Below are 163,897 nucleotides of genomic sequence, written 5' to 3' on the forward strand. Positions count from 1 at the left end.
ATTTGGGTTGGCGAAGTAGATTCACTCGTTAGCTGTGCGGGTTGGGCAGCATGTTCATTTTTGCGTACAGCAGGTTGTTTTGTGTCTGTCGCCGGGGCGGTGTTTGTGGATATTACTTCAAATGTTTTTGCAGGCAAGGAAGCTACTTCTTCTTTTCCTGTTTCGGTATTGAACCAAGGGAGTTTTAATTCCGGGATTGTTATTTTTCCTGCTTTATTGAATAAATAAGTCACTTTAATTTCAGTACGGCCAATCAATTCTCCCTGAGTTATCCGATTTTTATCTTTCCCTTTCTCTGGGTAAATACTAAGCCCATCTGTTTTAGCAAACTTGAGTGTGGGTAATAGTTGTGCGGGAATACCCACACCTTCAATAATTACAGTACGAATTAATGTGTTACCTTGATTAATGGTTTGATCCAAATGTTCATATTGTTCAAATAATTTAACGCCTTTAGCGGGCAACCATATTTTACTTGAATACTCTTTAGGTATTGGTTGTACATTAAGACTAATTGTTTTGGCCGTAGCTTGAACTCGTTCGGGGTTAAACTCATAGAGCAATGCGCTAAACACGGGTGGTTTAATTTTTAAAGCCCCACTTTTTTGAGGGAAAATGGCATAATTTTGTTCTTCGGCAATATAGGTCACTCCATTTTTTTGTATCTGAGAGCGTTTGTTCTCTCCCAAGGGAATCAGTAATGCATTTTCTACTTGTGGGTGTTGGTAATTATGGTCTAAAAAATTTTTGGAATAGTATAAAGTTACTTTATAAATAACTTGTTGATTTACGTAAGGATTTTTTTTATTAACTTGGGCTGTTAAATAAAGAGCCTGATTTTGCTGTGGGGTCGCAGAATTGTCACTGGGAGTACTTTGTGGCGCGGTACCTGGGCGTACATCAATAGTTAATGGTTTGGTATATTCTCCACCAATTCTAATCGCTGGGATTGTTAATTTGCCTTCTTTTTTTGGTTTTAATGTGACAGTCCATTCGCTAGATGATTGTGCTTGCCCATTGATAATTACATAATTCATGCTGCGTTCAGTGCCAAGAATCATGAAGTTCTTCTGCAATGGGCTCAGATCAGGAATTCCCCCGTTTTGTGCATTATCTTGAGTCAGGACTAATCTGAATGAATCATCAATACCGATTTGCGACGGATCAATCTGCACTTGTGCTTCAGCATAAACTAGAGTACTGAATAAATAAAAAAAACCAATAATTATTAATTTCTTCATTAATACCACCCACGTTCTCTTCGTAAATGATCACGTAAGAATTTCTCTCGCATTAATCCACCAGGATCATCTGGAATCAAACGTAACCACTGTTCTTTAGCTTGTTGCTTTTCCCGCTCTGCTTCAGACTGAGCTTCGCTGTTTTGTTGATCTTTGTTTTGTTGATCTTTGTTTTGCTGATCTTTGTTTTGCTGATCTTTGTTTTGTTGATCTTTGTTTTGTTGATCTTTGTTTTGCTGATCTTTGTTTTGCTGATCTTTGTTTTGTTGATCTTTGTTTTGTTGATCTTTGTTTTGCTGATCTTTGTTTTGTTGATCTTTGTTTTGCTGATCTTTGTTTTGCTGATCTTTGTTTTGCTGATCTTTGTTTTGCTGATCTTTGTTTTGTTGATCTTTGTTTTGTTGATCTTTGTTTTGCTGATCTTTGTTTTGCTGATCTTTGTTTTGTTGATCTTTGTTTTGTTGATCTTTGTTTTGTTGATCTTTGTTTTGGTTCTGTTCTTTATCTTTCTTCAAAAGATCTTCGACTAACTTACGATTATAAAGCGCATCCTGATTTTTGGGATTGAGTGCCAATGCCTTGTTGTAGGCTTTAATTGCTTCTTCATATTGTCCCATATGCGCTAAAGCATTGCCTTGGTTATAATAGCCTTGTTCATTGTTTAATTCTTGATACAACGCGGCAGCTTTTTGGTAATCTCCGTCACGATATGCCGCCGTCGCAGCCCAAGCACTACCCGTAAATGTTTCCTTGGCTTGTTTGAATTGATTTTTTGACATTAAGTCTCGTCCTTGCTGATCCGGTGTTGACCATAGGTCTTGCCAATTAAAAGCATGAGTGTTTAAAGGCAAAAATGAAATGAATAAAAGAATAAAGTAACGCATCATACAGCCATCCTCTGTATCCAACCACGTCGAAATACAGGCAAAAGCATCAGCAACGCGGGGATTAAAAACCAACGTCCTTCATCACGCCAAAGTGGTATGTCTTCGTCTTTACTTAAAGCAAATTGTTGATTATTACTTGCATTAAGCCATTGATCTAAGTCGGTTGCGTCTGGAGTATATTGTACCAATTGTCCTTTACCTGCATCGGCAAAACGACCAAACAGTGGATTGAGATTCTTATCCGCTTTAACTGGCATAATCGAAGAGTAAATGCCTGAATCAGCTAATTTTTTTGCCAGGGCAATTGCAGCATCCGAAGGAGTATCGGCAGTTAATACCAAAATTTGTCCTTGGTTATAACCTGCTTGTTTGATTAAGTTGCTGGCTTCGCTCAAGGCACTATCAAGATTTTGTCCCGTTACAGGCATGACATCTGGAGTGAGAGAGGAAAGTAAGGAGGAAATAGTTTGCCCATCATCAGTAAGTGGCGAAACCACAAAAGGTTCACTGGTAAAGGCCACAAGACCAAATTGGCCTACATCTTTATGCGCAAATAAATCATGCAACTTGAATTTTGCGCGACTTAGTCGATTGGGTGATAAATCGTTAGCCATCATATTGTCTGACATATCTAAAACTAAAACTCTGGGTTGTATTGGTTTGTAGGTTGCTATGGGGAGTTTATACCAGGCAGGACCCGCGATGCTCACAATCATAAATAGAATACTTATAAACAGACAGAGCATAGAACTCATGCGTCGTCCTTGTTTTTTTTGCAGGAGATGGCTGAGTAGATGGGAATCGCAAATTTCTGACCAGGCATGTAATTGAGGTTTTTGTCGCCATAAAACCACAATCAATCCTAATAAAGGTAAAATCATTAAAAACCACCAAGGCCTTAAAAAATGAAAATCTGCGATCATGATTTTAATGCCTCCTGAGCGGCTGCTACTGAGCGTACTTTCATGGTCAGATTTGTTTTTCTAATCAGCCAAGAGAAACAAAGTAGTAAGGCTGCACCAATAAACCATGGATAATATTCTTTTTGCGGACGAACAGTTTCTTGTTCCTGGGTTACTGCTTCTAATTTGTTAATTGTTTTATAGATAGAATGTAATGTTTTAGTATCTGTAGCACGGAAATAACGCCCTCCAGTCATGTCCGACATTTTTTGTAGAGTCTCCTCATCCAAATCGGCAGAAGCATTTTGCATTATAAAATCACCAACTAAGGCTCTTGATTCTGCTTCAGATCCTAAGCCAATGGTATAGATCTTAATTCCTTCATCTTTAGCTAATTCTGCTGCTTTTAGCGGCGCAAGGACGCCTGAATTATTTGCTCCATCCGTCAATAAAATAAGAATTCTTCCTTCTTTAGGTACATCATCCAAGCGTTTTACCGCAAGGCCAACGGCATCGCCAATGGATGTAGTTCTCCCTGCAAGCCCTGCTGTGGCATCTTCTAGGCGTAAAAGAATGGTCTGTCGGTCATAAGTGAGTGGTGTTTGTAAGTAGGCGTGTGTTCCGAAAAGAATCAGACCAATTTTGTCTCCAGAACGATCGCGTACAAATTGCTCAGCAGCACTTTTTACTACACTTAAACGACTTGCCGGGCGTCCATGCAGGAGCATATCGGGGATTTCCATACTGGCAGATAAATCTAAAGCCAACATGATGTTAAACCCTTCACGGGCAATGGGTTTGGGGGCGCCAATCCAGCGTGGTCCTGCTAAAGCAACTACCAATAATAACCACACTATAGCCGGAATGATTAGCGAATATTGTGCAGAAACAGAACGTTTTTCTTGATCTGCTATAGGGAGCATCGCTGCAAAGAACGGTACTTTTAATGCAGAGGGCAATTGTACTTTGGCTCTAGGGATTAAAAACCAGAAGATCAAGGGCAAAGGTAAAAGTACTAAAATCCAAGGATTGACTAATTCGAACATGGCACCCTCCTTTGTTTAATCCAACGTTGTGCGGTGTTGAACAAGGGGTTGAGATCCATAGTTTCCCCTGTTTTAAAGGGGGCATCTAACAACATGTCTTTTACCAAATTAAAATCAATTCCTTTGCCGGTTTCATTTAAAAAGTGCAACCATTCTTCTCCATGTAAACTGGCAACGCGCTCTCTTGGATAATAGGCAAGGGCAACTCGACGTAATAATTCTGAAATATGTGCACTGGTTAAGGAGCTATTCTGTTCTTTTTCATAGTGTTTTTGGTAGTCATGTAACAACAGCAACGCTTGTTTCTTTGCCAAAGCATGACGATGTCTTTTATAAGCACCGTAAGCGAGCATGATTATTAAAAATAAAACAAATGCAAGCACAATGTACCAACCAGGGGCCAATGGCCACCACCCAATAGGCGGCGGAAGATGTATGTCTTTTAACTGGGCCAAGGGAGCTGTGTTAGCCACGCGACCTCCTAGGAAACGTTTGCCGCACCAACTGTGCTAAATCAATATCTGCGGTGACCTGCACATACTGAATGCATAAGCGCCGCAATTGATTTTGCAAGCGATCGATGCGTTGCTGACAATACTGCTCATAAGCCGTGTTCACCGAACGTAGGCTGGTATCGAGTATTATTTCTTGCTGTCCATTGGTTATCGCGTATTGCTGTGGCTTTGGTGGTGCAAGTTCCACGCGATCACAAATATGATAGGCCAGAATGTCATTATGATAACGTAACCGATTTAAATGTTTTTCACATTCACTGTCCATAGAGTAAAAGTCGCTGATTAGAACGAGGATACTTCCGGGTCTCACAACGCGTCGTAAGCGAGCCAAGGCATCACTAAGTAGCTTTGGTTTGGCTTCTCTTTGTTCTTCGGACTGATCCGTATATCGGCTTAGGGACGCTAACAAGGGCAGTACCCCCATATCACGACTGCGGGGAGTAAATTCGCTGTGATCGGTCGCTGAGTAAAATACACCGCCCACTCTATCGCCTTCCTTGATTACGGTCCAGGCAAGAAGTGCCGCTAATCGGGCGGCAACCACTGATTTAAACGCAATGCGTGTACCAAAAATCATTGACGGATTAAAGTCAGTGAGAAGGACTACTGGTCGTTCACGTTCTTCCTGATAAATTTTGACATGAGGTCTACCGGTGCGCGCAGTGACGCGCCACTCCATATGACGTATTTCATCACCTGCCTGATAATTTCTTACTTCAGCAAAATCCATTCCACGGCCACGTAATTTGGATAAATGATTGCCGGATCGTATTGCTTTACCTTCAGGGTGATAATGAACCGATTGTACATAACGCCTCAAGTCAATCAATTCATTTAATTGTGCAATAACGCCATTAGCCATAAAAACCTCGTATACCTCATATGCTGTGTAGGATAGATAGAGCTTAACTCATCCATATCGCAGCCTGGGTGAAGGCACATGCCATAACCCGGGGAATCTGCAGAAAAACCCGGATTACGCTGTGCTTCACCCAGGCTACAACTACGGAACAGCAACTAAACGTAATAAGGAGTCAATAAAATCATCGCTACTGATTCCTTCCGCCTCAGCTTCAAAACTTAATAAAATTCGATGGCGTAATACATCATGAGCAATGACATGGATGTCGTCTGGAGTGACATAATCTCTTCCGGAAAGCCAAGCATGAGCTTTAGAACAGCGATCTAAGGCAATCGTAGCACGAGGGCTGGCGCCAAAACGCAACCAACGACCTAATTCTTCGCTGTATACGCCAGGATTGCGTGTTGCTACGACCAATTGTACCAGATAGTTCTCTAATGCTTCGCTTGTATGCACGTTAAGTACTTGTTTACGTGCCTCAAATAATGTTTTTTGCGATAATTTTTCCGATGCCAGTGGTTTGCTGGCCATTGTGGCACCTAAGGCTTCTTTGCGTGATAAGGCTAAAATATCATGCTCTACTTTAGCATCAGGATAACTAATTTTTACATACATTAAAAATCGGTCTAATTGAGCCTCAGGTAAGGGATAAGTGCCTTCTTGCTCAATTGGGTTTTGTGTTGCCATAACTAAAAATAATTCAGGCAGAGGATAGGTTTTGCCTCCTATAGTAACCTGCCTTTCTGCCATTGCTTCAAGTAAAGCTGATTGTACTTTTGCTGGGGCGCGGTTAATTTCATCGGCTAAAAGCAAATGATGAAATATGGGGCCTGGTTGAAATACAAATGAACCATTTTGTGGATGATATACATCAGTACCCGTTAAATCGCCCGGCAATAAATCAGGTGTAAATTGGATGCGATGAAAATTACCTTCGACTCCATCGGACAATTCTTTAACTGCTCTGGTTTTTGCTAACCCAGGCGCACCTTCTACCAGTAAATGGCCATCAGCAAGCAAAGCAATGAGTAAACGTGAAATTAATCCATTCTGACCTAAAATTCGCGAATTTAAGCGATGACTTAGCTGTAATATTTGGTGCTGCACAGCATTTCCAGTCTTATTGTCTTCTACCTGCTCCATAGTTTCTACCTTAATATAAGTAACACTAAATAGAATAAAATAAAGAGAACTTATCCTAGCGTGAATTGTGTGTGATGCCAAGTACCATGAATGGTTGGTTGTTTAATGTTTGTGCATTTTTATCTAAAGATGCTGCCTCATTGTAGCCTGGGTGAAGCGAAGCGCAACCCGGGTCGAGAAATTTTATTCATATCCAGAGAACTCGGGTTACGCTTCGCTTCACCCAGGCTACATGATTATTGCTGATAATCGGGTTGCAGTTCTAATGGCATCAATGTTTGTAACTTTTGATAAAGAGAAAGAATTTCTTCACAAAAGACATGCAGTTGTTGCTGATTTTCCCATAAATCGTAATCCGTTCCTTTAAGAAAAACCTGTTGCTTTGCTAGGGTTTTAAATAAAACGAGCTCTTGCCGAGAAAAGCCCAGATGGCTATTTAATTCAACCAACTCCATAAGTTTCTTATGCTCTTTCACTGGACGATGATCGTGTAAACAGTATGCTTTTAATGTCAGTTGAAAGGCTTGGTACATTAGCGAAGTCACTGGGGCTAATACGGTAAGTGGATCAGACTGTCGAAATGTCCAATCTGTGATTTGTTGTAATAGATAATCAGCAGCATAGGCATGTTGTGTTGCGATATTGAGCATTTCTAACGGGGATAAGTAGCGTTTGTCCATAAAGCTTTTCCTATTTGATTCAGTACCTTGGGCTTGTGCAGCAAGTTTAAACTGCTTTTTCTAGGTTTAAGTATGTTAAAATAGGTCCTCATTATATCCATGAAATAAATTGATGCACGCTTTTATTAACAGTTCGTTGAAAATAGGCTCTCTGACGCTACCCAATCGGCTAATTCAAGGTCCTTTGGCAGGTTATAGTTGTGCGCCATTCAGAACTTTATTCAATCGATATCTGCCACCTGCATATTGCGTTACGGAAATGAGTTCTGCAACCGATATCCTCCATAAACACAGTACTAATTCACGTTATATTTATCGAGCGCCGCAGGAACAGATTCTTGCATATCAAATTGCAGGCACAGAACCATACATATTGGCGCAAGCCGCCCAACGATTACAGTTCAATGGGGCGGATATTATTGATATTAATTGTGGCTGCCCTAAACCTAAAATACGTAAAAAAGGTGCGGGAAGTGCCTTGCTTGAGGCTCCCGAACAATTGGTACGAATTATTCAGGAAGTACGTGCGGCCATTACCATCCCTTTAACTATAAAAATTCGTATCCAAGGCAATGAACAGGATCTTTTACTGGCAAAAAAAATCGAAGAGGCGGGTGCAGATGCTTTGATTGTGCATGGCCGACGTTGGATTGATGATTATGATGTCGCTGCTGATCTGCAGCAAATCGCACAAATCAAACAAAACATGACTATTCCAGTGATTGCTAATGGTGATATTCATGATGTTGCCAGTTTACAAAGAGCCGTAGAGTTAAGTGGTTGTGACGCCTACATGATATCGCGTGCGGGAAGTGGTAAGCCTTGGCTTTATCAGGAGTTATTGCAGCAGCTGGGTGTTCCTGTAAGTGTCACGGAAAAAATCTGCTTGTTTATGACCCATTTGCAAGGATTGGCTAGTCTGGAAGATGAATATAAGGCAGTTTTGCAAAGCAAATCTTTGATTCGTTACTATTTTGGTACATGGCTTGATGAGTCACTATTAAATCGATTTTATCAATTGGGTTCTTTAGTTGGAATTGATAGTTTTTTGCAATCTATATCTTAAATAAACCATAATTAATTACCCCAATCTTGGTATATCTACAAACAAGGTAGGCTGGGTTGTTAAGCCTAGTATGTCTTAATGGGAAAATGCTGGGCTTAACAGCCAATCCTACTTATTTTTTACCTACATCTACAGGTGGGGCGGAGCGAAAAGCAATTTAAGTTTAAATGAGATCGCTATAATCTTGGTTATAAATAACGAGATGTTGTAATCGCGCCACTACTTTTTTAGCCCCTTGCGGATCGCCGTTTTGAAAACGAAGTTTGGCCAGATAATTGAGGTAAAGCTCTATATATTTTGGGGGAATTGGATAATGAAGACCAGTCTCCAAAACTTCCTGAGCGGACTGTAGCTTATGTTGCTCGACTAAAAATCGAGCAAAAGTAAGTCGCGCCAAACAAAAATGCGGATTATTTTTTAGTGCTTTAAGAAAATATTCTTTTGCTTCCTGTGGGTTATCAAAGACCAAGCTTTGTAACAATGCCATTTGAAAATATGAATGAGCGAAGTATGGGTTCATTGCGATGGCTTGATTAATAGCCGCTACTGTTTTTGCTGTCCAGTCATACCGTTGACGCTCCGATGGCGTGTGCTGGAGCAATTGCAGGTAAGCATCAATTTGCAGGCTTTGAACTTCAACAAATTGAAATGATTTCAATGCATAATTACTGTAATTAACCGCTTTCCGAAATTGTTTTTCCTGCAGTGCCGCTTCAGTTTTGCCAATATAGTGTTCTAGGGTTAAAAAACGAACAAAGTAACTGCTTACGAGCAGGAGAAATACAATTAGGCTACATTGTAGAATCCAAAAACTTTTACCAGACGGTATTGAATAAACTCTGATGCAGCCTTCTTGTTTAAAGAAGTAATAAAGGTACCCCAAGCAACATCCCATGAGGAGATTTATGGGAAATACATAGAAATTAAAATCGATCACACTATGGCAAACCAGTGCACTTAATGCCGCAAAGCACGCCATACCCTGAATCCCGGCAATAGGATTTTTATTTTGATGGCTTAAGTAGCGTTTTAAATAGACGATACACGTCACCATCACTCCAAGCAGGATAACAACACCTGGAACTCCTGTTTCAATCAACAACTGTAAAAAGTCATTATGCGCATATTCGAGATTGGAACCATCACCTGCTAAACTGAACGCAGGGTAGTACTGTTTAAAATTGAAAATACCAAGCCCATACCAGGGGGTTACTTGCCATAAGTGCCACGCACCTTGCCAAATAACAAGGCGTGATTTCTCATGCGCTAGTAAATCCAGCCGATGTTGGATGGCAGGTTGCGCCAAGAGATACAAGGTACATAAAGCCAAAACCAGAACAGCAGATAGTTGATAAATATTTTTTATTTTTATTGTATGGCGACACAAAGCGACTTCTAGCACAGCAAAGAAAATAAAACAAAGAATTACACCACGGCTTAAGGCTGCAAACAAAGCAAGGGTGATGATGTAAATACTGATTAGAAGCAAAGTATTATCAATTGTTTTTTGTGTTTTAGATTGATTTATTTCAATGAGTTGAGGATGATTTAATGTAAAGAATTTTCCTATTAGTAATAGATTAACTGTCATTAAAAAGGCTGCAGCAGTATTTTTGCTTGCAAAAAATCCAGCAGGCATTTCATTTTTACCCCAGAGCTGAATCAAGGCATAGGCGGCACAAACCAAAGCCAATACCCACAATAATCGGAGCAAATTTTGCCATAACCATTCAGTGCGAAGATTTTGAGCCACTAAAAAAAAACCAAATATCCACGCAGAGCATTGGAAGATGCCGAAAAAAGCAGTATTGGGCACCCAGCTCAATAGCGGAAGGAGTATTATCCAGACAAGCCAGAGAATCAGCCAAAACGCTATTATGGTGCATTGAATTAATTTGGCAGACCAATGGAGGGAAATAGAACCAATTAGTGCAACAAGCATTATGCTGTAGCTGAGCAGTAAAATTGAATAATCGCTTGTGCCTTTAAACAAAAACGATGCAACCAGAAGCAGAAAAAACAAGACTCCCATTTGCTTATGAATAGACGACGTAATAGGTCGCCCCCTACTTACATGCTGCAGCATGTAAGTAATGAGGAGGGGTTATTGTCATCATGAGTATTTTTTAACATCCAGAAACCCATTTTGCCGTGATAAAAGGACCATCTAAAGAGAAATCATTCTGAGTGACTACGGTTGCAGGATTAGAGTTTCCTCCTGGAGGTAGAAGAAACATATCAAAATAATGTTGCCACATCCAACCGGCCATTAAACTAAACTGTCCTTTGTGTGTATTCCATTGATAACTGGCCCCTAATTTTGCTTCCACTTCGGGGACGACATGGACCCCTTTGGCATTCGCGCTGAACGAAGTAACATTACTTCCGCTTATGTTTGCTCCAGATAATTTTGCCTTTCTTTCTCCAAGGAGGATGGCTGTGGCGCTTTGCGCAAATACAGCAAAACTATTGTTTAGCTTATGAGCCATATCTATCCCAATGCGAGGACCTGCACCCTGGAATTTAGTATGAGATACTGATTCTTGAAAAAGAATATCGCCCGGTTCGCCAACGATTTCTTCAAAATTAGATTCAGCACGTTTAATCTTGGCGTTGACATATTGTCCACCGCCATAAAAACGAATATTTGTTGTATTCCCGAAGTAGCTGGTTTGTGCTAATTCAAGATTGACTGCATCAAAATTAGTATCAAACCTCAAATTCATCGAGTTATTGATATCTGGTCTGTCTGGGTCTGCATTAATTAAGGTAATCACGCTACTCGAGCGGTTCCCCTGGAAGTGCAACCAATTTATATTAAGGTCATTTCCAGTGTTAAAATGATAGCCACCTTCTAGTAAAAAACCCCAATCCCAAGGGGATTTAATGTTCTTAAACGTGTTAGTAGATGTGCCGTCAGCTGCGATATTATTTATAGTCAATGTAGGATTTAGTAAGGGGGAATTGGTATTCGGCTGTAAATATAAAGCACTAATGCCTATCTCCCATGCATTACATGGACAGGGAACAGTGACATCGGGGTTACAAGAAGGTTTTATGATCCCCATGGCACCAGCATGTACCATACTGATATTGAAGGTAACAAATAAAAAGGTAGCTATTTTCTTCATGAATTTACTCATCCGTCCTTATTGATCTTGTCTATTATTCAATAAGTTTTTTCATTAAGCAATTAGATAAGCGTTATTTAGTCCGCATTGTAGTCAGGGTGAGGGCGAGACCATAATCCGGGTTTATAGGTTTCCCTTCATCCAGGCTACAATCGATTAGCCAAGCAAACTTCTTCCGCCGTCTACTTTGAGTATTTGTCCTGTAATAAAGGGGTTTTCCGCTAAAGCTAAAATGGCCTGGGCAATGTATTCAGGATTACCGTGCTTTTTTAATGGGGTTTTCGCAATAATTTTTTCTTGTAGTTCTGGGGGCAACGTATTGTTGTGCTCAGGCCAGGCAATTGCTCCTGGAGCAACTGCATTGACCCGGATTTCGGGAGCAAACTCGCGTGCTAAACTTTTTGTTTGCATTTCCAAAGCTGATTTGCTTTGGCAATAGACGGAGTACTCTTTCAGTGGCTTTTCTGCATGGGTATCGGTTACATTGATAATTGCTCCCGATTGCTTGGCTAATAATGGACGAGCCGCAAGGCTTAGTAAAAAAGGTGCTTTAACATGGATGTCAAAAAGCGCATACCAATCTGTTTCCGCAAAGGTCGTAAATTCTGTACGGATGAAAACAGAGGCATTATTGACTAATAAATCCAACTGTCCCGCCCAATCTTGCACTGCCGTCATAATTTCTTCCGCGGCACATGGTGCGGTTAAATCTCTTTGCACTACAAAGGCACTGTTTGCTCGTTGGCTATTTAAGTGGGCAGCAAGAGAATTGGCTTCTGACAATGAATGATGGCAATGAATGACTACTTTATATCCTGTTGCATGTAGTTTTTTTACAATAGCTGCGCCAATTCGTCGCGAACTGCCAGTGATTAAGGCAACTTTTGCTTCTTGTTTGTTTGGCGGATTCAATGTATGGTTCCTATTCTTTAGATATTCTGGGTTACCTACTGCTACTCACAGTGAGAGGAACAAGGTGAGGACGTCCCCTCATCCGCTCTGACAGGCACCATCTCCCCGTGTGGGGGATGGGAGAATTAAGCTCTTGGCAGGAGTTTTTTTACCCAGGTTGTATCTGCAATTTTTTTAAGTAATTAACTATGAGTATAATACACACCCTACACGCATTACTGAATGAACGTCAGGCTATCCCTTTTGTAGAATTCATGCAACTTGCATTGTACGCTCCTGGTGAAGGATATTACAGTTCTGGGTTGCAAAAACTAGGGAAGCATGGTGATTTTATTACTGCTCCTGAGTTAACCCCTTTATTTGGTAAAACGTTGGCAAATCAATGCTTGCAAGTCCTTAAGGAACTGGAGTCTCCCGTTGTATTCGAATTTGGCGCAGGCTCTGGCGCACTTTGTGTCGCGGTATTAGAACATCTAGAAGAGCATAACTCTTTGCCAGAGGCTTATTATATTTTGGAGGTCAGTGCGAATTTACAGCATCGCCAACGTGAACTTATCGCACAGAAAATTCCTCATTTAGCCCATTTAGTTACCTGGCTTGATCGTTGGCCGGAGGTTCCTTTTAATGGAGTAGTTCTGGCCAATGAAGTTCTGGATGCGATGCCTGTGCATCGGTTCATGAAAACAGAAGACGGCATTATGGAAAGTTATGTTGCTTTGAATGAGCAGCAGCAACTAAGCGAACGATTCAAGCCTTGTCATAATCAACGGTTACTGGATTATGTACAGGAGCGATTATCGTTACCTGATGTACCTTATCTTTCTGAAGTGAATCTTTTTATTGATGATTGGATCTTGAATACGTATCAGATGTTAAAGCAGGGCGTGGTCTTTTTAATTGATTATGGATTTCCGCGCCATGAATATTATCATCCGGATCGCAATCAAGGGACTTTAATGTGCCATTATCAACATCATAGCCATCCCGATCCTTTATTACATCCGGGAGAACAAGACATTACTGCACATGTGGATTTTACGCACGTGGCAGAAGCCGGGCAACAAGCAGGGTTTCATATTGCTGGTTTTACGAACCAGGCCTCTTTTTTGCTGGCGAACGGTTTGCTAAGCTTATTGAATTCAGCAGATAATGAGTTGGTGCAAGTACAAGCAAAACAAGCGATAAAACAGCTTACCCTTCCCAGTGAAATGGGGGAGTTATTTAAGGTCATCGCATTAAGTAAGGATGTAGAAATTTCTCTAAACGGATTTTTATTAAATGATAAACGAGTGAGTTTATGAATATAAAAAAATACCTGACAACAGTAGAATTACAAAAAGAGTCCATGAAATTTTCTGCTGGTCACACGACTATTTTCTCTGCAACTGAAAGAGAGCCATTACATGGCCATATGTATGGCGTTTATTTGGCACTCACGACTTGGGTTGAAGAAAATGGGATGACTTTTGACTATCGCTATTACAAAGAACGTATCCATAAATTATGCCGTCATTTGAATCAAACTTTTCTGATGCCGCAATTTTCTCCTTTTCTGGAATATGCTGAGGATAAAGAATATTATTATTTTACGTTTAACCACAAAAGAATTCCATTCCTTAAAGAAGATGTAACTTTATTGCCAGTAACCAATATTACCGTTGAAGAATTATCACGTTGGTTTGTTAATGAACTGATTAAAGATAAGGCAGAGTTGGACAGGCATCGTATTGAACAAGTTCTGGTTAAGGTTTTTTCGGCTCCGGGACAATCAGCCAGCCATCAATGGCAAAGAATGCATGAATAAGAACGGTCGTGAGCATTCTATTGGGACAATTCCGTGACCATATCTGCAGACACATCTTTAGAGCTAATCCATGATGAATGTTCCCAGGAGCTTGGGAAGACGGTTTATCAAGTATGTATTCCGCATACTCATCGAGATTGTTTTGATTATGTCGCTGATGGTTTAAACCCATGTTCAGGCGCTCGAGTTTGGGTGCCTTTTCGCAGGCAAACCCGTTTGGGGGTAGTAATTGGCGCAAGCAACTCGGCGCAGGATGTCGCTTGCCTAAAAAGTATCAGCGAGGTCATTGATAAGTATTCTTTAATCGATACGGACATGTTGGCTTTATGCTTATGGATTGCCAATTATTATCAATCGCCTTTGTCTGAAGTATTGCCTCTGGCTTTACCTAAAAAATATCGATTGGGGGAGCTCTGCCAATTGCCTATGGGTGATTTTTATCAACTGGCATTACCAGTTGAAGAAGCCAAAAAGCGCATCCCCGCCCGTGCGCGTAAGCAACTGGAACTTATCGAATTCTTAAACTCCCAAAACGGGCCAGTTGCCAAACAGCGTTTGACAGCGCAAGGATTTAATTCCACACAACTGTGCAATTTACTTGCTACAGAGGTTATTTCTTTGTCCCAGCAAATCATGTTGCCAGAAAAAGAAGAGACGGCATTATCGCCTCCCTTAGCACTTAATCCGGAACAAGAAGTGGCTGTGGCGACAATTACCGAGGCATTGCATCAATATCAGTGCTTTTTATTGCAGGGAGTTACTGGCAGTGGCAAAACGGAAGTTTATTTGCATGTAATCGCGAAAATATTAGAGCAACAAAAACAAGTTTTGGTTTTAGTTCCTGAAATCGGCTTAACACCACAATTGGTCTCCCGCTTTACGGCACGTTTTAAACAGCCAATTGCCGTAATTCATTCCAGTTTGAATGAAACGGAGCGGCAAGTCGCATGGCAATTGGCTAAGGAAGGTAAGGTGCAGATGGTGATTGGCACTCGAGCTGCACTGTTCACGCCTATGCCCAATTTAGGCCTCATTGTCATTGATGAAGAACACGATGCGTCATTAAAGCAAATGGAAGGCGTGCGTTATTCCGCCCGAGATGCTGCGTTGATGCGGGCGCATTTGGCCAATATTCCCATTATTTTAGGTTCAGCAACCCCAAGCCTTGAAAGCATGCACAATGTGAAGCAAAAAAAATACACATTATTACGTCTGAACCATAAGGCACTCTCCACTACCCCTTTGCATTATCAACTGGTTGATTTACGGTCGCAAACATTGCAACATGGTTTGACAACAACCACATTACACGTCATTAAAGAGCATTTGCACAAACAAAATCAGGTACTAGTATTCATCAATCGCCGCGGTTTTGCACCTGTTGTGTTATGTCATCAATGTGGTTGGATGGCTGACTGTCGTGCTTGTGACAGTCATTTAACGCTGCATAAACAGCTAGGGCAGATGATCTGCCATCATTGTGGACTGACCCAAAAGAAACCAGAGCGTTGTCGCAGTTGCCAAAGCATGGAATTGATCCCTGTTGGGGCCGGTACCCAGCGCATTCATGAATTTTTAAGTAGCTATTTTCCGAGTACTGAAGTAGTGCGCATTGATAGGGATGCGGTGCGTAAAAAGAATTCTTTAAATGAACATCTGCATAAAATTCATCAAGGCGAGGCACAGTTAATTGTGGGCACACAAATGTTAGCCAAAGGCCATCATTTCCCACGCCTGTCTTTAGTCGTTATTCTTGATGCAGATGCCGGACTTTATAATCAGGATTTTCGCGCTCTAGAGCATTTAGGACAATTATTAATGCAAGTTTCGGGGCGTGCAGGGCGTGCAGAGCAAGCTGGCCAGGTTTTGATTCAAACGCATGAACCCAATCATCCCTTGCTGAATTTATTGATTCAGCAAGGATATGATTCCTTTGCAGATGCATTATTAATGACACGTCAACACGCGCAACTGCCCCCTTTTCACTATTTGGCCATCATTAGAGCCCAAGGAAAAGTTGCGGGGAGTGTATTAAACTTCTTACATGCGGCTAAAGAACAAATGCTGGAGCATGCCATTACGGTGATGGGTCCTGCACCTGCTCCTCTGCCGCGTAAAGCCAATCAATATCGTATGCAATTATTACTTAAATCCTCGTCGCGGAGAAACTTAAAAAATGTTTTAACCCAATTACGCCAATGGCTTGCGGGAAATAAATTAAGTAATGGTGTCCGTTGGAATGTGGATGTGGATCCTATGGATTTATCTTGAAGGAGGTCGAGTGGTGACTGAGTCGAAAATCGAAATACATAAAAAGGTTTTTCCCATAGCTTGGGGCGATATGGATGCACTAGGGCATGTAAATAATGCACGTTATTTTGATTATTTTCAGGAAGCGCGTATTGAATGGTTACGAGAGCTCAATATTAGTATGGCCGGAAAAACTGGCCCTGTAGTTATTCATGTGGCATGTACTTTTTTAAAACCAGTTATTTATCCGGCGACCGTGACGCTGTGTTCCAAAATACATAGCCTGGGCAACTCCAGCATGATGATGGATCACGAGCTCTATCAGGATGAGGTCATGATGGCGCAAGGCAGTTGCAAAATTGTTTGGGTGGATTATACACAAAGTAAATCTGTACCTTTGCCTGAAAAAATCCGCAGTTATTTTAAATAGACCTCGAGCAAAATCCGAGGTGATGCAAGAGGTCTGATTCTAATAAAGTAATTAATGTAGCCTGGCTGCTTGCAGCCAGGATCCCCTCTTCCGCATATGGGAGAGGGTTCAATGAGATTTTTTTCTTAGCCTAGTGAATCTAGGTGCAAATAAGGCATTTAAACCGCGATGGGCGCTTTGATTGCAGGATGAGATTGATAGTTCACAAACTCAAAATCATCATAAACATATTCAAATAAGGATTGGGGTTTGCGTTTGATATTTAAAGACGCTAAAGGCAAGGGTTCTCTGCTTAATTGGGTACGGGCTTGTTCTAAGTGATTGAGATATAAGTGGCAATCTCCACCTGTCCATATAAAATCGCCTACTTTGAGATTACATTGCTGGGCAACCATATGGGTTAGCAGCGCATAAGAAGCAATATTAAACGGTACGCCTAAGAATACATCCGCAGAGCGTTGATATAATTGACAAGACAGGGTTCCGTCTGCCACATAAAATTGGAATAAAGCATGACAAGGCATTAAGGCCATTTGCTCCAGTTCGCCAACATTCCAGGCACTAACCAACAAACGGCGTGAGTCAGGATTGGTTTTGATTTGCTGCACAATATCGCTGAGTTGGTCAATTGTACGGCCATCTGCCGTTGGCCAATTGCGCCATTGTTTGCCATAAACAGGCCCTAAATCTCCATGACTGTCAGCCCATTCGTCCCAAATAGTAACCCCATTTTCATTTAAATAGGCAATATTGGTATCCCCTTTTAAAAACCACAGTAATTCATGCACAATACTGCGCATATGTAATTTTTTGGTCGTTATTAAAGGGAATCCTTGGCGTAAATCAAAGCGCATTTGATAGCCAAAAACCGATAGGGTCCCTGTTCCTGTCCGGTCTGTTTTTTGGGTGCCGTGCTGCAAAATATGTTCTAGCAAATTCAAATAAGTTTTCATCGTTTAAGCCACCATAACCAGAGTCCCAATAATAACATGGGGATAGATAAAATTTGTCCCATAGTCAACCATCCAAATGCAAGATAACCAAGCTGCGGATCAGGTTGTCGGAAAAACTCAGCAATGATACGACACACGGCGTATCCTATTAAAAAAACGGCGGATACTCGCCCAACAGGACGAGGTTTACGCGCATAGATCCAAACCAGAAGAAATAATCCAATTCCTTCCATACCAAATTCATACAACTCCGAAGGATGTCGCGGCTGATTATCAACATGGCTATATACCATCCCCCAAGGCATATCGGTCACCCGGCCCCATAATTCGCCATTTATAAAATTGCCGATACGTCCTGCACCTAAGCCTATGGGAACCAGTGGTGCAATAAAATCAGCGATTTCTAAGAATGATTTTTTACTTTTATGAGAAAAGTACCAGAGTGCAGCAGCAACTCCAAGTAAACCACCATGGAACGACATTCCTCCTTGCCAGATTTTAAATAAAGACAGGGGATCATGCAGTAAATCCGGGAAATTATAAAAAAGCATATAACCGATGCGCCCACCAATAATGACACCAAGGGCTGCGAAAAAGATCAAATCACTGATTTGTTCTGAAGTCCAATTCAGATGATAGTGTTTGTTACGCCAATGAGCGAGTAACCAGCCACTCACAAAACCAATCAAATACATTAAGCCGTACCAATGGACTTGTATTGGACCTAGTGAAAATGCGACAGGATTAATGTAGGGAAAGGTTAGCATATTTTTTTAAGTTCCTTTTTTATAACACGCACGTTTCCGTAGTTTAAGTGATGAAGCATTGTAGCCTGTAATCAGCTGCCTATTCATAAAGACTTTCCAGCTCTGATGAGGCCGCCTAATCCTTCATCCTCTAGTGCCTTTTGTAAATGAAAACGTATTTGCGCAGGGTGTTCAAATTCCAGCACTTCAGCAAGAATTTTACGCGCATTGGCAATGGACAAATTACGAATGACCCATTTTACTCGCGGTAAACTTGAAGAGTTCATACTTAAGGTATCAAAACCCATGGCGACTAATAAAATAACGGCTAAAGGATCGCTGGCCATTTCGCCACAAATACTGACTTCTACTCCTGCTGCATGGCCTCCTTCCACGACTTTTAGCAATACACGTAACATGGCCGGATGCATGGCATCATAAAGACCGGCAACACGCGCGTTATTGCGATCGACTGCGAGAAAATATTGGGTCAAATCATTGCTTCCTACAGAGATAAAATCGACCCGTTTGGCGATTTCTCGTGCCAAATAGGCTGCTGCAGGAACTTCAATCATGACTCCTACCTTTGGTTTTTCGATAACACAACCTTCTTCTAACAATTCTGTAAACGCTTGATCAATAAGATAGGATGCCTCTTCGACTTCACTTAAATTGGTCACCATAGGTAACATGATGCGTAAATTATTTAACTCTTCGCTTGCACGCATCATTGCCCGAACTTGCATCAGGAAGACATCAGGATGATCCAATGTGACCCGAATACCCCTCCATCCTAAATAGGGGTTATCTTCTTCTACAGGGAAATAGGGGAGGACTTTGTCGCCACCAATATCCAGGGTGCGCATGGTTACAGGGCGTGGGGCAAAGGCTTTCAGTGTTTGTCGGTAAATAATGGTCTGTTCATCTTCTGAAGGAAAATGATCTCGACTCATAAAAGGAACTTCAGAACGATATAAACCAACACCTTCAGCGCCGACGCTCATGGATAAACCCGCGTCCATAGCTAAGCCTGTATTGACTTGTAAAGAAATTTTATAGTTGTCCGTAGTTTCTGCAGGTTTATCGCGTAGACTAATCAGGCTCTGATTTAATGCTTGCTCTTCTTGCTCTAGGAGCTTGAATTCTGCCAGTACGGATTTTGATGGCGAAATATAAACTTGCCCATAATATCCATCCACCACAATAGCCCGGCGGGAAATTGAATCTAATTTTAAACCACGCACGCCCATAACTGTGGGCACTCCTAAGGCGCGCGCTAAAATAGCAACATGTGAATTATTGGAGCCCTTGGCTGATACAACTCCCGCCAGATATCCTTCTGGAACCTCCGCTAGTGCCGCAGCAGTTACTTCTTCTCCAACCAAAATGGTTCTTTTGGGATATACAATTTCTTCTTGTTGTGACCATTGTAATGCCGCCAACACACGACGTCCTAAATCACGGAAATCACTGGCGCGTTCACGAAGATAGGTATCTTCCATATTTTCAAACTGCGCGATGTGCTTTTTAATTACCGCCGCTAAAGCCCCCTGGGCGCCAAGCTTTTCTTTACGAATAATGTGCTCTACTTCTACACCTAGGCTATCTTTATCAAGAATTCGCAAATAGACATCGAACAGTGCGTGTTCCTCTTCGCCAACAACAGATTTCATGCGTTTACTTAAGCGGTGCATGTCTTCGCGAGTGGATTCCAGCGCTTCATAAAACGCATTAATTTCTTCATCCAATGTCTCGACAGGATTTTGTGGGACGGCATCAATATCTGCTTGTGGATACACAACCACAGCCGTACCTATCCCAATTCCTGGGACAGAGCCAACTCCTGCTAAAGCGGCAGGGCTGGTTTCAACTTTTTTGCTCACGCCCATAGGTTTGGGCTGTGTTAATTCGGCTAACTCACCGGTTGCCTCTGCATGGGCAATAATGCCACCAAGCTGGGCCGCTAAGGTAATTAAAAAAGATTCCTCTGTATCATCGAAATGGCGTTGTTCTGTTTGTTGAACAATGAGAACGCCATAGAGCTTTCTATGCTGAATAATAGGGACGCCCAAAAACGCTTTAAGATGCTCTTCGCCTAATAATGGATTATGATAAAAATCAGGATGGGCGGGGGCGTCTTCAAGATTTATAGGTTCTTCACGTCGGCCGACAAGACCTACAAGGCCACTATCAAACGAGATACGCACACGAAATGGTGCTTGCTGATTTAAACCTTCTGTGGCGATAAGAACGTATTCGGCGTGTTTGGTATCGATGAGGTAAACGGAAGCGGCCTCGGCATTAATGGCTTTATTAATTTGTCGCACTAAAATGCCGAGTGCTTCAGAAAGCTGCTTGGCTGTAGTGACTTCTTGAACTATCCGTTTAAGTACTTTGAGCATCTATGCCTATGATTACCTCTTTTCTAAATGGTCAACGGCCGTATTTGGCAAATCTTGCACGAAATTCAACCGCTCCCTAATATTTTATATCTCAGCAACCTATGCTCTCTTTTTGCGTTTAATGCCATAAGGAGAACGACGATTCTTTTTCAATAAAGGTTCTAACTCTTTTAACGCCTGTGAATACACTTGACGTTTAAAGAAAATAACCTGCCCTTCTGGTTCATGAAAGTCGACCCATCGCCAGCTGTCAAATTCTGGTGAGTCACTTAAGTCCAGTTTGACTTTTTGCTCACTAGCAACGAGCTTTAACAAAAACCATTTTTGTTTTTGTCCAATCACTAAAGGTTCGCTGCCATGACGTAGATATTGTTTTGGAAGTCTGTATTTAAGCCAGCGCTTGGTTGAGCCCATAACTTCAACATCTTCCTTATCCAAACCTACTTCCTCATGCAATTCCCGAAACATTGCTTCTAACGATGTTTCGCCAGCAGCTAAGCCGCCTTGCGGAAATTGCCAAGCATCATGACCAGTCCTTCTACCCCAAAAAACTCTATTCTGCGCGTTGACAAGGATAATACCTACATTCAACCGATAACCGGCACGATCAATCACCATGATGTCACTGTTTAGATTAAACCGCTAATAGCTTGATTTTTCCATAAACTGCGAGACCTTGGCAATTAAATCTGTAATTATTATTGAAAAAAGGTTACTACTCAACAAAATCTGTCTTACTTTCGCATTTTGACGATTGAATTTGTAGCCTCGGTGCAGCGCAGCGGAATCCGGGTTTCGCTGCGCCACACCCAGGCTACATCCCTCTGTCCAACATTCATTACACTATCGCAAGCATTTAGTTATATAATTAGGACACATACTCTCATTGACCAGCATATGAAAAAGAGAATTTTAATTATCAATACAGGCGGCACGATTAGCTGCATTAAGACAGAAAATGGTTATGAGCCTGCTGCAGGATACGTAGAAGCCGCATTACAACAAATTCCTTTACTCAAACATGCAGACATGCCCGAATATGCGATCAAGGAATACTTGCCCTTGCTTGATTCTTCGAATATGACGGTGTACGACTGGAACCGAATTGCACGGGATATCGCGGACGACTATGCGCATTTTGATGGCTTTGTTGTGTTTCATGGTACGGATACTATGGCTTATACTGCCTCGGCTTTATCCTTTATGTTGGAGAACTTAGGCAAACCAGTAATTATTACCGGTTCGCAAATCCCTTTATCCGAAGTACGTAATGATGCGATCGATAATGTGATCACCTCTTTATGGCTCTGCGCAAATCAGCCCATACATGAAGTGTGCATTTATTTCAATCAACATTTATTGCGTGGTAATCGCTCACAAAAAATCAGTTCGCAGGGGTTCAAAGCATTTGACTCACCGAATTATCCACATCTAGCGTCTATAGGGATTGAAATAAAAGTTCAGCAAAACTTGTTACTGAAGCGGCCTAAAAGAGCATTTCATTTACAAACGATAGAACCACAGTTTATTGCCAATTTTCGGCTATTCCCAGGTTTTGCTACGGATGTTTTGACATATATTTTAAATCAGCCTTTATGCGGTTTGATTTTGGAGACATATGGTGCTGGTAATGCTCAAAATAATGAGCCTCGTTTTTTAAAATTGCTCAAGGATACTTGCGCACGCGGGGTGATCATTGTTAATTGCACTCAATGCCAACAAGGTGGCGTAGAGATGAGCCAATACGCAACTGGCCATTCTTTAAAGAACGCTGGAGTGATTAGCGGCCATGATATGACTCCGGAAGCTGCCCATTGCAAATTATTGTATTTGCTCAGCAAAAGATTAGACATTGCAGAAATAAAGAAATTGATGGAAACAGACTTGTGTGGTGAGTTGACTGCGTAGTTTGGATATTTTTGTAGCCTGGTTGCAGTGTGGCGTAACCCGGGTTTGGGGATCTTGATCTGCTGTGGAAACCCGGGTTACGCTGTGAAGCACCCAGGCTATAGAATCAGTGTGACGCAAAAAGTTACAATGCGAGTGCTGCTTTCTCATCATTTTTTTCTTTGAGCCCTCTGGTTTCAATTTCCTCAAATGCATTGTCCATAGCAACTTTTAATCTTCCACGACTGGGCTTTATGGTTGGGGCTTTAACTCGAGCAACGGCAATAAAAGTTACTTGCACAGGTATCGAGTCAATAGGTTTGGATTCTTCACAGATCTCAGCATTCTCTCGATGAATGGCCTGTATGGCTTCAATAACAAAAGTTTTCCGTAGCTCTTTATAATCGGGTTTTTCTGGATCCAAGCCCTCTAGTTTTTTCTTACAGATGAGAATATTTTTCATCAGACAATCTTCTTTTTGGGCTCTGATTTCTATCGCGGTAGCATTACTAATGGAGTTGGCAACTTTTTCATATATCTTAGCAAGCATTCCTTCTTCAGGAGGACAAAGAATATGTTCGCCCAAGTAATAAGCTGCATGAGCACAAAGTAGATTAAACGGATCATCATCATCAGCGACATCGACAAAAGTAAACAATTTCTTCTCAGCCTTATCACTTTTATCAGCTTTCTCGCCTTTCTCACCAAGATAACGGTAGAATCGGTCCAGGCGTGAGTTAAGGTCACTTAAAGTGTCATTCAAGTCACCTCGCTTCCATGATTTTTTGGCGCGCATACTTTCCACCACGACATCTGTTTTGCTGATTAGATCTTGCATGCCTGCTAAATTTTTTTTATCTGTATCTTCTGTTTGAAAGTCCGCAATGAGTTTTTGTAGATTACGTGTTACCTCTCTTTGTTGCTCAGAATGTTTGGTATCTCGAAACCATCCATATATTACCCCTTTATCTTCAGCAATGGAGTCTTCATTCGATTTATTCAAAACTCGGTCTATGAGTGCTTGGGCTGTTCTAACAAATATGGTCATCGCTCTACTCCTTGAACTGTAATTTAGTTATCATACCTCTTTAACTTAGGCAGACTGTTTCATTGCATCGCTGTCATTGTGTTTTAACTTAGGACTCATAACTACATGAACTTACAAATTATTATTTTAGCTGCAGGGCAAGGTAAACGAATGTATTCCAGTACTCCTAAAGTGCTTCACCAAATTGCTGGGAAGCCTATGCTGACTCGAGTAGTGGAAACCGCACAACAACTAAATCCTGATGTAATTCATGTTATATACGGTCATGGTGGTGAACAACTTAAGAACTCACTCCCTGACTTACCTGTGCATTGGGTACAGCAAGCAGAACAATTAGGCACCGGACACGCAGTAATGCAAGCCTTACCATTTATTCCACCACAAACACAAGTACTTGTTTTATCTGCTGATGTACCGCTTATTCAAGCCGATACGTTGCGTGCTTTAATTGAATGCAGCAATACAGCAAACCCCTATAAATCCATTTTGGCACTTTTGGTTGCTCATCTCGAAGATCCTAGCGGTCTTGGACGTATTATTAGAGACAACCAAGGTGAAGTTTCCATCATTGTAGAAGAAAAAGATGCAAATGAGCAAGAAAAGAATATAAAAGAAATTTATTCAGGGGTTTGTTGTGCACTTTCAGACGATTTGGCAGCATGGCTGCCCAAGCTGGGCAATGATAATGCGCAATCTGAGTATTATCTCACAGAAATTATTGCTTTAGCTGTTGCCAGTCAAACACCAATTAAAACACTGAGTGTAAAAGATAGCGCAGAAATTCAAGGGGTAAATAACCGCTTACAATTGCAGCAATTAGAGCGTATCTGGCAAGTCCGGAACGCTGAACAATTATTACAGCAAGGCGTTACTTTGGCTGACGCAAATCGTTTTGATGTCCGTGGTGAGTTAGTTTGTGGCAAAGACGTATTCATTGACATCAACTGTATATTCATAGGCAAGGTTGTTCTTGGTGATGGTTGCTCTATAGGCCCTAACTGCATACTCAGCGATGTGAGTTTGGGTGCTGGTTGTGAGATTCATGCGAACAGTGTATTAGAAGGATGCAACATCGCAAATGATTGCGCTATTGGTCCTTTTGCACGCCTAAGAGCAGGTACCGAATTGGCTGCACACTGTAAGATAGGTAATTTTGTGGAGACCAAAAAGGCTGTATTTGATGAAGGCTCTAAGGCAAGTCATTTAAGTTATTTGGGTGATGTGACTCTTGGGAAGCAAGTGAATGTGGGTGCAGGTACTATTACCTGTAATTACGATGGGGTGAACAAACACAAAACCATTATCGAGGATGGTGTTTTTGTCGGTTCAGATACTCAGTTTATTGCGCCAGTGACTGTAGGCGCTTATGCAACTATAGGGGCGGGCAGTACCATTCGGAAAAATGTTCCTCCCGGTGAGCTGACGCTTACGGAGTCAAAACAGAAAACGGTCTATGGCTGGAAAAGACCAATAAAAAAAGAGTAGTATTCACACGGACTTCCTCGTCAATTCATGGCGTAGAATTGTAGCCTGGGTGAAGGCGCGAGCCGTAACCCGGGAGCTTATGTTTATTCACGTCTAGAAACCCGGGTTCCGCTTGCGCTACACCCTGGCTACAACTGCTGGCAGGCTCGATTGAGGTTATGGGGTTCAATCATACTGCAAGGTTAATGATTTGTTCTTTTCCATATAAGCACAGAACCACAGAATGAAAGGTAAAGTGATCAAGGTTGTAAATAATTTATAATGCCAAACATTAACTACTAAATTAATCACTTGATCATAAGGATAAATGCCGCCAAATAACAAACCGTAATCGATTAAACACAATAAAGAGTTAGAACAAAAATTAGCAATTAAAATACGCAATGGGCGATGTAAGTTCCACTTAGAATGCTTCAAATAGTTGAGCAACATGGCATTACTAATAAAGGCAATAAATAAGGTTAAGGATGCTGCAGGTAGTCTTTTTAGCATGATGTAGTTGTAAAAATGATTCAAATTACAAAACGTTGGAGAAGGTAAAGCGACAATCCCCATAAGTAATGCATCAAATGTAAATTGGGTGGCAATCAGTATCAGACATAATTTTAGATTGACTCGGTATCCCCAAAGCTCACCAAGAATTGTACTAATCACCAAGGTAATGGGAAAAAATAATGAGCTGGCTGATAGGACCATATATTTATTTATAATCGTGACTATTCTGTACTCACAAGCCAAACAAATCAGCATGACTACGATCGCAACACAAATAAAGTAATGATATAAGGGTAATTGCTCGCTGCCGCGTTCAGGGGTCAATAAATTCTGATATTTTAATAAAAAAGCCAGATAAAAAATACCAATAAGAAGCAGTATTAGCGAGGCAATCATAAATGAATCAATAAAAATGTGTTTAAAACTTTGAAGATGAGTACCTGAAAATAAGAGAAAAAAATCCAGCCCAAAAAAACTGATGCCACCTAATAGTGCAAGGAGCATGCATTGCTTTGGTGTAGGTGATTTTTTACTGGATTTAGGATAAACCAATAGATGCGGCAGGTAGAAACTCAGGGCAAAAGCAATGGTCGTGGCAAAGAACTTTTTAGGTATGTCTTGAAAAATAATTTGATACACTGGATTATCGTGCATGTATTCGGCTGCAGGTAAATTGATTAAGACATAAACCCCGATACAAAAAAGATATAACGTCAGTAAAGAGATATTGAGTAAATGTCTTTGTTCTTTAATTGAGCAGTTTCTTAATGCCAATAAATACAAACCGGCTATGAGTGGACAGATTAAACCATTCACAGAGAATACCAAGCCTTCAACGAGCACAATTTTAAATGAGACGTTGATTAATAAAATAAGAGCGGTAATTACACTGATACTCAGAAACAAAAAGCAGCAAGAGCGCTGTGAAGGCAACGATTGATTCATAGGTGTAGAATTTCCATAATTTTGCCTTGGCCTTTGCTGATAGTTGCCTTGTAATGAACAAGTTCGCGCGTAAATATACCACCATTGCGTTTAATATGGCAAGCAGTTGTCCAGTTGCTTGATGCGCGGAGTGTAGGGGAGAACATGGGGCGAGATTCATAAATTTCTATTGGTTCATCTAGATTTCACGTGCTGTTAACGACCTGATTTTCGCTTTAAAGGAAGTATGCATAAATCAAAATATTAATGAGCGTAAGCGGAGCCCCAATTTTTATAAATTCAAGGAAGTTAAAGCCTCTAATGCCTCTTTTTTCACAGTTTTGAATAATAATGATGTTACTTGCTGCGCCTAAAATTGATAAATTACCGGCAATGGTACTTCCTGCTGCTAAAGCCAATAGGCTGGCATCAGAAACAGAATGGTGCATGAGCAGTGGTAAATACAAGATGACCAGGGGTACATTGGATATAAATTGACTCAGAATAATGCTGATTATCAATATAACCGGCACTTGAGCCATTGAAAGATGGAAATGATTGATCTGCGCTTGCAAAAAACCACTATCCCATACACTTTGCATCAAAATGAACATACTTGCGAAAAAAATCAAAGAGCCCCAATCCAATCGTTTGATAAGTTCCCAGCGGAGTTTACTTAAAAAAATTGGCAAGGAAGAGATAAGTGCTATATGACTGAAATTTAAATGGATGGATGATTGGATGTATTCGAAAACAATTTTCAGCATGATTAAAAGAAAAAAAATGCTTAAGCTTAATTGAACAAGAGTGACTGTATGACGATCATTGATGGGGGCAGGAGTAGGCTTTTCTATAGGTTCGTTTAAAGTATCTCTATATAGAAAATAGAGAAACAGATAAGTAATGATAAGATTTATTATTGTAGGTATCGCCAAAAGCCGGATAAATTGAAAAAAAGGTGATGGCATGTTTCCCTGTACAGCAATTAATAAGTTTTGTGGGTTACCAATAGGGGTGAGGGTACTGCCAATAGTGATTGAAAACGCCAGGGCAAAAAGTAAGGGCTTAATTAACTTTTTATGTGATTGACATAGTTGAATAATAATGGGGGTGCCTATAATTGCAATGGTATCATTCATCAGTAGGGACGCGCTCAATCCAAGGACAAATAGAATAATGAATAAAGCCTGTTTCCCAGTGTGGACACGATAGAAGATTTTGTCCGTTAATTGTTCTAAATAGCCACTGTCTTCAGCTGCTTGGGCGATGAGAAAAACACCAAACAAATAAAACATTACATCCGGTTCAATTGCGGCAATTGCGTGAATTGGGGTGATTTGCTGCAATAATACTGTTGCTGCAGCGCCTACTGTAGTAATAAGCCAAATTGGAATGATAACTTGAGTCATTCTGCGGATAGCAATTGCAATCAAGGTGATTAAAAGAATCAGAAGCGCTATAGGCATTCTTTTAATCCCCTCAACTCATTAGCTGTATTGAAATGCCGCATTTTCTTCGGTTGGTTGGACTAAAGGATGCTCTTCTTTTTTAGGTGGCGTGGCACTTATGAATTGAGAGCGATCTTTAGTAGAAAATAAACTGTGTGCGGTGACTAGAGTTTGCGGAGGTTTTTGAAAAGCTAAGCGTTTGGCATTCGCCATTGTTGGTGTGCGTACTGCTTTTAAATCATCGGCAGGAGGTAATGTGATCGCTTGAGGCTCTATAGGGAGCTCGATGATTCGTCCATGTTCATGTAAACCTACGCCCACTTTAGAGTTTCCTTTTGCCAAAATTACTTCATTAGATAGATTATTTCGTTCAAGCCATAATTTAAGTTCAGATACGAAATCCCAGAAGTCTTCTTTTTTACTTAAGGATAATAGAAATTCAGACAATTTTATAGGTAAGCCAAAACGAAAGTTTAATACAACTGGTAGTGTATATTTCACTGTAGATGCAATGGCTTTAGGTGCTGTGGTTAGTGATTTAACCGGTTTTGTCGATTCTACAATTTCTAAGATGTAGAGTAAGTCACTGCGTATGTCAGGCCAAAATTGCTTAATCACCGGATCATTGACTGCATTTTTTGGACTAAGAAACATGTTCGGTATCAGAATTCTTGTTGCTTTTTTAAAAAATCCAGGCTGTGTAACTTGTACCTGCTCTAAATCACTTTTAAGTACTTTAGTTAAGAATTTAAAAACCGTTGAAAGCGGAATGAAGGGTTTTGAACCTTCTGGCGGTTTAAAATCAATCGGTATTCTTTTCATCAGCCCTGCAAACACAACATCAACCATAAAACGTTTGCTTCGATCATAAATAACAAAAGGATCAAGGGAGATTGTATCTTTTGTCGTTTTGACTAATGGCAAGTTCATGTGTGATGCGAGATTAATGTGCGCTAAAAGTAATAAATGGTGCAAGGTTCTGAGGTACAGATAAGGAGGCATTCCCACTGTGGAATCAAGTCCATAATCCATCAACAATGAGAGTCCGGTGTACACTGCACCTAAAGACAGTACGGATTGCGATTTCATGGCTTTATGCCGTTCACATCGTTCTGGTGTTGCCATCCGGGTGATGTATTCACCATAAAAAAAGACGGCTAATACCCATGAGAGTTGTTTTCCACCGTAGGGAAGGTTGCTAACTACCCAAAGTACCAGATCATTCAATGCCAATGTTAATGGTTCGCGTAAAGTGCCTTTAAATTTACGTTTAAAATTACACTCTTCTTCTTTACATAATGTTGGTGGGGGTTCGCTGAGTTTCCATTTGTATTCATTAAAAGCGGCTGGGCCCATGGAAACAAGGGCAAAAGTATGTACTGCTAATTTAGGGGCTTGCCTATAAGTAAATCCCCATGTTGTATAATCGATAAGAGTTAGGGTAGGTTGTATTAGATAGGATGCCAACATTCCGCTTGGGTCTGCTGGTCGCAAATAAGTTTGAATGCCGTAATTGACACAATGTGCGGCGACAACAGGTGCAACATCATAATAGAGTATATTCCCTGTTCCTTTGACGATCTTCATCACTGGAGGCGTAACTACGGCAGGAACCGCCTCGCGTAAGGCTAAAACCTGTTCAACTACATAAAACCCTGTATTTATAACGTAACCCACGGCTTGCGTGATTGGGGTCTTGTTCCAAACCCATGTTACTCCATTGCCAAGTGATTTGGCGCCATCTGTCCACCAGTTCATATTGTTTGCGCTCCCTGCAACAACGAAATTTTATTGTATGAGTAAAAATATAGAAATGCCAGTCTTTTTCTCATGAAGCCCAGGAACATTACATGTTGTATCAAGATCTTTTTATCTAAAAACAAACTCGATTATTCTTTATTTTTTAACTCAACGACTTCAATGTCATCACTAATTAATTGGTTCTTCCATGGTAAGTCATGATAAGTTTGTCCCTTTTTAAGCGGTAAAATGGGATATTTAATCACATCAAAAAAAGGTGAAAGATCAAAATCGCTTGGCGTATAAAGACGTGGGTTGCGGTGGATTAAGGTATAGCCTGCTTGGTCTTTTTTTATCAGGGGTAGGATAGGATAGTTTATCGATTGAAACACCTTGGCAATCATTGACGAACATATATCTTCAGTGGGTTGCAACATATTGTGTTGAAATAAAGAAGAGCGCCATCTACGCGGAAAAAAACTCCAAGGAAAAATAAAGCGTGCCAGATCAAAAAGATGTCTCAGACTGTAGTTTTTGCCAATTTTATGAATGGCGGCAGCAATCAATTTTTCTTTATCTTCGGGGAGGAGTGCGGAGGGTCTTAAAATACGTATATGATCGTTTTTGTATTCGTCCACACCAGTGATGCGCGTGCCTTCGCCGAGGACACTTTCGATGATCAGCTGTTTTGAAGTCAGATTTTGCACCTGTTTTTGCACTACCTCACGCAAGGAGGGATCGCTAATTTCCTGAAGACGTCCAATATATAAAGCAGCATGGGTCCAGGTACTTTCGGAAATAAGACGAATAATATTACCCATCCGCGTATGGCTTTCTACTAAGAGTACATCGCCAGGCTTTATTTCCTGGGTCATTTGTTCGAAATCGTACAGATACGTTCTTTTGCTGACGTTATCTTCCTTGGATAAAAATCGATAAAATTTTGCTAAAATGAAGTTTGCTAGAGTATTTTTATGACTTTCTTTCATTGTTGTTATCCATAACCAGCATCTAAATGTGGCCTGGGTGCAGCGCAGTGGAATCCGGGAACCGTATTCTTGTATTCCCGGGTTTCACTGCGCTACCCAAGCTACGCTACTGCAAGGCAGTCTCTTATAAATTTTTATCTGGATAGTCGCAAAGATCCTGAATAATGCATGTCTTACATCGAGGGCTGCGGGCTGTACATACGTATCGCCCATGCAAAATCAGCCAATGATGTGCATCTTTTAAAAATTCAGGTTCTATGTTTTTTAGCAGCGCTTTTTCTACTGCTAAAGGGTTTTTTCCTTTCGCCAACCCCGTGCGATTTGCTACCCGAAATATGTGCGTATCTACAGCCATGGTGGGCTCGCCAAAAGCTGTATTGAGCACTACATTTGCGGTTTTGCGCCCCACCCCAGGAAGTGACTCCAATTCCTCACGGGTATTGGGTACATGCCCCTCATGCTTTTTGAGTAGCAGGTCGCACGTTTTCATAATATTTTGCGCTTTGCTGTTATACAGGCCTATAGATTTTATATATTCCTTTAAGCCCTCCAGCCCTAAATCAAGAATATCTTGGGGCGTGTTGGCTACAGGGAATAATTTGGCTGTTGCTTTATTGACGCCTATATCCGTTGCTTGTGCTGAAAGAATAACAGCAATTAATAATTCAAAAGGAGAATGGTAGGTCAATTCAGTAGTTGGATGAGGGTTTTGCTCACGAAAGCGTTCAAAAATTTCTCGACGTTTTTGCTTATTCATGATTTTTTTTCGCTTTTACGCGCGCTAAAGCTTGTTGAATATAGTCTTGCTTGGCTTGTAGGTCTTGAGTTTTATCCGTTTTCAATGCAAGCAGGCGTTTTTCTCTATACGCTTGTTGTTTTTCATGTTCCTCACGCAATAAACGGCTTTGTTTCGCGTGAAAGCGTTTGCGTGCTAACTCTTTATCGTAGGATATCTCTGGTAATGTAACCATCTCGATGCAATCTACTGGGCAGGGCGCAACACATAAACCACAACCGGTACATTCATGGTTGATTACGGCATGCATTAATTTGCCACTGCCGATAATTGCGTCAACCGGGCAGGCTTTGATGCATTTGGTACAGCCAATACATTCTGCTTCACGAATGACGGCAACAGATGGCGGACGTGTATTGGCAAGTGCCTCTGACAAGTAAGGCGTTGGATCAACATGTAGCAAAGCACCTAACGCTTTGACGGTGGCAACGCCTCCAGGAGGACATTTATTAATCGTGGTTGTACCTTGAGCCAAGGCTTCGGCATAGGGTAAACAACCAGGAAAATCGCATTCGCCACATTGGGTTTGTGGCAAAAGCGCGTCAATTTCTTTAACTGTGGGCATTGTACACCTGTTTGGACTGCTCCAGCATCGCTTGTATTTTGTCCTTTTCAACACGCACCATTAACGGCTGGAAGGTATTGAGATGATGATTTAATAAAGGCTGGTCAATTGCATCCCAAGTAAGTGGTTCACAATTCAAAAACTCTTCTGCGGCTTCTGCCATCAGCGGCAATACTGGTTTTAAATAAGCCATGAGGATGCGAAATAAATTAATCCCCATAGTGCAAATGTCTTGCACTTCAGATAAACGCTCCTCTTCTTTTGCCAAAACCCAGGGTTTATTTGTATCGATGTACTGATTCACTTTATCGGCACAATCCATGATTTGGCGAATAGCGCGTGCATAATCACGAGCAATAAAAGACTCCACTACTTCAGCACGCATGGCCAGCAACTCTGCATACAGTTGCGGATCACTTAGACGATTACTGAGTTGGTTATCAAAGCGCTTATTAATAAAACCGGCGCAGCGGCTGGCAATGTTGACTACTTTCCCTACCAGATCGGCGTTGATGCGGTTGGTAAAATCATCAAAATTTAAATCAAGATCATCAACCCGACCATTGAGTTTGGCTGCAAAATAATAGCGTAGGTATTCTGGATGCAAATGTGCTAAATAGGTGCGTGCTTCGAGAAATGTCCCGCGTGATTTTGACATTTTTTGGCCATCAACAGTCAAAAAGCCATGGGTATAAACCGCTGTTGGCATGCGATGACCGCTGGCAGCGAGCATCGCGGGCCAAAATAAAGCATGGAAGTATACGATGTCTTTGCCAACGAAGTGGTACAGTTCGGTGGTGGAGTCTTTATCCCAAAACTCAGCAAAAGAGACACCATGCGCATCACAGTATTTTTTGAAACTAGCCATATAGCCTATAGGCGCATCCAGCCAAACATAAAAGTATTTGTCCGTAGTCCCCGGAATAGGAAAGCCAAAATAGGGGGCGTCACGGGAAATATCCCATTGCTTTAAGCCTGCGGCAAACCATTCATCCAGTTTATTGGCAACTTCTGCTTGTAAGTGATCGCTACGGGTCCATTCTTTTAAGAGCTGTTCATAGCGAGGTAAATCAAAGAAATAATGCTCGGAATCTTTTTCTATGGGTTTGGCCCCCGAAATAGCCGATACTGCATCAAGCAGATCCGTAGGCGAGTAGGTCGCGCCACAGACTTCGCAGTTATCCCCATATTGATCTTTAGCGCCACATTTAGGGCAGGTTCCTTTGACATAACGATCGGGTAAAAACATTTGTTTTAGGGGATCATAAGCCTGGCGGATGGTTCTTTTGATAATTGAACCATTGGCTTGTAATGCCTCGTATATGGCGACAGCCAACTCCTGATTTTCAGGAGAGTGGGTGGTGTGGTAACAGTCATAATCAATTGCAAAGGCTTTAAAATCTTGCTCATGGCTTAATTTGATTTCAGCAGTCAACGCTTCGGGAGTAATTCCCATTTGCTCTGCTTTCAACATAATTGGGGTTCCATGTGCATCATCGCCACAAATGCTAATGCAGTCAATGCCTAACATTTTATGGGTGCGCACCCAAATATCTGTTTGGACATGTTCTACTAAATGCCCAAGATGTAAATGACCATTTGCATAGGGTAAGGCGCTGGTCACCAGCATTTTCCGTTGTTTCGCCATCAATTAGGTACCTACTTGCATGAAATGACTGATTATAACGCATAAGAGTGATAAATGCTTAAAAAATTGTAGTTGGTGCAGACATCGCCGTAACCCGGGAGTGAAGCCTGATGCGAGCCTTGTTTTTTGGTTCTACTTTGCTGCTTTTAAGAATGCATTGGCTGAATTATGGCAAGAATTTTAGTAGGAATGATTTGTGGAGAACGCTATAAGAGGAAATAAAAAACGCGGCCTAGGCCGCGTTTTACAATGGTACTCTCAGCACTAATTAATTAGTGTTGGCTACCTGAAAGGCCAAGACCGCGACCTTGTTGGAGTTCTTCAGCATCATCTTTCTTCTTAGTAGCAACAGTAGCAGTAGCAAGTACTGGAGGAAAGTGTTGTGGTTGTTGTGGTTGTCCTAATCTAACAACAGTCGCAGTTGGTTGCTTCTTAGCTGTAACAGTAGCAGAAGCCTCAACATCATCAGAAGTACTTAATCTAGCAAGTGGTCTTCTAGAGCCAGTGCCCAAAGTAGCAGTGGCTTCATGGCTACTATCTAAATCTTCTTCTTCATCATCTTGTAGACCAGTAGGAGCTACTGAAGAAGGACCTTTCTTAGCACGAAGATCTTTGCAGCACTTTGCAACCCAAGAAGCGAAGTTACCAATAGCAGCACCTGTATAAACAAGAGCAGAAGTAGCCGCAGCAGCTAAACCAGCAGCAAGACCGATTTGTGCAAGGGTGCTAGCACCAGCGATAGCAGCAATAGAAAGACCACCGATTGAGAATGTAGCAACAGCAGCTAAAGCAGCAGGCCACAAGAATAAAGTCAGTGCAGCAGCACCAGCAACAGCTAAAGAAGCCCAAGCAGCAATAGCAATCGCTTTTTTATGGTTCGCTAAGAAATCAGTAGCTGAACGAGCTAGATATTTAGCACCATCAGCCAGTAAACCAACTAAGCCGCGAGTAGTAGTGCCAGTAGGTTTGCCATCTGCATCTACATCAGTACCACCGAGTACTAACTTAGAAAGACCAACGAAAGCACTCGCTGGTAAATAACCAATCGTTTCGAAAAATTTTGCAACTTTTTTTGGTAATGCCATGTTTTACTCCAAGGTTATAAATCACGGCGAATCATAGCAATGTTTTTGCTACATGTGAACCAAAAATGCTCAATTTGTTGTAACAAAAGTGTAAAATAATTTGATTTTTTAGGATTATTAGTTTAATAAATGAGCAGATTTTTTATTATTTGTTCTTTTGGTTTTATTTTTGGGCGCATTTTGTGCCCTCGGTTTTAATTAAGCGATACAGATACTCGAAAATACCCATATCATAATTCACTAGATATTGATTCATTGGCTGTTATTTTGTCGTTGCATGATGATATAAAGTAGGATCCGCAACCCCTGCGCCGCTAAAGCCACGTCGTCTGAAAGTACAACTGTCACATTCACCACAGGCTTCGCCCGCATCATTTGCCTGGTAGCATGAAACCGTTAAGCTGTAGTCTACGCCAAGACTTATCCCTAACTGGATGGTTTGTACCTTACTTAAATGTTGTAATGGCGCATGAATAGAAAAACGATCTCCAGTTACGCCTGCTTTGGTTGCTAAATTGGCCAAAGTTTGAAAGGCTTCAATAAACTCCGGACGACAATCAGGATAATGAGAATAATCAACAGAGCTTGCGCCAATGAAGAGATCTCGTGCACCTATGGATTCAGCCAGGCCTAAGGCCATTGCCAAGAAAATGGTATTGCGCGCAGGAACATAGGTTACCGGAATCTCAGAGCCTTCCTGAAAGGCAGGCACGTCCAGGTTCGTATCTGTTAAAGCGGAGTTACGAAACAGTTCCGTATCTAAGGTCACAATATGATGTTTTATCACTTTATAATGGTGTGCAATACGCTGTGCTGCTTGTAATTCAGCAGAATGTCTTTGCCCATAGGCAAAGCTGATTGCTGCACAGGCAAAACCTTTTGCTGTTGCTAAAGCCAGGCAAGTGGTCGAATCCAGACCCCCAGAGAGTAAGACTACCGCTTTTTTCATAATATATAAGTCTCCATGAAGAGTTTACTTTTGTGGCTTTATTAATAAGTAAGTGTTGGCTGGGCTGTTTAGCTCAGCATTTAACTACGTTTACTTTTTAAGTAAGTCCGAGCAGATTATATTCTCAAATCAATTTTGGCAAATGATATTCAGAACCAAACATTAGATGAACGTCTGTATGCAAATTTGCGCGTGCAACGTAGGCTGTTGTTTTTTTGTTCGGACTTATTGGGAAGTTTGCTTTTTTTAGGTCAAAAATGCTGTTAGAATGCGCCAAATTATGCCATAACATGGAACTTTATGACGACTACTCTTTATCCTGTTATCCTTGCTGGAGGTTCTGGGACTCGTTTATGGCCGTTATCTCGTAAAAATTACCCAAAACAATTCCTGGCCTTAAATGGTGAGTTATCTCTTTTGCAACAAACGGTGAACCGAGCACAGAACTTGGTGAGTACTCATTCTCTGATTGTCAGTAATGATGCACATTATTTTCTTTGTCAGGAGCAATTAAATCATTTAAGTCATTCAATGACCTATCTGTTAGAGCCTTGTGCACGCAATACCGCCCCAGCAATTGCCTGTGCTGCTCATTATTTATCCCAAATTGCCGGTCCTGATGCCGTCATGTTGGTACTTCCTTCAGACCATTGGATAGCGGATGATAAAGCATGGCAAGAAGCCATGTTAACAGGAGCACAATTTGCAGCAGAGCATCAAGCTTTAGTGACTTTTGGGATCGAGCCAGATAGTCCCAAAACAGGCTATGGTTATATAGAGGCGGGAGAGTCGCTAACGGATAAGGTGCAGCAGGTTTTAAGTTTTAGAGAGAAACCAGCCATTGAGATGGCGAAAGAGTTTATTGCCAGTAGAAATTATTTTTGGAATAGCGGTATGTTTGTATGCCGTGCGGGTGTTTATCTTCAGGAGTTAGCTGAATACCAGCCGGATATTTCATATTTTAGTCAGCAAGCTGTTTTAAAAGCGCAACATCATCATGATTTTTTACGTCTCGATTTAGAATACTTTTCACGATGTGAGGCGGAATCGATTGATTATGCGATTATGGAAAAGACAAACAAAGCAGCAGTTATCCCCGTGTCCATGCAATGGAGTGATTTAGGATGTTGGTCTGCAGTAGCTGATGCCAATATACCGGATCAAGACGGGAATACGATGACTGGAAAAGTTATTGCGCAGCAGAGTACTAATTGCTTGATTCATAGTACTGATATTTTGGTCACCGCCATTGGTGTACAAGATCAAATTATTGTGGCAACACAAGATGCAGTTTTAGTTGCTGACAAGCAATATTCACAGCAGGTTAAGGATTTGGTGAGCTCTTTAAGTAAAGATCACCACCAACTCACACAGGATCACCAACGCGTATCTCGCCCTTGGGGATATTATGAGGTTCTCGCCGAGGGCGCTTCATTCAAAGTGAAACGTCTGATGGTCAAACCTGGAGCCCGTTTATCTTTACAAATGCATCAACATCGTGCGGAACATTGGGTTGTTGTTTCTGGAAAAGCCGAAGTAATCAATGACCAGCAAACCATTTTCCTATCGGTAAATCAATCAACTTATATTGCGCAAAATACGCTCCACCGCTTAAGTAATCCGGGGAATGAGCCACTGTATGTCATTGAGGTGCAAAGTGGTGCTTATTTGGGAGAGGATGACATTAAGCGTTTCGATGATATTTACGCGCGTGATCTCTCTTCAGCGACATAGCTTTTTCTAAAATATTGTAGTCTCGGAACCCGGGGATCGTTACTATTGCATTCCCGGGGATTGGCTGCGCTGCACTCAGGCTATAAATTCAACTAGAATGATGAATTTTCAATCAATAATTTATTATTTTATGAAAATTTTGGTTTCAATAGTGTAAATCAATGTCTGTACATCTTGTTTTTAAAATTAGTGCTATGTTATAAAAAAGAACACATTAATTTTTTTCTGTGATAAAATGAATTAGTCGTCGAGATTTATGGGCACAGAGGTGACTGTTATGGCAACAAGTAGCGCAATTCTGCAATCTTTCCTTAGAGATGCATTAAAAGAACAAAGAAACATCGCTGATTTGAGTTTCGAAAAGCTACTTGAGTACAGTCGAACCCAATGTGGTCTTATCAATATAGACTCTGAAGAGATTAATCTTGCAGATGAGGATAATGTTGATTTTGCCAACCTCAAAAGTGTGCTCCATGACAATAATGACGCCGTCATTTTTCAGAACGATAATCTTTATTATGTAGATATACAAAAAGAAAGTATTCAACTTCTGCAAGAACCCATAGAACCAGAAATCACGGCAGAGGAAGAGTACGATGAATACTTTAAATCTCCTAAGTACATTCAATATCTTCGTCATCAAACGTACTATAATCGGTTAAAACAAGCATCCTCTGAAGCCAACACCTATAAACGAGCGAAAGGAAGGGAACTGGATTATATTGGGTCTTTAACCGGTCGCGCGTTTGCAGAACATCGTAGTGATGACTTTCTTCCTTCCTTAGAATTTTATTTAGGAAAATTGGATAAAGCTGATGTTGTCCTGTGTCGATACATGAGTGATAAACAAAAAGAACAGCTAATATATGACTTAAGAATTACGCTGTTGCTTTTGGCCGCGCAACAACAACATGAAAAAGACTATCAAAAAACAGAAAACGATAAGAAATATAACCAACAGATTGCGAAGTGTTCACTTTTACTTAAAGAGCTCGACCCCGAATATCAACGACGCGTTCAAGAATCTCCTGAGCTAGCGGAGATTTCTGATGCACAACCTATAAAATATATGGGTATTCCTGTTGCTCGCTTGTTAGCTAAAGACATTGTTGACCTATCAGGGGGAACCACTAAGACCATTAGAGGGTACATGGATTCCCTGAATGATAAGAGATTATATTGGGTCTGGGGGTCAAGTTTTATAAAAACCTTGATTGGCTTAGTTGCTGAAGACTCTCGTTTTTTCGGAGATCAAGCCGATAAAGCGATTAAAATGCCGGATCCTTACACCGGGAATTTGAGCTGGATTTTATATTACGCGCGTTTTTTCATGAATTTATTTTTGTTACTCAAACATACTATTCGATATGATGAAGAGCAGATGAGTGACGAAGAGGCAAAAACTCCTTGGCAGGAGCGCTTCCAAACCGAGTGGTCAAAAAGAAAATTTACTTTATTGAATGATTCAATTTGGGGAACAGCGAATTTAGTGTGTTTTTTCTGGCTTACTGGAGGAGGCACATTGGGTGCTGCGGGAGATGCGGTTACCCTTGCATTGTTAATTTTTGATATTGCTATATCGATCTGGGATTTGGCTGAGCAAAAAACAAAATATGATAAAGCCATGCTGCAATATGAGGAAGATTTAGCAAGATTAGAGCGGCAACTTCATGCCTTGCGTAATAAAAATGGACAACTTGAAGAGGAAGAGCTAAAAACAATACGCCAAATCGAGATGCAAATCCATACCTTAAAACAAGAGCAGAAAAAGTGTAAAAGAGAGTGGCAGCTGCAAAAAGTATCCTTAATTTGGGGTATTGTGTACGCGACTGCTTTGATGGGCGCGTTTTTGGTCTTAACCATGCCATTCCTGCCTATATCAGCTCCAGTTTTAGCTTCAATGGCTATTGCGGGTGCGGTATTGTGCTTTGCATTTACTGTGATTAATAATATAGTCAAAGGTGGTATTGAACTCTATAAAACTCATAAGACAAAACAAGAGTCACAGCAAGATGCCGACTTTAAGATTAAGTGCTTAGTTCAATTGATAAGAAGCGATAGATTAAAAGGCGATAACTCTCTGGACAGCAACGAAAAAAAATTTCTTTACCTTGAAATTAAGCAATGCCTAGCAGAAACTGAATATCAAAAACAGATGATGATTTATCAATCAGTCAATTTAATCCGTAGTACTTTGATTCAACTTCTTATTCCTGCCGTGGTGTTCGCCAGTTTAGCGGTCGTACCTTTGGGTATTGGTATCCCTATGCTTATTGCAGCGGCGGCACTGGCAATTGCAACCCAATTTTTAGTGGACGCTATGTTTAAACCTGAGGAAAAAAAGGAATTGGAATTTGATGAGCAAGAATATAAGACCTTTTGTGGTGAAATTATGAAGCCTAAGAAACCTGAGCGCCCTCGTCTTTTCTCTGCAGGAGCTGAAAAAGAACGACGAGAAGAACTTGATGATCTAGCGAATCTTCCAGAGGGCACAATCCTTGCAAATGATTAAGATGTAGCCCGGGTGCGGCGTAGCGAAACCCGGGGATTCAATGCTGCATCATCCTCTTGGGTTCCGCTAGGCTGCACCCAGGCTACGGATACTAACCATGTCACTTTGGCGTTCAGAATAAACACTTTAATCAAAAAATTTTCATTAATATTCAATATATTATATAAAAATAAAAAGCTGGATTTCATATTCTGCTTATGTATAATGTTTGAAAGAAGCCTTGGTTGGAGGCCTTAATGAAACAGCTCACTGCTCTGTTGTTGCTTGTTTTTTCTGTCAACGTTGTTGCTTCTGTTGGATTCGGTGATGCTTGCGATACGCATGCGGGCATGTCTGATTCTTATGTTCTTGCGCTTAGTTCGCAGCCTGGTTTTTGCCAAACTTACGGCTATGAAGCTGGCAAGCCAGAATGCATGAACTTACCCCCAAATTCGTACCAAGCAAAACATCTTACCTTACATGGTTTATGGCCTAACCAGAATGCCTGTGGTCAAAGTTATGGATACTGTGGCGTAGAACAAAAATTCAAGCATTGTGCTTATCCCCCACTAAATTTGTCACCACAAGTATCCGAACACTTGAAAAAAATCATGCCCAGCTATAATTATGGGAGTTGTTTGGAGCGCCATGAATGGAATAAGCATGGCAGTTGTCAGGTACTATCTGCAGATGAGTATTTTTCTTTGGCCATGCGTTTGACTGAAGCGGTCGACCATTCTGTTTTAGGACAGTATCTAACCCAGCATCAAGGACAAAAAGTACCTTTAACCGCATTGCGGGAGATGGTGGTGCAAGCTTTTGGGAAAAAGAACTCCGGTAAAGTTTATCTGGGGTGTCGAAACGGTATCTTGGTTGATATTTACATTGAATTGCCGGCATTAATTCCTTTTGATGAATCTTTAGAGACGTTAATCGATAGTGCGCCGAATTCACCAGTGAATGATACCTGTCCTGCCAATATAATGCTTTCCAATTTTAATAAAGGATCTTGGTTTTAGATGGCCCTGAGTGAGGTGAGGTACGATTCTCTATTGGAAAACCCGGGTTCCGCTTTGCTTCACCTAGGCTACACCTTGCACATTGCCAGAACTTCCTCTAATGTAGAGGAATTATTGAACCAGGAATGAACTTTATGCTAAAGCGGTGTTACTTATTGATTCTAATTGTCTTTTTATTAGCTGCTTGTGCGCATCATGGGCCCAGAAAAAAAACGATGTCTCCTTTGCCGCCAGCTGTAAAGACGAAACAAGTCAGATCAGTTACTCCGTTTAATCAGGTTGTCTTCCAAGGCCCTCTGTATGTGAGTTTGCATACGGGGTATAAACAGCCACAGGTGATTTTATCTGGTGACGCCCGCGATTTAGTTGCGGTCAAGGCAGAGGTCAAAGGAAACATACTGTATTTGACAGGATATCCATCACATGGCCCAGTATATGCTGATGTTCGCGGCCAGTTTCTTAACCGCATAATGGCTTCAGGTACTCCTCTAATTACCGGAAGTCAGATACGTACCAGTGCATTGGATGCCTATTTGGTCAATACCGGGACCGTCAAATTAGGCGGCTCTATTGGCTTACGTGTGCTGGATATTAAAGGTAAAGGTCTTGTCCAAATTGGGGGTATTTCTAGCCCAAACTTACAGGTACATCTGCAAGGAAATCCAAAAGTTCAGCTCGAAGGAGTTGCCAATTTAGCCAATTTGTCGATGCATGGAAATGCTTGGCTCAGTTTGTATTGGGTCAGAACGGATAATTTAACGGTGCGCGCAAAGCAGAAATCAACGATTCAATTAGCTGGTGCAGTCAATAGGCTCGATGTTGAGCTTTGGGGAAATGCGCACTTTAAAGGACGCTATTTACGTGCACAACGCAGTTTTGTAAGAACACACGGTCACTCTATTGCAGAAATTTCAGTGGCAAAACATCAGAGTAATTTGGCTACGGATGCAAGTGACATTTATTATTATAACCTTCCCACTACGCGTGCGGACTTTATGGCTTTTGATGGATCGGTATTAGATATGCGTGAGTGGAATCAAGCCGAGTTGAAAGATTTTACGCGTTACAATAAACAATTCCCTTAAAAAGTAGCGAGTTTGGTTTTCCCTCACCTCTCTCCCGATGGCGGGAGAGGGGATTTTTTGTTTTCCATAAGTCGAACAAATGCGTCCCCCTTCTCCCTTGAAGGGGAGATGGCGCTCATCAGAGTGGATTAAATTTCGTTTACTCTTAGTTCCTTCTCCATTAACAGAAGTGAGGGCTGCTCCTTCGAGTTATGAGGCATATGTCGATTAATGCATTGGGTAATCTGCTCTAGGTCACTCTCCAATGGTAAAACATGTGCCGAGTTAGTAAGCCAGTGTATGGTGGTGTTAGGTAAAGAGGAAAACATCCTTTCTACTTCTTTGGAAGCAACAACACGATCATAAGTGCCTAAAAAGAGATCAACTGGACAGTTTGGTGCGATCCAATGGTGTTCGCGAATAAAGTGAAACACCTCAATCAGCGTAGGAATTGGAAATTTTCTGTATGATATTTCCGCATGTTCATTGGTTATTAGGTTACCTGCCTGTCCACGGATCTCACAAAATCCAAGTTTTTTTAGTAGATTAAGAATCATTAGGTTCTTATGAATATTCATGTGTAGTTTTAAGGCTGGCGCTAAAAGAAACATGTGATTGAATGTAAATTTGGCACTCAGCTTACAAGCTAAAAGTCCACCAAGCGATAAGCCTAGAACATCAACTTTTTGATATTCTTTAAATAATGTCTCGCATTCTTGCATGACACAATTGAACCAATCTTCAGCCTTGACTTGTGCAAAAGCAGAGATGCTTTCAGCATGCCCCGGTAATACAGGACAAACTAATGCATCATAATGATTTAATTGAGGAATCAGATAACGATAAACTGCTGGGGAGGAAGTAAACCCATGTATCAGCAGCAGGGCACGATCTTTTTTGGGACCCCGTCGATAAATTGGTTCGAGCAAAGCTAAATCATCCTTGTTTAAATCAAGCAGTTGTTTGCCTCGTCGCATATACCGAAAATCATCTTGCTTCATCATGATGTATTATTCCATTTTATGTTGCCATTTTTTTGCAAAATTAGTGTAAATTATGGGTTAATATAATTCACAAAAAGCAAATCCTGATACTATTTAGTGTATCTGAAAATATTAAATTCGCGCTATTTATTTCAGGGCAACGTTTCTTTTAATGTGCTATCTTTAATATAATAGGGGCAGATACTATAGAGGTTAAGATAAATGAGTACAGACAAAACTGAACCTAAGAAGCCAAAACCAGATACACAGACTCCAGGTCCTACTAGTGCTCCTCCACAGCCGCAGGTGATAACTCCGGATGTTTCTAATGGTCCAAAACCAAGCAAGAAAGATGACGGCAAGGCCAAGCAGGACGATGCATCTCCACCTAAAAAAACGGACGCTAAAAAAGACGAGGGTAAGGGCAAGGAGAAAAGCGCTAGCCAAGAGATGCTTGAAGATATGGGGAAGATGGTTGCGGACATTAATGGGTCCATAAACGATGCTTTGAAAAAGGGCGTAGAGAAACTTGGTGATAAATTTGCAGAAACTAGAGTCGGAAAAGCGCTGAGCGGCTTGAAGGATGCGGTAAACGAAAAAGCAGGTGAGCTAAAAGACGCAATTTCAGATAAAATAGACGATAAAGTAAACGCTTTGAAGCAAACGACAGTAGGGCAGGCACTTACTAAAGTTGCAAACACGGTGGGTGCAGTTACCGATGCGATAACTTCTGCTCCTGACAAATTGGGCGATAAAATAGCTGATGCTCTAGAGAAACTTATAGATAAAGTAAAAAAACTTGATTTTTCGACCAAAAAAGAAGAGGAAGATGAGGCAGTAGTTGAAGCAGAAAATGATGAAGATGACGAAAATCAACAAGCAATGGATGAGCAAGACGATGAGCAATTAGACGATGATAATGATCTAGACGACTTTACAAAGGCCACCTTTGATGATGACGATGACTATTCAGATGCGATTGAAATGCAACCTCTAACGAGTAGTAAGAATGGTAGCGCGGAACAATCTCTCGGGTCTGTGGATGATAGTAGTTTTGATGAGGTTGCACCTCAACAAAAACAACCAGCTCCTGCTCCTGATACTCCAGCTCCCGATACCCCTACTGTGGGAACTCCGTAATTTCTGGGAGCACTCGAAAACCTGGGTTAAGGCCTTATCCCTTTACCCAGGCGACAATGGATGAGTGAGTTCTTTTTAATTTCCAGTCAATAATTTATGCGGTAAGCTTTCAATACGACCGGCTTGGGTGACCACCACGTAATTTAACTTGCGTTGCAGTTCGCTAATGGTGTCCGCGCCAGCATAGGTCAGACCAGATCGTAAACCACCTACGATATCTGCAATAATTGCGTCAGGGTTTTCTTTGAAGGGTACTTCCGTTGCGACGCCCTCAGCCGTTTTCCATTCATGCATTTGTCCTAAGAAGTTTTCCTGGGCTTCCTTGGATGCCATGCCACGGTAACGCTTTACTTTAGTTCCATCTTGCTTTTGAATGATTTCGCCAGGTGTTGGGGCAGTTCCTGCGAGCATACCGCCTATCATGACAAAGTCAGCGCCAAAGGCTAATGCTTTGACGATATCTCCGGAGGTTTTAATTCCACCATCAGCAACGATAGAGCGATCCGAACGTGAACAGTCTTGAATGCAGGTTAGCATGGGGACACCAAAACCGGTTTTGATGCGCGTACTGCACACGGAACCTCCGCCAATACCCGCTTTAATGATGTCCGCACCACATGAGGCAAGATAATCCGCGCCTGCATAGGTGGCAACATTTCCAGCCATAATACAGCGGTCAGCTAGGATTTGGCGTAAACTCTTTAGCGTTTTCCCCACATATTTGGCATGCGCATGGGCCACATCCACGCAGAAATAGTCAGCGCCTGCATCACGTAATGCTTCTGCCCTTTCTAAATCGGCAACACTGCAACCTACGGAAACAAAAACTTTAGTTTGGCACTTTTTAAATTCTTCAACGTTTTCTTCGATGCTCATAAAGCGGTGTAAAGCACCCATAGCACCTTTGGAACCCATGAAGTTTGCCATAGTACTTTCAGTAATGGTGTCCATGTTGGAACTAATTACAGGGAGTTCTAGAGTTAATTTACCCAGTCGGTCAGTACTGGTGGTTTCCACCACGCGTCTTGATTCGTGGTGGTTGTATGAAGGAACAAGCAGAACGTCATCAAAGGTGATGGCATGATCGGTCATGGTAAATCCTTAAAGTACATTTCTACTATCCTGGCCAAACTGTCTCGATTTTTTGTGCTCCGATGCTCACATACTTCATGTATGCTGCGCTTCGGTGCTCAAAAATCAAGCCATTTTGGCTCAAGCTAGCGAAATTTAAACGGACCCTACTATAAATGTTCCGCAGCATAAAATGCAAGTCTTGAACGCTCCCCACGGGTTAAGCTCATGTGGGCACTATGCTCCCAGTGTTTAAAACGATCTACTGCAAAAGTTAAACCCGACGTCGTTTCACTCAAATAAGGGGTATCTATTTGTTTGATATCCCCAAGACAAATAATTTTAGATCCAGGGCCTGCACGTGTAACTAAAGTCTTTATTTGTTTGGGCGTTAAATTTTGCGCTTCATCAATGATAATGTAGCGATTTAAAAAGGTACGACCACGCATGAAATTCAAAGAACGAATTTTAATTTTGTTCTGTAATAAATCTTGGGTTGCGCCACGTCCGAAAGTACCACCCACTTGTGAGCTGTGGAGCACCTCTAGGTTATCCATTAGCGCCCCCATCCACGGAGTCATTTTTTCTTCTTCGGTGCCAGGAAGAAAACCAATATCTTCGCCTACAGGAATTGTCACCCGCGTCATTAAAATCTCTGAATAACGGTTTTGATCTAAGACTTGGGTAAGACCTGCAGCAATAGTGAGTAGTGTTTTTCCTGTTCCCGCAGGACCTTGTAAGCTAACAAAATCGATATCGGGATCCATCAGCAAGTTTAGGGAAAAGTTTTGCTCCCGATTTTTCGCATGGATTCCCCATACAGAATGTTTTGTATAATCACGCACGAGCTGAATTACCGCATGATCACTTTCCAGTTTTTTTACTATGGCTTGGAACTGATCATCTTCGGTGCTGATGCAATCATTGGGGTTCCACTGATGGATTAGCGGGCCAGCTACTTTATAAAAAGTTTTGCCGCTTTCCTGCCATGATCCCATGTCTTTGGCGTGGGTATCCCAGAAATTATTATCTAGAATGTGTAAGCCTCTATGCAACAGATTGACGTCATCAAGGACCTGATCGCTGTAATAATCTTCTGCAAGAATTCCCAAAATTCCCGCTTTGATACGTAAGTTAATGTCTTTGGATACAATAATGACCTGCTTTTTCCCGGCGTATTTTTTTTGTAAGCCTAAAGCGGTAGCCAGAATTGTATTATCTACTTTATGCCCTGGGAGCGTTGAGGGGACAGCTTGGTCAAATTCATCGGTTTGAAAAAATAGCTTGCCGCTGCACTTTTTCTTATCGGAGTGCAAATAATTAGGTATCGCTAATCCAGATACAATTTGCTCATGGGTAGAATTACTCATGAGTTCTACCATCATACGGTTGGTTTGGCGTACGTTACGCGCTACTTCCGAGGTACCCATTTTATGATTGTCTAACTCTTCCAGAACAACCATGGGCACATAGATATCATGTTCTTCAAAATGATAGAGCGCTGTAGGATCATGCATTAAAATATTGGTATCAAGTACAAACAGCTTGGTATTGCTATTATCCATAAATTCACCTTGTGATTAAAACGTGTAGCCTGGGCGAAGGCAAAGCCGTAACCTGGGGTCAGTGGTGAGAAATTTCCCGGGTTAGGGCTACGCCTTCTCCCAGGCTACAATTATTTGATTGCTTCCTTCATTCATTCTGCTTAGGGGATGAGACCCAGTCAAGAATTTTATTTTAAAGCACTGAGTACTTCGTCTACATGGCCTTTGACACTTACTTTACGCCATTCTTTGCTTAATTTGCCTTGGGGATCAATGAGAAACGTACTGCGCTCAATGCCACGTACTTGTTTGCCGTACATGGACTTCATTTTTATCACATCAAACAATTGGCATAACTGTTCGTCGTGATCACTAATGAGCTCGAAGGGAAAGTTTTGTTTTGCTTTAAAATTCTCATGTGATTTCATGCTGTCACGAGAGATGCCAAAGACTTGGGTATTTAATTTTTGAAATTGAGGATATGCATCACGGAAATCCTGGCCTTCAGTAGTACAGCCTGGTGTGGCATCTTTAGGATAAAAATAGAGAACGACATACTGACCTTGATAATCACTCAGATGTGCATTGAGTCCACTCGTTGCTGCAAAAGCAAAATCGGGTATGGATTCACCAATATTCATTAATCTCTCCCTGTTTTTTTCATTATTCGCGAACGGTCTCTTTCCCACTCGCGATCTTTAATGGTGCCTCGTTTATCATGTTCTTTTTTACCTTTAGCCAGCGCTATTTTCATCTTTATGTTATTTTTTTTCCAGTATAAAGAAAGGGGCACTATAGTATAGCCTTGGCGTTCAACACTGCCGATGAGATGATTCAATTCTTTTTTATTTAACAATAGCTTACGTGTACGTATCGGGTCGGGGATAGAATGTGTCGAGGCGGTTATGAGCGGTTGAATTTGCGCACCAAGTAAAAAGGCTTCACTGTTTTTGATAATAATATGCGCATCAGATAAATTTATTTTTCCTGCGCGCAAGCTTTTGACTTCCCAGCCTTCGAGTACGAGACCTGCTTCGTACTGATCTTCAATAAAATAGTTAAAACCTGCTTTGCGATTCAACACGATGGTTGAATCGGATTGTTTTTTGTTAGTCATATTTATTCTTTGACGCGATCGTGTTTGTAATCCAGTGGTAATTGAGGATAGACGCGATTTAATTGATCATCAACTGCGACGCGATTATCAAAAACAAAACACTGTCCTTCCCAGAGCGATTCTTCTTTGGGCATTTTTTCAATGTAATTGAGAATACCGTCATGCAAATGATAGACATTTTCAAAACCCAACTCTTTTAAATAAGCAGTGGATTTTTCGCAGCGTATCCCACCTGTGCAAAACATGGCGATTTTTTTATCTTTTTTATCGTTTAACTGTTCACGCACATATTGTGGAAAATCACGAAAATTTTCTGTAGTGGGGTTAATGGCATTTTTGAATGTACCCAATTCAAATTCATAGTCATTACGGGTATCAATTAACACCACATCCGGATCTTGAATTAATTCGTTCCACTCTTCAGGGCTCAGATAAGTCCCTACGGTTTTCAGTGGGTCAATGTTATTTATGCCCATGGTTACGATTTCTTTGCGTAGTTTGACCTTAGATTTTTCAAAGGGATTCTCTTTATCAAAAGTTTCTTTAAACCTTAAATCGGCCAAACGCTCATCTTGGCGAATGAATTGGTAGAATAGGTTCATCTGCTCACGTGTGCCGGCAAAACTTCCATTGATTCCTTCAGAGGCCAATATAATCGTTCCCTTGATTTTGATTTCATGCATTTTCGCCAGCAAAGGCTCACGCATCGTTTCAAAATCTTCTAAAAGAACAAATTTATAAAATGAAGCAATCACTATCTCGTTCATCATACTACCTGAAAAATAACCCAAAATAATCGACAAAAATTACCATTTACACAGAATTTAATCAATAGGCATGAATTAAATGCATCTTATTAAGACGTTTAAATTTGAAGCAAAATTAGCTAAATGCGTTGACAAAAACTAACCAGCGATCATACTGTTATATACCTAAGGAACTTCAAAATGCTAAGTTTTAAACAACTTAAATTGTTCACTCCAGAAGCTTTAAAGATGAGTAATAGCCTAGTTTAATGGCGAGTTTTAAAAGCGTCCAGAGCGGGAAAGTAATGACTAAAAATAGCATTTTGAAGTTTCTTAGGTAGGTACCAAAGCTATCGGTGTTTTTCATTCTGCCGGCTTTATAAGGAGATAATATGGCACATTACATGCGGAAGTTGCGTTGGTTCTTTATCCTTTGTTTCTTTATCCCGTTCATGAGTTTTGCCGCTACGCCCATAAAAACTATGGTTGTTTTTGGCGACAGTTTATCAGATACAGGGAATACCACTCATTTACTCAAAAGCTTACGTCAGGAAGAGGATCCTGCTTTTTTAGTTGCGCCTTTTAAAGTTTTTGTACTCAATAAAATGGTTGAGTTTGCTGATGAATATTATGTACCACAAATGGTTTTGGATTCGGGCATCGCGATAGTAACCGATTTTTTTGATAATCAATTGGCACCCTATATTGCCAATTTGGTCAGCAAAGTTAAGTTGGTGCCTGTCCTACCCGGAAAACCATACTGGAATGCTCGTTTCTCTAATGGTCAGGTATGGAATGAGTATTTAGCAAAAATGCTATCTATTTCTCCTGAAGATGAAGAAGTTTATTTGAACCGTGCTTTTGGTGGAAGCTGGGCAGCAACATATGATTATCAACTTACCGTATGGAATTTGATTCGGCATCCATTAGGAACAATCAAAAATCTTATTGTAGGTAAATTGGTGCCACCAAGCCTTGGCTTGACCGTCCAAGCTTATTTGCTAGAGCACCCTGTTTTAAGTGATGAAACGGTATTTTTCATTTTCACAGGAAATAATGATTATATTAATGTCTTGTTCTTTGAAGATAATTACAACACTGAAGTAATGAGTACCTATGTGGATAATGTCCTTTCCGGCACCGGTTCTGCTGTCATGAAATTAATGAAAGCAGGTGCGCGTCGTTTTGTGATCATGGGACTGCCACATATAGGCGATACTCCTCGGGTCGTGCAAACCACAGATAGGGAAGTTTTAAATAATGCGGTGGATGTACACAATGAGCGTTTGCAAAATCGCATGAAAGAATGGGCGAAGATTTATCCTGAGTCCGATTTTCTTTACGTCGATATGCATGATTATTTGTCCCGGGCCTTAAAAAATCCAGAAAACTATGGATTTACTAATACGACTGAGGCATGTATTGACGTGAAGTTCCCTATGTATGATGCATTCCGTAGTTCACCTTTTGCGAATAACTATGTATTACGTTACGCACAAGTACTTCAATATCGGGATGCGAGTTTTGCGTCAGGAGATAAAAATTATCATGTATGCGATACACCTGATAGTTATTTATTCTGGGATGAAATTCATCCAAGCACCCGTGCGCATGGGCTACTTGCTTTTGAGATTTGCAAGACAATGAAATACCATGGATATGAAGTAACGTGTGAAAATCCTATAGAGTAAAAGACGTGTGTTAGAGCGTTAAAACCTGTTTAGGTTTTTCGGAGCCTGGGTGAAGGCATGGCCCTAACCCGGGTTTTCTTTTTAGAGCATCTAAAATCGCGGTGTTCTTCGTTTAATTTTAGAGAATAATTTGTGGCATCGTCCTTTCTAAATCGTTACGAATCATGTTAGTGATTTATAAATGTTTATGGCATAATTGCCCTTTTTTTATTGATATATCGTTCATATGCGGTTTTTGAAACGAGGAGCAGGTTTATGTGTGGGATTATTGGAGCTGTATCTGAAAGGGATATCAGTAAAATTTTACTGGAAGGATTACGTCGTTTGGAATATAGAGGTTATGATTCTGCCGGGATTGCAGTCATCGATAATCAAGAGCATTTAAAGCGCGTACGAATTCAGGGCAAGGTACAAAATTTAGCGAATGCGATGCAAGAAACAGCTATTGCAGGTTCTACAGGGATTGCCCACACACGATGGGCCACACATGGTAAGCCTTCTGAGCAAAATGCACATCCTCATTTGTCTCATGGGGAAATTGCCATAGTACATAATGGTATTATTGAAAATCATGACACGTTACGTCATGAATTAATGATGAAGGGATATCAGTTTACTTCTGAAACCGATACAGAAGTCGCTGCGCATTTAATTCATTACTACTATCAACAAAGTGAAAATTTGCTTGAATCAGTACAAACCGCAGCTGCAGAAATGGATGGTGCGTTTGCTTTAGGCGTTATTCATCAACAAAAACCAATGGAGCTTGTTGCAGTTCGTAAAGGTAGTCCTTTGGTTGTTGGTTTAGGTATCGGTGAGAATTTTATCGCTTCTGATGGATTGGCATTAAAGTCTTTTGCACAGTCAGTGATCTATTTAGAAGAAGGTGATAGTGCCTTTATTACTTCAAAAAATGTGGCAATCTATGATGCATCTAAATCGGTTGTTGAGCGTCCTTTGCATCCTTTAACCAGCGATGCTGAAACTGTAAGCAAAGGACCTTACCGGCATTTTATGCTCAAGGAAATCTTTGAGCAATCTAAGGTGCTGACGGATACTTTAGAAGGGCGAGTAAATAGCCTTGAGGTGCTTAAATCCAGTTTTGGTGAACGCGCTTCCCATATATTTCCAACCGTAAAACAAATTCATATTGTTGCCTGCGGTACCAGTTATCATGCCGGCATGATTGCCAAATATTGGTTAGAGTCTCTTACTGGATTGCCCACACAAGTTGAAATCGCGAGTGAATATCGATATCGCGACGTTGTTGTACCCAAAGATACTTTATTTATTACAGTTTCCCAATCAGGAGAAACAGCAGATACACTAGCTGCTTTGCAAAAAGCGAAGGGTATGGGTTATGTCGCCACTTTAGCTATTTGTAATGTTGCAACAAGCACTTTAGTCAGAGAGGCGGATTGTGTTTTCTTAACGCGCGCAGGAGTCGAGATTGGTGTGGCTTCTACTAAAGCATTTACCACCCAATTGGCTGCTTTTTTGATGTTAGCGGCAGCACTTTCCCACGATAATCGTGCTAATGAAGTCTTACAACAATTGCAAGAGTTGCCTGCATGCTGTGAGCGTGTATTAAAGATGAATGAGGAAATCGAAGATCTCGCTTCTTTATTTGTTAATAAAGCACATGCTTTATTTTTAGGGCGTGGCGTTCAGTACCCAGTTGCTCTTGAAGGTGCTTTAAAATTAAAAGAAATTTCTTATATTCACGCGGAGGCATACCCTTCCGGAGAATTGAAACACGGGCCTTTGGCTTTAGTTGATGAAAACATGCCTGTTATTGCTGTTGCGCCTAATGATGAACTTTTGGATAAATTAAAATCTAATTTACACGAAGTGAGTGCGCGCGGTGGTCAGCTGTTTGTTTTTGTTGATAACACTCAAAACTGGCAAGCAAATGGCACACGTCTAATTAAGGTGCCTTACTGTGGTTTATGGGTTGCGCCAATAGTTTATACGATTCCTTTGCAGCTGTTGGCTTATCATGTTGCTGTGGCTAAAGGTACTGACGTTGATCAGCCGCGTAATCTTGCCAAGTCGGTGACTGTTGAGTAATAATGTGGCGGTTTTTTAAACGACTTACCCAGCCTAATTTTAAAAGGTTTAGGTTGTGGTAATTAAATTGTTCTATATTTATGTTTTACGGGGATGTAAATGACTCAAGAGATGTTGGGATTAGCTGCGATTATTGCGCAAGAGCTTAAAGTTAAACCAGCGCAGGTAGAAGCGTCCATTCGTCTGCTCAATGAAGGGGCAACAGTTCCTTTTATTGCACGTTATCGTAAGGAGGCCACCGATGGGCTGGATGATGTGCAATTACGCTTTATTGATGAACGTGTACATTATCTACGTGAGTTGGATGAGCGTCGCGCTGTTGTGTTGCAGTCTATCCGAGAACAAGAGAAATTAACTCCTGAACTTGAAAAGAGTATTCTCGCTGCAGATACTAAAACGCGTCTTGAAGATTTATATCTACCTTTTAGACCCAAGCGTCGCACTAAGGCACAAATTGCTATAGAAGCCGGCTTAGATCCATTAGCCCAGGCTCTTTGGACAAATCCTGATTTGGATCCCGAAGAACACGCGGTTCAATTTATCAATCCCGAGGCAGGTGTCGAGGATGCAAAGGCAGCATTAGAAGGCGCGCGGCATATATTAATGGAGCATTTTGCTGAAGACGCTGATTTAATTAATGAACTGCGCGAACATCTGTGGCAGCATTGTATTGTTAAATCGATAGGCAGCTCTAAGAAAAAAGAAACTGTAAACAAGTTTTCAGATTACTTTGATTATGCTGAAGCGATTAAAAAAATTCCTTCTCATCGTGCTTTAGCTTTATTCCGTGGCCGTCGCGAAAGTGTGTTACAAGTAAGCCTTACTTTACCTGAACATGAAGCAACATATGGTGAAAATAAATTAGCAGTACATTTCAATATTGTTGACCAACAAAGAAAAGCAGACAGTTGGCTGCTTGAAACAATACGTCTTACTTGGAAGGTAAAATTATTTACTAAGTTAGAGCTGGAATTACTCACTCGTTTACGCGAAATGGCTGATGAAGAAGCAATAAAAGTATTTTCTAGAAATTTACGGGACTTGTTACTCGCGGCGCCCGCTGGCCCACAGATCACTATAGGTCTTGATCCTGGAATCCGAACTGGTGTGAAAGTGGTTGTAGTCGACGCGACTGGTAAACTGCTGGATTACACCGTTATTTTTCCATTTGCCCCACAAAATGAATGGCATCAGGCAATTACTGATTTGGCTAAATTGGCAGCAAAATACCAAGTTAACTTGCTCAGTATTGGTAATGGAACAGGCTCTCGTGAAACCGAACGCTTGGTGTCTGATTTAATAAAAATGTACCCTGATTTAAAACTGACTAAAGTTATTGTGAGTGAAGCAGGAGCATCGGTTTATTCGGCGTCAGAAATTGCTTCTCAGGAGTTTCCTGATTTAGACGTTACCTTGAGGGGTGCTGTTTCTATCGCACGCCGCCTTCAAGATCCACTCGCGGAATTAGTTAAAATTGAAGCCAAGTCTATTGGTGTAGGTCAATACCAACATGATGTGAATCAAACTCGCTTGGCGCGTTGTTTGGATGGCGTGGTAGAGGATTGCGTGAATGCGGTTGGTGTCGATGTAAATACTGCTTCGGCGGCCCTGTTGTCTCATGTTTCTGGTCTTAACGAAGCTTTAGCCAAAAATATAGTACTTTATCGTGATGAACATGGCGCATTTAAAAACCGAATGGAATTAAAAAGTGTAAGCCGTATGGGTGAAAAAGCATTCCAACAAGCTGCAGGCTTTTTACGCATCATGCACGGAGATAATCCTTTGGATGCCTCCTGTGTGCATCCAGAAGCCTATCCATTAGTAGAAAAAATTATTGCCGATAAGAGCATTGATATTAAGAAATTGATAGGTAATAAAGACGTCTTACACAGTGTCAATGCAGCACAATTTATTGATGAGCAATTTGGTTTGCCTACTATAAGAGATGTATTGCGCGAATTAGAAAAGCCTGGTCGTGATCCCAGGCCTGAATTTAAAACAGCACAGTTCAAGGAAGGTGTTGAAGACATCGAACATTTACATGAAGGGATGATCCTTGAAGGGGTCGTCAGTAATGTAACTAACTTTGGTGCTTTTGTGGATGTTGGTGTGCATCAGGATGGACTAGTACATATTTCCGCGATGACGAATAAGTTTATTTCTGATCCACGCACCGTCGTAAAGGCTGGTGATATTGTGACTGTTAAGGTCATTGAAGTCGACAAAGAAAGAAAACGTATTGGTCTTAGTATGAAATTGGAAGATGAACCAGCGAGCCAACCGGTTAAAAAGGTTGCAAAAACATCTGAAGTGAAAAAACAGCCTCAAGTTAAGAGGCCTGAGCATAAGAAAAAGCCTGAGGCTAAAAAAGTTGAGCCGGTTAAAAAGACTGTATTTAATACGGCAATGGCAGATGCCTTAGCGAAATTAAAGCGTAATTAAAGGTTTGGTGCATTGTAGCCTGGATGCCGCGTAGCGAAACCCGGGTTTTGGATATTAATGAACTGTCCAATCCCGGGTTTCGCTATGTTGCTCCCAGGCTACATCTAACTAACATAAAAACACGATGGTGAATTATGACCAATACTCCAAAGGGAGAGTTAGCTATCCAGGCTTTGGCAATGCCCGCAAATACTAATGCCAATGGCGATATATTTGGTGGATGGATTGTGTCACAAATGGATTTAGCTGCAGGAATATTAGCGAAAAAATTGGCATTGGGCCGTGTCGCTACAGTGGCTATTCATTCCATGAGCTTTTTAAAACCAGTTCATGTGGGTGATCTGGTGAGCTGCTATGTCACTTTGATAAAGCAAGGCAATACCTCTATGACCTTTAGTGTTGAAGTATGGGCGCATCCTGCAACGCAGAATGAAGCATATCAAGTTACTGAAGGTGTTTTTGTTTTTGTTGCTATAGATGAAGAAGGTCGCTCAAGACAGGTGCCTAAAAAAATATGACTCGTGATTCGTCAGAACTGCAGCACCTACTTACGGAAATGGCTACACTCATTGAACAAAATGCAGAGCCAGATCCCCAATTATATACGTTATTTTTTCAAGAGCCCGAACTTGCCTTTAAACTAGTCGATATCATCAATAACTTGGAAGAAAAGCTGGATGAAGGTCTTTCAGTTTATTCCGCATGTGTTTTTGCTTTAGATATTTGTGTGGCGCAATTACAGGGAGCAGCCGAATCTAATAAAGTTACTGCAAGATCATTAATTCAATTGATGGATCATTTGGCGGAAATGATTGATTCACGCAAACACACTTTAAGTTTTTGGCTTCCTGTATTAAATTCCTTTTATGAATCACATGTTGAATTGACTGAAGAGTTGAAAAATGCCTATTTTGATCTCGCCAGTGATGAAGACGAAACGACTCATGAAGGCGAACCGATATCCCATTTAGATGCGATTCGTGATTTGATTCATGAGTTGTCTGATCTGAATGTTTTCGAAATTGCTGAAAATTTTTTCGCGCAGAGCTATGCGATGCCGGCGGATTTTTTTATCGACCTGATGGTTGATTTATATAATATTGAAGAGGGGGCGGATATTGGCCTACTCATTTTATTGCACCCTAAAGCTGAGGTTCGCGACATTGCGATTAATACCTTAGGCCAAATTATAGATTTCGTAACATTATCTTCTGTGTCTCTTTCACGGTTGCAGACTATTAAGTACTGGTATCCAGAACATTATCATGCACTTTTTAATTCCTGGATAAAAACGCAACGCAAAAAAGGGGTCGTATTTGCACCTGAACCTGAACCGGCCAGCGCGACAATTAGAGCCACCGAAGTGGATGGTACAGGCTCACAAGGTATTTTTTTACATGTTCGTAAACGTAGAAAAAATAGATTATGTGGCTTATTACTGAAGTATGATGTAGGGATTAAAGATGCATGGATAACGCCTACTTTATCAGCAAAAGATGTAAAAGATTATTACCATAAGGCTTTTGATGAGAATGTGACGCTACGTGAGGTCGATTTATCTTATTTCGTAATGATGGTGGAACATTTCTTGGCCGTGTCGATAGAAAAAGGCGAGATTCCCAACATCCAGTTTTTAGAGATGCAAGAGTTATTAGGAGTCCGTTTACGCCCTGTGAAACTGGATTTAGATTATCTCTTCGAACAAATGAGTATCCAAATCACACCGTTTACTCAAGAAGTGATTTCTGAGTCTCTACGTCGTTCAAAGTCCTGGCTTAAAAATAAATCGTTTACTGAATCCTGGTATTTAGAAAATCCTATAGTTGATAAGATTGTCAATCACAACAGTAGTTTTGTGGATGGAATTAGAGTCTGCCGCATGGAAGATGCAATGGATGCAGTATTTTCTGAGGAAATGGAAATACATCGCGATAAATGGCAATTTCATTTTTTATGGATTGCTTTATGGATGAAAGCGAAAGAAAAACGCACTGAAAAAATATGGCGTGATAGTTTCTTGATTGCTTATAGCATTTATAAAGGAACGCCTTTGCAGGAAATTCCTGTTATGCGCGAGATTTGTCGACAAACGGTGATTAATAGCGTGGAAACCATGCAAGAAAGACGCACACACTTGAGCCAGGAATAAGAGGAATTCATGTTTACCGGAATTATTGAAAGAAAAGGTACCGTAATTAGCAATACGCATCATGCTGAAGCAAATCGATTGGTTATTGCATCTACCTTTACTGAGTTGGAGGTTGGCGAAAGCATTGCAGTAAATGGCGTATGTTTAACTTTACTGCCTTCTGAAGATGCAAAATTGAATTTTGATGTTTCTCCCGAAACCTTAAATAGAACTACTTTGGGCACATTAAATACTGATGATGAAGTCAATTTAGAACGCGCAATGCTTGCCTCCACACGTTTTGGTGGACATTATGTAAGCGGTCATGTAGATACAATTGCACGCATTCGCTCAATAACGCACCTGAATGAATTTGTCGAAGTCGAACTCGGTGGATTTGATGCAAATGCAATGTTGTATTTAATTCCTAAAGGTAGTATTACTGTTGAAGGGGTAAGCTTAACGATTAATTCAGTTGCGAATCAAGGTATTAAATTAATGCTGATTCCACATACATTACTGAGTACAACCTTATGCGTCTTAAAACAGGGCCAAGAGGTTAATATTGAGTTTGATTACTTGACTCGCATCGTTGCCCATCAGCTGCAAATTGCCGGAACTATTAAACAATAGAGTAAAATGCGCTGGTGATGCAAGAGCCTCGAATCAGATCCCGTTATGAATTAAGGAGTCATTCATGACCAAACATTTAACATCCCGCTGGCATCGTCTTTTTTTTGCCACCATTATTATTGGGATTGTTTCTGGTTTTGGCGGAATGTTTTTAGCCATATTATTGCATTTTATTCAACATCTCGCTTATGAGCATACCGTATTTCCTATTCTTGGAAATAAGAGTTTCTTATATGTTGTAAGTGATTCAACTGCACCAAGAAGATTGGTTGCGCTGTTGCTTTGTGGATTTATTGCAGGTTTTGGCTGGTGGGTCGTGTTTCGTTATGGCAGACCCTTAGTCAGTATTGCCAGTGCAATTAAATCCCCAAGACCGTACATGCCAATAAAAACTACTCTCACACACGTACTTCTGCAAATTGTTACAGTTGCCTTGGGCTCTCCCCTGGGGCGTGAGGTTGCTCCGAGAGAATTAGCGGCCACTTTTGCTTGTTGGCTTACTAATAAGTTGAAATTACATCCTAAAGAAAGTCAGGTATTAGTGGCCAGTGCCGCAGGGGCAGGACTCGCTGCAGTTTATAATGTGCCGTTTGGTGGTGCTTTATTTACTCTCGAAGTATTACTTGGGAGTTTCCGCTGGTTTGCGGTAATACCTGCAATCACTACGGCTGCGATTGCTGTGGTCATCTCTTGGATAGGCCTTGGAAATCAATCGTTATATCATATACCGGCCTTAATATTAGATACTTCAGTTGTCGTTTGGGCGATTATCTCTGGACCTATTTTTGGTTTTGCAGCCTATTGGTTTAAAGAAATTACCAATAGAGCACAACATCGAGCGCCGCGCGACTGGAGAATTATTGTATTTTGTCTGTTCAATTTTTTCATCATCGGCTTATTATCTATTTATTTTCCTGCCATCTTGGGAAATGGTCGTTCGGCGGCACAGTTAGGATTTGATGGCAATATATTAGGCCTAAGTATCGCTGCGGTTTTATTGATCCTGAGAGTGTTAATTGTCTGTTCTAGTGTGCAAGCTGGCGCTGCGGGCGGATTACTCACTCCTTCACTTGCAAATGGAGCTTTATTGGCGGTTGTTCTCGGTACTCTTTGGAGTTATTTATTGCCGGGTATTTCTATATCAGCTTTTGCCGTTATTGGGGGAACTGCGTTTCTTGCTGCAGCACAAAAAATGCCACTTACCGCAATTGTCCTCATTATTGAATTTACGGGGATCAATTTCAGCTTTTTCATTCCTATACTTTTTGCTGTTGCGGGCGCAATTAGTATGTTTAATTATTGTGCTACCAAACGCTTGGTTGCTGTTGTAACTTGAGGCAGAGAATGCTGATAGCATTTATTCCTAATTCTAAGCGTTAATCAATGTTCTCTTAAGCGCTCCTGTTGTTATGCGTCATTTTATGATAATTTACGCCTTTTATCATTTTTAAATTAGGATATTCTAAATGCTTAAGGTAATGACTATAGTGGGCACTAGGCCTGAGTTGATAAAGATGTCGCGTGTCATTGCTGAGTTTGATAAGCATACACATCATGTTTTAGTTCATACCGGCCAGAATTTTGATTATGAACTCAATCAAATTTTTTTTGATGATTTGGAAATTCGCAAGCCTGATTATTTTCTTGAGGCAGTAGGAGATACTGCTGCGCAAGCAATTGCGCGTATTATTGAAAAAGCAGATGCAGTATTGGAAAAAGAAAAACCTGATGCGCTACTTCTTTATGGGGATACTAATTCCTGTCTGTCAGTGATTCCGGCTAAGCGTCGTAAAATTCCTGTATTTCATATGGAGGCAGGTAACCGTTGTTTTGATCAACGTGTTCCAGAAGAATTAAACCGCAAAGTGCTTGATCACTTGAGTGACATCAATCTCGTGTTGTCAGAGCATGCGCGTCGCTATTTAATTAATGAAGGCATCCCCGCAGAGAGAATCATTAAAACAGGTTCTCATATGCACGAGGTGCTCGAGCATTGCATGCCCAATATTTTATCATCAAACATCTTGGCACAACTTGACTTACAGCCGCAGCAATATTTCTTAGTCAGTAATCATCGAGAAGAAAATGTAGATATTCCTGAGAACTTGCATGATTTATTAGACACATTACAGTCTCTAGCTCAAACATATAACATGCCAGTTGTTGTTTCCACACATCCGCGCACAAGAAAAAGATTAGAAAGTCTTAATGTCACCCAATTGGATTCACGTATTCGCTTCTTAAAGCCTTTTGGCTTTCTCGATTATATTAAATTGCAAATGGAAGCATTTTGTATTTTATCAGACAGCGGCACAATTACAGAGGAAGCCTCTCTTCTTAATCTTCCGGCGGTGACCATTCGTAACACGCATGAGCGCCCAGAAGGTATGGATGAGGCGACCTTGATTATGTGTGGACTCAAATCAGCGAGTGTTCTGGATGCAGTGCGTATGGTTACCTCACAACATAATCAAAATCTGCGCACTTTTAAAGTTGTTGCCGATTATGAGGGTGGATGTGTTTCGAAAAAAATGGTCCGCATTGTGGCCAGTTATGTGGATCATATTAATCGAGAAGTGTGGTCAAAAATAGACAAATAGAGTTCAACGCCGTGCTATGCTCATGCGCAATACGCTTAGTGAGCATTAGTCAACGGCTATAACCCCTTCTTGGCTCAGTTTTTAAAGCTTTCTGTAATACAGTGGGTGTATGGTATCCATTTTTTGTGCTTAATCTGAATTTTATAAGATGAAAATACTTGTGACACAAGTTCTGTATATCCCTTTTCTGTGCGAACATTTCTACCGCGATCTTGCGTTATTAAGAATTTTGCAATAGGGTTTTGATTTTTAACAAAACAGGGGTCAAGCGTTATCAGTCTTCCTCCTGGCTTTAAGGCAGAAAAAGCTAAGTGAAGCATGTTGATTAATATATCATCATCAAGGTGATGTAAAAGCCCTATCGCTAATACAATATCGACTTTAGGTATATTCTCTAAATCAGTTAATTCAAATTCTTTACAATAGAAGTTCCCTCGATCTCCGAATATAGATTTTGCTTTTTTTATATATTCGTTAGATACATCGAACCCATAATATTCTACTTCATTCATATAATTAAGTATTTCCGCTGGTCCGCATCCTATATCTAAAATTTTCATACCAGAAAATGGTCTAATGAAATTTTTCGTAAATAGAGTTCTCGCTTTATGTGCGCCCATGAGTCCCTGAAATAAGGAGTAAACTATAGGCGAGGATAAAATTGAACGAAGGCCATTAGTTATTTGCGTCATAATTGTTTGTCCTTATTCTAATCGGGTGATTTTGCAGTCTATTGTGGGTTGCATGATAATTGGTATGAATCCAAATAAATAATGCAAGCGTAAATGGGTAATTCCTTTAATTATATGAATCATCCAGCCAGAACGGCGTTTACAAAACTCGGAATCATGGAGAATTCTTTCGAAAATTGAAACTACATAGTGTTTATTAAAAGTAAGGTCAAAATGCGATAGGCTATGAACTATTTTCTTGATTTGGTGGACATTAATCCAATTTAATGAGTTCCAAGTCCCTTCTGGATCGGGTATTTTAATTTTGTTAAATATTAATTTTTTAAAAAACTTTTCTGTTATTGATTTGGAAAAGAGAGTGGGAATATTAAAATGAGGCTCATAGGGAAATAAATAATTGGGGCATGTAAATCTGTATACTGCTTTTTCCTTCAGACTATTGCCAATTAAAGTGAGCGCAAGAGATACATCTTCGACGTGTTCCATTACATTGATTGAGAAAGCAAAGTCAAAATTATTTTGTACATCCAATTTTTCTACTGGAAGGTGCATGATTTGGGGACTGCTATTTTGATGGTTAGCCAAATCTAATATTAATGCCTGCATTTGGTTAAAATGAGAATAGCCAGAGCCCATAGGTTCTAGGGCAGTAACGTCATAACCTTCTTTGACTAACTGGCAGCTAAGTATCATACTTCCGGCACCAACCTCAAGTATCTTTGCATTTTTACCTATGTTGTTCAAATCATTATGAATCAAATTCCTTCCAAATTTTGCCTCTCCAATATAGATCTCTAGTAAAGACAATATTTCTGGTGCTTTTTCTCTCACATATAAGCGTATGTCATTAAGCCATTGTTCTATTGGCGGAATATAAAGTGTATCGCTCATTACTTGATTGTCCCTAGTTTGAATGCTTACTATTTTATAATAATTAATGTATTAAATCTGATCGTGACACAAAAACACTGACACTAATTATGATTTTTGTTCAGCTGATCATATCTCTTAAACACAGTTCGAGGAAGGACAAATCTTTTTCTTGAAACAAATGGGAGGTTCCACCTATAACGCAGATAAATTATTTTGTCTAAAAACCAATAGTTTTAATGCAAAGAAAAAGTAAATGGCGATCAAGACTATTGCTATTAATTGGACTATTTGAGGAGAGTAACCTAAATGATCAACGCCCTCTATGAGTAATGCTAAATTAATTAAATAGCCGGTAATGTATGTGGCAATGAATCGTACTATAGTCATCCGATTCAATTGTTGATTTTGTTTATTCGCAAACACCCATCGTTTGTTACTGAAAAAACTAAAAGTAAGATTGAAAAAAAATAGTATGGTGATAACAATTTTAGGATTGATACCAGTCCAAGTAAGCCCTAGAAAAATGGAGTAACCAATCATATTGGTTATTAAACCCACCGTGCCAAAGCGTATGAATTGAGTTAAGTTTCTCGAGAATTGAAACGGAATAATCGCTTTATACATATTGTACTCTACTTACTTTTTGCTTTAATTTAATAAAAACATTGATTATGGTTACGATATTACTAAGCTATATGGCTAAGTGATACATTAAATAACAATTATTTTAATTATTAAATTAAAATGTATTGTGAGGCATAGAATCTTTCCATGCTAGCCGATGGAGATTACAAAGAAGCTAAAGATTAAGGCCCATTAACTCAAGTGCTTGTGGTTCACCTGAATCATTTTTTTTCAAAAGGAGAATGTCTCTCCTCCTAAGCTGATCTTTACATTAAAGAAACGTTGCACTAAAGTATGAAGCCTTAAAGCATAAGCCTTAATCGAGAGTATTAGATAAATTTGGGGTTAATTTAGTGCAAAATCAAAGTAATTTAGTGGAAGATATAAAATCACAATCCACCAGAGTTCCTGTTTCTTTGGTAACTGTTTTCATAATTTTCTGCTTGAATTTATTGCCATTATTTTTCTTCTTGCACCGAGCCTCTGTTCTGTTAAGTGGTATTTTTATTTTATTTTTATCTTGCCTCTTATTATATCCATATAAAAAGCGTTGGTGCTCTGGATATACTCATGAATTTAAAATACTGATCCGAAATAGGATTGATGCACTTTACTTTATTGCTCCTTTTTTTATAGTGCCTGTTTTTTGGAACATTTCTCCAACCATTTTATTTCTTAAATTTGATTTCTATACAAAGGTCATTGTTTCCTGGTTTATATTCTCAGTAATTTGGCTGAATAAATATTATGCTGTAGCCAATGAAAAAACAGAGTATCGTAGTATAGCGTTTTATTTTTTTATGTTTGCTAGTTGTGCTCTATGGTTACAACTACTCTGGAAAATTGGGGCGGAATCTGTTGTTTATACCAGCGTTTCTGCCAATCGATTCAACAGATTAGCACAAGCTTTTTATTACATTTGGGAACATAAGCCATTTTCATCTCATTTTTTAATGTCATTTCAATCTGTTGAGAATTATAATCAGCAAATTGCATACGCAGGATATTCTCCCCCATTTTTGATATTAATTTATGCTTATGCAAAAATATTAGCATTTTTATTAGGAGTAACATTAGAAATAACAACGAGAGTTGTTTCAATTTTTTATTCCATTATTTTTGCTGCCGTGTATGTATTTACACTTATCAATAATCCAAATAAATCGGCATTAAATAAAACCTTAGTCCAATTTTCAATTTTCTGTGTATTCGGAATAATGCTATCCATACCGAGTTTTTGGATTCAACTCACTCAAGATAGTGGAACGGATAACGTTTTCCCATTAATAATGTATTGTACGCTTTTTCTATTCGTTTACGTTAGTCGACAAGATTTCACCTCTGCATGGTTCAAGTTTGGCTTATTGGGGTTATGCCTCCTTGTGCCAATATATGGAATATTGATGATTATTACATTAATGTTTTATGCTTTTCGTGAGGAGTATAAAAGAGAGCATTATTCCACGGTAATTTCTGTATTATTGTTTGCATGTGTTGTTGTCATGGTGTCTTATTTATACCCAATTATTATGGTAAAGCTTTTGCATTATAAAAGCGATTCGAGTTCGTTTCTTTTTCGTTCAGGCTTAGATGGTGATGTAAGATATTACAAAAACATGCTCCAAGCTTTAGTTCGTCCTGTGTGCGTATCATTTACTCGTGAGTGGAGCAGTCTGATTCCTGAACTAATATTCTTATTTATTGCTTTTTTAATTGGCGGTAAAATTTTGTTGAAGGATAAAGTCGAGCTTTATGCTGTTTATCTGTTTCTTTTTTTCCCCTATTTGTTAACTCTTGTACTTTGGCCGCAAGCGGTTTCAATACATCCCTATTTGTATGATTATATGTTGGAATTACCTCTCTTTTTTGTTGCGGCTTCATTAGTTATCAGCCCCCCAGTCCAACAGCGTCTTCGAGGGCCTTTTGCATTATTATTTATTCTGGGACTGATTAGCTTGCTCCTGTATAATTTTACGATGATCGCCCAGGCAACAAAGGCTTTTAGCCCGTAGTTATTTTAAAAAATTTATTATTGAAATTATATTACCTGCGGACTAAAATGTGCCGCGAGCTTTATTTTAATCAGATGAGTCGGAAGCGAATTAATACAGCGATTATTGATGAGACTCTCAGTTCAAAAGTAAAATGACCTGTGAAGCAACTAAGAGTAAATGTTCATGAAAAAAATCGCTATCCTTCAATCTAATTATATTCCATGGAAAGGTTATTTTGACATGATTGCATCAGTCGATGAATTTATCTTATATGATGATATGCAATTTACTAAAAATGATTGGCGAAATCGCAATAAAATTAAAACAACTAATGGTGTTGATTGGATTAGTGTACCTGTTGGCCAAAATATAAATAGACGTATTCGTGATGTTGAATTGCGAGAAGATGGGTGGCAGAAAAAACATTGGAAGACTTTAGAATACAACTACCGTCGCGCGCCAAAATACCAAGAAATATCATCTTTCCTCGAGCCGTTTTATCAAAAGCATTATACTCACCTCTCTGTTTTAAATCGGCAGTTGATTGAAGCGATATGTGATTACCTTGGGATTACAACAAAAATAACTAACTCATGGGATTACACTTTAATTGATGGTAAAACAGAGCGCTTAGTTGATCTTTGTCTACAAGCTGGCGCTAATGAATATCTTTCCGGACCTGCCGCTTTTGATTATATCAACGCGCAATTATTTGCTGATCAGGGTATTAAATTGAGCTGGTTCGATTATAAAGGCTACCCGGAATATCCCCAGCTGTGGGGTGAATTTACCCATGAAGTTTCTATTTTAGACCTCTTATTTAACTGTGGCAAAGATTCTGTGAATTACTTGAGGTATGTGAAAAAATGAAATTATCTATTGTCACTACTTTATATAAATCGGAACAACATATTAAAGAATTTTGTGAGCGCGCTGCCTTGGCTGCTGAGCAGCTCGTTGGTGATGATTATGAAATGGTCTTGGTAAATGACGGTTCTCCTGATAATAGCTTTAACGTAGCCCTAGAATTAGCAAAAGTAAATCCGCATATCCTTCTTATTGATCTGTCTCGTAATTTTGGACATCACAAAGCCATGATGACCGGACTCGCACATGCAAATGGAGAGCTTGTTTTTTTGATTGACAGCGATCTTGAGGAAGATCCTGAGCTCCTCAATCTGTTCTCTAAAAAAATGGAATTGGATCTTTGCGATGTCGTTTATGGTATTCAAGAAAAACGCAAGGGTGGCTTTTTTGAGCGAATATCCGGACAGTTATTTTATAGAGTATTTCGCGCACTCACCGGCATAAAAATCCCATCAAATATTGTTGTTGCGCGTTTAATGACTCGACGTTATGTTAATGCACTGTTACTTCATCAAGAACGTGAAATATTCATGGCTGGTCTATGGTCTATTACGGGTTTCAACCAGCAACCACAAATTATAAATAAAAAAAGCACAAGTCAAACTACCTACACACTACGCCGTAAAATATCCATGTTTGTAAATGCGATCACTGCGTTTAGTAATACACCATTAATTAGTATTTTTTATGTTGGTATTTTGATTTTATTATTTTCATCTGCTTATGCGGTGTTCCTCATTGTCAATCGGTTTGTTTTTCACACCATACTCAGCGGTTGGACCTCTATAATGGCATCAGTTTGGCTGTTAGGAGGCCTAATTATTTCGTTCATTGGTATTATTGGCATTTATCTTTCGAAAATTTTCTCTGAAATTAAACAACGCCCATATACTATTGTTCGGCAAATATATCAAAAAAACCTTATCGAGCCGCGTAACAAAGAATTGGTAGTCAGGTCAGCTAAGCCAACAATTGATGAATAATTTAATTGATGTGCCTGGTTTTGAAACATGAATAATGATAGAACATCTTGAAGATCACGTATTCTGAATTAAAGCGAATGCGTTGTATTCAGAATAACTTATTAAGGGACCTTATGAAAAAACTAATTATTTTTGGAACTACTGATGCTGCTGAACTCGCACATTATTACTTTTCTCGAGATTCCGACTATAAAATTGAAGCATTTTCAGTCGATCGCGAATATTTACGATCAGACACATTCTGTGGTTTACCGGTTATTCCTTTTGATGAAATTGCCCAAAAATATCCACCAACAAGCCATGAGTTTTTCGTTGCGCTAGGATATTCAAATCTCAATGAGACGAGGAAAAAAAAGTATTTTGAGGTAAAGGCAATGGGTTACCAACTTGCCACCTACATTAGTCCTCATGCAACAATACTGAACCAGCACCAAATAGGGGAGAATTGTTTTATTCTCGAAGATAATACCGTTCAGCCATTTGTAACCATTGGTAACAATGTCACCCTTTGGAGTGGCAACCATATTGGTCATCATTCTGTAATATCTGACCATTGTTTTTTAGCTTCCCATATTGTTGTTTCTGGGCGTGTAGAAATCGGTGAGTCTTGCTTTATTGGGGTTAATGCAACATTCAGAGATAATATAACTATAGGGGAAAAATCAATCATCGGTGCAGGAGCACTAATTCTTGCCTCTACAGAACCTCTAGGTCTCTATGTTGGTAATGCAACGGAACGTGCACGTGTTCCAAGTAACCGAATAAAAAAAATTTGAGTCTAGGAAATAAAAAATGAAATGGGAAAAACTAGGTCACATATTTTGCGCAGATAACCATAGCGATTGGATGTACTCACACGCGATGATCCCTATTGCCGAACAAATTGATAATGAATTATATCGAATCTATTTTTCCTGTAGAGATAAATATAATCGTGGGCATGGGGCTTACGTTGAAATTGATATGCGTAATCCGACGAAAATCCTTCGAGTTCATGATAAACCGGTCCTTGAGCCTGGAGAATTAGGTTGTTTTGATGACAGTGGCGCTCTTCCAAATTCGATTGTAATGCATGAAGGAAAGAAGCTGCTTTATTATACAGGGATCAACTTAGGTGTAACGGTTAAAATTCGCAACTCAATTGGTCTTGCGGAGTGGAATGATTCGACGGAGCGCTTTGAGCGACGCTTTTTTGGCCCAGTTATTGATAGAACTCGCGATTTCCCTCATTTTGTAGCAACTCCTGAAGTAACTTATGAGAATGGTTTGTTTCGGGCATGGTTCACATCGTGCATTGGCTGGAAACAAACATCCGAAGGCCCAAAGCATTTCTATCGCCTTGAATATGCAGAATCTAAAGATGGTATTTGTTGGGAACGAGACGGAACAATAGCCATCGATTTTAAAGATGAGCATGAGTACGCTCTTGGCGTGCCAAGAGTGTTACGTGATCCACTCGGTTATAAAATGTGGTTTTGTGCAAGAGCAACAAAAAATTGCGACACTTATCGAATTAATTACGCAACGTCAGAAGATGGGCGAAATTGGCAACGACAAGATACAGTTGAACTTGATGTTTCTGCATCTGGTTGGGACTCTAAGATGACATGCTACCCATTTGTATTTGATTATAATCATGAACGATATATGTTGTATAATGGCAATGATTACGGAAAAACAGGATTTGGAATCGCGGTGTTGATTAATGACTAACTTGGGTAGCTGGCTTTATTCCCTGTGAGTATCGATTTTCTCTGACACCCATAGCAGGACTTTAGTGCTGTTAGAAATTTTGCTAATCAATTAAGCGACTCATATGAGCGTACAAATGGTAAGTCATTATGGTATCGTGGAAGTTATAGGAATAATGTCGAAATGATGAATACAGAAAAAATTCCCTTCAATAAGCCATATGTTACAGGCAAGGAATCAGATTACATCAACCAAGCTCAGCTCAATAAACAATTATCAGGTGATGGCATATATACCAAACGTTGCCATACTTGGTTAGAAGAGCAAATTGCTGGTACCAAAGCTCTTCTTACTCATTCCTGTACAGCAGCATTAGAAATGGCTGCACTTTTGTCGAATATACAGCCAGGCGATGAGATAATCATGCCATCCTATACCTTTGTATCGACAGCAAATGCTTTTGTTCTTCGGGGTGGTATACCTGTATTTGTCGATATTCGAGAAGACACGCTTAATATTAATGAACATCTTATAGCCGCGGCGATAACGCCTAAAACTAAGGCAATAGTACCTGTACATTATGCTGGTGTAGCTTGTGAAATGGATGCAATCATGGATATTGCAGCACATCATGATTTAAAAGTAATTGAAGATGCAGCACAGGGCGTGATGTCTTATTATAAAGGGCGTGCTTTAGGTGGTATTGGTGATCTTGGGGCTTACAGTTTCCATGAGACTAAAAATATTATATCAGGTGAAGGTGGTGCGTTATTAATTAACAATCCTGAATTTGCTTTACGAGCTGAGATAATTCGTGAAAAAGGTACCAATCGGAGCCAATTTTTTCGCGGAGAGGTAGATAAATATACTTGGAATGATGTTGGTTCCTCTTATCTGCCTAGTGAACTAATTGCAGCTTTTCTTTGGGCTCAACTTGAAGAGGCTGAAAAAATAACGCAACAGCGCCTAGTCATTTGGAATTATTATCATGAGCAACTTAAATCGCTAGAGGATGCTGGTTTTCTTCGCCGTCCGATTGTACCTAGTTCCTGCCAACACAATGCGCATATGTACTATGTCATTTTATCACCTGAAATTAATCGGCAATCAATTTTAGACGCGCTCAACTACAATCATGTAAAAGCAGTATTTCACTATGTGCCTCTGCATTCCTCTCCTGCAGGTATGCGCCATGGCAGAACTCATGGCGATTTATCCTTAACGGATTCTCTTTCAGAGCGAATAATCCGCTTACCTCTTTGGGTTGGTCTGTCTAATAAGCAGCAGGACATCGTTATTGAGCAACTTTTTAATGTATTAAGCATGGGTATTTAATTTTGAAAATTCTAATTACCGGCGGGGCAGGATTTATTGGTTCAGCATTAATTCGCTACCTGATTAAACACACATCGGATTTTGTAATTAATGTAGATAAGTTAACTTATGCTGGGAATTTAGAGTCTCTTTCTCAAATCAGCCATAGTAATCGCTATGTTTTTCAGCAAATAGATATTTGCTCTTCAGAGCTAATCAATCATGTTTTTTCTAGTCTCCAACCTGATGCCGTTATGCATTTGGCAGCAGAAACGCATGTGGATCGCTCTATTGGCGGACCGGCTGCCTTTATCAAAACTAATATTGTAGGGACGTACAACGTACTTGAGGCGGCACGTACCTATTGGCAGTCTTTGCCTGAAACACGTCGCCAATCATTTCGATTTCACCATATCTCTACTGATGAAGTTTTTGGTGATCTTGAAAATTCCAATGAGTTTTTTACTGAAACTACACCCTATGCCCCTAGTTCACCTTATTCGGCAAGCAAAGCAAGCTCCGATCATCTTGTAAGAGCATGGCATCGAACGTATGGGTTACCAATCCTAATAACAAATTGTTCGAATAATTATGGTCCCTATCAGTATCCAGAAAAATTAATTCCATTAACCATTTTAAATGCACTTTCGGGTAAGCCATTGTGCATATATGGAACTGGGACACAGGTGCGTGACTGGTTATATGTCAACGATCATGTCCGAGCTTTATACCAAGTTCTAAACTATGGACAAGTCGGAGCTACCTATAACATTGGTGGCCATAACGAAATGCAAAACATTGATGTTGTTCGAACCATTTGTGCACTATTAGAAGAGTTGAGCTTTACCAAGCCACAGGGCATTACTCATTATGAGGATTTAATTACCCACGTTACCGATAGACCTGGCCATGATCTTCGTTATGCTATTGATGCAAAAAAAATTCAATCTGAACTTGGGTGGCGACCTGTAGAAAGTTTCGAAACAGGGATGAGAAAAACAGTAGCATGGTATATTGAAAATCAAAGCTGGTGCAAAGCTATTTTAAATAAAACTCAGCAAGCCACCAACAGTTTTAAGCTGACTGATAAGGAATTGGTCGTATGAAAGGAATTATTCTAGCTGGTGGTTCGGGCACTCGGCTCCATCCCATTACAAAAGGGATCTCAAAACACTTATTACCTATTTATGATAAGCCGATGATTTATTATCCCTTGTCCGTGCTGATGCTAGCAGGTATTCGTGAGATTCTTATCATTACAACTCTTGAAGATCATCCAGCTTATCTAAGACTCCTTGGTTGGGGGGAACGGTTTGGTATCACCATAGATTATGCGATACAGCCAAGCCCAGATGGTCTCGCACAAGCATTTATTATCGGCGAAGAATTTATTGGACGTGACCGAGTTTGCTTAGTCTTAGGTGATAATATATTTTATGGTCAAGGTTTTACCCCAAAACTACGTGAAGTTGCTGCTTGTGAAATAGGGGCTACTGTTTTTGCCTATCCAGTAAAAGATCCTGAGCGTTTTGGTATCATTACATTTGATGACAAAATGAAAGCGGTTTCAATTGAAGAAAAACCGACTAAGCCAAAATCAAATTATGCCGTAACTGGGCTTTATTTTTACGATAATCAAGTCGTTGACTTTGCGAAGCAAGTCAGGCCATCCCACCGAGGTGAATTAGAGATCACTTGTATCAATCAAAGCTATTTGGAATGTGGTAATCTTCATGTTGAGCTACTTGGTCGCGGGTTTGCATGGCTGGATACAGGAACTTATGAAAGTCTTTTAGAAGCGAGTATGTTCGTGCAAACGATCGAACATCGCCAAGGACTAAAGATTGCGTGCCTAGAGGAAATTGCTTACAACAACGGCTGGATGAGCAGAGACATGATTGAGCAAATAGGACGTGAGTTAATTAAAAGCAGTTATGGTAATTACTTGTTAGGACTTTTGAATCAGGAGCTTTAAAGTATTCCTCATTTTCTATATGAAGTGATGTGTGAAGAGTACCCAGCCTTGAGCTGCAAATCCCGAGATATCCTCCGCTTTTTCATATATAAAGGTTTTTTATAAGAATACTAATTTTGCTCTAAATCCCTGTCATTCCCGCCTGCGCGGGAATGACACCATTTTACGCCCCTGTTTTTTTAGGGCGCCAAAAAGAATTGCCCTCATTGACACAAGAAATCTCACGTGGTTTGGGTGGATTTATGGCCTCAAGATGAAAAATGGGCATACTCGTATCGGTATATTCTTTTGTTATCTTCAACCATTTTGGTGCTTGGGTTGGATCAAGCTTTTCTAAGTGGGCTCCATGAGTTGCCTTTTGCACTGCCAGATGCATAAATCCTCTTTGGTATAAGGTTTCCCAGAGTTTTGCGCTCGGCATATCTTGAATATTTAATTCACTCATTTGGTTAATACATTGTATCAGATCATCCCGTAGCCAATAGGTATAATATCCCATGACATAGACCCGCTCTCCTTTGGCAACGTTGGGGTTTAAAGAGTTATAAACATAACAATAACCTGATGTTTCAATATTACATGTTGTGCTATGACCTTCTGGATGCTGTATATCCTTAATCGCTAATCTTGTCATGAGACCTGTATCTGTAATGGGTATAAATGGTGCAATACAAAGTGCGATACCCGCAAGCAGCGCATAACAGATTGAGATTAAACGTGGTCGAATTTCAGTTTGCCACATGTACTCTACTGCTATGGCGGGGAAAGGAATGAGCATAATTAAGGTGGCTAAAAAATATCGCGGTACAAAAACGGACGCTTTTGTAACTACCCAACACAATAAACCCAAGCAACCGCAGAGCATTATTTGTGTGGCCGGTTGTTGCAGTGAACGTTTTGCTTTAGGTAAAAATAAAAGGAATATAAATGAGGCAATCCAGAGCACGGACATCGTACCGCCCATTAAAGGATAAAGCCCAAAAACCAGAGCGAATGGATACGTTGAGGCAATCCAAATGGTATCTTTCACAGCATACCAGTGGGATTGATCTGCCCAATTTTTCATACCAAAAAAAGGAGCCAATGGGTTGCCAAACAGGATTTCATTTTTTAATAGATGCGGGAAAAGTGCGATTAAAACGCCTATCCCAAACAAAACTAAAGCGAACATGCTTTGCCGGATGGGGTTTGTTACTTTTAAGTCTCGATTCTGGACAATTTCCTGCCAAAAGAGTAGAGAAACTATGGCTGGAAATAATGCAATGATAAAAGAAAATTTTGCACTGATTGCAAAACCCGTCAGTATTCCTGTAATAATGCTTAATGACTTTGGAAATTGTCTTTCTCTGATGAGGACAATACACAATACGGCGGTAATTCCCAGGAGTGTTGTAAATAAGTCCGTTTTCCCATCGGATAAAAAATTATAATAGGTGCTGGAGGTAAGTAGGATGCTGACTGCAGTGGTCTGAGCAATGAGTCCACCACCTAAATAACGCGTTAAACTTCTTAAAACAAATAGAACACTGATACCAACAATCCAGGCAAATAATTTAGCAATAACAGGATTAGCCAATTTCATGAGCACGGCATAGTGTAATTCACCACTGATACCAATTGAGGAAAAGTCGTGAAATAAACCCGGCATAGCCGTCAATTTATCTCTAAGGGAAATAATTTTGGGATATGCCATGTAAAATGCGGCCGCATCTCCTGCGGGTGCGCGCATATACGTTAAAATCCCAAGCCAGATTACAACAGCAATTACCAGCAGTATAAGTAAAAAGTAGAGCGGACTTTTAACTACTTCTTTGAATGAAACTCTAAGAGATGAAGCAGATATTTGAATTTGGTTATAGAGATAGGGTATTGATAACAAAGCCATAATGAGTACGATCGAACCAATGAACTCTTTATGTAAAAAACCGGCCAGACCAATAAAAATCCATATTGTTGATAAAAATGCGGTGCCTAGAGAAAACATGACACAAGGTGGGAGATATTTTCCTAATCGTCTGGAGAAAATACTCAATAATGCATAGCTACAACCAATATTGGCGAGTGTATATATGATCAGAATTAAAAATGGGGTCATATGCGAACCTTATGCACGCAAATTGCGATAAAATAGAGGTTTAAATGTGTTATGTATATTTTGGATGGCTTCTGATTTCGAGCTAAATAGGTATTGCAACGTTTGATGATTTGCAACGACCATAAAAAAGAACAAACAAAAGCCAAACCAGAGAAGGGCAACGAATTTTTGCAAAATAAAATTTTTAATCATTGCTCATCCCTTTATTTTATTGTTGATTGATTTTTGCTTCTGCGCGTTCCAGACGCTCTTTCGTTAAAGCAAGTTCTTGGTTAATTTGTTTTAATTTTACCGTTAATGATGAAACACGAGTAAGACTTTCAAGCATCAAAAACAACACCCAAACAGCACCTAATAAAAACAAGCTGTATGGCGCGTTTTGTTCTCCAAGAAAAGCGCGGATTGATGAGCGAAGATACTCTGAACTCATAATGATTAAGAACGCTAACTCAGCAATGATCCAACTTATTGCCATATGGGCGCTCAATTTTTCTGCACGAACGAGATGGATGGTGTACAACAGTACCAGAACTATGACCCCAATTCCCAAAAAACCAGGTTGTATGATATATCCCATTTCTTATATATCCTTTCTTTTTAATAACAAGCCAGTAAAGCCAATAATAACGCGAAGAGGATATAAACTGGCCTTAGCAAAATTAAATAAAGACTGGCCATGCACACGTCCACGCATTTTTACGGGTATTTCCAGTAAGCGAAAACCTTTTTGATGCAGCATAAGTAATGCTTCTGCTTCGGGATGATCCACTGGATAAGATTTAGAAAAATATTCAAATGCTTTTCGATCGAGTGCTCGCAAACCCGAGGTAGTGTCGGTGATGTGAATACCAGTTGCAAGATAGAGCATACTTGTTGAAAAATACATACCAATGCGACGTGCAAGCGGTGTTTTATAATCTTTATCAGGATTTTCAGACAAATAGCGCGAACCAATAACACAATTTGCTTCTCCGCGAATAATCGGAGCAACTAATGCTTCGATCCAAGAAGGATTATGCTGACCATCCCCATCTACTTGCACTACGATGTCATATCCATGGGTCACTGCATATTTAAACCCAGTCTGAACTCCACCGCCAATACCAAGATTTGCCGCAAGAGACAGGACAGGTACGCCTGCATTTTTAGCAACCATAGATGTATTATCTTTCGATGAATCATCAATGACTACTATATCATAGCCCAATTGTTGTATTTCCTTTAACAATGCTGGAAGGCTCGCTTCTTCATTGTAGGCTGGAACAATGACTAAAATCTTATTTTTTGACATTATTTAAAGGTCCTTATGTCGCAACATGATTATTTTTTTTATTTTTCAATTCACGCACATCACCAATGATGCGTGCAGGATTTCCTCCGACAATAGCATATGCAGGCACATCCTTAGTCACTACGGCACCAGCACCTACAATGGAACAACGCCCTATACGAACTGAGGGAAGAATTATCGCATTAACGCCAATATAGGCTCCATACTCAATAACCACATCTTCTACGGTGAACTCCATACCTGTTTCATGCTGGGTTGCCGGTGTAAATGAAGTGTGGGAGATGATTTTTGCGCCACGTGTGATGTATACATTGTCTTCAATATGTACATTTTGTGGGAATGTCGTATCGATTAGGACATTGGGCGCAATATAAACTGTGCGAAACTTATCTATTTTTACCCCTCTGATTTTATGCAGCCAGGCAGGTAACCATACGGGAAAAACAGCAATATAAGCCAGATAGCCTAAAGCCCCTTTCCATAAAAATGAAAAGCTTTTGAAATATTTATCTACTCGTTGTGGTTGTATATCTTCCATTATCCGTTCCTTTTCTCTGCGCGCTCTTATTGAAAAGAGAAACACAGCATCTCATCTGTACGAGAAATATAATTAAATCCTACTCTCGTGAATAATTTTCTACTTGCTTGATTACCTTCTTTTATTTCAGCAATTATTTCGCCATTATTAAATTTAGAACGAAAATAACTGATGGCCTGCTCCAATAATTCTTTGCTCAATCCACGATTGCGAAATTCAGGAGCTAAGGTAATACTAATTTCCCATTGTGAACTATTCTCTAGGCGATCAAAACGCACCATGCCCAGGGATTGATTCACTAACTCACCAATTAATAGCATTCGATTAGGGTTACTTAGCAAACGAGTATACCACTGCGAATGCTCATCAACCGCAACAACCTGTTGGTTTCGCGACATCAAGCGAGTATGAGTATCATTGCGCCAACGCAAAATATCTAAAGAATCTTTAAGCTCAGCAGGGCGTATATTCATTTACCAAGTAGTTCCTTTTAATCACTTACTATAGGCTTTGATTACTTTACGTACAGCCTCAATTGTATCATTGATGTCTTGATTACTCATTGCTGGAAACATTGGTAAGGAAATCATGCGTTCATACTCTGCCTCAGCCACAGGCCAATTTCCTTTGCGATAGCCCAGTTGAGCATAATAACTCATCCAGGGAATTGGTATGTAGTGAACATTGACGCCAATATTTTCTGCACGCAGCGCAGCAAATAGTTCTTCACGACCTACTTGTAACTTGTCTAAACATAATCTGATAACGAAAAGATGCCATGCGGAGTTGCATTCTTTGCGTTCTGTAGGAAGTTCGATTTCGCCGAGATCGGCTAAACCTTCATTGTAACACGCAGCGATAAATCTTCTTCTTTCTAACCATCCATCCAGTTTTCCAAGTTGGCTTAGGCCTAAAGCACAATTAATATCTGGAATTCGGTAATTATAACCTAGCGTAATGATATCGTAACGCCATGATTGTGTTTCAGCGCGTTGATGAAAATCTAAGTCGATTCCATGATGGCGAAATGAGCGCATACGTTTGGCTAATCCTGCATCATTGGTGAGAACCATGCCTCCTTCGCCGGTAGTGACATGCTTTACCGGATGGAAGCTGAGAATGGTCATGTCCTGTAAGGTACCGACTTTGCGTTCTTTATAGGTTGCGCCTAGTGAGTGTGCGGCATCTTCTATGACAATAAGATTATGTTTTTTTGCTATTTCTCGAATCGCATCGTGATCACAAGGATGACCCGCAAAGTCTACGGCAATGATGGCTTTAGTTTTAGAGGTAATTTTTCTCTCAATATCAGCAGGGTCGATATTTAAAGTATCGGGCGTTAGATCCGCAAAAACAGGTTTGCCTCCCATGTATAAAACACAGTTGGCACTTGCAACAAAAGAAATTGCCGGGACTATTACTTCATCTCCGGGGCTAATGTTTGCTGCCCATGTGGCCGCATGCAAAGCAGCTGTACCTGTATTCACTGCTATTGCTTCACCAGCACCGGCATAGGCACTCATCGCATCTTCAAATTGTTTTACCATGGGGCCAGTAGTTAGCCAGTTTCCATTTAAAACAGCCTCCACTGCACTGCGGTCCGCATCATCTATACTTTGGCGTGCATACGGTAGGGGTGTCGAGCGAACTGGAGTTCCTCCATAAAGAGCCAATTTCTCACGCATTTTATTCCTCTCCCCTTGAGTTAATTAAGTTTCATCTGCTAATTGCATGTATTTTTTTGGGCGTCTAAGCTTTGTTTGTATCCCCACGCTTACAAATAATACAAAAGTAATTGTTTGAAATATAGTTCCATATGCTACTGCTTCTGATTCACTAATCCCAAAACCTCTCAGTGCGAATATTGAAGCGATTTGATATACGCCAATATATCCTGGTGTAGAAGGAAGAGAAAAAGCCGCTGCTAAATAGGCAAGCATAATAATTGCAGGAAGCAAAGACAACTCTTTCCATCCGAAAGCATAAAATAGAAACCAACATGCTAAGATATCAAATAGGGTAATTAAGATTTGAATTGTAAGACAGGAGCATAATAATTTAGGCGATTTTAATAAATGCACCGCGGTTAAAGATTGTTGATAAATTTGGTTCAACCGTGTTCCTACTTTTGATTGAGTCGCAAGAGATGTGAAGAAGCGTTCTAAACGATGCCCACTTACAGAATACAATGCAATGACAAACAGCCCTAATATAAAACAAGCGGCGATAATCCATACGACAAAATTAAGATTGAGTTGTTTTCCCCAGGCAATCACTAAAATTGCCAGTATTCCACAAAGAGCTAAGCCATCAAATAGTCTATCAATTAAAGTGCTCATTAAAGCTTCAGTATTACTGATGCCAGTGAGCTGCTGTAGTCGTATGCTTTTTAAAATGTCACCTGCCTTAGCAGGATAAATAGCGGTACCGAGATAACCTATCGCTGTGGCCTCCCAGACCTTACTCATGTTTATCCATGGAAGTCCGGTAATGATGTGCCAACGGACACTGCGAAGAAACATAGACAATAAAAAAGAAGCAGCCATAATTGCGATCCAGGGTGTTGCCACATTTTTTATTGAGGAAATAAAATCAGACCATTGTACTTGCGAAAAAGAGTATGCGAAAAAAAAAATACCCAGTATATATCCCGAAAATTTAAGTATTTTTTTCATAGTAATTGGAATAAAAAGTGATTCATTTTATTATGAGAAGTCCCGAATGCTAAGTACTTCGATAAACGGAGTTTTATATAGGTTCGAAACGTCAGTACATAAGACTGGATGAGGTAGGGCCACAATGTAGGTGAACGTTTTTTTGTATCAGCCTCTGCCATTACTCCTAAACAGAATTTTTGTTTAGACATCTTTTCCCTAAAATTGTTCATTCTCACACTGAGAGCGGAGTATAATTAAAACGCACCATTATTTCAATAATTAACCATTTAGGTTTGTCAAAAGGGTAGTACTTGATTTTTAAGGAAATTTCTAAAAACACAGTATGCAACACCTGACATAGATGCTGATTTCAATAGAGTAGATAGTTCTCTTGGTTTATGATTTATCTTAGTAAGTGGTTAGCTTGTTTTGCTGGCTATCATCTATATTTATGAGTTGGTTAACGGTATAATTGTTCTTTTGCATAAATTCTGACAAGACTAAAAATAGCTCAAAAGAAATAATGCTGAGTATTTTTTGCCGCAAATTTCTCTGAGTGTAGCACTAGTATTTTCTTGTTGGGTGAATTTTGTTGAGTAGTCGAAGTATGTTCAGTAAGGGGGAAAAAGGAGTGCATACAGAAAAGCTTATTGGAAATCACAGCGAAATAACGATGAATCAATTGCTGTGTGAATTTTATCAGCATAAAAAAACCATTTTATTGGTCACCTTACTGAGCATTGCACTTGGAATTATTTATATTTTAGTTAGCGCCCCTGTTTATCAGGCATCCGCGCATATTTCAGCGCCTATGCAAGGGGATATCGTTGCTTTTAATAAAGGAAATTTATGGGGCGATAATAAAACAATTAAGCCTATGAGTGTAGATTCAGTGTATGCTGTTTTCAGTAAAGAATTGCTTTCAGCATCCAATAAGAAATATTTTTTTCAAGAATATTATCTGCCTCTTTTAAAACAGAAACCCCAAAATAATGCGTCCTTAAAAAAACTTTATGATGCGTTTTCCAAGAAATTTTCAATAAAAATAGATAACAAACTTTCACCCGGACAAAAAGCTACGGGGGTACAATATGATGTGATGATGAAGTCCACAAACCCGGAACAAGCAGCAGCTTGGGTTAAGCAATTTATTGATTTGGCAAAAGAACGCACGATCAGCTCCCTTATAGGTGATATAGAGAAGCAACGAGCGGTTGTTATTTATCAATTAACACATAAAATAGATATTATCAGTAGGGTCGCTAAAGAAAATCGAACCGACCAAATAGCTAAATTGCATGAGGCGCTAAAAATTGCGCAATCTGCAAAAATGAATTCCGCATTGATGCAATATACTTTGGCAAGTGAATCGAATATGGCATACATGTTGGGTGCCAATGTACTGCAAGCGCAAATAAAAAATTTGTCTGAGAGACAATCTGATAATGAGTTTATTCCTGATCTACGTACGTTGCAGAGTAAGCTTGATTTTTACTCTTCATTTGTTATAAACCCGAAAGATGTTGCAGTTTTTTCTTCTGATGGCACCGTTGAGATTTCAGGGACACCTATTTCGCCCAAAAAAGAAGTGGTGATCGCTACGTCCATCTTGTTGGGCTTAATCATTGGCATGTTGGGTGTCATGCTATGTTTTGTTATAAGAGTGAATAAGGCTGTTTAATATTATCTAGATTTTCAGGTTAACCTCAGGAATGAGTTGAGAAGGGGTAAGTTTTTGATGAAAGTTTTAGTAACAGGAGCAGCCGGATTTATTGGTTCGCATGTGGCACAAAGATTGTGTGAGCGTGGCGATGAGGTTATTGGTATTGATAACCTGAATAACTATTACGATGTAAATTTAAAAAAAGCGCGCTTACAAAAATTAGCTGATTTTACCCAGTTTAAATTCATTCGCCTTGACCTTGCTGATCGAGAGAATATCGCGCAATTATTCGCAACCCATCATTTTCAACGGGTGATTCATCTTGGTGCGCAAGCCGGAGTACGCTACTCACTTGAAAATCCACATGCTTATGTTGATAGTAATTTAGTCGGTTTTGTTAATATTCTTGAGGGTTGTCGACATCATGGTATAGAGCATTTGACCTATGCCTCATCGAGCTCAGTTTATGGTGCAAATGAAACCTTACCTTTCTCTGTGCACGATAACGTCGATCATCCTTTGAGTTTGTATGCCGCAACTAAAAAGGCCAATGAATTAATGGCACACAGTTACAGTAATTTGTATCAATTGCCTACCACTGGGTTGCGCTTTTTTACTGTGTACGGGCCTTGGGGGCGTCCAGATATGGCGCTGTTTACTTTTACGAAAAAAATTCTTAATGACGAACCTATCGATGTGTTTAATTTTGGAAACCATCGCCGAGATTTCACATATATCGATGACATCGTAGAAGGAATTATGCGCGTCCATGATCATGTGGCAACAGCAAATACGTTATGGTCAGGCGCAACTCCTGATTCTGGAACAAGCGCGGCACCATGGCGGATTTATAACATTGGTAATAGTAGTCCTGTTGTTTTATCTCGCTATATCGATGTGTTAGAACAATGCCTTGGAAAAAAAGCGAAAAAGAATTTATTGCCGTTGCAACCTGGGGATGTACCTGATACTTATGCAGATGTTGAAGACCTTAAGAACGACGTTGGGTATTGCCCGAGTACTACGGTTGAAGTCGGGGTAAAGCGTTTTGTTGACTGGTATCTTGATTATTATGCGGTAAAAAGACACCAGGATGTAAGCCAATATGTAAGCTCTTAATTATGAGCTTCATCTGGAAAATTAACTAATAAAAAATATGGATGAGGGCTAATGTTAACGTCTGTTGAGGAAAGAAAGCTTGCAATAGTTGGGTTGGGTTATGTTGGCTTACCTTTAGCGGTTGAGTTTGGTAAAGTGCGCTCAGTAATGGGGTTTGACATCAATGCCAACAGAATTAATGAGCTTAAAACGGGACATGATTCTACATTAGAGGTAAGTGGTTCAGAGCTGCATGAAGCGAAACATTTATACTTAACAGCAAACTCAGAAGAAATTGCATTTTGTGATACTTATATCATTACCGTACCAACACCTATAGATCAGCACAAACGACCTGATTTTTTGCCGTTGATCAAAGCCAGTGAACTGATTGGCAGCCTATTACAGCCTGGAGATATCGTTATTTATGAATCAACGGTTTATCCGGGGGCTATTGAAGAAGTTTGTGTGCCAGTTCTTGAACGAGTATCTGGGTTGACGTTTAATAAGGATTTTTATGCAGGCTATAGCCCTGAGCGGGTAAATCCTGGCGATAAGCTTCATCGCGTGACTACCATCATGAAAGTAACCTCCGGCTCAACCCCTGAGGTCGCAGATATTGTTGATGCTTTATACAAGCAAATTATTGTTGCGGGAACATATAAAGTTGAAAGTATTCAAGTTGCAGAAGCTGCAAAGGTTATTGAAAATACGCAACGAGATTTGAATATTGCATTGATTAATGAGTTGGCGATTATTTTCAATAAATTAGGTATCGATACACAAGCGGTACTGAAAGCAGCTGAAACGAAATGGAATTTTCTACCGTTTCGTCCTGGTTTAGTGGGCGGGCATTGTATTGGTGTCGATCCTTATTATTTAACTCATAAAGCAGAAGCAATTGGTTATCATCCAGAAATTATTCTTGCTGGACGGCGTCTCAATGATGCAATGGGCACTTATGTGGTGTCGCAGCTTGTTAAAACAATGATAAAAAAACGGATACATGTCGAGGGTTCCAGAATTCTCGTGATGGGGTTCACTTTTAAAGAAAATTGCCCTGATATAAGGAATACACGTGTTATTGATGTGATTAATGAACTAAAAGCTTATAATGTGGCTGTAGATATATATGATCCATGGGCTTCCTCTGCAGATGTTGCGCATGAATATGGACTCACTTTGATTGAACACCCTCCTATGCAGTCTTACGACGGGATTATTCTCTCGGTTGCTCATGAGCAGTTTAAAGAATTAGGAGTTGAGGCCATTCGGTTGTTTGGTAAAACTCAGCATATTCTTTATGACTTGAAGTATTTATTCCCTGCTGATGCAAGTGATTTGCGTTTATGATAGGTGTGTTTTCGATGGTATCACTTTACTCATCTAAGAGTGAGGCAAAGTGAGATGTACGTTATGTTAAATTGATTGATTAAATCAGCGGCTAAATAGAAATGAATAAAAAAATTTTAGTTTTAGGTGCATCAGGTATGCTGGGTAATGCAATCTACAGATACCTATCTGAGCAACCCAATTTGAGCGTTTTTGGGACGATACGAAATTCTAGTAATCTGAAGTATTTTGCAGATAACTTACGCGAGTATCTGTTTCCCAATGTTGATGTGTTACATCAAGATGATTTAATCCATCTGCTTAAAGAATTAAAACCGGATGTAATCATTAATTGTGTTGGTATTATTAAGCAGTTATCTGAATCAAAAGATCCATTAGTGGTTTTACCCATTAATTCGATGTTACCTCATCGATTGGCCCATCTTGCTGATTTAATCAATGCACGAGTTATCCATATTAGTACAGACTGTGTGTTTGCAGGAGCAAAAGGATTATACACAGAAGATGATGATTGCGATGCGAGCGATTTATATGGTGTCTCTAAACGAATTGGTGAGTTGTGCGACTATCAAAATGCCATAACACTGCGCACATCAATTATTGGACGTGAATTAAATACGAATTATGCATTGGTTGATTGGTTTCTTAGCCAGCAACAGTCGATCAAAGGTTATAAACAAGCCATATTTTCAGGGTTACCAACGGTCGAATTAGCTCGGATTATCAATGATTATGTGCTTCCTAATGCGCAACTGTCAGGTTTGTACCATGTATCATCAGCACCTATTGATAAATATTCTTTATTGAAATTGGTCGCTGAAGTCTATGGCAAGGAAATTGATATTATACCTGATGAAGATTTTAAAATTAATCGGTCACTTAATTCGGATCGTTTTAAACAGATAACAGGTTATGAACCACCTTCGTGGCCAGAGCTTGTTTTAAAAATGAAAAACTTTAAATAGGACATGTATTATGTTTGATGGGAAAACATTACTAATAACTGGAGGTACAGGCTCCTTCGGTGAAACAGTTCTCAAACGATTTTTGAAAACGGCAGTTAAAGAAATTCGAATTTTTAGTCGAGATGAAAAGAAGCAAGAAGATTTGCGTCTCGCATTAAATGATGACAAGGTTAAATTCTATATTGGTGATGTGCGTGATTATAATAGCGCGTTTCAAGCAACTATAGGCGTTGATTGTATTTTTCATGCGGCTGCTTTAAAACAAGTTCCTTCGTGTGAGTTTTACCCATTGGAAGCGGTAAAAACTAATATTTTAGGTACAGAGAATATTTTGAATGCCGCAATCGCCAACCAAGTGCAAAAAGTGGTTGTGCTAAGTACTGATAAGGCGGTTTACCCGGTAAATGCCATGGGGATGTCAAAAGCACTTGCGGAGAAAATTGTTATTGCTAAATCGCGAGTAATACCCAAATCTGGTCCAACGCTATGTATCACTCGCTATGGCAATGTGATGGCTTCACGAGGCTCAGTGATCCCCCTATTTATTGATCAAATAAAAAAAGGTGAGCAAATAACAATTACTGATCCATCGATGACTCGCTTTTTGATGACATTAGAGGATTCAGTTGATTTAGTGTTGCACGCATTTGAACATGGTAATCAGGGAGATATTTTTATTCAAAAAGCGCCTGCATCAACTATTGCCGATTTAGCACAAGCGCTTCAGGAGTTGCTAAATGGCTCAAGTGAAATTAAGGTCATCGGCACTCGCCACGGCGAAAAGTTATATGAATCTTTAATTTCCCGCGAGGAAATGGCTAAAGCTGAGGAAATGAAACGGTATTATCGAATACCAGCTGATAATCGTGATTTAAATTACAAAAAATACTTTGTTGAGGGTGAGACTAAAATCACGCTATATGATGATTACACCTCCCATAATACGGATCGTCTCTCAATTCCTGCAATAAAAGATTTACTATTTCAGGTGGATTACGTTAGAAATGAGTTAGGACTTTAATCTTCACTTGATAAAGTGTGAGCTTGATCCGAATGAATCAAATGATGGCTGCCAGTTTAAGTGATTGTTTGATGCTTCGGATCGACGTTTTGTACAATATAAAAAAGTAAGTTTTTTCATTACCCATCTTGATTATCAACAATCATTAAACGAGAACCATTCAATTTCAATTCTGAAGAATTGATAAATAATCTAATCTGAAAAATAAGTTGCAGAAAGCTCGAGATAAGTATTGAAAACCCTAAACCAATTGCACCGAGTGCAAAGAATTTAACTAATACAAACGTGGCGACGATATAAGTTACAGCATAAAAAAAGGCTGCAGAAAAATTCAACCATGCTTTACCTGAAGACCATAAAACTTGACTCATTACCAGAGCAAATGATGCAACATAACCGCATAAACTTATCAATAATAAAACATTGCCATATTGTGCAAAATCAGCGTCATAAATAAGCAATATCTGCTCCTTTAATAGCAATACCATAAGCAAGATGGATAATCCTGTTACTGCATTAGCAGCAAAAATTTTCATAATTGCATGCACAAAAGCGCGATCGTTTCGACCTTTTTCTTTCACTAAAAAGGGTATTGTAAAATTTGCAACAGATGAAGGAATGAAGTTTAAAATGACATGCCACTGAAAAAACGCAGTAAAAACAGCAAGATTACGTACTCCTTCACTTCCTGAGGTGGCTAATACAGTCAAACAAACCCAATGCACGGGACCACCCAGGGCCATTGCGCCCCAAGTAGGGACCGTAAATGTTTTAATAATATGATAAACCTTGGATATATCTATAAATTTTACATTTAATGTGACAATATCCTTGTGAATTGTAATGTAATAGGACAGGGTTGCAAAAAATAACCCTATAGTTAAGCCAACGCACATTCCTACTACGCCATAGGACTTAGCAAAAAATAATCCTAAAACAACGCTTAAGATAGAGCCTATTCCACCAATCAAAGCTGCAGCTATGTTTTTTTCAAAACAATTAAGTATTGCATTAAGTACGGTATTTTGTAATGTAAAAAAGGGGATTAAGCTTGCCCATTTTAATAGGATTAAAACAGAGTTATCTTTGCTCAACCAAACGCTGACAAAGGAACAGAACATAAAAATAAATAAAAGAAGACAAGAAACTGCAAACGAGCATTTTATTAATTCCCCAGTCAGTTTACATATTTTAAGATTATCTTCCTGCTCTTTAATGGACACATAGCGATTAGCCGTTGTGGCGAGCCCCTCACCTAAAAAGCTGGTTAAAGTCACGCTGGTCGCATAGATAAATGCAAAAGAACCGAATTCATCAATATTCATAATTCGGGCGGCAATGATCATCATAATAAAAACGGCGATTTTTTGAATTACAGTAGAACCGAATATAATAAATAGTCGGTGCATATTTCTATTCCTTAAACTGTTTGCTAATTGTTGAAAATTGATCAAAATAAAAAACCTAGGCCGTAATAATTTCGATTACATTAATTTATCTGCGCATCTATTACACGTAGTATTTTGCGCTTAGAGATTATAAACTATTTATAAATTTTTTGGTTATAAATATAACATCACCAAGTTAATTTCTTTAGAATTTTCATTATGAATTTGCTTGTAATACCCAACTATTCTAAGTACTTATTTTCCATTATTGCTCAGGTGTTTTCCCCATGATTGATTGAGGTTTTAGGCTTTGGATGATATATTGTTCGCGGCTAATGTTTGTTAATCGCTGACTAATAAATGATATGGTATTTTAAACAATGTTGATAAATGATGACAAAAAAAGCTCGCCAATAGGAACGGTAATTATTTTTTTTGTTCTTATTTGTTTATATTACTGTGGAATTTTATTATGTAATTTTACTTTTGATAATGACTCACTCATTGAACTGTTAGTTATTACTTCTGCGCTTTCAGCCATCCTAATTGCAAGAGCCAGTTACAATATTATTTTTTTTTCGCGACTGGGCTTGTTGTTTTTAGTGGGTGTTTATCCCGTTACAATTAAACTGATTGACCCCGAATATTTTTTTTCTGTTTTTGAATTTAAAACGCAAAGTCTTGAAATCACAACATTGATGTATGGCTTAACCTTAATCGCATTACCATCTGCTTTTATTGGGTGGTTAATAGGGCAAAAGCTGTTTCATTTTGCAAAACGGCCAGTTGCTAATCTTAATCTGGATTATTATAGGTTCTTTTTTTATGCAAGTGGAGTTGCTGTACTTTATTTTGGTCATATGATTGCCGTAAGTTCAGGAGGAACCATTTTTAATATAGCTTATGGTGAGAGTACTTCGGGCACACCATTGTTGGGGACTGCAGCGGCGACAGGGGGTGTTGCGCTGTCAATTATGTTTTATTGTGCTCTTGTATTAGGCGAGAGGAAATATTTAGCATTATTTGCAATGGCTGTTTTCTATTTATTAATTTGGTGTCAATTTATACGTGGGCTTAGACAAGAGTGTATTGGTACCAGTTTTTCTATTTTTATCATTTATCTCATGTTTCATCATAAAAAAATTGGCTGGAGAGCCATCTATTTTATTTATATGATACCCCTGTATTTATTTCTCGAATTATGGGGTTTGGTCAGAACTGGATTGCATTTATATCTGAGTGGGGAAACAGGAGTTTCTGATGTGATCAATATGGGACTCGGAAATGCTGCAATAATGGACCATGTGGTCTATTCAGGCACTTTGGGGCCTATCACCACTACTTTTGCAAATACAGTGTATCTCGTCGAAAACGGGTTGATTTCATTTTTGGATGGATCTGGATTTGTTGATTATATATGGAGAACATTGCCCTCGTTTCTATATCCAGAAAGACCTCAGGATTTAGCTTATATATTTCAGGATTACGGTCTATCATCGGGTGGTGGTTTTTTTGAGCTTGCCGAAGCGTATTTAAATTTCGGGATGTGGGGGGCGGCTCTTGTTCCCTTGTGTATTTCTTTAGTTATTTCCTGTGTTTATACCTATGCAAAAAATGGTGCAAGTTTGTATCGTTTTTTTGCTCTTTCTGCCCTATTATGCGTGTGGTTACGTGGGGCGTGGTATCAAACTTTTGCTTATTACAAGTCATTTATTTCTGCTACGCTTCTGTTTCTGATACTTAGTTTTATATGTGCGCTATATATGATGGTGAAATTTCCTACTAAGAGGCTGAAGCAATTTAGTTCCTAAGCCTTTAAAATTAAAGGCTATGTTGGAATTCGTTTTTTATGGAAATTATTTTTTTCTGACCATCGTGAATATTGCTGGCAGAAATTATATGAGGAATATATGTGTGGTTTAATAGGGGCACTTTCTTGGAACGATTTTTTAGGTGAGACTGTAACTCGAAAAGAAAATGCGCTAAAAGCATTAAACTTAATTGAGTCTCGAGGACCCGATGCAAAAGAAATTTGGCAAGATGGACACGCTGATTTAGGTCACGTTCGCTTGGCAATTATTGATTTGTCTTTATTAGCAGGCCAGCCAATGGTTTCGGCATGCTCACGTTATGTCATTGTGTTCAACGGCGAAGTTTATAATTTCTTAGACATAAAAAATGAAATTGGCACGGAATATGAGTGGAAGACTGATTCTGATACCGAAGTCATTTTAGCAGCCTTCATTAAATTTGGTGTTGATTGTTTGCAAAAATTTCATGGGATGTTTGCATTCGCTATCTGGGATAAAGTAGATAAAAAGTTATTTGTGGCACGTGATCGTATGGGGGTTAAACCGCTTTATTTTCATGCCTCAGAGCAATTATTTATTTTTGCTTCAAGACCACGAGCAATATTTCAATTGGTACCCAACTTAAGTAAAGAGATTGATCGTCAAGGATTACGATATTATTTAGAGTCTGGTTACTTGCCTGCCCCTCATAGCTATTACGCGGCAATTAAAAAATTAGAACCAGCTCATTATATGTGGGTTGATGAATTTGGTGCGGAAACATTTTGTTATTGGAGTTTGAATAATATTCCAACCGAATTAACAACAGATGATAAGCATGAGTCGGAACTTCTTGATGAACTGGATGCGCTGATTAATAAATCGGTCCAGTTACGGATGGTCAGTAATGTCCCTGTCGGTGCTTTTTTATCTGGTGGGATTGATAGTTCTTTAGTTGTTGCCTACATGAAAAAAAATGCGAACAGCCCAGTCAAGACATTTACTATTGGGTTTGATGATGAGCACTTTGATGAGAGCAATGATGCTGAATTGGTTGCAAACCATCTTGGCACTGAGCATGTCTGTAAAAGATTAACGCCTAATGATTTATTAGCATTGATGCCTAAATATTTGCAGGAATTTGACGAACCTTTTTTTGATTACTCGGCTTTTCCAGTTATGGCTGTGTCGCAATTAGCGCGCAACGATGTCACTGTAAGTCTTTCTGGGGATGGTGGTGATGAAGCATTTGGTGGATATCATTATTATCGCATAATAAAAATCTTGAGCCGAATACAACGTTGGCCACAATCGATACGAAAGGCATTAGCTGCGGGATTTGCTCTGATCCCTGCAAATAAAGCAAAATTGTTTGCCCGTGCATTAAAATCAAATGGTGATGTGGACTCATTTGCATTTATTCGCAGTGTGATAAAAGATTTTTCAGGAATTATGCAGCCGCAATTTCGCGCAGAAACGAAGTCTTTTTCATCGTTATTGGAGGCAAAAGCCCAATCTATGCATGAGGATGTAGGGATTGTAGAAAAATCGATGCGTTTGGATATGGCTTATACATTGCCTGATGATTATTTACAGAAAGTCGATGTGGCGAGTATGGCTTTTTCACTTGAAGCTAGAGAACCATTGTTAGATCATACTATTTTGGAATGGGCGGCTAAACTGCCATTAAAATGGAAAATTAGAAAAAATGTTAATAAATATCTTTTGCGGCAATTAGCGTACCGTTATGTTCCGCGTAAAATTTTAGATCGCCCAAAGAAAGGATTTGGCGTCCCTATGGCTTCCTGGTTACGTAATGAGCTGCGACCTTGGGCTGAATCTCTTTTGGCTGATAAAGCAACGATGGATTATCTTGGTTTAGATAGTCAGTATATTGCTAATATTTGGGAAAAGCATAAAGCCGGTAAATGGCAGGCACAAAGTTGTTTATGGACAATTTTGATATTATTACAATTTCATCAGACGGAACATAATGAACATATTAATTAATGCATATTCTGCGCGTCTTGGTGGTGGACAAACCTATTTAAAAAATTTATTGGATAATTTACCGTCTCATCCTGATTTAAAAATTTATCTTTATGTTCCAGACTCCTTGGTGTTGCCTGCGAGTACTGCAATTACACGCTTAACAACACGTTGGCCAACCCAAAATCCATTATTGCGCGCGGTTTGGGAAAAGTTTGTGTTACCTTTGACTCTAAAAAAGTTGAACATTGATGTATTCTTTTGTCCTGGAGGCGTTGTCGGTACGCGAGCCCCCAAACAGTGTAAAACAATTACCATGTTCAGAAACATGATTCCTTTTGACGAGGGAGTGTACAAAAAAATTCCCTATGGCCTGCAACGCCTCAGAAATTGGATGTTAGCTCGTGTCATGCTAAAGTCCATGACTGCAGCTGATCTTGTCATTTTTATTTCAAATTATGCGCGCACCGTCATTGAGAAACAAACTGTATTAAAAAAAGCGGTAACTATACCTCATGGAATTCCAGCACATTTTCGTCAGTCTAAAGAAGGATTATCAAGACCTAAATTTTTACCAGAAAATAATTATATCCTTTATGTATCAAAGTTTGATTTTTATAAGCATCAATATGAGGTGGTAAACGCCTATGCAAAATTGCCCGAAGACTACCGCAAACAATATTCGTTGGTGTTGGTGGGCGGCGTTGATGCTATTGAGTATCCTCGAGTTTTGGAGCTTATTAAAGAAAAATCGTTGAGCGAGCAAGTACACATACTTGGCTCTGTACCTTATGAGGAGCTTCCAGCCGTTTATCGATTTGCCTATATTAATATTTTTGCCTCTTCTTGTGAAAATTGCCCTAATATTCTTTTGGAGGCAATGAGTGCAGGACGTCCAGTTCTATCCTCAAATGTAATGCCCATGCCTGAATTCGGCGGAGAGTCCGTTATTTATTTCTCACCATACTCTGCTGATGATTTGTATGAAAAAATGATTTCTTTATTATCCAATGAACAACTTGTTCATGATTATTCGACAATGGTTGCTCAACAAAGTTTATTATTTGATTTCCCAAAGACAGCAATTAAAACTTGGAGCGAAATTTATAACTTATTCCCAATAAATCAGGTAGCACATGAACATTGCCTTGGTTAGCCAATATTTTTGGCCAGAATCATTCATTATTAATGATCTTGTTAAAGAGTTGACCGAGCAAGGTCATTCTGTATTTGTCCTGACAGGAAAACCCAATTATCCTTCTGGAACAATTTTTTCCGGGTATACCCAACACTCTTGTATGACAGAAGAATATATACCTGGAGTTGAGGTGTTTCGCGCTCCATTACGCCCTCGCGGAATGAAAGGTGCGAAGAGTTTGTTTTTGAATTATTTTTCATTTGCTTATAACGGGATTAAGTTTTTTCCCAAAGCAGTCAAAGGCAAACCTTTGGATGTGATTTTATTTTATGGTCCATCACCAATAACCTCAGCAATTCCCGCAATCTTTTTAAAATGGAAAACTAAAGCACATCTAGCTCTTTGGGTACAAGATTTGTGGCCAGAAAGTTTAAAGGCCACTGGGTATTTGACGAATAGTTTACTTTTGAAAACGGTAGAATGGATCGTTCGTGGGATTTACTTTTGCTCAGATACATTATTGGTTCAATCTAAAAGTTTTATACCTAAGGTGAGTCGTCTGGCAAAGAAAAACAAAATAATCTACTACCCGAATTCTTTTCCTCTGAATGCGAATGAGCCTTTAACCACAACACCTCTTCCGCAAGAGCTGTTAACCTTGTTAGAAAACTATTCTTGTTTTGTTTTTGCCGGCAACTTAGGTACGGCACAAGCTTTAGATACATTACTAGATGCGGCTAAAAGCTTAAGCCATTTAGAAAATTTTAGACTAGTTCTGGTCGGAAGCGGCAGCCAATCCGAGCATATTGAGCGACGCATTAAAGAAGAGGGAATAACGCACGCAGTATTAGCGGGACGGTACCCTATGGAGGTTATGCCGTTGATTTTTAAGCGTGCAGCAGCATTAATTGCTAGTTTAACCAATGAAGAAATATTTTCATATACAATTCCAAGTAAGATACAAGCTTATTTGGCTGCCAGTCGTCCAATTATTGCTGCGTTAAACGGCGAAGGTGCGGAGGTTATCAATGACGCTGGCGCAGGTTTTACTTGTGCTGCTGAAGATGCATCTGGACTCATGCATTGTATTGAGAAAATATACCATATGTCAGAAGAGCAGCGAAACGAAATGGGCTTATCTGGGCACGCTTATTTTATGCAGCACTTTGAAATGTCGGCACAGACGAAAAAGCTAGTTGAGCTGTTAAATCAGCGTTTAAGTAAAAAAATTTATGCAGAGCAACTGGTTAAAAACAGTGAGTGCGAATGAACAAGATGTTCATGCAATGGCCTTAACCATGTGTAGCTAGCTTGCTGGCACCGGGGGGATTATTCACCGTTTGATCCTGGTTGCAAGCAACCAGGCTATGATGGTTCAAAGATTTAGGGTGAAGATGTATCAATTTAGCAATTTAGCGCTGCAATTTTTTCTTTAAATCGGCCAATACTCGACTTCCGGTACAAAACATCGCTACCTTCAATTCATATTCTATCGTTTGCATACATAAACTGACTTGTGCTGATGACTCTAAAGCTGCTTCGAGCATCGGTTTTGCATAACCTACGGTTGATGCTCCTAAAGCAAAAAGTTTTGCTGCATTTAAGCCGTTAAGCACACCGCCTGAGCCCCAAATTTCAAAAGATGGTTTGAGTTCCGCTGCATGGCGTACTGATGTTGCGGTATCAATTCCCCAATTCTGAAAAGTAATGGCTGCTTGTTGTCGAATTGGATCATGAGTTGCTCTATGCCCTTCAATGCGTCCCCAATGGGTGCCACCTAAGCCTCCCACATCAATCGCTGCAATACCAATCTCATTGAGACGCATCATTGTTTCACGTGAAAAACCACAGCCGGTTTCTTTAATGATAATGGGTAAAGGAAGATTTTTAACCACATCAGCCAAAGCCTGCCAGCAGCCTTTATAGTGTGTTGTCCCTTCGGGCTGCATGCATTCTTGTAAGGGATTGCAGTGGATAATTAATGCATTAGCTTGTAATACATCAGTTAAGCGTTGGATATCGCTCAAGGGATTAGTGATTAATTGCGCTATCCCTAAGTTACTGTACAAGCTGACTTCAGGAAAGTCACGGCGTAAATGTTGCCATTCAAAAGCAGCTTTGGGATCAGTGAGTTCACGTCTTTGTGAGCCAACACCCATTGCCCAACCGTTCAACGCACATGCCTCAATCAGGTTGTGATTAATGTGCTTTGCACGCCGATGGCCTGCGGTCATGGAGCTGATAAGAAAGGGCTTTTCTACTTCTTGGCCAAGCCGGGAACTTTTGATACTTATTTCATCAAAATTTAAATCGGGGAGGGCATCATGTACTAAATGGATGCTATCGAACGTACTGAGCTCTGCAGTTTGATTGTCAGGCATTAAAGCCAATTTGATGTGATCTTGCTTACGCTGTTCAAACTGCTCGTAGTGATTCGTCATGGATTATGCCTGTTTTACAATTGACTTAACGTTTGGTGCATTGCGATGGCCGCATTGGCCACATCGACTCCCTTATGTCCACCTTTTCCACCTAATCTATCCCATGCTTGCTCTTCGTTATCTGTAGTAAGTACACCAAAAATAACAGGAATATTATATTCCAATGAGACCTGTAAACATCCTTGGCTTACCATATTGCAAACTAGATCATAATGACTGGTTTCGCCACGAATTACTGCACCTAGGGTGATAATTGATTGTACCTTTTTTTGCATAGCGATACGTTTTGTGATTAACGGTATTTCTACGGCTCCGGGTACTTCAAATGAATTAATGTCATGTCCGTTAAAGCCACGCTTCAGAAGTTGTGATATTGCTCCTTCTTGCAGCGCTTTGGTGACCTGACGATTAAAAATACTGGTGATGATCGCAATGGGGAAAGAACTTACTATGGTGTCTTCTGCGGCCGCTGTAATTTGCATAATCTGGCTCTCTTATTTCTTGCTGTTTGTAGTAATTTGTGCAATTTACCTTTTTATGTCTATATTTTCCACTTATTTTGCTTTGTGAAGATTCTATTTATGTGAAATAATTTATCTTAGAAATAACAGTTGAAACCTACTATACAAGCTAAAGGTAGCAAATCTGCCGGATTTTTTGTTTTTATGCCTGAAAACCTAATCGCTTCAATCACGAGGAAACACTTATGAGCGCTGCGCGAATAATTATCGGAATTACTGGTGCATCAGGTATGATTTATGGAGTACGTCTTTTAGAACTACTACGACCCACTGCTATTGAAACGCACTTGATTGTCAGTAAGTCAGCACAATTGACACGTAAGTACGAAACCAATTTATCTCTTACTGAATTGAAAGCATTAGCGGATGTCTATCATTCATGGAACGATGTGGGGGCAAGTATTGCTAGTGGCTCTTTTCAAACATTGGGAATGATTGTTGCCCCATGCTCGATGAAAACTTTGGCGGAGATTGCTCATGGAACCAGTGATAATCTAATTGGTCGTGCAGCCGATGTGACCCTAAAAGAGCGTAGAAAGTTAGTACTTATGCCTCGCGAATCACCATTGCATTTAGGGCATTTGCAAAACATGGTCTCACTGACACAACAAGGTGCAATCATTTGTCCTGCAATGCCTGCGTTCTATACCAAACCAGAAACAATTGACGATATTATCAATTACAGCGTAGGAAGAATACTTGATCTTTTTGATCTCGATGTAGGTATTGTTGCGCGTTGGCAGGGTTAAAGTATTATTGCCATAAATTCTGCGTTCGCGTAGAGAGCAGGCTGGGCAGTTAAGACCAGCAATTTTTGAATCTTATTTTTTGAAAAAAACTTTGGAAGTTGTGTTGTTACGCTGGGCTTAACAGCCCAGCCTATTTCTTCGGGTGTACTTTGACCTAGGATATTTTATTTTTTGCACTAGCCTTTCGTATTAAGCTCAACCCAATCGGCATAAGTCGCTATAAATTTTTCTAGGAACTTTCGGGTGTCTTCTTTGGCAATATTCCCTTGCGCGTCAAATAAATCTCCCGCCATACCAATGTATGTTTCTGGTTGCTGCAAGGTTGGTATGTCTAAGAAGACAAATGATTGTCTTAAATGGTGGTTTGCTCCAAAACCCCCAATAGCTCCAGGGGAAACACTCATGACGGCGCCTGGCAGTTTGCTCCAAATACTTTTGCCATAAGGTCGAGAACCTACGTCGATTGCATTTTTAAGTACACCGGGAACAGAACGATTGTATTCTGGAGTGACAAATAAAACTCCTTGATATGTTTTCATTTGCTCGCGAAATTGAATCCAGGCAGCTGGAGGTCGGTTTTCGTCATCGAGATCCTGGTTATATAGTGGCAAATCACCAATTTCGATAATGTGTAGATCGAGAGATTTAGGTGCAAGAGAAATAAGTACTTTTGCCATTTTTCTATTGTAGGACTCTTTGCGCAAACTTCCAACGATGACTGCAATTTTTTTACTCATGCTACAACTCCTTGTGTATTTCAGAATGGCGTTCGTGATTAGACCCCAAGCAAAATCCGAGGTTATGAATAGGTCTATTGTATAATTGCTATAACCTTCCAGTCATTCAGAATAGTATCCTGCACAAACCAGATGGTCAGCAATATCGGTCAGACGCAATGCGCTTAATCGAGAAAATATTGTATTGGGAATTTTTACAAAGAAAAACCCCCTATCCACAAAAATATTGTCATATTTAAGCAAATAGGGGGTTTAAGAAATGATTTAGACTACTTCAACTTCTTCAGCTTGAGGACCTTTTTGTCCGTTGCTTGGCTTGAACATTACTGTTGCACCTTCAGCAAGAGTTTTAAACCCTGTGCCAAGAATTGCACTGAAATGTACAAAATAATCTTTACCGCCACTTTCTAAAAAACCGAAACCTTTGGACTCATTAAACCACTTTACTGTACCACGAATTTTATCTGACATGTTAATTTCCTAAATTGTTACCAGGACATTGTAGCATTATTTATATTAATTGTGCTGTTTTTTATTAAATATTTTTAATTTTTTTTACATTTAATGCAAAAACAACAAATAATGCTTCGCCATCATAGAGCATTTTGATTAAAAATTCTAATACTTTACGATCTTTTAGCCGTTTTCATTTAAAAGCAGGCAGAATGGCGCTAAAAACTTTATAAGGAGGGCTTTTCGGGAGTTTCAATGAGCTCAAGCCCATCTTCTTTTTTGAGAAAAGTAAAAATGATCCCTGAAAAAAAAGTCAGGATTCCAAGCATGAGAAACGTATCATGGAATATTTGGATGGATAAAACATGATTCACAGAATATTTATAAATGAAAAAATTCAGTAAGATTGCTGAAACGGCAACACCAAAACTTTGAGCTAATTGTTGGGTTGTGCTCATGATGCTGGTGGCCGCACTCATATCGTTTTCTGTAATGTTTGCATAGGCGAGTGAATTCATACCAGTATATTGTAATGCGATTAAGAACCCATAAACAAAAGTCAAAAAGGCAATGCCGTATACAGACGAATGCTGGTTGATGGTGAAAAAGGACCAAAGAGAAATGCTGACTAAGATCGTATTTAAAATTAATAAATTTTTATAACCAAACCAGCGCAGTATATATAAAGATAAAGGTTTTACTAAGAAAACACCTAAAGCGATGGGGGCGAGCAATAGGCCAGATAGACTAGGTGTATAGCCCAAAGCAATTTGTAATAGTAGTGGCAATAAAAAAGGAACGCCTCCAAAACTGAGACGGGATAATAAATTGCCCGCAACTGAAATAAAAAATGTACGCGTATGTAAGAGTTCTACCTTAACTATAGGGTGCTTTCTTTTATAGGAGTGTTTGGTATAGCCGCCCAATAAAAGGAGCGCGATAAGGAGTACAGTACCGATTTGCGCTGTCGTTACATTCGATTCGCTAACCATCGATAAACCGAAGGTTAGGGTGGCCAAGCCAATACCAAAAAGAATAAAGCCCACTTTATCCAGTGGAGGAACTGGGCGTGGAGGCATGTACGGTAACAATTTACTTGATAAGCCTACCGCAAGTATGCCTACGGGAATATTAACCCAAAAAATCCAACGCCAGGAAAAATGATAGGTAATAATTCCTCCTAATAAAGGTCCAAGCATCATCCCTAATGAGGCAACCATGACCACAATACTCATTTTGGCGATTAATTCATGTCGCTCACACGTTCGTAAAATAATGAGTCGACCAATGGGCATAGTTAATGAGCCACCTAAGCCCTGAACAATACGAGCGCAAATTAACTCCGATAGGTTATTTGTAAACCCGCACCAAATAGAACTCAAAGTAAACACCGAGATGGCTGTAATAAAAACAATTTTCATGCCAAATTTATCGGCGATCCAACCACTAATGGGAATAAAAATTGCTAAACTCAAAAGATAGCTAATCAACGCTAATTTCAAATCCACTGGATTGACATCTAAACTCTGCGCCATCACGGGAATTGCTGTATTGATAATCGTAGTATCCACTGCCTCCATAAACATGGCAAAAGAAACAATGAACAGAATGATATTTTTTTTCATGGGTTCAGTATATCAATGGAGATAAAATCTGCATATAGGATTAATTATAAGATCGTAGCCCGGGTTTCGCTGCGCCGCAGGCTACAACTACAATTAAAGCGCAAATTACGATTCACTTAGCAAATTCTTTAATCCTGCCAAATGGGATTTGGCCAAACTTTTGGATTGCTCTTCAGTGCGTTCGACGTTTTTACCAAACCATTCTAAATGTTCGGAGGGCAGCTCCTCTAAAAATCTGCTTGGCAAACAATCTTGCAACTCACCCGCTCGGCGTCTTTGTTTGGCTAGGGTAAAACATAATCCTTTTTGTGCTCGTGTAATCCCGACATAGGCCAAACGTCTTTCTTCTTCAATATGATCCTCATCGATGCTTACTCGATGTGGTAATAACTCTTCTTCCATTCCAACTAAATAAACATAAGGAAACTCTAGCCCTTTTGATGCATGTAAGGTCATAAGTTGTAAGGTTTCATTATCCTGCTCATCGGCCTGCTCCAGAATGTCGATCAAAATTAATTTGTTGATGACTTCGGCCAAAGTTTGTTCTGGATTTTTAGTTAATAACCGTCCTACCCATTCCAACAATTCCCAGACATTCTCCATCTTTTTCTGTGCTTTTGCGGGAGTATCACATTGTTCATAAATATAGGCTTCATAACCACTGTCTTCGATCAGTTGCTTTAAAAGTTCCAGCGTCGATCCATTAGTCAATTGCTTTTTGATTTCCTCTATCCAGGATTTAAAAGTAAGCAGGGCCGCACGAGGTTTTTCGGCAATATACTCACTTAGTGCAAGGTGGTCTGCTGCCGTGTAAAGGCTAACTCCCCGGCCTTGTGCATAATGCCCTAAAGCATCAAGACTGGATTCTCCTATGCCGCGTTTGGGGGTGTTAATCACTCTTAAAAAAGCGGCATCATCTGCCTCATTACACAGTAATTTCAAGTAAGCGAACGCATCTTTGACTTCTGCTTTAGCAAACCACGACTGACCGCCGCTGATGTTATAAGGAATACCATAATGGCGTAGCACTTTTTCAAATATGCGTGATTGATGATTACCGCGGTATAAAATGGCGTAATCGCCATACTCTGTTCTTGCGCGTAGCTTATGACTAATTAAATCAGTTACTACTTGTTCTGCTTCATCGTTTTCATCTTTACAACGGATAACACGTAATAGCTCACCATGACCAAACTCGCTCCATAATTTTTTTTCAAACAAATGCTGATTGTTGGCAATAAGATGATTGGCGGTATGCAAAATAATGTTGGTTGAACGGTAATTTTGTTCTAACTTAATTATTTTCAATTGCGGGTAGTCTTGCTGTAACTGTTGCAAATTTTCCGGTTTGGCACCCCGCCAAGCGTATATGGATTGGTCGTCATCGCCTACTACAGTAAAACGGGCTTGGATTCCGGTTAATTTTTTTACCAAAAGATATTGGCTGGTGTTTGAGTCTTGGTATTCATCAACCAATAAGTGACGTATTTTGTTTTGCCAATATTCAGATACGGAAGGATGTTCGTTTAAGAGACTGACGGGAAGACGGATTAAATCATCAAAATCGACGGCATTGTATGCTTTTAGTGCTTGTTGATAACGCGGATACAGCAGGGCCGCCTCTTCATGATACGGCGCATCAGATGCAAGTGTAACGACTTGCTCCGGTGTTAGGCAATCATTTTTCCAACGCGAAATTCGTTGTTGGATTTGGAGAATAAATTCGCGTTCAGTTGCTTTATTGGTAGGTAAAAAACCCCGTAAGATTTGTAAACAGTCTTCACTGTCGAAAATAGAAAATCCTTTTTTCAGATTACATAAAGCAAGATCGCGCTTAATCATGCTTAAACCTAAAGTATGGAAGGTTGCTACTTTTAAACCGCGGCGGTTTGCTGCTGGCAGAACAGCGGCAACGCGAGCACGCATTTCATTGGCTGCTTTGTTGGTAAAAGTTACTGCACACACTGTATTTGCGGCATAGCCGCAGGTATTAATTAAATAGCCTATTTTTTGCGTTATGACTCGTGTTTTACCGCTTCCAGCTCCAGCAAGAACTAATAAAGGTCCATCGATATAATGTACTGCTGCCATTTGTTGGCTATTTAACATCTTAATGATTTCTCACTCAAAAAAAGAGCGATTATTGCCCGCTTGGCATATGTGAATCAACTACTAATTCATGGAGCGTTCGACATCAAACTCTTCTTCGGTATCAATTTCAATGAATTCGGGTTTGGTTTCTGGTTCTTTAGGTTCTTCAATCCCGAAAACTACTTTATCAATGGTTTTAAATAAGGGTGCAAGTATGTTTTTATCTATCATGATTTAGTCCTTTAATTTTTCAGAGGGAGGTTTTAAAAGCATAGCCCAAGATAATTTTTTCTCCAGGAAAATTACGAAAAAATTATGTTATACTTTGCACGGTCACGGGATTCCCTGTGGCTTGCCGTAATTTTATTTTGAGTCCGTTATGAAAGAATCCGACACCCTACAACGCTTTATTTTTGAACATGCTAATATTCGTGGCGAAATTGTCCATATAGAAAATACCTATCAAACGATTATGAGCCAACGGAACTATCCTCCTATGGTTAAAAATTTGTTGGGAGAGGCTATAGTTTCTTGTCTGCTTTTGGCATCCAGTATTAAATTTCAAGGCAGTTTAAATTTGCAATTTCAGGGTGATAAAAGACTCCCCTTATTATTGGTGCAATGCGACCATGAGTTTAATGTAAGGGCTTTTGCTCAATTTATTGAGTGTCTGGAAACAAAAGAGTACGCGGCTGCTTTTCTTGAAGGGCAGATGGTAATTACTATTAATCAGTACAATAAAACCAACTCCTATCAAAGTATGGTTCCTATTCAATCAACTTCCATGGGTGAGAATCTCATGAATTATTTTGCTCAATCTGAGCAAGTCTCTACGCAAGTTTGGTTGGCTGTAAATGAGAATGCAGCTGCTGGGATGTTACTGCAGTTGATGCCCGGTCAAGATACGATACAAAGAGAACAATTTTGGGAGTACGCAGTCCATTTGGGCCAAACAGTCAAAGAACATGAGTTACTCACTTTAGATAATGAAACGTTACTTCATCGTCTTTACCATGAGACGGAACTCAGGATATTTGATAGCCGCAAGACGCAGTTCCAATGTCGCTGTAGCTTGGAGAAAATGAAACAGGTATTGACTGTTTTAGGTGAGGAAGATGCAAAAGAATTATTAAAGGAACAAGGCGAAGTTGCGATTCGCTGTGATTTTTGCAACAAGAAATATACTTTTGATCCGATAGATGTGACGATGTTATTCCATAAGGGATAGCTCATGCAGAATCCTGGGGGATGGTGAAGCCATAATTCAGGATTCCGAATAAAATCTTGTCCCATAACCCTGGATTCCGCTGTGCCGCACCCAGGCTACAATAATCTACTTTATTGTAACGTAAATTTTATAGAAGATAAGATCCCCTGCTCCGATTGAATAAGGTCCATACATTCTCCACGCATGGCTTGTAATATGTGTTGTAAAGTAAGGAATTGCTCACTAAGTTGAATGTACAGACTTGCGGTATGCTTTCCTTCTAACTCGCCAATAGTAAGATAAGCAGCTTGTCCCATTCCGGAGAAATAATCAAGGCTGACGTGGCGTCTCTTGGCAATTCCAGGAAACAGCCCACAAAAAAGTAAACTTTTATCACCTACATCCCGTAACAATTCCATTTGCAAAGTTCTTGGCCTGTGCATGGACTCAAGAAAATCAAGTGCAACAACCGATTCAATAAGTTTAGGTCCTTGGGAAAAACGCATTAATAAAAACACCAAATAACTTTCAGTATTTTCATTGAGTATCAACTGAGTCGCGGCTTGCGCCTCATTAACCAATGCGTGCCATTGGCTGATGTCGGTGGGATGTAAAATTAGTTGTTTCATCATTACTCCCTATTTTTAGCCCCTCACTATTATTTTAGCATCTAAAAAACAACTTGCAGGCCGGAGCTTACGTGAACGTACGCGTGCCCGGAAAATATTTATTGGATAGTAGAATCGTAGCCTGGGTGCAGCGCAGCGGAACCCGGGGATGAAATGTCATAATTGTCTCCCGGGTTCCGCTGCGCTGCACCCAGGCTACAAGTCACAAGTAACAGCGTATAACTCCAGTTTTACTGCTAAAATACAACAAGCAGGTAGGTTTTAGCTGCTTATTCATGTATAATGTCAAATCTATGTACAAATATTCTGTTTTTCCTTCGAAGGTTATTTATGATTGATCAGATTCGCAACATCGCCATTATCGCCCACGTTGACCATGGTAAAACCACGCTAGTAGATAAGCTACTGCAACAAACAGGTACACTCAATGAGAGAGCACCTAAAGTTGAACGTGTAATGGATTCCAATGCTTTAGAAAAGGAGCGAGGCATTACCATTCTCGCCAAAAATACTTGTGTGTATTGGAAAGATCATCAAATTAATATTGTTGATACTCCAGGGCATGCTGATTTTGGTGGCGAAGTAGAGCGTATCTTATCGATGGTTGATAGCGTCTTGTTGTTGGTGGATGCAGTTGATGGGCCAATGCCACAAACACGTTTTGTGACGCAAAAAGCGTTTGCTCGTGGCTTAAACCCTATCGTGGTGATTAATAAAATCGATCGTCCTGGAGCACGCCCACATTGGGTTATGGATCAAGTTTTTGATCTCTTTGATAATCTAGGTGCAACTGATGCGCAATTGGATTTTCCGGTTGTTTATGCATCTGCATTAAATGGTTATGCTAAGTTAAATCTGGAAGATGAAGCGACCGATATGAGTGCTTTATTGCAGACAATTATTGATAAAGTCGACGCACCGAAAGTGGATGCAAATGGTCCTTTCCAAATGCAAATCAGCTCCTTAGATTATTCATCTTATGTAGGAACTATTGGTATCGGTCGAATCACGCGCGGACAGATTAAAGCAAAATCTGCAGTGAAGATTATCGATAAAGATGGCAATATTCGCACTGGCCGATTATTACAATTATTAGGCTTTAAAGGCCTTGAACGTATTGAAGTTGAAGAAGCGGGTGCCGGTAATATTATTGCAATTACAGGTATTGAAGGCCTTAAAATTTCGGATACGATTTGTGATCCGAATATGGTTGAAGCATTGCCTGTGCTTTCGGTTGATGAACCAACAATTAGTATGACGTTCCAAGTTAATGATTCACCTTTCGCAGGTCAGGAAGGAAAGTTTGTGACGTCACGAAAAATTCGCGAACGTTTGGAAACGGAATTATTACATAATGTGGCTTTGCGGGTTGACGATTGTGACGATCCAGACAAGTTTCGCGTTTCTGGTCGAGGCGAACTCCATTTATCTATTCTTATTGAAACGATGCGTCGTGAAGGGTATGAATTAGCAATTAGTAAGCCTGAAGTAATTATTCGCGAAGTAGACGGTGAACAACAAGAACCTTATGAACATCTGACTGTAGATGTGGAAGAAAATCATCAAGGCTCTATTATGGAAAAATTGGGTGAGCGTCGTGGTGAATTACAAAATATGGTTCCAGATGGCAAGGGACGTGTGCGTCTTGACTACATGGTTCCTACCCGTGGCCTTATCGGTTTTCATAACGAATTTTTGTCATCTACCTCAGGTACTGGTTTAATGTATCATGTTTATGATCATTATGGTCCAGCAATTAAAGGACGCATAGGCAAGCGTGCTAACGGGGTATTGATTGCTAACTGTCAAGGAATGGCACGTGGTTTTGCTTTATTTAACTTGCAGGAACGAGGCAGATTATTTGTCGAACCACAAACAGTATGTTATGAAGGAATGATTGTTGGGATTCATGCACGCGATAATGATTTAGTTGTGAATGTGACTAAAGAAAAGCAATTAACGAATATGCGCGCTTCAGGTACTGACGAAAACATTATATTAACTCCTGCAGTTAAGTTAACTTTAGAACAGGCATTGGAATTTATTGATGATGATGAGTTAGTTGAAGTAACTCCTGACTCAATTCGCATAAGAAAAAAATCATTGAAAGAACATGAACGAAAAAAAGCATCAAGAACAGCAAACATTGAAGAATAAAGTTCAATTCAAACGGGTCATCTTGTATGCTCGCCAGCACAGGGCGAATCAAGGGGTGAACGAAAGTTTATACCGTTTGGTTGATTTTTTGCAGAAACAAAATGTTCAAATCTATCAAGATATCGATACGGCTGCGGGATTTGAGGCGCAAGTCCCGGTATTGGCCAGAGAAGATATGGGTGCAAAAAATGATTTGATTATTGTTGTTGGTGGTGATGGAAGTTTACTTTCTGCTGCACGCATGGCGATTAAAGTCGGTACCCCAGTCATTGGGATTAACCGAGGTCGTTTGGGATTTCTCACCGATATTATGCCCCATGAGTTGGAAACGCAGCTCAGTGCAGTTTTAGCTGGTCATTATGAAGAAGAAAAACGTTTTCTTCTTCATACCAAAATATACGATGAAGAGAATACTTATTTTGAAGGTGATGCACTTAATGATGTTGTTTTAGGTCGTGGCAAGGAAACACACCTCGTTGAGTTCTCGGTATACATTAATCAACAATTGGTAAGTCATTATCGTTCGGATGGGATGATTTTATCCACACCTACAGGCTCTACAGCTTATGCTTTATCTGCGGGTGGTCCAATCATGCATCCTCATTTGAATGCGATTGTTCTTGTGCCCATGTTTTCTCATAGCCTGAGTTCACGTCCCTTGGTTATTGATGGAGAGGCTAAAATTGAACTGCAGATCAGCCAGTTTAACGAAACTGATTTGCGCGTGAGCTGCGATGGCCATGAGTCGAGAATGGTCAAACCCGGACAAAAAGTCGCCATTCAAAAAAATAATCATCAATTACGTTTGTTGCATCCTCTTGATTATCATTATTATGATACATTACGATCAAAACTGGGTTGGGAATCCAAACATCAAGGATAGAATAGAACATGCTCACTACGTTGTGTATTGAACAATTTGCGATTGTGCAACACCTGGAGTTAGATTTTATTCAAGGAATGACGGCCTTCACTGGCGAAACAGGTGCGGGTAAGTCGATCATGATCGATGCGTTGATGCTGGCTTTAGGTGATAGAGCGGATGCTTCCGTAATTCGACCTGGCCAAGAAAAATGTGATATCACTGCCGGATTTTTTGTGGGACAGGACTCTGAGCCCGCACAATGGCTAGTGGCGCATGATATTCCTTGTGATGATGGCGAAATTTATTTGCGGCGTGTCATTTATGCTGAAGGACGCTCTAAATCCTATATTAACGGTCAACCCTTTCCCTTACAAAAAGTAAAAGAGTTAAGTGAGAAACTGGTCCACATTCATGGACAACACCAGCATCAAACCTTGATGCATCATACAACGCATCGTCAACAGTTAGACCAATATGGCAAGAATCAGCTATTACTTGATGAAGTGAGTCGCTTGTATAAACAGTGCCAGAAAATTCAGCAGGAAATTGATATATTGCAAGGCCAGGAGCAACAAGCAGATAGGATCGCATTATTGCAATTTCAAATTGAAGAGTTGTCGGCGTTGAACTTGCATGAAAATGAAATTGAAACCTTATATCAAGAGCATCAAATGCTCCATCATGCAAAAGAGTATTTGCAAAAAAGTCAGCAAATACACGGTTTATTAAACTCTGAAGATGAGCCCAACCTTTGTACTAGCCTAAATCAAATTTTGCACCTGCTCAGTCAATTACCAGCAGAGCAAACACAAATCAAAAATACTTTTGAATTGATTAATGGCGCATTGATTCAATGCGAAGAGGCATTTGATGAAATGCAGCAATTTGCTGAGCGCGTGCATCTGGATCCAGAACGTTTGTATGAAATAGAAACACGCATGAGTGCAATACATCAGCTTGCACGTAAATATCATATTGATGGTAGCCAACTCCATGAACATGCGCATAACTTGCAAAAAGAGTTAGATTCGCTACAAGACAGCGAAAGCAGATTGGCGCACCTAAAAATAGAACATCGTCAGTTGGTGGCGACCTATGAAACGGCCGCCCTGAAGTTAAGAATAGAACGGCAAGGACAAGCTGCACAGTTGGCGAAAGAAATCACCAGCAGTATTCAACAGCTTGGTATGCCTAAAGGTTGGGTTGAGATCGAAATCACGCCTCTTGAAAAAATGCAGGCTCATGGAATGGATAAAGTGGAGTATAAAGTTTGCACTAATCCAGGAATGGAGCTTGACTCACTCAACAAAGTGGCGTCAGGTGGTGAGCTGTCACGAATTAGTTTGTCCATTCAAATGATTACTGCCCAACAAGGAGCAACACCTACTTTATTGTTTGATGAGGTGGATGTCGGTATTGGTGGGGCAACAGCCGCCTTGGTAGGGCAAATGTTGCGTAAATTGGGCGAACGGTTACAAGTATTTTGTGTGACGCACCAACCACAGGTTGCCGCCGCAGCGCACAACCATTTTATGGTTGAAAAGCGCAGCGATAATAAAGAAACATTTACCCGTATTACCCTGTTGCAATCTGCTGAAAAAGTGGACGAAATTGCACGTATGCTGGGAGGGTTGACTATAACCGAGCAAACCCGCTCACATGCTAAAGAGTTATTACTACAGAGCAACTAGTCCTGTTTATATTTCTACTATTTTGGCCCAAGTTAGCGAAATGTAAAACAGGCCTTTAATTTTAAAAAATTGTAGCCTGGGTGCAATGTTTATTACTGCTTTAATGCTTCATCTAGTGAAATAAACTGATAGTCGTGCTCGACAAACATGTGCAGTAAATCATCTAAAAAATAACTATTTAGTAAATTAGCGTGGATTAATAAGACTTGTTTTCCTGGTGTAAGTTTTTCGGCGGTTAATGTTCGTTGCCAAACATAAGCGAGATAACGTTTTTTTAAATCAGCTAACGATGCTGTTGGATTTTGTTCTTTTAATTGTTCTAACTCTGCATCAAATTCAAAATCCCGACTATCAATTGTGACTGGGGCAACAATATAGTGATTCTCATTGAGATAGTGACGAACGACACTTTTGCGCCACAATTTCCCTTCAGAAAGATAGGGATAGCGAAAATATTTGGGCTTTGACATAAACGGCGTCAGAACTACATCTGCTTTAATCAGATCATCAATGTATTTTTCACAAGAAGTATGTTTTAAATTCAGATGAGAATAAGTGTGGTTTCCTAACGCCAACCCATTTTTTTGGAATAGTTTAAATTGCTTTATGGTTTTATTATTGACTCGGTTGACAATGATAAAGCCTATTGCAGGAACTTCATATTTCACTAGGCTATGGACAATATTTTCAATGGCTTCATACGGCGTGTCAATCAGAGGTAAGTCATCAATTGTAATTACAATCTCTCGTTGTTGTGCACAGCAGATGCCAATAAATACAAAAAATAACGTGATACTGTAATGTAGGATTTTTTTCAAAAGATTCCCCAAAACTTATATTGGCCAAAGTTCCCATATTATAAACATATTGCATTGGGATATTTATGCAATGAGGGGCATAATCTCAAAAAAAAAATAATTTCGCGGTGTTTTTCATTCTATAAAACATGAAACAAGAGTTTATAAAAGAGGGTACTGCATAGAGGATTTTGCCAACATGATTATTGCAAAATAGGTTTTTTTTTATCAATATGTTCTAAGTCTTCTTTGGCATGGAACACTCGCTCTTCTAATTTGTGTAGTGGGATTTGTACCTGTCCAATTTCTTTTTGCTGGCTTATAAAATATTCTTTTAAGTCTTTGAGTATTTTGCCTATATTGGCAGTATTATAGACATTAAGTATTGATATGGCACATATAGGATTGTTTGTGTTTATGGGGATTTATTTCGAGGGAGCCCATCCCTACACTTAACAGTTAGGGATGGCCCATAGAATGATGCATAAAGAAATGATTAAAGTGCGTTAACGCGCTCAGGTAATTCGTTAACAAATTCTTGCGTCGCCGTGCTCGCACCTTCTTGTAGCGCAGGAAATAATCGATGTTGTCCATAGACGGGATTCTTTTTTGCGGTCGTAAGTATGCTACTTAATGAAGATCCATTAGGTTGACGAACTTCTTGCTTTAATTTTTCAAGCTCCGCTGTTTTCTGCTCAGCGATTTCATCGCCACACCACACCTCATTTAAGTGTTTTCGTTCATATTTTTCAATCAGCGAAACAGTATGTTCAATCTGCCATTGTTTTGATGGACGTTGTGCATCTTTAGCTAACGCTACATTTACTTCTTCTTCCTCTATCCCTAGTTGTTTATATCCTGCTTGCACAAAGGTAAGTATCCTAGGTTGTGGGGTTTTGGCATCACCTGAGACAGGATGATTCAATTTACTTGTCCCCCAATCCCAAACGGCGGCAAGGAAATACACTGGGGAGGCAAGCACAGTAAGAAGAAAAGTAGGGATATCTGAATCGAGATGCTCTTCTTCAGAATCTAGACGTTCCTCCAGTAATGTTTTTGCTTTTTTCTTCGCCCCAATAAAGTAATGCGCATCTTCAAATCCCTCACAGATAATTGCCACAAGTGCAGACACGATTTGCGGAACCCCTGGCATGCGATCTGAGGTAAGTGCAACACTGACTAAATGGCCAAGAAAAAACAGAATACGCAGGGGGGTAATCGTTAATTTTAAGAGGAGACGGAATGGGTTAAGCATCTGCAGCCAATTCTCAGTATCCCATACATGGGTGAGTACCTCGGCGACTGCTTGGTATGTGCGTTGAAATACATTGGGTTTCTTCTCGGCACCTGCCTCTGTATCTGGGGCGGTGGCTTCATAGAGCATTTCCAGGGATTCAGCAGAGTTTTGTACATTAAAAAATATAGCAGAGAATCCAGTTACTATGGGATTAATAATGCCCATAATAAAACTGGGCATTTTTTTCATCCACTCAAATAGAGGGCGCGCACTGGTTGCCACAGTCCACCAGGTACCTGCAGTACAAATAGTCAGTGCAACTGCTAAGCTCACTAAAATAACAGCCGTGGCGGTCATAAATAGGTTTCGAGCAGTTAGCCCTTGGCTCAAATCATTGAGCAGTCGCGTTTTCCATTTGTTGATGGTGTCATTGTTAATGAGATCGGTGACCGTGTTATAAATCAACATGCCATAAGCAGCTCCAGCAACTACTGCCATGGGAACAATAAAAATTGGCCAAAAAGTAAAGGGGATGGCGGCCATCAAAGGAATAACACTAAAGGCTTCAACAATGAGATAGGTGCTACCAAGCCCCATAAACGTTGCGGAGAGAAGACTAAAGCCTTTAACAAACTTAAAGGTGGATAGTCGTTTGTCTAAGCGTGCTTGCCACTCATTTTGTTCATGTTGATTCAACCATTCTCTTAACTCTTCCGTGTAGGCGGATTGCTTTTCCTTATTTTTGCTTGCGAATAATTGCAAGGCAAACCATTTTTCCATGTCCGCGAGCGTTTTTTCTATTTGTTTTTTTCGTTTTTTGCTCTCTTTATTGAGTGGCTTATGGCTAAACTCACTGAGTAGTTTGAGCTGGATTTCATAATCTCTGAAAAACTGAGGGCATTTTTCAGACTGAAGGTCTTGGGGAAAGTGTTCTAGCAAATATTCTTTGGCGAGGTGATTCTCTAAGTAATTTTTTTTAAATAACTTTTTAAAAGCTCCTTTAATATTTTGTAAATAAATTTCACCTTCATAGGCTACGGAAAGACCAAAAGCAGCAAATGCTAGAGATATCGCAGGATATAATGCATACATCCCTCCAAAACTTAAGAAGCCAAGAATTAAACTAGCGCCTACAGTCAGAGACCCTAGAGCAAGGTAACGAGGAATTTTTTTGAACTTTTTTTTATTTACTGCCATTTATTTGCTCAATTAATGGATTGGGTTCAAACTGTAGCGCAAATGAAAATGATTATCAATAGCAATAAGATTAAAAATAAAGCATGTGGTTATTTTTTTATTGAAGAAAACTGAAATTAAACAGTAGATCCCACTGCAGAATTTCGGTAAAGTGAATTTTTACGATGAAATTACGTTTGGAATTTAATTTAACTTAGGAGTGGAAATGCGTTTGAATCAATGGATGACTTATATCGCGGTGGCCTCGGTGCTGGCTAGTACGCATGTTTTGGCAGCAAATGCCCCTGTGCATGAACAGTTGCAAGTACCTCAATGTCTTGCAGCAAAAATTGCTACTCCTTATGAGGTTTTAGCTGAAAATAAACAGTTTAAGATTATTGATATTTCTGCGGCTGATGTCGATGCGCTAACTCGTTTGGCAGATCACGCGAATTGTGGTCGTTTTGTGAACGTAAGCCACCATATTATGGGTTCTTTACTGCAAGCAAAAAAACAATCGGCACAAAGAGTTCTGCAGAGAAAAAACCTTAAAGCAGCGCAACCACAAAGCATTGCCTACGAGATTAAACATCAAGATGACGTGAATGCTGCATTACAGGATGTCGTGCCAGAGAATATCTGGAATACTTTGACACAGCTTACTTCATTTCATAACCGCTCAGCGACGAAAGATACTGGGGTGGATGCGGCAAAATGGTTGAAAAAAACTTTTGATGACATGACTGTAGCCAGTGGCCGTACTGACACGACATCATTTTTCGTGAAAACAGGCAGTTATTATAAGCAACCATCGTTAGTAACCGTTATTGGTAAAGACATCAATGCACCTGCGGTGGTGATTGGTGCGCATATGGATACACTTGATGGTCGTATGCCAGGTGCAGGGGATGATGGAAGTGGTTCTTCATCAGTTATGGAAATGGCGCGAATTTTGTTGTCTTCCAAAACAACCTTTAAACGTCCTATTTATATTATTTGGTATGCTGCTGAGGAGCGGGGTTTAGTCGGCTCTCAATATGTAGTGGAGCATTTTATGGATAATTCAATTCCAGTAAAAGCGGCAATCCAATTTGATATGACCGGCTATCGTGTCGATTCTAAAGATCCGACCATGTGGGTATTTACCGATTATACCGACAAGAGTTTAAGTGATTTTGTGGCAGAATTGATTAGTACTTATGTTCAGGTTCCAGTTGCTTATTCAGAATGTGGTTATGGTTGTAGTGATCATGCTTCTTGGGATGAGGTGGGAATTCCAGCAGCATTCCCATGCGAATCGAATTTTGAAGAGCACAACCCATACATCCACAGTTCTAAAGATACTATGGATCGATTAAGTCTTGAGCATATGACCAATTTCTCGAAGTTAGCTTTGGCTTTTGCTATTGAAATGGCTTCAGAGTAAACTATATGGCTATGAATTAATCTTCTTTTTGCACACATCTCTGTCGACATCCATGGAAATGGGTTTTCAGAGATGTGCATTAGATGTAGATGTACTCATAGAATACAGGTGTTTTTCTTTAATAACATGTGAGATGTAAATAATGAGTCGAGCAGTAATAAATAAAGTAGGGCTATTCCTGGGTATATTTTTAAGTAGTGTCACGTTCACCGCGAGTGCCGGGAAACTTCTTCCTCCCTGGTACTTATTAAACAATCAGTTAAGTGCAACCTTAAATGCTGATCCTTGCGTACAAGTCAGCGATTTAACTGGCGATGGGCTTGAAATGGAAATCAAAGTTACTGTGTGTAAAGAGGATAAAGCACGTGCGCTAGCCTCGTTTATCAACCGTGTTCATGAATTTGGAGATAAGTTAGCAGTTACAGTAAAGGTTTATACATCTGATTCTGTACCTGTCGAAGCAAGTGCCCCCAGTACTCCAGAAGAAGCTGTGGCGCTGCTCAATCAAGCGCTTAAAGGAAACAAATATTTTGTGAGAGCAGACATTGGCCTAAGGCACTTTGATGAAGCCGCATTTGCATTATTTAAGCCCATGATTGTACAGTATTATTCTGACGATATTAGTGATTGGTATCTCAATACGAATGAAGTAGCAGCGAGAGCATTTGGAACTGTGTTTAATCTAGATCCTTATCAAGAAGGTGCTATTAAAATGTATGCAAGTACCGACATTGCCGAACAAGCTAAAAAGAATTAAACATTTTGTAGCCTGGGTGAAGGCAAAGCCGTAACTCGGGTTCCGCTATGCTGGACCCAGGTTGCAAGAATAAATAGTCATCCTCGATATTGGAAAATAAATCTGTCCAATTTGTCGCAGGGAGCTGAAAGGTCCTCAGCGGGTGATGTAATGATTATTTTTCCAGTTGCAAGGGCGGACAATGGTATTCTTCTGTGATCTCATTTTCGGGACTGACTGCTTGCAAAACGATAGGAAATTTCCATAAAGAATAAAGATGTTTCAATACATCCGCTGTAGTATTACCTAAAGGTACTCTATTTTGCTGAGTGTATCGCAACGTCATTGAGCGATCACCTTGCACATCTACAGAATAAATTTGAATATCAGGCTCTAAATAACCTAAATTATATTGCCGAGACAATGCTTCTCTTATTTTTTGATACCCTAATTCATTATGAATTGCATTAACATACAAATCTGGGCTGCGATCATCATCGACGATATGAAATAGTTTTAAATCGCGAATTAACTTAGGCGATAAATATTGGGCAATAAAACTTTCATCCTTGAAGTGGCGCATGGCGTTATCCAGACTGCTTAACCAATCGGTATTGGCTAAATAAGGAAAGTATGCTTGATCCTCTTCAGTAGGATTTTCACAAATCCGTTTGATGTCTTGCATCATGTGATATCCCAAAGTATAGGGATTAATACCACTATAATAAGGGCTGTTATACGCGGGTTGCATGATGACGTTGGTATGGCTTTGGAGGACTTCCAACATAAACTCATCCGTAACCAAGCCCTCATCATATAGTGCATGTAAAATGGTATAGTGCCAAAAGCATGCCCAGCCTTCGTTCATTACCTTGGTTTGACCTTGTGGATAAAAATATTGGGCCATCTTGCGGACAATACGCACGATTTCTCTCTGCCATGGTTCTAGCAGAGGGGCATTTTTTTCAATGAAGTACAAAATATTTTCTTGTGGTTCCTCTGGAAATTGTTTTTTCTTTGCTTGTTCAGAGATTTGTTTACTTTGTGGAATTGTCCGCCATAATTCATTCACTTGCGATTGCATGTAAATTTCGCGGTTTTGTTGACGAATTGTTTCTTCCTGTATGGATAACGGAGTAGGGTGTTTGTATCGATCCACACCATAGTTCATCAGTGCGTGACAAGCATCCAAAATTGCCTCTACTTCATTGATGCCATAACGTTGTTCGCAGTCACTGATGTATTTGCGAGCAAATACTAAATAATCGATGATAGCATCTGCAGAAGTCCACATCTTAAACAAATAGTTGTTTTTAAAAAATGAGTTATGGCCGTAGCAGGCATGCGCAATCACTAGCGCTTGCATGGCCATGGTATTTTCTTCCATGAGATAAGAAATACATGGATTTGAATTAATCACGAGTTCATAGGCCAAACCCATTTGTCCCCGTTTATAACTTTTTTCAACGCCAACAAAATGTTTGCCGAAAGACCAGTGATGATAACCAATTGGCATACCTACTGAAGCATACGCATCCATCATTTGTTCTGCAGTAATAACTTCTATTTGATTGGGATAGGTATCTAACTTAAAATCTTTAGCTATGCGCGCAATCTCGCGATCATAGTCTTGAATTAATTCAAAGGTCCATTCTGCACCTGTAGATAATGGCTTCTTCTTTTTCATGCAGTTTTCCTTTTAAATAGCTCATGAAATACGGGGTAGATATCCGCCACCGTATCAATGTTTTCCATAGCAAAATTAGGGTAGCGCTCTTTCACCAGTTGATATACTTCCCACAAACTTTGATGATGGCGCGGCATGATTTCTATGTATGCAAAATATTGCAATAAAGGCATAATTTTATCTTGCAGTAGTTCCTGGCAATAGGGGGAATCTGCATTCCAATTATCACCATCCGATGCCTGGGCTACATAAATATTCCAAGCCTCAGGAGGATAACGTGTCTCAATAATAGTACTTAGAAGCTCCAAGGCACTAGACACTACCGTGCCTCCAGTTTCTCGAGAATAAAAAAACTCTTCTTCATTCACTTCCTTAGCGGAAGTGTGGTGTCGGATAAATACCAATTCTATTTTTTCATAATTTTTGGTGAGGAACATGTAAAGAAGAATAAAAAAGCGTTTTGCAATGTCTTTTTTAGCCTCATCCATGGAGCCAGATACGTCCATAACACAGAACATAACTGCTTGTGTTGATGGCGAAGGAACTCGGACACGAAAGTTATAACGCAGATCAAGAGTATCGATAAATGGCACTGTGAGTATTTTCTTTTTCAGGAATTCAATTCTTTTTTGCAGGCCCAATAAGGCTTCGGTGTCTTGAATGGGCTGTGCTTGCAGTTGCTCTAACTCTTCTATCGCATCTTTTAATTGTCTTTTATACGGTGAGGCTAAAGCGACTCGACGTCCGGTTGCTTGTTTCATTGAGCGCAGCACATTAATATTGTTTGGGATACCGCTGGTGGTTACGCCCGCTCTTACCGTTTTGAAAGTACTAATACGCGCTAATTCTTTTTTAATCAAATCAGGTAACTCCAGATCTTCAAAGTACAGATCAAGAAATTCTTCCCGAGATAACTCAAAAACAAAACTATCTTCGCCTTCACCAGTGTCGCTGGCATTAGAGCCATCACCACTGCCTGAGCTGCTGTTAGGTCTTCTTATTCTATCGCCTGTAATAAAATTATCATTGCCAGGAAGTACACGCTCTATATGCCCTCCTTGACCTCGGTGAAATATAGGCTCCGAAATATCTTTGGCTGGAATCGTTATTTGTTCACCTTGATCAATTTCGGTAATACTTCTTTTACCTACAGCATCGGAGACAGCTCGTTTGATCTGATTTTTATAACGACGAAGAAAACGTTGGCGATTAACCGTACTTTTTTTCCCCGCATTTTGTCGTCTATCAATCAATTGCGACATAATTTAGCCCCAAATAATCTTTTATCTTGCACCCATTTGTCGTTGCGTGGGGACATGGTCCTTCTCGTGTAGATCCCGAATTCCAGCCCCAAACTACAAATAGCAGTACCCTAAGCGTTCGCTCATGGGAGCGAGAGAACGATTTTTATTATTGTGACTTACGTACTCGCAAATACCATTCGCAAAGTAGGCGTACTTGTTTGCGTGTATACCCTTTATCAATCATTCGAGAGATAAACTCTTCATGCTTTTTCTTATCATCTTCAGATGCTTTCGCATTGAAGGAAATGACGGGTAATAAATCCTCAGTATTGGTAAACATCTTTTTCTCAATCACGGATCTTAATTTCTCATAACTATTCCAGACTGGGTTTTTGCCACGATTATTCGCACGAGCACGTAAAACAAAGTTTACTACTTCATTGCGGAAATCTTTTGGATTAGATATCCCGGCTGGTTTTTCGATTTTTTCAAGTTCTTGATTTAATAAGGCACGATCAAAGATCTCACCGGTATCTGGATCGCGATAATCCTGATCTTGAATCCAGAAATCAGCATAGGTTATATAGCGGTCAAAGATATTTTGTCCGTACTCAGAATAAGACTCTAAGTAGGCAGTTTGAATTTCCTTACCAATAAATTCAACATACTTGGGTGCGAGATATTCTTTGATAAAGCCTAAGTAAGATTCTTGTACTTCCTGAGGAAATTGTTCTTGTTCAATTTGACGTTCTAATACATACATTAAATGTACGGGGTTTGCTGCAACTTCACTGTGGTCAAAATTAAACACTTTAGAAAGAATTTTGAAAGCAAAGCGAGTTGATACGCCACTCATTCCTTCGTCAACGCCAGCAAAATCGCGATATTCTTGATATGATTTTGCTTTGGGATCGGTGTCCTTTAAGCTCTCTCCATTATACACGCGCATTTTGGAATAAATGCTGGAGTTTTGTGGCTCTTTTAAACGAGTTAAGACTGAAAATTGCGAGAGCATGTCTAAAGTCCCTGGTGCACATTGAGCATGCGTTAGCGAGCTGTTATCAATAAGTTTTTGATAAATTCTCGTTTCTTCTGTAACTCGCAGACAATAAGGCACTTTAACGATGTTAATACGATCGATAAATGCTTCATTGTTTTTATTGTTTCTAAATGTTTGCCATTCGGATTCATTCGAATGCGCTAAAATAATCCCTTCAAATGGAATGGAAGATAAACCTTCTGTCGCATTATAATTGCCTTCCTGAGTCGCGGTTAGTAAGGGATGCAGCACTTTAATTGGTGCTTTAAACATTTCGACAAACTCTAAAAGACCGCGGTTTGCACGACACAGCCCTCCTGAGTAACTGTATGCATCAGGATCATCTTGAGAAAAGTGCTCTAATTTACGAATATCAACTTTACCGACTAAAGATGAAATATCCTGATTATTTTCATCTCCTGGCTCTGTTTTGGAAACGGCGATTTGTTTTAAACGTGAAGGTCTGACTTTTATTACTCTAAATTGGCTAATATCCCCGTTATATTCATGCAATCTTTTGACTGCCCAAGGTGACATCAAATAACGTAAATAGCGAGAGGGGATCCCAAAACGTTCCCAGAGCAATTCTGCATCTTCTACTGGATTAAATAAAGACAGCGGGGATTCAAATACAGGGGAACCTTTTATGGCATAAAATGGTATTTTTTCCATTAAATCTTTTAATTTTTCAGCAATAGAAGACTTACCGCCTCCTACAGGTCCTAAGAGATAAAGCACTTGTTTGGTTTCTTCTAGGCCTTGCGCGGCATGTTTTAGGAAGCCGACAATTTGTTCAATGGGTTCTTCCATGCCATAAAAATCTTCGAATACATTATATCGTGGAATGATTTTATTGGAAAAAATTCTTGATAAAATAGGATCATGACGTGTGTCGACCATTTCAGGCTCGCCTATGGCCATGAGCAAGCGCTCCGCTGGATTGGCATAAGCAGCAGGGTCATTTTTACACAATTCCAGGTATTCCTCCAAACCCATCTCTTCTTCTTTGTTATCTACAAAGCGTTTGGTATAGCTGGTTAAAAAGTCTTGAGTGTTCATATGCCATCCCCTTTTTATCCGTATTAAGGATATCTTGTGTTTCTTTACATTTATTGCATTTTACTGGTAAAAGCAATAAATGAATTTTCAGCTAACTTCGCAATATATATAAAGATTGACCTAAGAAGTTACCCCTTTATAATCATTATAGGCTAAACTAGGAAAATTGTTATATAACTCAATAAACTTAATCGCTTTTTGCAAAGGATGTAATGATCATGCCTGACACGACCGTTTATTTAAAAAACTACCAGCCCCCCTTTTTTGCAGTTGAAACTATAAATTTGAATTTTGATCTGTATGATGATCATGCTTTAGTCAGTAGTGAACTTCAATTAATTCGTCAACATGAAGGCCCTTTACATTTATACGGTGAGGAGCTGGAATTGGTTAGTGTGCATCTGAATGGTCAAAAATTGGAACCATCTTCCTATGTTTTGCAAGCTGACGCGCTCATTATTGAAAATTGCCCAGACGCGTTTACCTTAAAGATAGTAACGCGCATCTACCCACAAAATAACACCCAATTATCTGGACTTTATCGTTCGAATCATCTGTTTTGTACGCAGTGCGAGGCGGAAGGCTTTCGACGCATCACTTATTTTTTTGACCGTCCGGATGTACTTACTACGTATACAACGCGTATCTCAGCAGATAAAAAACAATATCCAATTTTACTATCCAATGGCAATTTGCTCGAGTCGGGTACAACTACCGATGGGCGTCATTGGGTCGTTTGGCAGGATCCATTTAAAAAACCATCCTATTTATTTGCTTTAGTTGCAGGCGATTTAGCGTGTGTGCGCGATAAATTTGTGACCAGTTCTGGACGCACAATTGATTTGCGTATTTATGTCGAGCCAGGAAATGAAGATAAGTGTGCTCATGCAATGGAATCGTTGAAAAAATCCATGCGCTGGGATGAGGAAGTTTATGGTCGTGAATACGACCTGGATATTTTTATGATTGTCGCAGTCAGCGACTTTAATATGGGTGCTATGGAGAACAAAGGACTAAATATTTTTAACTCCAAGTACATTCTTGCTCGCCCCGATACCGCAACTGACCAAGATTTCGCCGATGTTGAAGGGGTTGTTGCGCATGAATATTTCCACAATTGGACCGGTAATCGGGTTACTTGCCGCGATTGGTTTCAGTTAAGTTTGAAAGAAGGTTTAACCGTTTTTCGTGATCAGGAATTTTCTCGAGATATGAATTCCCGAGATGTAAACCGAATTATGGATGTTAGGGCATTACGAAGCACACAATTTCCTGAAGATGCTGGCGCAATGGCCCATCCGGTTCGGCCAGAGTCATATCAAGAAATAAATAATTTTTATACTGCAACTATTTATAATAAAGGTGCGGAAGTCATTCGTATGCAGCATACCCTGTTGGGAAGAGACGGTTTTCGACGGGGCATGGATTTATATTTTAAACGTCACGATGGTCAGGCAGTCACTATTGATGATTTTGTTGCGGCGATGGAAGATGCCAATCATGTTGAGCTCACTCAGTTTAAACGGTGGTACAGCCAAGCAGGAACTCCAGAAGTACGCGTTACCAGTGAATACGCACAGGGACAGCTTACCATCAAGATGCAACAATCCTGCCCGCCAACTCCCGAGTGTCATGATAAAAAACCATTCCATATTCCAATCCGAGTTGCGCTATTTGATGCTCATGGTCATCAGATATCAGTCGAGAAAGATATTTTAGAGTTAAAAGAAAAAGAGCAAAGTTTTACTTTTACTGACTTGAGTGAAAAACCTGTCATTTCATTATTACGTGAATTTTCTGCACCAATTAAATTAAAACATGATTTGAGCCAGGAAGAGTTACTCTTTTTATTACGATATGAAGTGGATGGTTTTGCCAAATGGGATGCAGCGCAAAATCTGATCCTAAATTGTATTAAAGAATGTTTACAGCAACCTTCCAATAAATGGCAAATTCCCGCAGCTTTAATTTCTGCTTTTCAGCATGTATTGCTTGATGATTCACTGGATGCTGATTTACGAGCAGAACTACTCACTCCTCCTGGGTTTGAGGATATTGCGACGCGATTAGATAGTGTGGATGTGAGTGCGGTAGAGCAAGTTCGTGATTTCTTCCATCAGCAATTGGGATGGTATTTGTATGAAACGGCCCAATCACTCTATCAACAATTATGGCAAATTGAAGATCACCGCATGAATGGACCTGCTTATGGCCGTAGAAAACTACGCAATGTTTGCTTATGGCTCATGATGAAAGCCAAAGAGGCTGCTACATTAGATATGTGTCAGCAGCAATTCATGGCGGCACAAACTATGACTGATCAAATTGCCAGTTTTTCTTTATTGGTCAATTGCACCAATCAGGGATTGCGGGAGCAGGCGATTGAAGATTTTTATAAGCAATGGTCTAAAGATGAACTGGTTTTAGACAAATGGTTTGCCATTCAAGCCATGAGTGAGTTACCTGAGACGTTAACACATGTAAAAATGTTATTAAAACATACCGCGTTTAGTATTAAGAATCCTAATAAAGTTCGTGCATTGATCGGGGCATTTTGTATGGGAAATCCGCGCATTTTTCATGCTTTAGATGGTAGCGGTTATCGCTTTTTAGCAGAAATGTTAGTGACGCTAGACAAAATTAACCCCCAGATTGCCGCACGTTTAGCCAATCCATTTACGCGCTGGAAACGTTATGACCAATCCAGACAAACTCTAATGCGAGAGCAATTGGCACAGCTGGCAAAACTGGAGTTATCGCGTGATTTAGCGGAAGTGGTTTCTAAAAGCTTGCTGGTTAGCTAGCAAAAAATAACTTCGTAGCCTGGGTGTAGCGTAGCGAAACCCGGGATCTTTTTGCACTCAAGATGACGGAGATTACGCTTCGCTTTGCTAGAGTGCCACTTTAGTGTTTTCAGCAGGCAAAGCATTTAACGTGTTACAAAAATCTGTGGGGTTCAATGTATGATACAGTCCTAAACCCACTTCACATAAAAGAACAACCAGAATAAGCATTCCCAATAGGACGGAGATAATTTGTATGTTTTTTCTCTTTTTTTCATGGATCTTATTTAAAATAGTTTCATTGCTGTGTAACAATCGTTCACTTATTATTTTGATTACCGACTCAATAATCGCATCATGATAGGGATGATTTTCTAATGCATGTAATTTGCTTATGGACGTTTGTAAAACAACTGCTTCTTCCATTGCGATTACAGTGAGGGTGCAGGTGCGATTTCGAATCACTCTTATTTCATCAATGGTTTCTCCTGTGCTCAGTGTTTCTATGAACTCAGGGGGCGCGTTTTTATTTTCTTTCTTATAAAGTCCAACGGTCCCAGAAACAATAATAAAAAAATCATCATTTATTTCCCCTTCTTTAAGCAAAATATCACCTTTCCTAAATAGCTCTCTTGAGGAGATGGCGAGGAACTCCTCATAGTTTTCAGCAGATAAATGGCTTAATAAAGGGCTGTTTTTTAAAATATTTTTTTCATTTTCGGAAAAGTCGCTCATTGAATTTTCCTTAATTCAGGTCAGAGTAACTTATTATGCCTCTTGTTTTTTTGCATCACAGAACGATACAGATAAAAGAGACTCAGTTCCTTTAATTATTTGTAGCAATATGATTTTTTTCAAGGAAAGTTAGCTTTTTATCTTATGGCTCTAGAGTAAACACTGCTAATTCCTTGACAATTTGTCCGTGTGTGTCGGCTATCCCTACTCCTATTGCATCAACATGTTCTTCAATTTGTGTTTGATGGGATTGGCTAAATTGGTGAATTAACTTGTGCAGTTGCTGATATAAAAAAGTACTCTGTTGTGTATTTAAAGACTCTGCAGAAAAAATAGAGAAATGTGGATTAAAGTAGTCTAGCACACTTGGGCTACCGTATTGACGAAAAAGAGCTTGTCGTTCAGGATCCTGAGCAGCCCAGGCGGGAATACTTGCGTGTGGGTTACGAAAGTGTGCTAAGACATTTAATGTTTTATTGCTTAATTCGTGTATTGTTTTATCATGGCGTACCGTCAACATGACATAACCACTGCGGCTAGGAATAAATTCTGCGGTGGAAAAAAGAATAGGCTTCTGTTGCTTGGCTAATTCCTTTGTTGTTCTAAGAATGGCAGGAATTTTTTGGGGGCTATAGTCTGCCAGATATAAGGTAATGTGCAGCGGATGCTGCTGCAAATAAGGTGTAATCTGATACGCAGCAAATAATCCTTGCTGTGCTAGATATTGATTCAATTCTTTGATCAATGCTTTGATATGATTTTCTGGTTTTAATTTAAGATAAACATTAATTGATAGGCTTTTCGCTGTAACGGTATTGGCAATAAAGCAACAAATTAACCCAAATAGGAGAGTAAGGTGTCCCAACGTTTTGCAGTTATTGGTAATCCTATTGCGCATAGTTTATCTCCGGTAATCCATCAAGCTTTTGCCAAACAAGTGAACATACAACTGACTTATGAAAAAATTAAGGCAGATGATCCATCCTTTGAACTGCTAGTATCTGATTTTTTTGCTCAAGATGGCAAGGGTCTCAATATCACTTTGCCGTTCAAACAACGAGCTTTTGCAATGGCACAGCAGAGCAGTTTTCGCTGTCAACAAGCTGGAGCGGCCAATACTTTATGGATGCAAGCCAACCAATTGCATGCAGACAACACCGATGGTATTGGTTTGATTCGCGATTTGAGTCGTTATCTCTCAGTAAACGGCAAGCGGGTATTGATATTAGGCGCAGGGGGGGCTGCACGTGGAATAGTTTCTCCCTTATTGGAAAACCATCCTGCGGAACTGATTATAGCCAGTCGTACCTCAGCTAAAGCAGAGGAGTTTCAACGTGCGTTTCCACAAACACAATGTTTGAGTTTTGATGAAATTGAGGGGCAATTTGATTTAGTGATTAATGCTACTTCGGCGAGTTTGGTGGGTGAGTTCGTTGCCTTACCCGACGAATGCATGTCAGCAAAGCCATTTTGTTATGATTTGTCTTACAAACAGCACGGCGCGACCGCTTTTGTGCAATATGCTAGAGAATCAGATTGTGATGCAGTAGATGGTTTAGGAATGTTGGTTGAACAAGCAGCCGAGGCTTTTTTTATTTGGAATGGAATTATGCCTGAAACTGAAGAGGTGCTGACGTTGTTGCGTACCTAAGTAGCCATAGATATACAAAATCATTGTAGTCTGGGTGAAGGTGAAGCCGTAACCGGGGTTCTGCGTCGCTAATGCATCAAGCGCTGCAAATCTGCTGCCAATGTTTTTGAGCTAATAGGATAATGAAAATAGGCTTGGATCTTTGCTTCTGGATTAATGAGCACAATTTCTGTTCCGTGACTCATAGGTGTGGTTGAGACTGTAACGTGCAGCTGTTTTTGCAAGGTATTTATTGCCGACATGTCACCTCTGAGTGCTATAAAATGTGGGTTAAACTGATGCATAAATTGATTGAGCCTCTGCAAAGAATCATGCTCAGGATCAACCGAAATAAAAATCACTTGTGGCCTTTTGGTTGTGGTCAGATGTTCATATGTTTGATTTAGCGTTTGCATCGTAAGCGGGCAAATCATGGCACAGGAGGTAAAACCAAAAAATAATAAAGACCAATGACCTTTTAATTTTGTTTCTGTGAATAAATTCCCATGATTATCAATAAACTCAAAATGCGTGACGGTCTGGGGTTGATTGAGATAAACACCACTTTCTAGTTTGACTGCACTATGATGAAAAGCAAAATACACAATAAGACTGATGGCGATAATTAAATAGAAAAGGATTATTTTGGTAATTTTGGTCGATTTTTCAGTCACTTTATTCAATCTATTTAATATAAAATCCTGCTACACTTATACAAAATATAAAGAGTATCAAGGGAAATGTATACTGACTTTTTTCAAGTGAATGCCTTGCCACCTAATCAGCTCCTAGGTATCTATGATCCAAAATTGGTTGTTCTCTCTTTTTTCGTGGCTATGATGGCCTCCTATGTTGCGCTTGATTTAACTGGCCGCTTAAGAGATCGCAGTAACACAAAAAAAGAGGTCAGGCTATGGTTGTTGGGTGGGGCCATTGCGATGGGCTCGGGGATTTGGTCTATGCATTTTATTGGTATGCTCTCATTCACAATTCCTGGCCTTGTTTTAAAATATGATTTGTTATGGACTATCCTGTCACTCTTTGTTGCCATTTTGGCCTCTTGTTTTGCCCTATTTTTATTAAAAAAATCAATAATTAACATTGTCCATCTCCTTGCCGGTGGTTTCATTTTAGGGGTTAGCGATTGCGTCTATGCACTATACTGGTATGGCAGCTATGCTTATTTCCTTAAATATTGCGTACTTGCCCAGCTTATTCTTGTTGTCGCTCCTTGTTGCTATTCTCGCTTCGCTAGCTGCGATTTGGTTTGCTCTCAAAAGCAATACAGTCATTTTAAAATTAAGAAATCGGATTAAAGCGCTATCGGCAATCACGATGGGGTTTGCGATTTGTGGGATGCATTATACTGGAATGGCCGCTTCAGTATTTACCCCTCTATGCCAGCCCATCAGTATCGACAGCTATCAAGGGCTTAATCAAACCGTCTTGGCAATTATCATTGCTGCAGTCACTATGGTGATTCTAGGCATTGCTTTTTTGGCCTCTTCTTATAAAGAAGCTAGAAATCAACACCAATTTGAACAAGCACGTGAATTAGGCATGGCGGAGATTTCAGCTTCAGTTTTGCATAATGTGGGTAATGTGCTCAATTCGGTTAATATTTCCGTTGAAACCATGATCGCTAGCCAAAACTCATCTCCTTTAAAAGATATAAAAAAATTAGCGGAGCTATTTAACACCCATAAAGAGGATCTACCACAGTTTCTTACCCAAGATCCGCGCGGTGTTCATGTTGTCGCATATATTAATGAATTGGCTCAGTGCTGGAGTAAAGAACATGAACTGGAGGTAGGCGAGTTAAAAGAAATATCTAAAAATGTAGGGCTAATTAAAAACATCATATCTACTCAACAAAATGTGATTAAAGTAGATAGTTTTGAACAGATTATTTCTATTAACGATCTTATTGACGAGACGCTTCTCTTATCAAGTATTCATCTACAATCCGAAATTAAGGTGAAAAAGGAATATGGTGATCTAAACTCCGTTAAGGTTGATAAAATTAAATTGTTTCAAGTGCTTGGCAATCTCATTTCCAATGCAAAGGATGCGTTACTTGAGTCATCAAACCCAAATAAAACGCTAATAATTAAAACCAGTTTGGTAAATAAAGACAAAATTGAAATCAAGTTTTCTGAAAATGGCATTGGTATCGCCAAAGCCAATCTAAATAAAATTTTTATTTTTGGTTTTACAACAAAAAAATCGGGCCATGGATTTGGGCTTCATGCCTCTGCTCTTGCTATTAATGAATTGGGCGGCGAAATTTTTGCGCAAAGCGAAGGTCATGAAAAGGGTGCTACCTTCACCGTTTATTTACCTAATCGCAAAGCAAGCGTGCTGAAAAGATGAGAGGAGCATAGTAAATGGATAAACAAAACGATTTTAAGATCTTAATTATTGATGATAATCCTGCCATTCATCTTGATTTTCAAAAAATCTTAAAAATGAAAGAATCAACGACAGGGATTAACAAACTCAATCAGCTGGTTTTTGGAGAGGATTTGGCAAACGATGCGGAAAAATCAAAATCAGCTGCAATCGATCTTCCTGCCTTTCAAATAGACTGTGTTTCTCAAGGAGAAGAAGGAATTCAATATATTCAACGGGCCATAGCGCAGGGAGCTCCTTATGCCTTAGCTTTTGTTGATATTCGCATGCCGCCTGGATTAGATGGTATTGAAACCATTAAACGCATTTGGGCTTTAGACAAAGAAACACAGATTGTGATTTGCACCGCTTATTCTGACTATACCTGGGAGGAAACAGTAGCGGAATTGGGACTCAGTGATAATTTATTAATTCTCAAAAAACCTTTCGATAGTATTTCAGTACGCCAAGTGGCCTGTTCTTTAACTAAAAAATGGCGCTTGATGCAAGAATCAAAAAATCGCGAGAAAATTTTGGAGAAAACGGTTGAAGAACGCACGGACTCTTTACAGAAAACGCTCACGGTACTTGAATACCAGTCAACCCATGATAGCTTAACTGATTTACCCAATCGCACTTTGCTGGTGGATAGGATTAAGCGTGAAATTGCTAGCTCTAAAAGAAATCATTCCATGTTTGCAGTGATTTTTATCGATCTTGATCGGTTCAAACTCATCAATGACAGCTTTAACCATGAGTCAGGTGATATCTTACTGAAACGAATCGCTGAGCGTCTTTCTGAAGTCACTAGAGAAGAAGACGTCATTGCCCGTTTAAGTGGTGATGAATTTATTTTCATTTCAGCAGAAGTATATAAAATTGAACAGGTAGCTCATATTGCCCAAAAAATTTTAGAGACGATCAATAAAAGTCTACATATTGCTCAGCAAGACATTATCATTTCTGCAAGCCTTGGCATCAGCATTTATCCTCAGGATGGTTCAACTGTTGAAGAACTGTTACATAATGCTGATCTGGCGATGTATCGGGCAAAGGCTTTAGGTGGGAATCAATTTCAATTATATACTGCTGAATTACAAGAGAAATGCATTGGCCGATTGGAAAAAGAATCCGATCTTCGTCGTGGGTTCATTGAAAATGAGTTTTTTTTAGAATATCAGCCACAATACGACAGCCAGAGTCAGACGTTAATTGGCGTAGAGGCTTTGATTCGTTGGCGACATCCTCAAAAGGGCCTTGTATTACCTATGGAGTTTATACCTCTTGCAGAGGAAACAGGTCTTATTGTACCGATAGGCGAATGGGTGATTAGGACTGCGTGTGCTCAAAATAAGGCTTGGCAAGATAAAGGAATTTCCCCCTTTCCTATTTCAGTAAATATTGCAACGAAGCAATTCATACAACCTAATTTTGTAAGCATGATTAAAAATATATTAAAAACCAGTAAATTAAACCCCAAATATCTGAAAGTGGAAGTCACAGAAAATGTCATTATCAATGCAGGAAATGTTATTGATTCAATTAATGACTTGAAAAAACTTGGTGTAAGCATTGTCCTGGATGATTTTGGTATGGGTAATTCTGGGTTCAATTATTTGAATAAACTGCCAATTGATCAATTAAAAATTGACCAATCATTTATCAAAAATATTAATTTTAACCGTTCAGATGGAGTGATTTTGCAAGCAATTATTGATATGGCGAGCAATTTGCATTTGGATTTAGTCGTTGAGGGTGTTGAGACTTCCAGTCAATTGGAATATTTAGAATCGCATAATTGTCATAAATTCCAAGGTTTTTATTTTAATAAACCAATGTCGGCTGAACAGTTAGAAAATTACTTAAAACGTGATTAAGGATAGCCCTCTTTCGAAAATGTCTGCTATTTTTTGTTGTTCCGTAGCGCATAGCAAAAGAGGGTGTTAAGAAAAATTATTCAAAAAAGGCGATCACTTCTTTAGCATTATTAATGGTGTCTTGAAAACCTAGCTCTAGCAATTCTCTTGTATAGTCTCGTTCAAACAGCACAAAACTTAACAAATCTCCAGAATGTTTCTTTTCTCCAAGGAAATTGAGAAGGTACCTAAGCAATGATGGCAAGGCTTTAAAATGTATTTGCGCTAAAGGAGCGAGATCTTTGCTGGGACGTAAATGCAAGGTAGTAATAGGACGCCATGGAGAGCGGCGCTTTTTCCACATCGACAAAAGCATTGCAATTTCGTTCATCCGATTAACCATTTCAATATCGCGCTCAAGGTTGTCCAAGAAAAGTGCGTTTAACATATTTCCAAAAATATGTGAAAAAGGAATGTCATCATGGTTACGCAAATTTTCTTGCTCAACAAATGCAGGCAACGCCCGAGTCCCCAAAATCAGAATTTTATCCACTTCGAAGCGCACGGAACCTCGAAGGGGGGCGGCTAGGCCCACACTACCATCCCCATAATGAAAGCCATCGAGCAAAACTGTTGGAAAAAACAGAGGTAAGGCACTGGACGCTAAAATATGCTCTGCCTGGAAACTAACACGCTTGCTGCCATGTCGTGGATAATTCCAGTCAGTGAACTCAGGATTGTTGTGCTCATAAAAAGAAACCGTTTGACGGGTCTCATAGCAGTTACTAATGATTTCTAAAGTATGGAGGTATCCGTCGTTTATATTTTGCGCGATCTTGCCGAAGTCAAGTCCATCTGCAATCATTTCTCGCAGCGGTGTGGTATCGAGTAGATGAGCTGCCTGTCGTTGTTTAATCATCATTGTACTCATATTACGTACAACAGATTTACTTAACGCTAAATTACTGGCTCTATAGACTTGGTGGCAATGAATTTCACTCCAAATTGTTTCCAGTTTATCAAGAGCCGTTGGGAAGTCATCGGCGTTTTCTGCAAGTACTGCCGCATTGATGCTCCCTACGCTTACCCCACTGACCATTTCGAAAGGTAACGTTTTAACTTGCAAAATATGGCCAATTGCTTTCAGGACACCCGCTTGATAGGCGCCTCGAGCGCCACCACCTGCCAAATAAAGGGCTTTTTTAGACATAATGTTTTTTTTTATCGCATTTATTTAGTATCTATGTGAAATATAGTTGAATTTACATCGGATTAGCAAGTTCTCGTTTATATTGTAAAAAAAATTAGCACAAATTCAGAGAAATAGTATATTATATCTTTTTGCCAAAATGAGCTATTAGTGGTCATAGTGACAGAATTTGAGATTGCTAATCAAAAGCACGAAGCAACTGTAATTCTTGAGAAAATACAGCATCCAATCGATTATGATGCTGAACTTTCGATTTCTACGTTCGATCTCGACAAGGTTTCAAAAAAAGTAATATTAGTATCACAAGTCATCAAAACTACGGGTGATTCAAGCAAGGCCGTGATGCAGATTGGTTCTTCAGTTAGAACCTTTCAGAATATTCCTCCTACTGAGTCCCTAACGTTGGGCTTAGGTATTGGCTCAATTTTTATTGCTACAGTAGATTTCTTACTTATTCCGTTTGTGTATCTTACTTGTCATCTCTTAGGTACAAAAGCTCCTGTGACTCCGGAAAATAATGCGAAGTGGTTCTTTTCTGGGATAGCGTTGGCTCTGAGCATCACGTCTATCGCGGTACCTGCCGTAGCCATCGCAATTGCCTTTACAGCAACTTCAATCTCTTTGGCCCTGAGTTTATTTTTATTAGGCAAAACAATCTCTGAATACTATCAATTGAGTAAAGCACAAAGAGCGATTAAGAAAGCGATTTCTCATGCTGAAGCTGAAATGGAGGTGCTGCAGAAAAAAGTGCCTGGATTGAAAACCGCTTTAGGTAATTGTGCTACAACATCAGAGCTTATTTCGCTATGTGAGCAGATTGCCTTGCTTAATGAAGATTTTGAGGCACAAAAAAAATATCTACTTGAGCTTAAGTTAAAGGAATTGGATTTAAATAAGAAATTTAAGGATGCTAATTTTTCGCAAATAATAAACAAAGGAGTTGGTTTTAGTTTATCTGCAATAGCGCTGATTGGTTTGATTGTATCGCTCTATTTCCCGCTGGCAGGCTTAGGAATATTAACAGCAATATCCGTTCTTTCGTTGGCATTTCTTGTTGTTCGAGTGGCAATACCTTTGATTAAAGTGCTAGTGGGGTGGGTTCGCAGCAAATTTGGAGCTGGCGACAGTGCCACAGGAGATCATACTGAGACCTATGAGCATACTCAAGAACCTTCAACTGATTCCATGCTTGAGTATTTTTTTGGCAGCAAAGAAAATGCACGCGACATGTTAAAAATAGTGCCGCCTAAAGATATCGACCACTCATTAAGAAGTACTGGTCCTGTGTTTCAAGCCCCTAAGGATACTCTTGCTCCTCAACAGGCAAGTGAGCAGCAATCTCGGTATGAGTTTAGTGGTTAAACCATCGATTTTATGAGTCAGAACCTGTTTTTTCAACAAAAATCAACTTTATTGATGTATTTGGATCCATTTGCTCTTTTTAGTCTAAAGTGCATTGCAAAAAATTAAAAACTCCTTTAATTTAAAATCTTACACCTCAAAGGAAGAGAACTCATGGTGAATATACTTCGCGAGCAACCCCGTGCATTTCACATGATTTTCATGTTGGAGTTATGGGAGCGGTTTGGGTTTTATACTGTTCAAGGGATTTTGACTTTATATTTTATTCGCTATTTGGGTTACAGTGATACGATTTCTTATTATACATTTGGTGCTTATTCAGCTCTAGTTTACGGCATGGTGGTTGTAGGTGGATATTTAGGAGATAGGGTATTAGGCACCAAGCGCACCATAGTTCTTGGTCTTATTGTTTTGGCGGCAGGTTACTTCTCTTTAGCAATTACTGATAAAGAACATGTGTTCTTTGCGCTGGGTTTAATTTGTGTAGGGAACGGTTTATTTAAAGCAAATCCATCGAATTTGCTTGCTAAGTGTTATCAAGAAAATGATCCTCGTTTGCATGGCGGTTTTACTTTGTATTATATGGCAATCAACTTGGGAAGTATGATTGCGTTATTTGCAGGCCCAGCTATTTCTAGTCGCTATGGTTATTCGTATGCTTATATGATGAGTGCAATCGGTTTGTTAATCGGATTGGCCAATTATGGAGTGCAACGCCAATTTGTGGCACACATCAATACAGATGCTGATAAGCGGCGCGTTTCAGTATCCCAATGGCTCATGATAGTAATTGGCATATTCATTCTTACTGAGTGCTCTGCACATTTATTGCAGCATGTAATGCTTGCTAAGAATTTATTTTGGTTTATTACTATTGCGGTAATTGCTTATTACCTATTGATGACACGTAAAGAAAGTAAAATTGTACAGATGCGGATGCTGGTCGCTTTAGCCTTGATGTTGGAAGCAATCATTTTCTTTACTTTATACCAACAAATGCCAACCTCGTTAAATTTATTTGCAGTACATAACGTCATTCCTGTTTTCTTTGGCATCACTATTGATGCACAAAGCTTCCAGGCGTTAAATCCTATTTGGATTGTATTAATGAGTCCTGTTTTGGCATATTTTTATGATTTCCTCAATAGAAAAGGCATACAGTTTTCCATCCCGTATAAATTTTCTTTAGGAATGACTATGTGTGGCGTGAGCTTTTTAATGCTCTTTTTTGCGCGTTATTTTTATACGGATCAGGGTCTGGTTTCTTCTTGGTGGTTAATTATAAGCTATCTGTTTCAGAGTCTTGGTGAGTTGTTGGTTTCCGCACTTGGTGTTGCGATGGTAGCGGAGTTAGTACCGGCACAAATCGTTGGTTTTGTGATGGGAATGTGGTTTTTAACTTCTGCAATAGCAGGATTTATTGGCGCTACAGTCGCTTCTTATACAGCGCTTCCTGAACATATTAAACCAGGGGTAGGATCATTAATGATTTATACTCATGTGTTTGCATGTATTGGTATTGTCACTTTAATTATTGCGTTGTTTATGTGGTTATTATCCCCACGATTAAGTCGTTATATTGCGCTAAAAAAGACTGATCTGCATCAAGAGGCGCAAGGGACAGAATACTCTGTATCTAGGTGTTTTATGATACAGTCATAAGTAAAATAGCGCCTCATGAAGAGATGCTACCTTGTGATATATGAGTAAGCAATGAAGGTGAGTCTATATTCTCTAGCAAATTTAGGGTGCATAAATCACTCCGTCATCCCTCGTTGCACTCGGGATGACGAAATTAAGAGAATTTAATTTTATCGCCAGTGGCCACGACCTCCATGCCAACCGCCATGCCAGCCGCCACCATGCCAGCCACCACCGTGCCAGCCACGATTCCAACCACCATGCCAACTGGTGTTCCACCTATGTGCACCCCAGTAGCCCCAATTACGGTGAGGCCGCCATCCAGAGTAGTAGTAACCACTTGGATAGTAAGAGCTTGAGTAGTACGTTGGAGAATAGCCAGAATAATAATAACCTCCTGGATAAGAAGAGACATAACAACCGCTTAACAGGAGTGTCGGCACAAACACTAATGTTGCGATAACCAGTTTTTTCATGATTGCTCCCTCAGTCAATGCCAGTACATTAATTATACTTCATGCTTATAAGTTAATCAAAAAAGACAGGTATTTTTCAATTTTGTTCTTGGAAAGTGTTTATAAATCAAGGAGTTTTTTAATATAAATTGGATAAACTGTGTTCATATATATGATTTTTATTGTACTATTGGGTGTTGCAAGGCCATAAAGTTAAAAAAATTCTAGTCTGGATGAGCACAGTGAAATCCTGGTTTCATGTAAGCTTTATAGCCCGATTTTGTTGCGCTAATCCGGGTTATAAAGTATCTAGGCTTCAATAATGAGAAAAAATGAACATTGTAATCAGCCCGCGTTCTCAAAAATTGATAAGAAAATATTTGTTAGCCTCCGGTGTTCATCAAGATGAGCTGCCCTCTATTGCTTCGTCTATTGATCTTGCTACGTTGATCTACTGGCTCAATCAAGAGCAATTAAACCATTCTCATAGGACAAAAGAGGAACAGCAAAGAATAGAGTTTATTTTTGTCTCTTTGCGTACAGAGCTGTTGCACGATTTGTTTGTTTCTATGAGTGGGGATGGTATCAAACTGCCTAAAGAAGACGAAAGCGAGTCGGTGGCAGACAAAATCCAATTTGGATTACTTACAGCGGCAGGAATCTTGGTCGCTGCATGTCAGGGGTTTGATGGTATCGTCACGATGTTGAGTATTTTTGAGGTGTCAACATCGGTGATTCTCGGTGCTGGATTTATATTTTCATTCCTTTCCGTAGTTGTTTTTTGTGGATTTGATTTAGTAAAAGTATCGAATGCTCTGGGAGTTAAGCTGGGTGAGGCTTATAAATTATTAGATGCATACGTGTTGCAATTGCAGATGATTAAACTCATAAGAGAGAAGGTCGATGATTATGACTTTGCTGATCCTCAATGTGATTTGCAAGAACTAAAGCAAATAATTTCCATGTTACAAATATGTTTTACATCGCTTACAGAGGCCAGCAAGCAATTTGAGCAAGCACTGAATAATGAGAACATGCAACTGGCCAAAGCACTCATTTCAGGAGCGTCTGCAATACTCTTTTTTGGCGGTGGTTTTTTTGCAGGGCAATCAGTAGCAATGATTATCTCAGGCCTATTTGTCAGTTCAATGGTTCCGGCTTTTTGGCCGGTCATTATTTTTAGTTCTTTAGTAGGCATCGCCGCATTGAGTGTTTATTGGTGTGTTGAACGCCCTGGACTAAATAAGTTAGTAAGTAGCTGGTTTGGTCTAAATGAAGAAAACGTACAGAAATTATGTGATAAGGACTTGATAAGTAAGGAAACAAAAAATTTAGATAATTTAGAAAAGAAAATAATCAGCGCCTCAAGGTTAGCAGATAGGCTTGCTCGGTTGGAGCATCGTGTTGGTGTTGACGAGCAAATGGTCCATGACGATCCTGTACCACAACGTACAGCGATGGCAACACGAGCTAGTGCTAACTATTATTCCTTTCTTAAACCAGATTCATTGACTTCGATTGCTGTTAAGGGGGAAAACTTAGATGAAGGCAGATGTTTTTGTATCTAGGATCTGGTGGTGTTATGTACAAAATATCGTTGATAATTTGTTGCCGTCCATTTCCTCCTAAACATTGGCGTTATTTCTGGGATTAAATATTCAAGATATCTTTTACAAAAGGGATCGTTATTTTTCGTTGTGCAGCAAGCGACGCATCATCTAAGCGATTAAGTAAGTTTTGCAAATCATGCATATTTCGCGAGCATCGATTTAGGAGAAATTGTCCCACGCTGTTTGGTAAATCAAATCCACGTTTTAATGCATGCAGTTTAAGCGTATTAATTTTATCTTCGTCATTTAATTCCATTAATTGAATGACTAAACCCCAACTTAATCTAGACCGTAAATCCGCTAACTGAATGGGAACAGTGGTTGGTGATTGATTTCCAGAAATGATTAAAGTGCTTTTTCCCATGTCTTTGATTTTATTATATAAATGAAATAAAGCCTCTTCCCATTCAGGATCTTTGGCGATAATGTCTATATCATCAATACAGATTAATTCTTGTTCCTCTACCCCTTCTATGGTTTGCGGTCCCCATTCTTTCAGGAGAGATAAGGGTAGATAGATTGCAGATTGTGTTGCATTAACGGCTTGGCAACATGCTTGTAATAAATGAGTTTTCCCACAACCTGCATTGCCCCAAAGATAAAGTAATCGATCTTCTCCGTGGGCGAGCATGTTATGTAATTGTTGCTGCAGTAGTCTATTGGAGCCCCAATTGAAATCAACAAGGGTTGCTTCATCATTTAATTTGATTGCGAGTGCTAATTGCTTGTTCATTATGATGGTTCTTTTTTGGGCCATGCTTTTCTGCCCCACGTCCACATATAATCAAGGTAAGTAATCGCCGTAGTAAATGTTGTTGATATGATCAGGGCATTAAGGAGATAGGGAGGAAATTCAAAATAAGCTAATTCAAATAAGCAGGAGGTGACCAGCGTTAACTGTAATGCCGTATTTATTTTACTGAGCAATGTGGGTTGAAAATCCAGTTTGCGACGAATAAATTGATACCAAACAAGCACCCCTAAGGAAATCGTTAAGTCTCTGAGAAATACTAAAATGACTAACCACCAGGGCAATACACCAATTAAGGCTAAAGAGATGAAGCTAGAAGCAATTAATAACTTATCAGCGAGTGGATCGACGAATGAGCCAAAAAAACTTTGCCAGTTAAAACTCCGTGCTAAAAAGCCATCCAAACCATCACTTAATCCTGCTAATATAAATAAATAAAAAGCAATAGTGTACTCATGATTGTACAAATAAAATATGAAAGGAATGATTAACATAAGACGCAATAATGTCAGAGCATTTGGAATGTATTTTAATATCATAGGCCATACGATAATTTAATAACCCTTATTTGCCCGCACCTTCACGATGAATCTAGGGATTGGATTTTGAAGGGAATATGTGTTTTGCTAAACAATAAAATCTAGTGTATACAATACTCGCAGTTCTGTCACTTATGTTTCTCTTCATTTTTACGATACATAATCACTGTGTTACCAATCATTTGTACGAGTTCTGCCTGTAATTGCTGGCATAGCTCACCTGCCATGAGTTGTCGGTCTTCCTTTTCTGCACCGTTAATTTTCACCTTGATTAGTTCATGTGAAAGCAATGCAATGTTTGTTTCCGCAATAACGGCTTCAGTTAATCCTTTGGCGCCAAGAAGTACGACAGGTTTTAAATGATGTGCTTGGGCTTTAAGCGATTTTTTGAGTGAACTATCCACTGTAATGTTCCTTAATACACGCCAAATAATACAATTATTTTGGAGGCTGAATGATAAAATGGTAAATTATTGCACGTTTTGCTGGGAAAAGGTAGTGAAATTCAGTATCATAGGTCAAATTGATACTCATAAATAAATTTATGAAGCGTACTAAAAGCAGTAAACGATGGTTGCAAGAGCACTTTGATGATGTTTATGTAAAAAAAGCACAAGCAGAAGGCTACCGCAGTCGCGCCGTATACAAATTAAAAGAAGTAGACGAAAAGGAGTCATTACTCAAACCTGGGATGACTGTAGTTGATCTGGGGGCAGCTCCCGGCGGATGGACTCAGTATGTTTCTGAGCGATTACAAGGACGCGGACGTGTCATTGCTTTGGATATATTGCCTATGGATGCTTTACCCGATGTTGATTTTATTCTAGGTGACTTCCGAGAAGATGAAGTGTTGCAAAAACTAATGGATTTAATTCCAGAACGCGGCGTCGACTTGTTATTGTCAGATATGGCCCCAAATATGAGTGGTACTACTGCAATTGATATTCCACGCGCCATGTATTTGGTGGAATTGGCTTTTGATTTTGCAGAGAAAATGTTAAAACCTGGTGGTTCCATGCTGATAAAAATCTTTCATGGGGTAGGTTTTGATGATTTGGTAAAACAGGCAAGAGCTTCTTTTGAAAAAGTCGTGATTCGAAAGCCTTTAGCTTCTCGAGCTCGCTCAAAAGAAACCTATTTGCTGGCAAAGGGATACAATTTATAGTAACTTTATGATCTAAGCATTCGATCATAAAATAAAGCTGTACGTACTAACGGGGTTAATACTTTGAACGACATGGTTAAGAATTTATTTTTGTGGCTGATTATAGCGATAGTGCTTGTTTCAGTTTTCAGTAATTTCGGCCCTCGAAATTCGGTTGCTGAGAAACTTTCTTACAGCCAATTTTTGAAAGAAGTCGATCAAGGTATGGTTAATTCAGTCACCATTGAGGATGATAAAATCATCAAAGGGATGACTAAAAATAATAAGCGCTTTGTTACTTACATGCCTATGCAAGATAATGCTTTGCTAGGTGAGCTATTGAAAAGCAAAGTCGATGTAAGTGGCCAAGAAAAGCAACAAGAAAGCTTCCTTCTCCATTTATTTATTAACTGGTTCCCAATGCTGCTACTCATTGGTGTTTGGGTTTTCTTCATGCGCCAAATGCAAGGCGGGGGCGGTCGAGGTGCAATGTCTTTCGGACGTTCGCGTGCACGCTTACTCGGCGAAGACCAAGTTAAGGTGACCTTTGCGGACGTTGCTGGTGTAGACGAAGCCAAAGAGGAAGTTAAAGAATTAGTTGATTTCTTACGCGACCCTACCAAATTCCAGAACCTGGGTGGGCGTATTCCCCGCGGTGTCTTATTAGTAGGTTCTCCTGGAACAGGTAAAACTCTTTTAGCTCGTGCTGTTGCAGGTGAAGCTAAAGTACCCTTTTTTACAATTTCAGGTTCTGATTTTGTTGAAATGTTTGTTGGTGTGGGTGCCTCACGCGTTCGTGATATGTTTGAACAAGCAAAAAAACATGCGCCCTGCATTATTTTCATCGATGAAATTGATGCTGTAGGCCGTCATCGTGGTGCTGGTCTTGGCGGAGGTCATGATGAGCGTGAACAAACGTTAAACCAATTGCTCGTGGAGATGGATGGTTTTGAAGGCAGCGAGGGTGTTATTGTTGTTGCCGCAACAAACCGTCCGGATGTTTTGGACCCTGCATTATTGCGTCCGGGCCGATTTGACCGCCAGGTTGTCGTTCCTTTACCAGATATCCGTGGCCGAGAACAAATATTAAGAGTCCATTTACAAAAAGTTCCAGTAGATGGCAATGTTGACATTATGGCAATTGCTCGAGGTACTCCAGGGTTCTCAGGGGCCGATTTGGCAAATCTTGTGAATGAAGCCGCTTTATTTGCTGCGCGTGCTAATAAGCGTAAAGTGCACATGATCGAGCTAGATAAAGCAAAAGATAAAATCATGATGGGGGCTGAACGACGCTCCATGGTGATGGATGATAATGAGAAAAAATTGACTGCTTATCATGAGGCTGGTCACGCGATTGTTGGTTTAAGCGTACCTGAGCATGATCCTGTTTATAAAGTTTCTATAATTCCACGTGGTCGTGCTCTCGGTGTAACCATGTTTTTACCGGAGCAAGATAGATACAGCCATAGTAAACGTCGTCTGGAAAGTCAATTGTCCAGTTTATTTGGTGGTCGAATTGCTGAAGAGCTGATTTTTGGTCCGGAAAGTGTGACCACGGGAGCATCGAATGACATTATGCGTTCTACTGAAATAGCGCGTAAAATGGTCACGAGCTGGGGGCTATCAACCTTGGGACCGCTTACTTTTGGCGAAGAAGAAGAGGAAGTATTCTTAGGTCGCTCAATGAATAAACATAAAGAAATGTCAGACAGGACAGCGCAACAAATTGATGATGAAGTACGCGCAATCATTGATAGAAACTATAAGCGAGCTAAAGAAATTCTGGTTTCGAATATGGATAAGTTGCATTTAATGGCTGAAAGCTTAATTAAATACGAAACTATAGATTTCAAACAAATACAAGAAATTATGTCCGGTAAAGAACCATCGCCACCGGAAGACTGGGGTTCATCAAAACCTCTGGATGGTGCTGAGGTAGTTCATAACTCATCAGAAAAGCCATCGGAACATGAAGTGATTGTGAATCCTGCTGAAGAGCACTGAGATTAGTAGTGAGAGAAGCAGGTGAATTCAAAGCAATTTTTAGGTTGGCTTGAACGTCAATGCCAACCTTCCTTGGATAACTCCCCAGAAAAACCTTTAATAATGGGTATATTAAATGTTACTCCAGACTCATTTTCTGATGGGGGTAAATTTTTATCCATGGGTAGGGCTTGTGAGCACGCATTTCACTTAATTGGCCAAGGAGCTGATTTAATTGATGTCGGCGGCCAATCTACCCGACCTGGAGCTGAGCCGGTTTCATTAGAGGTCGAATTAGACCGGGTGATTCCTGTTATCGAACAAATTCGTGCTAATTCAGACATTTGTATCTCAATTGATACAAATAAACCTGAAGTAATGGAGGCTGCAGTCGCTGCGGGTGCTAATGTAATTAATGATATTTATGCTTTACGCAGCAAAGGGGCGCTTGAAATGGCGGCAAAACTTGCAGTTCCTGTGTGCTTGATGCACATGCAAGGAGAGCCACATTATATGCAAAACGAACCGTATTATCCGAATGGTGTCCTTGCGGAAGTAACACGTTTTTTTACAGAGCGTATTACGGAGTGTGAGCGTGTAGGTATTAAAAGAAGAAATATAATCTTAGATCCAGGTTTTGGATTTGGAAAACAAGTACAAGATAATTTGCTCTTAATTAAAAATCTTGATAGCTTTGCAAGATTTGCGATGCCTTTGCTTTTAGGGGTATCACGTAAAAGTACGATTGGAGTGGTACTTGCTAAAGAGGTGGGGGAGCGGTTGATAGGAAGTATCGCGGTCGCAGTCTATGCTGCATTGAAAGGTGCGGCGATCATTAGAACGCATGATGTAGATGAAACAAACCAAGCGTTGCATATGATCACCATGATTAGTAAGGCGGGCGTTTTATCAGCTCTCGCAGGATAAAAATTCCTAGGAACGTACACGTTCCTTAATAAGAAGGTAGTTAAGGATGGGGCAACGTAAATATTTTGGCACTGATGGCATACGGGGACATGTGGGTTTATCAAATATTAACCCTGAGTTTGTGTTGAAGTTGGGTTGGGCAGTTGGCCGTGTATTGGCTAATGGTCATCGCAAGAAAGTAGTTATTGGCAAGGATACAAGGGTATCAGGCTACATGCTGGAATCTGCTCTGGAAGCAGGACTCTCCGCTGCTGGTGTTGATGTTGCTTTATTAGGACCTATGCCAACACCTGCTATAGCCTATCTGACCCAAACACTTAGAGCCAATGCCGGAATTGTGATCAGTGCATCGCATAATCTTTTTGAAGACAACGGGATTAAGTTTTTTTCATCAGAAGGAGGGAAATTACCTGATAGCGTTGAATTAGCGATTGAAGCTGAGCTGGAAAAGAAAATGCAAACTGTGCCTTCGCAAAATTTAGGGAAGGCGACTCGAATTAATGATGCCAGCGGACGTTATATAGAATTTTGTAAGTCCACTATTCCGTCATTAACCCGATTATCTGGTTTGAAAATTGTGGTTGACTGCGCAAATGGCGCGACGTACCACATTGCGCCTAATGTTTTTTCTGAGCTAGGTGCGCAAGTTATTTCTATTGGTAACCGCCCCGATGGTTTTAATATCAACGAAGATTGTGGTTCAACATCTCCCGAGCTATTAAGACAAAAAGTCATGAGTACAGGTGCAGATATTGGCATTGGCTTAGACGGCGATGGGGATCGCGTAGTGTTAGTTGACTCTGATGGCCATTTAATTGATGGAGATCAAATCCTCTATATGATTGCTAAAGACCGGCATCAACGAGGGGTGCTCAATGGTGGTGTAGTTGGTACACAAATGAGTAATTACGGCTTGGAAATTGCGATTAAAAGTTTAGGTATTCCTTTCATAAGAACCCGAGTTGGTGACCGTTATGTTTTAGAGGCCCTCCGCGAAAAGGATTGGAAAATAGGTGGTGAAACCTCCGGACACATTGTTTGCCTGGATAAAACCACAACAGGTGATGGGATCGTTGCTGCCTTACAAGTGCTGTCAATTATGGTCAAACAGGGCAAATCCATACAACAACTTAGAGAAGGTATTAATTTATTACCACAAAGCTTGGTGAATTTAAAAACCAATTACGCGACCTTACTTGCAGAACATACACAAGTCATCGAAGTAGTTAAGGCGTTAGAGTCAAGCTTAAATGGAGAAGGAAGGGTTTTACTCAGACCTTCCGGCACTGAGCCATTATTACGTGTCATGGTAGAAGGTATGAACGAGTCTTTAGTAAGGCAGCATGCGCAAAAGCTTTGCGATGATATTAGTCAAATTGAGAGAAATTTAAATATACAGTAGATAAATTGGGCTCATAGTTTTTTATATCTACTGAGCCGTGTAATAAAAAAATCGCAATAGGGCTACACATCGGCAATGAGTTTGGGTATAGTCCGCAGTTGGATGCGAGGGGGATAAATGAGACACAAAATAGTTGCTGGCAACTGGAAAATGAACGGTCAGCTGCAGCAGGTAATTCAATTAAGTAATGAACTTAGAGAATTACTTCACTCTATTAATGATGTCCAAGTTATTGTAATGCCACCGGCCATTTATATCCCACAAGTCCGGGATATACTTGCTGAATGTGATATTGAAATTGGCGCTCAGAACGTCTATCCAAAAGATTTTGGTGCTTATACTGGTGAGATGTCCGCACCGATGTTAAAGGACTACAACTGTCGTTATGTCTTGGTTGGACATTCTGAGAGAAGACATTGTTTTCACGAAGATGAAAATTTTGTAGCACAAAAATTCCACCACGTAAAAGAACATGGTATGATACCGGTTCTTTGCGTCGGTGAAACGTTAGTAGAACGTGAAAAAGGGCAAACAGAACAAGTTATTGCCGAGCAATTGTTTGCCGTAAGTGAACACAATAAAAATTGTTTTCGTGATTGTGTCGTAGCTTACGAGCCCGTTTGGGCAATAGGTACAGGAAAAACTGCGTCACCAGAACAAGCGCAGGAAGTACATCAGTTTATTAGAAAACTGGTTGCAGAAATTAATCATAGCGATGCTGATCGTTTACCACTTCTCTATGGTGGAAGTGTAAACGAAAACAATGCCAAGGCATTATTTGCCATGCCAGATGTTGATGGTGGTTTGGTAGGAGGTGCATCGTTGAACGCGAAACAGTTTGTGGAAATTGTGAAATGTATCAATTGATATTAATGATTCATGTAATTGTTGCTGTGGTCTTAATCGGCTTAGTTCTTATCCAACATGGCAAAGGTGCTGATATTGGTGCTGCTTTTGGATCTGGTGCTTCAAATACTTTATTTGGAAGCCAAGGAACAGGTGGGTTTTTATTTAAATTAACTGGTGGTTTAGCACTGACATTTTTTGTCACCAGTTTATTGTTGTCTTATTTGGTGTCTGTGCAATATCAAAAAACAGAACAACAAGTAATTCCTCAGCAAACCAGTGTACCTGCGAATTCAATTCCAGTACCGGTAGATAACAGTAAGAAAAGTAAATAAAATTCCTTGTGCTGCGCTAAATAACGCATTATAAGGGTTGAAAAAAAATAATTATAAAAGGAGTTTGCTTACATATCGTTAGCTTGAGCCTAAATAGTCTGATTTTCGAACACTAAAGTGCCGAAGATTGAGATGAAAAGCTCAAGAGAGTAGAAATGTAAACAGGCTCAAAAAGAGTATGCCGAAGTGGTGGAATTGGTAGACACGCCGTCTTGAGGGGGCGGTGGCGAAAGCCGTGCCGGTTCGAGTCCGGCCTTCGGCACCATTTTAATCCGTGCAAGGTGAAAAAATGCTATCTCAATATTTACCTGTTCTCATCTTCATAATTGTCGGATTGGCATTAGGTATAGCAATGATAGGAGCCGGCTCCTTATTGTCAACACATAAACCTGATAGTGCCAAGAATTCTCCCTATGAATGTGGATTTGGGGCATTTGAAAGCTCTCATATTCCATTCGATGTTCGCTTTTATCTTGTAGCCATATTATTTATTATTTTTGATTTGGAAACGGCATTTTTCTTTCCATGGGCGTTGGTTTTACGCAAAATTGGTTGGTTTGGTTTTGCTGGGATGATGTTATTTTTAGGGCTATTAGTTATTGGCTTTATTTATGAATGGAAACGTGGCGCACTCGAGTGGGAATAATTTTTTAAGAGTGCGAAATAGAGCTTGTTCACAATTATCTGACTGCAAAACTTTGATTTTGCGCGCTGAAGCACGGCATGTGAGCATCGGGGCACAAAAAAGCTAAGCTTTGTGATTTAATTGACGAATTGTAAACAGGTACAAATTCACTTCTGATCGCAACTGCAATTGCAGAAGAAAGCAGTCAGAGGTGATATTTTTTATTAATATTTAACTGCTTAGAGGCTAGCTATGGCGGTTGCAGAATTGCAAAAAAGTGGCTTTGTAACGACTTCAGTCGAGAAACTTCTCGGATGGGCACGTAGTGGTTCTATGTGGCCTATGACTTTTGGTTTGGCATGTTGTGCAGTGGAAATGATGCACGTCGGCGCAGCACGTTATGACTTGGACCGGTTTGGAATTATTTTTCGTCCCAGCCCTCGCCAATCAGATGTCATGATAGTTGCTGGTACACTATGTAATAAAATGGCTCCTGCCTTACGCAAAGTGTATGACCAAATGCCCGACCCTCGATGGGTTATTTCTATGGGCTCTTGTGCGAACGGTGGTGGATATTATCATTACTCTTATTCCGTAGTTCGTGGGTGCGATCGTATTGTCCCCGTAGATGTATATGTGCCAGGTTGTCCTCCAACTGCTGAAGCTTTGCTGTATGGCATTATTCAATTGCAGAACAAAATCAGGCATAAAAAAGTCTTAGAAGCTTAAGATCATCAAAGGTGCAAATAGATGACAAAAAATGATTATTTGGTTGAACAACTCAAAAACGAATTATCGAGTCATGTTAACAATGTTACGGTCGCTTATGATGAAGTAACTGTTGAGTGTGGCGTATCAAATTTAAAAGCAGCAATGCTAGAGCTGCGTGATCTGGAAGCATTTTGTTTTGATCAGCTTATTGATCTTTGTGCCGTAGATTATTTGCTTTATGGTGAGTATGACTGGGAAACAGACACAGCAACTGAAAGCGGCTTCTCTCGAGGTGTAGAACGTCAGGAAGTCAAAGCTTATGCCCTGGATAAACCACGTTTTGCTGTAGTGTACCACCTACTTTCAACTAAAAAGAATCACCGTTTACGTGTCAAAGTATTTGTAGATGAGTCTCATTTAATCGTTCCATCGGTACATCATTTGTGGAAAGGTGCTGATTGGTTTGAGCGTGAAGCCTATGATTTATATGGTGTTTTATTTGAAGGACACCCTGATTTAAGACGTATTTTGACTGATTATGGGTTTATCGGGCATCCATTCCGTAAAGATTTTCCATTAAGTGGTCATGTTGAAATGCGCTATGACGCAAAATTTGAAAAAGTTATCTATGCTCCGGTAGATATCGAACCCAGAGTTTTAGTGCCCAAGGTTATTCGTGAAGATAACCGCTATATTGGTGAAAAAGGGGCAAAAAATGATTGAATTAAAGAATTACACCTTAAACTTTGGTCCACAACATCCAGCAGCACATGGCGTATTGCGCTTAGTTCTTGAGCTTGAAGGCGAAACAATCGTGCGCGCAGATCCACATATAGGATTACTGCATAGAGCAACAGAAAAATTGGTAGAAACCAAACCTTATCTCCAATCTATTGGTTACATGGATAGACTGGATTATGTATCTATGATGTGTAATGAACATGCCTATGTACGCGCTATAGAAAAGTTTTTAGGTATAGAAGCACCGCTTCGTGCTCAATACATTCGTACCATGTTTGATGAAATAACTCGTGTTTTGAATCATCTGTTATGGTTAGGTGCTATAGCATTAGATATTGGGGCAATGACTGTGTTTCTGTATTGCTTCAGAGAGCGTGAAGACCTTTTTGATTGCTATGAAGCAGTCTCGGGCGCACGGATGCATGCTAAATATTATAGACCTGGTGGTGTCGCTCGCGATCTACCTGATACTATGCCTCAATATAAAGCATCTAGATGGCATAGTGAGCGTGAAATTGAAAAACTGAATGAAGATAGAAGTGGGAGTTTACTTGATTTTCTGTGGGCATTTACTGAACGCTTCCCACGTTGTGTTGATGAGTATGAAACACTATTAACTGACAATAGAATCTGGAAGCAACGTACAGTAGATATCGGTGTTGTTTCACCTGAAGAGGCTTTGCAATGGGGTTTTACCGGACCAATGCTTCGTGGTTCTGGAATTGCGTGGGATCTGCGCAAGAAGCAGAGTTATGCTGCATATGATCGGGTGGATTTTGATATTCCAGTGGGTAAAACGGGTGATTGCTTCGACCGTTATTTGGTTCGTGTAGAAGAGCTAAGACAATCAAATCGTATTATTAGACAATGTATTGAATGGCTCAGAGCAAATCCTGGTCCGGTGCGTATTGATGATCATAAGGTCACACCGCCGCGCCGTGTTGAAATGAAAGAAGATATGGAAGCCTTAATCCATCACTTTAAGCTGTTCACTGAAGGTTTTTGCTTACCTGCTGGAGAAGTATATAGTGCTGTTGAAGCCCCTAAAGGTGAGTTTGGTATTTATATGGTATCTGATGGTGCCAATAAGCCCTATCGTGTAAAAATTCGTGCGCCTGGATTTGCGCATCTGTCGAGTTACGATGCGATGACAAGAGGACATATGATCGCTGATGGTGTCGCTATTTTAGCGAGCCAGGATATAGTATTTGGTGAAATTGATCGTTAATTTGTGGTACGTCATTTCTTACGCTTATGAAGTGACATTCCAGAAAATTACAATTTAAATAAAGGTTTAGAAATGTCTGCTAATTCAGCAAAAATATTACATCAATTGGTGTCAGATCACAGAATAAAAGACATAGATCATTGGATCGCTAAGTATCCTGCGGATCAAAAGCAATCTGCGGTAATGAGCGCATTGAGAATTGTCCAGGAAGAGCATGGCCATTTAACCACAGAATTAATGGATGCCATCGCTGATTATCTTGATATGCCGTCTATTGCTGTATATGAGGTTGCTAGTTTCTACACCATGTATGAGCACAAACAAATCGGTAGACATTCAATTAATGTATGTACAAATATTTCTTGTATGTTACGTGACTCAGCAGTAGTTGTTGAACATTTAGAAAAGAAATTAGGCATTAAATTAGGTGAAACCACAGATGATGGGCGTTTTACCTTAAGACCTGTTGAGTGTTTAGGTGCTTGTGTTAACGCGCCGATGATGCAGGTGGACAAGGATTATCATGAGAATCTGACTCCTGAATCTATAGATAAAGTGTTGGAACAATACCAATAAAAAGATAGAGGTGGTTGCCGTGGTTGAATTAAATCAAGTTTGTTATCGAACATTTCATCTACCAGAGCCTTGGACATTATCTGCTTATGAAAGTGTTGGCGGATACAGTGCCTGGAGAAAAATATTAAAAGAACAAACTTCTCCACAAACAATTATTGATGAGTTAAAAACATCCTCCCTGCGTGGTCGAGGTGGTGCTGGGTTCCCAACCGGATTAAAATGGAGTTTTATGAACCGTAATTCTCCTGTACAGAAATACGTAGTTTGTAATTCTGATGAAGGTGAGCCCGGTACATGTAAAGACCGAGAAATACTTACATTAAACCCACATCAACTCATTGAAGGAATGGCTATCGCTGGATACACCATGGGTGCTACTGTGGGATATAACTACATCCGCGGCGAATTTTGGCTGCCCTTCGAACGTACAGAAGCTGCGTTGAAAGAAGCTTATGCGGCAGGTTTACTTGGGAAGAATATTTTAGGTACTGGCATTGATTTTGATTTATATAATCATTTAGGCGCGGGCGCATACATTTGTGGTGAAGAAACAGCACTTCTTAACTCTTTGGAAGGAAAAAAAGGCCAGCCGAGATTTAAACCTCCATTCCCTGCAAACTACGGTTTATATGGCAAACCCACGACTATAAATAACACAGAGACTTTTGCCTCTGTTCCAGTCATTTTGGAAAAAGGTGGCGAGTGGTTTTTAAAACTAGGTAAACCGAATAATGGTGGCGCCAAATGTTTCAGTGTAAGTGGCCACGTGAATAAGCCTGGAAATTTTGAAATTCCGCTAGGAACACCGTTTAAAACATTGCTTGAGTTAGCAGGTGGTGTGATTCAAGGCAGAAAGATTAAAGCAGTGATTCCCGGGGGTACTTCCATGCCTGTGTTACCTGGTGAGGTAATGATGGGACTTGATATGGATTATGACAGCATACAAAAGGCAGGCTCAGGTTTGGGTTCAGGTGCTGTAATTATTATGGACGAAACAACCTGTATGGTTGATGCGCTATACCGTATTTCTGAGTTCTATATGGATGAGTCTTGCGGTCAATGCACACCTTGTCGCGAAGGTACAGGCTGGTTAGTCCGTTTATTACATCGTATTAAAGAAGGCCATGGCGAACCTGGGGATGTAGAGAAATTAGTCAATGTTGCGAACAATATCGAAGGTCGCACTATTTGTGCATTGGGTGAGGCAGCAGCTTGGCCTGTGCAAAGTTTTGTTAAGCATTTCCGCGATGAATTTGAATATTTCGTTAAGCATAAACGCTCGATCGTCGCAGCATAATTAAAAGGTTTGACCATGACTACTACTATTGAAATCGACGGTAAAACATTTGAAGCTGAAAACGGTAAAATGATTATTGAAGTTGCTGATGAAGCAGGCATTCATATTCCACGTTTTTGTTATCATAAAAAATTATCAGTGGCTGCAAATTGCCGCATGTGTTTAGTTGAAGTAGAAAATGGCCGTAAGCCAGTTCCTGCATGCGCTACTCCTATTACTAATGGAATGAAAGTGTTTACCAAATCAGAGGAAGCATTACATTCGCAAAAAGTCGTAATGGAGTTCTTACTTATTAACCACCCCTTGGATTGTCCTATTTGTGACCAAGGTGGTGAATGTGAGCTGCAAGATATCTCTATGGGCTATGGAGCAGATGCATCAGAATATACAGAAACAAAGCGTTCTGTAGAAGATGATAAGCTGGGTGAGCTGATTTCAACAGAAATGACTCGTTGTATCCATTGTACCCGTTGTGTTCGTTTCGGTGAGGAAATCGCAGGCTTACGAGAGTTGGGTGCAACCGGCCGTGGTGAGCACATGCAAATTGGAACTTATGTTCAGCACAGTATGAAGTCAGAAGTTTCTGGCAATATTATTGATTTGTGCCCAGTAGGTGCGTTAACTTCAAAACCTTATCGTTTTACAGCCAGAGCGTGGGAACTTACCCAGCATGATGGTGTAGCACCACATGATTGTCTTGGCTCAAATATTTATCTGCATACACGGCGCAATCAGTTAATGCGCGTAGTTCCTAAAGAAAATGAAGTGATTAACGAAACTTGGTTATCAGATAGAGATCGATTTAGCTATCTTGGATTAAAAAATCCATCAAGGGCAAGCCAGCCACAAATTAAACGTAATGGCCAATGGGAAGTTGTAGATTGGGAAACCGCCTTAAAATTTACAGCAGAAGGCTTAGCACGAGTTATAAAACAAAATAGTGTAGAACAAGTGGCGGCCTTTGCATCCAGTTCCTCTACGTTGGAAGAAATGTACTTGCTGCAAAAATTAATGCGTGCGGTTGGTGTCCACAACTTAGATCACCGATTGCAACAAGTAGATTTTAAAGATCAGGAAACCCAGGCAACTACGCCTACAAACTCATTACCTTATGCGGAAATTGAACTACAAAACACAATTGTGTTGATCGGATGTAATATTGATCGTGAAGTTCCGCTTGCTGGCGTCAGAGTTCGTAAGGCTTATCGCAATGGTGCCAACATCTATGCGATAAACCCAGTGGATTTTGAATATCGCTTTGATCTCAGTGAACGTGCTATCGTTTCACCTTTAGAAATGCCAATGCAGCTCGCGAAACTTGCCTTAGCACTTACTGATGATATAAAAATGTTGCCAGCAACAGTTCAGAAGTTATTAATAGGACTTGAGCCAGACCAGGCAACCCAAAAAATTGCTAAAGCATTGAAAGAGGAAAAAGCATGCTTGATTACTGGTGCTTTGTGTGAAAATCATCCTGAAGCAGCTTTACTTCGTACATTAGTATTCCATATCGAAAAATTAAGCGGCGCCAAAGTACTCAGACTGACGCATGGTGCAAACACAGCAGGTGCTTGGATGGCGGGTATGGTTCCGCATCGGACAACGGCTGGAAAAACTGACTCTACTCCAGGAATGGATGTACAAGCCGCGTTGAATGCCAAACTCAAAGCCTATTTTTTAATGGGCGTAGAGCCAGGTTTTGATTTTGCAAATCCTTATGGTGCACGACAGTCCATGCTTGCTGCGGAATTTGTAGTATTAATGTCTGCGTACAATCATGAGTCAATGCATGATTATGCAGATGTCATTTTACCAATGGCTCCTTATGCTGAAACTTCAGGGACCTACATTAATGTGGATAATACTTGGCAAACTGTAAAGGGAGCATTGGCGCCTTACGGCGAGTCACGCCCTGCATGGAAGATATTGAGAGTATTAGGCAATTTATTGCATTGTGATGGCTTTGAATATCTGTCAACAGAAGATATTTTGGCAGAAATTAAAAATAGTGTTGCAATCACAATGGAGCAGGAATATAAGCCATATTATCCTGAGAGCCTGCCAGTGATGAATCAATCATTAGTTCGCGTTGGGGAGTGGCCACTCTATCGTAGTGATGCAATTGTTAGAAATAGCAAAGAGCTGCAATTATGCGCTGCTGCTGAATCGGCATGCATACGTATCAATCCTCTAACAGCAGATAGATTGAACTTAGAGGATGTTGCTACTGTATCTCAGGGAGATATTGAGATAACATTGCCGCTTAAACGTGATGAACGCATTGCGGCAGATGTTGTATGGGTAGCAAACGCGATGCCTGAAACAGTAGATTTGGGTCATTCATTTGCTGCAATAACTATTAAGCGCTAGGCAGGTAAGAAAATGCTGCAAGACATTAGCATATTAATTTGGATCATCATTAAAATATTAATCATCGTAGTACCTTTACTACTATGTGTCGCATATTTAATATATGCAGAGCGTAAGGTTATTGGGTATATACAAGCGCGTATAGGGCCTAACCGTGTTGGGATAAAAGGTTTACTGCAGCCAATCGCGGATTTAATTAAGTTAATTACTAAAGAAATTATTATTCCTACGCGTTCAAATAAATACTTATTTATTGCCGCACCTCTATTTGCCTTGGTACCGGCTCTAGCAGGTTGGGCAGTTATTCCATTTCAGGAAGGAATAGTATTAGCCAATATTAATGCAGGCGTGCTCTATATTTTTGCAATGAGTTCACTTGGAGTTTACGGGGTATTAATTGCTGGTTGGGCATCTAACTCTAAATATGCAATGTTTGGTGCATTAAGAAGTACTGCACAAACGGTATCTTATGAAATTGCTATGGGTTTTGCTTTAGTGGGCGTGTTATTAGCTGCTGGAAGCATGAATTTAACTGATATAGTTAATTCACAAAGAGGTGGAATTTTACATTGGTGGTTTATTCCTCTTCTTCCGCTGTTTTTTGTATTTTGGATTGCTGGAATTGCCGAAACAAATAGGGCACCTTTTGATTTGGCAGAAGGGGAGTCTGAAATTGTTGCAGGATTCCATGTTGAATACTCTGGGATAGGGTTTGCGCTATTTTTCTTATCAGAATATGCAAGCATGATTCTTATCTCTGTACTAATCAGCATTCTGTTTTTAGGTGGCTGGATGTCACCATTTGAAGGGATTCCTTTCCTAGAAAACATATTTTTTGTTGTACCCGGTTTTGTTTGGTTACTCGTAAAAGTGAGCTTTTTCCTGTATGTATATTTATGGATAAGAGCTACTTTTCCTCGTTATCGTTATGACCAGCTTATGCGTTTAGGTTGGAAAGTACTTATTCCGGTCACCATTGTTTGGATTATTGTAACCGCATTAATGGTTGTTACACATGTTAAACCTTGGTTTTAATGGTTAATAGAGAAGCCGATGAAAAAAGCATATCAAAATATTAAATACTACATACGCAGTTTTCTATTTATAGAGTTATTGCAGGGTCTAAAGTTAACTGGAAAATATTTCTTTAAGAAAAAGATAACCGTTCAGTTTCCAGAAGAGCAAACCCCATTATCTCCTCGATTTAGAGGGGCACTTGCTCTTCGCCGTTATCCTAACGGCGAAGAGCGTTGTATCGCTTGCAAATTATGCGAAGCGGTTTGTCCTGCATTGGCAATAACTATAGAGTCCGAACCACGAGAAGACGGATCTAGACGAACCACAAGATATGATATTGATGTGTTTAAATGCATCAATTGCGGTCTATGTGAGGAATCTTGCCCTGTAGATTCCATAGTCGTTACACCAGTACTTCACTATCATGTTAGCGAACGTGGTCAAAATATTATGACTAAGGAAAAGCTCCTTGCACTTGGTGATTTGCTGGAGCCAAGACTTGCAGCAGATCGCGCTGCTGATGAAAAATACCGATAACGGGGTAAAGTATGCATGAATTATTAAACCAAATAATTTTCTATTTTTTTGCGGCTATAGCAGTTGGTGCTGCCTTTATGGTAATCATACAAGACAACCCAGTGCGTAGTGTTTTATTTCTTGTACTTACCTTTTTTGCAAGTGCAATATTATGGATACTTGCCGAAGCAGAGTTTCTTGCCCTGATCTTAGTACTGGTATACGTTGGCGCGGTGATGACGTTGTTCTTATTCGTGGTCATGATGCTCAATATTGATATTGAAGTGATTAAAAGCCATTACAGACGGTATTTACCGTTTGGCTTAATTCTTGTTGCTTTATTAACAGGGCTTTTAATGGTATCTATCCCTGCAGGTACATTTAAATCCAATGTTGAAACACAAAGCACTACTGCAATCAGTTCACAATTTCTTGATGTAGCACAAAATAACGAAGCACAGCCATTATCAAATACTGAAGCCCTAGGTATGGTTTTGTATACAGATTATTTACTGGCTTTTGAAATTGCAGCTGTTTTATTACTTATTGCGATTATTTCTGCAATTACCCTGGTACATAGAGGCCCGAGAAAGTCAAAGAGACAGAATGTGAAACAACAGATTCTGACTCGTAGAAATGAGCGGGTCGAGTTAATTAATATGAAAGCAGAAAAATAATATTGGGGAATTCCTTATGATACCTGTTAATAACTACCTGATTTTAGGTGCGATTTTATTCGGGTTTGGTCTTATTGGCATAATGATGAATCGTAGAAACATCATCTTACTGCTGGTATGTATCGAATTGATGTTACTTGCAGTGAATACAAATTTTATTGCGTTTTCTCATTATTATAATGAGATTAGTGGTCAGGTTTTTGTCTTTTTTATTTTAACAGTTGCTGCAGCAGAAGCAGCAATAGGATTGGCCATAGTGATGTTGCTTTATAGAAATAGAGGCAATATTGACGTAGATAAGATGAATCATTTAAAAGGTTAACATTGTGAGTATCCAACAACTTTGTTTAATAATTGTTTTAGCCCCCTTGGCAGGCTCCATAATTGCTGGCTTCTTCCGTAATCAAATAGGACGAGTCGGGGCCCATAGTGCAACCATTCTCGGTGTTACAATTTCTTTTGTAGTATCACTGTATGTTGCTTGGCAACTGTTTTCTGGCGCCATTACAACTGAAAGCACGGTGGTATATCACTGGGCTAGTGGCGGATTAATACTTCCTTTTGAATTTAATATTGGTTTTTTAATCGACCCACTTAGTGTGGTTATGCTCGTGACAGTTAATTTCGTCTCTTTGTTGGTACACATCTACAGTATTGGTTATATGGCAGATGATGATGGCTATCAGCGCTTTTTTAGCTATATTTCACTATTCACTTTCATGATGCTCATGTTAGTAACTGCTAACAATTTTCTACAGTTGTTCTTTGGTTGGGAAGGTGTAGGTCTTGTTTCTTATTTACTTATCGGTTTCTGGTACCAAAAAGAATCAGCAATTGAGGGTAGCCTTAAAGCATTTCTTGTAAACCGAGTTGGTGATTTTGGCTTTCTATTAGGTATTGCCCTGGTCTTTGCATATACGGGTAGTGTTGATTATGAAACCGTATTCAAGAGTGTAAGTTATCTATCAAGTCAAAGCATCGAGATATTCAATGGACATCCCTGGTCTTTAGTTACGGTGATTTGTCTGGCCTTGTATGTAGGTGCTATGGGTAAATCAGCACAGGTGCCACTGCATGTATGGTTACCTGAATCAATGGAAGGTCCGACACCTATTTCTGCTCTTATTCACGCTGCAACCATGGTTACCGCGGGCGTATTTATGATCGCACGTATTTCGCCTTTAATTGAGTTTTCTACTACGGCACTAAGCGTCGTATTGGTTATTGGTGCAACAGGAGCACTCTTTACTGGTATTTTAGCCTTAGTGATGAATGATATTAAACGTGTAGTTGCTTATTCAACATTATCGCAATTAGGTTATATGATGGTTGGAATGGGCGCTTCTGCATATAGTGCAGGGATGTTCCATCTTCTGACTCACGCATGTTTTAAAGCGCTTTTATTCCTTGGGGCTGGCTCCGTAATTATTGGTATGCATCATGAGCAAGATATGCGGAAAATGGGTGGTTTATGGAATAAAATGCCTATCACTTATGTGACTTATGTTATTGGTTCGCTGGCTCTTTGTGCGATACCGCCATTTGCAGGTTTTTATTCTAAAGATACAATTATTGAGGCAGCTCAGTTATCACAAATACCTGGCAGCAGTTATGCCTATTTCTGTGTTGTTCTTGGTGCAGGTGTAACCGCATTGTATACCTTCAGATCTTTGTTTATGACCTTCCATGGCAAACCACGAATGGATGAACATACACTAAGCCATGTTCATGAGTCACCATGGGTTGTATGGTTGCCACTTGTTCTTTTGGCTATTCCTTCAATTATCTTGGGTTACGTACTGTATATGCCTATGCTTTATGACAACCCAACAATTTTAAGTTCATCATTGTTTGTTCTCCCACAACATAATGTTTTGGCTGAGCTGGCACATGAAATTACTTCACCTTTTGAAAGCATGTTGCATTCAGTCTACTCACTTACTCTTTGGATAACTTTAGCGGGGGTAGTTATTGCCTGGATTTGTTATATAGCAGTTCCATCGATTCCAGCTTATCTGACACGCTATTTTTCACTTATCTATAAGATACTTGTTAATAAATATGGATTTGATGCATTTAACAACTTAGTCTTCGTAAAAGGTTCTAAGGGTTTAGGAGCTGTGTTTTACAGTGTGGGTGATCAAAAGCTCATTGATGGAATGGTTGTTAATGGCAGCAGTCGACTTGTTAGATGGTTTTCAGCTAAAGGTCGCGCTATACAAAGTGGTTATCTGTATCATTATGCAGCAGTAATGGTTTTTGGATTGCTTGGATTTTTATGCTGGTTAATACTCGGCTGAATATAGGGTGAAGGTATGCATTATTTGCTCAATTTACTAATTTGGTTGCCAGTAATAGGCGGTGTCTTCGTTCTTCTCGCAGGAGATGATCGTAGCCCGAATATTTCGCGTTATTTGGCATTATTTACTGTAATACTGTGTTTGCTGCTTTGTATCCCTTTGGTTGCAGGTTTTGACCCACAAGTATTAGGAATGCAATATTTGGAAGAATTTCCATGGATGCCCGCTTTAGGTATTAGCTATAGCTTAGGTATCGATGGGATGTCTTTACTCTTAATCGTACTGAGTATTTTTACAAATTTAGTGGTGATATTGTCAACCTGGGATAGCATTACCAGCAGAGTATCGCAATATTTAGCTGCATTTTTGATTATGCAAGGTTTGTTAGTCGGCGTGTTCTCAGCGTTAGATGCAATTTTATTCTATGTGTTTTGGGAAGCAACGCTCATTCCTATGTATCTAATTATTGGTATATGGGGCTCGGACAATCGAGTTTATGCTGCAATCAAATTTTTCTTATATACCTTTTTAGGTTCTGTGTTAATGCTCGCTAGCTTTTTATATTTGGGTTATACGGCTGGTACATTCAATATTGAGGCGTTTTATGCTGTTAAATTAAGTATGACTGCGCAGACCTTGATTTTTATTGCATTTTTCTTAGGTTTTGCAATAAAAATACCAATGTTCCCGGTTCATACATGGTTACCTGATGCCCATACCGAAGCTCCGGCAGGTGGTTCAGTCGTACTGGCAGCAATTTTATTAAAGCTCGGGGCTTACGGATTTATTCGTTTCTCCTTACCAATCGTTCCTGATGCATGCAGCCGTTATGCAGGCGTGATGATAGCTCTGTCTTTAATTGCAATTGTTTATATTGCTTTAGTTGCAATTATTCAAAAAGATATGAAGCGTCTCATTGCATATTCTTCAATTTCACATATGGGATTTGTAACCTTAGGTTGTTTTGCAATCTTTGCAATTGCAAAACAAACGGGTTTAAGTGCAGCAGGCTTGATATTAGAAGGCGCAATTGTGGTTATGATTTCGCACGCGTTTGTTTCAAGCGCACTGTTTGCTGGCGTAGGCTATATTTATGACCGCATGCATACGCGACGATTGGCAGATATGGGTGGGATAGTGAATACAATGCCAATATTTGCATCCTTCTTTATGCTCTTTTGTATGGCAAATGCAGGACTCCCAGGCACCTCGGGTTTCGTTGGTGAATTTATGGTGATTTTAGGATCAATTAAAGCCGGTTTTTGGGTGGCATTTTGGGCCGCCACTACCCTTATTACTGCAGCAGGCTACAATCTTTGGATGTATAAACGAGTCATTTTTGGTCCTGTAGCAAATGAAAAAGTTGCGGCATTAAAAGATCTTTCGGGGTTTGAGTTAAGTGCTTACGTTCTACTTGCTTTGATGGTTATCGCTATGGGGGTTTATCCCAAGCCGATGTTGGAGTACATACATCAAACAGTAAGCCATACTCTAGCATTAGCAAGTCAATCAAAATTGTAATCAAGGTTAATCAATATGACAGCATTACTTGAAAATATCCATGTAGCCCTTCCGGAAGTGATCGTGTTGGTTGCAGCGTGCATTGCGCTGCTTGCCGATTTATTTTTACGAGATCGGTATAAATCAATTGCTTATGTTATATCCTGCATCGGTTTGGTGTTAGCTGCTGTGGTTAGCTTCCTTTATATTGGTATGTATAAAGTCATTACACTCCATGGTCTATTTATTAATGATGACGTGGCTAATCTAATGAAGTTCTTTATCTATCTAACGGTATTGCTGAGCTTTATCTATTCCAAAAATTATATAGATGAGCGTCAAATGCCGGCAGGTGATTACTATGTATTAGGAATGTTTGCGACATTAGGAATGATGCTCCTTGTTTCTGCACACTCACTACTAACTATCTTCCTTGGTTTGGAATTATTATCCTTACCTTTATATGCAATGACTGCTATTCGTAGAACAGATAGTGATGCTTCCGAAGCCGCAATCAAATACTTTGTCATGGGTTCAATTGCCTCAGCGATGCTTTTATATGGTATCTCTTTAATTTATGGTGCAACAGGAAAACTTGATTTACTGGAGGTTGCTAATGCAATTACTGCGAATTGGCAACAGCAAAGTACATTACTTGTTTTTGCTCTAGTCTTTATCTTATCCGGTATTGCATTTAAGCTGGCAGTAATTCCCTTCCATATGTGGGTTCCTGATGTCTATCAAGGAGCGCCAACATCGGTTACTTTATTTATTAGCACTGCACCAAAAATTGCTGCTGTAGGTATGACATTTAGACTGTTGACAATTGGTTTGGTTGATATCAGCGCGCAATGGCAACAAATTTTATTGGTAATGACGCTACTTTCAACTGGATTAGGGAATTTATTTGCAGTAGTGCAAACCAGTATTAAACGTCTGTTAGCCTATTCAGCGATTTCACATATGGGATATGCACTGTTTGGTATTTTAGCCGCCACAACTGCAGGTTATTCTTCCGCGCTGTATTACATTTTGATTTATGCAATTACTTCAGCAGCATCATTTGGTTTGATTGTTTTAATGTCAAGTCAAGGGATGGAAATTGATAATGTTGATGATTTAAAAGGCCTTAACAAAAGAAGTCCATGGCTGGCATTTATGATGCTTATTGTTATGTTCTCTCTGGCAGGCGTTCCACCTACGGTTGGCTTTTTTGCAAAATTACTGGTACTCAAAGCTTTAGTCGATGCACAAATGATTTGGGTTGCGGTGGTTGGTTTATTATTTACAGTAATAGGTGCTTACTATTATTTAAGAATTGTTAAAATTATGTATTTTGATAAACCAACGCATATTGAACCTGTAATTATAAATAAAGGAAATGCAGTAGTACTTTCTTTCAACTGCTTATCACTTCTTTATTTGGGTATTTTTCCAGGCGCCTTAATTGTAGCTTGTATTAATGCTTTTGGTTCTTAAAAATTAAATAATCTGCTTCTGCATCAGAGAAATATCAGCTTTTTTAATGTAGAACAGATATTTATGCGTAATCTTAGCGAAAGTACTTGCTAAGCGTACTGACTCTCAGTATACTTGCCATCAGTTGACGCGGGGTGGAGCAGCCTGGTAGCTCGTCGGGCTCATAACCCGAAGGTCGTAGGTTCAAATCCTGCCCCCGCTACCACTTTTTTAGAACCCCATTTATGGGGTTTTTTATTATGTATAATTTGTAACTGCACTAAAGAATAGTAGTAGCCCAGTGAAGCCAAGGTCGTGCTCGGAAACATTGTTTATCAGAAGTAACTTTCCCGAGTTAAGTCCTTTCCCGAACTCAGGTTACTATATTGTATTTGTATTAGGCACGTACCCCTTTTTGGTTTGTTAATACTATGATACAAGATGAATTAGAACATTTATTAGCTCCTACGATCAATGATATGGGCTATGAGCTTTGGGGATGTGAATACCTTTCACAAGGTAGGCATTCTTTATTGCGAATCTACATTGATAAAGCTGATGGAATAGGGATTGAAGACTGTGAAGCAGTAAGCCATCAAGTGAGTGCTTTACTTGATGTTGAAGATCCAATTCATGGAAATTACAGCTTAGAAGTTTCATCACCAGGCATTCCAAGACCACTATTTAAAAGTTGGCAATATCAGCGTTACATAGGAAACGAAGTACAAGTAAAAACTTTTAAACCAGTTGCTGGTAAGCGTAAATTTACAGGTACTATTGTCTCAGTATCTGAGAGTTCTTTGGTACTTAATGTAAATAACGAAGATCAAGAATTACTTTTTTCAAATATTGTGAAAGCAAGTTTGACAGTATAGAGAGGCGAACAATGAGCAAAGAATTGTTACTAGTTGCAGAGGCGTTATCAAACGAAAGAGGTGTAAGTAAAGATGTTATTATACTTGCCATTCAGGCCGCATTGGAGTCTGCAACTCGCAAGATCTTTGGTTTAGATATAGGTGTGCGAATTAAACTGGATTCCCGTACAGGTGAGTATGAAACCTTTAGATATTGGGATGTGGTTAATGATGATGAGATAGAACACGCTGACCGCCAATTAACTCTAGAACAAGCAAAAGAACGTAATCCAGCAACAAAAATTGGTGAGCGTATCGAAGAATCAATTCCTTCAATTGAATTTGGCCGAATTGAAGCTCAGGCAGCGCGCCAAGTTATTATGCAAAAGGTCCGAGAAGCGGAGCGTGAGCTCGTAATTGATCAATTTAGAAGCAAGCTAGGACAATTGATTTATGGTACGGTTAAGAAAGTAACACGCGATAACATAATCATTGATTTAGGTGGTAAAGCAGAAGCCTTTTTACCGCGCACTGAGATGCTGCCTCATGAAATGTTCCGTCCGAATGATAGGGTGCGGGCTTATTTATACGAGATTACACCACAAGCACGCGGTCCTCAGTTATTTGTGAGCCGTACTCGTAATGAGATGCTTATTGAGCTGTTCCGAATTGAAGTACCAGAAATTGGTGAGAACGTTATTGAGGTTAAAGCTGCAGCTCGAGACCCAGGAAACAGGGCTAAAATTGCAGTAAAAACGAACGACGGGCGTATTGACCCTGTGGGTGCTTGTGTGGGTATGCGCGGAGCTCGAGTTCAGGCTGTTTCTAGCGAACTAGGTGGTGAGCGTGTAGATATTATTTTGTGGGATGACAATGCAGCTCAATTAGTAATTAATGCGATGGCTCCAGCTGAAATTTCTTCAATTGTTGTTGATGAAGACACGCATACAATGGATTTAGCTGTAGAAAAAGACCAATTATCTCAAGCGATTGGTCGCAATGGTCAAAACGTTCGATTGGCAAGCCAATTAACTGGATGGACCTTGAATGTCATGACTACAGATGAGTTTGAAAATAAGAATTTAGAAGAATCGAGTAAAATTGTTAAGTTATTTACTTCTGCACTAGAAATTGATGAAGAAATTGCTACATTACTTGTAGCGCATGGTTTTTCTTCACTGGAAGAAGTTGCTTATGTACCTAAAGAAGAATTACTCGCTATAGACGAATTTGATGAAGAAATTGTTGAAGAGCTAAGAAATAGAGCAAACGATAAATTACTTACTATGGCCCTTTCATCTGGTAAAGAGCTTTCTGGTTCACCTGACGAATCACTACTCTCAATGGAAGGTATGACTGATGAGTTGGCTAAAAAATTAGCTGCTAAAGGTATTACCTCCATGGAAGATTTAGCTGAACAATCTGTAGATGAGTTGTTAGAAATTGAAGGAATAACGGAAGAAAAGGCCGGGGCTTTAATTATGAAGGCCAGAGAACCATGGTTTTTATAAGACTATGGATTTATTATAAATTAATGTAGTGCAATATGCAGTTTTACTCATAGATGATGGATAGAACTGCTGAAAGGGGATTAAAATATGGCGGATGTGACGGTTAAACAATTAGCACAAGTCGTTGGTATTCCGGTTGAACGCTTATTGAACCAGTTACAGGAAGCAGGGTTATCTTTTACTGATGACCAACAGACTGTGAACGAAGAGCAAAAGCGGATCCTACTTAATCATTTGAAGAGGACTTCTCTGCGCGATGCGAATGTTTCGCCTGAACGAATTACTTTAAGACGAAAAAGTTTATCACAAGTCACTGTTGGCCATGATGCGCATAGTGGAAAAACTGTGAGTGTTGAAGTTCGCAAGAAAAAAATCTTTGTAAAACGTACCCAGATTTTAGAGCAGCAACCTGAAGTTGAAGAGCCAGCAGTTATGTCCGAAGATCAGCAGATTGCGGTTGAGCAGCATCTTGTTGAAGCAGCTCCAGAAAGTGTATCTGAAATCGCTACTGAGACAGCTGAAAATGTGGCTGAGACCGCTGAGGTGCATATTGAGCCCCAAGAAGAGTCTGCGGCTAAAGAAGTGTCACATGATGAACAAACTGAAGAGCCCACAGAATCTCTTACTCCAGAAGTTATTGAAAATAAAAATACCTCCGAAGAAACAAAAGAGGCTGCTGTAAAAGAAGAACATAAATTGGAAAAACAATCTAAAAAGAAACATGTCGAGCAGACAAGCGAAGCAGAGGCATCAGAATTTAGAAAAGTTAAGAAAAAGCCAAAATACCAAACGACTTATGATCGTGACGAGGAAGATCAAGATGGACCTAGACGTAGTGGACGTAGTAAATTCAAAAAGCGTAAGGGCATCGAAAAATCGGAAAAACTCAGAGAGGCCGAAGAATCATTAACGCATGGCTTTGCTTTGCCAACCTCGCCTGTAATAAAAGAGGTTTTAGTACCAGAAACCATTACCGTTGCTGAGTTAGCAAAAAGAATGTCTGTAAAAGCCGCTGAAGTGATTAAAATTATGATGTCACTTGGCGCAATGGCAACTATTAACCAAGTTCTTGATCAAGAAACAGCCGTAATTGTTGTTGAAGAGATGGGACATAAAGCACGCATAATCAAAGAAGATGCTATTGAAGTAGGTTTGGGAGAGTCGATTACTAAAGGTAGTCGTACTGAGTCTAGAGCCCCGGTAGTTACAATTATGGGTCACGTCGATCATGGTAAAACTTCTTTGCTTGACTATATTCGTCGAACCAAAGTGGCTATTGGTGAAGCCGGTGGTATTACCCAGCATATTGGTGCTTACCATGTGAGCACGGCTAAAGGTGATATTACCTTCCTAGATACCCCTGGCCATGCTGCATTTACCGCAATGCGAGCCCGAGGTGCAAAGGTCACTGATATCGTTATCTTAATTGTTGCCGCAGATGATGGTGTGAAGCCACAAACTATAGAAGCAATTCAACATGCGAAAGCGGCAAAGGTACCGATCATTGTTGCGATTAATAAAATGGATAAGCCTGATGCCGATCCAGATCGCGTCATGAATGAATTGACCGTACATGAAGTCATTCCAGAGGCATGGGGTGGTGATACTATGTTTATCAATATCTCAGCCAAAGCAGGCATGGGTATTGATGAGTTACTTGATGCAATCCTATTGCAATCTGAAGTGTTAGAATTAACAGCGGTTACTGATGGTGCTGCTAAGGGCGTGGTCATTGAATCACGTTTGGATAAAGGTAGAGGCCCTGTAGCAACCGTGTTAGTCCAAAGTGGAACCTTACATAAGGGTGATATTTTACTTGCTGGTTTTCAGTATGGCCGGGTGCGTGCGCTTGTTGGTGACAATGGCGATATGGTGGATTCTGCTGGCCCATCAATTCCAGTTGAGGTTCTTGGCTTATCAGCAATTCCTCATGCCGGAGACGAAGCAGTTGTTGTTCCTGATGAGAAAAAAGCAAGAGAAGTGGCTTTATTCCGCCAAGGTAAATTCCGTGACGTAAAACTTGCCAGACGACAAAAATCAACGATTGAAGGCATCATGGAAAATATGGCTGCTGGAGAATCAAAAGTACTTAATGTTGTACTTAAAGCGGATGTTCAAGGTTCTCTTGAAGCAATTTCTGACGCATTAGTGAAATTATCTACCGATGAAGTTAAGGTTGAAGTGATTTCAAGTGGTGTAGGTGGTATTACTGAATCCGATGTGCATTTGGCAATCGCATCTAGTGCCATCTTAGTCGGTTTTAATGTCAGAGCTGATAGTGGTGCTAAAAAATTGGCTGAGCATGAATCAGTATCGCTACATTATTACAGTGTTATTTACGATATTGTGGATCAGATAAAAGGTGCGTTAACAGGCATGCTTGCTCCACAATTTAAAGAAGAAATTGTTGGTATTGCCGAAGTTCGTGATGTGTTTAAGTCACCAAAAATTGGTGCTATCGCAGGTTGTATGGTTATTGAGGGTGTTATTAAGCGAAATAACCCTATTCGTGTACTGCGAGCTAATGTGGTTATCTATGAAGGAACTTTGGAGTCATTAAGAAGATTTAAAGACGATGTGGTTGAAGTTCGCCAAGGATTTGAATGTGGTATTGGCGTTAAAAATTACAATGATGTAAAACCTGGCGACCTCATTGAAGTGTATGAAACAGTAGAAATTAAGCGTGATTTATAAATATGGGTCATCATTTTAAACGTACAGATCGTGTCGCTGAGATGATTCAGCGAAAACTAGCTCAGATTATACCAATGGAAGTAAAAGATCCGCGCTTAACAGGCTTTGTGACTATATCAGCAGTAAAAGTGGCTGCTGATTTAGGTCATGCCAAAGTATATTTTACCGTGCTTAATGACGATAAAAAAGTCGCCGCAACAATTTTAAATGCTGCCGCCAGTTATCTGCGCGGTGCTTTGGCACGAAGTATTACTTTACGTACAGTTCCTCAACTACATTTTGTTTATGATGAATCAATAGAGTATGGGCAACATTTAAGCCGACTCATTGATAAAGTGAATCCTCCGACTTCAGAAGATAATGAAAACGAATAAATCTTTAGCAATAGATGGAATTTTTTTGCTAAATAAATCGGAAGGAATGACCTCTAACACCGCGTTACAGAAAGCGAAAAGGTTGTTAGGAGCACAAAAAGCAGGACATACGGGAAGCTTAGATCCTTTAGCTACGGGTATGTTACCGCTTTGTTTTGGTGAAGCGACTAAAGTCTGTCAGTTTTTACTTGATGCAGATAAATGCTACCAAACCACTGGTTTATTGGGTGTTAAAACCAATACTGCTGATGCTATGGGTGAAGTCACTGCGCGTGTTGATGCATTTACCGTTTCTGAAAAGCAATTATTAGATGTTTTAATGCAACATACAGGCCATATAAAGCAGATTCCTTCGATGTTTTCCGCTTTAAAACATAATGGTACGCCTCTTTATCGCTTAGCCAGAGAAGGGATCCAGATTGAGAGAAAAGCGCGTGAGATCCTGATTAGTGATTTACAACTCATAGCTTTTGACGGAGTTCAATTTTCTTTAACAGTGACGTGCAGTAAAGGAACGTACATTCGTAATTTAGTTGAAGATATTGGTGATGCTTTAGGTGTGGGGGCTCATGTGACTCGTTTACATAGGGTCTATACCTCAGGTTTAGAACATATGCCAATGTATTCGCTCGCTGAGTTAGAGAAGATGTCTGCTTCCGAAAGAATGGATTGCTTAGTGCCTATGGATAGAGCAGTGAACCACTTAGAGCAAGTAACTCTTTTGGATGACGAAATAGTCGCAATTCGTCAAGGCAGAGTAATTACAAATAAAATAGGTGTTGAAGTAGCAGATTGTGTGCGTCTTTATGATGAGAGAGCACAATTTATTGGGTTAGGTGAACGAAATACACTGGGTGATATTAAAGCGAAACGATTACTTTCTTTTTAATCTTTTTCGTCTTATAAATGAATGATCTCAATTAAATATGAAATTTTTTGCACAAAAATAATTTTCAGTACTTGTTTCGTTGGACATGCCTTGGTAGAATGTTCGCCTTTAAATGAATACTTAGTAGTTCCGGGAGTGTATAATGTCGCTAAGCAGCGCGGATAAAGCAGCAATTGTTAATGAATTCAAGCGTTCTGAAACAGATACAGGTTCGCCTGAAGTTCAGGTTTCTATTATTACAAGCCGCATTAAATATTTAACTGAGCATTTTAAAGAGCACAAAAAAGATTTCCATTCTCGTCGTGGACTGCAAGAACTCGTTAATAAGCGTCGTAAGTTGTTAAAATATTTAAAGCGCAACGATGAAGCTCGTTATCAAACATTGATTCAATCGCTAGAGCTGAGAGATTCTTATTGATTGATGAGCAAACACATTTCTTTGGAAATGTTTTTTATACAAGATACTTTAAATAAAGGCGCAATTTTTAGCGCCTTTTTTTCGTTATAATTACTTAATGAGGAAGATTACGTGGCTAAGTTTACAAAAGAAATAGCATTTGGTGACCACACTCTTATATTGGAAACTGGTGAAATTGCACGACAAGCTGATGGAGCAGTATTAGCCAGCATGAATGGCACCCAAGTATTAGCTACTGTAGTTGGTAAAAAAGAAGGTGGCGAAAACAATGACTTTTTTCCTCTGACAGTAAATTACCAGGAAAAATTTTATGCGGTAGGTAAAATCCCCGGCGGATTTAACAAACGTGAAGGCAGACCCTCTGATAATGAAACATTAACTTCACGGCTTATCGATCGTCCTATTCGACCTTTATTTCCAGATGGTTTTTGTAACGAAGTCCAAGTGATTGTCACTGTTCTTTCTTTAAACCCTGAAGTTTCTCCAGATATTGTTGCAATGATTGCTTCATCTGCTGCCGTAGCGCTTTCTGGTGTACCGTTTAATGGACCAATTGGTGCTGCACGTGTTGGGTATAAAGATGGCATTTACTTATTGAATCCCAGCCGTAAAGACTTAGAGTATTCTAGGCTGGATTTGGTGGTTGCCGGAACTAAAGACGCTATTTTGATGGTTGAGTCAGAAGCTAAAGAATTAAGTGAAGACATTATGCGTGGCGCGATCATGTTTGGCCATGAAATGATGAAAAATGTGATCAAAGCAATAGAAGAACTGGCTGCTGAAGCAGGAAAAACCCGTTGGGAGTGGACTGCACGTGAAGTAGATACTCATTTGCAACAACGAGTAGCTGATATGGCGAAACAAGAAGTTGAGGCCGCTTATCTGATTAGAGACAAGCAAGAGCGCTATCAACGTCTAGGTGAATTAAAAGAGCAAACAATTGCTGCTTTGCAGGCTGAAAATGATGAGTTAAAAGCGGATGTTATTGGTACGATGTTTGTTGAAATAGAGCGCGCTACCGTACGTAATCGCATCCTGGATGGCGAGCCACGAATTGATGGCCGTGATCATAAGACAGTGCGTCCTATTGCGATTCGCACGAAACTTTTAGAAAGAACGCATGGTTCTGTTCTGTTTACGCGCGGTGAAACACAAGCTATTGTCGTTGCGACTCTAGGCAATGAGCGTGATGCCCAAATGCTGGATAATATTGCTGGCGAAACAAAAGACCGCTTTATGTTACATTACAATTTCCCTCCATATTCTGTTGGTGAGACAGGTATGGTTGGCAGTCCTAAGCGTAGAGAAATTGGACATGGCCGTTTAGCCAAACGAGCGATTGTTGCAGTATTGCCAGAAGCAAAAGAATTTCCTTATGTATTAAGAGTTGTTTCTGAAATTACTGAATCAAATGGCTCGAGCTCAATGGCTACAGTATGTGGTACCAGCCTTGCATTAATGGATGCGGGTGTTCCATTGAAAGCTCCAGTAGCTGGAGTAGCAATGGGCTTAATTAAAGAAGGTGAGCGCTTCGCCGTGTTAACGGACATATTGGGTGATGAAGACCATTTAGGTGATATGGATTTCAAAGTTGCTGGAACGGAACAAGGGATTACCGCATTACAAATGGACATTAAAATCCAGGGGATTACCAATGAAATTATGGAACAAGCGCTAGACCAAGCATTAGCGGGCCGCTTGCACATTCTTGGTGTCATGAATAATGCATTATCAGAACACAGAGATGAATTATCACAACATGCACCTCGTATTACTACTATGAAAGTCGCTGAAGATAAGATCCGTACTATTATTGGTAAAGGTGGCGCAACGATTAAAGGATTGATTGAGAGCACAGGTGTTTCAATCGATATCGATGATACAGGTGTGGTTCAATTATTTTCCCCAGATATGCAGGCATTGGAAGAAGCACAAAAACAAATTAAGGCGTTAATTGCTGAAATTGAAGTTGGGCAAACGTATCAGGGCAAAGTAAGTAAGATTGTTGATTTCGGAGCGTTTATTAATCTTTTACCTGGAAAAGATGGCTTACTACATATCTCGCAAATCTGCAGTGATCGCTCACAAAAGGTTGAATCTGTATTGCAAGAAGGCCAAGATATTGAAGTATTTGTTGCTGGTATTGATAAGCAAGGTCGCGTGAAGCTTGAGTGGAAAGATAAGCCTCAAGTAGAAGGAGCAGCCGCTGCTCCAGTGGCAGAAGAGCAAGTTGCAGAAAGACAACAAGACGCTGCCGCCAATATGGATGAACGTGTAGACGAAGAAGAGTAAATTTTCGTTGATTGCTGCTCCTGCATCTTGATGTAGGCGCAGCGTAATTTCAAGCCCTTTCTGAACGACCTATTATTCTGCTATTTCGTTGACAAATATGACCGATGTAGGCTGGGCTGTTGTATAGCCGGGGACATCCCTGACACTGTTCGGGGACATCCTTGACACATGAGTTGAGAA

The 163,897-nt window shown here is 39.8% G+C and carries 141 protein-coding genes, 2 tRNA genes and 3 pseudogenes (1 of these 146 running past the window's edge); 83 read left to right on the plus strand and 63 right to left on the minus strand.

Going from position 1 to position 163,897, the window contains the following annotated elements:
- Window positions 1–1,241, minus strand: the 5' portion of a protein-coding gene (locus Lste_RS13875) for a protein BatD (RefSeq protein WP_058511510.1). Its footprint begins 418 nt before the window's first position; the window shows 1,241 of its 1,659 coding nt (coding positions 1–1,241); it begins with the start codon at window positions 1,239–1,241; its stop codon lies off the left edge, out of view.
- Window positions 1,242–1,359: 118 nt separating this feature from the next.
- Between Lste_RS13875 and Lste_RS19835 the strand changes: the two genes are divergently transcribed.
- Complete coding sequence (locus Lste_RS19835) at window positions 1,360–1,809, plus strand: Cys-every-fifth RiPP peptide CefA (RefSeq protein WP_420324192.1); 450 nt, start codon at window positions 1,360–1,362, stop codon at window positions 1,807–1,809.
- 13 nt (window positions 1,810–1,822) lie between these two features.
- On the opposite strand, the pseudogene Lste_RS19840 reads toward Lste_RS19835, so the two are convergent.
- From Lste_RS19840 to Lste_RS13910, 7 genes and pseudogenes are all read right to left on the minus strand, one after another.
- Window positions 1,823–2,128, minus strand: a pseudogene (locus Lste_RS19840) (tetratricopeptide repeat protein); the annotation flags it as partial.
- Complete coding sequence (locus Lste_RS13885) at window positions 2,125–3,051, minus strand: VWA domain-containing protein (protein WP_058511512.1); 927 nt, start codon at window positions 3,049–3,051, stop codon at window positions 2,125–2,127. The gene Lste_RS13885 and the pseudogene Lste_RS19840, both read right to left, overlap by 4 nt.
- Window positions 3,048–4,076 (minus strand): VWA domain-containing protein, encoded by a 1,029-nt coding sequence (locus Lste_RS13890; protein WP_058511513.1) that lies wholly within the window; start codon window positions 4,074–4,076, stop codon window positions 3,048–3,050. Before Lste_RS13890 ends, Lste_RS13885 begins: the two co-directional genes overlap by 4 nt.
- Window positions 4,064–4,549, minus strand: coding sequence for a DUF4381 domain-containing protein (locus tag Lste_RS13895; RefSeq protein ID WP_058511514.1), 486 nt, complete (start codon window positions 4,547–4,549; stop codon window positions 4,064–4,066). The genes Lste_RS13890 and Lste_RS13895 overlap by 13 nt, the downstream gene beginning before the upstream one ends.
- A complete protein-coding gene (locus Lste_RS13900) occupies window positions 4,542–5,453 on the minus strand; it encodes a DUF58 domain-containing protein (RefSeq protein WP_058511515.1) in 912 nt (303 codons plus the stop codon). The genes Lste_RS13895 and Lste_RS13900 overlap by 8 nt, the downstream gene beginning before the upstream one ends.
- A gap of 141 nt (window positions 5,454–5,594) precedes the next feature.
- Window positions 5,595–6,596 carry an AAA family ATPase gene (locus tag Lste_RS13905; RefSeq protein ID WP_058511516.1) on the minus strand — a complete coding sequence of 334 codons (1,002 nt, stop codon included), beginning with the start codon at window positions 6,594–6,596 and terminating at the stop codon, window positions 5,595–5,597.
- A 236-nt stretch (window positions 6,597–6,832) separates the two neighbouring features.
- Window positions 6,833–7,276: a hypothetical protein gene (locus tag Lste_RS13910; protein ID WP_058511517.1), complete on the minus strand. Its 444-nt coding sequence runs from the start codon at window positions 7,274–7,276 to the stop codon at window positions 6,833–6,835.
- Window positions 7,277–7,388: 112 nt separating this feature from the next.
- Here Lste_RS13910 and Lste_RS13915 point away from each other — a divergent pair, with 112 nt between their 5' ends.
- Window positions 7,389–8,342 carry a tRNA dihydrouridine synthase gene (locus tag Lste_RS13915; RefSeq protein ID WP_058511518.1) on the plus strand — a complete coding sequence of 318 codons (954 nt, stop codon included), beginning with the start codon at window positions 7,389–7,391 and terminating at the stop codon, window positions 8,340–8,342.
- A 163-nt stretch (window positions 8,343–8,505) separates the two neighbouring features.
- Here Lste_RS13915 and Lste_RS13920 read toward each other — a convergent pair whose 3' ends face one another.
- The 3 genes from Lste_RS13920 to Lste_RS13930 form a co-directional block, all read right to left on the minus strand.
- Window positions 8,506–10,095 (minus strand): O-antigen ligase family protein, encoded by a 1,590-nt coding sequence (locus Lste_RS13920; RefSeq protein WP_237760488.1) that lies wholly within the window; start codon window positions 10,093–10,095, stop codon window positions 8,506–8,508.
- Window positions 10,096–10,468: 373 nt separating this feature from the next.
- Window positions 10,469–11,473, minus strand: coding sequence for an Lpg1974 family pore-forming outer membrane protein (locus tag Lste_RS13925; RefSeq protein WP_058511519.1), 1,005 nt, complete (start codon window positions 11,471–11,473; stop codon window positions 10,469–10,471).
- A 156-nt stretch (window positions 11,474–11,629) separates the two neighbouring features.
- Entirely contained in the window at window positions 11,630–12,385 is a 756-nt protein-coding gene (locus Lste_RS13930; protein ID WP_058511520.1) for a pteridine reductase, read from the minus strand.
- A 188-nt stretch (window positions 12,386–12,573) separates the two neighbouring features.
- On the opposite strand from Lste_RS13930, the gene Lste_RS13935 reads away from it, so the two are divergent.
- Genes Lste_RS13935 through Lste_RS13950 form a run of 4 tightly spaced genes read left to right on the plus strand, consistent with a single transcriptional unit; the run spans window position 12,574 to window position 16,869 of the window.
- Window positions 12,574–13,686 carry a class I SAM-dependent methyltransferase gene (locus tag Lste_RS13935; protein WP_058511521.1) on the plus strand — a complete coding sequence of 371 codons (1,113 nt, stop codon included), beginning with the start codon at window positions 12,574–12,576 and terminating at the stop codon, window positions 13,684–13,686.
- Window positions 13,683–14,189 carry a 6-pyruvoyl trahydropterin synthase family protein gene (locus Lste_RS13940; protein ID WP_058511522.1) on the plus strand — a complete coding sequence of 169 codons (507 nt, stop codon included), beginning with the start codon at window positions 13,683–13,685 and terminating at the stop codon, window positions 14,187–14,189. The genes Lste_RS13935 and Lste_RS13940 overlap by 4 nt, the downstream gene beginning before the upstream one ends.
- A 33-nt stretch (window positions 14,190–14,222) precedes the next feature.
- A complete protein-coding gene (locus Lste_RS13945; protein WP_083503970.1) occupies window positions 14,223–16,460 on the plus strand; it encodes a primosomal protein N' in 2,238 nt (745 codons plus the stop codon).
- A 13-nt stretch (window positions 16,461–16,473) separates the two neighbouring features.
- Window positions 16,474–16,869: an acyl-CoA thioesterase gene (locus Lste_RS13950; protein ID WP_058511747.1), complete on the plus strand. Its 396-nt coding sequence runs from the start codon at window positions 16,474–16,476 to the stop codon at window positions 16,867–16,869.
- A gap of 158 nt (window positions 16,870–17,027) precedes the next feature.
- Here the strand turns inward: Lste_RS13950 and thyA are convergent, their stop codons facing one another.
- From thyA to Lste_RS13970, 4 genes are all read right to left on the minus strand, one after another.
- The gene (gene thyA / locus Lste_RS13955; protein WP_058511523.1) at window positions 17,028–17,822 is read right to left on the minus strand and encodes a thymidylate synthase; all 795 of its coding nucleotides are present in this window, start codon (window positions 17,820–17,822) and stop codon (window positions 17,028–17,030) included.
- On the minus strand, window positions 17,819–18,589 hold the full coding sequence (gene lgt, locus Lste_RS13960) for a prolipoprotein diacylglyceryl transferase (protein WP_058511524.1): 771 nt from the start codon (window positions 18,587–18,589) through the stop codon (window positions 17,819–17,821). The genes thyA and lgt overlap by 4 nt, the downstream gene beginning before the upstream one ends.
- 83 nt (window positions 18,590–18,672) lie before the next feature.
- Entirely contained in the window at window positions 18,673–20,970 is a 2,298-nt protein-coding gene (gene ptsP, locus Lste_RS13965; protein WP_058511525.1) for a phosphoenolpyruvate--protein phosphotransferase, read from the minus strand.
- 99 nt (window positions 20,971–21,069) lie between these two features.
- A complete protein-coding gene (locus tag Lste_RS13970) occupies window positions 21,070–21,588 on the minus strand; it encodes an RNA pyrophosphohydrolase (protein ID WP_058511526.1) in 519 nt (172 codons plus the stop codon).
- 279 nt (window positions 21,589–21,867) lie between these two features.
- On the opposite strand from Lste_RS13970, the gene ansA reads away from it, so the two are divergent.
- Window positions 21,868–22,878: an asparaginase gene (ansA, locus tag Lste_RS13975; RefSeq protein WP_058511527.1), complete on the plus strand. Its 1,011-nt coding sequence runs from the start codon at window positions 21,868–21,870 to the stop codon at window positions 22,876–22,878.
- Window positions 22,879–23,002: 124 nt separating this feature from the next.
- On the opposite strand, the gene Lste_RS13980 is transcribed toward ansA, so the two are convergent.
- Window positions 23,003–23,905 carry a hypothetical protein gene (locus Lste_RS13980; RefSeq protein WP_058511528.1) on the minus strand — a complete coding sequence of 301 codons (903 nt, stop codon included), beginning with the start codon at window positions 23,903–23,905 and terminating at the stop codon, window positions 23,003–23,005.
- 105 nt (window positions 23,906–24,010) lie between these two features.
- Here Lste_RS13980 and glmU point away from each other — a divergent pair, with 105 nt between their 5' ends.
- Complete coding sequence (gene glmU / locus Lste_RS13985) at window positions 24,011–25,390, plus strand: bifunctional UDP-N-acetylglucosamine diphosphorylase/glucosamine-1-phosphate N-acetyltransferase GlmU (protein WP_058511529.1); 1,380 nt, start codon at window positions 24,011–24,013, stop codon at window positions 25,388–25,390.
- Between the two features lie 165 nt (window positions 25,391–25,555).
- On the opposite strand, the gene Lste_RS13990 is transcribed toward glmU, so the two are convergent.
- From Lste_RS13990 to queC, 9 genes are all read right to left on the minus strand, one after another.
- Window positions 25,556–26,830, minus strand: a complete 1,275-nt coding sequence (locus tag Lste_RS13990) for a VUT family protein (protein WP_058511530.1) — start codon at window positions 26,828–26,830, stop codon at window positions 25,556–25,558.
- A 215-nt stretch (window positions 26,831–27,045) separates the two neighbouring features.
- On the minus strand, window positions 27,046–28,275 hold the full coding sequence (locus Lste_RS13995) for an SLC13 family permease (protein WP_058511531.1): 1,230 nt from the start codon (window positions 28,273–28,275) through the stop codon (window positions 27,046–27,048).
- Window positions 28,276–28,296: 21 nt separating this feature from the next.
- The gene (locus Lste_RS14000; RefSeq protein ID WP_058511532.1) at window positions 28,297–30,015 is read right to left on the minus strand and encodes a hypothetical protein; all 1,719 of its coding nucleotides are present in this window, start codon (window positions 30,013–30,015) and stop codon (window positions 28,297–28,299) included.
- Between the two features lie 131 nt (window positions 30,016–30,146).
- Window positions 30,147–30,986, minus strand: coding sequence for a YiiX/YebB-like N1pC/P60 family cysteine hydrolase (locus Lste_RS14005; protein WP_058511533.1), 840 nt, complete (start codon window positions 30,984–30,986; stop codon window positions 30,147–30,149).
- Between the two features lie 124 nt (window positions 30,987–31,110).
- Complete coding sequence (nth, locus tag Lste_RS14010) at window positions 31,111–31,743, minus strand: endonuclease III (RefSeq protein WP_058511534.1); 633 nt, start codon at window positions 31,741–31,743, stop codon at window positions 31,111–31,113.
- A complete protein-coding gene (locus tag Lste_RS14015) occupies window positions 31,736–32,347 on the minus strand; it encodes an RnfABCDGE type electron transport complex subunit B (protein WP_058511535.1) in 612 nt (203 codons plus the stop codon). The genes nth and Lste_RS14015 overlap by 8 nt, the downstream gene beginning before the upstream one ends.
- On the minus strand, window positions 32,334–33,995 hold the full coding sequence (metG, locus tag Lste_RS14020) for a methionine--tRNA ligase (RefSeq protein WP_058511536.1): 1,662 nt from the start codon (window positions 33,993–33,995) through the stop codon (window positions 32,334–32,336). The genes Lste_RS14015 and metG overlap by 14 nt, the downstream gene beginning before the upstream one ends.
- Before the next feature lie 272 nt (window positions 33,996–34,267).
- Window positions 34,268–35,080, minus strand: coding sequence for a hypothetical protein (locus Lste_RS14025; RefSeq protein WP_058511537.1), 813 nt, complete (start codon window positions 35,078–35,080; stop codon window positions 34,268–34,270).
- Window positions 35,081–35,342: 262 nt separating this feature from the next.
- Window positions 35,343–36,029: a 7-cyano-7-deazaguanine synthase QueC gene (gene queC / locus Lste_RS14030; RefSeq protein ID WP_058511538.1), complete on the minus strand. Its 687-nt coding sequence runs from the start codon at window positions 36,027–36,029 to the stop codon at window positions 35,343–35,345.
- Window positions 36,030–36,329: 300 nt separating this feature from the next.
- Between queC and Lste_RS14035 the strand changes: the two genes are divergently transcribed.
- The 4 genes from Lste_RS14035 to Lste_RS14055 all read left to right on the plus strand — a co-directional run bounded on the left by Lste_RS14035 (window position 36,330) and on the right by Lste_RS14055 (window position 42,358).
- Window positions 36,330–37,763: a mannose-1-phosphate guanylyltransferase/mannose-6-phosphate isomerase gene (locus Lste_RS14035; protein ID WP_058511539.1), complete on the plus strand. Its 1,434-nt coding sequence runs from the start codon at window positions 36,330–36,332 to the stop codon at window positions 37,761–37,763.
- A 277-nt stretch (window positions 37,764–38,040) separates the two neighbouring features.
- The gene (locus Lste_RS14040) at window positions 38,041–40,275 is read left to right on the plus strand and encodes a hypothetical protein (RefSeq protein WP_058511748.1); all 2,235 of its coding nucleotides are present in this window, start codon (window positions 38,041–38,043) and stop codon (window positions 40,273–40,275) included.
- A gap of 236 nt (window positions 40,276–40,511) precedes the next feature.
- On the plus strand, window positions 40,512–41,273 hold the full coding sequence (locus tag Lste_RS14050; protein ID WP_058511541.1) for a ribonuclease T2 family protein: 762 nt from the start codon (window positions 40,512–40,514) through the stop codon (window positions 41,271–41,273).
- Between the two features lie 134 nt (window positions 41,274–41,407).
- Window positions 41,408–42,358, plus strand: a complete 951-nt coding sequence (locus Lste_RS14055) for a GIN domain-containing protein (RefSeq protein WP_058511542.1) — start codon at window positions 41,408–41,410, stop codon at window positions 42,356–42,358.
- A 128-nt stretch (window positions 42,359–42,486) separates the two neighbouring features.
- Here Lste_RS14055 and Lste_RS14060 read toward each other — a convergent pair whose 3' ends face one another.
- Window positions 42,487–43,338 (minus strand): alpha/beta hydrolase, encoded by an 852-nt coding sequence (locus Lste_RS14060; protein WP_193393432.1) that lies wholly within the window; start codon window positions 43,336–43,338, stop codon window positions 42,487–42,489.
- A 204-nt stretch (window positions 43,339–43,542) separates the two neighbouring features.
- Between Lste_RS14060 and Lste_RS14065 the strand changes: the two genes are divergently transcribed.
- Window positions 43,543–44,460 carry a hypothetical protein gene (locus Lste_RS14065; RefSeq protein WP_058511544.1) on the plus strand — a complete coding sequence of 306 codons (918 nt, stop codon included), beginning with the start codon at window positions 43,543–43,545 and terminating at the stop codon, window positions 44,458–44,460.
- 75 nt (window positions 44,461–44,535) lie between these two features.
- On the opposite strand, the gene Lste_RS14070 is transcribed toward Lste_RS14065, so the two are convergent.
- From Lste_RS14070 to trhO, 5 genes are all read right to left on the minus strand, one after another.
- Window positions 44,536–45,552 carry a guanosine monophosphate reductase gene (locus Lste_RS14070; protein ID WP_058511545.1) on the minus strand — a complete coding sequence of 339 codons (1,017 nt, stop codon included), beginning with the start codon at window positions 45,550–45,552 and terminating at the stop codon, window positions 44,536–44,538.
- A gap of 149 nt (window positions 45,553–45,701) precedes the next feature.
- The gene (locus Lste_RS14075) at window positions 45,702–47,096 is read right to left on the minus strand and encodes a PhoH family protein (RefSeq protein ID WP_058511546.1); all 1,395 of its coding nucleotides are present in this window, start codon (window positions 47,094–47,096) and stop codon (window positions 45,702–45,704) included.
- A gap of 167 nt (window positions 47,097–47,263) precedes the next feature.
- The gene (locus Lste_RS14080) at window positions 47,264–47,716 is read right to left on the minus strand and encodes a peroxiredoxin (RefSeq protein WP_058511547.1); all 453 of its coding nucleotides are present in this window, start codon (window positions 47,714–47,716) and stop codon (window positions 47,264–47,266) included.
- A complete protein-coding gene (gene smpB / locus Lste_RS14085; RefSeq protein ID WP_058511548.1) occupies window positions 47,716–48,192 on the minus strand; it encodes an SsrA-binding protein SmpB in 477 nt (158 codons plus the stop codon). The genes Lste_RS14080 and smpB overlap by 1 nt, the downstream gene beginning before the upstream one ends.
- A gap of 2 nt (window positions 48,193–48,194) precedes the next feature.
- On the minus strand, window positions 48,195–48,959 hold the full coding sequence (trhO, locus tag Lste_RS14090; protein ID WP_058511549.1) for an oxygen-dependent tRNA uridine(34) hydroxylase TrhO: 765 nt from the start codon (window positions 48,957–48,959) through the stop codon (window positions 48,195–48,197).
- Window positions 48,960–49,330: 371 nt separating this feature from the next.
- On the opposite strand from trhO, the gene plaC reads away from it, so the two are divergent.
- From plaC to wecB, 8 genes are all read left to right on the plus strand, one after another.
- Complete coding sequence (gene plaC / locus Lste_RS14095) at window positions 49,331–50,629, plus strand: lysophospholipase/glycerophospholipid:cholesterol acyltransferase PlaC (RefSeq protein ID WP_058511550.1); 1,299 nt, start codon at window positions 49,331–49,333, stop codon at window positions 50,627–50,629.
- Window positions 50,630–50,884: 255 nt separating this feature from the next.
- Window positions 50,885–52,699 carry a glutamine--fructose-6-phosphate transaminase (isomerizing) gene (gene glmS, locus Lste_RS14100; protein WP_058511551.1) on the plus strand — a complete coding sequence of 605 codons (1,815 nt, stop codon included), beginning with the start codon at window positions 50,885–50,887 and terminating at the stop codon, window positions 52,697–52,699.
- A 99-nt stretch (window positions 52,700–52,798) separates the two neighbouring features.
- Entirely contained in the window at window positions 52,799–55,141 is a 2,343-nt protein-coding gene (locus Lste_RS14105; protein WP_058511552.1) for a Tex family protein, read from the plus strand.
- Between the two features lie 134 nt (window positions 55,142–55,275).
- Window positions 55,276–55,659 carry an acyl-CoA thioesterase gene (locus Lste_RS14110; protein ID WP_058511553.1) on the plus strand — a complete coding sequence of 128 codons (384 nt, stop codon included), beginning with the start codon at window positions 55,276–55,278 and terminating at the stop codon, window positions 55,657–55,659.
- On the plus strand, window positions 55,656–57,290 hold the full coding sequence (locus tag Lste_RS14115; protein ID WP_058511554.1) for a hypothetical protein: 1,635 nt from the start codon (window positions 55,656–55,658) through the stop codon (window positions 57,288–57,290). Before Lste_RS14110 ends, Lste_RS14115 begins: the two co-directional genes overlap by 4 nt.
- 9 nt (window positions 57,291–57,299) lie before the next feature.
- Window positions 57,300–57,902 carry a riboflavin synthase gene (locus Lste_RS14120; RefSeq protein ID WP_058511555.1) on the plus strand — a complete coding sequence of 201 codons (603 nt, stop codon included), beginning with the start codon at window positions 57,300–57,302 and terminating at the stop codon, window positions 57,900–57,902.
- Window positions 57,903–57,966: 64 nt separating this feature from the next.
- Window positions 57,967–59,238 carry a chloride channel protein gene (locus Lste_RS14125; protein ID WP_058511556.1) on the plus strand — a complete coding sequence of 424 codons (1,272 nt, stop codon included), beginning with the start codon at window positions 57,967–57,969 and terminating at the stop codon, window positions 59,236–59,238.
- Between the two features lie 130 nt (window positions 59,239–59,368).
- Entirely contained in the window at window positions 59,369–60,502 is a 1,134-nt protein-coding gene (wecB, locus tag Lste_RS14130; protein ID WP_058511557.1) for a non-hydrolyzing UDP-N-acetylglucosamine 2-epimerase, read from the plus strand.
- Between the two features lie 74 nt (window positions 60,503–60,576).
- On the opposite strand, the gene Lste_RS14135 is transcribed toward wecB, so the two are convergent.
- From Lste_RS14135 to Lste_RS14145, 3 genes are all read right to left on the minus strand, one after another.
- Complete coding sequence (locus Lste_RS14135; RefSeq protein WP_058511558.1) at window positions 60,577–61,194, minus strand: class I SAM-dependent methyltransferase; 618 nt, start codon at window positions 61,192–61,194, stop codon at window positions 60,577–60,579.
- A 12-nt stretch (window positions 61,195–61,206) separates the two neighbouring features.
- Complete coding sequence (locus tag Lste_RS14140; protein WP_058511559.1) at window positions 61,207–62,085, minus strand: class I SAM-dependent methyltransferase; 879 nt, start codon at window positions 62,083–62,085, stop codon at window positions 61,207–61,209.
- A 174-nt stretch (window positions 62,086–62,259) separates the two neighbouring features.
- A complete protein-coding gene (locus Lste_RS14145; protein WP_058511560.1) occupies window positions 62,260–62,691 on the minus strand; it encodes a GtrA family protein in 432 nt (143 codons plus the stop codon).
- A 353-nt stretch (window positions 62,692–63,044) separates the two neighbouring features.
- Here Lste_RS14145 and Lste_RS14150 point away from each other — a divergent pair, with 353 nt between their 5' ends.
- The 8 genes from Lste_RS14150 to rfbA all read left to right on the plus strand — a co-directional run bounded on the left by Lste_RS14150 (window position 63,045) and on the right by rfbA (window position 71,516).
- Window positions 63,045–64,703, plus strand: coding sequence for a hypothetical protein (locus Lste_RS14150; protein WP_058511561.1), 1,659 nt, complete (start codon window positions 63,045–63,047; stop codon window positions 64,701–64,703).
- 165 nt (window positions 64,704–64,868) lie between these two features.
- A complete protein-coding gene (locus Lste_RS14155; RefSeq protein WP_058511562.1) occupies window positions 64,869–65,555 on the plus strand; it encodes a WbqC family protein in 687 nt (228 codons plus the stop codon).
- The gene (locus Lste_RS14160; protein ID WP_068310947.1) at window positions 65,552–66,535 is read left to right on the plus strand and encodes a glycosyltransferase family 2 protein; all 984 of its coding nucleotides are present in this window, start codon (window positions 65,552–65,554) and stop codon (window positions 66,533–66,535) included. The genes Lste_RS14155 and Lste_RS14160 overlap by 4 nt, the downstream gene beginning before the upstream one ends.
- A gap of 113 nt (window positions 66,536–66,648) precedes the next feature.
- Window positions 66,649–67,311 carry an acetyltransferase gene (locus Lste_RS14165; RefSeq protein WP_083503971.1) on the plus strand — a complete coding sequence of 221 codons (663 nt, stop codon included), beginning with the start codon at window positions 66,649–66,651 and terminating at the stop codon, window positions 67,309–67,311.
- Between the two features lie 16 nt (window positions 67,312–67,327).
- Entirely contained in the window at window positions 67,328–68,248 is a 921-nt protein-coding gene (locus Lste_RS14170) for a glycoside hydrolase family protein (protein WP_058511564.1), read from the plus strand.
- A 162-nt stretch (window positions 68,249–68,410) separates the two neighbouring features.
- Window positions 68,411–69,562, plus strand: a complete 1,152-nt coding sequence (gene rffA, locus Lste_RS14175) for a dTDP-4-amino-4,6-dideoxygalactose transaminase (RefSeq protein WP_237760489.1) — start codon at window positions 68,411–68,413, stop codon at window positions 69,560–69,562.
- A gap of 2 nt (window positions 69,563–69,564) precedes the next feature.
- A complete protein-coding gene (rfbB, locus tag Lste_RS14180; RefSeq protein ID WP_058511565.1) occupies window positions 69,565–70,647 on the plus strand; it encodes a dTDP-glucose 4,6-dehydratase in 1,083 nt (360 codons plus the stop codon).
- The gene (gene rfbA, locus Lste_RS14185; protein WP_058511566.1) at window positions 70,644–71,516 is read left to right on the plus strand and encodes a glucose-1-phosphate thymidylyltransferase RfbA; all 873 of its coding nucleotides are present in this window, start codon (window positions 70,644–70,646) and stop codon (window positions 71,514–71,516) included. Before rfbB ends, rfbA begins: the two co-directional genes overlap by 4 nt.
- 163 nt (window positions 71,517–71,679) lie before the next feature.
- Here the strand turns inward: rfbA and Lste_RS14190 are convergent, their stop codons facing one another.
- The 7 genes from Lste_RS14190 to Lste_RS14225 form a co-directional block, all read right to left on the minus strand.
- Window positions 71,680–73,611 carry a hypothetical protein gene (locus Lste_RS14190; protein WP_058511567.1) on the minus strand — a complete coding sequence of 644 codons (1,932 nt, stop codon included), beginning with the start codon at window positions 73,609–73,611 and terminating at the stop codon, window positions 71,680–71,682.
- Window positions 73,612–73,819: 208 nt separating this feature from the next.
- Entirely contained in the window at window positions 73,820–74,188 is a 369-nt protein-coding gene (locus Lste_RS14200; RefSeq protein WP_058511569.1) for a DUF2304 domain-containing protein, read from the minus strand.
- Between the two features lie 3 nt (window positions 74,189–74,191).
- On the minus strand, window positions 74,192–74,902 hold the full coding sequence (locus tag Lste_RS14205; protein ID WP_058511570.1) for a glycosyltransferase family 2 protein: 711 nt from the start codon (window positions 74,900–74,902) through the stop codon (window positions 74,192–74,194).
- Between the two features lie 13 nt (window positions 74,903–74,915).
- Window positions 74,916–75,440: an acyltransferase gene (locus Lste_RS19730; protein WP_058511571.1), complete on the minus strand. Its 525-nt coding sequence runs from the start codon at window positions 75,438–75,440 to the stop codon at window positions 74,916–74,918.
- A gap of 26 nt (window positions 75,441–75,466) precedes the next feature.
- The gene (locus Lste_RS14215) at window positions 75,467–75,913 is read right to left on the minus strand and encodes a GNAT family N-acetyltransferase (protein ID WP_058511572.1); all 447 of its coding nucleotides are present in this window, start codon (window positions 75,911–75,913) and stop codon (window positions 75,467–75,469) included.
- 21 nt (window positions 75,914–75,934) lie between these two features.
- Entirely contained in the window at window positions 75,935–77,125 is a 1,191-nt protein-coding gene (gene pseC, locus Lste_RS14220; protein ID WP_058511573.1) for a UDP-4-amino-4,6-dideoxy-N-acetyl-beta-L-altrosamine transaminase, read from the minus strand.
- Between the two features lie 24 nt (window positions 77,126–77,149).
- A complete protein-coding gene (locus Lste_RS14225; protein ID WP_083503972.1) occupies window positions 77,150–78,115 on the minus strand; it encodes a lysylphosphatidylglycerol synthase transmembrane domain-containing protein in 966 nt (321 codons plus the stop codon).
- A gap of 613 nt (window positions 78,116–78,728) precedes the next feature.
- On the opposite strand from Lste_RS14225, the gene Lste_RS14235 reads away from it, so the two are divergent.
- From Lste_RS14235 to Lste_RS14255, 5 genes are all read left to right on the plus strand, one after another.
- On the plus strand, window positions 78,729–79,778 hold the full coding sequence (locus Lste_RS14235; RefSeq protein WP_162264148.1) for a Wzz/FepE/Etk N-terminal domain-containing protein: 1,050 nt from the start codon (window positions 78,729–78,731) through the stop codon (window positions 79,776–79,778).
- A gap of 57 nt (window positions 79,779–79,835) precedes the next feature.
- The gene (locus tag Lste_RS14240; RefSeq protein ID WP_058511577.1) at window positions 79,836–80,879 is read left to right on the plus strand and encodes an NAD-dependent epimerase; all 1,044 of its coding nucleotides are present in this window, start codon (window positions 79,836–79,838) and stop codon (window positions 80,877–80,879) included.
- Between the two features lie 51 nt (window positions 80,880–80,930).
- A complete protein-coding gene (tviB, locus tag Lste_RS14245; RefSeq protein WP_058511578.1) occupies window positions 80,931–82,211 on the plus strand; it encodes a Vi polysaccharide biosynthesis UDP-N-acetylglucosamine C-6 dehydrogenase TviB in 1,281 nt (426 codons plus the stop codon).
- Between the two features lie 101 nt (window positions 82,212–82,312).
- Window positions 82,313–83,176, plus strand: coding sequence for a dTDP-4-dehydrorhamnose reductase family protein (locus tag Lste_RS14250; protein ID WP_058511579.1), 864 nt, complete (start codon window positions 82,313–82,315; stop codon window positions 83,174–83,176).
- A gap of 10 nt (window positions 83,177–83,186) precedes the next feature.
- Window positions 83,187–84,197 (plus strand): polysaccharide biosynthesis protein, encoded by a 1,011-nt coding sequence (locus tag Lste_RS14255; protein ID WP_058511580.1) that lies wholly within the window; start codon window positions 83,187–83,189, stop codon window positions 84,195–84,197.
- Window positions 84,198–84,316: 119 nt separating this feature from the next.
- Here the strand turns inward: Lste_RS14255 and Lste_RS14260 are convergent, their stop codons facing one another.
- Window positions 84,317–85,606 (minus strand): oligosaccharide flippase family protein, encoded by a 1,290-nt coding sequence (locus Lste_RS14260; protein ID WP_058511581.1) that lies wholly within the window; start codon window positions 85,604–85,606, stop codon window positions 84,317–84,319.
- A gap of 359 nt (window positions 85,607–85,965) precedes the next feature.
- Here Lste_RS14260 and wzy point away from each other — a divergent pair, with 359 nt between their 5' ends.
- The 4 genes from wzy to Lste_RS14280 all read left to right on the plus strand — a co-directional run bounded on the left by wzy (window position 85,966) and on the right by Lste_RS14280 (window position 91,772).
- On the plus strand, window positions 85,966–87,396 hold the full coding sequence (wzy, locus tag Lste_RS14265; protein WP_058511582.1) for an O-antigen polysaccharide polymerase Wzy: 1,431 nt from the start codon (window positions 85,966–85,968) through the stop codon (window positions 87,394–87,396).
- A 99-nt stretch (window positions 87,397–87,495) separates the two neighbouring features.
- A complete protein-coding gene (gene asnB, locus Lste_RS14270; RefSeq protein ID WP_058511583.1) occupies window positions 87,496–89,385 on the plus strand; it encodes an asparagine synthase (glutamine-hydrolyzing) in 1,890 nt (629 codons plus the stop codon).
- Window positions 89,369–90,520: a glycosyltransferase family 4 protein gene (locus Lste_RS14275; RefSeq protein WP_058511584.1), complete on the plus strand. Its 1,152-nt coding sequence runs from the start codon at window positions 89,369–89,371 to the stop codon at window positions 90,518–90,520. Before asnB ends, Lste_RS14275 begins: the two co-directional genes overlap by 17 nt.
- Window positions 90,501–91,772 (plus strand): glycosyltransferase family 4 protein, encoded by a 1,272-nt coding sequence (locus tag Lste_RS14280; RefSeq protein WP_058511585.1) that lies wholly within the window; start codon window positions 90,501–90,503, stop codon window positions 91,770–91,772. Before Lste_RS14275 ends, Lste_RS14280 begins: the two co-directional genes overlap by 20 nt.
- A 142-nt stretch (window positions 91,773–91,914) precedes the next feature.
- Here Lste_RS14280 and fni read toward each other — a convergent pair whose 3' ends face one another.
- The gene (gene fni / locus Lste_RS14285) at window positions 91,915–92,943 is read right to left on the minus strand and encodes a type 2 isopentenyl-diphosphate Delta-isomerase (protein WP_058511586.1); all 1,029 of its coding nucleotides are present in this window, start codon (window positions 92,941–92,943) and stop codon (window positions 91,915–91,917) included.
- Window positions 92,944–92,957: 14 nt separating this feature from the next.
- Window positions 92,958–93,425: a 6,7-dimethyl-8-ribityllumazine synthase gene (ribH, locus tag Lste_RS14290; RefSeq protein WP_058511587.1), complete on the minus strand. Its 468-nt coding sequence runs from the start codon at window positions 93,423–93,425 to the stop codon at window positions 92,958–92,960.
- Window positions 93,426–93,649: 224 nt separating this feature from the next.
- Between ribH and Lste_RS14295 the strand changes: the two genes are divergently transcribed.
- Window positions 93,650–94,213, plus strand: a complete 564-nt coding sequence (locus tag Lste_RS14295; RefSeq protein ID WP_058511588.1) for a UbiX family flavin prenyltransferase — start codon at window positions 93,650–93,652, stop codon at window positions 94,211–94,213.
- Window positions 94,214–94,389: 176 nt separating this feature from the next.
- Here Lste_RS14295 and Lste_RS14300 read toward each other — a convergent pair whose 3' ends face one another.
- The 5 genes from Lste_RS14300 to Lste_RS19410 all read right to left on the minus strand — a co-directional run bounded on the left by Lste_RS14300 (window position 94,390) and on the right by Lste_RS19410 (window position 99,350).
- The gene (locus Lste_RS14300; protein ID WP_058511589.1) at window positions 94,390–94,950 is read right to left on the minus strand and encodes an NADPH-dependent FMN reductase; all 561 of its coding nucleotides are present in this window, start codon (window positions 94,948–94,950) and stop codon (window positions 94,390–94,392) included.
- A gap of 264 nt (window positions 94,951–95,214) precedes the next feature.
- Complete coding sequence (locus Lste_RS14305) at window positions 95,215–95,421, minus strand: cold-shock protein (protein WP_010652353.1); 207 nt, start codon at window positions 95,419–95,421, stop codon at window positions 95,215–95,217.
- 209 nt (window positions 95,422–95,630) lie between these two features.
- Window positions 95,631–97,028: a DHA2 family efflux MFS transporter permease subunit gene (locus tag Lste_RS14310; protein ID WP_058511590.1), complete on the minus strand. Its 1,398-nt coding sequence runs from the start codon at window positions 97,026–97,028 to the stop codon at window positions 95,631–95,633.
- A gap of 105 nt (window positions 97,029–97,133) precedes the next feature.
- Window positions 97,134–99,137: a UvrD-helicase domain-containing protein gene (locus Lste_RS14315; RefSeq protein WP_058511591.1), complete on the minus strand. Its 2,004-nt coding sequence runs from the start codon at window positions 99,135–99,137 to the stop codon at window positions 97,134–97,136.
- 63 nt (window positions 99,138–99,200) lie between these two features.
- Entirely contained in the window at window positions 99,201–99,350 is a 150-nt protein-coding gene (locus Lste_RS19410) for a hypothetical protein (protein ID WP_193393410.1), read from the minus strand.
- A 148-nt stretch (window positions 99,351–99,498) separates the two neighbouring features.
- Here Lste_RS19410 and hslO point away from each other — a divergent pair, with 148 nt between their 5' ends.
- Window positions 99,499–100,347, plus strand: coding sequence for an Hsp33 family molecular chaperone HslO (hslO, locus tag Lste_RS14320; RefSeq protein ID WP_058511592.1), 849 nt, complete (start codon window positions 99,499–99,501; stop codon window positions 100,345–100,347).
- 110 nt (window positions 100,348–100,457) lie between these two features.
- On the opposite strand, the gene Lste_RS14325 is transcribed toward hslO, so the two are convergent.
- Window positions 100,458–100,955, minus strand: a complete 498-nt coding sequence (locus Lste_RS14325) for a hypothetical protein (RefSeq protein WP_058511593.1) — start codon at window positions 100,953–100,955, stop codon at window positions 100,458–100,460.
- A gap of 330 nt (window positions 100,956–101,285) precedes the next feature.
- On the opposite strand from Lste_RS14325, the gene typA reads away from it, so the two are divergent.
- From typA to recN, 3 genes are read left to right on the plus strand one after another with little or no spacing between them, the layout of a single operon-like run.
- Entirely contained in the window at window positions 101,286–103,112 is a 1,827-nt protein-coding gene (gene typA, locus Lste_RS14330) for a translational GTPase TypA (RefSeq protein ID WP_058511594.1), read from the plus strand.
- Window positions 103,069–103,995 carry an NAD(+) kinase gene (locus Lste_RS14335; RefSeq protein ID WP_058511595.1) on the plus strand — a complete coding sequence of 309 codons (927 nt, stop codon included), beginning with the start codon at window positions 103,069–103,071 and terminating at the stop codon, window positions 103,993–103,995. Before typA ends, Lste_RS14335 begins: the two co-directional genes overlap by 44 nt.
- Window positions 103,996–104,003: 8 nt before the next feature.
- Window positions 104,004–105,668 carry a DNA repair protein RecN gene (recN, locus tag Lste_RS14340; RefSeq protein WP_058511596.1) on the plus strand — a complete coding sequence of 555 codons (1,665 nt, stop codon included), beginning with the start codon at window positions 104,004–104,006 and terminating at the stop codon, window positions 105,666–105,668.
- Window positions 105,669–105,760: 92 nt separating this feature from the next.
- Here the strand turns inward: recN and Lste_RS14345 are convergent, their stop codons facing one another.
- Window positions 105,761–106,486, minus strand: coding sequence for a polysaccharide deacetylase family protein (locus Lste_RS14345; RefSeq protein ID WP_058511597.1), 726 nt, complete (start codon window positions 106,484–106,486; stop codon window positions 105,761–105,763).
- A gap of 475 nt (window positions 106,487–106,961) precedes the next feature.
- Window positions 106,962–108,899 carry a hypothetical protein gene (locus Lste_RS14350; RefSeq protein ID WP_058511598.1) on the minus strand — a complete coding sequence of 646 codons (1,938 nt, stop codon included), beginning with the start codon at window positions 108,897–108,899 and terminating at the stop codon, window positions 106,962–106,964.
- A 205-nt stretch (window positions 108,900–109,104) separates the two neighbouring features.
- Here Lste_RS14350 and lapA point away from each other — a divergent pair, with 205 nt between their 5' ends.
- Together lapA and Lste_RS14360 are read left to right on the plus strand one after the other, a co-directional pair.
- Window positions 109,105–110,304, plus strand: coding sequence for an aminopeptidase LapA (lapA, locus tag Lste_RS14355; protein ID WP_058511599.1), 1,200 nt, complete (start codon window positions 109,105–109,107; stop codon window positions 110,302–110,304).
- Window positions 110,305–110,446: 142 nt separating this feature from the next.
- Entirely contained in the window at window positions 110,447–111,061 is a 615-nt protein-coding gene (locus Lste_RS14360) for a group-specific protein (RefSeq protein ID WP_237760490.1), read from the plus strand.
- 154 nt (window positions 111,062–111,215) lie between these two features.
- Here Lste_RS14360 and Lste_RS14365 read toward each other — a convergent pair whose 3' ends face one another.
- The 3 genes from Lste_RS14365 to Lste_RS14375 all read right to left on the minus strand — a co-directional run bounded on the left by Lste_RS14365 (window position 111,216) and on the right by Lste_RS14375 (window position 116,069).
- Window positions 111,216–112,727, minus strand: a complete 1,512-nt coding sequence (locus Lste_RS14365) for a SpoVR family protein (protein WP_058511601.1) — start codon at window positions 112,725–112,727, stop codon at window positions 111,216–111,218.
- On the minus strand, window positions 112,724–113,989 hold the full coding sequence (locus tag Lste_RS14370; protein ID WP_058511602.1) for a YeaH/YhbH family protein: 1,266 nt from the start codon (window positions 113,987–113,989) through the stop codon (window positions 112,724–112,726). Before Lste_RS14370 ends, Lste_RS14365 begins: the two co-directional genes overlap by 4 nt.
- Window positions 113,990–114,137: 148 nt before the next feature.
- Window positions 114,138–116,069, minus strand: coding sequence for a PrkA family serine protein kinase (locus Lste_RS14375; RefSeq protein WP_058511603.1), 1,932 nt, complete (start codon window positions 116,067–116,069; stop codon window positions 114,138–114,140).
- Between the two features lie 218 nt (window positions 116,070–116,287).
- On the opposite strand from Lste_RS14375, the gene pepN reads away from it, so the two are divergent.
- The gene (gene pepN / locus Lste_RS14380; protein WP_058511604.1) at window positions 116,288–118,873 is read left to right on the plus strand and encodes an aminopeptidase N; all 2,586 of its coding nucleotides are present in this window, start codon (window positions 116,288–116,290) and stop codon (window positions 118,871–118,873) included.
- Between the two features lie 87 nt (window positions 118,874–118,960).
- Here the strand turns inward: pepN and Lste_RS14385 are convergent, their stop codons facing one another.
- Together Lste_RS14385 and Lste_RS14390 are read right to left on the minus strand one after the other, a co-directional pair.
- Window positions 118,961–119,587 (minus strand): cyclic nucleotide-binding domain-containing protein, encoded by a 627-nt coding sequence (locus Lste_RS14385; protein ID WP_058511605.1) that lies wholly within the window; start codon window positions 119,585–119,587, stop codon window positions 118,961–118,963.
- A 142-nt stretch (window positions 119,588–119,729) separates the two neighbouring features.
- Window positions 119,730–120,485, minus strand: coding sequence for a 2'-5' RNA ligase family protein (locus Lste_RS14390; protein ID WP_157070755.1), 756 nt, complete (start codon window positions 120,483–120,485; stop codon window positions 119,730–119,732).
- Here Lste_RS14390 and aroE point away from each other — a divergent pair.
- Window positions 120,444–121,238: a shikimate dehydrogenase gene (aroE, locus tag Lste_RS14395; protein ID WP_058511606.1), complete on the plus strand. Its 795-nt coding sequence runs from the start codon at window positions 120,444–120,446 to the stop codon at window positions 121,236–121,238. The genes Lste_RS14390 and aroE overlap by 42 nt on opposite strands.
- Before the next feature lie 68 nt (window positions 121,239–121,306).
- Here the strand turns inward: aroE and Lste_RS14400 are convergent, their stop codons facing one another.
- Entirely contained in the window at window positions 121,307–121,891 is a 585-nt protein-coding gene (locus Lste_RS14400) for an SCO family protein (RefSeq protein WP_058511607.1), read from the minus strand.
- Between the two features lie 66 nt (window positions 121,892–121,957).
- Here Lste_RS14400 and Lste_RS19845 point away from each other — a divergent pair.
- From Lste_RS19845 to Lste_RS14415, 4 genes and pseudogenes are all read left to right on the plus strand, one after another.
- Window positions 121,958–122,293 (plus strand): annotated as a pseudogene (locus Lste_RS19845) (MHYT domain-containing protein); the annotation flags it as partial.
- 100 nt (window positions 122,294–122,393) lie between these two features.
- Window positions 122,394–122,450, plus strand: a pseudogene (locus Lste_RS19850) (hypothetical protein); the annotation flags it as partial.
- A gap of 102 nt (window positions 122,451–122,552) precedes the next feature.
- Window positions 122,553–123,590 carry a sensor histidine kinase gene (locus Lste_RS14410; RefSeq protein WP_058511609.1) on the plus strand — a complete coding sequence of 346 codons (1,038 nt, stop codon included), beginning with the start codon at window positions 122,553–122,555 and terminating at the stop codon, window positions 123,588–123,590.
- A gap of 14 nt (window positions 123,591–123,604) precedes the next feature.
- Entirely contained in the window at window positions 123,605–125,485 is a 1,881-nt protein-coding gene (locus Lste_RS14415; RefSeq protein ID WP_068310949.1) for a two-component system response regulator, read from the plus strand.
- Between the two features lie 76 nt (window positions 125,486–125,561).
- Here the strand turns inward: Lste_RS14415 and Lste_RS14420 are convergent, their stop codons facing one another.
- On the minus strand, window positions 125,562–126,674 hold the full coding sequence (locus Lste_RS14420; protein ID WP_058511610.1) for a patatin-like phospholipase family protein: 1,113 nt from the start codon (window positions 126,672–126,674) through the stop codon (window positions 125,562–125,564).
- 150 nt (window positions 126,675–126,824) lie between these two features.
- Here Lste_RS14420 and Lste_RS14425 point away from each other — a divergent pair, with 150 nt between their 5' ends.
- Together Lste_RS14425 and Lste_RS14430 are read left to right on the plus strand one after the other, a co-directional pair.
- Complete coding sequence (locus tag Lste_RS14425; protein WP_068310952.1) at window positions 126,825–128,036, plus strand: hypothetical protein; 1,212 nt, start codon at window positions 126,825–126,827, stop codon at window positions 128,034–128,036.
- A 153-nt stretch (window positions 128,037–128,189) separates the two neighbouring features.
- The gene (locus Lste_RS14430) at window positions 128,190–129,698 is read left to right on the plus strand and encodes an oligopeptide:H+ symporter (RefSeq protein ID WP_058511611.1); all 1,509 of its coding nucleotides are present in this window, start codon (window positions 128,190–128,192) and stop codon (window positions 129,696–129,698) included.
- Between the two features lie 149 nt (window positions 129,699–129,847).
- Here Lste_RS14430 and Lste_RS14435 read toward each other — a convergent pair whose 3' ends face one another.
- A complete protein-coding gene (locus tag Lste_RS14435; RefSeq protein WP_083503975.1) occupies window positions 129,848–130,153 on the minus strand; it encodes a hypothetical protein in 306 nt (101 codons plus the stop codon).
- Window positions 130,154–130,464: 311 nt separating this feature from the next.
- On the opposite strand from Lste_RS14435, the gene Lste_RS14440 reads away from it, so the two are divergent.
- Window positions 130,465–131,700 carry a hypothetical protein gene (locus Lste_RS14440; RefSeq protein ID WP_058511613.1) on the plus strand — a complete coding sequence of 412 codons (1,236 nt, stop codon included), beginning with the start codon at window positions 130,465–130,467 and terminating at the stop codon, window positions 131,698–131,700.
- Window positions 131,701–131,782: 82 nt separating this feature from the next.
- Here Lste_RS14440 and hda read toward each other — a convergent pair whose 3' ends face one another.
- The 3 genes from hda to yhbY form a co-directional block, all read right to left on the minus strand.
- On the minus strand, window positions 131,783–132,475 hold the full coding sequence (hda, locus tag Lste_RS14445) for a DnaA regulatory inactivator Hda (protein WP_058511614.1): 693 nt from the start codon (window positions 132,473–132,475) through the stop codon (window positions 131,783–131,785).
- On the minus strand, window positions 132,475–133,032 hold the full coding sequence (locus Lste_RS14450) for a CDP-alcohol phosphatidyltransferase family protein (protein ID WP_058511615.1): 558 nt from the start codon (window positions 133,030–133,032) through the stop codon (window positions 132,475–132,477). Before Lste_RS14450 ends, hda begins: the two co-directional genes overlap by 1 nt.
- A 128-nt stretch (window positions 133,033–133,160) precedes the next feature.
- Window positions 133,161–133,436, minus strand: coding sequence for a ribosome assembly RNA-binding protein YhbY (yhbY, locus tag Lste_RS14455; protein WP_058511616.1), 276 nt, complete (start codon window positions 133,434–133,436; stop codon window positions 133,161–133,163).
- Between the two features lie 140 nt (window positions 133,437–133,576).
- Between yhbY and rlmE the strand changes: the two genes are divergently transcribed.
- From rlmE to pnp, 29 genes are all read left to right on the plus strand, one after another.
- Complete coding sequence (rlmE, locus tag Lste_RS14460; RefSeq protein WP_058511617.1) at window positions 133,577–134,197, plus strand: 23S rRNA (uridine(2552)-2'-O)-methyltransferase RlmE; 621 nt, start codon at window positions 133,577–133,579, stop codon at window positions 134,195–134,197.
- 72 nt (window positions 134,198–134,269) lie between these two features.
- A complete protein-coding gene (gene ftsH, locus Lste_RS14465; protein ID WP_058511618.1) occupies window positions 134,270–136,180 on the plus strand; it encodes an ATP-dependent zinc metalloprotease FtsH in 1,911 nt (636 codons plus the stop codon).
- Between the two features lie 21 nt (window positions 136,181–136,201).
- Window positions 136,202–137,086, plus strand: a complete 885-nt coding sequence (gene folP, locus Lste_RS14470; RefSeq protein ID WP_058511619.1) for a dihydropteroate synthase — start codon at window positions 136,202–136,204, stop codon at window positions 137,084–137,086.
- Between the two features lie 46 nt (window positions 137,087–137,132).
- Window positions 137,133–138,488 carry a phosphoglucosamine mutase gene (glmM, locus tag Lste_RS14475; protein ID WP_058511620.1) on the plus strand — a complete coding sequence of 452 codons (1,356 nt, stop codon included), beginning with the start codon at window positions 137,133–137,135 and terminating at the stop codon, window positions 138,486–138,488.
- Window positions 138,489–138,605: 117 nt separating this feature from the next.
- Entirely contained in the window at window positions 138,606–139,355 is a 750-nt protein-coding gene (gene tpiA, locus Lste_RS14480; protein WP_058511621.1) for a triose-phosphate isomerase, read from the plus strand.
- Window positions 139,343–139,669 (plus strand): preprotein translocase subunit SecG, encoded by a 327-nt coding sequence (secG, locus tag Lste_RS14485; protein WP_058511622.1) that lies wholly within the window; start codon window positions 139,343–139,345, stop codon window positions 139,667–139,669. The genes tpiA and secG overlap by 13 nt, the downstream gene beginning before the upstream one ends.
- Before the next feature lie 180 nt (window positions 139,670–139,849).
- Window positions 139,850–139,934: transfer RNA gene (locus Lste_RS14490), tRNA-Leu, on the plus strand.
- A 24-nt stretch (window positions 139,935–139,958) separates the two neighbouring features.
- Window positions 139,959–140,315 (plus strand): NADH-quinone oxidoreductase subunit A, encoded by a 357-nt coding sequence (locus Lste_RS14495; protein WP_058511623.1) that lies wholly within the window; start codon window positions 139,959–139,961, stop codon window positions 140,313–140,315.
- Between the two features lie 231 nt (window positions 140,316–140,546).
- The gene (locus Lste_RS14500; RefSeq protein WP_028381738.1) at window positions 140,547–141,023 is read left to right on the plus strand and encodes a NuoB/complex I 20 kDa subunit family protein; all 477 of its coding nucleotides are present in this window, start codon (window positions 140,547–140,549) and stop codon (window positions 141,021–141,023) included.
- A gap of 21 nt (window positions 141,024–141,044) precedes the next feature.
- Window positions 141,045–141,728 carry an NADH-quinone oxidoreductase subunit C gene (locus Lste_RS14505; RefSeq protein WP_058511624.1) on the plus strand — a complete coding sequence of 228 codons (684 nt, stop codon included), beginning with the start codon at window positions 141,045–141,047 and terminating at the stop codon, window positions 141,726–141,728.
- On the plus strand, window positions 141,721–142,974 hold the full coding sequence (locus Lste_RS14510) for an NADH-quinone oxidoreductase subunit D (RefSeq protein ID WP_058511625.1): 1,254 nt from the start codon (window positions 141,721–141,723) through the stop codon (window positions 142,972–142,974). Before Lste_RS14505 ends, Lste_RS14510 begins: the two co-directional genes overlap by 8 nt.
- Window positions 142,975–143,046: 72 nt before the next feature.
- Window positions 143,047–143,550 (plus strand): NADH-quinone oxidoreductase subunit NuoE, encoded by a 504-nt coding sequence (gene nuoE, locus Lste_RS14515; protein WP_058511626.1) that lies wholly within the window; start codon window positions 143,047–143,049, stop codon window positions 143,548–143,550.
- Between the two features lie 19 nt (window positions 143,551–143,569).
- The gene (gene nuoF, locus Lste_RS14520; RefSeq protein ID WP_058511751.1) at window positions 143,570–144,847 is read left to right on the plus strand and encodes an NADH-quinone oxidoreductase subunit NuoF; all 1,278 of its coding nucleotides are present in this window, start codon (window positions 143,570–143,572) and stop codon (window positions 144,845–144,847) included.
- A 15-nt stretch (window positions 144,848–144,862) separates the two neighbouring features.
- Complete coding sequence (gene nuoG, locus Lste_RS14525) at window positions 144,863–147,217, plus strand: NADH-quinone oxidoreductase subunit NuoG (RefSeq protein ID WP_058511627.1); 2,355 nt, start codon at window positions 144,863–144,865, stop codon at window positions 147,215–147,217.
- A 12-nt stretch (window positions 147,218–147,229) separates the two neighbouring features.
- The gene (gene nuoH, locus Lste_RS14530) at window positions 147,230–148,252 is read left to right on the plus strand and encodes an NADH-quinone oxidoreductase subunit NuoH (protein WP_058511628.1); all 1,023 of its coding nucleotides are present in this window, start codon (window positions 147,230–147,232) and stop codon (window positions 148,250–148,252) included.
- 18 nt (window positions 148,253–148,270) lie between these two features.
- A complete protein-coding gene (nuoI, locus tag Lste_RS14535; protein ID WP_058511629.1) occupies window positions 148,271–148,771 on the plus strand; it encodes an NADH-quinone oxidoreductase subunit NuoI in 501 nt (166 codons plus the stop codon).
- Window positions 148,772–148,782: 11 nt separating this feature from the next.
- Window positions 148,783–149,427, plus strand: coding sequence for an NADH-quinone oxidoreductase subunit J (locus tag Lste_RS14540; RefSeq protein ID WP_058511630.1), 645 nt, complete (start codon window positions 148,783–148,785; stop codon window positions 149,425–149,427).
- 16 nt (window positions 149,428–149,443) lie between these two features.
- Complete coding sequence (gene nuoK / locus Lste_RS14545) at window positions 149,444–149,749, plus strand: NADH-quinone oxidoreductase subunit NuoK (RefSeq protein ID WP_058511631.1); 306 nt, start codon at window positions 149,444–149,446, stop codon at window positions 149,747–149,749.
- A gap of 4 nt (window positions 149,750–149,753) precedes the next feature.
- A complete protein-coding gene (nuoL, locus tag Lste_RS14550) occupies window positions 149,754–151,727 on the plus strand; it encodes an NADH-quinone oxidoreductase subunit L (protein WP_058511632.1) in 1,974 nt (657 codons plus the stop codon).
- A 15-nt stretch (window positions 151,728–151,742) separates the two neighbouring features.
- Window positions 151,743–153,248, plus strand: coding sequence for a complex I subunit 4 family protein (locus Lste_RS14555; protein ID WP_058511633.1), 1,506 nt, complete (start codon window positions 151,743–151,745; stop codon window positions 153,246–153,248).
- A gap of 15 nt (window positions 153,249–153,263) precedes the next feature.
- Window positions 153,264–154,706 (plus strand): NADH-quinone oxidoreductase subunit NuoN, encoded by a 1,443-nt coding sequence (nuoN, locus tag Lste_RS14560; protein WP_058511634.1) that lies wholly within the window; start codon window positions 153,264–153,266, stop codon window positions 154,704–154,706.
- A 128-nt stretch (window positions 154,707–154,834) separates the two neighbouring features.
- Window positions 154,835–154,911 (plus strand) — tRNA-Met (locus Lste_RS14565).
- Between the two features lie 205 nt (window positions 154,912–155,116).
- A complete protein-coding gene (gene rimP, locus Lste_RS14570; protein ID WP_058511635.1) occupies window positions 155,117–155,560 on the plus strand; it encodes a ribosome maturation factor RimP in 444 nt (147 codons plus the stop codon).
- Window positions 155,561–155,571: 11 nt separating this feature from the next.
- Entirely contained in the window at window positions 155,572–157,050 is a 1,479-nt protein-coding gene (gene nusA, locus Lste_RS14575) for a transcription termination factor NusA (RefSeq protein ID WP_058511636.1), read from the plus strand.
- Window positions 157,051–157,137: 87 nt separating this feature from the next.
- Window positions 157,138–159,744 carry a translation initiation factor IF-2 gene (infB, locus tag Lste_RS14580; protein ID WP_058511637.1) on the plus strand — a complete coding sequence of 869 codons (2,607 nt, stop codon included), beginning with the start codon at window positions 157,138–157,140 and terminating at the stop codon, window positions 159,742–159,744.
- A gap of 2 nt (window positions 159,745–159,746) precedes the next feature.
- On the plus strand, window positions 159,747–160,118 hold the full coding sequence (gene rbfA, locus Lste_RS14585) for a 30S ribosome-binding factor RbfA (protein ID WP_058511638.1): 372 nt from the start codon (window positions 159,747–159,749) through the stop codon (window positions 160,116–160,118).
- Window positions 160,105–161,007 (plus strand): tRNA pseudouridine(55) synthase TruB, encoded by a 903-nt coding sequence (gene truB / locus Lste_RS14590; RefSeq protein WP_058511639.1) that lies wholly within the window; start codon window positions 160,105–160,107, stop codon window positions 161,005–161,007. Before rbfA ends, truB begins: the two co-directional genes overlap by 14 nt.
- 142 nt (window positions 161,008–161,149) lie before the next feature.
- The gene (gene rpsO, locus Lste_RS14595) at window positions 161,150–161,425 is read left to right on the plus strand and encodes a 30S ribosomal protein S15 (protein WP_058511640.1); all 276 of its coding nucleotides are present in this window, start codon (window positions 161,150–161,152) and stop codon (window positions 161,423–161,425) included.
- A gap of 111 nt (window positions 161,426–161,536) precedes the next feature.
- Window positions 161,537–163,717, plus strand: coding sequence for a polyribonucleotide nucleotidyltransferase (pnp, locus tag Lste_RS14600; protein WP_058511641.1), 2,181 nt, complete (start codon window positions 161,537–161,539; stop codon window positions 163,715–163,717).
- The last annotated feature ends 180 nt before the right edge of the window (window positions 163,718–163,897 follow it).

It is taken from the genome of Legionella steelei (assembly GCF_001468005.1).
Classification (GTDB): Bacteria; Pseudomonadota; Gammaproteobacteria; order Legionellales; family Legionellaceae; genus Legionella; species Legionella steelei.

What these genes read in the sequence shown, in the direction of transcription:
- Lste_RS13885 (WP_058511512.1), bottom strand. Translation starts at nt 3,051, where the DNA reads ATGATCGCAGATTTTCATTTTTTAAGGCCTTGGTGGTTTTTAATGATT.
- Lste_RS13890 (WP_058511513.1), bottom strand. Translation starts at nt 4,076, where the DNA reads ATGTTCGAATTAGTCAATCCTTGGATTTTAGTACTTTTACCTTTGCCC.
- Lste_RS13900 (WP_058511515.1), bottom strand. Translation starts at nt 5,453, where the DNA reads ATGGCTAATGGCGTTATTGCACAATTAAATGAATTGATTGACTTGAGG.
- Lste_RS13905 (WP_058511516.1), bottom strand. Translation starts at nt 6,596, where the DNA reads ATGGAGCAGGTAGAAGACAATAAGACTGGAAATGCTGTGCAGCACCAA.
- Lste_RS13910 (WP_058511517.1), bottom strand. Translation starts at nt 7,276, where the DNA reads ATGGACAAACGCTACTTATCCCCGTTAGAAATGCTCAATATCGCAACA.
- Lste_RS13915 (WP_058511518.1), top strand. Translation starts at nt 7,389, where the DNA reads ATGCACGCTTTTATTAACAGTTCGTTGAAAATAGGCTCTCTGACGCTA.
- Lste_RS13925 (WP_058511519.1), bottom strand. Translation starts at nt 11,473, where the DNA reads ATGAAGAAAATAGCTACCTTTTTATTTGTTACCTTCAATATCAGTATG.
- Lste_RS13935 (WP_058511521.1), top strand. Translation starts at nt 12,574, where the DNA reads ATGAGTATAATACACACCCTACACGCATTACTGAATGAACGTCAGGCT.
- Lste_RS13940 (WP_058511522.1), top strand. Translation starts at nt 13,683, where the DNA reads ATGAATATAAAAAAATACCTGACAACAGTAGAATTACAAAAAGAGTCC.
- thyA (WP_058511523.1), bottom strand. Translation starts at nt 17,822, where the DNA reads ATGAAAACTTATTTGAATTTGCTAGAACATATTTTGCAGCACGGCACC.
- lgt (WP_058511524.1), bottom strand. Translation starts at nt 18,589, where the DNA reads ATGCTAACCTTTCCCTACATTAATCCTGTCGCATTTTCACTAGGTCCA.
- ptsP (WP_058511525.1), bottom strand. Translation starts at nt 20,970, where the DNA reads ATGCTCAAAGTACTTAAACGGATAGTTCAAGAAGTCACTACAGCCAAG.
- Lste_RS13970 (WP_058511526.1), bottom strand. Translation starts at nt 21,588, where the DNA reads ATGGTGATTGATCGTGCCGGTTATCGGTTGAATGTAGGTATTATCCTT.
- ansA (WP_058511527.1), top strand. Translation starts at nt 21,868, where the DNA reads ATGAAAAAGAGAATTTTAATTATCAATACAGGCGGCACGATTAGCTGC.
- Lste_RS13980 (WP_058511528.1), bottom strand. Translation starts at nt 23,905, where the DNA reads ATGACCATATTTGTTAGAACAGCCCAAGCACTCATAGACCGAGTTTTG.
- glmU (WP_058511529.1), top strand. Translation starts at nt 24,011, where the DNA reads ATGAACTTACAAATTATTATTTTAGCTGCAGGGCAAGGTAAACGAATG.
- Lste_RS13990 (WP_058511530.1), bottom strand. Translation starts at nt 26,830, where the DNA reads ATGAATCAATCGTTGCCTTCACAGCGCTCTTGCTGCTTTTTGTTTCTG.
- Lste_RS13995 (WP_058511531.1), bottom strand. Translation starts at nt 28,275, where the DNA reads ATGCCTATAGCGCTTCTGATTCTTTTAATCACCTTGATTGCAATTGCT.
- Lste_RS14000 (WP_058511532.1), bottom strand. Translation starts at nt 30,015, where the DNA reads ATGAACTGGTGGACAGATGGCGCCAAATCACTTGGCAATGGAGTAACA.
- Lste_RS14005 (WP_058511533.1), bottom strand. Translation starts at nt 30,986, where the DNA reads ATGAAAGAAAGTCATAAAAATACTCTAGCAAACTTCATTTTAGCAAAA.
- nth (WP_058511534.1), bottom strand. Translation starts at nt 31,743, where the DNA reads ATGAATAAGCAAAAACGTCGAGAAATTTTTGAACGCTTTCGTGAGCAA.
- Lste_RS14015 (WP_058511535.1), bottom strand. Translation starts at nt 32,347, where the DNA reads ATGCCCACAGTTAAAGAAATTGACGCGCTTTTGCCACAAACCCAATGT.
- metG (WP_058511536.1), bottom strand. Translation starts at nt 33,995, where the DNA reads ATGGCGAAACAACGGAAAATGCTGGTGACCAGCGCCTTACCCTATGCA.
- Lste_RS14025 (WP_058511537.1), bottom strand. Translation starts at nt 35,080, where the DNA reads ATGGCATTACCAAAAAAAGTTGCAAAATTTTTCGAAACGATTGGTTAT.
- queC (WP_058511538.1), bottom strand. Translation starts at nt 36,029, where the DNA reads ATGAAAAAAGCGGTAGTCTTACTCTCTGGGGGTCTGGATTCGACCACT.
- Lste_RS14035 (WP_058511539.1), top strand. Translation starts at nt 36,330, where the DNA reads ATGACGACTACTCTTTATCCTGTTATCCTTGCTGGAGGTTCTGGGACT.
- Lste_RS14040 (WP_058511748.1), top strand. Translation starts at nt 38,041, where the DNA reads ATGGCAACAAGTAGCGCAATTCTGCAATCTTTCCTTAGAGATGCATTA.
- Lste_RS14050 (WP_058511541.1), top strand. Translation starts at nt 40,512, where the DNA reads ATGAAACAGCTCACTGCTCTGTTGTTGCTTGTTTTTTCTGTCAACGTT.
- Lste_RS14055 (WP_058511542.1), top strand. Translation starts at nt 41,408, where the DNA reads ATGCTAAAGCGGTGTTACTTATTGATTCTAATTGTCTTTTTATTAGCT.
- Lste_RS14060 (WP_193393432.1), bottom strand. Translation starts at nt 43,338, where the DNA reads ATGAAGCAAGATGATTTTCGGTATATGCGACGAGGCAAACAACTGCTT.
- Lste_RS14065 (WP_058511544.1), top strand. Translation starts at nt 43,543, where the DNA reads ATGAGTACAGACAAAACTGAACCTAAGAAGCCAAAACCAGATACACAG.
- Lste_RS14070 (WP_058511545.1), bottom strand. Translation starts at nt 45,552, where the DNA reads ATGACCGATCATGCCATCACCTTTGATGACGTTCTGCTTGTTCCTTCA.
- Lste_RS14075 (WP_058511546.1), bottom strand. Translation starts at nt 47,096, where the DNA reads ATGGATAATAGCAATACCAAGCTGTTTGTACTTGATACCAATATTTTA.
- Lste_RS14080 (WP_058511547.1), bottom strand. Translation starts at nt 47,716, where the DNA reads ATGAATATTGGTGAATCCATACCCGATTTTGCTTTTGCAGCAACGAGT.
- smpB (WP_058511548.1), bottom strand. Translation starts at nt 48,192, where the DNA reads ATGACTAACAAAAAACAATCCGATTCAACCATCGTGTTGAATCGCAAA.
- trhO (WP_058511549.1), bottom strand. Translation starts at nt 48,959, where the DNA reads ATGAACGAGATAGTGATTGCTTCATTTTATAAATTTGTTCTTTTAGAA.
- plaC (WP_058511550.1), top strand. Translation starts at nt 49,331, where the DNA reads ATGGCACATTACATGCGGAAGTTGCGTTGGTTCTTTATCCTTTGTTTC.
- glmS (WP_058511551.1), top strand. Translation starts at nt 50,885, where the DNA reads ATGTGTGGGATTATTGGAGCTGTATCTGAAAGGGATATCAGTAAAATT.
- Lste_RS14105 (WP_058511552.1), top strand. Translation starts at nt 52,799, where the DNA reads ATGACTCAAGAGATGTTGGGATTAGCTGCGATTATTGCGCAAGAGCTT.
- Lste_RS14110 (WP_058511553.1), top strand. Translation starts at nt 55,276, where the DNA reads ATGACCAATACTCCAAAGGGAGAGTTAGCTATCCAGGCTTTGGCAATG.
- Lste_RS14115 (WP_058511554.1), top strand. Translation starts at nt 55,656, where the DNA reads ATGACTCGTGATTCGTCAGAACTGCAGCACCTACTTACGGAAATGGCT.
- Lste_RS14120 (WP_058511555.1), top strand. Translation starts at nt 57,300, where the DNA reads ATGTTTACCGGAATTATTGAAAGAAAAGGTACCGTAATTAGCAATACG.
- Lste_RS14125 (WP_058511556.1), top strand. Translation starts at nt 57,967, where the DNA reads ATGACCAAACATTTAACATCCCGCTGGCATCGTCTTTTTTTTGCCACC.
- wecB (WP_058511557.1), top strand. Translation starts at nt 59,369, where the DNA reads ATGCTTAAGGTAATGACTATAGTGGGCACTAGGCCTGAGTTGATAAAG.
- Lste_RS14135 (WP_058511558.1), bottom strand. Translation starts at nt 61,194, where the DNA reads ATGACGCAAATAACTAATGGCCTTCGTTCAATTTTATCCTCGCCTATA.
- Lste_RS14140 (WP_058511559.1), bottom strand. Translation starts at nt 62,085, where the DNA reads ATGAGCGATACACTTTATATTCCGCCAATAGAACAATGGCTTAATGAC.
- Lste_RS14145 (WP_058511560.1), bottom strand. Translation starts at nt 62,691, where the DNA reads ATGTATAAAGCGATTATTCCGTTTCAATTCTCGAGAAACTTAACTCAA.
- Lste_RS14155 (WP_058511562.1), top strand. Translation starts at nt 64,869, where the DNA reads ATGAAAAAAATCGCTATCCTTCAATCTAATTATATTCCATGGAAAGGT.
- Lste_RS14160 (WP_068310947.1), top strand. Translation starts at nt 65,552, where the DNA reads ATGAAATTATCTATTGTCACTACTTTATATAAATCGGAACAACATATT.
- Lste_RS14165 (WP_083503971.1), top strand. Translation starts at nt 66,649, where the DNA reads ATGAAAAAACTAATTATTTTTGGAACTACTGATGCTGCTGAACTCGCA.
- Lste_RS14170 (WP_058511564.1), top strand. Translation starts at nt 67,328, where the DNA reads ATGAAATGGGAAAAACTAGGTCACATATTTTGCGCAGATAACCATAGC.
- rffA (WP_237760489.1), top strand. Translation starts at nt 68,411, where the DNA reads ATGATGAATACAGAAAAAATTCCCTTCAATAAGCCATATGTTACAGGC.
- rfbA (WP_058511566.1), top strand. Translation starts at nt 70,644, where the DNA reads ATGAAAGGAATTATTCTAGCTGGTGGTTCGGGCACTCGGCTCCATCCC.
- Lste_RS14190 (WP_058511567.1), bottom strand. Translation starts at nt 73,611, where the DNA reads ATGACCCCATTTTTAATTCTGATCATATATACACTCGCCAATATTGGT.
- Lste_RS14200 (WP_058511569.1), bottom strand. Translation starts at nt 74,188, where the DNA reads ATGGGATATATCATACAACCTGGTTTTTTGGGAATTGGGGTCATAGTT.
- Lste_RS14205 (WP_058511570.1), bottom strand. Translation starts at nt 74,902, where the DNA reads ATGTCAAAAAATAAGATTTTAGTCATTGTTCCAGCCTACAATGAAGAA.
- Lste_RS19730 (WP_058511571.1), bottom strand. Translation starts at nt 75,440, where the DNA reads ATGGAAGATATACAACCACAACGAGTAGATAAATATTTCAAAAGCTTT.
- Lste_RS14215 (WP_058511572.1), bottom strand. Translation starts at nt 75,913, where the DNA reads ATGAATATACGCCCTGCTGAGCTTAAAGATTCTTTAGATATTTTGCGT.
- pseC (WP_058511573.1), bottom strand. Translation starts at nt 77,125, where the DNA reads ATGCGTGAGAAATTGGCTCTTTATGGAGGAACTCCAGTTCGCTCGACA.
- Lste_RS14225 (WP_083503972.1), bottom strand. Translation starts at nt 78,115, where the DNA reads ATGAAAAAAATACTTAAATTTTCGGGATATATACTGGGTATTTTTTTT.
- Lste_RS14240 (WP_058511577.1), top strand. Translation starts at nt 79,836, where the DNA reads ATGAAAGTTTTAGTAACAGGAGCAGCCGGATTTATTGGTTCGCATGTG.
- tviB (WP_058511578.1), top strand. Translation starts at nt 80,931, where the DNA reads ATGTTAACGTCTGTTGAGGAAAGAAAGCTTGCAATAGTTGGGTTGGGT.
- Lste_RS14250 (WP_058511579.1), top strand. Translation starts at nt 82,313, where the DNA reads ATGAATAAAAAAATTTTAGTTTTAGGTGCATCAGGTATGCTGGGTAAT.
- Lste_RS14255 (WP_058511580.1), top strand. Translation starts at nt 83,187, where the DNA reads ATGTTTGATGGGAAAACATTACTAATAACTGGAGGTACAGGCTCCTTC.
- Lste_RS14260 (WP_058511581.1), bottom strand. Translation starts at nt 85,606, where the DNA reads ATGCACCGACTATTTATTATATTCGGTTCTACTGTAATTCAAAAAATC.
- wzy (WP_058511582.1), top strand. Translation starts at nt 85,966, where the DNA reads ATGTTGATAAATGATGACAAAAAAAGCTCGCCAATAGGAACGGTAATT.
- asnB (WP_058511583.1), top strand. Translation starts at nt 87,496, where the DNA reads ATGTGTGGTTTAATAGGGGCACTTTCTTGGAACGATTTTTTAGGTGAG.
- Lste_RS14275 (WP_058511584.1), top strand. Translation starts at nt 89,369, where the DNA reads ATGAACATATTAATTAATGCATATTCTGCGCGTCTTGGTGGTGGACAA.
- Lste_RS14280 (WP_058511585.1), top strand. Translation starts at nt 90,501, where the DNA reads ATGAACATTGCCTTGGTTAGCCAATATTTTTGGCCAGAATCATTCATT.
- fni (WP_058511586.1), bottom strand. Translation starts at nt 92,943, where the DNA reads ATGACGAATCACTACGAGCAGTTTGAACAGCGTAAGCAAGATCACATC.
- ribH (WP_058511587.1), bottom strand. Translation starts at nt 93,425, where the DNA reads ATGCAAATTACAGCGGCCGCAGAAGACACCATAGTAAGTTCTTTCCCC.
- Lste_RS14295 (WP_058511588.1), top strand. Translation starts at nt 93,650, where the DNA reads ATGAGCGCTGCGCGAATAATTATCGGAATTACTGGTGCATCAGGTATG.
- Lste_RS14300 (WP_058511589.1), bottom strand. Translation starts at nt 94,950, where the DNA reads ATGAGTAAAAAAATTGCAGTCATCGTTGGAAGTTTGCGCAAAGAGTCC.
- Lste_RS14305 (WP_010652353.1), bottom strand. Translation starts at nt 95,421, where the DNA reads ATGTCAGATAAAATTCGTGGTACAGTAAAGTGGTTTAATGAGTCCAAA.
- Lste_RS14310 (WP_058511590.1), bottom strand. Translation starts at nt 97,028, where the DNA reads ATGAAAAAAAATATCATTCTGTTCATTGTTTCTTTTGCCATGTTTATG.
- Lste_RS14315 (WP_058511591.1), bottom strand. Translation starts at nt 99,137, where the DNA reads ATGTTAAATAGCCAACAAATGGCAGCAGTACATTATATCGATGGACCT.
- Lste_RS19410 (WP_193393410.1), bottom strand. Translation starts at nt 99,350, where the DNA reads ATGATAGATAAAAACATACTTGCACCCTTATTTAAAACCATTGATAAA.
- hslO (WP_058511592.1), top strand. Translation starts at nt 99,499, where the DNA reads ATGAAAGAATCCGACACCCTACAACGCTTTATTTTTGAACATGCTAAT.
- Lste_RS14325 (WP_058511593.1), bottom strand. Translation starts at nt 100,955, where the DNA reads ATGAAACAACTAATTTTACATCCCACCGACATCAGCCAATGGCACGCA.
- typA (WP_058511594.1), top strand. Translation starts at nt 101,286, where the DNA reads ATGATTGATCAGATTCGCAACATCGCCATTATCGCCCACGTTGACCAT.
- Lste_RS14335 (WP_058511595.1), top strand. Translation starts at nt 103,069, where the DNA reads ATGAACGAAAAAAAGCATCAAGAACAGCAAACATTGAAGAATAAAGTT.
- recN (WP_058511596.1), top strand. Translation starts at nt 104,004, where the DNA reads ATGCTCACTACGTTGTGTATTGAACAATTTGCGATTGTGCAACACCTG.
- Lste_RS14350 (WP_058511598.1), bottom strand. Translation starts at nt 108,899, where the DNA reads ATGGCAGTAAATAAAAAAAAGTTCAAAAAAATTCCTCGTTACCTTGCT.
- lapA (WP_058511599.1), top strand. Translation starts at nt 109,105, where the DNA reads ATGCGTTTGAATCAATGGATGACTTATATCGCGGTGGCCTCGGTGCTG.
- Lste_RS14360 (WP_237760490.1), top strand. Translation starts at nt 110,447, where the DNA reads ATGAGTCGAGCAGTAATAAATAAAGTAGGGCTATTCCTGGGTATATTT.
- Lste_RS14365 (WP_058511601.1), bottom strand. Translation starts at nt 112,727, where the DNA reads ATGAAAAAGAAGAAGCCATTATCTACAGGTGCAGAATGGACCTTTGAA.
- Lste_RS14370 (WP_058511602.1), bottom strand. Translation starts at nt 113,989, where the DNA reads ATGTCGCAATTGATTGATAGACGACAAAATGCGGGGAAAAAAAGTACG.
- Lste_RS14375 (WP_058511603.1), bottom strand. Translation starts at nt 116,069, where the DNA reads ATGAACACTCAAGACTTTTTAACCAGCTATACCAAACGCTTTGTAGAT.
- pepN (WP_058511604.1), top strand. Translation starts at nt 116,288, where the DNA reads ATGCCTGACACGACCGTTTATTTAAAAAACTACCAGCCCCCCTTTTTT.
- Lste_RS14385 (WP_058511605.1), bottom strand. Translation starts at nt 119,587, where the DNA reads ATGAGCGACTTTTCCGAAAATGAAAAAAATATTTTAAAAAACAGCCCT.
- Lste_RS14390 (WP_157070755.1), bottom strand. Translation starts at nt 120,485, where the DNA reads ATGCGCAATAGGATTACCAATAACTGCAAAACGTTGGGACACCTTACT.
- Lste_RS14410 (WP_058511609.1), top strand. Translation starts at nt 122,553, where the DNA reads ATGGGGTTTGCGATTTGTGGGATGCATTATACTGGAATGGCCGCTTCA.
- Lste_RS14415 (WP_068310949.1), top strand. Translation starts at nt 123,605, where the DNA reads ATGGATAAACAAAACGATTTTAAGATCTTAATTATTGATGATAATCCT.
- Lste_RS14420 (WP_058511610.1), bottom strand. Translation starts at nt 126,674, where the DNA reads ATGTCTAAAAAAGCCCTTTATTTGGCAGGTGGTGGCGCTCGAGGCGCC.
- Lste_RS14430 (WP_058511611.1), top strand. Translation starts at nt 128,190, where the DNA reads ATGGTGAATATACTTCGCGAGCAACCCCGTGCATTTCACATGATTTTC.
- Lste_RS14435 (WP_083503975.1), bottom strand. Translation starts at nt 130,153, where the DNA reads ATGAAAAAACTGGTTATCGCAACATTAGTGTTTGTGCCGACACTCCTG.
- Lste_RS14440 (WP_058511613.1), top strand. Translation starts at nt 130,465, where the DNA reads ATGAACATTGTAATCAGCCCGCGTTCTCAAAAATTGATAAGAAAATAT.
- hda (WP_058511614.1), bottom strand. Translation starts at nt 132,475, where the DNA reads ATGAACAAGCAATTAGCACTCGCAATCAAATTAAATGATGAAGCAACC.
- Lste_RS14450 (WP_058511615.1), bottom strand. Translation starts at nt 133,032, where the DNA reads ATGATATTAAAATACATTCCAAATGCTCTGACATTATTGCGTCTTATG.
- rlmE (WP_058511617.1), top strand. Translation starts at nt 133,577, where the DNA reads ATGAAGCGTACTAAAAGCAGTAAACGATGGTTGCAAGAGCACTTTGAT.
- ftsH (WP_058511618.1), top strand. Translation starts at nt 134,270, where the DNA reads ATGGTTAAGAATTTATTTTTGTGGCTGATTATAGCGATAGTGCTTGTT.
- glmM (WP_058511620.1), top strand. Translation starts at nt 137,133, where the DNA reads ATGGGGCAACGTAAATATTTTGGCACTGATGGCATACGGGGACATGTG.
- tpiA (WP_058511621.1), top strand. Translation starts at nt 138,606, where the DNA reads ATGAGACACAAAATAGTTGCTGGCAACTGGAAAATGAACGGTCAGCTG.
- secG (WP_058511622.1), top strand. Translation starts at nt 139,343, where the DNA reads ATGTATCAATTGATATTAATGATTCATGTAATTGTTGCTGTGGTCTTA.
- Lste_RS14495 (WP_058511623.1), top strand. Translation starts at nt 139,959, where the DNA reads ATGCTATCTCAATATTTACCTGTTCTCATCTTCATAATTGTCGGATTG.
- Lste_RS14500 (WP_028381738.1), top strand. Translation starts at nt 140,547, where the DNA reads ATGGCGGTTGCAGAATTGCAAAAAAGTGGCTTTGTAACGACTTCAGTC.
- Lste_RS14505 (WP_058511624.1), top strand. Translation starts at nt 141,045, where the DNA reads ATGACAAAAAATGATTATTTGGTTGAACAACTCAAAAACGAATTATCG.
- Lste_RS14510 (WP_058511625.1), top strand. Translation starts at nt 141,721, where the DNA reads ATGATTGAATTAAAGAATTACACCTTAAACTTTGGTCCACAACATCCA.
- nuoE (WP_058511626.1), top strand. Translation starts at nt 143,047, where the DNA reads ATGTCTGCTAATTCAGCAAAAATATTACATCAATTGGTGTCAGATCAC.
- nuoG (WP_058511627.1), top strand. Translation starts at nt 144,863, where the DNA reads ATGACTACTACTATTGAAATCGACGGTAAAACATTTGAAGCTGAAAAC.
- nuoH (WP_058511628.1), top strand. Translation starts at nt 147,230, where the DNA reads ATGCTGCAAGACATTAGCATATTAATTTGGATCATCATTAAAATATTA.
- nuoI (WP_058511629.1), top strand. Translation starts at nt 148,271, where the DNA reads ATGAAAAAAGCATATCAAAATATTAAATACTACATACGCAGTTTTCTA.
- Lste_RS14540 (WP_058511630.1), top strand. Translation starts at nt 148,783, where the DNA reads ATGCATGAATTATTAAACCAAATAATTTTCTATTTTTTTGCGGCTATA.
- nuoK (WP_058511631.1), top strand. Translation starts at nt 149,444, where the DNA reads ATGATACCTGTTAATAACTACCTGATTTTAGGTGCGATTTTATTCGGG.
- Lste_RS14555 (WP_058511633.1), top strand. Translation starts at nt 151,743, where the DNA reads ATGCATTATTTGCTCAATTTACTAATTTGGTTGCCAGTAATAGGCGGT.
- nuoN (WP_058511634.1), top strand. Translation starts at nt 153,264, where the DNA reads ATGACAGCATTACTTGAAAATATCCATGTAGCCCTTCCGGAAGTGATC.
- rimP (WP_058511635.1), top strand. Translation starts at nt 155,117, where the DNA reads ATGATACAAGATGAATTAGAACATTTATTAGCTCCTACGATCAATGAT.
- nusA (WP_058511636.1), top strand. Translation starts at nt 155,572, where the DNA reads ATGAGCAAAGAATTGTTACTAGTTGCAGAGGCGTTATCAAACGAAAGA.
- infB (WP_058511637.1), top strand. Translation starts at nt 157,138, where the DNA reads ATGGCGGATGTGACGGTTAAACAATTAGCACAAGTCGTTGGTATTCCG.
- rbfA (WP_058511638.1), top strand. Translation starts at nt 159,747, where the DNA reads ATGGGTCATCATTTTAAACGTACAGATCGTGTCGCTGAGATGATTCAG.
- truB (WP_058511639.1), top strand. Translation starts at nt 160,105, where the DNA reads ATGAAAACGAATAAATCTTTAGCAATAGATGGAATTTTTTTGCTAAAT.
- rpsO (WP_058511640.1), top strand. Translation starts at nt 161,150, where the DNA reads ATGTCGCTAAGCAGCGCGGATAAAGCAGCAATTGTTAATGAATTCAAG.